A 195,473-nucleotide genomic window follows, 5' to 3' on the forward strand; every position below is an offset into this window, starting at 1 on the left:
TGAAAGCAGGATGTGCTCACGAGTCTGTGGCATTGGGCCGTCAGTGGCTGATACGACTAAGATTGCGCCGTCCATTTGAGCGGCACCAGTGATCATGTTTTTAACATAATCGGCGTGACCTGGGCAATCTACGTGAGCATAATGACGTGCGTCTGTGTCATATTCTACGTGTGAGGTGTTGATGGTGATGCCACGTGCTTTTTCTTCTGGAGCTGAGTCAATAGACGCGTAGTCTTTGGCTTCGCCACCAGAGGTGATTGCTGCTACGGTTGCGATTGCAGCGGTAAGGGTTGTTTTACCATGGTCAACGTGTCCGATGGTGCCGACGTTGACGTGTGGCTTTTTGCGTTCAAACTTGGCCTTTGCCATGGGTATTTCCTCTTTTTTTGGTGAATAATCAATAGAAGCTCTTTTATGACTTATAATAAATTAAAACCATTATAAACCTAGAGCTATCAATCGTACGAACCATTATTTAAACAATGCTTCGAACTAATTTTTGTATCCGTTATTATACGCTGACTTCGATTAAATAGTCATACATCTCTCAAACGAAATCAATTTTCTCTATTATCTTGATAATCAGAGTTCAACCAATTACAACATTACTTACAATCAATTCAATATATAGAGCTTACTGAATTAACTGGCTGGCATCATCAAACAATCTGTAAAATCAGTTAACATATGAAAAAGCAAACCAGTGCCAATAATATTAAAAGGCTTACGAAAAAAGAGTAAAACAAAATACACCAGCATCGCATAATACGTATGTAGCGGATGAAAATTAATGCTACACCTATTTGCTTGAAAGATTGGGTTTGCAACTAAATGGTCTAAATCCACCAACATGGTCGCCAACAGAATCAAATATGCTTTTTTCCACTCTTTTTTAAAAAAATATTAACGCGATCACAAGAGGAAAGCCAAAGTGCAAAAAATAATGTATGAATGTCTGCATCTTCGCCTACCAGTTTCAACTCTTTTTATATGAAAGTATCAAAACCACTGTTTTCTTAATATGCTGACAGCACTAAAAGGCAACACCTTGGTGTCACCTTCAAATCATTACTTACCACACTATACTTATATTTATAATTTTCAATATTTTATAATTTCAATGCAGAGTTGTGTAAAAATAGCAATACAAACACAAAAAGCTTAAATAATAAATGGAGCTCATATTGAGAATTGAACTCAAGACCTCTCCCTTACCAAGGGAGTGCTCTACCGCTGAGCTATATGAGCGTATTCTAGTCAACCAATAGATTGCACTAAAAAAAATATCACGATACAGCAATAACAAACTGACTGTCGTGATGTATTATTAATGATTTTCGCGATGGTGTATATATGGAGCGGGTGGCGGGAATCGAACCCGCGTCATTAGCTTGGAAGGCTAAGGTGTTACCATTATACCACACCCGCAATTGCTCTTATTCAAAAAGACTCTAATCGAGAGTCATCAAGTATATAGAGCATGCTTGGCGCTATGACAAACTTAGAAAATATGGTGGTGGGAGAAGGATTCGAACCTTCGAAGCTTTCGCGACAGATTTACAGTCTGTTGGGTTTGACCGCTCCCCAATCCCACCTTAGGTTGCTTTTAACAAAAATGACTCTTGTTTAAGACAAATTCATAAAAAGCTACTTTGAAAGAGATGGTGCCGACTGCCGGGATCGAACTGGCGACCTACTGATTACAAGTCAGTTGCTCTACCAACTGAGCTAAGTCGGCTTGTTCTCTCAAAGTGGTGGCTATTCTATCAAATATCTTGCGAGACGCAAGCTCTTTTTTGCCTTTTTCATGATTATTTTAATGAAAATTTTTAAACACTTGATTATATTGCTATTTTTTCTGAAACAAATATGGTTTATGCGCTTATGATAGGTCACATTTTTCTTTGTGCAATATTTAACAAATGCCCAAGCCATTTTTACTGCTAGGATAATGCTTTCATGCTTGCTCTCCTTATGCGGGCAGAGGCTGTGAAAACTCATCTTAGCAGTATAGTATTCATTTTATAGAGCCTTAACTGTAGCACGGCACCTAGAGGCAAATATTGACTACACGCCGCCCATGTTAAATAACCATAGCGCCAATCCGATAATAAGAATGGCGAGGAATACCCATATAAACCAACCGCCACTGGGCTTTTTCTCTGCCTGTCCTGCATTCGCTGGGTTACTGATTGCCTGATCCATCGCATTGTTGCCTTCAGTACCAAGATCACGAGACTGACCTAGATTGGCCGTTCCCGAAAATTGCGAAGTGGCGGCCTGCTTGGCACGTAAGACATCAGGGTCGGCTTCTTCTTGTAGTTCCGTTTTTGTCGTCTTATCATGTTCGGGCTCAACTACTGGCTCCTCCACCAATGGCTCACTATCAGCAGAGGGTGTCGGGGCAGTCTCGGTCGATATCACAGCTTCATGCTTCATTTCTGACGACGGCGTCTGTAATGAGGTTGGGTTTGTAGCCACTGTATTCAGGGCGGGCTCTGTATTATCTGTCGTAGGTAACAGCTCTTCGATGTCGGTTTTTTTCACGATGGTTTCCTCAATACTTGGTTCTTCAACAGTATGTTTTTCAATAGCATGTTTTTCGACCGTCGATTTAGCCATGACTGTTTCAGCGTCAACATTAGTCTCGACCACTGAATCCTCTGTCATCATTGGCGCTAATGGCTCACTCGCTGTAGCATCAACAGGCGCATTCACCTGAAAGCTAAAACTTGCAAAACCAAGCGTGTCATTCACTTGTAAAAGACTCGACTTATTGCCCTCGATACGTTGCTCATTGATAAACGTACCATTTGATGAGTCTAAATCTTTCACGTACAACTGACCATCCAATAGGCTGAGCACTGCATGATTGCGCGATACTTGCTTGCTTCCAAGTACCACATCATTATCACTGCCACGACCGACAGACAAACTTTCAGTAACGGTTAATGTGAGGTCGCCAAGCGCCTCTGTTAACGCGTTAAGCTGCCAAGTATCTGTTTCTACTGTCGTACGCACACTATCTGTCTGGTTCATCATGCTGTAACTCCTTGAGTTTCTATGAAATTTCAAATGCTTTTAGGCAGTCATTGCCAATTTTTAAGGGATTTTACGGTTATTTTAATATTTGCCATCATAGGTTATATCATAACTGTCTAAGCTATTTCGGTATAAAACGCGGTTTTATAACGCCTTCAAGCTTACTATAAGGGATGCTAAGCATGGGCATGCCATAGGCATAAGGGCCAATAGAATAATGCTGATAACGAATATTGATGCCTTTATCCGTCAATGTCACATTATCACTTAAGGTAAAAGGCCAGTTTTTCTCATAGCTGCTGACGTCATCGTCAACCGTTTTGACCCACGTTTTATAGGCATCATAAGCAAGCGCTTTAAAGCGAGGCTTTTGCCCTACTATCAGCATATCATCGAGTTTTACTTGCGTTTTAGTAGTGAGATCAAATATAAAATACTCATTGTAAGACATACCATGAGCACCGCCTGTATATGAATAAGAATCTATTTCAAACAATTCAAAATCATTAACATGACCCAAATAGTTGGGTGTTACTATCAGTTCATATGGCCATTGCCTGTCTTCTGGTTGCTCGATAAATTGTGAATGAATAAAATTATCAATAGCAGATTTGACATCTGCTTGAGTGTTTTTTTTCTTGATCGGTGCTGATTCAGTCGGTTGGCTATTAACGACGAAGTAATTGATACGCGTATTGATAATATTATTTATCCAATCATGATTGGTTTTAAGATATTTAACGTCAACCATTGGACAGTTTTCACGCTCAGTACACACTCTTTGTATGTTCTCGGGCAACTGATACTCAAGATAAGTGGTGGTACTAATGACACTGTTTGCATTTGCGGTCATACTGACGGCAAATGCAAGCAGACTGCTAGCTACTAGCTTCATTAGGCGCATATGACGTCCTCTCATTGATAAATGTGTCGCCATTAATGGCTTATTGATATCAGATTGATTGGCCGCGTCCATATATTCTCTTTTTAAAAAATAGAATGTTATTTAATATTCTACCGTAACCATTGCGACGTATTGTAGGAACACTGTTCGTGTTTTTAAGAGACTATTCTCTACTAAAAACACCGTCTCGTATGGTTGATATGGTCGATTCTAAATAAAAAAGATACATGCCAACGCAGAACTGGTATAAATTTTTCTTGCTTGCTGTGCCTTCGCAGTCTCGATGCTACGAAACTTCTCGTTTAAAGATAAGCATTCCAGTTCCGCTGACTCATTTTTATACTGAACTCACTATATATAACACTTAGGACGTAAATTATAGCCAACAAAAAAGACACGGCTGGCGTGTCTTTTTTATTAATATACCGTGCAATACTGGGTTTTAATGCTCACGTGTACTGCTAAAAGTCACTTCTGGGTAACGGTCTTGCATCAGCTGCAAGTTCACCCGCGATGGCGCAAGATACGTTAAGTGACCACCGCCATCTAGCGATAATTGGTCATGCGCTTTTTTCTTGAATTTAGCCAGCACCACTTCATCATCACAGTGAATCCAGCGTACTGTGGCAATTGAGACTGGTTCAAAGATACATTGTACTTTGTATTCTTCTTTGAGACGATGCGCCACCACTTCAAACTGTAGCACACCGACCGCACCCAAGATTAAATCGTTATTAATCTGCGGCATAAATACCTGCGTTGCACCCTCTTCACTCAATTGCTGCAAACCTTTTTGTAGTGCTTTCGATTTAAGTGGATCTTTTAAAACAACACGGCGAAACAATTCAGGGGCAAAATGCGGAATACCCGTAAAGCTCAGCGCCTCACCTTCGGTGAAACTGTCACCGATAGAGATCGTGCCATGGTTGTGTAGACCGATAATATCACCCGGATAGGCTTCTTCTAGTGCTTCGCGGTCACCAGCGAGAAAGGTCAGGGCATCCGCAATACGGACGTCTTTACCCAGACGCACATGCTTCATTTTCATGCCTTTTTCGTACTTACCTGAGCATACTCGTAAAAAAGCAATACGGTCACGGTGACGCGGATCCATATTGGCCTGAATCTTAAAGACAAAACCCGTGAAATCTGTCTCCGTTGCTGACACTTCACGCTCTTGCGTCGGATGGGCTTTTGGCGGCGGCGCATACTTAATTAATGTATCAAGTACCATATTGACACCAAAGTTACCCAATGCCGTACCGAACAAAACTGGTGTCATCTCGCCGGCCAAAAACGCCTCAACGCTGAACTCTTCTAATGCCATCTGCACCAGTTCAAGTGACTCCTCAAAAGCGTCAAACATCAGCGTGCCTAGACGCTCGCGGATGTCAGGATAATCATAACCTTCACGAGTCTCAGAGACCGTCATCTTACCGCCATTACCTTTTTGATAAAAGTAAGTCTTATTTTCGGTCAGATGATACACACCTATAAAGTCTTGTCCCATACCAATAGGCCAAGTCACAGGGATACATTTGATTTTTAATACCGCTTCGATTTCACTAAGCAACTCAAGCGGCTCACGAATCTGACGGTCAAGCTTGTTAACAAATGAGATAATGGGCGTATCGCGCATGCGGCAAACTTCCATCAACTTGATGGTGCGTTCTTCGACACCCTTTGCCCCGTCAACCATCATCAGCGCGCTATCGACGGCGGTTAAAGTACGATAAGTATCTTCACTGAAATCGGCGTGGCCGGGAGTATCGAGTAAGTTGACGACATGGTCTTGATAAGGAAACTGCATAACGGACGTGGTAATCGAGATACCACGCTCTTGTTCCATACTCATCCAATCTGAGGTGGCATGACGATCGGTCTTACGGCCTTTGACTTCACCGACTACTTGAATGGCTTGTCCCCACAACAGTAATTTTTCGGTCATGGTGGTTTTACCCGCATCAGGATGCGAGATGATAGCAAAGGTACGGCGTTTGGACACTTCTTTGGCTAACTTTTTTGGATCTACGCTCATAGTTTTTGGCTTCAACGGTTGTGTCATTTAGAAGTCAATCTAAATAAATAAGATAAATAATGGACGTATTGTAGCGGATTTAGCGTAACGGTGCAGAATTAGCGCATAAAAAAACACTCTCTAATCGTCCACTAGAGAGTGTTAGTGCGCTGTATGACGTTAATAATAGCGTTGTATTTGCTCCGTTAAGAAGTCTCCTGCCACCTCATTGACTATCGTACAATCCACCACACCTCGAAGACTGTTGGTATTTGGGTCCGTAGTACCGTTGGCAACATAACTGGCTTCATAAACGGCATTGGTAATGCTACTACCATTGGTATATTCGACGCCATTGTATTGATAAGCTGGCTGATTCATGTACTCAAAAAACGTCACTTGCGCCGCTTTTTGGCTGTTTCCAATGCCAAACCCAAGTCGAGATGTTCTATAGTCTCTATTATCAGTGAAACGATTTTCGGCCGCTGCAATCCATCTCTCAAGTGACTCATTTCCTGTTTTGTCTTTTTCGTTGAATGCTATAAATGAGCGCTCGCTTGTGACGACTGGAATATAACAGACAGAGCCTATTGGGAATTCAGCATTGGCTGGAATGTTAGGATACTTATTTAAAGCTGTGAGTATGCCTCGACTGTTGTCTATAGTGGTGCCAGCCTCATAACTGTTCGCCCGCAGTCCTGACAGGTTGAGCGTTTTATAAGTGGTTTCGTAGTTTAGTTTATTATTGCTGTTTTTTTCATAGATAGGACGTTTGACCGTGCGGCCATTGACTTCGATGTTTTTGTTTTCAAGCTGGCCTTCAAAATTATTCGCCAATACTATTTTGTCCAAGGTATTCAAACTCTGATTGCTATAATTATTGACGATATTTTTAATGGTGATTTCGTGTTCACCTTTACGATACGTCTCATCGATACGCGCAATCGCACTGTCGTTGGCTCGACTGTCAAAGCTTTTGTCAAAGCTGGTCAGCGTAATATTATTACTATTGCCAGAACCATAAGAACCATCCTCTTCGCCGCAACCCACCAGCGCAAAAGCCACCAAAGAAAATACACTTGGTATCACAATCAATCTATTCATCGAACACTGTCCTTATGGTTATTAGCATCTGTTGTCATCTATTCTGATGATTGTAGTATCAGCCACTATTAATATGAGCCTTTGTTTGGTTAGTTTACCTTAATACACTTATGGTTAATACCTAAACCTAAGGGCAAATACTCATTTATAAACATAATTCTGAACACATTACTTACACATTCATAGTATATAATTACTACTGGCCTATATAGCAAATGCGGTAGTTTGTTATGCTAAGTGCCACATTAGATGGACCGCTCAACTATAAAAACTCAAAATAACTAAAGGATATTTTATGAAAACACTATACTCTACTAAAGCCACTGTTACTGGTGGCCGTACAGGTTCAGTTAGCTTGAATGATAATGATCTTAGCATCAATATGGTATCACCTGGTTCTGGTAAAGAAGGTAATAATCCAGAACAGCTGTTTGCAATGGGCTACAGCGCTTGCTTTGATGGCGCACTTGGTGTAGTCAAACAGATGGAAAAAGCTAAATTTGACTCAACAACGTCAATAGAAGTCGATTTATTGCAAAGCGAAGGGCATGATTATAAGCTAGCTGCCAAAATTCACGTGGTTGGTGAAAATACAGAGTTGTCTGCTGATGAATTTCAACAATTGGTCGAAAAAGCGCATCAAGTTTGCCCGTATTCAAAAGCCACGCGTGGCAATATCGATGTCGAAGTGACTTCAGAAGTAAAATAATACAACACTAATAATTACTTCAGCATAAAAGAATCCAGCCAGCGCTGGGTTCTTTTTTTATGTCTGATTCAGTATAGAACATCTCTTAACTTTTAAGCAGTTCGGCACGCACGGGTTTTATCGTTATAATAAGCGTATATTTTTATCTAATAGCTGATAAGTGACTTTTATGACCGATAATATGACCGACGCCATCACAGACAACCTGAGCGACAGCAACCATAACTCTCATCAAGCAATTGACCCTCAAGCTTTACCCAACTTTGATACTATGCCCAATGTAGCCACCATGGACACCAGTCATGTGGACAAAGACCAACCCCCTTTTATCTTGGTTGATGGCTCCTATTATCTGTTTCGCACTTATCACGCTTTGCCCAAAACCATGCAAAATTCGCAGGGATTAATCACCAATGCGATTCGTGGCACCTTGAACGCATTATTAAAGCTGATGCGTCGCTATCATCCGACCCACATGGCCGTTTGCTTTGATACCAAGTCACCGACGTTTCGACATCATATGTCTGCGGACTATAAGGCAGCTCGTCCACCCATTGATATCGAGCTGGTAGAGCAGATTCCTTACATTCATCGTTTGGTGACCGCCTTAGGTATTCCGCTATTGCGTATTGAGGGAGCGGAAGCCGATGACATCATCGGCACCCTTGCGCACCGTGCGGTTGAACAAGGCCATCACGTGGTCATTTCCACAGGCGATAAAGACATGATGCAGCTGGTCAACGACTGCGTCATATTGGAAGACAGCTTTACGGGTAAAATAACAGACACCCAAGCAGTGATCGACAAATTCGGCATCAATCCAAATCAGATGATCGACTTCTTAACCTTAATGGGTGATACCTCTGACGGTATCAAAGGCGTGCCAGGTATCGGTAAAAAAACCGCAAAAGACTTGCTTGTTGAATATGGCACTATCGACAATATGATCAAGCACATTGGCTTTATCAAAGGTCGCGGGGCAAAAGGCTTGATTGAGCATGCAGACGATATTCCGTTTAATGCAAAGCTCGCCACTATCGTCACGGATTTGGAAATCGGTCAAGACTGGAATGATTTAAAAATCAATACCGACCCGTGTGCTCATATTGATGAATTGCGCGAGCTATATACTGAGCTTGAATTTAGAAATGAGCTGGCATCACTCGACCACCCGAATCATCCAGCAAATGGATCACAAAGTGTCGCTGATAGCCAAGCCGATGCTGAGTCACAAGCACAAGTGGCGAAATACTTACAGTCGACCAAAATCACAGACACCAAAGACAGTAAAAGCCATGACAAAGCATGGCACACGGTTTTAGATGAGCCAGCGTTTGACAGTTTAATCAAAGTATTGGAGGCGGCTCCGCATTTCGTCATCGATACCGAAACCACCAGCGTCCATTGGCGCGAGGCACAGATTGTCGGTTTGTCATTTGCCGTTCAAGCACACGAAGCTTACTATATACCGCTCACGCATAGCTTAGAAGGTGATGAGCTGACCGTCAAGCAACTCGACCGCGACACAGTATTGGCTCGCTTAAAACCACTTTTAGAAAACCCCAATATCGGCAAGATTGGTCAGCACCTAAAATACGATGCCCACATTCTCAAACATTATGACATTGACCTAATCGGCGCGCTCCATGAGCGTCCGAACAACTGGGCGATGGATACCATGCTTGCCAGCTATGTGATTAACGCGGCTGTCACTCGTCACGGCATGGATGATTTGGCACGGCATTACCTACAAACACAAACCATCAGCTTTGAAGATGTTGCGGGTAAAGGCGCAAAGCAAGTCACCTTTGATCAAGTTGCCATCGATATTGCCAGCGACTATGCTTGCGAAGATGCCGATATCACCTATCAATTGTTTGAGGTGTTCAGTGTCGAGCTGGCTAACGATACCAATAATGCCAAACTGCTGCATGAGCTTGAGATTCCAACGGCAGAGATACTTTGTCAAATGGAAGCGCACGGTATTCTTATCAAACGCCCATTTTTAAATGAGCTGTCAAAGCGCTTTGATGAAGAAATCATCGCCCTAGAAAAACGCGCTTATGAAGTCGCTGGCGAAGAATTTAACCTAGGCTCACCGAAGCAGCTTGGTGAGATGCTGTTTGAGAAGCTCGGCGTCGCTGGTGGCAAAAAAACCAAGTCAGGTCAATACTCAACGGGCGAAGCGGTCTTATCAAAGATTGACCATCCGCTGGTCGATATCACCCTTGAATATCGCGGCCTCTCTAAGTTAAAAAGCACTTATACTGATGCGCTCGATAATGTTGCAGATAGCGAGACCGATCGCGTTCATACCAGCTATCATCAAGCACTAACCAGCACTGGCCGACTGTCCTCCACTGACCCTAACTTGCAGAACATTCCGATTCGTACCGCCACGGGTCGCTTGATTCGCCAAGCCTTCATCGCGCCAGAAGGTCGCGTGATTTTAGCCGCGGATTACTCACAAATTGAATTGCGTTTGATGGCGCATTTTTCAGGCGATAAGAACTTAACGCATGCCTTTAATGAAGGGTTAGATATTCACGCTGCGACTGCCGCTGAAGTACTTGGTAAGGATGTTGCAGACGTAACTTCGACCGAGCGACGTAATGCTAAAGCCATTAACTTTGGACTACTGTACGGTATGAGTGCCTTTGGACTTGCCAAGCAATTGCAAATGAGCCGCAGTGAAGCGCAAGACTATATCGATATGTACTTTGAGCGTTATCCCGGCGTCAAAAACTATATGATTAATACGCGTGCTAGTGCCTATGAGCAAGGCTATGTCGAGACAATATTGGGTCGCAAGCTCTACACCCCCGATATCAATCACAGCAACCGCATGGTTAAACAAGGTGCTGAACGCGCGGCGATTAACGCACCGCTACAAGGCTCAGCCGCTGATCTGATCAAACTTGCCATGATTGCCGTCGACAAAGTATTGCCGAAAGATCAGGCAAAAATGCTCTTGCAAGTGCATGACGAATTGGTATTTGAAGTAGACGCCGATAAAGTGGATGAAATAAGCCAACTGATTACCGATGCGATGCAAGATGTTTTGACCACGACGGCTGCCCAAAAAGGCTGGCAAGTAGATTTTGCTGTGCCGTTATTGGTTGAGACTGATAGTGGCCAAAACTGGGATGAGGCGCATTGATTGCTGACCTAAATTGATATAGATGTAAATTGGGCGGATTATTTTAACTTCTCATAGAGTATAAAGATAAAACAAATCTGCCCATTTTTAAACTGTATTGCCCATATTAACAATCACTTGTGACCGGTTAGATAAATTAACTAAACACATCATAGTAAAATTGGCGTTATAATAGCCGATTATTAAACTGTGTGTGGTTGGGCTGTACGTGGTTAGATAGTATCGATCTACAGTGAGCCTTAGCGCTCACTTTTTTGTTTTGCAAAAACGAGGAGTTTCTCATTCTGATTTCAGAGGGAATCACAGAAATCCCCAGCATGCTGATTTTGTTCGCCTGTCTGCTCCGTTGCGGGCAGTATTCACTTCAAAACCCCACCAAACACGTGCGTGCCTTTTGGTTAGCAGCTGTACTGGTGTTTTTTACTGTGATACGCCGAGAATTGAACTACCTACCCGATCTTTTTGTTCCCAGTGATTTTATGTTGCTCAGCCATTCATATGACTGGTGGGAAGACGCTGTTCTGACGGTTGTTTACTTACTGATTGTTGGCTTGTTGGCTTATTCTCGACATTACCTGTGGGCAGTATTAAACAAAGTACCTGTGTCTCTATATTTGACTGTGGCTGCATTGGCCTTATTGCAGTATATGGGTGAGAACGTGATTGTTTTTCCAGAGGCGCTCGGCGTCATCGTCGAAGAGCTGGTAGAAACTGCTGTTTATGGTATTGCCTTGGTGTATTTATGGCGATTTAATCTGAGCGATTGTGAATCCTATTTGTTGCATGAACTAAATTATGAATGTAGCCACTCCACTCATTAAAACCACCATAATAATAATCATGATTTAATGAATAGCTATATTGCTATTACATTGTTTGAACATGCTGTGACACCTTATCACTATTAGTAGCAATCATAACGCGTCACACTAGCCTTGATAAATAAAATCAATAATCTTTATACATAATAATAAGGAAACCATTATGGACAATTCAAAAACCCCATTACCAGAAGAGATGGATCATATCGATAGCAACAGTCGTAGCAGTGATGACAGCATCGAGAACCAAGACAACCAGTTACTCGATTTAGACAATCCTATGTTACATACCATTGATAATAACGATGTGATTGATAATAGCGCAGGATTTGATAACTCAGAAGTCGGTACAGATGCGACTCAAGGCTTGACGCCTATGCATCGCCAAAATATTGATGAATCGCGGGTCGATGAAGTACTGGTGCAAGACAACCTCGATGACAGTAATTATCCCGATATTTTGGATATTGCAGACAGAGAAGCGGCAGAACGTAGTAACGATGATGATTTTTAACCAAGCTCTCTTACAACAAAGAAGCACGCCCGTTATATCGAGCGTGCTTTTTTATTGCGAGAGAACGCTTCTAATACGAGAGTCTGTTAAGCAACCAACTATACCCCTGACAATGGCTGATCCGTCCAAACATCTCGGTAACTGGTGTAGTAAGTAATCATACCTATTGGAAACAGTGCTAAAAGACCTAGTCCTAGTGTAAAAACTACCATCAATATCATTATTATAGGAGCAATCAACCAAAAAACTAAAAATGGTAAGATGTTTTTTAAACACACTTTAAAACTCATTTTCATTGCCTGAACAGGCTCAATGTTGTGAAGCACAATTAAGGCAGGTGCAAACCAGATAGCCATAAGTACAGGAAATAATAATATAAAAAGTAGTAAAGAACCCAATACTATACCTACGATAGCAACGTCACTTGACTCCTGACCTAACGATAAAGCCATACCGCCGAATATAATCAGCATAGGTATCATTACAACAATAATAGCCACTAAATACAATATGAACAAAATAATTAATGGTTTGAGATGCGTATAAAAGGCTGAAAAAAGATGATCAAACTTCAGCTCGCTGCCTACAACTTGAACGGCGCAGCCTTTTATTATTCCACCAACAAAAACAAAAGAAAGAAAAGGGAAAATGAAATTTATCACGGGTATGCTACTGCCAATTATAGCAATAATTAAATAAGCAACCCCTATAGCTAACCATAATAAAAATTGATCTTTAAATATTACAAATGCTTTGGTAATCCAACTTATGCCCCATCCTGCTTGGCACATTCGAGGTTCTGCCAATAACTGCGGCAATAGGCCACCATACTCGTCAGTTGGCGGTAAATTCGGTGGTCGGCTGTTAGGTTTTTGTAGAGACACAGAGGGTTGTGAATCGTTAAAGCTGGACATATTTATTCTCAAAAATAAAGTTAAGCAAAAGCAAAATTAACAATTGTCATAAAACAAAATTTTGTTTGGCATATTTTTACATATCAGTCACAAAAAATCCCAACTTTATTCTATTTTAATCAACTTCATTAAAATCATTTAGCCAAAAAAATACCGAACATGATGTTCGGTATTTTTTATGATTTACAAATACAGTCAACTACGCCCAGCCGTCTAACGTACCCGCCCAACCTTTGACTAAAGGCGCACTCAATGCTTCAAGCAAATCAATATGTGCGTCATCCAAGTTTAATGCGGGAATATAGTGATATTCTTGTCCACCCGCGTGGAGAAAGTTTTCACGGTTCTCAATGGCAAGCTCCTCTAACGTTTCCAGACAATCCGCTGAAAATGCAGGACTGATGACCTGAACTGAGCGCACGCCTGACTTGCCCCAGTCTTCAAGCACCACATCAGTGTATGGCTTGACCCACTCTTGCTTACCAAAGCGCGACTGAAAGCTGATAATCCATTCATCTGCACCAAGACCCAATGCGTGGGCAACTTGCGCCGCCGTACACTTACAACGTTTAGGATACGGATCTCCTTTATCAGCATAAGGCTGCGGAATACCATGGAAGCTAAACATCAGCTTTTCAGGTTTGCCATGCTCTGCTTGAAAACGACGTATCGAATCTGCCAACGCTTGGATATACAGCGGATGCGCAAAATAGTCTTTGACGATTGTATAGTTTGGCAAATTGCGTTGCTTTAGCGTCCACTTAGTCAGCGCATCATATACCGCACCGCCTGAAGAGGCAGAATACTGCGGAAATAAAGGCAAAACGACAAAATGATCCACACCTTCACTACGCAAGTTATCCATCACGTCAGGCAAACCAGGATTGCCATAACTCATCGCTGGATGTACAGAGACACGAAATGGCGCTGCTGTATTTGCCAAACGTGGCTCTAGCAACTCAACTTGACTCTTTAGTATCTTGCGAATCGGCGAGTCACCTTCCCAAATACTGGCATAAGCCTTTGCCACGCGTTTCGGACGGCTTGGCAAGACAAACAGGTTCAGAATAATCGCCCATAAGAATTTTGGGATTTCAATCACCCGTGGGTCTGACAAAAACTGTTTTAGGTAACGACGCACCGCAGGCGCAGTCGGCTCGTCCGGTGTACCAAGGTTGACTAGTAGGACGGCAATACGTGGTGGCAGTTCAGGTTTCATAGCAGCACTATTTTATAAGTAGGTTTATGAGTAAGTTAAAGAAAGACATAAGATCATGTCAAACAATATCAGATAAAAGATTATTAAGACATGATTGAATAAACGGCTTGTTAGTGTAGCATTTTATCCATTCATAACGCATGGTAAAAGTGCCCTTATACAATTTTATACTCAGTGGCTATTCTCTATTACCCACCATTATCTATCTATTATACAGTTCCTATAAAACCTGGCTCAAAAGATATCCCTCAAAGGTTGTACTCATAGGCGCATCGCCATACAATAGGCAAGCATAGCATGTCGGCATATTGCCATACTGCTTTTATTTTATTGATGATTGTTGTCTTGCGAGGTAGCTTTGAACGCACGCCCTGATAATACCAGTGACCAGTCCCCCGAAGACAAACCGCATTCGACTGGCTCAATAGGCTCAGTTGGGATTGTCACGCCCCAAATTTTTCATTTCGCTGAGCCTTTGACTTTAGAGTGTAATAGAACCTTGCCTTCGTTCGATCTAATAATCGAAACTTACGGTACGCTTAATAACGACAAATCAAATGCTATTCTAATTTGCCATGCCCTATCAGGCAGTCATCATGCGGCAGGTTTTCATAACACCGATGAAAAAAAAGCCGGCTGGTGGGACAATATGATTGGCCCGAATAAAGCCATCGATACCAATCAATTTTATGTGGTGTGTGTTAACAATATTGGTAGCTGTTTTGGCTCCACAGGCCCAACGACTCTCAAGCCAGAAAGTGTCAGCTCAGACGGCAATCATTCAGACAACAACCATGTATACGAGCACAGCGAACCACAAGTCTACGGCCCTGACTTTCCCTTAGTCACCATCAAAGACTGGGTAAAAACCCAAGCCATGTTATCAGACCGCCTCGGCATTGACGTGTGGCATGCTGTCGTTGGTGGCTCGATGGGCGGGATGCAAGCGTTACAGTGGTCGGTTGATTACCCAGCCAGACTGAAACGCTGCGTGGTCATTGCCAGCACGCCTAAGCTATCGGCACAAAACATTGCTTTTAATGAAGTTGCCCGTCAGTCTATTCTCTCTGATCCTGACTTCAAAGACGGACGCTACTTACAAGCAGGCACGTATCCTCGTCGCGGCCTTATCTTGGCACGGATGGTTGGCCATATTACCTATTTGACCGATGATGCAATGAAAGCCAAATTTGGTCGTGATTTAAAGTCGGGCAAGTTTATGTATGGTTACGACGTTGAGTTTCAAGTTGAGAGCTACCTGCGCTATCAAGGCGAACGCTTTAGCGAAAATTTCGATGCCAATACTTATTTGCTAATGACCAAAGCCTTAGATTATTTTGACCCGACACGTGATTATTCACCAGCGTCGGAAACAGAAGTGATCGAGCCATCTATACAAATTGAGAGCTCAATTGCCGCGTCCGTCAACGCCACCAAAGAAGCTTCTGAAAGTGAGCTAGAGGATACGATAACGTCTTTAGATGAGCATAAGCATGACCGCCAGCAAGAGCTGACAGCGCTTAAAGCTGCCTTTGCTCATACGCAATGCCAATACTTAGTCGTGTCATTCACCACTGATTGGCGTTTTGCGCCCGAACGCTCACAGGAAATTGTCGATGCACTGATGGCTACTGGGAAGCCGGTCAACTATATTAATGTCGACGCACCGCATGGTCATGACTCGTTTTTATTTGATATTCCACGTTATATGGGTGCCGTCAAAGGATTTTTGACCGCGCCATTTATTACAGACAGTCAGTCGAAAAATAGCCGACATAACAGCCATCAAAACTGTCAGAAAAAATCAGGAGCGCGCTCATGAGAATGGATCATCAATTGGCTGAGCGCTGGATTGCCCCGCAGTCGCATGTACTGGATTTGGGCTGTGGTAATGGCGAGCTACTCGCGCACTTGCAACAAAAGCGCGGTGTCACTGGTTATGGACTAGAGATTGATGAAGAAAAAATCAATGATGGCATCGCAAAAGGCTTATCTATCATAGAGCAAGATCTCAATGATGGTCTGGCACGCTTCGCTGATAATAGCTTCGATACCGTTGTCATGGCGCGAGCGTTACAAGCAGTAAAAGCACCGGATGTGCTATTGCTCGACATGTTACGGGTCGCTCGTGAGGCCATCATCACCTTTCCTAATTTTGCTCATTGGCAAAACCGCTTGCATTTAGGGCTAAAAGGTCTGATGCCCGTCTCAGAAGCACTGCCTTATGAATGGTATAACACACCCAATATTCATCTATGCACTTTTAAAGACTTTGAGCAGCTGTGTGCGCAGCATGACATACATATTATCAATCGCTTTGCGGTCAGTGACTCTGAAAAAGCTCATAGTCCACTGATGACAGCATTGATAAGACAAGCGCCCAATCTATTGGCAGATGTTGCTATTTATCGCGTCACCAAACAAAAATCTGACTCACATTAAGTATTTTTTATTCTTTATAAAAGGTTGTTTCAAATCTGATAAGGATGATTTTTAACCTTAATGCCATGTTAAGCTATCCTTACAATCAAGTAACTCTATGATTTCATTCAGGACATAGGGGTATAAGTAAGCATTAAATCGTGTAATTAGTATTTGAGTTTCGTAAGTTTGGGTGTTAAGCTAGCGAGATAGTGTCAACCGCACACCTACAGCCACCGTTCATCGGTTCAATTAGGTCGCGTTGCCACACTACTATGATGAATGATATTGCTAATGATTAGGTAAGTTGATATTGCAAGATGTCACCTAATTGTTATTGCCGCCTAAACTGATTTAGCGGTACAACTTTTTCTTTTGCTTATTAACTGCCTCATTCTGGAGCTGCTATGAAATTATTGAAAGCTGCGTTGTTTACCGCATTATTTTCTTGTGCGGGTATCGCCAACGCTGAGTTAATATCAAATGTACCACTTGATACTTCTCGTTTTGAGCTAATGCCTGTCAGTGAGCTGTCTGCCCGTGCTGCCCAAGGCAACGATCACGCTCAGTTTTATTTGGCCAAACGCCTACAAAAGGGTGAAGGTATAACCCAGAATACTCAGCAAGCCATTCAGTGGTATACCAAAGCTGCCCAACAAGGCGTTGCCCCTGCTCAGTTGAACCTTGCCATCATGTATTTGCGCGGTGAAGGTGTTCAACCGAACTTACAACAAGCCCGTGGTTGGCTAGAAAAAGCTGCCATGCGTGGTGACAATCGTGCCAGCTATACACTTGCTTTGTTGGATGAAAAACAAAAAAATCTTGTTGATGCCTATAAATGGTACGATTTGGCTGCCCGTGACGGCATGCTCGATGAAAAAGTTCGTAACAAAGCACGCGGTAAAATTGGTCAATTGGCATTGAACTTATCAAGCGCTGATATCGCTAGTGCTCGCACCAAAGCGGACACTTGGTTCCAGAGTAAGTAAGCTCAAATTGTGGCCTAACGCAGTGAATATGAAAAAAGCTCAGTAATTTACTGGGCTTTTTTATTTCTTACTCTTTTGTCAAACCAGTAGGATTTGATAAAACATTCAAACACAACCCATTCAAAACTCTACCAAAATTTGCTACACTACGCGCGCATTAGCCAATTCCACAATTGCGCCAATGTTATAAGCCTCTTAAAACACTTAACGTATTGCACTGGGTTTGCGACCTAGCCAGCAGGAGAAAAAAATGAGTACGACTCAACAAACCAATAACACCCTGACCGACAACAAGTCAGCCCCTGTTTACGACAGCGTCACCAATAATATTGTCGTAGCCGCCCTTTATAAATTCACGCGCTTTGCTGACTTTGAACAATACCGTGAGCCAATTCTAACCACCATGCTCGACAATGATGTTAAAGGCACTTTATTAATTGCCAGCGAAGGCATCAATGGTACGATTTCTGGCACACGTCAAGGCATCGATAACGTCCTTGACTATCTGCGCAGTATCGAAGCAATTGGCAGTTTTACTTTTAAAGAGTCTTATACCGACGCTCAGCCATTTTATCGTACTAAAGTAAAACTTAAAAAAGAAATTGTCACCATGGGCGTCGAGAACATCGACCCATTACAGTCAGTCGGTCGCTATGTGAAACCCAGTGAGTGGAATGCCTTGATATCAGACCCTGACGTTATTCTGATTGATACCCGAAACGACTACGAAGTAAAAATCGGTACGTTCCAAAACGCGGTTAATCCGAATACAGAAACCTTTCGTGAGTTTCCAGAATACGTGGCAAAAGAGCTGGATCCGTCTAAGCATAAAAAAGTCGCTATGTTCTGTACCGGTGGTATTCGCTGTGAAAAATCGACCGCCTATATGCGCGAACAAGGATTTGAAGAAGTCTATCATCTAGAGGGCGGCATCTTAAAATATCTGGAGGAAATTCCAGCCAGTGATTCTATGTGGCAAGGTGATTGTTTTGTTTTTGACAATCGCGTGTCGGTTAATCACAATTTAGAAAAAGGCAGTTATGAGCAGTGTTTTGCCTGCCGTATGCCCATTACTATCGCTGATATGCAAAGCCCCGCTTATATCAAAGGCGAGTCATGCCCGCATTGTATCGATAAAGCAACCGATGAGCAAAAAGCAAGATTCCGTGAGCGTGAGCATCAAATGCAATTGGCACAAAAACGTGGTGAAGCCCATATCGGTAGCGACGTCATGGATGTGATAGAAAAACGTAAGGCAGCCAAGATTGAAGCGCGTCGTCAAGCTGAGGCTGCTAATAAAGCCAACACTGAATAAGTTTACGATTGATAAAAGCAAAAAAAGATGCCCTATTCACTAGAGCATCTTTTTTTTATAAATATTCAGTGCAAATTAAAACAATGAGCGCTGATATAGTTGATCCAATTTGAAAGTGGTACAAGGCAACCGAGTGCAGATGTATATTTAATACTTCAAGCGAGGTTAACGCTGTAACTCTTTTAAAGTGGATTGACTATACTAAAACAAAATACGTACGCGGATAGTCTCTTCTACGTCTTTTAGCTGATCTAAAGCGGCTGTCGAATCGTTGTAGTCAACGTCCATAACCAAATAACCAACATCGCCTTCAGTCATTAGGCTCTGCGCTAAAATGTTGATACCCGCTTCAGCAAACAGACGGTTAATCTGTGACAATACGCCGGGCACGTTTTTATGGATATGTAGCAGACGATGCGAGTTTTCTTTAAACGGCACAGAAACTTCTGGGAAGTTTACGGCTGTCGCAGTGTCGCCTTGATCTGAGTATCTGACGAACTTATCTGCAACTTCGAGTCCGATATTGGCCTGAGCTTCTTGCGTTGAGCCACCGATATGCGGGGTCAAGATGACGTTGTCAAACTTACGCAATGGCGATTCAAACTCTTCGTCCGCAGATTTTGGCTCTTTTGGGAACACGTCGATAGCCGCGCCCAATACTCTACCAGACTCAAGCGCCGCAGCAAGATCATCAATCTCGACGCACGTACCGCGAGCAGCGTTGATGAAGTAGCTGCCTTCTTTCATTTGTGCGAATTGTTCAGCTTTCATCATGTAGCGCGTGCTTGGCACATCAGGCACATGCAACGTCACGATATCGGCCGTTGATAATAGCTCTTCTAAACTACCTACTTGTACGGCATTACCTAATGGCAATTTGGTCACTGCATCATGATAAATGACTTTCATGCCGAAACTTTCTGCCAACACAGACAATTGCGAGCCGATAGAACCATAACCGACGATACCGATGGTTTTGCCACGCACTTCATGTGAGTTGGTCGCAGACTTGCCCCAGCCGCCACGATGCACGGTTGCATTTTTTTCAGGAATACCGCGATACAGCATAATGGCTTCGGCCAATACCAGCTCAGCGACCGAACGGGTGTTCGAGAATGGTGCGTTAAAGACGGGAATACCGAGGTCGCGAGCTGCATCTAAATCTACTTGGTTGGTACCAATACAAAAGCACCCAATACCGATAAGCTTGTGCGCATGCTCAAGTACTTCGCGCGTCAACTGAGTGCGCGAACGAATACCAATAAAGTGAGCATCTTTGATTTTCTCAATCAGCTCATCTTGATCCAAGGCATGACTGATATTCTCAATGTTATGATAACCAGCGCCTTCCAATACTTTTAAAGCATTGCTATGTAGACCTTCAAGCAATAGAAAACGGATTTTGTCTTTTTGTAGTGATAACGCCATGTGAGAACTGTCCTATAATTGTCTTATTAAATTACCTAAGGGATAATCTATGATGGATGAAACGAAAACAGTCTAGATATCTTACACAAAATCCGACGTCGATGTTAGCAGATTAGATGAATTATTGATTATCAAGCCTGAAAAAATTTTATGCTATAGTGAACCATTCTGTTCAAAGTTGCTTAAACACTTTTTTACTATTTATAATCTAGGTACGACATTTATATCATTTTATAATTGCCGTATCCATTCACGCCCAGTTATAGGAATATAATGATGTGAATACCGTTATATACCCTTAATTATGTCGATATAGCGACATAATACCCCTTTTATGCCTAGCGCTTACGTTTATACTGAGACTTGACCATGACTTCTTTATCTAGCCAAAGCCCATCTAAGACCAATACAGCCGCTGTCCAAACGATTTTAAGCACACTGCTTGATTCCCATCAGTTTGACGCCAGCCAAATCAAAACTGACTCCGAGAGTTTAGAGCATTGGGGCAAAGACTGGACCAAGCATTTTACTCCAGCTGCTGCTGCCATCGTCTTTCCAAAAACTACCGAACAAGTACAGTCTATCGTGTTACTTGCCAATGAATACAACGTCGTCATAACGCCTAGTGGCGGTCGCACAGGTCTTTCTGCGGGCGCAGTCGCCGCCAATGGCGAGATTGTCGTCAGCATGGATAAAATGAACCGTATTGGTCAGTTTTATCCTGCTGATCGCATGGTCGAGATTGAAGCAGGTGTGGTGACTGAGCAATTACAACAATTCGCCGATTCAAAAGACCTCTACTACCCTGTCGATTTTGCTTCAGCAGGCTCTAGCCAAATAGGCGGCAACATCGGTACCAATGCTGGCGGCATTAAGGTCATCCGCTATGGCATGACCCGTCAATGGATCATGGGACTGACAGTAGTTACCGGTAAAGGCGATATCTTGCATCTCAATCGCGGTATGGTCAAAAACGCCACGGGTTATGATTTGCGTCAATTGTTTATCGGAAGTGAAGGCACACTTGGTCTTGTGACTCACGCGCAAATCAAGCTTGAACGTCAGCCTCAAGACTTAAACGTCATGGTGCTGGGTATGGACAGCTTTAACGATGTGATGAATGTGCTATCCGCCTTTCAAGCACAAATTGATTTGACCGCGTTTGAATTCTTTGACGATATCGCGATTGATAAGCTGATGGCACATGGACAAGTACAAGAGCCGTTTGAATCGCGCACCAAGTTTTATACGTTGCTAGAATTTGAAGCGCCATACGAGCCAATCATGGATAAGGCAATGGCGATATTTGAACAGTGTATGGAGCAAGGCTGGATCGTCGATGGCGTCATGAGCCAAAGTTTGGCGCAAGCGGCTGAACTGTGGAAGCTGCGCGAATATATCTCTGAGACCATCTCAGTATTTACGCCTTATAAGAACGATGTATCCGTACTGATTAGCTATGTGCCTGACTTTATCACTGAGATTGATCACATTGTCAGCAGCAATTATCCTGATTTTGAAGTCTGCTGGTTCGGTCATATTGGTGATGGTAACTTGCATTTAAATATTCTAAAACCAGAAAACATGGACAAAGATAACTTTTTTGCCGAATGTCAGATCGTCAATAAGTACGTATTTGATACGGTACAAAAATACGGCGGCTCAGTGTCTGCTGAGCATGGTGTTGGCATGACCAAAAAGCCGTATCTGCACTATAGCCGTAGCGAGACTGAAATCGAGTATTTGCGAGACATCAAAAAAGTCTTTGACCCAAACAACATCATGAACCGTGGCAAGATTTTTGATATGTGATGGTTTGTTTTACCGTTAAATTCATATAAAAAAGACGCGAACTTAAAAAGGGTTGGCGTCTTTTTTTATTATTGTTGTCGAGTATAAATCTTATATAGTTGATTCAATTCAAAAGAAGGACAAGGCAACCGAGCGCAGATGTATACGTAATACTTCAAGCGAGGTTAACACAATAACTCTTTTATAGTGGATTAACTATAAGAGACATCAGAGTCACGTGTTTTGATTCACCAAAAGTATAACAGCGCCAGCCCCACCACAAGCAACAGACTCAAAAAGCCCTGAACGATTAAAAAAGCTTGATGCGGTGCCGCAATATGACGAAACATATTACCCAGTGCATTATAAGTAATGCCTGCTGCCTGAATATGCGGCAGACTATCAAAGGTTTCGATAATTTGTAAAAACTGCTTGGTACGATCAGGCGACCAGCTGTGAGGAAAAAATGGCAAATAAGGCGATAGCTCTGCGGCTTGGTTTTTGCTGGCGGGTGACCATAGCCAACGCTCCAAAAACAGCGAACGCATACGCCAATCGATAAAGCTACGACTATCTATAGTCTGCAGCAATATTATCTCAACATTTTTATGTTGGCTATCGATAAAAATGCGCTCCATTAATGCAAATACGTGCGCTTTCTCACCTTCGATACATTGCAAAAAGCAACCGCTGCCATAACATAAGATACCTGTGATGCCATGCTGTTGATTAAAATTTCGCGCATGAGATTCTATGTCATCAAATATAGAGGCGCTCAAGCGTGAACCAAGCGTCAGATTGCTAACATAGACCAACTGTACCAATGCTGAGTCTTCTATTTCATCACCCATACTGACTCTATCGTTATAATTTGGGGGCATAATAAATAATCCTAAAAAGCCGCCTATAGACGACAAAATGAAACAAGCAAAACAAAACTATGCCCGAAAGAAAAAATACCGACTCACAAAAACGTAGTAAACAGTTACCACGTTAGACTGTCATTGATGAGGTAGCTTGTTATGATAGCGAACAAAACAAAAGGTACTAAGAATGAAGGGTACTAAGAAATGCTATGTAGAAATGATATCAGGCAACTATGAGAAATTACTCATACCATCAGTTTGAAAGCTGTCGTAAATATTCAACTTATTTAACTTTTGATTAATATTTTGATCAAATCAGATTCAGTTAAATTAAAATCGATAAACGAGGTAAGATAGAATATCCATCCTAACCTATTGTAAATACAACAATAAATTATCGTAACAGTAATATTTCATTATTGGAATATTTTTATCGATTCTGTTACACAAAGACTGGTTAGCTTGAGTGCTATCCTGTCTCCCTATTTGATATCCCCAAACCAGTAGAGATCTAAAACAGGAAAATTATGAGTAAAATAGATAAATTAGACGATTTGCATCTTACAATTGCTGAAATCAAGAAAAAAGATTATCCGCAATTAAAAGCACTAATGGATCGTGTCTATGTCAATTTAGGTGGTGCTTGGTCAAAAACGACCATTCATACCTTGATAGATGCTTTCCCTGAAGGTCAGATTGCTATGTTTGACCATGATCAATTGATTGGTATTGTGCTATCCATGCGCGTTGATTATGCCAAGTTTTCAAACCCGCATACCTATGAGGATTTGATTGGTCAAAAAGAAATCATCAGAGACGATCCAGAAGGCGATGCGATCTATGGTCTAGATGCCTTGATTGACCCTGAATATCGTGGTTATCGCTTAGGCCGTAGGCTTTATGATGCCCGTAAAGAGTTGTGCCGCCAACTTAACTTCCGCGCTATTCTGGCAGGTGGGCGCATTCCTAACTATCATAATCATCAAGACCTCACGCCTGGCGACTATATTGACGCGGTGGCGGCTCGTGAGATTCATGATTCCGCGCTGTCTTTCCAATTATCGAACGGCTTTATCGTCAAGCGTATTTTGACCGCTTATCTGCCAGATGATGCACAGTCTAAAGGTTTTGCCACGCTACTTGAATGGGCAAATATTTATTATGAGCCACAAGATTATAAGCCTAATACGCGCAAGTCCGAAGTGCGTATCGGTGGTATTCAATGGCAAATGCGTGAGGTTGAGTCTCCTGAAGAGCTATTACAACAAGTCGAGTTTTTTGTCGATGTCATGGCCGATTACAACTCAGACTTTGCTTGCCTGCCAGAGTTTTTTAACGCGCCATTGATGGGTCTATGTGAGTCAACGGATCAAAACGTTGCTATTCGCTTTTTGGCAGGTTATACCGAATGGTTCAAAAACGAAGTCTCTCATCTGGCGGTCAGCTATAATGTCAACGTTATCGTAGGCTCTATGCCATTGCTAGACGAAGACGACACACTATATAACGTCAGCTATCTGTGTCGCCGCGATGGTACGGTGGAAGAGCAGCGCAAAATTCATATCACGCCGCATGAGCGTAGCGCTTGGGTCATCGAAGGAGGGGACGAGGTTAAAGTATTCGATACGGATGCTGGTCGTATTGGTATCTTGGTCTGTTATGATGTTGAATTCCCTGAACTTGCCCGCTTGCTGGCGCTTGACGATATGGATATTTTGTTCGTGCCTTTTTGGACCGATACCAAAAACGGCTATTTGCGCGTGCGCCACTGTGCTCAAGCGCGAGCCATTGAAAACGAGTGCTATGTGATGATTTGCGGCTCAGTGGGTAACTTACCGCAAGTTGAGAGCTTAGACATTCAGTATGCGCAGTCGTCTATTTTCTCACCATCGGATTTTGCGTTCCCGCATGATGCGATTATGGCAGAAACGACGGCCAACACTGAGATGGTCTTCTTCTCAGATGTGAATTTAGATAAACTCACTCACGTTCGTAACGAAGGCTCGGTACATAATCTGATTGACCGCCGTGATGATTTGTTTAGCTTAAAATGGAAACGCAAAGCCAAAGTACCAGCCAGCAAATTAAGTGATGAAGAACGCCGTGAAAACTCAGGCAGCGTACTAACTGGTGATCCACTGCAAAATCGGGCACAAAAACCTTAATTGCTTATAATGAGTATCCTTTAACACAGTAATTCGGTAATACGGCTGACCACTCAGCCGTTTATTTTTATCTGTAGTTGATCCTAAATAAAAAAAGCACAACCATGACTACGTACTGCTAGGATAATATTTTTTTGCTTGCTGTGCCTCCGCAGACAGATGCTGCAAAAATTTATCCTAGCAGCACTGTATTTTTTATAGTGGATTGGCTATATCAAAAATATTTAGAGTAAAAACGCAGCCATTATGACAACTGATACTGATACTGATACTGATACTGACAAAGTCATTAAAAAGCCTAAAAAAACACCAAAACAAAAAGTGTGGTCTGTCTTTAAAACCATACTATTATATGGTCTGGTGTTTGCCGTGATTTATACCGCGATTAATTGGTGGCGACAACCCGTCATGCCAGCCAACCCGCAATTGCAATTGACAGACTATCAAGGACAAACGGTTGATTTGGCAGCATTGAGTCATGAGCAACCAACGTTGGTATATTTTTGGGGCACTTGGTGTTCAATTTGTAGCATCACCTCACCGACTATAGATAAACTGGCAGCGGCAAATAATTACCCCGTCGTCACTATCGTCATTAAATCAGGATCTGACCAAGCGCTGCAAGGTTACCTGAATGAAAACACTTATGATTTTACGACGATAAACGACCAAGAAGGCCTCATCTTTGCCGATTGGCAAGGACAAGTCACGCCATCGTATGTGATTTTAAAAGATGGCGAGATGACACAAGGTTTGACCGGTATTCAGCCACTTTGGTCATTAAAACTACGGCTATGGTTATCATCGGTTTTTTAGCGTTTGGTCAGCCCTTTTTACCCTATCCTTTTTGTCATATAATAGCTGAGTTATCATCGTATCTTTTTTATTTATTCTTATGCCTGTATTTTATGGCTGATAAACGTATTTTATGTTGCATTCGTCTCGTTAGCATTTATTATTGACGTCACTGCCTTTATAAATAGCGTATACATCGAACATCGACATTTCAGTAATAAGTTCAATATCATCTTAATTTTTGCAACCGACTTTGAACCGATATTTTAATCAAACCACTCTACCTCTAAAAAAGACACCTTCTATGACTGATAAAAGTACTGATACACCAAGCCATGACTATAAAGACACCCTAAACCTTGCCGATACGCCATTTGCGATGCGTGCAAACCTTGCCAAACGTGAGCCTGATTGGTTGGCTGCTTGGGAAGCCGATGATGTGTACGGTAAAATTCGTCAAGCGCGTGCGGGTGCGACCAAATATATTTTGCACGACGGCCCTCCATACGCCAACGGTCAGATTCACTTAGGTCATGCAGTGAATAAAGTCCTAAAAGACATTATCGTTAAGTCAAAAACGCTGTCAGGTTTTGATGCGCCCTATGTACCCGGCTGGGACTGTCATGGTCTCCCTATCGAACAAAAAGTTGAAGCCAAAGTTGGTAAAGTCGGCCAAAAAGTCTCTGCGACTGAGTTTCGTGGACTTTGCCGTGAGTATGCCAGCACACAGATTGAACTGCAAAAGGCAGACTTTAAGCGTCTAGGCGTGTTTGGCGATTGGGACAATCCTTATCTGACCATGAACTTTCACCAAGAAGCCAACATCGTACGCGCCCTTGCCAAAATTTATGACAATGGTCATGTGACTCGCGGCATGAAGCCCGTTAACTGGTGCTTGGACTGTAGCTCTGCTTTGGCGGAAGCTGAGGTCGAATACCAAGATAAAGTATCTGATGCGATTTACGTCAGCTTTGATGTGCTAGACATCGATAAAGTGGCTGCACTGGCTGAGATAAAAGACAACGTTGCCGCTGTTATCTGGACCACGACGCCTTGGACTCTACCTGCTAACCAAGCCATCTCGTTACATCCTGAGCATCACTATAGTGTGGTGGCGACCGAAAAAGGCAACTTACTGTTAGCGACTGACTTGGTTGAAACGGCACTGACTGAACTCAAATTGGATAATAAAGGCATCCTTGCGACCGTATCAGGCCGCGAGCTTGAAGGTCTGCGCGCCCAGCATCCATTGATTGCAGACCGCCAAGTGCCGCTTATCTTAGGCGATCACGTCACCACTGATAGTGGTACTGGTTTGGTACATACTGCGCCTGGTCATGGTCTCGACGATTATATCGTTGGCTTAAAATATGATCTGCCTGTTGAAAATCCAGTGAGTGGTACGGGCGTTTATCTAGAGAGCGCAGCCGTATTTGCGGGTGAGCATATTTATAAGGCCAATCCGAAAATCATCGCGGCCTTACATGAGAATGGTCATTTAATCAGCCACACAAAAATTGAGCACAGCTATCCACATTGCTGGCGTCATAAGTCGCCTATTATCTTCCGTGCCACGCCGCAGTGGTTTATCAGTATGGAGACCAAAGGATTGCGCGAGCGCGCACTCGCTGATATCCCTAAAGTCAATTGGACGCCAGCATGGGGGCAAAACCGTATCGAAGCGATGATGACAGGTCGTCCAGATTGGTGTATCTCACGCCAGCGTACATGGGGCGTGCCAATCACTTTCTTTACGCATAAAGAAACGGGTGAGCTACATCCAAACACCCTTGAGCTGATGGAAACGGCTGCGCAAAAAATTAATGAGGGCGGCGTAGAAGCTTGGTTTGATGCCAGCTGTGAAGACTTCTTAGGAAGTGAAGCGGCTGATTACGACAAAGCGACCGACACGCTAGACGTATGGTTTGACTCAGGTACGACGCACTTTGCCGTACTTGAGCAGCGTGATGAGCTAACCAATCCTGCTGATTTGTATTTGGAAGGCTCAGATCAGCATCGTGGTTGGTTCCAGACATCCTTACTCACGTCTGAAGCCATGTACGGTCGTCCACCGTTTAAACAAGTATTGACGCACGGTTTTGTGGTCGATGAAAACGGTCGTAAGATGAGTAAGTCACTTGGCAATATCATCACCCCGCAAGAAGAGATCAATAAAACGGGCGCAGATATGCTGCGTCTATGGATTGCATCTAGCGATTATCGTTATGAGATGAGCGCTGGTAAAGCATCATTTAAAGGTGCAATAGATCAATATCGCCGCATCCGTAATACCTTGCGTTTCTTACTGGCCAATACTGACGACTTTGATCCAGTAACTGACAGCGTTGATGTTAATGAGTTGGTCAGCCTTGATAAATTTATCATTGAACGTGCGCAAACCGTACAAGGTCATATCATTAGTGCTTATGATGACATGGACTTTCACCAAGTCACCCAGCATGTGACGGCGTTTTGTTCGCAGGACTTGGGCAGCTTCTATTTAGACATTATCAAAGATCGTCAGTACACCACGCAGGCGGATGGACAGCCGCGTCGCTCTGCGCAGACAGCGATCTATCATATCACTCATGCACTTATTCGCTGGATCACACCGATCTTGTCATTCACCGCGCAAGAAGCGTGGGAAGTATTGCATGGTGCTGATAGCTATGTGTTCACTGAAGAATGGTACACATTCCCAACTTTTGAGCTAAGCGCTATTAGCAACGATGACTGGCAGCGTATCATGCTGGCTAAAGACATGGTCAATAAAAACATAGAAACCGCACGCGGTGAAAAAATCATCAATGCAAACCTGTCTGCTGATGTGAGCCTATATGCTGATGGGGCAATGTATGAAAGCCTAGCCAAGCTGAGTGAAGAGCTGCGTTTTGTACTGATTACCAGTAATGCTACGCTAAAGCCGATGAGCGATGCGCCTGCTGATATTACCAAAAAAACAGACGAGCAAACTGGAATCAGTACAGAAGAGCCAGTAGATTTATTAGTGAATGTGAGTGCGGCGACGGGTACCAAATGTGTGCGCTGTTGGCACATCCGTGATGACATTGGTAGCAATAGCGCGCACCCTGAGTTATGTGCTCGCTGCGTCACCAACGTCATTGGTAAGGGTGAGGTGCGTCACTATGCCTAACTCAACGGATCCATCTGACAACAAGCAGTCGCATACCGAGGTCGATCATTCACCTACGCCTGCTCATGCGACTACAGGTAGCTCATCAATCCCTAAAGGTCGGCTGAATAAGACCCCAAAAATTATCGCCAATGGCAGTCGCGCGTTTGTGTGGTATCTGTTGTCACTGGTCGTGATTGTCATTGACCAGTGGACGAAATGGTTGGCTGAAACCAATCTGACTTTCCATGAGCCAGTGCCAGTGATTGAGCCGTTCCTTAATTGGACACTCGCCTACAACTATGGCGCGGCTTTTAGCTTTTTGGCAGATGCAGGCGGTTGGCAAAAATGGTTCTTCTCAGGTTTGGCGCTGGTGATGTCTCTGTTTTTAATCGTGTATTTGCTCAAAGCGCCGCGCCAAGCCAAATTACTCTCTACTGGTCTGGCTTTGGTGCTTGGCGGTGCCATTGGTAATTTAATCGATCGCTTATTACATGGTCATGTGATTGATTTTATCCACGTTCATAATGCCGACGTTTGGCATTACCCGATCTTTAATATCGCTGATATGGGCATCAGTATCGGTGTGGCGTTGATTGTCATTGATATGCTGTTTTTAGAAAAGAAGCGTGAAGTACCACAGTCATAACGTTAGATAATTTTATAAAAAAGAAGGCGGGTTACGTATCAGTAATCCGCCTTCTTTTGTCTATTATTTTTTATTCAATTCTAAATAAAACAGAACCATTATACTCCAACACTGAACTGGTATAATTTTTTCTGGCTTGCTGTAACGTTACTACCAGAGGCTACGAAAAATTCATTCTTTTATACTAAACTCACTATAGCGTATTGCTGTTATGCTTATATCAGCCCTGATAATAAATTGACCAACGTCTCCAACCCACCACCTGCCAATAAAAACAACAACCCTGCCATGTTAATCACGACGGTCAAATAATACGCCACCCGAAACTCAGGTTTTTGTGATTTGTGCCGCAGATACGTCTGTGCGACCATTGCCCCGACCCAGCCGCCAAGCGCGCTAAGCACGTGCAGCGTGGACTCAGGCGTACGCCAATCACCACTTTCGGCAGCCGCTTTGTCTTTGGCATACATCCCATAGGTTATAATTCCTAGCGCGGCATACCAGCCTACCACCAGCCAGCTCAGCTTATGAGTTGCCGCCAATAAAAGTAACACGCCATAAAAGCCAATACCAAGGAACAACCGCTTTTTTTGTCCATCTTCAAAGTCCGCTTGGGCGCTACGCTTGGCATTACGCTGACGAATTTGCTGATTCTTTTGTGCCATTTTTTGCTGCACAAATCCCAGCTCTTGTACCTCTTTTGCCTGCTTGCGGCCTTGGCTGTCTTGCCCAAGCGTAAAAACCACTTGCTCACCAACCTCAGGGCGACGGCGCGCTTTAAACTCGTTGATATGAAAGAAAACCGACTCGCCACTCTGCATTTCGATAAAACCAAAGCCTTTGTCATCTTGCCATTTTTGAACGTGGCCTTGTTGTTTGTTTGCCATATCTACCTACTTTTTTATCATTGGTGACTGTCATGGATAGTATATCTTGTTAACTAATTCATAAAAAAAGCCAAGAGCAAACTCTCAGCTTTTTTGGATCAGATATGAAAGCGTTTTAGACACTTATCATTAAAACAAAGGCATTAACGGCACTTCTTTTGTGCATATAGATTAGTCAAATTGGCACGGCGTTCTTTTGCAGCTTCAATAGCTTCTTCTGTATTAGAGTAAGTACCAATCAATGCCGGCCAGAACAATACTGCGGCGGCTACATTTTTGCCAGTAACTTTACGCTCAGCACGAGCATCTTTTTCAAATTGTTCAGCTTCTTCAATTTCACTAAGAATTTGTGTGCATGACAAATTGACGTCACTTACTTTTTTAGTTTGCACGACATGTGGAGTCGCACAACCTTGTGCCAATAATGCAAATACACCAATTACTAAAATCGTCTTTTTCATAGTTATCTCAAAGTTGTTAAATGAAAGTTAGTAGACAGAAGTCGTTTTATTAACGAATCGAAAACACTTATATACAATATAGAAATATAAGTCAACTTAAATTTACCTTTGACGACCACAATTAAAATTTTGCTGAGCATTTAAATATCATATATCTACGTTTTTACACTGTCCTAATGATATAGCAGTATGTTGCATACTGACTATGCTAGACTATTTATCTGCTATAAAAACAGCTGCTCATAATGATTCATTGACCATAATTTATAAAAGAAACGACAACTATGACCGACTCGCAATTTATCACTCCTAATGAAGACATACGTATCACTTACGGCAGCCTTGTAAAGCTGCATTTTGAGGTATCGCTAGAAAATGGCACAATGATTGACTCTACTTTTAGTCGCGATGCACCAGTGACATTGACGATTGGTGACGAGAGTCTGTTACCGGGCTTTGAGCAGGTACTGATGAATCTGCGCGCAGGTGACACTCGTACCGCCCACCTCGAACCAGAGCAAGCCTTTGGCGAATGGAATCCTGATAATGTCCAACACTTTAGCCGCACCCAGTTTGCGCTTATCGCTGACAATCCTGAAATAGGCATAATGGTTGAGTTTGAAGACAAAGGCAAAAACACTTTGCCTGGAACTATTAGCGCAATCGATGACGACGAAATTGAGGTAGATTTTAACCATCCGCTTGCTGGACAATCCGTACTATTTAAAGTGAAAGTTTTTAAAGTGACCCCGCCTGGCGTTACTGGTATACAGTTAATGTAAACGCCCAATCGTAATAAAAGTAATTTTAAATAAAAACAAAGTCAAAAAGGACACTCGCATGCAATATGAAATACTGCCACAACTCAATGAAAAGGTTTCTAAAATTTGCCTTGGGACGATGACATGGGGACAGCAAAATACAGAATCTCAAGCACATGAGCAAATGGACATGGCACTCAGTGAAGGCGTGAACTTTTGGGATACCGCTGAGATGTATCCGTCGCCACCAGATAAAGACAAGCAAGGCGCTACCGAACGCTTCATGGGCACATGGTTTCATAAAACCAAACAGCGTGACAAAGTTATTCTTGCCAGCAAAATTTCACCGATGGATTTTTTACGGGATGGTCAGACACGGTTTAACGCTGAACATATCAGCGGTGCGATTGATGGCAATCTAGAGCGTTTACAGACCGATTATATTGATATTTACCAGCTACATTGGCCTGAACGTCAGACTAACTTTTTCGGTCAGCGCGGTTATACTGAAACGATGGCAGCACAGTCGCTGGACGATTTAACGCCCTTTTTAGAAACTATTCAAGCGTTAAATGATGAGATAAAAAAAGGCCGTATTCGTGCCTATGGCTTGTCAAATGATACCGCTTGGGGTCTGATGCGCTACCTTTGGGAGGCGGACAAAAATGGCTTAATCGCACCTCTTACCGTCCAAAATCCTTATAGCTTACTGAACCGTCTATACGAAGTGGGCATGGCAGAGATGGCACATCGTGAAAACGTTGGCCTGCTCGCTTATTCACCGCTTGGATTTGGTGTATTATCTGGCAAATATCTCGATGGCAAACGTCCTACTGGCGCGCGTCTCACGATGTATGATCGCTTCGCCCGTTATACCAATGAGCAAGCTGTATCAGCCACCGAACAATACGCCAAAATCGCAGCTGATGCAGGTTTGGACATGGCGCAGATGGCATTGGCCTTTGTCAATACGCGTCCGTTTGTCACCAGTAACATCATTGGCGCGACGACGACTGAGCAGCTTAAATCCAATATCGATAGCATCAACGTACAACTAACTGCAGATGTATTAGAGGCGATTGAAGCAGTACATACACAGTATCCCAATCCGTCACCTTAGGTTGATATATATAGTCGATACCAAATAAAATGGATACACGATATTATGACGCGAGACTGGCACAAATTTTTCTTGCTTGCTGTGCCTACGCCGATAGAGGCTACAAAAAATTTATCCCAGTCTCGCCGACTCTTTTTTGTACCAGCATGACTCATAAAAGTTATGCTAGTAGAATACAATTGACATATGCACCATCTTTATGCTGATTGAATATAGTAAAAACAAAAAGGCGCAAATCGCTAGCATTATCATTGCGATTTGCGCCTTTTTTTATGTCTATTTACATTTTAATTTACATAAAACTTTATGCTTTTGGAGTTGTTGTTAACACTCGTGCATGCAGTTCGGCCAGACCTTCTTGCATACGGGCTTGTAATAAATTGGTCAGCGCACTTTTATTCAAACCTTTGGGATCTATCGGCTCAAGTGGTAATACATAGGCGGTGACATCTTTACTATCGAGCACTTTTTTTAGGCTCTCTTTCATCGTAAGCTTGCCGTAATATGGCAACGCTTCACTTAGCGTGCCGTCTTTATTGACATAAGCAATAACCAGCGGGCGAACAGGTACATCAGCATCTATGGCTGCTTGTAACAGTGTGCCATGAATACGCTTGATTTTTTTGCCGTCGGTCGTAGTGGCCTCTGGAAAAAATATCACCGAAAACCCTTCGGTTAAAAAGCTGGCAATTTGTGTTGCAACCGAGCCTGCATCGCCGGAGCCACGTTCAATAAAGACCGTGCCTGCGGCCTGAGCCAATTTACCAAATATCGGCCACTCCCCAATTTCCGCTTTAGATAAGAAAAAAGCAGGGCTGAGCGTACCGACCACAGGAATATCCATCCATGACACATGGTTAGATACCCATAGACCATGATGCTGCTGTACTGGCTCAATGGCGACGACTTTTACGCCGAAAGAGCCTGCCATTTTGCGACAAAAGGTTTGGATATAGCGAGGCAAGGTTTCGCGCGGCGGCTGTCTAAATGCGCCAATACGTTGGGCAGCGCGCATGCCACCAGCGATCGTCGTGGTCATGCCAGCAATTTGTCTGCCGCGACCCAATTGCCGTTTGAGTGAAAAGCCTGACTTAGATTGGCTCATCTGTGTCCCTCGTGGTTAAAAAACGTATGATTATATATCGTAAACAAGCGCTGTGAGTATAACAAAATTCATCGAGTCAGTGACGATTTGTGCACTGGATTATAAATCGCTTTTATTAATGTTCGAGTCTATTAGGGCCATTTTTTTAACGACAAAACATTTCATCATTAACGTTGTAACATAAAATCATCAATAATCATGCTAATACGCTTTAATATCAAGTGATAAGACCACATATAAATGGTTATCTGAACGTTGCGTTAGCACTGAACTTAATGAGATTAAATATTTATTTAATAGCACTCTACCTTTAAGTACTGGCCTCGTAGCGATTTATTTACTTTATTGAATAGGTGATACTCTTTGGATTATTTTGAAAGACATGAAGGTGGCGAACGCGCCATTATAGTACATTTAGACATCCGCCATATTCAAGATCCTGATGATCTTGGTGAGTTTGAACTGCTGGCCGATTCAGCAGGGGCTGATCGTTTGGCGCTGGTTACTGGCTCACGCCAAAGACCGGATGCCAAATACTTCGTTGGTAGCGGTAAAGCAGAAGAAATTGCAGAATTGGTACGCGAACATGATGCGGATATTGTCCTGTTTAACCACAGCTTATCGCCTTCGCAAGAGCGTAATATTGAAGCATTAGTGAAATGCCGTGTACTTGACCGCACGGGTTTGATTTTGGATATTTTTGCTCAGCGTGCGCGTACCTACGAAGGTAAGTTGCAAGTAGAATTGGCACAGCTGAATCATTTATCGACGCGTTTGGTACGTGGTTGGACGCATTTGGAACGTCAAAAAGGTGGTATTGGTCTACGTGGGCCTGGTGAAACCCAGCTTGAGACGGATCGTCGCTTGCTACAAGTGCGAGTCATGCAGCTCAAAAGTAGAATCGAGAAAGTCAGACAAACACGTGCGCAAGGTCGAGCTCGCCGTCAAAAATCAGATGTACCGACTATTTCACTTGTGGGTTATACCAATGCTGGTAAGTCTACCTTGTTTAATCGTTTGGTCGATGAAAACATTTATGCGGCCGACAAACTGTTTGCGACGCTAGACCCAACGTTACGCCGTTTAGACTGGCAAGGTGTGGGACGTGTGGTATTGGTCGATACGGTCGGTTTTGTCCGTCATCTACCACATGAATTGGTTGAATCTTTTCACGCAACACTTGAGGAGACACTAGAAGCCGATTTACTATTACACGTTATTGACTCATCGAGTGAAGACATGCATGAGCAAATTCAAGCGGTGAAAGATGTCTTAGCCGAAATTGACAATGACGTTCCAGTGCTCAATGTTTATAATAAGATTGATTTGACCGATGAGCCTGCACGTATCGGTTATGCCAGCGAAGGTCAACCCAATCGTGTCTATGTTTCTTCTAGAGAAAACTTAGGCATGGAAGAATTGTCATTGGCTGTGCAGCAGTTACTGACTGGTACACTGACTACCTTTAATTTGACACTACCTTATAACGCAGGACAGTTAAAAAATGCTTTGTATGAGCTCGGCGTTATTCAAGAAGAAAGCTATGACGACAATGGTCATGAATGCTTAACCATTCGGTTGCCAAGCGACCGATTAAGACAACTGCTCGGCCAAGCGGACTTAAAGCCTGTAGATGTCTTGCCATTAGCACAAGCCACGCTACTGATGCCAGTACTTGAAGAATTCGAGCAGCCTGATCACGATGAAGAGCAAACGCTGACTGAAGCAGAAGAAAAAGCGTTTGATGAATTTGATGCGTTAAATGCAGTATCAACCGATTCAGAGCCGTCAGCCGCGAAAGAATCCCACGTTTCTGATTCACAGATTTAAATAGGCAGCTACTTAAAGTAGCCTTATAAGTCATCAATAGACGGTATCAATCGATATCGTCTTTTTTTGTATGGTATATTTTATTAGTCTGTTTGCGCTCTATATAATCGCTTATGGTATGTTCCATAAATATTAATTTATAGGACATCATTAGCAGCCTATGATTGCTTATCATGTAGCTGCCCTATCTCCCTGACTTGGCCAAAACTTCTTATGAAATCTACTCATTCCACCCATTTACCTCTGTGGCTGGCGTTAATCCTAACTTTAGCCATGGTCATCTTTGTCCGTGAGTCTGCCGTTATCATCTGTCAATGGGCAGGTATCGAAAAAGCGGCCAACATCGTAGGGCTGGTCGCCATGTTTGTGATTTTGATGATATGGCGATTGCTCAAAGGTCTGCCTAACTGGCTCACTCAAGCCAGTAATACACTGTTGGTCGATAGCGGTTTTGCTTTTTTACCTGTCTCTGCTGGTGCAGGTCTATTGCTGTTCGCCTTGGGCGATGAGCTATGGGGTGTGATGGTAACGATAATTGTCAGCACACTCATACCACTTTGGGGGCTGGCCATACTTGCCCATCGCTGGCTAAATCATGATACTGGTACTGACAGCACCGTCATTCATGAGCAAAAGATGAATAGTATGAATGAGGATCGCTCATGAGTTTTGATAGTGTATTTACAGCAACCCTTGCGGCGATATTATTAACCTTAGCAGCACATGTGATTGCTCGAGTACTGGCACGCAAGCTCTCATGGTTGCCAATGGTCATTACAGCGCTAGGGTTGGTTCTGGTGTTTTTGTTCATTTTGCAATGGGATTATAATCATTATTATAGTGTTGCCAAACCTGTATTTGATCATCTACTAGGATACGTCACGGTACTATTGGCCGTACCACTGGCAGCGATGAATTTCAAAGGGTTACCTATCAAAAAACTCACTTTAATCGTCGTCATTGCCAGTATGGTGGGAGCATTATTACCGATGTCATTGGCTTATTTATTGTCATTAAGTCATGACACTATATTGGCCTTTGCTACGCGCTCAGTGACGACGCCCATTGGCCTGAGTGTCGCAGATTTGATTAAAGCGCCCTTGGCGATGGCAAACTTGATTATTATTGTTTCAGGGCTTTTGGGTGGTACGTTAGCGCGCTTTTTGTTTCGCGGTATTGATGACGACCGCGCCAAAGGCTTGGCACTTGGTTTGGCGGCTCATGCCTTTGGTACAGTAGAAGCGTGGCAAATCAGTCACACTGCAGGACGTTATGCTGCGTTTGGACTGGCCGTGAATGGCCTCGTCACTGCGGTTTGGGTACCTGTCTTTATCAGTGCGCTTAGTGGTTAGACGAGTTAACGTCGTTGCGTTAGCCTTGTCTTTTTTTCTAAACTGCTTTTATACTTAATCCTAAATAAAATGGATACACAGCATTATGATGCGTGACTGCTACAAATTTTTCTTGCTTGCTGTGCCGTTGCTGCCAGAGGCTACGAAACTTCTCATTTAAAGATAAGCATCCCAGTCCCGCTGACTTTTTTATATTGACCTAACTATATCTATTCCCCACCCCTGAAAATAATAGCCTATTGATTTATTTACAGTTATGTAAGAAATGACGTTCATATTTGGATAATATTTTGACAATCAAATGCGCTAAAAAGTTATTATATGTTATAGTAAGCAACTATTATTTTTTGTATCTATTGCAAGTGGTTTTTAGTTAGATGTGGTTTTTGCTGAGTTGTTGTCACACTAGTGGCAGTAAAATCCTGCAAGCCCGATAACCGCTTAAACGCGCAAAAAGACGCGCCTATAGGCAAAGCAATTTGCTATTACTCGATAAAAAGTGATGACCCCATGATGAATGTTGCAACCTTAGTTACTCGCTGCATATCTTCCACTTTCCTCACCGCCATCGTCCTATCTAGCTTGCCTACTATTGCCGCTCAAGCAGGCAACATGTATATCTATAAAGATAAAGGCGGGCAAGTTCTTTTGACCAACGTCAATCCAAGTGGCAATTTTGATAAATTTACTAAAAAAGTAAAAGTCACTTATTATAAAAACTCTAATACGTATGACGATAGTAGTAGCAGCAGTAATAATTACGGTAGTAGCGCTGCCAGCAATAGTGGCAGCCGTAACGCTTATGACAGCTATATTCGTGCCTCGGCTCAGCGACATGGCGTGGATCCTGCACTCATGAAGGCGATGATGCATACTGAGTCAGCATTTAATCCCAATGCACGCTCACCAGTCGGCGCACAAGGCCTTATGCAGTTGATGCCAGCAACAGCTCGTCGCTTTAAAGTAAGCAATCCTTGGAATCCTGCGGACAATATCGAAGGCTCAGCCAAATATATCGCTTGGCTGATGCGCCGCTTCAACAATAACGTTGAATATGCCATTGCAGGCTATAATGCAGGCGAAGGTAATGTCGACAAATATGGCGGCATCCCACCTTTTAAAGAAACACGCAATTATGTCCAAAAGGTGATGAGTCGCTATCATAGCTTATACAAGAATGACACAGGGCTTTCTAGTGCCAGCATGAGTGCCAACAATCAACCGGCAAGAGTTAATAATAGTGGTGGTTTACAAAATGTCAGTTACGGCACTAGCAGTAATAGCGCCAGCTATACTAACTCAGCCTATGCAGCACTACGCTAAAAAATAAGACACTCATTCAAGCAGTAAGACCCAGACACAAAAAAGCCCGCTAATTTATTAGCGGGCTTTTGCATACTTGACGGTTTCATCTTTTATATTGCACTATTATTAATGAAACCAAACGATGAACATTGAAAACTTAGTCAATACTCATCGCCGTTCCTAGTATTTTCTAAAACTTACTTATTGGCCGCTTGCGTGGCAGCAACTTCAGCAGCGAAATCTTCTTTCTTTTTCTCGATGCCTTCACCAACTTCTAAACGTTTAAAACCAAGAACTTTTACGCCTTCAGATTTTAGTACATCACCAACTTTTTTCTCGTTGTCCATGACGTATGGCTGACGTAGTAAAGTAACTTCGTCTAGGTACTTACGTAGGCCGCCTTCGATCATTTTTTCAACGATATTGTCAGGCTTGCCAGACTCACGAGCTTTCGCTTCAATGATGTCTTTTTCGCGTGCTAATACATCAGCAGCCACGTCTTCATCATCGACAGCAACAGGGTTAAACGCAGCGATATGCATAGCTAGGTTTTTGCCAGTGTCTGCGTTGCCGCCTTCATAAGAAACCACTACACCGATACGTAGACCATGACGGTATGATGCGATATTGGTGCCTTCTAGGGTTTCAACACGGCGGATTTGAATATTTTCACCGATTTTTTGTACAAGAGATACACGCGCTTCTTCAACAGTTTGACCATCGCCATAAGGCAATTCAGAAATAGCAGCCACGTCAGTTACGTTATGCTCTAATGCAATATTGGCTACTTTTTCTGCAAAAGCAGTGAAGCTGTCATCTTTTGCAACGAAGTCAGTTTGGCAGTTAACTTCTAACAAAAAGGCTTTGTTGTCGCCTTGAGCAATTATGATAGCACCGTCAGCTGCAATGTTACCCGCTTTTTTAGCGGCTTTTGCTTGACCAGACTTACGCAAGTTATCAATGGCAACTTCAACATCACCGTTTGATTCTTCTAACGCTTTTTTACATTCCATCATGCCAAGACCTGTACGGTCGCGCAATTCTTTTACCATTTTGGCAGATACTTTTACTTCTGTCATAAGAGTTACCTTAGTATTGTTATGTATGGGAGTGCTTAACGTCTATTCGCTACGTTTTTACTATTTATATGTATGATGTCACTTTTATAATAAAAGTGCTCATTATCGATCATTGTAAAAAATATTATGTGACCAATACTCACTTATTTACGAGCTATTAATCAACAATAAGGCATGACGAGTAAAACTACATCATGCCTATTATGAGCCTATACGCTGTTAATAACGTTATATGAATATCGATAGACAAACTATCAATGCATCCCTACAACGTTAAACCTTTTGGGTCAGCTACTTATTCTGCTGGAGTCGCAGCTTCTTCTGTTTGAGCTTCAGCTGGTGCTTCTTCAGTAGTAGCAGGCTCTTGCTCAGCTTTGCCGCCAGCTTGAGTCTGAGCATATTCTTTACCAGCGATAATCGCATCAGCCATAGAAGTTACATACAAAGACACAGCGCGGATAGCATCATCATTAGCTGGGATGATGTAATCAACATTGTCTGGGCTAGAGTTTGTATCAACGATACCGATAACTGGGATACCTAGGTTTTTAGCTTCTTTGATAGCAATCGCTTCGTGATCGACGTCTACAACAAAGATTGCGTCAGGTAGGCCGCCCATGTCTTTAATACCGCCCAATGAACGCTCAAGCTTTTCCATATCACGAGTACGCTCTAGCGCTTCACGCTTGGTTAGCTTAGCGAAAGTACCGTCTTCTGCTTGCTTCTCAAGCTCTTTTAGACGGTTGATTGACTGACGTAGGGTTTTCCAGTTAGTCAACATACCACCTAACCAGCGATGGTCTACGTATGGCATGCCAGCACGAGCAGCTTGCTCACGGATGATACCGCTTGCCGCGCGTTTAGTACCAACAAACAATACTTTGTTCTTCTTAGCAGCTAGACCGTTTGCGAAAGTCAACGCTTCGTTAAAGGCTTTTACTGTATGCTCTAGGTTGATGATGTGAATCTTGTTACGGGCACCAAAGATATACGGACCCATTTTTGGATTCCAAAAACGTGTTTGGTGACCAAAGTGAGCGCCTGCTTGTAGTAAGTCGCGCATTTCAATTTTGGTTGGATTCTTTGTAGCCATGTGAAAATATCCTATTGGTTGGGTTATGCCTCCACATCACAAAAACTGCCTATCTAGCGACACGCATCTGCTAACGGTTAATGTCTTTTGAAACTGCATTAACGCCTTTGCAAATTAATCAAGTCACCAAACACCCAGCAATTTTTTGCCATGATGTGTGTGTCATTGGTTGGTTAAAAAAGAAGCTATTGTCAGATTTAAGCACAATGCTCAAACCGAAACGATAAAGTGAATCATAAATATAGCTGCGCTGTATTTTACCATACAATCGATTAGAACCTCCAGCAGTTTATTAGCTTAGCGTCATTGAGACAACAGTAAAATAGGGAGAGATGAAAGACAAAAAAAGCGACACAGAGTGTGTCGCTTTTTTGATTTGTACTTTGTACTTACAGGGTCTGGCTATTGTCTAAGTGGCTTGAGATTAAGCAATACAAATCCCTATCACTGCTTTATAACCACGCCATGTAAATGGCGTGATATAGCTTTGACGATCTTTGGGCAAATAAGACACGTTTGGCGCACCTTCAACGATATGAGGAGGAGAGATAATAAACTCCGAGCCAAACTCAGTACGAGCGTTACCAGAAATAGTGTTGGCCATTTCGCCCAGCAAGTCTTTCATCATTGTGATTGAGGAGTCAGGCTCTTTCATCACCTTTATTATTTCTCGCAGCATCACACTAGGGGCACTCACATATACACAGCCTACAAGCGGACCTGATATCTTGATAACACCACTAAAATCATAACCAATAGCACTTTTGTTATGGTTCAGATAAGGGGTATCAATAGCCACTTCCGAGCTATCAATCTGTACAAAAAATGCGTTAATCGAACTGAGAAACACACCCAATTTTTCTACTTTAAACATAGTATATTAATATCCATCTGTATTACGTGGCAGCAGCATTAATCCTGCAAACAAACCACAATCTCGCCAATCTGCGAGTGCCAAGTGATGGGAATGATAAAAGAACGCTCGTCGTTTGGTAATACAATACTTTGCGGAGCGCCTTTGAAGACGAAGGGCACAGAAATATGAAACTCTGGACCAAATTCTTTACGCGCATTGCCCGAGATTGTATTGGCAACTTCACCAGCCAAATCTATATAGTTTTCATCGCTTTTATCGGTTTCACCCATGCTATCTAATATAGAAGACAGTAACTGACGTGTTGCCGAAAAATACACCACACCTTTTTGTTCACCAGATATACCAATCACACCTGTATAGTCATGGACTTTTGGCTGCTTGTTCTCTAATAAGTATGGCGTATCAGCGACGAGCTCTTCTCCCCCAAACTGATTAAAATAGTTACTAATAATGCTTAAAAAAATCTGTAGTTTTTGTTCTTTCATAGTGACATCTACTTAAGTCGTTGAATGGTATTAGTCTTGCATCAGCTCATACAAAGACTCTACAAGCTCCTCTTCTGAAAAAGGCTTACACAAAAATCCGCTGGCGCCCAACGACAACGCTTCAATACCAGTGGCTTTATCAGACAAAGCTGATACCACTAAAATACGTACATTAGGGTCAATCGCTATGATTTTTTCAATGCACTCAAGGCCATCCATTTGTGGCATGGTCAAGTCCATCGTAATCACATCAGGACGATGCACATTAAACTTTTCGATGGCTTGAACGCCACTGGTAGCCGTAGCAACCAGCATAAATTTCCCTGAATCGTACGCGCGCTGAATACGATTTCTAATAATATTTGAATCATCAACAATCATTAACTTATACATAACTTATATTACCTTTAATAAAGTGCTTGTCGTCCTTGACAACGTACCTATGGTTTCCAATTAAGCTTTCGGTAAAGTAATGACAAACCGCGTCATCTGCCCCAGCTCACTGTTTACATTAAGCGTGCCATTATACTCTTCTACTTGCGCTTTGATGATATCAAGACCAACGCCGCGGCCGCCATCTTCGTCTGCATGCTCTTTAGTAGAAAAACCTGAAGAAAACAGTTGTTCAAGTAAGTCATTCTGACTGAGCTGATTTGCTGCTTCAGTACTAAAACGACCGGATGTGCTCAGTTTAGCACGAATACTTTCGTAGTCGATGCCTTGACCATCATCTTGTACAGTCAGTATGATACTTGAACCGTTATCTTGCACTTCCAAATCAATCGTTCCTACGGCATTTTTTCCAGTAGCATAACGGACACTTGGTTTTTCGATACCATGTACTACAGCATTACGTAATAGCTGAATACTAATCTCTTTGATCGGCTTTTCCAGCTGTGCTGGTATGGCCATTTGCGTTAGCGTATCGCTTTTTAGCTGTACTTGCTTACCTTGTCTAGCAGCGATATCTTTTGCAAACGCTTGGTAGAAAGACAATCGATCATCATCTGCTTCACTATCAATGTTCATGTTATCGACTAAAGAGTTTGATGGCACACCCTCAGTCACAACAGCTTTTGACACACGGCTTTTGACAATACTTTCATCCAACCCAGCTGATGTTTGAGTGGTAGCAGGTTTGGCGCTCATTGGTGCTGAGCGGTTGATGCGTTCACCCAAGGTTGCAATGGTATTTGAGAGATTTAATAAGTCATCTAAATGTACTGCTAATTGCAAGAAATCATTGCCCGATAGCTGACCTTGATTTTGTAGCGCGTGCAGTTTGTCTTCTGCATCTGAAGCAATCTTAGTAAAGCTGTGCAGTTTTAACGCAGACGCCTCACCTTTCAAACTGTGCATTTCGCGATAAATAGCTTTTAGCTTGGCTTCAAGCTCATATTGTGAGCTACCAGGGTTTTTCAAGATATTGTTCATTTTCTCGATATGCTTCTGAGTATTGTCAATGAACTCATTGATAATCTTCGGATTTACATTCAAGATGGTTGTTAGCATCTCAATCTGCATATCATTTTGCGAACGCTCTTTTTCTAAACGCTGCTCTAGATAAACGGCATCTGACACATCGTTGACGTTGACTAGAATACGAGCAATGTCTTTATCTTCATAGACTCGTGAAAACTTAAAGTCTAAAAAGCGACTGCTAGAGTCCCCTCCTCTAGTAGCACCGTGCAACATAACTTTGTTTAGAGGATTCAAAGAGTCGACCAGTTTTTCTTTCACGCGCGGATTATATAGCTGATCAATAAACTGCTGTGTGGTTACCAGATCTTTATCAGAAATACGACCACGTAAGACATTGGTAAAGTTCTCCCCTGCCAATCTGTCCTCACCGATAATATCATTCAGTGCTCGAGAATGCTGCTGACCAATATTTAAGTCTTTATCAAGCAAGAATAGACCCGTATTTACCGTTTGCATAATTTCTTGTGTTTCGCGACGAGCGGCAAGCGCCTCTGCATCCGTCTCACGCAAACGACGTACAAAGAAGAATACGAAGATCAAAAAGTACGCAAAGATAGCGGCAACACCAAGTACCTGAATCAGGCGGATGGTATTTGCTTGGCGTTCAGCGTCAAGGAAAACCTCGTTAGTCAAATCTTCTAACGACTCGTTCATGAGCAAACTGGATGTTTTTGCCTGTTCAACGGCCTGAAACAACTCATCTGAGGAGTCAACCGTCACGTTATCAGCATCTTTTAGGTAGCTTTGAATTCTAGGCTCTAAAAGTTGCCACTGTTCATTCGCGGCTTGAACACTCTCTTGTGCACTACCACTAACCTTGGGTAGCTTATAAGTTTGACCATCCAATTCTTTAGTGACCGTACCACCCTGCTCAATGGCTACAATAGATTCACTGATGAGGGCAGTATTTTCTTCTAGACGACTCAGTACTCGCTGAATATGTGGAGAGCTGGTGTCTTCACCATAGCTGCTGTCTAGGTCGAATAAGTCTTTAATTACCGCTTGCGCGCTGTTTGCTACTTGGTTGGTTTGATCGATCAATACTGTATTTCTTTCTAACAAACTTGATGTATAGAAAGTAAATGCAAGTAGAGCACCAATCAAAGATAAGAATAGCGCAATTGAAATAATCAAGCCGCGATAGCGTTTGTTATCTACATTACTGGTGGTTGCCATCTTTTATAGCCTCTTAGTTCAATTGCTTAGTATTAGTATCAGCAGCGCTCGTATCAACAGATGTGTTTTCACCCAACCAGCGCTTTTCAATTTCTTCAAATGTGCCTTTTGCTTTGAGCTTAGTAATACCCTCATTCACTTGATTGATAAGTGTATTATTGCCTTTCGCCATTAATATGACTTGCTGCGCAGATGGATTGTCCTCGCCCTCGTAAGGAACGATAGTAACGTTATATTCTGGATGGTTTTTTGCCGTGTATTGCAAGATAGGCAAATCATGCAATATGGCGTCTACCTTGCCTTGGACGAGATCTTCATACAATAAAAAGGGGGTAGTTTTGGTGGTCAAACTATTATAACTGCCCATCAGTTCAGCTTGATCTTCTTGCTTTGAACCTTCCATTGCAGAGATATTCTTGCCTTGCAAATCTTCTAAGCTATTGATATTCAAATCATCTTTAACATACATGATGGCTGCTGGGTTAAAAAAGTAGGGGGTTGATAAGCCGTATTTTTCAGCACGATCGTCTTTGTAAGAAATACCTGCAATAGCCAAATCTCGGCTACCCGATTCCACACTATCAAACAGATTCTGCCAAGTTTCTTTATAGAACTCGACTTTGAAGCCTTGTTCTTCACCAATAGCACGAATGGAGTCAACATCAATACCCTGCATGTTGCCATAATCATCTTGGAACGAAAACGGTGGCGTCGTACCTGTTGTCGCCACTTTTAAAGTTGGCGCAGTAGCAGGCAATTTACTGACAAAGCTGTCTTTATTTTCTGTAGCTGGTGTGCTCGTTGCGTTAGCATTTTCTTGAGTGGAAGAGTTACCGCAGCCAAATAGGCCCACACTCAATACCATTGGTAACACTCGATATAACTGCATCATAATCTACCTTTAAGCTTAACGTTGTTCCAAAATCCATTGGATAATAATTTAGTGAGGTGAAGTAATATCTTCACAACATTTAATTACATAAAGTTACGTTGGATAATACTTATCTAATTTAACTATTGCAATAATTATGTTTGTTTTTTACAAAAAATTTGTATAGTCAAAACAAAAGACTAGACATAAAAAAAGGCATTGATACAGGGAGAGAGTATCAATGCCTTTTAAACATAAGGCAAAAAAGTAAAGCTTATGATTTATTCAGCATCATCAAGGTTTAAATTACGGTCTATTTGCCAGATTAAAAAAGACCCAAGGCCCATCAGGGCAAACATAGCAATACCAATTTTGAGTACTGGATTGACCGGAAATAGATTTAACAACAAGCCACCGAATATACCGACCGAAAACATGAGCGAACCTTGCAGCGCACTTGCCATACCCGCACGGCGTTTTTGAAAAGCGAGCGCAATGGCAGAGGCATTCGGCTGAGTCAGACCCAAACCTGCAATACAAAAGAAAATACAGGCAAGCACCAAGGGTAGCCAAGCATCAGTCCCCAAAAATAAACCTATAAAAAACAACACGCCTGCAGAAATAACCTGCATCATCGCACCAAAGCGTAGAATACTTAAAATACGAAAACGATTGGTAAGCCATTGGTTCAGCTGGGTCAAACCCACAAAGCCTGCAGCATTCATTCCAAACAGCCAGCCAAAGTGTGTTGCTGATACGCCATAAGTGTCCATAATCAACTCAGAGGCTGAGCTGATATAAACAAACATCGCGCCCATCAGCAAACCGCCCCCAATCGCTGGATAATTAAAAGTGGGATCTTTTAATAGCTCCCAATACTGGCTTAAAACTTCTTTGGCAGGACGCACATTACGATTTTCTTCCGTCAATGTTTCAAAAAAGAAAAACTTAGTGAGCAACAAATTAAGCGTACCAAAGGCTGCCAAAAACCAAAAAATCGAATGCCAGCTAAAAAATTGTAAAAATACCGCACCAAGCGAGGGGGCCAATATAGGCGCTAAACCCATGACCAAAATCATAATAGAAAAGGCTTTGGCCGTTTGTTTGGCAGTCAGACGATCACGAATCGCAGCTCGAGTCACCACTGCCCCCACACACGCGCCAAGTGCTTGCATAGTACGCCCGACAAATAAGACATACTCATTATTGGTGGTGGCACAAATGATGGAAGCGATAACATAGAGCGTCATACCGATATACAAAGGCTTCACTCGACCAACGCGATCACTAAATGGCCCATAAAATAGCTGACCAAATACCAAGCCCAAAAAGTACGCTGGCACAGAGTTGGCCATAAACGCAGTTGATACTCCAAAATCATCTGCCATGGATGGCAACGCTGGCAGATACATATCGATAGACAATGGCCCAACTGCCACAATAAGCCCAAGCATCATAATCCATGCAACAGGCAAATCGGCCGAGCGCACTCGTTCAGAAGCGATGGGTTTATTGGGTAGGGAAGATTTTGGAGCAGACATATTTAGACCATTTTATATAGTAGACTTCTTGCAAAAGCACCATTTTATTGACTGCTATAAACAGTGCTTTAAAGACTAGCGACGACTTATTTACAAGAAGTCTAGTGACTGTTATTTTATTATTCTTGCTTGTTTTATTTTTGGCATTTATTCAATGTTGAAAAACGCCTCTCTGATAATAGCGTATGTTGGCATGCATTTGTGCTGGCAGACAGTGTTATATCGTAATATCTGCCTGCGTTTCAAGAGATGTATAACAGTAATAAAACAAACCCCAACAACCAGACACAATCACCTAAAGTCTCAAAATATAGTCCATCAAAAAAAAGCATCTTAAATAGCTCAATCTTTTTGTAATAGTATTCACTTCTTTTAAAGTGAATCGACTATACACTTAAAATTTTTAAACAAACGTTTTTTAATAAAAAAATTGATTAATTAAACTGACGCTTGGCAAACGCTGTACTGGCTTGTTTGGCTTTTCTGAGCGCCAGTTTACGATTGCGGCCAAGCATCATTTTAATCTGCCATAACTTTTCTTTATAGAGCGTTGTCGCAGGCTGCTGATACATGGCGTTAATCACTCGCTTACTTGCCAGCACGGCATCAGGAGAACGCTCGGCAAATTCGGCAGCAAGTTGCTGTGCCTGTTCGAGTGGCGTCTCACTACAATGACTAATTAGACCCAGCTCATGGCCTTTGTTGGCATCAATAATACGAGCGCTCATTGCCAGCTCTTTTAAGATATCTTCTCGTACAACCCCAAAGGCGGATTGTGTCAAACCCATGTCCGGTACTAAGCCCCACTTGGCTTCCATAATAGACAATTTACAATCAGGGTGACTGATGCGCACGTCGCAAGCGAGTGCCAATTGTAGCCCGGCCCCAATGCAATAACCTTCTAAAACCGCAATAACAGGGACAGGTACATCACGCCACACAAGACAAACGCGTTGGAATGCGCTTTGCCAAGGCTTTATAAGCTCCCAAAGGGCAAATGCTTGATTCTTTGGATGGTTTAAATCACCCAAGTCGATGCCTGCACAAAACGTCTCTTCTGCGCCATTTAAAATGACTGCTCGTATAGTTCTGTCTTTGCTAACGCGACCAGCCACGGCAATCAGCTCATTGATGACCTGAAAACTCATGGCATTTTTTTTGTGGGGACGGTTTAAAGTAACCATTAAGATAGTATCGGTCATGCTAACTTGTAGGGTTTCATACTGGTAAGTGGCAACTGTGTTCATAACCATCCTTATTAGAAAATAAATATATAGTCGAAGCCGTAACGACTTATAAGTACGTTGACTATAGCGTTGATAGTCGCAATACTAACAGGCTTACATCTGCTCTACTTCAGCAACAACTGACTGCCACGGCACTCTACACAATGCACCCATAAAATATTTACCAACCATTTATTTATTTATTTACCAACCATTTATTTATTTATCTATCTATCTATCTATCTATCTATCTATCTATCTATCTATCTATTCTGCCTATTGAAAACAATGATTTCTTAAAAATACTGATCTTGCGAAAAAATATCGATTTTATTTTTCAATTTATATCATTTTCCAAGTCATATCATTTTCACTTAAGCGGTGATAATTGAGCTGAGGATAGAATGACAAATCTAGCGTTTGTAAATTATTTAACGCGATTAACAATGAGTCATAGTAAGGTTCAAGCATCGCAAACTGTGCCGGTGTGGTGTGCTGGACATTCAACAAGCATTTGTCTTCTAAATCTTGGCTGGCTTGACGTAATTGCGGCACACCAGTGTAACGACTGCCGCCCAATATACGATGGGCAATTTGTGCCAGCATATGACGATCGCGTGTTTCCCACGCTTGCGTCAATGCCTGTTTTTCATTATCAATGGTATCAAGCATCATAATGATGAGTTTGGCTGCCAGATCTGGTTTGTTCGCAGAGCGAGTAAGTGCGTCTTGCCAATCTAAAATATCTAGAGTATTAATATAACTAACACTTAAATGATTGCGGCTAAGATGGGTTGCGCCGCTTGCGTCTGTTGTCACCTCATCATGAGAGCTGTCCACGGAGTTTTTAGGCGGATGCAATGATGACGACGACCCTTGTTTTTGCAAGCGTATACTCTCATAGCGCGGCTGAGTATTGCGCGGCGTTTCTCGTCTATAGTCCTCACGAGGCTGGCTATCGCGCAAGTAATCATCCCGAATTTTTTTCAATGATAAAGGTCGAGTGATCTTTGGCTGGTTGGTTATATCAGAGGCACTGGTGTGATTACTCTCATGATTTTTAACCATAGGATAAGCAATGACGGTAGAGTCTGAAGGCCAAGTTGAATAGTTTTCAGCATCGCTATTTTGCAATACCGTGGCTTGTAAATCGTTCAAGTCAATCGCTTGCGGATCAACGCTATGTAGAGTGGTGTCAGGCAACGCCAACTGTGCCGTGGTCGTTGTGCGTCCAAGCCATTTTTGCAGCACTTGCAATAACTGAGGCTGGCTGATGGGCTTACCCACATAGTCATTGATACCGCTTGCGATAAGCTTGTCACGCTCGTCAGCCAAACCATGCGCGGTCAAAGCAATGATAGGTATGCGGCTGTCATCATTCTCAATGTTGCGGATTTGGCGCGCCGCTTCATGACCTGACATACGTGGCATTTGAATATCCATAAATATTAAATCAATATTGTTTTTATCCTGAGCCGCGCCTTTGTCATCCACACTCGCCTCTTCATAAAGCGTGCTATTTGCTTTTTTACTGACCTCATCACGGGTTTCAGCTTTAGAGAGTTGGGTTTTATTTGAGAGACTTTGTTTGTCGTTTTTAGTAGTTTTGATATTTTTGGTTTGTTGTTTGCTGATGATCTCTATGGCATCAAAACCACTACTCGCTGTAATCACCTGAATACCAAGCTCGCTCAGCAACGCATCAAGCACCAGTAGGTTGGGCAGATGATCATCCACTGCCAGCACAGTCACCCCTTTCCAACGGGGTTCTTGCATGCTCTTTGGAACGCTGCGACTTTGTGTATCCAGCATGGCATAGAGCTGCCTTTTGTCTAGTGGCTCATACAGTATATTGGCGTGATAACGATTCAATAGTGCTTGATCGGCGGCCACTTGATAGCCAAATACCGCAAGTTTGCCTTGATAATGGAGACGAATCTGTTTGAGTAGCGCCATCATATCGTCTTGCGTATCATCGTCAACGATGACCCAATCCCAATAGTTGCCATGCTCTTTTAGTGACTCAAGCACTCCAGGCAGTGAATTGGCTTGGGTCAGTTTAATCGGTAAATACTGTAGGCTGGCTTTGAGCACTTGGATAGACGCGGTATGATTGATCCATACCAAAACATTGAATTCGTCGGTAGCACTCGCTAGTGGCGCTAACACTGGCAGCTCAATGGTTTGACCAGTAGCGGCTTCTAACACATCAACATGCGCTGGCATACGAAACCAAAAAGTCGCGCCTTGATTGGCAATGTTTTCTTGAGCATTGTCATGAAAACCAATATCGCCGCCCATTAGCCGAGTCAATTGCTTGGAGATGACCAGACCCAATCCCGTACCACCGTATTGGCGAGTGATTGAGGGATCGCCTTGGCTAAAGCTTTGAAAAAGCATCTTTTGATCGGCCAAAGATATCCCTTTGCCGCTGTCCTGTACACTAATCATCAAGTAGTTGTCACGGTGATCGTCCAAGCTGACGCGCACTACTACATCGCCACTATCAGTAAACTTAATCGCATTACCGACGATATTGGTTAATACTTGCTTGAGGCGCAGGGCATCACCATTGATACGCATCGGTACGTCATTATAAAACAGTACTGCCATACGCAGACCTTTCTCTGCGGACACAGGTGAGAGCATATCAACCACATCATAAATGGTGTCATAAAGATCAAATTCATGGCGATCAAGTACCAGTTTACCCGCTTCAATCTTAGAAAAATCCAAAACATCATTAACGAGTGCCAATAAGTGTGCCGAGGATTTGCGTATGGTTTGCACATACAAATCTTGTTCAGGATTCAATTCACCATGACGTGCCAGCAAATTAATAAAGCCATCGATACTGTTCAGAGGAGTGCGCAGCTCATGGCTAATATTGGCCAAAAACGCCGATTTGGCCTGACTGGTGGAGATAGCTGCATCACGCGCATTACGGATAGAGATGTTTTGCATTTCCATCTCATCAAAAGCAAGGCGCAAATCATCTTCTGTTTGTTCGGCATGATCTTTTAATTCTTGAAAACTTCTGTGCAACCGGCGCAACGTTTTGACCAAGTCCTGCTGCAATAAATTCAGTTCACCATCCGACTCAACGGGAATGGGGTGATACAGATTGTCGACATGGGTGCGTTGCAGCTGCAAACGTAGCTCATAAATTGGGGCTATCCAACGTTTTGAATAAATATTCAAGCTCAGCAATAAAATCAAAATAGTGAACAAACCCGTGATCACTAGCGCCATAGCAATCCGATAACGCGCAATGTACAGTGGCTCGTTGTCCATGTCCACTAACAACCACATTCTTTGGCCTTTAAACTCTCCTAACACACTGCCATAAGCCGTACCAATAGGGGTTGGTCTTTGCGATAAGAATTTTTCTTGTAGCCCTATCAAAGGCCAAGCTTCATCCCGTCCATAGCCTACGGCGGCAAGTACTTGATTGCTCTCGTTAATAATAGCAATGCGCTGTACATGCTGCTCGGACTGCATGCGATTCAGCTTATCTTGGATACCCTTGAGCTGAGCTCCTTCTGTTTTCGATGTGTCATTTGCACTAACATCAACGTCATTACGTGCTTGCTCTAACAGCTCAGGAATCAGCTCAGCAATTGCTGGCGTATAACGAATCAGCACCGCTTCGGCCAGTACCTCTTGCTCTGAATTGCTAGCACGCATGGTTTCGTAAAAAACCAAAATACCACCGACCGCCGCCAACACACAAATGGGCAAAAACACCAATATAATGAGCTGACCATATGCACTACTGGTATCAAAACGTTTTTTGTGTGCCATGCGAGCATTACTCTCTACTGGGGTTTGTGCTAGGTATCAATAACAGTGACCAGCTGCTAGTCATCGTTAAACTCTATCTATTTTGGGTATTTTAACAGCATTTATGCGCATAGAGGTCATCATCACCGATCATTGCTAACAAATGAGATGGCTAGAACGCATTTCAATTGTCTGGCCATGTTTAGATATCTCTCATTTACCAAAATTTCTGGATGCCCTCAGCGTAGCCAAAAACAAAATGATATAATGATGCAACCTCTTACTTGTCACCAGTTTTTTGTAAAAACCGTCAGCTTATTTTGATATAGTCTGTTCACAGTACAAAAGTAAAGTGATGCAAAAAACATACTACTGATATAAAGCCGTTATCCAGAAATCAAAACTCTATTTAAAAAATACGCCTTTACTCGACAATCAATTTTGGAAACCAATAAGGATACCCTATGTCCGCTACGGCCATGTCAAACGCCAACTTTATCACTCAAGTCACGACCCTTGCTGATTGCGTCGGTCAAACGCCATTGGTCAGATTACAGCGCCTACCTGAACAAGCACACATTACCAATGATGCGACATTATTGGCCAAACTTGAAGGGAATAATCCAGCTGGCTCTGTCAAAGACCGTCCTGCTTTTAATATGATTTATCAAGCAGAACAACGCGGTGATATAAAACCTGGTGACATGTTAATCGAAGCCACCAGCGGCAATACGGGCATTGCCTTAGCCATGGTAGCAGCCATGCGTGGCTATCCAATCACATTACTGATGCCAACCAACTCAACTCAAGAGCGCAAAGATGCGATGATTGCTTACGGTGCCACGCTAATCGAAGTAGATGAAGGCATGGAAGCGGCGCGCGATTTGGCACTGCAGATGCAGGCGAATGGTAAAGGCATCGTCTTAGATCAATTTAACAACCCAGACAACAGCCAAGCACATTACCTGACCACGGGCCCTGAGCTATGGGCACAAACTGACGGTAAAATTACGCATTTTATAAGCTCCATGGGTACTACCGGTACTATCACAGGTGTCTCACGGTACTTAAAAGAACAAAATCCAGACATCAAAATCATTGGTCTTCAGCCAGATGAAGAAGCCTCTATCGCTGGTATCCGTCGCTGGCCTGCTGCCTATATGCCAGGCATCTTTGATGCAGATTTGGTCGATGAAATCATGGATATCGATCAGCACATTGCAGAAATCTATATGCGCAAATTGGCCAAAACCGAAGGTATCTTCGCGGGTGTGTCTTCAGGCGCAGCGGCATGGGCGGCGCTGCAAGTGGCTAAAGAAAACCCTAATGCCGTTATCGCTTTTATTGTTTGCGATCGTGGCGATCGTTACTTATCGACAGGTCTCTATAGTATTGAAGACAGCAGTGTTGATGATGGTACAGAAGTTAATTAACGCACAGAACGCCGTTCAGTTTAGTTGGTTCAATCAGGAATCCTTATGCCACAAGCTCTACCATCCGACCCTATCTTAGTCTTTGATATTGAGACCGTCGCTGATATTGATGCGGCTCGCCGTATTTATCCGCAATTGGCGGATCTAAATGATGCGGATGCATTAAGTGCATTGACTGCGATACGCACACAAGAGGCTGGACATGATTTTATGCGCTTGCCATTACAGCGCATCGTTTGTATTTCAGCCTTATATATTAAAGATGGCAAATTATCGTTATTTTCGTTGACAGCCGATAAGTTTGACGAAAAAGACATTATTGCCAAGTTTTTTCGAGCATTTAGTGACCTTGAAAAACTGCCACAGCTCATCAGCTGGAATGGCTCAGGTTTTGATATTCCGGTGCTCATATATCGTGCCATGCAGTATGATTTGTCCGCACCGTGGTTGTTTGAAGAAGGCGCACGTATCAAAAACATGCGCTTCGATAATTATGTCAATCGCTTCCACACGCGCCATCTTGATTTGATGGACAGATTTAGCCAATACGGTGCCAGTCGCCGCGAAGCGATGGATGTGGTTGCAAGTTTATATGGCCTACCGGGCAAAACAGATGTCGATGGCAGTATGGTTGGCGATCTCGTTAGCAATGACGACTGGCAGACACTATCGATATATTGTGAGTCTGACGTCATGAATACTTGGCTGATCTATTTGCGCTGGTTGCGTTTGACAGGAGAGCTGTCTTCCACAGATTTTGATGCTTGGCAACAGCAGAGCTATGATTATCTAGCAAAGTATACCCAAGCAGATGGCAGTGCACGCCATCAAGAATTCATTGCGGACTGGTCATCTGCACCCAAATCATAAAACACCGTATTACATATAATGGCTGTTACCCTCATTACCCTATTTTTAGTTATTTATCATTTATTATTAAGGCAGGTTTATGCAACCCACCGATTCAAAAACGTCTACAACGCTTGATACCACGCAAGATGCCGTGCAAAAAGCCAACGATACTCAAGCCATTGCTATTCCACCTAATAAAAAAAAATCCAAGCCCTCACCAAAGACGCGTCGTCGTCTGAAAGAGGCAGAGCCGATTCCTTTTACCGTTGATAGATTGTCACATGATGGTCGCGGTGTTGCCATCTATGGCAATGGTTTTGGGGTTGATGATGGCCACGCTGAAGACAAACATGGCAAAACAGTCTTTGTCAGTTTTGCGTTGCCAGGTGAAAGCGCATTGGTCAAAATAACCAATAGCCGTGCCAGTTTTGAGGAAGGCGATGCAATCAGCATCACTGCCAATACAAATCCTGAACGCGCCGTACCGCCTTGCCCACATTTTGGCGTCTGCGGCGGCTGCAACTTGCAGCACTGGGAACCTGTAGGACAAATCAATTTTAAACAATCTGTACTGGCTGAAATGCTTATGCATCAAGCCAATGTAGCGCCGGATCATTGGCTTGAGCCAGTCGTCGGCGACCGTTTAGGTTATCGCACTAAAGCTCGACTTGGCGTCCGTTATGTCGTCAAAAAAGAAACGGCATTGGTGGGTTTCCGTGAGCGCTCAAGTAATTTCTTAGCCGAGTTAAATGAATGTCATATCTTAGATCCACGCATTGGTTTTGAGATTGAAAATTTAAAAACGCTAATTAGCACATTAGAGAGCCGTGACAAGATTGCCCAGCTTGAATTGGCCATGGGTGAGCAAATACCTGAGCTGCCCGATGGCAATCAACCCGTTGCTCTTATTGTGCGCAACTTGGAACCATTGTCAGATGCTGATATAGATAAATTAAAAGTGTTTTTTGCTGCCCGCAATTGGCAACTATATTTACAGTCTAAGGGTGTTGATAGCATTCAGCGTATCGCCTTAACGAATGATGATGACATGAGCCAGCAGTTTGGACGCTTGTATTATCAATTACCAGAGTATGACCTCACTTTTGAGTTTATTCCTACCGATTTTACGCAAGTAAACCTGTCTGTGAACCGTCAAATGACCAAAATTGCCTGCGACTTGCTAGAGTTAAAAGCAGGTGAACGCGTACTGGATCTGTTTAGTGGATTGGGCAATTTTAGCTTGCCGTTAGCGCGACTCGTTGGTGAAACAGGCTCAGTTATTGGTGTTGAAGGTAGCGAAGCCATGACCGCACGCGCCGCTGATAATGCACGTCGCAACGGCATCACCAATACTGAGTTCTATAGCCAAGACTTGACGCAAGACTGCACTGACAAACCTTGGGCCAATCAAGGCTTTGATGCGCTATTAATTGACCCACCGCGTTCTGGTGCATGGGAGATTATGCAGTATTTGCCTAAATTCAATGCCGAGCGCATCGTTTATGTTTCTTGCAACCCTGCAACACTTGCTCGCGATACCAAAGCATTGTTAGAGCAAGGCTATCGTTTGACTCATGCTGGCGTGATGGATATGTTTTGCCATACGGGTCATGTCGAGTCAATCGCTCGTTTTGAGAAAATAGCCGTTTAGTACCCTTCTTCGTTAATTGAACCTTTCAAAATAGCCGTATTTTCAGCAACTTATTCTTAATCAAAACTTAAGTTAAGCAACGCTAATAAATGACGGCTATTTATTCTAATTAACAACAGACATTACATAGCCTCCCTTGATTTGTCGCTTCAAAATGCGATAATAACAAACAATCTTCTTATGTTTACTTAGTCGAAACATAGTGAATATTTGCACTCATAACTTTATATATTTTACGCGCATTTTATGGCTGCTAGAAATAGAGATTTTTAGCAGCCATACTGGCTTATATCTGACACTTGGTGAATCATAAATTCAAAGTGTAGGCATAGTAGATGAGGTTATAATCAATTCAAAATAGCTAAGAGGAGTCGGCTATGGTAAAAATTCGTGAAGGATTACCGCTAGTGGATGGACAGACCACGCAAGCCGATAGTGCAGCACTGGCGGCGCAACTGGTCGCGAGCCAACGCTCTCATCAGTCCGCCAACAGCTATGCCCAAATCCCGCTCGATATCAAATACCAGCTGTCCACTCATAAGCTACACACCACTTTTGATCGCTCAGCTTTATATGCTCTTCACAGTCATGATCCAAAGCTCAAAAATGAATATTCTGACAATCTGCTTTTAGATAAAAATCATGCGATTTCAAAAAAAGAGCTTGAAACGATTGACTCAGATCAGATGAATATTGATATTCCTACTTGGTTAGACAATGTAGCCAAGCGTATTGGGCAAGAGTCCGTACCCAATCTAAGCGCTGCTTGTGAATTTATCCGCAATCATATGAATACCAGCAAGTCTGAGCGTTCAGGCGCTTATGTGACTGGTATCGGTATGACCGACATATTGACCTATCTGTATCAAGACGAAGATGCCCTTGTCGCGGCCATGCTATATCGTAGCGCACGTAAATCAGTCATCAGTCTCGCTGATATAGAAAAAAACTTTGGGGCGGACATATCGACCTTAGTCAAAGATACTCTAGCCATGGGGCAGCTGTCTGAAATTATTGAGAGTAATAAACGCTTAGAAGATCACTTCGTCAACAATCAACGTGACCAGCTATCTAATATTTATAGCATGCTCATTTCTGTCACCAACGATGTGCGCGTGGTACTGATTAAACTCGCTGAGCGTACTTTTGCCATGCGCGAATTGACCTTTTCTAATGAAGAGCGTCAAAGCCGCGTAGCACGTGAGGTCATGACTATTTATGCTCCGTTAGCGCATCGATTGGGTATCGCGCAACTTAAGTGGGAGCTTGAGGACTTAGCCTTTCGTTATCTTGCGCCTGAACGTTACAAAGAGATCGCCAAACTGCTGTCTGAAAAACGCAGCGAACGCGAGTCCTATATTCAGCGCGTGCAAGACCAGCTGAATGAAGCGTTGGCAGAAGCCAATATTGAGGGCGAAGTTTCTGGACGCGTCAAGCATATCTACTCTATCTACCGAAAAATGAAGCTCAAAGGTTTATCTTTCGATCAGCTCTATGATATTCGTGCGCTGCGGGTACTGGTGACTAGCCCCTCAGATTGTTATCACGTGCTCGGATTGGTACACGGTTTATGGCGTTATATTCCTGAGCAATTTGATGATTATCTTACCAATCCTAAGTCCAATGGCTACCGCTCATTACATACGGCGGTGATTGCTGAGAACAAATCGCTTGAAGTACAGATTCGTACTCATGAAATGCATTTTGAGGCCGAGCTTGGCATGTGCGCACATGTCAATTACAAAGAGGGTCTGAAAAACAAAAAGGACAACTACCTTAATCAACGGATCAACTCTCTGCGTCAGCTATTATCTATCAATAATGAAACGCGTAATCAGCCACGCTCGTCTTTAGTAACAGGCGAAGACATAGATGAGATGGGCCTTGATGAAGAAGAGCAACTCGTTGATTTTGATGAGCTCGAACGTATTTATATCTTTAGCCGTGATGGAGACATTACCGAGCTGCCAAAAGGCGCGACCGTCCTTGATTTTGCCTATTATGTGCATACGCAAGTTGGTAACCGTGCGCAGGCCGCTCGAGTCAATCAGCGCTATGTACCGCTGACCTATCAGCTCAAAACTGGCGAACAAGTCGAAATCATTACCAAGGCCTCACGTGAGCCCAATCGCGACTGGCTGGTCGCTTCACTTGGTTATATTCATACCAATCGCGCCCGCTCAAAACTGCGGCAATGGTTCAACAAACAAGATCGCGATAAAAATATCGAGATTGGCCGTCAAATGCTCAGCAAAGAGCTTGAGCGTTTATCTGTGCATCCAAATAGCATCGATTTGAATGACTATATTCAGCATTTTCACGTCAATACTACCGATGACATAATCGTTGGATTGGTGACAGGCGACATTGGTCTAAATCAGCTGACTGCCCATATTTCTCGGCAGCTACATTTAGAACCTGAAACAGATCCAGAGGATTTTGTACCGAGCGCAGACACCAGAGATGCAAGCAAACTTGATGCTTACAAAATTCGTATCGATGGGCTGGATAATATCGAAATTAACTTAGCTGGCTGCTGCCATCCTGTACATGGTGAGCCGATAGCTGGCTATATTACCTTGTCACGAGGTGTCAGTGTGCACAACCGTGGTTGCCCTGAATATTCACGCCTTATCGAGCGCGATCCTGAACGCGGCATAGAAGCAGCTTGGCGGGTTCAGTCTGGTCGTTATCAACCAGTTGATATTCACGTAGAGGCCTATGACAGACGGGGGCTATTGCGGGATTTGACGCAAATTATCGACAAAGAAAACGTCAATATTCGCCAAGTGCAAACGCTTAGCAATGACGATAACATTGCCTTTTTGAAATTTCATATTGAAGTTTCAGGCTTGGCACATTTATCCAAACTGTTGGCCAAACTGGAGCAGCAACATGGTATATTGCATGCTCGGCGTGCCGTTGCTTAATATAAAAATAAATTCGTACACCTTTTTTTAATCAAAGAGTCACCCTAAAAACACCATGCCTGAATTGCCCGAAGTAGAAACAACTAAGACCAGCCTTTCACCATTATTGGGGCAACAAGTCGTTGATCTAAAAATATTTCAGCCGAAGCTACGCTGGTCGATGCCCGATGACTTAGATAAGCTAGTCAATCACACATTAAATAGCGTCGAACGTCGAGCGAAATATTTAATACTAAATTTTTTGCCAGTAGCGCCCAATAATGCTCACACTGCTGCTGGAGTTGATACATCAGCGCCGCGTCAGCTATTGATTCATCTCGGGATGTCAGGTAGCTTACAGCAGCACCGTTACGGTACTGAGAAACGCAAACATGATCATTTGATGATCGTTTTTAACGATGCAGATAATACAAAATATCAGTTACATTATCATGACCCAAGACGTTTTGGCTCAGTTTTATGGTATCAGGATTATAGTGCTAAACTATTGGATCATCTGGGTCCTGAGCCACTGTCAGATGAATTTACTGCTGACTATCTGTACCATTTAATCCAACGTACAAACCTAGCAGATAAACACATATCTAATAAAAGCATTATCGATAAAGCAGCCAATAAAACCAAATCACCTAAATCACCACAGCCTATCACCCGCCCTATCAAATCAGTCATTATGGAACAACAGGTTGTGGTTGGCGTTGGTAATATCTATGCGACAGAAAGTTTGTATCTATCAGGCATACACCCTGCTATCCCTGCTCATCAACTATCCTATGAGCAAATCGCTATTTTGGTTGGTCACATTAAAGTTATCTTACAAAAAGCAATAGAACTTGGTGGGTCGACACTACGAGACTTCACAGTGGCAAGTGGCCAAACCGGTTACTTCCAACAGACGTTGAACGTTTACGGTAGGCAAGGTGAAGCATGTACACATTGTGAGACAATGCTCGAGAATATCAAACTTAATGGCCGAGCCAGCGTTTACTGTCCACATTGCCAACCTATCACCTAAAAACCTTATCATGGGCAATTAAAATAGATTTGAAACATTAGGGCATGTCATAGTCAGCTATCTTATATTTTTGCTATGACGGCTAAACGGCGCGCATTTGTATTGCTTATTAACGCGCATCTTGCTTTAATAGTGCTAGGATTTACATAAATAGTGCATACTGTTTAGTTGTCTGTAATATTTAATTCATCTATCATCGCCGCGGTATTTCTATGTAGAAATAACAGCAGCAAGCAATCATATTAATTATGAATTTTAGGATATCGTTATGACTGTTAAAGCCAAGAACCGACGCACAGTTAAACAGAAAGTTTTTACTGTAGCCGCAAGTTTAAGTTTATTGGTCGCTAGTATGCAGCCCGCCTTGGCAGCAATAGAAATTGATGAAACAGATTTTGGACCTTCTTACGAAACCATGGTGGTTGATACTGTCGTTGGTAAGCCTTTACAACTTGTAACCGCCGTTGCAGGCACTGCCGCTTATCTGGTTAGTTTGCCTTTTTCACTTATCGGTGGTAACGCAGATCAGGCGCAGCAGAAGCTATTTGTCGAACCTTGGGATGCAATGGGACGTTGCTTGGGTTGCACTGTCGCCGAAGATAACTACTATAAATCACAAGTCGATAATAATAATATTATACGCATCGTCGTCGACCAACCATCAGAGATTTTGATCAACACTAATGATTATGTAGTCGTGACTCCATAATCATTTATTTTTAAGACAATTCAATAATATACGATTATCCAAGATAATAACTTTATTAATAGACAATAAAAAAAGGCTAACATTGCGTTAGCCTTTTTTGTTGTTTGATTCTGCTTAAGTCAAACTATCAACTTAAATCAAACTATTAAGCACCTTTCTTACCACGACCATGACGCTTACGCTCACTCTCGGTCAAATAGCGTTTACGAATACGAACCGCTTTTGGTGTTACTTCGACCAATTCATCATCTTGGATAAATTCAAGTGCCTGTTCAAGCGTAAATTTAACGGCTGGCGTCAAAGTCAACGCTTCATCTGTACCACTAGCACGAACGTTGGTTAATTGCTTAGCAGTGGTAGGATTGACGGCCATATCATCGTTACGAGAGTTTAGACCAACAATCATACCTTCATAAACTTCAAGCTGTGGCTCAGCGAATAGTTTACCGCGCTTTTGTAGGTTAAACAGTGCAAAGCCTAGGCAAGTGCCATTTGCCATAGAAACCAATACGCCGTTAGAGCGACCACCAACATCACCGATCTTTTGCGGACCATAATGTGAGAAGCTTGACGTCATGATGCCACTGCCTGAAGTCAGTGTTAAGAACTCTGAGCGGAAGCCGATCAAGCCACGAGCTGGCATGGTCGCTTCAATGCGCATACGACCTTTACCGTCAAGCTCCATATTGGTCATTTCGCCTTTGCGTAGACCAACCTGCTCCATAATAGAACCTTGATGTCCGTCTTCAATATCAAAGACAACGTTTTCATAAGGCTCTTGTAGCTTACCATCAACTTCTTTAACAATAACTTCTGGGCCTGATACACCAAGCTCAAAACCTTCACGGCGCATGTTTTCAATCAGTACAGACAAATGAAGCTCACCGCGACCTGATACTTTAAATTTATCAGGAGATTCAGTATCTTCTACACGTAATGCTACGTTATGAATCAGTTCACGCTCAAGACGCTCACGGATATTACGTGAAGTCACAAACTTACCATCACGACCAGCAAAAGGTGAATTATTTACTTGGAAGTTCATAGATACGGTTGGCTCATCTACCGTTAGTGCTGGCAGCGCCTCAACATTATTAGGATCACAAATTGTGTCTGAAATATTAAGCGCATCAATACCTGTAATACAGACGATATCACCCGCTTGTGCATCTTCTACTTCAATGCGGTCAAGACCGTGATAGCCCATAATCTTTAAGATGCGACCATTACGCGTTTTGCCATGCTTATCAATAACCGTAACTTGTGTGTTCGTTTTAATCTTACCACGTTGGATACGGCCGATACCGATAACACCAACAAAGCTATTGTAATCAAGGCTTGAGATTTGCATGCGGAATGGCGCATCTGCATCAACCTGTGGCGCTTGTACAACATCAACGATAGTTTTGAAAAGTGGTGTCATGTCATCAGCTAAATCGTCTGCTTCTAGACCTGCAACGCCATTTAATGCTGATGCATAAACAACTGGGAAATCCAACTGCTCATCAGTGGCACCTAGGTTGTCAAACAGATCAAATATTTGATCCATTACCCAATCAGGGCGTGAGCCAGGACGGTCAATTTTGTTAATAACAAGAATTGGCTTTAGACCTTGCTCAAATGCTTTTTGTGTTACAAAACGAGTTTGAGGCATTGGACCATCAACAGCATCGACAACTAAAAGTACGCAGTCAACCATTGACATTACACGCTCAACTTCACCACCGAAATCGGCGTGACCTGGAGTGTCCACAATGTTGATACGATATTCAGTGTCTTCAGTCTGATCTGTCCAGCGGATAGCTGTATTTTTAGCCAAAATAGTAATACCACGTTCTTGCTCAATATCACCTGAGTCCATTGCACGTTCAGCAATGTTTGCACGGTCGCCAAAAGTACCAGATTGATGTAATAGCTTATCAACCAAAGTCGTTTTACCGTGGTCAACGTGGGCAATAATTGCAATGTTACGCAGGTGTTTGATATCGTTCGCCATATAAAATGCTCGTTTTGTCTTAAAAAAATGCAGTAGCAGTAAGCGCCGCTGGATAAACTTCTATAATAAATCAGACAGATATTGAGTAGCTATTTTTAGAGAACCTCATAATAGTGAAGATCAAAAAAAATAAAATAATTTCAATATAATCAGATATCTATGCTGATGAATTCATCGTACAGATGGCTATGCTAATGTACACCCTGTCAACTTACAGAATGTTTGGGCGGTTAGTATAACATTATTGCTTCATAAATTTATGTAATAACTTGCTTTTCTCAATACATAAATAAAAAAAAGCCACCTAGTGGGCAGCTTTTTTTGTAACTAATTATTTAATAATCATAACCGAGTGGCTACTAATTACTGAACAACCATATCTTTGGTTTGTTCAACAGTCATTGTTTTGTCACCAGTAATGATGGCATAAACACGACGGTTCATAGCGCGACCTTCTTCAGTGTCGTTTGGCGCGATTGGATTATCGTAACCATAGCCAACAGTTGATAGACGGTTTGGAGCAATACCGAATTCGTTAGTTAGCATAGATTTAACAGCAACGGCACGAGCTTCAGACAGACGTTGGTTATAACGTGCTGATGGACCAGTCTTAGAAGCATGACCTTCTACACGCGCCATAGAGTTAGGATACTCACGCATCTTCTCTGCTACTTTAGCGATTTCTGGCTTATATTGATCTTTGATAGCTGATTTGTCGTTATCAAAGAACACACGTAATTCCATTTTTAGTTCATCAGTAATGTCTACTGGTACTGGGCAACCACGTTCATCAACAACCACGTTCATTGGAGTACCTGGACATGCATCCATGCTATCAGATACGCCATCACCGTCAGAATCAAGATCAGATTCAACAATGACTACTGGAGTGTTGTCAATAACTGGCTCTGGCTCTTGCATTGGCGGTACTGCTACCGTAGGTGCTAAATGGCCACCAAGTACAACTTCTAGACCGGCCAAAGCCATGCCTTCCCACCAGTTTTGATCAAAGTTATGAATCGCACGAGCTTCACCACGTAGGCTTAGCGCATCATTCATACGATACATAGCACCTAAACCTAGGTTACCGATAGTATCTTTAGTGCCACTAACTTTATCGCCTGAAGAATCTTTAATTTCAAGTTTAGATTGGCCAGCACCAATCAACATATAAGGTTTAAGAGCGCTGTCAGTGTAACCAGTAAGTTCTTCTGTACCAATCAAGAAGTTACCAGAAATCATTTCTTGCTCTGCGTCAAAAGAGTTAGAACCATCTTGGCGAATAGCATCAGTATTTGACACGCCATACTCTACTTGGAACTGAGTAGAAGGAGTAAGCTCGATACCTAACGCTGCACCAGTGTATAAGCCATCTTCTTTATAGTAGCTATCACCATTACCGCTATAGTCTTTTAGTAGTTCAGCCTGATCATCCTCAGCACCTTCGCTATAATGATAACCAAGTAATAATGGGCTGATAGTTACGCCAGCATTAGCTGCTAAAGGAGCAGCTGTTACGGCAAACAGAGCTAGAGCTATTTTATTCAATTTCATGGACTTCCTCCAAAGGATAATTTTAGTAATGCGTTAAGCAAAACCGATTTTCAAGACGCTCTAAAGTAAACATCTTTTACGCATTTTAAGTTACAAAGCAAAACCAATTAAGGAGTAGCTTAGCGATTATCAATTCAGTTTACAACTTTTTTCGTTAACCAGCTACACATTATTACACGATAATGTTGTAACCAAAACACAATAACCAGCTCAAGTTACTTAGAACCAACACACCTTACGCTTTTTATCTTTTGTATGTCAGTTCGCAATAGATAGTGAATCTAACAGCATCTATTGTCTAAAGTCATTTTAATACACTTAGTTATTTTTCTCTATTATTAAAACCTAGCATTCACCAATTGAAACATTTTTTGACATTAGACATATATTCTGTTTATATTACAATAGTCAACATTATTCGATATATATTATATTTAGCTAATAATGCTAAGAAATGAGATTTTTTACCGTATCAAAGTAATTATAACAGGTAATAACGCTTTATGACCCTGCTTTACAAAATATCGTCACATTACAGCAAGCTTTCTACTTACAAACCTAACCAAGGTTTTACACTGGTTGAGCTCATGGTGATGCTTACTGTGTTAACGATCATAATAACTATGGCAACTCCCACCATCCAAAAACAATTGGCGAGTATGGAGGCCAAACGCGTTAAAAGTCAGTTAGAAAATACACTTACTTTGGCTAAAGCGGAAAGCTATACCAGAAGAGAGAATGTATTGGTTTGCTTGTCTGATACTGGAGGACATTGCCACAGAGATGGTAACAATGCACTTTTGCTATTTATAGATAAAAATGACAATAACGATTTTGATGCTGAAATAGATTCTTTGCTAACTCAGATTTCCTTGAACCTTAAATACAGCCAGCTAAGCTTGAGAGTAGGAAACAAACGCCATTATACAAAGTTCTGGGGTAATAGCGGCACACCTCGAGGTCATTTTGGCCATATCAAATACTGTCCAACTGTCGCTTATAACACAGCCATGTACCTAATCTCATTTAGCCAAATGGGCATAGTGAAGCAAAAACTTAACGAAAATCACCCTACACAATGCGATGAATAATAAAAATGGTAAATGACAACATTTAACTGTCTTTGTGCATGGCATTTTTCATCATAACAACAGCTTGCTCAAGTCCTACGAATACGGCATCGGCAATAAGCGCATGTCCGATGTTCAACTCATATATGCCATCAATTTGGGCAATAGCATAAACATTGTCACGCGTCAGACCATGACCTGCATTAATTAAAAGTTTACTATTCATACGTTGGGCGGTGGCGACTGCTTGTCTGATTCGCTGCAACTCAGCATCTTGTACATTTAAATAGCCTGCCAGACCTGCTTCAGCGTAAGCACCCGTATGCAATTCTATAGCATCTGCTCCGCAATCTATGGCGGCAGAAATTTGCTTTTCTTCTGGATCAATAAATAAGGAAACTTTGATTGCTGCAGCTTGCAACTTTTCAATATAGCCTGTTAGCCAAGTTACCTGACCTGCAACATCAAGACCACCTTCTGTCGTTAGCTCCGCGCGCTTTTCGGGAACTAAGCAAACCCAAAATGGCTTAACCTCACAGGCAATCTCAAGCATCTCAGACGTGGCTGCCATCTCTAGATTCATTCTAGTGGTTAATTTCCCTGCCATCTCATAAACATCGGAGTCTTGAATATGACGTCGATCTTCACGCAAATGTAGGGTAATACCATCTGCCCCCGCCTTCTCACACAATAAGGCCGCGTCTAAAGGACTCGGATAATGAACACCGCGGGCTTGACGCAAAGTGGCTACATGATCGATATTCACGCCTAACAATGGTTTTTGCGAGATGTCTTTCGACGAAGGAGAGGAAGACGTAGTCATAAAAAATCCTTTTGGTAGCGCTGCTGCTGTTGCCATAGCAAACGACTTTGCAAGGGTTGATAGTCAAGTAAATGATCAAGCAGATAACGATGTAGCTTTGACCAATTATTCAGTGTTGTTTCGGTAATGCCTGACTCTGCCATCTGAATAATATCAGCACCCCTAAAAACCGTCTGTGCAGACTCGCTCTCTAAATGCTCAGAATCCATATTATTCAATACGATCGGCACTAAACCGACATCAGGCAAAAAACGATAAAAACGATCAGCCTCGAGCGTATCTTGGACACTGTCGTGCGTTAGCGTTAAAGTGAATCCTAACTCGTCAAATAAGTGCTGCTCAAATTGCCTCAAACACAAACGCAATTCGTTAGCACTTAGAGGCTGCTTAAGTTGACGTAGACTGTTCTGATAATGCTGCCACAATACTGGCATTGGGTCTTCAGTAGGCAGTAGCCGCCACAGTATCTCGTTTAAATACAATGCTGAGTATTGATGTTGACCAGTAATATTTTCGTAAGGCACCGACTCTATAGTAGAGGTTTCGTCTTCACAAAAGATACCTGTTTGAACAGCATTTATTTCAACAGCGTTTTGCGACGCAATACTCATTTGACTGAATGTTTTTAAATCACGTTTGCCCGTAGCAAAGAGCTGTAACGGCATAAATAGCGGCACGCCTTTTTTTCCAATACCATGTATCACACCATATTGCTGAGAAAATAAATAATACAAGGCGCGCTTTTCTTGATAAGGGCGCTGATGTAATAAATAACCAACTAACGCTTCATTACGCATTTCTTGTTATCCAAGCATCTACACGATTGTCAAAAGGCGGCTATCAAGTCGCTATTAGTACCCTAAGCTGGTTAACGCACGTTCGTCATCAGACCAACCACGTTTCACTTTGACCCACAGTGTCAGCATAATTTTTTTATCAAAAAGCTGTTCCATATCTTTACGGGCATCCATACCGACTTGCTTGATACGTTGACCTTTGTCACCAATTACAATGGCTTTTTGGCCGCTACGCTCGACATAAATAGTCGCATCAATGAAAGTACAAGCCTTGCGTGGACGGCCTGTTTTTGGATCAGTATGCGCAGGCTCATCTTTAAAGGCGTCAATCTGCACAGTTAGGTCATAAGGCACTTCATCCCCAGCACTACGCATAATTTTTTCGCGGATGATTTCGCTGGCCAAAAATCGCTCTGAGCGGTCAGTGATTTGTTCTGTATCATAGATAGGGGCAGCAATAGGCAAATGCGAGGCGATTACCTCTTGTAGACGATCCAGATTTTGATTTTTTAACGCAGAGACAGGTACGATATCAGCAAAATCAAAACTATCATTAAACGTCTCAATCAGCGGTAACACGCTGCCTTTATCTTTTAAGGTATCTGATTTATTAATCACTAATACCACATTTAAATTTGTGTCGCCAAGTTTTTGTAGAACTAATAAATCATCATCACGCCATTGATCTGAATCAACAACAAATAACACCAAATCAACGTCTACTAAGGCAGATATGGCAGCTTTATTCATACGCTCGTTAATAGCACGTACTTCATTTCGATGAATGCCCGGTGTATCAACAAACACCGCCTGCATTTCATGATTTGACAAAATACCGTGAATACGATGACGAGTCGTTTGCGGCTTACGTGACGTGATAGATAGCTTTTGACCCAACAAATGGTTCATTAAGGTCGACTTACCAACATTTGGACGTCCAACAATGGCAACATAGCCAGTTCTAAAGTCATCAGCCATAGGGGCATGATCACTAGGAGCAAAAAACTCTTCGATCGCCATATCATTTTCTAATGTGATATCTTCTGAATCATTGAACTCATGGCTAGTTATATCAGCATTGTCTTGGCTTGAATTTGTCTCTGTGTTTTTGATCATATCGTCGGCAATATCTTCATTATTTGATGGCAAATCAGTACGATTGCTCATAGGTTAATCCTGTAAAGTTTATAGCCAGCCAAACGGCGCTTAATGGTGTATAGATTATATCAGCACTAAAAAAGCAGCACGGTTATCGACTGGAGAGTATTTGAGGTTTTAAAATATAGTTGATCCTAAAAAAAAGGTACAACCATTATAACTTGCCGTCAACATAATATTTTTTTGCTTGCTGTGCCTACGTAGACAGAGTCTACTAAGATATTATGTTGCACCACTGTATTTATTTTATAGTGGATTGACTATAAGTCACGTTTAAGATAAATAGAATAAGTACTTGTCAGAACAAAGATCACTTAAAAGGGTATGCTAAATTGAAAATTGTATTTGCTATATGTACTTACTATGAATGTCATCTCAATTATGAACGCTTTTTGGCTGAAGCTGGAAGCTTGTGTAACTGATTAATCATAAGTTCGGCTGCTTTTTGTTCAGCAATACGGCGGCTCTCACCAGATTCCGTAATATCAGCACAATTATGGATATTAACATGACAACGTACGACAAAGATTTGATGCGGTGCGTTACCACGCGTTTCCATAAGCTCATAATGTGGCAAATCAAACTGCTTTGATTGTAGCCACTCTTGCAATCGACTCTTGGCATCTTTTAGGGCTTTTTGATCATTCACGCTATCAATCAAATCTCCATACCACGAGAGAACACAATGACGAGTAATGTCCATATCTTGGCTGTCTAAATAGATAGCGCCAATCAGAGATTCCACCGCATCAGCCAGTATAGAAGCACGATTGCGTCCGCCGCCCTTGCGCTCACCTACTCCTAAGATAAGATGATTAGAAAGCTCTAAATTTTGGGCAATAATAACCAGTGATTCTTGGCGCACCAACGTCGCACGCATACGGGTTAAACGCCCTTCATTTTGACTAGGATAACGATGATATAAAGCCTCACCTACAATCATTCCTAATAATGCATCGCCCAAAAACTCTAGGCGCTCATAGTTTTTTTTGCTATCAAATGAGCGGTGTGTCAATGCAAGCTTTGGTAGGCTCAAATCATTAAACACATAACCTAACTTGCGCGTTAATACGGCTAAGCGCTGAATAAATTCTGCGCTAACAACAAGCGTATCAACCGACGTGCTATTTTTTTGGGAAGTAGGAACCGCTTGGGAATGCTGCGAAGTTGGTTTCATGCGTGGCTTTTGGTTATCCCTTCTGTTTTACTGGTTTAATGGAAAATAGTCGTTGCTCGTTTGGTACAAAGAAGATAAAAATCCTCTTAAATTATTCTGCTGTTGCCATAGTAATATCCCCTTCGAAACGATTGACGATATCAACATTGGCAAAGAAATTTTTGGTGACCGCATATTCTTTACGGACAGCCAATTGGCCAGTTTTTTTATTGGTAAATACCAATAGGTCTTCGGCTTTGGTGTCATAGTCAGCATTGATAGATAACTGTTTATTGACACGTTCGACGAACTGTTTGGCTGTCTCGTTATTGCTATTGGACTCATTGAGCTGTGCGCTTACCGTCTTAGTCAACTGATAATCGCCGATCTGAGCGGGTACAATAGCAATCATTAATTTGACAGCAACGCCTAGAGCTATAATAAGCAGAACGGTGCTCGTCACACTAGCACCACGCTGTGTGGCCAATCCAGATAATTGCTGCATTATGATATCTCTCTACTGGTAGATGACTATTTTTAATAAATGCCTAGATGTTGAGGCGTGTCATCAATTAGCACATTGATGACACGCCTTAGGTCTCTGTTTATTAAATAAAATAGTAACAATATTAGCACAAAACTATTATTGGTAAATAAACCAATAGCGATTCTTACAGACTTAATCGATAGTACCATTACGTTTAAAGGTTGGTAAATTGAGTCCTGGTGGTTTATGCATCCAGATATAAACTGCCTTACCAGCTAAGTTCTCATTAGGTACAAAGCCCCAGAATCGACCATCAGCACTGCGATCGCGGTTATCACCCATGACAAAATACTGCCCGTCTGGAACCTGAATCCGCCAGCTAGTGCCTTCTGAACTGACCACTTCTGGCGATTGCTGTTGCAAAAATGGCGCGTACTGAGCACTGTTCATGCCATTTAAGTAGCGAACAAGATGCTGGTTGTCACCTTGTGTCTCTTGAAAATAGCGCGCTTCTGCTTCTTCTTGTTGACCCATCTCTGCCGCACTTTCTTCTGTCAGTACCTGATCAGGAGCAATTTGTCCTGGCAAATAAAGCTGTGAGGTCAACTCTGTATCCGCAGCGAAATCAATTGATTTGGTGTCAACCGGCACATCATTGATAGAAATAGTTCCTTGATCATAGCTAACGGTATCGCCAGGCAGACCAATGACACGTTTAATATAATAAATACTTGGGTTTTCAGGATAACGGAATACTGCAACATCACCATGTGCAGGCTCACCTGTATCCAATACCTTATTATAAGTCAGCGGCAATCGCACACCATAGGCATACTTATTAACAGCAATGAAGTCACCCGTATATAGTGTCGGCACCATAGAAGATGAAGGAATGTTAAAAGGCTCAATCAAAAACGAGCGTACTACTAGTACCACTGCCAATACAGGAAAAAAATCATAAGCCCAGCGAACCAATAAGCTCTCTTGACCACGTCCGCGCGTTTTACGTTGCTTTAGCGCCAGTTTATCCAATAGCCAAATAATACCTAAGCCTATAGTCAACGGCACTAAAATCAAATTAAAATCAAAATCCATACCAAATTGCCTATTAACGAGCAGCTTATCTCACTACTTAGACCATGAGACCAGCCACACTTGACGTATTATTATGCGCAAAAACCAAACGAGATGGGTTCAGCAATTAGCTATCAACTTGTAACACTGCTAAAAAGGCTTCTTGGGGGATTTCAACATTCCCAACCTGCTTCATGCGTTTCTTGCCTGCTTTTTGCTTAGACAGCAGTTTTTTCTTACGTGATACATCACCACCATAACACTTGGCCAAGACATCTTTACGCATGGCTTTGACCGTACTACGGCCAATAATCTGACTACCAATCGCTGCTTGGATAGCCACGTCAAACATTTGACGCGGAATCAATTCTTTCATCTTAGTCACTAACGCATTACCACGGTAACGTGATTGGGTTTCATGCACAATCATCGCTAATGCGTCCACTTTATCACCATTAATCAATACATCTACTTTGACGAGTTTATCAACTTGATAACGTTCAAAATTATAATCTAATGATGCAAATCCACGAGAGACAGATTTTAAGCGATCAAAGAAATCCATGACCACTTCACCCATTGGAATATCAAAAACAAGCTGAACTTGCTTGCCCATAAAGCGCATATCAACTTGCACACCGCGGCGCTCAATACATAGCGTCATGACATTACCTAAGTAATCTTGCGGTACCAAAATATGGCAACGAGCAATCGGCTCACGAAATTCTTCGATATTGTTTGGCTCAGGCAATCTAGAAGGATTGTCCACATGAATCACTTCACCGTCTTTCTTTTTAATCTCATAGATAACCGAGGGCGCAGTGGTGATCAGATCCAAGTCATATTCGCGCTCTAGACGCTCTTGGATAATTTCCATATGCAGCATACCTAAAAAGCCACAACGAAAACCGAAACCCAATGCATCAGAGGTATCTGGTTCAAAGAATAATGACGCATCATTGATTTGTAGTTTTTGTAGTGCTTCACGGAATTTTTCGAAGTCACTAGAGTCTACTGGAAACATACCAGCGTACACTTGCGGCGTAATCTGTTTAAAACCCGGAATACGCTCCACATCAGGTGTCTTGGAATGTGTAATAGTATCACCAACTGGTGCCCCAGCAATATCCTTGATACCAGCAATAATAAAGCCCACTTCCCCGGCTTCTAAAATACCAGTGTCTAAAGGCTTAGGGGTAAATACACCGATAGAGCTGACAGGATGCGCTTCTTTGGTCGATTTAATATAAATCTTATCGCCTTTTTTTACGGTTCCTTGGCGCACTCGTACTAAAGAAACCACACCCAAATAACTGTCAAACCACGAATCAATGATCAATGCTTGTAGCGGTGCTTCACGGTCGCCAGTTGGGGCTGGAATGAATTCGACCAAAGCTTCTAATAGCTTGTCGACACCCAGACCCGACTTGGCAGAGACGCGCGGTGCATCAACAGCATCAATACCGATGATATCTTCGATCTCTTGGATAACGCGTTCAGGCTCGACTTGTGGCAAATCGATTTTATTCAATACCGCCATGACCTCTAAACCTTGATCAACGGCGGTATAGCAGTTGGCCACGGACTGAGCTTCTACTCCTTGCGCCGCATCAACGACCAAAAGCGCACCTTCGCAAGCGGCTAGTGAGCGCGACACTTCATAAGAAAAATCGACGTGTCCCGGAGTATCAATGAAGTTAAGCTGGTAACGCTCACCATTAGGATGATCATAAAACAACGTGACCGACTGCGCTTTGATAGTGATACCACGCTCACGCTCAATATCCATGGAGTCCAGTACTTGCGCCTGCATCTCGCGATCTTGCAAGGCACCGCACATTTGAATAAAACGATCAGCAAGCGTCGACTTGCCGTGATCAATGTGGGCAATGATTGAAAAGTTACGAATATTGGCTAATGCAGTCACAAAGCGCCTACTAAATTAAGGGTGATAGAAAAATAAAACCAAAGGGTATTCTAGCAGTTTTCTACTGTAAAGTAAGGCGATTTTATTAGCAGAGATGTGATTTAGAAATGAAGTGGAGACGGCTTACTATAAATAAAGAGGGTTCAGCATGCTATCAACTCACAGAAACTGTGAATACAATCATTTATTTAACGCAAAAAAAAAGCCAATCACGAATGATTGGCTTTTTAAATACTGCAGTCTTACTATAAATGGTGGCGATGAAGAGACTTGAACTCTTGACCTCACGATTATGAGTCATGCGCTCTAACCAGCTGAGCTACATCGCCATTTAAGGCTCGGTATTATGCCGATACAGGCGTTATTCGTCAACCCCTAATTGGCATTTTTTGCAAAAAATATGAAATTTTATTCAAATTAACTGCAAGTATCACTACCACGAACGATAAAAAAGGTTTGGTAAACCGATAAGCCGGGTTCTGTCGTGGACAATCATTCCTCTAGGCGTATCATCGCTAATACGCTCAAGCAACCTACCCGCATCGAACGCGGGCCGCGCCATGCCGATGCCTATTTGGTCTTGCTACGCGTGGAGTTTACCATGCCGTGAACTGTTGCCAGCCACGCGGTGCGCTCTTACCGCACCCTTTCACCCTTACCGATGATATCGACGTCTTACGACAATCAAATAATCAAAGGCGGTCTCCTCTCTGCTGCACTGGTCGTCAAGTTACCCTGCCCAGCCGTTAGCTGGCACGCTGCCCTATGTAGCCCGGACTTTCCTCCCCTGCATGTCTGTTGCCAGTGTGCAGCGGCGATTGCCTAGTCTACCAAGCGCGCTAGTATAGCAAACCTGATGCTTGGCTGGGAATCTCTTTTTGGTTTATTTTCGACATGAGCAGAGAAATTTAAATAAAATCTTTCGGCAACGTTAAACAATGATCATTTATCATTGTGTCGGTATGAGTAGAGGTAGCATTATTTAGATAAGGTATTTGTAGCCAATGCGTGGTTGGATAGTGTTGTTTAAGGTACTGCTGAAGAAACTCAATAGTGCTATCTGCAATTTCGGTATCTGTATTATCAGTATCGTTATGGATATGATTATAAATAACACTATGTACAGGTAAACCACGTGCTTTGATAGCCTCTAAGCTCAGTAACGTATGATTGATACTACCCAAACGACCGGATGTGACCAAAACAATAGGGTAGTTTTGAGAAGCAATATAATCCAAGGTTAATAGCTGCTCAGTTATTGGCACCAGTAGCCCGCCTGCGCCTTCTAATAGCACCACGTCATAATCCACTTGTAAGGCTTTAGTAGCACGGGTAATCACGTCCGTTTGCACAACATCGTTAGCAAGGGCAGCAGATAAATGCGGTGAAGCGGGCTTCTCATAGCGATAAGGGCAAGTGGTAAAATTGAGGTCACACGGCTGTAGCGGAATCTCCATCAATTTGCGATGGGTCACGATGTCATCAGCAATGTTCATTGTGCCGGTATTTGGATTTATAGAAACACCCGTCTGTATCAGTTTTTGAGTGATGACATTCACGCCTTGCTGCATAAGTGCTTTGGCAAGCAGGCCAGTTGCATAGGTTTTGCCAATATCGGTATCGATTCCAGAAACAAATAAAACACTCATAATTGACCTTGCTTTGCTAAATACATGCGTATCACTTTTAACAGTGCTTGACACAAAGTGATAAGCTCATCATCAGTAATGATATAAGGTGGCATGATATAAACCAGTTTACCAAACGGTCTGACCCAAATGCCATTCTCAATCAGCAACGATTGAAAAATCGGCATATCAACAGCTGCATCTAACTCGACAACGGCAACCGCACCAAGACAGCGTACTTCGATGACGCCATGTAACATTGCGGCTGGTGCCAGTTGTTGCTCCATAATGGCTTGCATGTTTGCCGTACGTGTTTCAATATCATAAGACAATATCAAATCGATTGACGCACAGGCGACCGCGCAAGCCAACGGATTGCCCATGAAAGTAGGCCCATGCATGAGCGCTGGATACTCGCTATGATGAATCGTGTCAGCGACCTTGCGAGTGCATAATGTCGCTGCAAAGGTCATATAGCCGCCCGTTAGCGCTTTGCCAATCGTCATAATATCAGGGCTAATACCAGCATGTTCACAAGCGAACAGCTTACCACTACGGCCAAAACCAGTGGCAATTTCGTCCGCGATTAACAAGACATCGTGCTCATCGCACAATTGACGCAGTAACTGCAAATATTCAGGGCTATAGAAGCGCATGCCACCTGCGCCCTGAATAATTGGCTCAATGATAAATCCCGCCAGCTTGGACGCCTGTTTGGAGAAAAAATCCGTCAATGCCGTGCGCTCATCAGCCCTCAAGGCGCGTTCAAACCCAAGTGGTGGCGCAGGGACAAAATGCTGCATCGGTAACTGTTTGCCATACAAATTGTGCATGCCATTAATAGGATCACAAATACTCATCGCATGCCATGTATCGCCATAATAACCAGAATGGGTCGAGGCAAATTGCTGCTTAGTAGGACGATTGGCGGCTATTTGATATTGCAAAGCCATTTTTAGCGCCACCTCCACGGCTATACTGCCACTGTCCGCATAAAATATCGCATCGAGTCCAGCAGGGGCAATCGAAAGCAGTTTTTTGCCTAAATCGATGGCTGGCTGATGGGTCAAACCACCGAACATCACATGTGCCATCTTGCTTAATTGCGCAACGATAGCCGCATTCAGTTGTGGGTGATTATAGCCATGTACACTCGCCCACCATGACGACATACCATCGATAAGACGTGTGCCGTTTTCTGTGACAATGTAGATAGCTTCGGCATGATCAATCACGATATTGGGATACGTTGGCGGCAAGCTGGCATACGGATGCCAGAGGTGTTGCTGATCAAAGTCGCTAGTAGGGATATTTACTGTCATAGCACTCTCTTAAAATACAATGGTATTTTGCCAAACGCGCATACTATAAGTTGAATATCCGTATTCATCATATGCTTCCTATTTTTATAACATCATCATATATCAGTAGCAAAGCCTTACTGGCCCGTAATCCGTTTGTATTTAGACAGCAAGTCACTCTCGGTTTCGACATGGTTTGGGTCATGAGGAATACAGTCAACAGGACAAATCACTACGCATTGCGGCTCATCAAAATGACCCACACATTCGGTGCATAAATCAGGGTCGATAACATAGATATCATCGCCTTCTGATATAGCCTCATTCGGGCAGGCAGGCTCGCACACATCGCAGTTGATACATTCATCAGTGATTAGTAGTGCCATAAGAGGCTCCTTTGATATAGTCGATACTGAATAAAATGAATACACAACATTATAGAGCGAGACTGATACAAATTTTCTTGCTTGCTGTGCCTGCGCAGCTCGATGCTACAAAAAATTTATCCCAGCCTCGCTGACGCTTTTTTATATTAATCTGACTAGATGTTACTTGCTATATGTTACTGGTATCACGCTTAACTGGCGCCTTGCCATTACTTTAGCAAGTGTGGCCAGCGCATATTCTGGCTAGGGCGTGTCATCAGTTAGATTATGAGCATTAAAATGAGATAAATTGATGCTAAACAAGGAAAAATTCGCAGTGAATATGAACATATTGACAAGAATTTTGATACCGTTTAGCGAAAATTTAGCCATTTTAAGGCCATAAAGTGCATCAATGTGCTAATTGATGACACGCCCTAGTTGATATTCAGTTTTTCGACAAATGCTTGCGATACACAGGAAGGAACAAATTTATTAACATCGCCGCCAAGTTTGGCAATTTCACGAATCATAGTCGAGGAGATAAACGAATAATTTTGAGAAGGGGTCAAAAACACCGCTTCAAAGTTTTCATCAAGCTCACGATTCATATTGGCCAATTGAAATTCATATTCAAAATCAGACATGGCGCGCAAACCGCGTAAGACTGCAGTGGCGTTTTTTTCACGCATAAAATCGACCAGTAATCCCTCAAAGCCAATGACCGATACTTGCGGCAAATCAGCAAATACCGTCTCAACCAAGGCCACACGTTCCTCAAAATTAAACAGAGGCTTTTTGTGATGGCCTGAAGCAACAGCGATCACCACCTCATCAAACAGTTTGGTCGCGCGTGTCACCAAGTCTACGTGACCATTGGTAATGGGATCAAAAGTACCAGGGTACAAAATTTTGGTATGTAGCTTTGAAGACTTGAGGGAATTGATAGAAGTAGAGTGGCTCATGGCTTGGCTAATATGTCCGATGATAGTAGGCCATATGCTAGCAAATTTTGCTCAAACTTAATACTGATAGTCGATACTGAATAAGATGAATACACGATGTTATGTCGCAAGACTGGTAAAAAAAATTTGCTTACTGTGCCTCCGCCGCTTGATGCTACAAAAAATTTATCCCAGTTTCGCTGTTTCTCCCTTTTATATTGACCTGAATATCTCTGCTACATTTGTCCTAACAGCTCGTTTACCTTTTCGCTAGAGGCTTTGCTACAATACTTGGTTCGACTCATCCCTATTTAAGTCAAATGATAAATAATCTAAATGAAAGGGTTAGGATGAGGAATTAGTGGGACTAGTCAGATAAGAACACTGTATTTTTTATGGGTTCTTACGGAGAAATTATGTCAAAAAAATCAAAAAAACCTGATAATCAAATCTGTGCCAACAAAAAAGCGCGCCATGAATACTTTATTGAAGAGACGTTTGAGGCAGGTCTGGCGTTACAAGGCTGGGAAGTCAAAGCCATTCGTGCAGGCAAAATGACCATTACAGAAGCGTATGTCATCTTTCGTAATAACGAAGCTTTCTTGTTTGGTGCGCATATTCAGCCGCTATTGTCTAGCTCGACGCATGTCAGCCCAGACAGCATTCGTACCCGTAAGCTGCTGCTCAATCGCCGTGAGATTGAAAAATTGATGGGTGCAGTCAACCAAAAAGGCTATGCTTGTGTGCCGCTGTCCTGCTATTGGAAAAACTCACTAGTGAAGTGTCAAATTGGCTTGGCATTGGGTAAAAAGCAGCATGACAAACGTAAAACGCTCAAAGACCGTGACTGGGAACGTGATAAGCAGCGCGGCTTTAAGCAACATTTAGATTAAAAGTCGATCTATTTTAATCTAGCATCAAAAGGACGATTTAACATGTGGTTAAATCGTCCTTTTTTATTGGATGAATCGGTTTCATTCATGACTCTTTAAACGGCACTGGCTATTTTTGTCATGTGCATTCCTTTACGAGCACGGCGCAACTGACGTACACCATGAGCAATGAGACAAGCAATGCCAAGCCAAATCAATCCATAGCTATAAATCATCGCTGACTCAAACGGATTGCCCAGCACGGTCACCGCCAAAATAAATAGCAATGCTGGCTCCAGATAGCTCATCATGCCATAGACATTTACTGGTAGCATTTGACTAGCATCGACATTGGTTTTCATCGCCAAGACACTGAGCAAACCCAATCCTGCTAGCATCGCCATAAAAAACCCTGAACCCGTTACTAACATCAAACTGCTTGGTGCAAAGAAAAATAAATAAGCGACGGCAAATGGGGCGCAAACCGTCAAATCAACCAACAACCCAGTAATGGCACCAATGCCCTGCAACCGGCGTAAAATATAATATAGTGGATACGTCGCACATACCCAAAGCGTCGCCCACGACACACTTTGTGTACGCATAATCTCACTACCCACCCCAACTGCGGCAAAGGCGACAGCAAGCCACTGTAAACGGCTCAATTTTTCGCCAAAAAAGACGCAGCCAAATACCACCATCATGAGTGGAAATAAGAAATAACCCATGGCTGTTTGTACGCCCTGACCATTAACAGGCGCCCACATAAACAACCAAAACTGACTCAAAAATATTGGCGTAGGTACGAGCAACCACAGCCATTGTTTGACCGAGCGTAAAGCACGCAACTTATCAATATGCATATTAAGCCGACCACTCATGAGCAGGTAGCCGATCAACACCGCCCACATGGCTAGCATACGCCAAATAAATACTTGCGTCCCTGATAACGGGGCCAAAAAGCTGCTATAGGCATAAAGAATGCCAAATAGTACATTCGATAATACCGCCAGTACCACGCCCAATATCAATGTGCGTTGCTGTGTGCTACCCGCTGTCCAAATCACAGGCAAAGGCAAGCGCGAAATAGTAGTTGCTAAGGTATTGGCGAATGCAGTAGAAAGCATTGAGGTAGACATATCAGCACCATAAGTTTGAATAGACATTAAAACGATCAGTTGTTATTTTTTATAATCAGCGTCGTTTGTTAAGGACTATTCTAGTGAAGTGCTACGAAAAAATTTCTCTATATTCATCATTTACTGAATGAATTTATCAAATTATGACTAATATTTGAATTATTTATCGTTTTTTTAATTTATAGTGATTATATAGATATTTAATGCTAAGGGTTTTTGAGGAAAACACAGTGAACCAAAATCTAGATAACACCGACAAGGCCATCCTAAACCTACTACAAGATGATGCGACTTTGCCGCTAAAAGCGGTTGCGGAACGCGTTCACGTCTCTATCGCCACGGCGCAACGTCGTATTCAAGCGCTGATAGATAACGGCGTGATTACCAAGCAAGTCGCTATCGTTGATCCCAACAAGGTGGGCTACGGGCTGACCGCCGTGGTGATGATAGAAATGGCACGCTCTAATAACTCCATGCAGCATCGGTTTGAGCGTTTGATGAATGCACAACCGCAAGTGATGAGCTGTTATGAAGTATCGGGCGATGCAGATTTTATGCTGATGGTGAATGCCAAAAACATGAATGACTACCATCAATTCACTCGCAGCCTACTGACGTATGAAAACAATGTCCGCCATTTTAAAAGTCAGTTTGTGATGAATTTTACCAAGATCGGTACAAAAATTTTGCTCGACTAGGGCATATTGAACATGCCTTATAGTCAATACTAGATAAAATGGATACCAGACATGATGACTCGAGACTGGGATAAATTTTTTGTAGCTTCTGGCAGCAAAGGCACAGCAAGCAAGAAAAATTCATCCCAATCTTACTGACTCTTTTTTATATTTACCTGACTATAAATAGGTTAAATATGGCTGTAAATTTTAATCCTTTTCTAATGGCAATTATGAGTAGATAAGTCGTGAGCAAAAGAGGTACGATATGAACGAAAGTTTGATAATAAATACGATATGAATATTCAATCAAGGTAGTCAATCGTCATAGACAAGGAAACACTATCATGAATCAGCATAAAGACTCCGCCTTGGACAAGCCAAAAACAATGGGAAACAGCACAGTCAAAAGTACTCTACAGACACCATTAAATATGAAGACCAATGTGAAGACCATGGTTATGGGCGCAGCGCTCACAGCAATGCTAGCAAGCTCAGGCTGTGCAACCAGCTCATTATTGGAAAGCAATAGCCGAGTCAGCACGCAAACCACTAAAACCACGTTGTCTGAAGATCAAATTGTCGCCTTTGGTCGTCCTGCTCAGGCATTGCCAAAAATGCCAAACGCAACGATGGTGATTGTCGGTGAAAAAAACAGTTATGTACTGACCCAAGGCGGTACGGAGATGGTCAACTTGTTGAATAATTTGACACCAAAAAACATTCAAGTTAATAACGACATGAACTTTTATGTGCCAAATAACGATGGTTACTTCCAAGGAGAAATGAAACTGTCTTATGCCAAATTAAAAGACGAGTTTAAGCGCTCAGACTATCAGTTCTTTTTGCAAAATGATGGCCGAGATTGTACTTCAACCAGCGATGAGCGTATCAAAGCCCAGCGTTTTTGTTTTAGCGTCCCTGTGAAAGGCGCTATTTATCCGCAGGTCAGTAATTTGAGCTTAATTCAATCGAATTATCGCGCCCTTACCAAACCTTATATGGTGAGTTTTTATACGCAAACGCAGCAAGACCAAGTCAATCGTAGCGGCGCAAACAGTGCTCAGAAACTGGTATTGCTACCGTTTGCGCTGGCCTTTGATGTGATTACTTTCCCATTGCAATTGTTAGATAATTAAAAAGTAATCGCCTGATTCAATCTTATACTAGAATTTAGTCTAAAGTAAGAATGGTTTTAAATGCTTAAAAGCCATTCTTACTTATAGATTATCTTACGCTATCAATAACTTATCGCCAATCGTTTATCGCATAGTGAGTGCAATTCATGTTAAAATGAGCGCCTTTAAATTAGCCTATAGTGTCGATTATTTATCAAGGCTAACTTTTGGTACATTTTTTTAATTAACAGGTCCGCCCATGTCTGCCGATACCATTGCCCGCACCGCCTTTAAACAAGGCACCAAACCTCTTTATGATTACGACAAACATTGGGCGAGCTGCTACGAGCCTGCACCTTATCTGCCCATGAGCCGCAAAGAGATGGACGATTTGGGCTGGGATGCCTGTGATGTCATTATCATCTCAGGGGATGCCTATGTCGATCATCCAAGCTTTGGCATGGCGATCATTGGTCGTCTATTAGAGTCGCAAGGCTTTCGCGTGGGTATCATTGCCCAGCCAGATTGGAAGAGCAAAGACGCCTTTATGGAACTGGGTAAACCTGTCTATGCCTATGGCGTGACCGCGGGCAACATGGACAGCATGATCAATCGCTACACTGCTGATCGCAAGATTCGTAGTGATGATGCTTACTCTCCAGGAAACGTTGCCAATAAACGTCCTGACCGCGCGGCTATCGTCTATAGCCAGCGCTGCCGTGAAGCCTATCCTGATGTGCCTATTATCTTGGGTGGTATTGAAGGCAGTTTACGCCGTATCGCGCATTATGATTATTGGTCAGACAAAGTCCGTCGTAGTATTTTAATGGATGCTCGTGCTGATGTTTTACTCTATGGTAATGCTGAGCGTGCCATCGTCGATGTGGTACACGGCCTATCGAAGGGCTATAGCTTTGAGCAAATGAGTAATCTGCGTGGTACGGCGTACCTGTTGACCCCAACGCGTCGTCATTGGCAAGCAGATATGACCGAGGTCGCAAGTAACGATGTCGATACCGTTGGTCGTGTCGATCCTATCATCAACCCATATGTGATGACCGAAGACGTCGATCAATGCTCCATTGAACAAGAAAAACCCTCTGATTCGCCTGTTGGACAAGCCATGCCTTCACAGTCGTCGAAGTCATCAATGTCCTCGCAGTATCAGGGCTTTGTCGCTGAACCAGTCACCAATAAAGTCATCAACGCGCATCAAGTCGACGAAGAAACGCAAGTGGTGCAAATGCGCGGCTTTGATAAGCCAATGACGGCACGTAAGCACAAGCTAAAAATGCCACCACGTGAAAAGACCGTCATTCGTCTGCCAGATTACGAGCACGTCAAATCTGACCCTGTGCTTTATGCCCATGCTAGCCGTATCTTGCATCTGGAGACCAATCCGGGTAATGCGCGTGCGCTTGTGCAGCGTCATAGCAGCGGTGCGGGTAATTCACACACCTCCATCGATGTTTGGCTCAATCCGCCACCAGTGCCACTCTCGACAGAAGAGATGGATTACGTGTTTGACTTGCCGTATGCACGCTTGCCGCATCCAAGCTATGGCGATGCGCGCATCCCTGCTTATGACATGATTAAGTTTTCGGTCAATATCATGCGCGGTTGTTTCGGTGGTTGTACTTTTTGCTCAATCACTGAGCACGAAGGTCGTATTATTCAAAGCCGTTCAGAAGAATCGATTTTGCGTGAAGTCGAAGCGATTCGCGATACTGCACCCAATTTTACTGGGGTGATATCTGACCTTGGTGGCCCAACAGCAAATATGTACCGCCTCAGCTGTAAAGATGAGACGATTGAAAAGAACTGCCGCAAGCCGTCTTGTGTCTATCCTGATGTCTGCGAAAACTTGCTGACCGATCACAGTAATTTGACCAAGCTTTATCGTAAAGCTCGTGATATCAAAGGCGTGAAAAAAATCCTAATCGCGTCAGGCTTGCGTTATGATTTGGCAGTAAAAGATCCAGAATACGTCAAAGAATTGGTCAGTCATCATGTCGGCGGTTATCTAAAAATTGCTCCTGAGCATTCTGAAGAAGGTGTGCTATCGAAGATGATGAAGCCGGGCATGGGGAGCTATGATCAATTCAAGGCCATGTTCGAGCAATTCAGTCAGGAAGCTGGCAAAGAGCAATATCTGATTCCTTACTTTATCGCCGCCCATCCGGGCACCAAAGATGAAGACATGATGAATCTTGCGCTTTGGCTAAAAAATCATGGCTACCGCGCTGACCAAGTACAGGCGTTTTATCCAAGCCCAATGGCGACAGCGACCACCATGTATCACACGCACAAAGACCCACTACATAAGATCAGCCGTAGTGAAGGTGATATGGATATCGTCAAATCTGGTAAGCAGCGTAAATTGCACAAAGCATTTCTTCGCTATCATGATCCCAAAAACTGGGTCATGCTGCGTAAAGCGCTGCAAGATATGGGACGTAGTGATTTGATTGGCAAAAACCGTGGCTGCTTGATACCGCCATTTAACGCCAGCTTAGAAGGTCGCGATGCGGCGCAAGACAGCTATCAATCCGCGCGCAAAAAGAACAGTCGTCTTGGCAATGACTCGGTGAAGCGTAGCAATAACTCGGCAACCAGCGGCTCATCTACCAATCCTGCTGCTGGCAAAAACGCTGGCAGCAAGAACACCAAAAAACGCGTGAGCAAAGGCAACTTTCAGACGCAGCATACCGGTCTGCCACCGCGCAAAACTAAGTAATTAAAATATACTCGCTTAGATCCACAAAAGCGCCTATCGACTAAAAATCGATAGGCGTTTTTTTACGTGTATTAGATTATCTAACAATTCAATGAGTCAGGCTGATATATACGCCAAGGCACTATACATATCACGTTACATTACTCAGTGATTACGTAACTCAGCAAATACGTCACAAACAATTTCTAACAATATCTGCGAACCCTTTTGGTTACCATAAGCGCTATATGCTTAACGCATTATTAAATAGAAATACATTATCATTCTGAACTTTTTGGAGAAACCCATGAATACATTAACCAAAATTGCGACTGCCTTACCTGCCCTTGCCCTACTAAGCGCCTGTGCGACCACTGCGCCTACCACGCCAAATGCTTCAGAAACGCCTGTCAAAGATAGCATGCCCGATGCGGCTTATGATCGTATGGCAGCAGCGCCTTATACTTGCACTGATGACAGCACAATCATGGCAAAACAGTCTATTAATAAAAAACAAGCCATGGTGAATGCGACTTTGCCAAAAGTAAAATGGGCAGAGCAAAAGATTGTCTTAAATGGCGGTGTGCAAGGTGATGTCGCAAGCTATGTCAACGACTCAAACCCAGAAGCAACCTATGCATGGCACATGAAAGGCGATAAAGGCATCTTTGCCATCAAATGGGCAAACGGTAAAGAATACCAAGTAAACTGCCAAATCTAATTGGCCAAAAACAAAGAGTGGCAGTAGTAAGAATAAATAAAAAACAGTCATCATCAGATGGCTGTTTTTTTGTGCGTGTTCATCGACGCTTTGGTACTTTTACCTAGAGAAGCGTCACGAAACCTGTCAAAATAGCGTTTATACATCTATACATCGCAGTCCTCTACTTATTTTATAGTGGATTGACGATATAAAATGGTTTATGACCAATCACTCAGAGGATACATCGATGGCTAAGCGTCTAATAAACATGATAGTAATTGCTACTACAAGTCTGTGGGCGCTGACAGGATGCGACAACGGTGCGGAGACTAGCAACCAAACCACTGAGCCCGCAGCCACAACGGCAGCCCCCTCTGCATCGACTGCAGCCACAAACACCATCAATTGGTCATTGGTCGCCAGTGGTGAGACGCCTGCTGACCGCGCCAGTTATCAGTATCCGTTTGCACTCGACAGTCAAAACGTTCGTGATTATGCCGATTATTTCAAAGTGGATAACGCCACTGCTCAGCACAATCTCACTATCAGTATGGCGAGTAACGAAGCGCTATCAAAAGCCCTAGATCAGCTGAGTGAAACCTATGTCTCACATGAGGTAATCGATAGCGAGGACATGAAGCTTGTCATTCATACCACACCCGATGTCGCTGCCAGTAGCTATGATTATGTACTTTCCGATGACTTCGCCAAAGGTTTGGTATTACCCATTGAGATAAAACCTGATGGTAAGAAAGGTGATGTGAAGGCGCATGGAGAAATGGTGGAGTAAAGATTAGTAGCGTGTGTTTTGTTTTCATCACACACGCTACTAAGGGAACTAAGTCTGACGATATGGGTTGTTTGATAGCTCAATCTTTACATTTGTATCGCAAAGTAGCTTAGCTAAATAAGGTTGGTACTGAGTTGCAGCGGGTGCGATGTATATTTTGTCCAAATGTGCTTTTACCTTTGGCTCATACTCGACATATAGAAATCTTCCAAATTCCATCTTTACTTTTTTATCATCAAGTGAAGTCATATAAACCATACGGCACTCTTGCTCTTCTTGAAATGCTGAATGTTTTATAAGGTATTTCAGAGGTAAAAGAATTTCGTTTAATAAAACTTCTATCTTACCTGACAAGCTTGCGTTTTTTTTCTCAATCTCAATCACTTTTTCAGTAATAGTTCTATAATCACTTTGAAGATCTATAAAGACACTTCTAAAATCTTCAGTCTTTTTATCAATAAAATTTTGATATCTCTCCCATTCGTATTCAGCTTTACTTATCTGTCCGCTTTTCACTTGTACAGTTTCGTTGTTAAACTCTCTAAAAAACGTTAAACGATTACGCTGAGCTAAATGAATGTAATCAGACGTAGGATCAAGATAGACACATCTCATTACTGGCTGCTTATTTATTCTTTCTACAGCTTTTTCGCCAGTACTTCCCTGAATAGAAGTTACATTTATTTTTTGTAAACTATCTTCAAATGCTACGTAAGACAACCCTGCGGTAGAATCATGTTTTTGAAAAAATTTTTGATTAAATACCAAACTAATTCCTGAGGCTTCTTTATTATCTTGTTTACCGTATAGCCTGAACTGGTTAAGACTATCGTGGTTGAAGGTAAAGCAACTAATAAAAGCATGTAAATCTTCATCAAATTGAGAATTATATGATAATCCCTCTTTGATCCCTTTTAGATAATTCAAAAGCAGTTTGCCTTCACTAGGATCATTTACGTTATTTATAGTGTTCAGACGAAATGAGCTTGGTTGTTCTTTTCCTTTTTCTATATCTAGTAATTTATTTGTTGTATCTGTACCAGTATAGTGAGCTAGTTTACGTTCTACAGGCTTATTGTCAGTTACTCTATGGCTAAAATCCACTTTAAGTATTTCAATAATCTCAGTAGTATGAATGAATAGTAGTAATAAATATTTTCCAATATCAGTAGAGGAAGTCTTAAGCAATCTACAGATTTTTTCTAGACATCGCTTTTCATATTGATACCCATTTACGATTTTTTTAAGTGCATTCTCAGCTCTATTAATATCTTGATACTGCGTATTTTCCAACGATACTGTACAAATATTGTATTGAGCACGATTGAATGCTTCTAAAGAATCTTTAGCTTCTATCTTTTCCCATGTCTCTAAAGCTTCATAAGTACTGTCTTTGATGTTTAGACTAACGCCTAGATTAAACTGTGCAAGTGCATATATCTCAAGGGCATCTTTCTTTTCTATATTACGCCATGCTTGAATAGCATTGTCTTCTTGACCTTCTTTAACAAGTCGAGAAGCTAGATTGTATTGTGCTCTAGCATATGCCTCTGGACTACCGTTTTTCTTGACCTTACCCCACGCTTTTTTTGCTTCCTTAAACTCACCTAAGTCATTTTTTATGCTGCCAATATTATACTGTGCTCTAGAATATATCTCTGAAGAGTCTGCTTCTATTTCCGACCATATTTTTAGAGCTTCTTTAGTTTTGTCTTGTTCTTCATAAACAGCAGCAATATTATATTGTGCTTTTTTATAATGTTCTCTATTGTCCTGAGGCTCAATTAATTTACTGACTCTAACAGCTTCATCAAGCAATCCATGCTTATAGAATATTTCAGCCAGCTTTCTCTGGGCAAGTGAAAATTGCTTATCACTCTCGCTCTTACGCGTCACTTTCTGCAACTCTTCAATCTCTTTACGAGTTATTTCGTCCAAACCTTCTATATCATCAATACTCATCACCTACTCCCCAATCAACGCCAAAAACTCTTCCTCACTCACCACTTTGACGCCCAACTTCTCCGCTTTTGCCATTTTTGAGCCAGCCTTTTCGCCTGCCAGTAGCGCCGTGGTTTTGGCCGAAATACTACCCGAGACTTTTGCGCCTAGCGCTTGGATTTTGGCTTTGGCTTCATCACGTGCCATGCTGCTAAGCGCACCTGTGATGACCCACGTTTGACCATCAAGAGGTAAGTCACTAGCAGATTTTTGCTCGACCTTATCCCAATGTACGCCTGCCTCGCGTAACGCGGTGATGACTTCGATATTGTGCGGCGCGCGGAAGAATTTATAGGTAAGCTCAGCGGTGATTTCGCCCACATCGGGCGTTTTTATCAAGGTTTCAATATCGGCATTCATTAAGGCGTCAAGATCGCCAAATTGCTGAGCAAAGTTCTGTGCCGTGCCTTCACCAACACCGCGAATACCCAGCGCATAGATAAAGCGAGCTAGCGTGGTTTGCTTGCTGGCTTCAATGGCGCTGATGATATTCTGTACCGACTTTTCACCCAGTTTCTCAAAGTTAACCATTTCCTCTGCATGATTATGCAGCTTATAAATATCAGCGACCGTTTTGACCAAACCATGCTCAAAGAAGCTAATCAGCCAGCTTGCACCTAAGCCATCGATATCCATGGCGCGGCGTGAGACAAAGTGAATCAAGGCTTCTTGCTGCTGGGCAGGACAAAACAGACCGCCTGTACAACGTGCCAATGCTTCGTCTTCTGGCAGAACGACAGGCGAGTCGCAGACAGGACAAGTCGATGGCAGTGTGACTGGCTCGGAATCTATCGGACGTTGATCTGTCCAAACGCGCGTGACTTTGGGAATGACATCGCCTGCACGGTGGACGCTGACCATATCGCCTGCGCGTACATCCAAACGCTGAATCTCACCAAAGTTATGCAAAGTGACATTGCTGACAGTGACGCCGCCGACTTTCACGGGTTCTAATTTACCAACGGGCGTAATCGCGCCAGTGCGTCCGACTTGCCATTCAATTGAGTGCAAGCGTGTCATGACTGTTTCGGCAGGAAATTTATAAGCAGTCGCCCAGCGTGGCTCACGGGACAAAAACCCAAGTTGCTGCTGTAAGGCAAGGCTGTTGACCTTGATCACCATACCATCGATTTCAAACGGCAAGTCACTGCGCGTTGCAATCACCGATTCATAATAGGCTTGTGCCTCTCGGGGATTCGCGACCACTTCCACTGCGCTGACCGTAAAGCCAAGGGTTTTTAGCCACGCGAGCGCTGCGGATTGGGTCTCAATAGTCTCAGGCAAACCTTGATTGACCGAATAGCCATAGAACGCGAGTGGACGACTGGCCGCAATGCTTGGATCTAGTTGACGCAAGCTCCCAGCGGCGGCATTGCGTGGATTGGCAAAGGTTTTGCCTTCGTTCTCTTCGGCCAGTCTATTAAGACGCTCAAACCCTGCCTTAGGCATGAGCACTTCACCGCGCACTTCTAACAGCTCAATATCAGCAGCCTCAGCTATCCAAAGTGGCAGATTGCGGATGGTTTTGGCATTTTGGGTAATGTCTTCACCTGTCTGTCCATCACCGCGCGTGACGGCTTGTACAAACTTACCATGTTCATATTTCAGTGAGACTGCCAGTCCATCAAGCTTTAGCTCCATCTCATATTCAGGACTTTGCTGCGACACGCTGAGACGGTCATTGACACGGCGCATAAAATCGCGCAAATCATCATATTCAAAGACATTGCCCAGCGAGAGCATCGGAATATCATGAGTGACTTGGGTAAAGGCCGACAGCGGCATGTCACCTACTTGGTTGATCGGACTGTCGGGCTGCACCAAATCTGGATAGGCTTCCTCGATCTCAAGCAACGTGCGACGCAATTGATCGTATTCACTGTCTTCTAAGATTGGATTGTCGAGTACGTAATAGGCATAATTGTGCGTTTTGATAGTGTCGATAAGCGTGCGCATTTGCGCGACAATATCGCCATGAATATTGGTACTATCATCGGTCAAACTGGATATATTAGAGGTCGCAGGTGTTTGGGTTTCTAGTTGAGCAGATAGGTTTTTAGAATTATTTGGTGAGGTAGAGTCAGTCATAGTCGGCGTCTTTTTTGCGATTCAAGATGTCGATATGATACCAAGTTTGTAGGTTGCTCGGACAATATTTTACAGAAACTGAAAGCCATTAAAAAAGGCAAATAACGTTTATCGCTATTTGCCTTTTTAAAACTCAGAACCACTTTTAACTGTTGGTTTGTTTAGCCTTCAAGCGCTTAATCTTCAAACGCTTAACCTTCATAGTCGCGGACTTGGTTGCGCAGCTGTTGTTTGTATTCAGGCGTGATCGGTTCGTTTTCTTCATCCAAAATAATAGCATCCAAATCACTTGCCATCATATAGGCGATGCTCATCATACTATCGAAACTGCGTACCGCTTGTGGATGCGGCAAGGATAAGAACACCACCACACCATTGTAAGTATTGGTCGCCACGCTATGCGGATCAAAAGGCGCGATACCGCTGTCGGTGATGCCCATCATACTAAACCATAGTATACCAGTACCGTCTTTTTGCTCATAGCGATGGAACATATTCATGGCACCATAGCGCAGACCATATTTATCAATTAACGCCAACAAATCACGACCACGAATGACTGCTGCTGGACGGTCACGGTATTGATGCGGCAAGATGGTGATATTGATGTTGTCTTTGGCATTGATCAACGGGCCATTTTGCCCTTCATCGACAGGCTCTGACAGATGTTGATCGAGTATCGGACTGTTATTGTCAAAGCTTGGCTCTTCTGCTGTATCAATCGCTGGCATCAGACCATCGGTCGCCGACATCAGGCTCGAAAAGGCATCAGGCTCTTGCTCGATGTACATTTGTTCAGCCGCTTCTGCAAACTCCGTATCGTCAGTCTGCTGTTGCTCATCTTGCCAGCGAGCATAATCCTCATCTGCCTCGATATCATTGCTCACATCATCACGTTGGGCGGTCAGTTGCGCATCGACATTGGTATGCTGCTGGGTCAAAGGCGCTTCTTCAACGACCGCATTCAAATAACTGCGATCAGGGCCGATACTCGTCTCGCCAGCAACCGTATCATCCAAATCTGGCTGATCGATGATATTGCGCTCATGACGCGGTATGATCGGGATACCGTTTTTATCATAATTGACCGCGGCAGCCTCAGCACCTTTGCGGCGCTTGAAACTACGAATGACCATAAATAGCCCTGCGAGCACGATAAATGCGGCAATGGCAATCAATACAAACTGAATAGCGGTCATGAGAAATACATCCTAATATATGACAAAAGGGAACACACAAGAGAGGATAAATGGCAATAGTCTAGCATGGCTAATTACTATCGTCACCATATAGTCATCGTTTATCGTTCACCCGACACACTTGCGTTACGTTATCCTCTCAGCCTTGACGATATCATCCGCAATGACTGCCTCTAATTTGCATTTTGTACTAGGGCGAGTCTTCAATTCAGTCGATTATTCTCTAAATGGGCTAAAAATGAGTACATACCCTAATTGGCATTGCCATTAATTAGCAATATAGCGTTCGGCCTCATCGAGTGAGACGCTGACCAAAGTGGATATGCCTGCGCTTGGCATCGTGACGCCTTTTAGCTCATCAGCAATCTGCATCGTCAGCTTATTATGACTGATAAAAATAAACTGCAAGTCATCTGCTAATTCATGAATGAGGCTGGTAAAGCGGGCAACATTGGCATCATCAAGTGGCGCATCGACTTCATCTAACACACAAAATGGTGCGGGATGCTGCTTAAATATCGCAAAAATCAAGCTCAGTGCCGTGAGGGTTTTTTCGCCGCCTGAGAGTACAGCAAGTCGGCTATTGCGTTTGCCTTTTGGCTGTGCCATTAAGGTAAGCCCTGCCCGCCACTGTTCGGCTTTGTGTTTATCAGCGGGTATATGGGCTGGCATATCGTCCGTGTTCAAGGTCAAGCTCGCTTGCCCGCCACCGAAAACTTTGGCAAATAAATTGGCAAGCTCATTATTGACCGCATCTAGCGTTTGCATAAACAGCGTCTTAGTGGTTTCGTCAATCGACGCAATCGCTTGGGTCAAGGTATCCATACTCGCCGCAATGTCTGAGGTCTGCTGCGCTAATGGCTCTAAGCGTTCATTGACCTCTGCTAATTCTGCCACAGCCGCCAGATTGACCGCGCCAATTTTGCCCAATTGCTGCTCAAGCTTGGCATACTCGCTCTCAAGCTCAGCGATTTTATTAGGACGCACGCGGCGATCATGGGCGATAAAATCTGCCAATATATTTGAGACACTTATATTTGAAACACTGGTTTTCTGCGATGCTACCTCTGATGGCGTTTTATCCTTATCACTCAAACGATGATAAGCCGCGAGCGCGTCCTGCGTCTGACTGCTGGCATCATCCAAACGTGCGGTGCTTAGTGCCAGCTCAGTCGCATGCTGGGCGAGCGTACTTTGCTGAGTTTGTAGCGCGTTTTGCAGGGTATCTAGCGTTGCCTGCTGCTCGGTATAGTCCTGCTTTAGCGCAGTCAACGCCGTCTCGCGCTCTGCCAATAATGCCTGCTGCGCATCACGTGCGACTTGTGCTTTTTGCAATGCTGCTTGCAACGTTGGCAGCTTATTCTGCTGTTGCTTATGATCCGCTTTTAGACGTTGCTCGCTTTGTCGCGACTGGTCATGTTGCTGGGTCGCTCGTGCGAGACTGTTGACACTGTGTTCAAGCCGCATCTCACTTTGTTGAATGCGCAGCTGGAGTGTCTGCCAAGCATCGTCATCCGTTTGACGCGTGCGGGCAAGCTCACTGCGCTCGGCTTGCAACTGCTGGCTTGTCGACCGTGCCTCGGCTATTTTTGATGTCAGCGCTGCCAGCTCACTTTGAATACGCTGCTCATCATGATTCAGCGTCTGTAGCTCTTGCGCCAATTCTTGCTGCTCTTGCTCGAGTGTGGTTTGATCCGCCTGTAGACGTTGGCTGTCAGCGAACAGGCGCTCAGCGCGCTCAGCATTGGCGTGCTGGGTGGTGAGTTGCTGTTGACACTGATGTTTATCACGGGTTAGCTGCTCTGCTTGCGCGCGCGTTTCTTCGATATTGACCAGCACAGCATCATAATCACGCTGATTTTTAGTGATGAGCTGCTGTTGATCTTGTATGGTGGTTTCAAGTTCCTCAAGCAGTTCCTCTAGCGCTTGCAAACGTGTGCGCTGCTGCAAACGCTGCGTTAGGAAGTGACTGTTTTGATCGTTTTGACCCGCTTGTGCCCCAGCAAATTTGTGTAGATTTATCGTCCCTTGACGACTGATAACCCAACCATCTGCTGTCAGCAAAATGGCTGATACTGGTAAAACTTTTAAGACGTCTGCAAGTGCTGCCAGCGTTTGCTGATTATTGGCGTCAAATTGCCCAGTGTATAGATAGCATTGCTGCCAAAGCGCCAATGTAGGCTGCGTAATCAGCTCGGATAACGGCCATACTTTATCAGCAAGTTCCTCAGATAAAGAATCTGACAAAGCATCTGGTAAAACACTGACAAACGAGCTTTCTTTACTCGCATTTTGCGCAATAGGCAACCACAAGCTATGTCCAGTCTCTACTGACGGTTTGTCTTTTTTATTGATATGCTGGTTTTGCCCGTTTTGATAAGTAAGCAAATCAGTTAGGTCATGTTCAAGCACTTGCCATAGACTGGTTATTTTTTGAGCACTGCCATTAACATTTCCATCAGCATTGCCATGGTCAACGCTTGGACAGTTGCGCTTATGAGAAATCAGGACATGACTGTCTAACCACAGCGCCAACACACTATCGAGTAACTGTGCGTGGGCTTGCCCAGTGGCACTTAACTCAATTTGCTCACGCAGTGTCGTGATGGCAAGCTCGTTATAGCTGTTGGTGACATTGCTGCTGGTAACATTGTTGTCTAAGCTCGCTTCTGCATGATTGGCGTGCTGTTGCGATTTTGGCGTAGGCTTGGGATGCAATATTTGATGCAGGGTATCGTACTCGCCTGCTAGTAGTGCATGACGCTTTTCTTGCTCGCTCAACTCACGCTGCTGTACTTTCAGACGTTGCTGCAAATCGTGCGCCTGCGGCTGTAATTCAGACAAACGTTCCTCGACGCTGTCTTGTTGCCGTTCAATCTGCTGTAACTGTTTTTTTAGCGCCGTAATTTGCGCCTCTGCGGTTTGGGGTAAAACTTGTGCCATCGAATTGTCTTGTGCACCAGCGCTATGAGATGCCGATAGTGACTGCTCTAATTGCTGCCATAAATGTTGCCAATTCTGCTGGCGACGCTGCCATTTGTCATGGCTTTGCTGGTGTCGCCGTTTGGCTTGTTCATTAATGGCTTGCTGCTGCTCAAGCGTGCGCGCCTTGTCTTGTAAGCGCGATAATTGATGTTGCGCTTCATGCCATGCGCGCTGCAATGGCTGCTCATTGCGTTTATACGTGTCACGTTTACTCGTCAGATCAGCCAGCTGTGGACGCAATTTTTCTAAGTCCGTCTGTTGCTCAGCTTGTGCGGCCTTTAACTTGTCGATCTCACCAATGACTTGCTGGCGCTGCTCATCGAGACTGGCCAATTGCTGCGCGGTAGCGGCCAGCTGCGAGGTTGCATCACTCAGTTTGTGCGCTGCTTGTTGATGGCTCAGCTGCTGCTGATAATGCGCACTTTGTGCCTCGTCTTTGAGCCATTGTTCTTGGTTAATATGAGCGGCCAGCTTATCTTGCTTGGCTTTTAGAGCCTCATAGTTGGATTGCAGCGTGACGACTTCAGCTGTGCTGCGCTCATGGGCGATTTTTTGTTGCTGCTGCGTATGTTTGGCTTGATATAACTGCTGAATGGCGAGCTGTTGCTTGATATCAGCCAGCTCAAGTGCAAGCGCTTCGTAACGCTGAGCACTGGCGGCTTGTTTGGACAGCGTTTTTTGTTGGCGCACCAACTCGCTTTGCATATCATGCAGACGGGCTAGATTTTCTTGGGTTCTCTCAAGCTTTTTTTGGGTTTCTTCGCGGCGTGCCTGATAGCGTGAGACGCCAGCTGCTTCTTCGATAAATTCACGCAGTTGCATGGGGCTAGACTCGACGATACGCCCAATCATGCCTTGTTCGATGACGGCATAACTGCGCGCCCCAAGCCCCGTTCCTAAGAATACATCGACCACGTCACGGCGACGACAGCGCGTCCCATTGATAAAGTAATCCGAACGCCCCTCGAGATTAACCTGACGACGGACAGACAACTCTTGATAGAGATTGAACTCATGACGAATGCCATTTTGCTCATCTTGGGTATGCTCAAAGGTCAGCTCGACACTGGCGACACTTTTGGCCGCTTTGTCTTGCGTACCCGCAAAGATGACATCGCTCATCGCCCCGCCGCGTAATTGCTTGGCGGAGGTCTCGCCCAGCACCCAACGAATGGCGTCAATAACGTTGGATTTGCCACAGCCGTTTGGCCCGACAATGGCGGTGATACCATGACGAAAGGTAAATGTCGTTGGATTGGCAAAGGATTTAAAGCCTGCCAGCTTTAGAGATTTTAAACGCATGAAGGATCAGTAAACGTAGCAAAAACAGGCGGCTATTCTACCTGAAATTGGGGTGGGTTTTAGGGTTAAAGTGATAAGTTCATAAACGATTTTGATTGAAGACTCTGATTAAATCCTTGCAGCAGTTTTTGTTCTACTTGGCAGGTGTCATTTTCTGCTAAGTAGCGATTATTGAACTCAATCAGTGACGACCACGTGATACTTGCCACTTCTAAATGATCCACTATTTCTAACAGCTCTTTTCTTAATAAGTGCTGATATTTTTTAGCTCTTTTGTGACATAGCGCCAGCTCTCGGTCGACTAGACGTTGCTTGTTATGCTCTAGCGCATTGCCACCAATGAATAACAGTAAAAACTTTGCGCCTTTATCGATAAAGCCTTTTTCTAACAAGTGCTCGTACATCAAGCAGTACTTTAGGAGTTGATCTGGGTTTTTCCTACCACTGAATTTTAATTCGTTTGCTACCAGTACATTCAATTGATGGTTGTAGGCCAAATTGTCCATATACATCGCTTTTAGCTCTGTACTGGATTCAAATATACCGCTGTTGCCATGTGTCGACCATAACCCACTTGGCTCAAAGGTGATAAATTGCTGATAAAATAAGTCTAAATAGACGTCGCTACATAAACTCAGGAAAATATCGAACTCTTTATTTAGATAGTCTTCAGAAAAAAACTTTACTCGGCGAATGGCCTCTCTAGCATTACAAATGCCTACCATTTGCATGGAATAAGTCTCTAGCTGCTCAGATTCAGTCATTTTTAGAGTGAGCTTTTTGATGACGGATTGTTCAACCTCTTCCAGATTTTTGCCTTCTAGCTCTGGATGGATAGCCCATTCAATAATTTGGCGTACGTACTGCTTTTTACTGATACCTAAAATACGCTGCGGTTCCCATACCAAAAACTCTACCATATTAGATAGACCAGTCGTCCATGATATCTGGTCTTTTAGATGGCTAATCGAACCGAAAACACGGCGGTATTTTTCTGCTGCTTTCATCTACTAGTGTTCCTATGTTGGCGTTATAGTTTTTACTAAAATTTTAAAATTCTACAACACCCCAATCCCACTTAACAACAACTGCCCACCTGCAAATAATAACAGCACGCCAAAGGCACGCTTAAGCGTGAGTGCAGGCAACACATGGGCAAGCTTGGCGCCCACTTTTGCCGTAGCGAAGCTGACTGCTGAAATACACAAAAACCCTGTGATATGCACAAACCCTATCGTGCCCTCAGGCAGATTGACCACGTCTTGACCGAACCATGCAAATCCAGCTGCGCCAGCCAGTGCAATTGGCAAACCACAAGCCGCTGAAGTACCGACCGATTGTTTCATCGGCAGTCCTGCCCAGTTTAAAAACGGCACGGTCAAACTGCCACCGCCGATACCAAAAATAGACGACGCCATACCAATGCCCGTACCTGCGCCAAACTGTATCCCAGCTGACGGTAACGGCTTACCGAGCTGCTCTTTATTAGATAAAAACAGCATCTTAAAAGCGACCAATAATGCGCCCATGCCGATAATCGCCTGCAACGCCTTACCATCAATCATATCAGCGACACCAGCACCCACCAGACTACCGATGACCAAGCCCAGTGCCATTTTGCGCCAGACTTCCCAGCGCACACCGCCGCGTTTATTGTGGGCAGTGAGCGAGCTGATCGAAGTCACGACGATGGTCGCCAGTGACGTGCCGATGGCCAAATGGGTCACCACTTCTGGCGAAAAATCGTAAGCAGTAAAAATCCATACCAGTGCTGGTACGATAATCATGCCCCCACCGATACCAAACAAGCCAGCACTAACCCCAGCAAACGCCCCTGCAATCACGAACCATACATATAACATCATTGCTTTAACCCTTTGTGATACTCATCTTTTATCAAGTTCACTTTTATATCATAATGACTCGCACACTCGCCCAATGAATGGCGTTTGCCAAATCATCACTTGACCTTTATGCTGTTTGATATTGAAAAATCGCTCAGTATATCAAAGATTACTCATGCTACATTAACCACATCGACCAAACTTATGCCGCAATCTGCCAATTCCTCTGACTACCTAGTCAATTCCGAGCTAGTCAACACCAAATCTTACCATCTTGACCATTTACCTGAGCTCAACCATCGTCATCTTGACAGTAGCGGCTCTACCAATAGCGAGCTCATCGCAGCGCTGCAAGATGGCACTTTAAATCCTGCCAAGATGCACCTATTGACCGCCGAGACTCAAAGCTCAGGTCGGGGACAGCATGGACGTTCGTGGCAATCACCGCGTGGCAATGTCTATCTGTCGTTGTATCATCCCGTGCACATGCCGATTAGCGGACTGCTGTCGTTAATCATCGGTGTTGAGCTGGCAAAAATGCCCATCATCCAAACCCTAAACGAGCAACTACAGGCGCAAGGGCTGACACCCATCGGTGTAAAGTGGGCGAACGATTTGGGCTTTTATCAGCAAGCGCAGCGGCATAAAGAGCCATCTGCGTTGGATAACTCTGCACTGGATCAGCAAACACTGCCTTTTCATAAACTTGCGGGTATTTTGATAGAGCCAGTCATGCAAGCTGGTAAGTTGGTCGGCGTGGTGATGGGCATAGGCTTAAACGTAAAAGCCACACCAAAACTAACCGCGCAGACCTGCGAAGGCATGAGTTATCAGGCGATTAGTTTACAGGATATTTGTAAGATGCTAACGCCACAAGCAGAGGCTATCACTCTACCCAGCTTACGCGCGCTCTATGAGCAAATGAGCAAGGCCCTGATGGCAGCGATGACACGATTTGAGCATTTGGCATTAGAAGCCCCCACTGGTCATGGCTATTACTTAGAGCGTTTTTTACAGCAATTTGACGCGATGGACGCACTGGCTGGTCTGCGCTTGCGCGTCACCCAAGAGTATAATAATAAGGAGCAAGTCGTTACGGGTCATGCTTGCGGTATCGATACACATGGTTGTTTGCAATTGCGCCAAGATAACGGTAAGATTTCTGCGCTTTTTACCGGACGCATTGACGTTATTTATTAGGTTTAAATTGCTTATCTAACGAGCACTTACGTGAGTCAAGTATCCACTTGGTCTATTGATAATCGATTCACTGTATATAAAGGGAATTTTATGCTCTGGCTTGATCTTGGAAACACTCGTCTGAAATATTGGCTCACTGATGATATCGGGCAAATAGTCGCACATGATGCCAAGCAGCATTTGCAAGCGCCTGCCGAATTATTGATGGGTCTGACTGATCGCTTTGAGCGTTATGCGCCGGACTTTATTGGCATTTCATCTGTACTAGGTAATGACCTAAATATTAAGATTTCAGAGACCTTAAGCCGTCTAAATATTCCTTTTGAATTTGTTCATGTCGATGCAGCACATCCGCTCATGAAGAGTGCTTACAATGACCGACAGCTGGGCTGTGATCGCTGGCTACAAATGCTCGGCGCGGTTGATAAGAAAAAGCGACAATGTATCATCGGCTGCGGTACGGCAGTGACAATTGATTTGATCGACCATGCTGAGCATTTGGGCGGTTATATTTTTCCCAATATCTATCTGCAACGTGAGTCGTTGTTTTCTGGCACCAAGCAAATCACCATTTCTAACGGTACTTTTGATAGTATTGGCCAAGGGCTGACCACACAAGATGCGGTACATCGCGGGATATTATTGTCGATTGTCGGGGCAATCAACGAGATTAGCCATAGACATCCAAACTTTGAATTAATCATGACTGGCGGTGATGCGCCCATCATCGCCCAGCACATCAATCGTCCAGTGCGCCTGCGTGATGATTTATTGTTAAATGGATTAGCACGATATTTTGATCATACCAAACAGTTATAGTAATTTTAATAGCCTTATAAAAGAGAAATAAAAAAGCAGTACGTGTGATGCGTACTGCTTTTTTAATAAAATATAAATTTGTTTTACTATAATGTTTACTTGGTTTCGTTAAACAGCTCACGACCGATTAGCATACGGCGAATCTCGCTAGTGCCTGCGCCAATCTCATACAGCTTGGCATCGCGCCAAAAACGACCAAGCGGATACTCATTGGTATAGCCATTACCACCAAATATTTGAATACCCTCGCCCGCCATCCATGTTGCTTTTTCGGCACACCATAAGATCACGCTGGCACAATCTTTACGCACTTCTCTGCTGTGACCGGCACCGCGTGCGTCCAACATATCGAGGTTTTTACCGACGGTGTATAAAAAACTGCGACCTGCTTGCAATATGGTATACATATCAGCCACTTTGCCTTGGATTAATTGAAACTCGCCAATCGCTTGTCCAAATTGCTTACGATCATGAATATAAGGCACGACGTTGTCCATCACCGCTTGCATGATGCCGATAGGACCTGCGGCCAGTACAGCACGCTCATAATCAAGTCCACTCATGAGCACTTTGACGCCTTCATTAAGGCCGCCTAAGATATTCTCCTGTGGCACTTCGACATTGTCAAAAGTCATCTCGCCCGTGTGGCTACCGCGCATACCGAGCTTGTCGAGCTTTTGTGCCGTACCAAAGCCTGCCATGCCTTTTTCAATGATAAAAGCCGTCATGCCTTTCGCGCCCAGCTCAGGATTGGTCTTGGCATAGACCACCATCACATCAGCATCAGGGCCGTTAGTAATCCACATTTTGCTGCCGTTTAGCACATAATGACCGTCTTTTTCTTCGGCTTTTAACTTCATGCTGACGACGTCAGAGCCAGCCCCGGTTTCACTCATTGCCAGCGCCCCGATGAACTCGCCACTGACCAGCTTGGGCAGATATTTTTGTTTTTGTGCCTCAGAGCCATTGCGTTTGATTTGGTTGATACACAGATTAGAGTGTGCGCCATAGCTAAGCGCCACCGAGGCCGAAGCTCGGCTGATTTCTTCCATGGCGACCATATGAGCTACGTAACCCATGTTAGAGCCGCCGTACTCTTCGGGGACGGTGATGCCATGTAGGCCAAGCTCGCCCATCTTTTGCCAAAGATCCATGGGAAACTGATCGCTACTGTCGATTTCGCTGGCACGTGGGGCGATTTCGTTTGCTGCAAACTGCTGAACGACATCGCGTAACGCATCGATATCTTCACCAAGCTGAAAATTCAATCCAAGTAAACTCATAACCATTCCTTTTTTTAGTATTTAATTTTTCCAATAATTTTTTAAGACTCACGTTTATTGATTAAGGTACGAGCCACGTTTGAGCCATTTGGACGTCCTAAAAACGCGCTAATACGCTCACCAGCCACGACCAATTTATCCAAATCAATACCTGTACTGATTCCCATGCCATGCAGCATATAAACCACATCTTCGGTCGCGACATTGCCTGTCGCTCCTTTGGCATATGGACAGCCGCCCAGTCCAGCAACGGACGTATCAAATTCACTGACACCCATTTGTAAGGCAGCCAAGGTATTGCTTAATGCCTGACCGTAAGTATCATGAAAATGACCCGATAACATCGTAATATCAGCATACTCAAGCGCCGCTTGTAGCGCCCGCTGTACTTTGAGCGGGGTACCGACACCGATCGTATCAGCGATACCAATTTGCTCTGAGCCAATCTCAATCAAACGTTTGGTCACATAGGCCACTTGGCTGGGATCGATCTCGCCTTCATAAGGGCAGCCAACCGTACAAGAGATGACGCCGCGCACTTTGATGCCTTGTGCTTTAGCCGCCGCTGCAACAGGCGCAAAACGCTCAATGCTTTCATCGATACTACAGTTGATGTTCTTTTGACTAAAGGTCTCACTGGCTGAACCAAAGATAACGATTTCATCAGGACGATGTATGATGGCATTGTCAAAACCACGCATATTGGGCACCAATACCGAGTAACAAACCTCTGCATGACGTGTGGGCGCTAACGCTTCGAGTAGCGCGCTATTGTCACCCATTTGCGGCACCCATTTTGGCGAAACAAAACTGGTGACCTCTAATTTTTTGATACCTGCCGCGATTAAGTCATCAATCAAAGTTTGCTTGATTGCCGTCGGCACTGTCATCGATTCGTTTTGCAGGCCATCGCGCGGACTGACATCAACGATTGAGACGTGGTCTGGATACGAATGGCTCATTTTTTATCCTTTTACTGATTATCGTCACTATCAATACGCAGTAGCTCATCGCCATCAGCGACCAAATCGCCCGCTGCAAATAACAACTCTGCGACCACGCCATCAGTCGGTGCAGTAATGGTATGTTCGATTTTCATGGCTTCGATGATGGCGAGCGGCTCGCCTTTTTTGACGCTGTCACCCACATCCACCTTAAAGGCAACTACCTGACCGGGCATTGGTGATTTCAGACTACCAACCGCTGCCGTATCCTCACCCACGTGCGCCATGATATCAATCAGTGCAATCTCATCGCGTCCGCTATCGGTAAAGACATAAACGTTCTCATTGCGTACCCAACTTTGGGCGCTGATACGAGCACCATCTAACCACAAAGTATGATTGTGGGCATCACCGCTGGCATAGCTCACTTGTCCTGCATAAACCGTTTCGGTTTGGGCAGCTACATTGATGTTGCTATTATCCTGCGCATTAGCAATTTCTTTTTCAATAACAAGCGTAAAGCTATTGGGATTTTCGCTACCTTTTTTACTGTCAGAGCAGCTCGCATTGTGCCAATTGCTGATGCGAGCGCGGTATGACTGTTCATCATAAAGCAAGCTAAACGATCTTGTGTAATCACTATAGGCACGAAAGCCTGTCGCCTGACTAAACGGATCTGAATCTGCGCTTTGCGTCGCCGCTTCATTGGCAAGCTGCTGGGCAATAGCCGTCACCGCCAGTGTCGATAAGTTAAGTGAATGCTGATTAAAAAGCACCTCTCGCTCGCGCTCAATCAATGCAGTATCTAGATTGGCGTTGCTAAACGAATCCGTATTGAGAATATAACGCAAAAACGCCACGTTGTTTGGTAAACCAACGATACGCGTTTGTGCCAGTGCTCGATCAAGCTTAGCCAACGCTTGCTCACGTGTGGGTGCATGAACGATGAGCTTGGCAATCATCGAGTCGTAGAACGGACTAATCACATCGCCCTCGCGTACTCCGTCATCGATACGTATGTCTGCGATGTTAAAAGTGCTGTGCTCAGGTTTTTGATATGTAAATAACGTCCCTGTCGCTGGTAAGAAATTATTGTCAGGATTTTCAGCACAGATCCGCGCTTCAATCGCATGACCGTTAATCGCCAGTTCGTCTTGCGTTTTTGGCAATGGCTGACCTGCCGCTACCAATAACTGCCACTCAACCAAATCTACGCCCGTGATAGCCTCACTCACAGGATGCTCAACTTGCAGACGCGTATTCATCTCCATGAAATAAAAATTCATAGAATCTTCGCGCTGCTCAACGATAAACTCAACCGTACCTGCACCGACGTAATCAACCGCGCGCGCTGCTTCAATCGCCGCTGTGCCCATCGCCTCACGCATCGAGGCATCAACACCGGGCGCGGGCGCTTCTTCTAAGACCTTTTGATGGCGACGCTGTACCGAACAATCGCGCTCAAACAGATGCACATAATTGCCATGCGTATCACCAAACACTTGGATTTCGATATGGCGTGGTTTTAGGGCGTATTTTTCGACCAATACTTGATCATTACCAAAGCTGGTAATCGCTTCACGGCGACAGGAGTCTAACAAATCCATAAAATCACTGCTTTGCTCAACGATACGCATGCCTTTACCGCCGCCGCCCGCGCTCGCTTTGATTAAGACTGGATAGCCAATAGCATCTGCTTGCTGCTGTAAAAACGCCGCATCCTGATTGTCGCCATGATAGCCTGGTATCAAAGGGACACCAGCAGCTTCCATCAAACGCTTGGATTCAGACTTGCCGCCCATCGCACGAATAGCGTCAGCTGAGGGACCGATAAAGACCAAACCAGCATCCTGACACGCTTGCGCAAAGTCCGCGTTTTCACTTAAGAACCCATAACCTGGGTGTATCGCCTGTGCGCCCGTTTTTTGAGCAATAGCGATGATGGCATCACCTTTTAGATAACTGTCTTTGGGCGCTGAACCACCCAAATATATGGCTTCATCACAGACTGCCACATGTTTGGCCTCGCGGTCAGCATCAGAATAAACAGCAACGGTACGGATACCCAGACGCTTGGCAGTTGCGGCCACTCGGCAGGCAATCTCGCCACGGTTGGCAATGAGAATTTTAGAAAACATAACGATCCCTGTATCTTATAGTTGGCTCAATTTAAAAGCGTTACAAAGCAACCGAGTGTAGAGGTATCTGTGATACTTAAAACGAGGTTAACGCTGTCATTCTTTTATAATGATTTGACTATATTGTTTTTATTTGACGTCTTGTCTACGATTAATCTGTTGTTAGCCAATCAGGCTTACGCTTTTGCAAAAAGGCTTGCACACCTTCCTTCCCTTGTTCTGAAGAACGGATATCAGCGATGCTCTTGACGGTATCGGCAATCAATGCATCGGTAATAGGCGCGCCTGCTATCTCGTGTAATAAGCGTTTGCAGGTTTTGACCGCATCAGGGCTGTTCTTAACTATTTTGGCACAAAGTGCCGCCACTTCCTCATCAAGCGACTCTTCACTGACACGCTCATGGATAAAACCCATTTGTCGTGCTTTTTTGGCATCAAACACTTCTGCACTTAAAAAATAACGCTGTGATGCTCTCGCACCCATTGCCTTTATGACATAGGGGCTGATGGTTGCAGGTGCTAAGCCCAAACGCACCTCACTTAAGCAAAAATTTGCAATCTTAACGGCGATTGCCACATCACAAACGGCCACCAAACCCATGCCACCTGCATAAACGTCTCCTTGAATCGACGCCACCGTTGGTTTGGGGCATTCATAAATGGTCTTGAGCATTTGCGCCAGTTTATCGGCATCGGCGAGATTCTCTTCATAGCTATAATCTGCCATCGCGCGCATCCAATTGAGATCAGCGCCAGCACAAAACGCTTTACCAGCAGCCGCTAGCACAATGATACGTACGTCATTATCAGCACCCAGCTCAGTGAATACGGCAGTCAGCTCTGCAATCATTTCATCATTGAAAGCGTTACGGATTTCAGGGCGATTTAACGTCACCGTTGCCACATGTTGTTCGATATTTACCAACAAGCTCTTATAGTTATTCGTCTCTTTTTGCATGACTCGCTGTATTCCTTTTATATTGACTCAATCATATTGTGGTTTGATAAATGCCCTATGGCTGAGCGCTGTATTTTCTTAGCTCTATTTGTTTACCACACGCCACTATAAACATGAATTTTGACTTTTTAATGACTGACATCACTTAATAACTGATATAGCTTGATAACTGACATAGCCAATCGCGATTTCAGACAAGCATTTATATACACAGCTACATTCTAAAGACACCAAAAGTCGTCTCTTCAATCGGTGCATTGTAAGCAGCGCTTAGTCCCAAGGCCAATACGTTACGGGTGTCCGCAGGATCAATCACACCATCATCCCAAAGCCGCGCAGTCGCATAGTAAGGATGGCCTTGCTCTTCATACATCTCACGGATGGGCGCTTTAAAGGCCGCTTCGTCTTCCTCACTCCACGCCTCGCCTTTACGGTCAAAATTGTCCCGTTTCACCGTTGCCAATACTGATGCTGCCTGCTCACCGCCCATCACTGAAATACGCGCATTTGGCCACATCCATAAGAAGCGCGGGCTGTAAGCGCGGCCACACATGCCGTAGTTACCCGCGCCAAATGAGCCACCGACGATGACTGTGAATTTTGGTACTTTGGCATTGGCCACTGCCATCACCATTTTGGCACCATGACGCGCAATGCCTTCGTTTTCGTATTTGCGACCGACCATAAAGCCGGTAATGTTTTGCAAAAAGATTAAAGGGATTTTGCGTTTACAGCATAGTTCAATAAAATGCGTACCTTTTTGCGCTGACTCACTGAACAGAATGCCGTTATTGGCAATAATACCCACTGGCATACCTTCAATATGAGCGAAACCGCAAACCAACGTCGTACCAAAGCGTGCTTTGAATTCATCAAAGGCACTGTCATCGACAACACGCGCAATAATTTCCCTGATATCAAATGGCTTGCGCTTGTCCGTTGGAATCACGCCGTACAGCTCTTTGGCATCATAGCGCGGTGGACGTGGTTTTATTTGATTGGGGATGTGTTTGGCTGGACGGTTTAGGTGGCTGACGATGTTGCGTGCGATTGATAACGCGTGGGTGTCGTTTTGTGCCAAATGATCGACCACGCCCGACAGACGGGTATGTACATCGCCGCCGCCTAGATCTTCTGCTGTGACCTCTTCGCCCGTTGCTGCTTTAACCAGTGGCGGCCCACCCAAAAAGATGGTGCCTTGATCTTTAACAATAATGGATTCGTCACTCATAGCTGGCACATATGCCCCGCCAGCCGTACAACTGCCCATTACCACCGCGATCTGCGGAATGCCTGCTGCGCTTAGATTGGCTTGATTAAAGAAGATACGACCGAAATGCTCCTTATCAGGGAACACCTCATCTTGATTGGGTAAGTTTGCGCCGCCTGAGTCCACTAGATAGACACACGGTAAATGGTTTTCTTGGGCAATCTCTTGTGCGCGCAGATGTTTTTTGACTGTCATAGGGAAGTAAGTGCCGCCCTTGACCGTGGCGTCATTGCAGACAATCATGCACTCGGTGCCATTGATACGGCCAATACCAGCAATCACGCCAGCTGCCGGAATGTCTTCACCATACATATTGTGCGCTGCCATGGGTGCCACTTCTAAGAATGGTGTACCGACATCGAGCAGACGCTCAACTCGCTCGCGAGGTAGGAGTTTGCCACGTGCTAAATGCTTGGCTCGAGCACGCTCTGAGCCGCCCTGAGCGACTTTACGCAGGTGTACATACAAGTCATCGACCACCGCTTGCATAGCGGCACGGTTTTGCTGAAAGTCGCTTGCGTTTGGACTCAGTTTACTGGTTATGATAGCGCTCATGATATCCCTTTTTCTTTGATATATAGGTACATAAATGCGAGTCACTTTTTTATTTTAGTTTTGACTCATTGTGTTAGTTTTTACTTATATCATCCGTCCAAAATGAAAGAGAGATATAAAAGATGGTTATATGGGTATAAATTTTTCTCGCTTGCTTTGCCTGCGCCGACAATTCCTTCTCTATAAACCCAACTCTTCTTTCATTTGCTCGATAATTTTATACTTCTGAATCTTACCTGTAATGGTCATCGGGTACTCCGTCACAAAACGATAGTAGGTTGGCACCTTATAATGAGCGATATGCTCACGACAGAATTGACGCACTTCTTCTTCGGTCAAGCAATCAGGCTCTTTAGGAATGATCCAAGCGGCGAGCACTTCACCATAACGCTTGTCTGGCACGCCAACGATTTGTACATCTCGAATTTTGGGATGACGGTATAAATAGTTTTCAATTTCTACCGGATAGATGTTTTCTCCGCCGCGAATGACCATATCTTTACTACGCCCAACGATTTTGACATAACCATCTTCGTCCATCGTGGCTAAATCACCCGTATGCATCCAGCCATCTTGAATGGCTTCGCGCGTTTTAAAGCGACTGCCCCAATAGCCTTTCATCACTGAGTAGCCACGTGTGAGCAGCTCGCCTGTCTCGCCTAACGGTACAATCTCACCTGCCTCTGTGTCGATGATTTTTACTTCAAGTGCTGGCTGCACCAGACCTACGGTCGCTACTTGCTTTTCAAGTGGCGTATGCTCATTGGTCTGGCAAGACACCGGACTGGTCTCTGTCATGCCATAAGCAATGGTAACTTCACTCATGTGCATCTTATCAATGACGCGGCGCATGACTTCGATCGGACAACTAGAGCCTGCCATAATACCGGTACGCAAGGTCGATAAATCAAAATTATCAAATTCAGGATGGTCGAGTTCGGCGATAAACATCGTCGGTACGCCATGCAAACCCGTACATTTTTCGTCTTCGACTGCTTGCAAAACAGTCAATGGTTCAAAGCCATCATTCGGATAGACGATACAACCACCGTGCGTTAGGATGGCCAAATTACCAAGTACCATACCAAAACAGTGATACAACGGCACAGGAATACAGAGTCTGTCCGCTTCAGTGAGATTCATGGCCTCACCGATAAAGTAACCATTATTTAAGATATTGCGATGGCTTAAAGTCGCCCCTTTTGGCGTGCCCGTCGTGCCACTGGTGAACTGGACATTGATGGCATCGGTGTTTTTAAGCTGGGCTTGACGTTCCGCCACTCGTGGATCGTTGGCATCGCCCTCACGCATCCATGCCGAAAACTTTTGCATAAACCCAAATTCTTCATCGCTGTTTGGCTCATCAATCCAAATAATACGCTCAATAGTCGGAATCTCGACCAAATCCAGCTGCGTATAGTTTTTATGATAAATCTCAGGACACAGCTCTCGTATCAAACTGGCATAATCACTGCTTTTAAAGTGACGCATCAGAACCAGTGCTGAGCAGCCCAGTTTATTTAAGGCATATTGCAACTCAAATGTCCGGTAAGCCGGATTGATATTGACGAGGATTACACCGACTTTTGCAGTCGCTAATTGCATCAAGAGCCATTCGGCATTGTTGTGTGACCAAATACCGATGCGATCGCCAATCTCAAGTCCCATCTCAATCATACTGCTGGCTAACTGATTAACCTGTTGTTGCAGCTCTCGATAAGTCCAGCGAATGTTTTGATGACACACAACCAATGCTTCGCGCTCAGGATATTTGGAGACAATGGCATCAAAAAAATCACCGATGGTCGCTTCGATCAGCGGCACATCAGGGCCTTTATCATAGCTTTGGGTCAGGGGCGCATTTGCCGAGCGAGCGCCCATGTTGATACTTGGGATACTTTTTAGAATGGTGTCGAAATCGGGGGTATGAGTCATAACGAGTCCTTTCGTTTTACTTTTATGGTGCTTATTGATGGCCTATGAATACATCACTCTTCCTTGAACAGACCTAACATAGCATTCGCTACTATACCGCCATCAATGAAAGCCTGTCAATAATATCAATACAATACGTATCATTTAATTGATAGCCAAAAATAATGGTTCGGTAAAAGATAACACAAAAACATGGCAAATATTTGACACAAAAAAGCCAACCATACTATGTTTAGTATGACTGGCTTAATATTAAAACCGATTGTGAATCACCTAATTAAAATATGGTTTATGGTCAATTCAAAATATGATAGTAATACCAAAAACGCGTTCTACTAGTATAAATTTTCATCGCTTGCTGTGTGTTTTGCACGACAGAGGCTTCGAAAAATTTATCCCAGTATCACTCATTTCAATTCTAGAATGGATAGACAGCAATCAAATTTTTAGTATTTACACTTTGGGCATTGCTGGCGCTTTGATGGTCACTGTGGCACTGATGTCACCCTTGTCATCAAGCAATTCCATAATCAGCTCGTCATCGCTTTCACTGGTGACTTGCCAATTACCATCGGCTCGCGGTACGCCTGTTGCCATCACTGAGATGGCTTTGTTCTTTAAGCGAATCATCGGTGGCTTGTGATCGTAGCCGCCGTGCTCGTGACCCAAGACATCATCGGCAATGGTCGTCGCCTGAGCGCGTAACGGCGCGACATAACGACAAGCAACCCCATTGATCGACATACAGTCACCAATGGCATAAATATTGTCTGTCGTGGTACGTAACGTTGGCGCATCCACCACGATACCAGTATGGCGATTGAACTCAACACCCGCAGCAGCAGGTAATGTACCATCAACGGTCAGTCCAGTACTGGCAATGACATGATCCACTATTAAGGTCTCAGAGTGTTTAGCATCTGCATTTTCTGTGATCGATGCCACTGGCTCATAGCGAACTTGCAGCTTACCCTCATCATCGCCAGCATCATTATCCTCATTGATACGAGTGATGTCAGACACCTGATAACCACCCAAGAAGTTAATACCTTGTGATTTTACGGCTTGGGCGATACGAGCGGTTGCTTTTGGCGGTAGCATTTGCGACAGTGGCGCGTCATTCAAGTCAATCAATGTCACTTGATGACCGGCTTTGAGCAAGTCTTCGGCAATTTCAGTCCCAACCATGCCCGCTCCGACGATGGCGACATGCTGACTGCCTGTTGCTAGCTTTTCTTGAAGTTGTCCAAAACGCTCAATATGATTGACGTGCCAAACCAAATCCTCGGGTAGGCTTTTGGGGAAAATAGGATGCGCGCCCATCGCCAGTACCAACTTGCCATAACTGATAGTGGCATAATCCGTGTTGGCTGGATCTGGCCTGTTAGCAGAGATGAGTTGTAACTGTTGAGTGGTTGTATCAATATCCGTGACCTGTGTATTGGCAAGCAAGGTCACTTGCGCAGTCTTTGCCGCATCACTGCCAGTCGCTCGCACCAAATCTGATGCACGTTTGTTTTGGCTGATCGCCATTGTCAGCATTGGCTTGTGATAGCGATCACCATTATCAGATGTGACCAAGGTAATGGGAATCTCTGCATCTTTCGCACGAATGGCGTCAACGACATGCCAGCCTGCCAAGCCTGCCCCAATGATAACGACACCTTTTTTTGATAAGGTTGCCGATGTTACTGATAGGTTTTCTGCGCTCATACTGGCTCCAATAGAAATGGGAAATTATTTTAATTATCAAGAATAATGACCGCTATTGTATCAGCAAACAGATGAACACTCACATACGTATCCAAATTGAACTTCTAGGGCGTTTCCTCAATTCAATCGATAGTCAATCAATTCTCATCTAGTCGATTTCGAACTCCATACGTCGTGCCGTTGCTTGCATCGTTTGGCTATCTATCAACTTCTCAATACAATATAAACTGGCATGAATACCCGCACTTATTCCTGCTGAGGTGACGATATTACAAGTATCATCACTGGCATCGACAAAACGGATGTTAGAAATGACTTCAATGTCAGGGTATGATGCTAGATTGTCCAAATCCATCCAATGCGTGGTTGCCGACTTGCCAGCAAGCAACCCAGCCTCGGCCAAAAGCAAAGCGCCCGTACAAACTGACAGCATCAACCCTGCCACCTTTGCCTGACGGATAATCCAATCAATTACCACTGGATTGTTTATCTCAACCTTTTCGGCACCATAACCACCCGGAATAACCAAAACATCAATATTGGGGTGATTAGTAAAACTATAATCAGGTATAACTTGTAAGCCATTTCTAGCTGATATCGGCGCTTGATGTTCGGCAATAGTGATGACGTTGAAGTGCTTGTTACTGGTATCGTTCTCAGCCAATGAAAACACCTCAAAAGGCCCTGCAAAGTCTAATACTTCAACTTCGTTGAATAGTAGTATGCCAACCGTTCGCATTGATGTCATGATTGATCCTAAGTTAATTAAATATAATAAAGCTCACTTGTGCCCTAATCATTAGATTTAATACTCATTTGCCTTTTTAACCAGCTTCGCCATCTTGTCCGCTTTTGCGGTTTTAAGCTGTTTAAGCCCTGCTATTACGCCAGCTTGATTATCAGCAGTCTTATTTTGGCTCAGCTTAAACTGCGCTTGGACATCTGTAATATCTACGCGGATACCGACAATCGCTCGGCAAAGTGCTTGAATATACTTTTTTGGCGCGTCATTGAGTGTCCATGGAATAGGTTGATTCGCTTCAAAATCTGAAGTCAGTTCTGAGAGAATCTCAATCAGCGTTTCAGGCTCAGTTAGAAGTGTGACGTGACCTGTGATATGTACGCTACGGTAATTCCATGTTGGCACCTCTTTATGAGTCACAGCCTTACTTGGATACCAATTGGGACTGATATAATGTCCCGCATCTTGAAAAATTACTAGCCACGGTGCATCCGTATTATCAATATCGTTTAAAGCATTTACTTTAGTAATGTGCCCATATAAGCAGCCAAACTGGCTACCATCATCCTGCCAGTACATAGGAATGTGACACGCCTCTAAGCCAGTATTCGTGTGCGCAATGATAGTCGCTTGAGGTTGGTCTTTAATAAAAGCTTTTATGGTCTCAAAGCTTTCTTCTTTAAAGGCTTTTGGTGTAAACATTACATACTCCAAGTCACTTTTCCAATGCATTTTCTATAAAAAAGGAACTTCATACGAAGCGCCCTATTATAGATAGCGTATAACTGTCTTTAATAAGGCGCTTTATATAGTAACTAGCTGTGGAAAGAAAAATAAGTTCTAAGGCGTGTCTTCACTCTGGAAACAATGATAGAAATAATTGTAAATACTAAGGTGTTTAGTGATTCAAAATTTTCGATAAGAACAATTGTGCGCGATCGCTTTTCGCCCCTTCAAAGAACTCATCCTTACTGCAGTTTTCGACGATACTACCTTCATCCATAAAGATGATCCGATTGGCCACCTGACTGGCAAAGCCCATTTCATGAGTCACACACATCATCGTCATGCCATCACGAGTCAGCTCCACCATGACATCGAGTACCTCTTGAATCATCTCAGGATCAAGCGCCGAGGTTGGTTCATCAAACAACATCGCTACTGGATCCATCGCCAGTGCACGAGCAATGGCTACTCGCTGCTGCTGACCACCAGATAGCTCTGCTGGATATTTAGCCGCTTGTACCGTTAGGCCAACGCGATCTAAATACGCCATTGCCTTTTGCTTAGCCTCAGATTCTTTGCGTCCCAATACTTTGATCTGGGCCACGGTCAAATTATCAATAATAGTCAAATGCGGGAACAGCTCAAAATGCTGGAATACCATGCCGACACGGCTACGTAATTTGGGTAAATTGGTTTTTGGGTCACCAACAGAGATACCATTGACCATAATCTGACCTTTTTGAAAAGGCTCAAGTCCGTTGGCAGTTTTGATTAAAGTCGACTTACCACTACCCGATGGGCCACAAACAACGACCACATCGCCTTTATGGACATGGGCGGTACAGTCCTTTAGCACTTGAAAGTCACCATACCATTTGCTGACATCACTCATTTGAATGACTATCTCATCGCTCGCATGACCATTATTGGTGACCAGTCCACCAAAAGTATTTATATACGTATCAGCATTGCTCATTACTGGCTCCTAACCACATTGTTTTTGATAATTGTCATTAATAATCGGTGTGAAATAAGGTCAACACGCCCTAAAACCTCAAACGTTTTTGTAGCCGCTGAACACCAATGGAGGCGCTCAAACTGATGATAAAATAAACAGCACCAGCACCTAATATATAAGGCGTCAGCAATCCCATCAACTCCCCACGGACATAGGCGGCGCGGAAAAAATCCGTCAAACCAATGGCAAATACCAATGTCGTGTCTTGGAATAAAATAATACATTGCTGCAAAATCAGCGGCAGCATTTTGCGAAAAGCTTGTGGCAAAATGACCAAACGCATGGTTTGTCCATAAGTCATGCCCAAGGCTTTTGCGGCATTGACCTGCCCGCTACCAATCGACTGAATACCCGCCCGTACAACTTCTGAGAAGTAAGCGGCTTCAAACATCATAAAGGCAACCACACAAGAGGCAAAAGCGGCATCAAGTTGCAGATATTTACCCGCTATCCAAAAATAGATCATTGGTACGGCAAAATAAAACCACAGTAATACCAATAGTAGCGGCACAGAACGAAAGTAATTGACGTATAACTTCGCCGGTATTTCGAGCGCTTTGATACCAGATAGGCGCATTAATGCCAATACCGTTCCTAAACTGATGCCCCCAATAATCGCCAAAAATAGCACTTTTAAGGTGGTAATCATTCCGCCCATCAAGCCGGGATAGGCCGTTGCCAATTCGGTCATCATGTTCATTTCTGACCTCCTGCAATCAGCCCAGGCACTCGCAATTTACGCTCAATCAAACCCATAATCGCAATCAAGGACAGATTAAAAACCAAATAGACAATCGTCGCATAGGTATAAATCTCGATGCTGTTTTGGGTATATTCACTAATGGTTTTGGTTTGGCTAATCAGCTCCATCACTCCCACTAATGAGGCGACAGAAGCGTTTTTGAAGCAGTTGGTCAGCTCAGAGCTCAGCGGTGGCAAGATAATCCGAAACGCCTGCGGCAGCAATACTTCTTTATAGACCTGCGGAATACTAAAGCCGAGCGCATAAGCTGCATTGATCTGCCCATCGGGCAACGACTCGATACCCGTTCTTACCTGCTCGACGATACGCGCCGCCGTAAATAAGCCAAGACCGATACTCGCTGATAGCATGGCTGAGGTATTTGGTGACAAGCCCTTATACCACCATTCTTGTATGGTAGGCGTGAGCCAACCTGGCGCAATATAAAACCAAAAAAACAGCTGAACCAGCAGTGGAATATTGCGAAAAAACGTCACATAAGCCGTACCAATTGCACGTGCTGTCTTATTGGGCAAGGTGCGCATGATGCCAAAGATCGTACCCACGACCATGGCGATAACCCATGCGATACTGCCAATCAATAGCAGCCAGCCAAGACCGGTAATCATCCAATGGATATAAAGCTCGTTACCAATACCAGTCTGCTCAAAGAGCACACCCCAGTTCCAGCTATAATTCATGCTTGTCTCTCCGAGCAGCGATTGGAAAGCCTACGCATCAGACACTGTTTATGTCAGTCTGAATACGTAAGCAAACGATGTTGAAAGACAACTATTACTGTGCAGGCGCGGCTTTTGGCTGCGCACTATCGTGAGGATTGGCAATCAAGGTTTTTAAGTTGTCAGACATCTCAAAGTTTAGATTGACATTTTTTGGTGGAATTGGGTTCAAGAACCATTTGTCATAAATGCTATTGATCTCGCCTGAGCTAAAGACATTGGTTAGTGCTTCATCTACCACTGCCTTGAACTCTGGGTCATCTTTACGCATCATACAACCATAAATCTCAAATGACTGCGGCTCACCAACAATAACCCATTCATCAGGATTTTTTGCTTTGGCTTTTTCGCCCGCCAGCAGCACGTCATCCATCATAAAGGCATCAGCTCGGCCATTTTCTAACATCAAGAAGCTTTCGCCATGGTCTTTTGCTGAAATGATATTGATATCCATTTTATTTTCGTCATTGAATTGACGAATATAACGCTCTGAAGTCGTTCCCGCTGTGGTGACTAAGGTTTTGCCTTTTAGATCAGCAAAGTCTTGAATACCCGAGTCTGACTTGGTGAGTAGACGTGTACCAATTTCAAAGAAGCCATTAGAGAAAGCCACTTGCTTTTGACGCTCTTCGTTGTTGGTGGTTGAGCCACACTCAAAATCGACCGTACCGTTTTGTACCAACGGAATACGCGTTTGCGAGGTCACCAAGTTATAACGAATCTTAAGATCTGGCATATTTAGCTTTTGCTTCACAGCTTCAACCACTTTCATTTCCAAATCGTGCGCATAACCGATTGGCTGATTGGGATCGTCAGCAATATAAGAAAAGGGAATAGAGGAGTCACGGTGACCGACGACGATGGTGCCAGAGTCTTTGATTTTTTGGAGAGTGCCATTGGCGTTTGAGGCGGCTTCGGTGGTCGTGGCATCGCCTGTTGCTGCGGCATCAGTCGGCGTTTGGCTACTGTTGTTACAGCCAACTAAGCCGATCGCCATAAAAGCAGCCAAAGTCAACGGTTTGGAGAGTAAATAGCTCATGAAATACATCCTTTTATCACATTATCACAAGATTGAATGAGTGCTTTGACACACAGGTCTTATCAATCGACCTTATTGCCACGCATCCATGTGGTTGTTGCTGTTTTTTATCACAATGCAACTTAATGTTACTGTACAACAAATTTACGGGTGTGGGTAAACTTTTTTTTAATGATACTGACATTTTGATGATTCCTGATTATTTACCTAAATAACGATGAAATACTATGAGCAATACCGCCGATGATACCCCTCTTGACTGAACAGATTTAGACTGGCATTTCTACTCAATAACCCCCTTTAAAATGTTAAGCAATCTATTAGCGGCAATTGATAAATCACGAGGAATCCCCATAAAGCTAACAACTTCTTAATACTGCTAATGACCTATGACACAAGATATCCAAGTCCCCAATACGGACAGCCAAAACACTGTCAATCATAATGACAATGACGTACGCCAACGTTTTTTTATTGAAGACTCCCCCGTGCGCGGTGATGTGGTGCGCCTATCACGCAGCTATGCGAGCACGATTGCCCAAAAGCCTTATCCTGAAGCGCTTAAACGCTTATTGGGCGAAATGCTGACGGCGGCAAGTTTGCTTATCGGGACCGTAAAAATCAACGGTCATCTGTCCATTCAACTGCAATCATCGGACAGCGACAGTTTGCTCAATTGGGCGATGGCAGAGTGTGACCAAGATGGCATTATTCGTGCTCTTGCCAGCTGGAAAGGCGAAACTGACGAGCAAGTGCAGGCGTGGGACAATATGACCCATGCCAAAGAGGCATTTGCGGAGCTGGGTGCGACGGGACAAGGCGTGTTGTTTATCAATATTCAGCCTGAAGGCGGCGAGCCGTATCAAGGTATCGTTGAGCGCAGCCATGATAATCTGGCGGATTGCTTGGCACATTACCAAAAACAATCGGCACAGATTCCAACGCTGATTAATTTGGCCTCCGACGGCTTGCAGGCAGGTGGTATATTGGTACAAATGCTGCCTCGTACGGCTGAGGAAACTTATGAGGTCGAGCAAAACCAAGATGCTGGTATCGATGATGACTTATGGACGCGCTTGAGCGTTTTGACACGCACCGTCAAAGCAGAGGAGTTGACCACGCTCGATGCCAACGAAATTCTGTATCGTTTGTATCATGAAGAAAACGTGGTTGCGCCCGATCCTGTGTCGTTATCATTTGGTTGCACCTGCTCACGTGAGAAATGTGAGATGGCAATCGAGCAAATTGGCGAAGCTGAAGCTTTAGAGATCGTCGAAGAGCAAGGCGGAACGTTTGAGATGGATTGCGGATTTTGCGGTGAAATGTATAAATTTAATAAAGACGATGTGGCAGCGATATTTGCTGAGTAGTTTTTTACAAAAGATTTAGACGTATATTTCAAAACCCCTAAGTGTGATGCTTAGGGGTTTTTTTATAATTTTAAAACACGCATCACTACTTTGAAGTTGAACCATCTTCAGTCTTGATGCCATTGTTCCATGTAATCAATGGCCATTTCATTGATTGCCTGCCAATTTGAAAGATTTTTTGCGTCAAAATGGATCAGGATATTATTATTGTAAACAGGATGCAGGTACTCCATTTGGCAAAGACTGTTCTGATCTTCATTTTCCGCTATCCAACATCGAAAAGTAGTAGGCGAATCTGGATAGACATGTCCTATATAAGACAAAATTGAATCATCATTATTATCGACATAGGCTTCTAAATTGAATTTATCCTGAGTAATATCTCTATGATTCGACTCCTTTATAATCTCAACTCTCGTAGGCATATCATTGCCTATAATTCCTGAACCTATCGCTGTCCAGTTAAATCTAATGATATCGTCTTCATGTTCCAAAACGTTTGGGTCTTTGTCATTGTTGTTTAGCCCTCGACCATTTGGCCAAAAGAAATAACCGAGTCCCATATCCGTCTCGAAACTTTCGTAACTCCCTGTGTCGGGCCTAACAATATGGTTCAATGGAATAACGTATTTGTCACCATCTACATCTACTTTAATTTGAGCATTAGAGTCATGTATATTTGGCTTTGCGCAGCCAGTTAGTAAGAGAAAACTGACTAAGCATAATGATATTTTTTTCATTATAAATTTCTTAAAAAGTAGAAATAATAGAAATTCTCATACGATTTTATATAACGAAAATGAGAATATTCGTTTTTTATAACGCCAATGCCAAGCTTTTTGGATAAGAATATATCCGCAGTTTGTCCGCATAATCGCTTTGTCCATTGTCTAACAACCATTCAACCACTTGCTCACGCACCCTTCTACTGTGGATTAGGTTCACATGACTGACACCATAAAACACTGCTTTGTGACCATCTGGTACAAACAACGCATGTTCCTCATCGTCCTCGCCCAGCGCCGATGCGACTGATACCAGACCATCACCCAAGAAGCTGGTCATTTTAGACTCATAATGTGTCTCAATTAAGGCACTAGCGACAAAATAGGTTTTGATACCACTTGGCAGACCCGCAGGATGCCGAAAGTCTTGTGGTAGCACGCTACGACCCTCTAACGCACTCCAATCAGCATCACGAATACTGCCATGACGCAAATCAATAATACCCGCACTACGCATGTCACCAAGCTTAGCCAGCGAACCTGCAAACGGCAATTTGGCAATAACATCTTGTACATGATTGCCAATACGTTCTAGCACAGCACCATGATGCGGCGCACCCAACGTGATCAAATTACCCACGCGCATGATCCAGTCTAGATGCTCTTGCTCTGCATAAAACAGTGCACTACGAGAGACCAAACCGCCCATACTATGACCGACCAAGTCTATTTGGCTGATGTCAGGGTGACTATCGACCAAGTCTTGCAGCAGTTGAGAGAAGTCACGACCACTACGCGAGATACGCCGACCCGTATTATAATCAAGGTATAAAACTGTCGTATCTGGTTGACTTTGGCTGATGGCATCGCCCAGCCCTTTGTGTTCTTGCGACTGCCAACTTAAATGACTCATACACAGCCCATGACATAGAATGACAATACGCCCTGACAGTGCTTGGCATTGCAAATTGCCCTTTATATCGTATAGCACCATCGGAATAGCCAGCGCATTTTGATGGTTAACCAGATGGTCACCCATGACACCATTCAACACATTCACCAGCTTTTTTAATGTGTCGGGCAGTGGCTGAGTGGTTTTTTGATTGAGGGTGTTTTTATACAATCGCAGCACAGATGCTAAGTTTTTGCCTACCGTCAGCATCACATGACGTATCGTGCCATAGATACGCGCAGTGATACCGCGCGGCCAGTTAAGCAGATGGCGCTCATTAAAACGACCCAAAGGCCGTAAAATCACTTCGCGGTGAATGGCTTCTACAATGTCAGTGACCTCAACCACGCCCATGGTCGCCAGTTGTGCCAACCCTTCAAAGAAGTCAGTCATAGAAACAGGTGTCAGCGCTGTTTCATTACCATCATCTGCCAGCAGTTTGACCAGATCATCCACATCGATGGCTTCGAGCTGATCTATCTGCTCGTACAAATCACTGTGTAATGGCACGGTATTATCTGAGGCAAAATGCGCCGCCAGCTCATGCTGATTATTGGTGTTATGGTTAGCAATGTCATCACTGACACTATCGTTATAAAATAAGTTTGAACGGCTCATAGTATTCATCACATTGGTACATTAGATAGGCACATTACACTGGCACATTCATCAAAAAGGATAATTTTATATACTATCCTTTAAGCTCGGTAAATAAAAGAGAATGATTTGACTTAAATGTAGGTTGATTACCAAAGCGTTTGGCAGTCTATTTTTTAATATAAAGTGGTTTTTTACTGTCATAAAAACCATCAAAAAAATCCCAAGCGGTCACTTGGGATTTTTATTGGTTAACTGTTTAACTAATCGGCAATTAAGTGCTTATCAATTCTCTATGTGGCACTACTTTCAGTATCAAATGATTCTGCCAATATAACACCGCCATCTTCTTTGGTAATCATTACCGTCGCTGAGCGAGGTATACTGCCTCCAGCAACCGCACCCCAATTGTCTGGATGTTGAATATTAATAAAGAGGGTTTTAAAGTCAGGTGTCAAGACAATACCCGTCACTTCGCAGCCTTTAGGACCGACAAAGAAACGCTTGATATTGTCGTTACTGGCAGGCATACCCACTCGCGTTTGTTGTCCTGCTGAGGTAGTCACGGTTGTACCATCACTCACTTTACCGGGTAGTGCAGCCAGTAACATGCAGCTAGTGGTATCGGTATAAGCGCCGTCATCCGTCTGTATCCACAGCACACCGCGCGGATCAAAGTACAGACCATCAGGAGAGGACAAATCATTACTGTCACTTAATTGCGACAAATTTTCTACTGCCAGATCATGAGGCGCGGCAAACAGATAGACATCCCATTCAAAGCTTGTCGCTGCATGATCACCGCCTTTTTCTGCCCAGCGAATGATATGGCCATTTTCATTGCCGCTTCGCTTACCATTCACTGTATAGCTTCGTGGGTTAGAAGCAGAAAGTGGTTGGTCATCTCTGACACCGCGATTGGTATTGTTGGTCAAAGTGATATACACCTCGCCTGTCATCGGACTAACTGAGATCCATTCAGGACGATCCATCTTGGTAGCACCAACCTTATCACCAGCTGCACGGGCAAAGACCAATACTTCATCTTGTCCATTGAAAGGCAAAACGCTATTAGAAGCATCCAAGCCATTTTGGCCATGAACCATTGCTTTCCATTCGCCACTACCATCTTCATTGAAGATGGCAACATATAGCGTGCCTTCATCCAAATACTTATCGCCTGCTTTTAGACCGCCGCCAATATCACTGTTTGACCATACAGCCTTGGAGACAAACTTATAGATATATTCGCCGCGAGCATCATCGCCCATATAAAAGACCACAGGTTTGCCTTGCTCAACTGGCGCATAGGCACAGTTTTCATGGGCAAAACGTCCCAACGCTGTGCGCTTTTGTGAGATAGAGTTTTGATCAAAAGGGTCAATCTCTGTGATATAACCAAAAGTATTAAAACCATTACGGTAATCTTCAGTGGCATTTGCACCAACAGCGGTCATATCCCAGCGTGAAAACTCGTCTGCTATGATGGCATCTTTGGCATCAGGGGTATGCCATAAATATCTTGAGCCTGGGGTGTTTTCTTTCGCTCCGTAACGCACCCGACCGTAGTTTTGCCCAGCGCTTAACTGGCTGGCATCTTGCCCACGGGCAAATACCCCTAAAAAGTTTTCTTCTGTGGTCAGATATGTGCCCCAAGGTGACAATCCTGCGCCGCAGTTATTGTTGATGCCGCGAGTCTGGTGACCTGTTGGATCAAATTTGGTCTTCACCAAATCAGAGCCTGCTACAGGACCAGTCAATTGCGCGGTCGTACTGCTGGTGACACGGCGATTGTATTTTGAATTTGGTACCATCTCATAGCCTTTGCCATCTGCTCGGCGCTTCATCTCAACCACTGCCACACCGTGACAGTTGACTTCACGGCGCACATCGCTGGCAAGACGACGGCTTTGAAATAGCGGAGCGGCATCAGCGTCTTCAATGACATGATAGCCAAACGGGCTTAACTCTTCACTGTTCACATATTCATGATTCATGACCAGCAGACCGCTTTCTGAGGCTTTGGCATCATATGCGTTGCCTTTTTTGCCAAAGAACCACATACCATCATGATTGTCGCCCATGCGCCATTCAAATGACTCTGCTGATTGCTCGCGGTTGTCTTTCCAATCTTCAATACCAGAGATGAGTGGCGTGCCAAGCGGTAATATGATTTCCGCTTTGTAGCCTTCTGCTACAGTCATCGTATCGGCAGTTGAGTGCGCTACTGCCGTAAAATTCAAGGTTTCAGGACGTGTTAAATCACCTTGTGCAGGGATAGCGGCATCATTGCCATTCTCTACGATAGGGCTACTACTGTTATCATCATCGTCACTACAGCCAACCAAAGGTAGCGCCCCAAAGAACGCTGCAGCCGTCAATCCTGTGCCACCTTTCAAGATGCTACGGCGGTTTAAACGACGACTAATAATGGTCTGAAAGTCGATATTATTGGTAGGGTTTGAATCTTCAACGATTTCGTGGGCGTGCTCTAGCTTGTCATTTAATGATGTCATTATCAGTCACCTTGCTGTTGGGCTGGATTGGCATAAAAGGTTTGGTTGCGGCTCTATAACTTTAACCGCCAGTGTACGAACTATGCCTAAGTCTAATGCCAGTTTGTGACAGTACGTTGACATTCTGAAGTTATGCTAACGAAAAGTATTATGATGAGAAATAATCTGACATAAAAAAATCCCAAGCGCTCATTGAAGGCATTTGGGATTTTTGATCAGATTTGTTTGGAACCATACAGTATTGCCGAGCTAGAAACTTATCGAACCTGTACCTGCCACTCATGCTCACCCAGCTTTAATGTCAGCTTATCATCTGCTTGCAAAATACCAACGCCACTTGGTGTACCAGTCATAATGACATCACCTGCTTGCAAACTAAAAGCATGGCTAATTTCGGCCAGTAGCTCATAAACCGAAAATAGCATCAAGGCGCTATCGCCATCTTGTCGCAGCTCATCATTGATAGTGAGTTGATACTGCACTTGACTAAAATCACCAAACGCTTGTGGCTCAAGCCAATCAGCCAGCACACACGCGCCATCAAAACATTTAGCACGCTCCCACGGATAGCCTTTTTCTTTGAGCTTGCTTTGCAAGTCACGTAAGGTCAAATCAAGTCCCACCGTCACGCTACCAATTGCCAGCTTTGCTTGCTCAGCAGTAGCTGCCGAGAGATCCGCTGCCAGCTGAATACATAGCTCCGCTTCATAATGGGTATCCCCATACACCACTGGATTGGGACGGACGATATCATTACGCACACTGACCACTGACGAGGCAGGCTTCATAAATAAGATGGGTGATTTGGGAATTTCATTTCCCAATTCGCGAGCGTGCTCAGCATAATTACGGCCAACGCAGACTACCTTGCCGATGGAAGCTCTTACACTATCATCAAAATTGGCGATACTCGCATCATCATTGACGCTGGCAGCAATCGCATTGACTAAAGACACATGTGGTGATTGGCTCATACTAGGCGCTCACAGTAAATTATTGATATTTTATTAAGGTAGATGGACCGCGCTACCTCAAACTAATTTTCTAACCCTGTTTTCTTGATAAATAACTACGGAATAGTATTGGTCACTACATCAGGTGGTACATAACTGGCATGGCGATTCATTCTGTTTTCAAACAATCTAAAGCTAAATAAAATCACCCATGACAATAACAGATAAATGATACCAGCAGCAAAAAACAGCTCCATCAAGGTATAAGTACGCGCACTAATCGTACGAGCGACACCCGTGATGTCCATCAACGCAATGGTTGACGCCAGCGCACTGCCTTTTAGCATAAAGATGACTTCATTACTATACGCTGGAATAACGATACCAAAGGCACGAGGCAAAGTGATGCGCGTCAGCTTCTGCCACTTAGACATACCAATCGCGTCTGCGGCTTCCAGCTCGCCCACTGGAATGGTTTGAATCGCGCCGCGAATAATTTCTGCCAAATAAGCACTGGTATTCATGGTAAAGGCAATAATGGCACACCAATACGCTTGGCTGAGTACGGGCTCCCACAAGAACGAGTCGCGTACGGCCTCAAATTGTCCAAGACCATAATAAATCAAAAATATCTGTACCAGTAGCGGTGTGCCACGAAAAAAGAAGATATAAGAGAAGGGTAATATCTGTACCAACCAGTTTTTTGACAAACGCAATTGCGCTAAAACCAAACCAAAGAACAGCCCGATAATGCCTGAAATAACGACCAATTGAACGGTCAAAACTGCCCCATTTAGTAGTTCAGGAATATTATCAAAAATAACCTGCCAATTCCAATCCATAGTATCTCTCCTCTATCCTATGGTCGATTGACGGTGGGTTGTTTGACGGCTCAGCTTTTTGGCATAACGTGCCGCTGGATTGGCGCGCCATTCAAGCCACATCATAAAGCCGGTAATCAACATGGTCAGACCCAAATAAATAATCGCCGCTGCCATATAAAAGGTAAATGGCTGCTGCGTGGATTGTGCCGCACGCGATGACTGGTACATAATGTCTTTGAGACCAACCACCGAGACTAAAGCAGTATCTTTGAGTAAAACCAAAAATAAATTGCCCAATCCGGGTAAGGCGATTTGCCAAACCTGTGGTAAGGTGACACGATAAAACGTCTGCAAAGGACGCATACCTATCGCTTGCGACGCCTCTCGCTGTCCTATCGGAATCTCTTGAATAGACATGCGAAAGATTTCGGTTGCATAAGCACCAAACGCAATAGACAACGCCATCACGCCGCCCCAAAAGGCACTGATCTCAACATATTCGTTATAGCCGAATTTTTTGAGAATCGTCATTAGCAGCATAGAGCCGCCATAATAGATAAACAGTACCAATAACAACTCTGGAATACCACGCATTGTCGCTGTATACACAGTCGCAATCTTACGCAGCAGCCAGATATTAGACAGCTTAGCTGTGGCACCGAGCAGCCCCAAAGCCATGCCGATGACTAAGCTGGTTATGGTAAGCTTGATGGTAACGCTAGCGCCGCTCAGTAGTAGCGCGCCAAATCCTTGTAAGTCAAACACAATTATCCACTCAGTCTCTTTATATTAGCAATTTGCAAAATATGAGTTAAAAGAATCAGCATCAATGCTGAGCGCTGCTGATAATCGTATTTTATACCAAATAGACAGGGATTCTTGGCGTCATAGATAGAGGCAAAGTAGATACGATTATCACTGCGAAAATTGACACAGTAGAAATGAGCGCTGATTTTATCATAATCGCTGCGCGCTATGTTAATACTCACATGTAAAAGCTGTGCCTAAATAGACACTTATCTTCTCAAAAGTACATTAAATCAGCCAAATTGACACGAACCAAGCGGTCAATATTGGTCTTTCCGGCGATTTTTATATTCCAACCATTTTTATAAAAGAACAAAAAAGGATATCGCTATTGAAGCAATATCCCTTTCATTGAACTAACATAAGCACCAGTGTTCTCCTAGTTGAGATTTAAAGAGTCACTGGTTGAAATTTGAGAATTTTCACGTTTACTTGGTGGGTGTTTCAGGTATCTTAGCATCAGTACTGGTATCTGCCGTTGCGCTGCTCGCTGGAACCGCAAAATACTTTTGATTGATGTCATCATAAATGCCATTGGCTTTGATATTAGCTAACGACTGATTAATTTTCGCTTGCAACGCATCACCTGGACGCACGGCGATGGCAAAATTATCATTGATATCAACCTCTTCGCCTTTGAGCGCGTAATCACTGCCCGATGTCGTACCAAGCCATTCTAGTGCAGGCAGTTTGTCAGAGACCATCGCATCAACACGCTCTGAACTCAAATCCAAGAACGCATTGCTCAACGTATCATAAAGCTTCATATCAGCTTTGGGATACGCCGTCTCAAGCCACTGCGAAGAGATGGTCGAACGCTGGGCAGCAATAGAGTTCGAATTGATATCGCTGCTATTGCTGGGATCAAAATCGCTGTCTTTTTTGGCCAAAAACACCAACGTATTGCTAAAATAAGGCTCCGTAAAGCTAACCTGTTGCTCACGCTCGGGAGTCACGGACATGGCCGCTACAATCGCGTCATATTTACCCGCTTTTAAACCCGGAATGATACCGTCCCAATCTTGTGCGCTAATGTCACAAGTCACTTTCATATCGGCACAGAGTGCGTTGGCAATCTCCACATCAAAACCGCCAAGGGTGCCATCAGCATTGGTATAATTAAAGGGTGCATACGCGCCTTCAGTAGCAATACGTAACACCTCGCCCGTCGCTACCTCATCTTGAGTGGCCGCAACATTAGTCTCATTTTGACCATTACTACAACCTACCAAAGCCAAAAGCATCGACATCGCCATTACAGGTACTGAAAAACGTCGCACCTTTGCCTCATTGCTGACTGAGTTATTGGCGATTGCACGGTATTGGTCAAAAGGTTTGTTCATGATCGTCCTTGGTATTTACATGTGAAAATAAGGCTCATCGCTTTGGTTAACTTGGTTGCTTGGATTAACCTTGTTACTTTAATTAACAGCTATAGGTAAATACCCATAGCCGTTAATCCTAGCATTTATAGCGATGAGCTGACATATCAGTTAGTGGCGGCTTCCGCTTGCTCTTCTGTGGCGATGATGGCATTGGCATCGCTGTTGGCGGCATCACCTTCAACCACCATGACTTCTTTTACGTCAGTGGTTGCCACTGCTTTTTGAGCGGCAGCCGTTGAGCTGGTGCCAAAATAGCTGCCAGTGATTTGGTCATAAGTACCATTATCTTTTAGCTCAGCCAAGGCTTTGTTGAACTTGGCGACCAGTGGATCTCCTTTACGAAACGCAATACCCATCGCATCTTCGTCAGTGCTGATTTCTTGTCCTTTCACTTCATAGTCTTTACCAGCATCCGTTTTTAACCAATCGATACCAGTGACTTTGTCAGACATCATCGCTCGTACACGGCCTGACGTTAGATCCAAATAGGCATTGTCTTGGGTGTCATAGAGCTTGATATCTGCGTTGGCATGCTCATCTTGCAAGTATTGTGAGGAGACCGTTGAGCGCTGTGACGCAATGGGTTGGCCTTCTAAATCTGCCACACTGATGTCGTCGCCTTTTTTACCAATTAAAATGATACCGCTGTGAAAGTACGGATCTGTGAATTCAACCACTTCTTTGCGCTCAGGCGTGATCGACATGCCAGCGATAATCGCATCAAATTTTTGCGCGTTTAGTCCTGGAATCAGACCATCCCAATCTTGTGAAATGACTTCACACTCCGCCTGCATTTGCGCACATAAAGCATCGACCAGCTCAATTTCGTAGCCAATCAATTTGCCATCAGCGTCGGTATAGCTAAATGGTTTGTAGCTTGATTCGGTGGCTATTTTTATGCTCATCGGCGCATCGGTTGCGGTATCAGCTGTAGCACCATCTTCTGGCGTTGAGCTATTGTTACAACCAGCCAGCATAAGCATAGCGGCACTTAATGGCGCAAGCCAAAGTGTCTTGGTTTTTAGCATTTTGGTTTTGTGTGATGATGCCATAGATATTGTCATGTTTGCTATTCCCTCATGTTGCAATCAGAAGATGATGAACCAATAGAAATTTATTGACCAAAGTTCGCTTGTTCAAGACGTGCCAGCTCACCATTACTACGGATTTCGCTCAGTGCCTTATTAAAATCGTCTCTAAGTGCGTCACCCTTACGAACAGCAATGGCAATATTATCGTCATTGTCAATTTCGTCACCAACGATACCAAAGCCTTCAGGGTTGTCTGCTAACCATGATTTGGCAGAAACTTTTTCAGCCAATACCGCATCGCTACGACCAGATTTTAGATCCAAATACGCATTGTCATAATTGTCATACAACTGCACGGTATTACCGTTTTTGCCTTCGTAATTATCTTGTAGATAAGCGCCAGGCGTGGTTGAGCGTTGGCCACCTAGTGTCAAGCCTTGAATCGCCATAGGATCAAATTTGCCATTTGTATCGGTCAGCCACACCATCGTGTTAGAGAAGTAAGGCTCGGTAAAGTCAACCTTTTCTTGACGTTCAGGAGTGATCGACATACCTGCCACAACCGCATCATATTTTTGTGCCAATAGACCGGGAATAATGCCGTCCCAATCTTGAGCGACTATTTCACATTTGGCTTGCATCTGTTTACATAAGGCATTGGCAACATCGATATCGTAGCCTGCCAAACTGCCATCAGCATTGGTATAGTTAAAAGGAGGGTAAGCGCCTTCGGTCGCGATACGAATGGTCTTGCCAGACGTCTCTGCTGCCGATGCATCCGCATTGGTATCGGTGGCGTCATTAGCAGGTTGACTGCAAGCACTTAGCATCAACGCGGCGGCAATGGTCATTGATGACCACAATAGGCGAGAATTCGACATCGTACATTCCTTAAATTCTGATGGGTTTTAATGTAGGGTTCTGATATGTTGTTCTCTGACGTTCCTGCCAGACAAGTAAGATAGGTAGTAGGATATACCAGCAGCCATCATCATCGGCCACCTGTAAGCATCCTGATAATACCTGAGTAAAATATCAAAAACAAACATTTTACATACCAACTGTCATTAAACGGTAATAAAACGTCAGCTGTAATTACTGCGTGGTGGTTTTCATTTTTAGATGATTTTGGAATGGCAGGCTTAGGATGGCAAAAACGTCACCATCCTAGATTTTTGCATAATGACTATTTTTAAATAGTGATTATTTTTGAGTAGCGACTAGGAACTGCATAATGATTACTTTTAAGTAATCACCAAGGATTGAATTGAGGCTACGCTCTAGGCTTGACGATGCGACGCCATAAAGTCTTTGACACGCTCAGAGGTGGGGTTATCAAATACTTGCTCAGGCGTACCAATCTCCTCGATCACACCTTGATGTAAAAACACCACTTTGCTGGATACTTCTCGGGCAAAGCGCATCTCATGGGTGACGATCAGCATGGTACGGCCTTCTTCTGCCAGCTCACGCATGACTGCGAGTACTTCATTGACCAGCTCAGGGTCAAGAGCTGAGGTTGGCTCATCAAACAATAGTACCTGCGGCTGCATAGCAAGCGCACGGGCGATGGCCACACGTTGACGTTGACCGCCAGACAAGTTCGCTGGATAAGCATCTTTCTTATCGAGCAGACCCACTTTATCGAGCAGTTTTTCAGCATCGCTAATGGCTTGGGCTTTTTTGATTTTTAAAACTTGCGTTGGCCCTTCGATGATGTTTTGCAGAATTGTCTTATGCGGCCATAAGTTAAAGTTCTGAAAAACGAAACCCACGCGAGCACGCAGACTTTCTAATTGCTTGATATCTGCCGCTTGTAGCTCACCTGACTTAGCAGGTTTTAATATCAGCTCATCGTTACCAATAATGATACGGCCTTGATTTGGCTGTTCAAGCAGATTAATACAGCGTAGCAAGGTGGATTTGCCTGAGCCAGATGAACCCAAGATAGAGATCACATCGCCATCGTAAGCGGTGAGAGACACCCCTTTTAGCACTGCCAATGAGCCGTAGCTTTTATGGATGTCTTGTAAATCTAAGGCGATAGGCCGAGTCGGATTTTTTGCGATATCAAGCATGGTTTAACAGACTTCCAATAAATATGAGTGAAAATGTGAGTAAAAAATAGCCATATATATACTATTGGCATCAACCATAGCATGGTTGTGTTATCGCTATGGTTCATAAGACAAAGAGAAAAATGTCATATTGTCTCTTATTACGCAGTAAAAAGGCAAATCTTGTATAGACTAGGCGGGTCACCAAGTTGGCTAAGCATCTGTATGTAACTGACATAAAAAAGCCCAGACTGTCTTGACAGCGCTGAGCTTTATTTTATCACTTAAACTGACTGGGCGTGGTTTTATCTAAAAGTGGTTTTGTTTAAAAATGGTTTTATTTAAAAACAGTACTAACGATTTCATAATCACTGCTGAAATAATCACTGCTGAAATAATCACCGCTTAAATAATCACCGTTGAAATAATCACGACCTAATAGGTTGAAACATGTTCTGAGCTTTCAGTGCCATCTAACATTTCCGAGTCATCAGCAGTCGCTACCGCTACATCATCAGTGTCACTCACTGCTATACCATCAGCGCTAGCAACAGCCACATCGTCATTTGCACCAGCCACAGCAACGTCACTGTTTGCCGTTGCAGTACCAGTGGCCTCTTCTTCCACCGCTGTTTGTGCATCAACTGGCGATTCAGTTTCCGTTGGTGACTCCTCCTTGTTGCCGCAAGCACTTAGCGTTAATGCCGCTGCGACCAATCCAACCGTCAACCAGCTTTTATTGATACTGCGATTTGTCTTAGCCATTTCTATTCTCCGTAAGTACCCATTGATACTTAATTAATAATCATATTGTGAGCGATCAGTCACTTGATAACTGCTTTCGCCCACAGTCTTAGTAGCTACTATACTTATGATTGATTGCGACGACCTTAGTAGTTACAACACAGTTCTGTTAAAGGTACGTAACGACAAATCTGCTTTTTGACTGGTCTTTGGTGATGCTGGTATCCTATTACAACCAACTCAACTCAAACATAATATAGTGTGAATAGCATAAAAAAATGATTATAAATGCCTTATAAAACAGGGGCTATTCACAAAATCGTCTTTACTATCGGGTCAATCTCCTCTATGTTAAGTAGCGTAATACCCTATGGGTACTAAAATCTCTTTGTGCTAATTTTGCTAAAAATTCGCCTTATTGGCGCTTGTATTTTTATAAAACATTTATCACTATAAGGAAATAATTTATGAGTCAATCGAATACCACAGACATCGTCGCCTATATGCAATCCGTCGGCAAACAAGCACGAGCAGCCTCTCGCGCGCTTGCCGCTGCCAATACGGGCGATAAAAATTCAGCGCTCATGGCGATTCACGAAGTGTTAAAAAACGCCAAACAAGCTATTTTGGCCGCCAATAAAATTGATATGAACAATGGTAAAAATAATGATTTGGATGCCGCCTTACTTGACCGTCTAGAGCTAAACGACGCGCGTTTCGATGGAATGCTAAAAGGTCTAAAAGACGTCGCCGCCCTGCCCGATCCTATTGGTGAAGTCACGGATATGACTTATCAGCCATCAGGGATTCATTTGGGCAAAATGCGTGTGCCACTTGGCGTGGTCGGTATGATTTATGAGTCGCGTCCTAACGTAACGTTAGAGGCCGCTTCATTGGCATTAAAATCAGGCAACGCGATTATCTTGCGCGGCGGCTCTGAAGCGTTTGAATCCAATCAAGCGATTGCCAAATGTATCTTAGAAGGTCTACAAAAAGTCGGTCTATCGGAGCACAGTGTGCAAGTACTACAAACGACCGATCGCGCCGCTGTTGGCGAGCTGATTACCATGACTGACTATGTCGATGTCATCGTGCCACGCGGCGGTAAAGGCTTGATTGAGCGTATCAGCCGTGATGCCCGTGTGCCTGTGATTAAGCATTTAGATGGCAATTGTCATACCTTTATCGATAGCGATGCAGATGCCCAAATCGCGATTGACGTCAGCGTCAACGCAAAAACCCATCGCTACGGCACTTGTAATACCATGGAGACGCTATTGGTCGATGAAGCAGTCGCCAACGAGCTACTGCCAAAGATTGCTGAAGCGATCATAGCCGCTGATGATGCGATGCAATTGCGCCTTGATGATCAGTCACAAACCATTTTAAATGACAATGCGACTCTTAAAGGTCATCTGTCTGCCGCAACTGCTGAGGACTGGGATACTGAATATCTAGCGCCTATCTTAGCGGTAAAAGTCGTCTCAGGTATCGATGAGGCGATTGACCATATCAATACCCACGGCAGCCATCATACTGATGTCATCATTACTGACAACTATACTAAGTCTCAACGTTTCATCCGCGAAGTAGATTCAGCGAGCGTAATGATTAATGCCTCTAGCCGTTTTGCCGATGGTTTTGAGTATGGGCTGGGTGCTGAGATTGGTATTTCGACTGACAAAATTCATGCCCGTGGCCCTGTTGGACTAGAAGGTCTTACCTCACAAAAATGGATCGTTTATGGTCATGGTGAGACGCGCGCTTAACCAATACCAAACCCAAAAAATACGATTAGCCGCTATCCTCTCACTTCACGTATAATCTATAAAAAACGTCAGCCCAATAGCTGGCGTTTTTTTATTAGCGTCGAATATGTGGCGCAAGCACCACAAAATATAACTACCATAAAACACAACCACCATAAAACATATGGTCTCCTCACTGAGACCTTTTATAGGAAACTGAGCCTATGCAAAGTGGCAAGATTAAACGTTGGAACCAAGATAAAGGTTATGGCTTTATCGATGTGGATAATCAGAGTGAAGATGTATTTTTTCATGTGAGTAAAGTTCGCTTGTCGCAGCCCATTAGCGTTGGCCAAAAAGTCTACTTTAATAGTGAACGTAATGACAAAAATCAATTACGGGCAACCGAAGTTACTTTTAACACATTGAGTATTTTAGACACCTCAGTATCGGATCTCACACCTCACGATTCAAATACTAGCCGTCAAAATCACGCTAATAATAGACCATACCAGAGTCGTCGTGACCAGAACCATCAGCGCGGCGGCCATTATAAAAGAAGCGCCTTATCAACCTTATTCAGTCTAATAGCACTCATCGCTGTCGCGGTTTACTTTTTTGGTGATATAAACTCTGCTTTTTTTGCTGAAGATAATGCGCAAACCTCACTAACTCATTCTGCATCTGAAAACTCAAATCAAGCCGCAACTACCGGTATAACGAGTGATGCGCAAATAGATCACACTATTGCGCTTATTCAGCAAGGCGGGCCTTTCCCTTATCCGCAAAAAGATGGCACGACCTTTTATAATCGCGAAGGCAGACTGCCAGCACAGTCGCAAGGCTACTACCGCGAATATACGGTTCCTACTGTTGGAGTGTCACATCGCGGCGCACGGCGTATTGTCACAGGTGGCCATCCACCAACCGTTTACTATCTGACCGTTGACCATTACGATAGCTTTAGCAGACTACAGGTAAAATAATATGAGCCAAGCCATCCACTATGTTAATCAAGACCACGTTAATCAAAATCACATTAACCAAAACGGTACAGCAATAAGTACGAGCATTCCGGCACAGGCTGTTAACATATCTGTGAGTGAAGTACTGGATAAAGCCACGTTATTAACACACTTAGCCCATGCCTGTGATTTCCCAAGTTACTTCTCACCTAACTGGGATAGTGCGTGGGACTGTTTGACAGACAGCGCAGTCACGCATCTAATACTAAATCTAACCACAGTAGAAAAAATAAATACCGAAGATTTCAATGTTTTTAAAAGCATTATCAACGATGCTTACAGAGAGTTTGGTAAGCCACAATTGTGGGTTATTATATCTCCTACTAATGAGGCTTGACTACTCATCATCGCCTAAACCTGAATTCGAGATAAAGCCATATTTATCCCGAATTCAGGTTAATTTATTTGTAAAAAAAGGATTAACCTATGGAAATTACCTTAAATGGCTATTACACGCTGATATTAGCCACTTTAGTACTATTACTTGGGCGTATTTTGGTAAAAAAGATTAAATTCTTAGAAGACTTTAATATTCCAGAACCTGTGGCTGGGGGCTTGGTCGCAGCGGTTGTGGTCTATGTTCTCAATATCGTTTGGGGATATAGCTTTAACTTTCACCAAGGATTGCAGACCGCAACCATGCTAATGTTCTTTGCTTCTATTGGTCTCAGTGCTGATTTTAGTCGCTTAAAAGCCGGTGGAACGCCATTATTGATTTTTACCATCGTAGTGTCAGTATTTATTGTGCTACAAGATATCGTTGGCGTAGCAATGGCGAGCGTACTGGGACTTGATCCCTTACTTGGGCTGGTAACAGGCTCGATCGCGCTGACTGGTGGTCATGGTACGGCAGGTGCTTGGGGTATTACCTTAGAGCAAGAATATGGTGTGGTCGGTGCGACGACATTGGGTATCGCAGTGGCTACCTATGGTTTGGTCGCTGGTGGTATCATAGGTGGTCCAGTGGCACGCCGTTTGATTCAAAGACTTGGGCTAAAACCAACTGTTCCCAATCCCAATCCTAGTGACATCGAAAAAGTCGCTGGCGCGCAGTCACTTTATAGCACCAAGCATGACGAAGATTCAGCGCACAGCAATAAAGAGATTTTTGAAAGACCTGATAGTATGCGTTTTATCACTGCGTCTTCTACGATTGAGACGTTGGCGCTATTTGCAGCGGCGTTGGCGTTTGCTGATGTAATGACCCTTGTTGCTCAAGACACATGGTTTGAGCTACCTACCTTCGTTTGGGCTCTGGCAGGTGGCGTCATCATTCGTAACGTCTTAACCACTGTGTTCAATTTTGATATGTTTGACCGCTCGATTGATGTGTTTGGTAACGCCTCTTTGAGTCTATTTTTGGCAATGGCATTGCTATCATTGAAGCTATGGCAGCTGACTGATTTGGCAGGCCCTGTCTTGATTATCTTGCTGGTGCAGACCGTCATTATGATCATTTATGTTTACTTTATAACCTTTAAAGTGATGGGTAAAGACTACGATGCGGCGGTGTTGTCAGCGGGTCATTGTGGTTTTGGTATGGGTGCAACGCCAACGGCGATTGCCAATATGCAGGCAGTCACTGACCGTTATCTACCCTCGCCCAAGGCGTTTTTGATTGTACCGATGGTTGGTGCTTTCTTCGTTGATATCGTCAATGCCACGGTATTGCAGATATTTACCAAATTGCCGTTTATGTGATTTTAGTTTTTAAACCAGACTGTATTAACATAAGAAAGCCCCAATTATATTTATATAGTTGGGGCTTTCTTATATCTAAATAGTATAGCTTGGATCTAGCTTTACCTTCACTGAAGTAAGATTTTTGTTTGTACTTAAGACTTATAAGATATACTGGTAACAGAGCAATATTTCTAAACGAAATTTGATAAAAATCTGGAAAAAACATGGAAAGAGAAATTACATCAATTGGTAGCTTAATTGAAAACTTAAACCAAGATATTGGTGATTACGATGAAGATGTATGGTTTAGAGGTGAAGCTTGCTTTGATTGGAAATTACTACCTGGAATATTTCGTAGCAGTAAGAAAATAAGCGAAGAAATACTACTAACTAGGTTTAAACAATCAGCATCAATGCTTATAGATACAAGTCCTAAAAGCGATTTTGATTGGATGTTTTTAATGCAGCATTACGGAGTGCAGACTAGATTGCTAGATTGGTCTGAAAGTGCTTTAGCTTCTCTATATTTCGCAATATCTGAAGAAGACCACTTACTCAGTGATGGTACTCTTTGGATGCTTAAGCCCATCGAGTTAAATAAACTTGCAAATATTGAGGATGAAAATAAGTATTATATTCCATCTTTTGATGATGTTCATCTTACAAACTATGGAATACAAAGCTTAAGAAACTCTCGTATACAGATGAATCCTATTGCGACAATAGCTACTAGAAATAATGCTAGAATTCAAGCTCAACAAGGCGTTTTTACTATTCATCATTTAAAAGATAAGCCACTTGAAGATTACTGCGACATTAATCAACAAATTTTCAAATATAAGATACCTAAAGAGAGTAAGTTGAGATTAAAAAAAGAGTTAGAGCTATTAAGCTTTAATAGGTTTTCTCTTTTCCCAGAGCTTTCTAGTATTGGACTATTACTTAAGGATAAGATGCAATGAGTTATATTGAAACAAGCCCTCTGCAAAATACTACAATTTTAAGAGTTTTTTCTGAAAAAGATGAGATTGAAATATCACCAGAGTATCAAAGAAACGGAAGCGTTTGGACTCTCGAGAAGAAAAAACTTTTAATTGATTCTATTCTTAATGATTATGATATACCTAAAATATATTTTCATAAATTCACTAGAGAAGAAAAAAAAGAAACAGGAAAACAATACTCTATTATTGATGGTAGACAGCGGTTAGAAACTATTTGGTGGTTTATGGATAATGGTTTTCCATTATCTGATGACTTTGAGTATCAAGATGATGAAAGTCTAAAACTAGCTGGAATGACCTATCAAGATATCGCGCAAAAACATCCAAAAATAAAAATAAAATTTGATTCTTTCGTTCTACCTATAATAGGTGTTAGCTCTGATGATATTGACTTAATTGAAGATATGTTCTCTAGACTTAATGAAGCTGTGCCCTTGAATTCTGCTGAAAAGAGAAATGCGTTTGGGGGAGCTATGGTATCGGCCATTCGTGAAATCTCACAACATCCATTATTTATTAAAAAAGTTAAATTCAGAAATTCACGGTATCAACACATGGAAGTTTCTGCAAGATTTCTACTTGTTGAAACTTCAAGTCATGAACACAATAAATTAATTGATACTAAAAAAGTATATCTAGATAGTATGGTCAAAAACTATAAAGAAAAATATGATGAGGTTTCTTGCTTCCAAGCTAACGTAACAAGCGTCTTAGAAAATATGAACACTGTTTTCTCTGATAAGGATGACTTGCTGAGAACTCAAGGTATTATGGTTGTTTATTACTTACTGTTTAAAAAATCCATTCAATTAGGTAAAGACATTCGGAGAGTTGAACTCTATGAGTTTGATAAGTCAGTCAAAGATAATAGAAAGCTTGCAGAAATAAAATATGAAGATGCTGACTATGATTTACTTGAATATGACAGGCTTTCTCAGCATGGTACCAATGATGTTTCAAACATTAGAGAAAGGTTGAGAATACTCTCCGAATATCTCAAGCTTGATTAACAAAAAAACCGCCTAGCAAAAGCCAAGCGGTTTTTTATTTTATACAACCCTTAATAAGGGCTAACTAACACTTACTGGTTTTTTTCGTAAACTGGCAACTCTTTGCAGATTGCTTCAACTTTACCGCGTACTTCTGTCGCAACGGCTTCATCACCACGGCTGTCTAGTACGTCACAAATCCAACCAGACAAATCACCTGCTTGCGCTTCGTTGAAGCCGCGAGTAGTAATGGCTGGTGTACCGATACGGATACCAGACGTCACGAACGGGGATTTTGGATCGTTTGGCACAGCGTTTTTGTTCACAGTGATGTGTGCGTCGCCAAGCCATTTATCGGCCTCTTTACCGGTCATTTCTTGCTTAACTAAGCTGATCAGCATGAGATGGTTTTCAGTACCACCAGAGATGATTTCATAACCGCGCTCTTGGATGACTTTCGCCATGGCTTGCGCGTTTTTAACCACTTGCTGTTGATACGTTTTAAAATTATCTTCTAACGCTTCTTTAAAGCAAACCGCTTTTGCCGCGATGACATGCATCAACGGGCCACCTTGGTTGCCTGGGAATACGGCAGAGTTTAGTTTTTTGGCAAGCTTCTCATCACGAGCCAAGATCATACCTGAGCGCGGGCCACGTAGGGTTTTGTGCGTGGTAGTTGTGACAACGTCAGCGAAAGGTACTGGCGTTGGATATACACCGCCAGCCACTAGGCCAGCGACGTGTGCCATATCGACCAATAGATATGCACCTACTTCATCTGCGATGTCACGGAAACGCTGCCAATCGACTACTTGCGAATACGCTGAAAAACCAGCGATAATCATTTTTGGCTTGTGCTCACGTGCCAAGCTATCTACTTGGTCATAATCGATAAGACCAGTACCATCTACCAAGCCATACTGTACAGCATTGTAGTTCAGACCTGAGAAGTTGATGTGTGCGCCATGCGTCAAGTGACCCCCAGCGTCTAGGCTCATGCCAAGTACGGTGTCATTGGCCTCTAGTAATGCTAAAAATACGGCAGAGTTTGCTTGGCTGCCTGAATGTGGCTGAACGTTGACATACTCAGCACCGAACAGCTCTTTTGCGCGGTCAATGGCCAATTGTTCAACGACATCTACATGCTCACAACCACCATAGTAACGCTTACCAGGATAGCCTTCAGCGTATTTGTTAGTTAGGTCAGTGCCTTGCGCTTCCATTACTGCTTGTGAGCAGTAGTTTTCAGAGGCAATCAATTCGATGTGATTTTCTTGACGAACGCTTTCTGCGGCCATCGCTTCAGCAAGTACTGGATCAAAATCTTTGATAGAAATATCTTTAAACATAGTAATGTCCTAAGTAGTGACTGTCGTTGGAAATATCATTGAAAAAAAAGCTGATAGCATGCCCACAATAAAACGAATACTGCGTCAACGTCGCTCGACGTATCATTGATACCTCTGCACTCTGTTTTTATCTACGCTGTTTTATGGTATGACCATTATTGTAAATGGAGGCTATTAGCAAATATTAATAGGGATAAGCGAGAGCAATCGATCTGTCAGCAGCTTATCCCATTCGGCAATAAACTCGATACAGGCCTGCATCGAAAGCATCGCTAAAGATTAAGTGTAACATGAAAATTTGGGCAGCGAGCGCAAAAAAGCCCACCTTAAGATGAGCAAATTAAATGGCTATATAACACAGCTAAATAACGTACGATTTTATATAGAATTAAATCATAGACAGTTATCAATAATTTGAAAAACAGCCATTTTGGAAGGTCTATTTTTTGCACGACACACTAATTTATAGATACATAGACTTCATTAAAACATAACTCTAATAAAATAAAGATAATAAACTATTGAATACTGACTAATGGCTTCGATACCCAACCTTCACCTTTGTCACTCTCCACATGGTAGTAGCCATTTTGCTCAGTACCCATATATATCATGATGTCCTGCTGAGCTAGGATAGCGATAGGGCTAGAAGACTTATTGGCCTGTGAGTAGAGCTTAGTGCTTTGTAATTTGCCAAATAATATAGAACCAGAAACTGGCTTTTCTTTGTTGGATTGGTTGCTTTGGTTATTTTGATTGACTAAGTCTGCAAAACCCATATCTTCACTTAAGTTAGACACAGACTGTTTACTACCCCTAATGCTATCGGCCGTTCTACCGATTGAGCTAATGGTACTTTGTGCCTCATAAATACTATCCAAAAAACCAGCGTTTGCATTGATAGACAAACCAAACATAGCGGTACTAACCGCTAGCAAAATTGCAGATTTTGCAAACAAGGATAACAATGGGTTTTTGACGCTCATAGGAAGTTCCTGATGTTAAGAAAAGTATAGTAATGTTACTAAATTGCATTTATACCATATTCTCAAATTACCAGACAACTGTTAATTTATTAATCAATAATTAGCTGTATTTTTATATATTAAACTTTATTTATAGCGTCCGTAGTTATATCACCCTTATCGGCATCATGAGACAAAAACGCAGGCAAAAAGGTTTCGCTGATGAGCAATGAGCGGCCATACCAATCATAACGCGTTTGCCGTTGCCAGCCCTCACTTGTATGCTGAATGAAGCGTTGGTTGGGCAGTGTGCGACTGCGCTTGAATAGTACATAACCGATGGGCGTGCCTTTGAGCTGTTGCAGACGACGTGCACGACCGACCAGACTGGGTAATGGAAAGACACTTTGTGCTTTTACCCAAGGCTGCTCATCATTGCCATAGAGTTGTACCTCGCGCACCCAAGCCAGCATGGGACGACTGATCATGATGCCTTGTATACCCAGTTGCTTTTTTTGGGTTAGTGACAACAATCGATAACCTTCAAAACCGCGCTTTACGTGCAAAGGCTGCCCTGCTTTGGCCTCTAGTACAGCCGTGAGAGAGCCCTCAACATTAAGCCACGGTAGTAGCTCAGTAGGAGGTAAAACAGGGGTAAAAGAAACGTGATTTTTGGACATAGTAAACGGCTAATTACGAAGGATTAAAAATTAGTGGCATCAAAATCAGGCATGTTATCTGCGTTAAATGGCAAAGACTCAAACGCTTGCTGACGATATTGGGTCATATGCAGTCGGTCTTGAGTACAGAAATCACTAATCGCTGGTACAAAACGCGGATCATAAATACGGTGGAGAGAATGCGTTGTCGTCGGAATAAATCCTCGAATCAATTTATGCTCCCCTTGCGTGCCCGGATCAAAATACCTCAAACCTTGCTCTATGGCAAACTCAATGCCTTGATAGTAGCACAGCTCAAAATGCAAGCTGTCGTATTCACCCAGCGCGCCCCAGTAGCGACCGTATAAAGTCGTCGTATCACTAACACTGTCGTTCTCAGGAGTATCGTATAAGAACAAACTACTGGCGATAATGTCACCATTTTGATCTAGCGCTTGCGCGAGCATAAGATGCTCAGACATGTCTTGCGCCAAAGCCATAAAAAAATCGATCGTTAAATAAGGATGCTGACCGCGTACCGCATACGTCATGACATAACAGTGATAAAAAGCCTTCCAATCTTCATCCGTGATAGCATCACCGCATTTGCGTTGACAGGTGATGCCTTGCTCTGCAACCTTACGACGCTCAGCACGGATGGTTTTGCGTTTTTTGGCTTTTAACGTTGTTAAAAATGCCTCAAAATCTGCAAATGGCTGACTGTCTTTGAGCAAGTCTTTATTTTGCCATAAAAACTGACAGCCTTGTCGCTCTAGTATTGGCAGGTCAATAGGCGGCGACTCTATACCGTTATCTTGTGCTGCAATGATAAGTGCTACGTCGATATCAGTTGGCATAGCGGCGGTCGCGACGGCAGCCAGTTCAGGCGTGACAAACAGCCCATGCCAGCTTGAAGCACCCACTTGCTGGGCAATATCGTCAATGCCCGCGATGGCTGTTTTTATAATACTCTCATTTAACGTTTCACCTTTTGCCAACCACAATCGTTGACCCGTAATCGGCGTATAAGGCACGCTGGTGACTAACCTTGGATAGTAATCAACCCCGTAACGCGCGTAAGCCTCTGCCCATGCGTGATCAAATACAAACTCGCCGCGATGATGGCCTTTTATAAATACTGGCATCACCGCGACAGGTTGTAGTGCTGTGTCCGCCGCACGGTCTGCTGCGCTATCAATGCTATCTTCGTTATCAGCAACACGATGTACCAAAATAAATATCGGTAGCCATCCTGCCTCCTCACCAATCGCCCCCGTGTCTGCCAGCGCTTGCCAAAAAGCAAACGACATAAATGGCGTATCTGGCGTTTGCCAGTCAGCTTGATTCTGCCAACTGGTGTCATTCATCAAAGCGTATTCTAGATTCATATTCATAATCACTATCATTAGCCACTATCATTAATCACTACAGTCGCGATGTATGTGCCGATACCTTATCGGTTAGCAATCTAGCCTAGCAAATTTTTGCCAGTTTGCTGTCACAATTTGCAAACATATTTCTGAATTTAATAAAAAACCACTGACAGTTATTACAGATGATTTTTTATGGTTGTTTTTCATAAAAATGAAGTTGAGACGTGATATAAAAGGGGATAAAAAGACAATATGGGCAGACTAAAATAAAAAAATGTTATTAAGATGACGTATCTATAAATATGAATTTTTAAAGTTGTAAGCTTACAGAATAAGCGACAAGCGGGGAAAGTTTACTCAAGGCATGCATGATTATTTTTAGAATGAAAAGACAGTAGTTGTATGGAAAAGATGATATCGAAGCGGATGGCTGGTAGAATAAGGTTGTTATTAGCTTAATATAATTCAAATACATAGGATATGAGCGAAAACAGTATACTTAGTTCACTATACGAGATTGACATCGACGCTGCTTTATAGTTGATGGACGGCTAGTGGATTGACGGCCAAATGATATCAGCACATGGCCATAAAGTACTATTTTAAAGAAGGTTTACGAAAAAGAAGTGTTAAGCAGTTTCAAAAATTTCTAAGAGCGCAGATATGGTGGACTTGAGCACGTCGTTCAGCATTGCATAGTACCATTTAAGTATATTCAGCCTCATATCTGCGTTTTATTTTTAACTCCAGCCTAAAGGAAGACACTACTAAAATGTCAAAAATTATTTATACAAAAACTGACGAAGCCCCAGCGCTTGCAACCCTATCATTTTTGCCTATTGTTAAGGCATTTACACAAACCGCAGGCGTTTCTGTTGAAACCACCGATATCTCTGTTGCCGCGCGCGTGTTGGCTGAATTTCCTGAGTATTTAACTGAAGAACAACGCGTTCCTGACAATTTGGCTGAGCTGGGTCGTCTGACGCAAGATTCAAACACCAATATCATCAAACTGCCAAACATCAGTGCCTCAGTACAACAGCTAAAAGCGGCCATTAAAGAGCTACAAAGCAAAGGCTATGCCATACCTAACTTTCCAGATGATCCTAAAACTGATGAAGAAATAGAACTTCGTAAGCGTTATGGCAAAAGCTTAGGCAGTTCTGTAAATCCAGTATTGCGTGAGGGTAACTCAGATCGCCGCGCACCAAAAGCGGTCAAAAACTACGCTCGTAAACACCCTCACTCTATGGGTGAGTGGAAGCAATGGTCAAGCACGCACGTATCACACATGCATGGCGGCGACTTCTATGATGGCGAGCAATCTATCACTTTAGACAAAGCCCGTACCGTACGTATGGAGTTATTACTTGATGATGGCACTCAAAAGATATTAAAACCTAAAATTGCTTTGCTTGATAAAGAAGTCATCGATCTGATGGTTATGAGCAAAAAAGCATTGCTAGAGTTTTATGAGCGTGAAATGGAAGATTGCCGCGAAGCTGGCATCTTGTTTTCACTGCATGTAAAAGCCACCATGATGAAGGTGTCACATCCTATCGTGTTTGGACACGCAGTCAGAATCTACTACAAAGACGCGTTTGAGAAGCACGGTGCTTTCTTTGATGAATTGGGCATCAACGTCAACAACGGCATGGCTGACCTATACGACAAAATCTCTACCCTTCCAGCATCAAAACGCGAAGAGATTGAACAAGACTTGCATGCCTGCCAAGAGCATCGCCCACGTCTCGCCATGGTTGACTCTTCAAAAGGCATCACCAACTTTCATTCACCCAGTGACGTGATTGTCGATGCGTCTATGCCAGCGATGATTCGTTCAGGTGGTAAAATGTGGGGTGCTGATGGCAAAATGTATGACTGTAAAGCAGTCATGCCAGAGTCTACCTTTGCTCGCATTTACCAAGAAATGATTAACTTCTGCAAATGGCATGGCAACTTCGATCCAACCACGATGGGTACGGTTCCTAACGTTGGCTTGATGGCACAAAAAGCCGAAGAATACGGCTCACACGACAAGACTTTTGAATCTAGCGATGCGGGTATCGCCCGTATTGTCGACGTGGATACTGATGAAGTCTTACTTGAAAAACGTGTTGAAGAGGGTGATATCTGGCGCATGTGTCAGGTTAAAGATGAGCCTATCCAAGATTGGGTAAAACTTGCTGTACGCCGCGCACGCGAATCAGATACGCCCGTTATCTTTTGGTTAGACCCATATCGTCCACATGAGAATGAACTCATCAAGAAAGTTAAAATGTATCTAAAAGAGTATGACACCGAAGGCTTGCGCATCGAAATCATGTCTCAGGTTCGCGCCATGCGTTATACCTTAGAGCGCGTTGCTCGCGGTTTAGATACTATTTCTGCAACAGGTAACATTTTAAGAGATTATCTAACCGATTTGTTCCCAATTCTAGAGCTCGGAACGAGTGCAAAAATGTTGTCAGTCGTACCGTTGATGAAGGGCGGTGGTTTGTTTGAAACGGGTGCTGGTGGTTCTGCACCAAAGCATGTTGAACAGCTTGTAGAAGAAAACCACTTACGTTGGGATTCATTGGGTGAGTTTTTGGCCCTAGCAGTGTCTTTGGAGCATTTGGCAGAGAATGACAAAAATGCCAAAGCGAAGATACTGGCCGATACACTTGATAGAGCAACCGAAAAACTGTTGTTAAATGACAAGTCACCATCACGCAAAACAGGTGAATTAGACAACCGTGGTAGTCATTTCTATCTTGCCATGTACTGGGCGCAAGAGTTGGCCGCACAAGATCAAGACGCTGATCTAAAAGCCCAATTCGTCCCATTTGCACAAAAGCTTGAAAGCAATGAAGCAGCTATCGTCAAAGAGTTGAATGACGCTCAAGGCAAGTCTGTAGACATCAAAGGCTACTACTTAGCGGATGAGAAACTGGCTGAGCAAGTCATGCGTCCAAGCGCTTTATTCAATGAGACTCTAGCATCGTTGTAATATACTTGGATAGCAGGGCTTAAACTGCTTTTATCTAAAGGCGTTTAAGCTGGCTCAAGTTACCATAAACAAAACACCCCTCAGAATTTAGATCTGAGGGGTGTTTTTTGTGCCAATCATAATTGTTTGTACCAATCATGAAAACGAGTCAGTTAAGCATCCATATGCTTAATGATCGCTTTACCAAACTCAGACGTACTAAGCAAAATCGCATCTGGCATGAGACGCTCAAAGTCATAAGTCACTGTTTTATTGGCAATAGCACCTTGGATGCCATTAATAATAAGATCAGCCGCTTCGGTCCAACCCATATCACGTAGCATCATCTCAGCAGATAAAATTAATGACCCTGGGTTTACTTTATTCTGACCTGCATACTTTGGTGCAGTACCATGTGTCGCTTCATAGACAGCAATCGCGCCACCTTTGTTAGCACCTGGTGCAATACCAATACCGCCCACTTCTGCCGCTAACGCATCAGAGATGTAGTCACCGTTTAGGTTCAAAGTCGCGACCACCGAATAATCAGCCGGACGCATCAGAATTTGCTGCAAGAACGCATCAGCGATCACGTCTTTGATGATGATATCATTACCCGTTTTTGGGTTTTTCATCGTCATCCAAGGGCCGCCATCTAACAACTCTGCCCCGAAACGCTCTGCGGCAATCTCATAACCCCAATCTTTAAATGCCCCTTCGGTAAACTTCATGATATTACCTTTGTGTACCAAGGTTACATTTGGCAGATCATTATCGATGGCGTGCTGAATGGCTTTACGCACCAAACGCTGTGACCCTTCCTTTGATACAGGCTTGATGCCGATACCGCAGTCATCAGAAAAACGAATCTCGGTGACACCCATCTCTTCTTTTAAAAAGTTAATGATTTTTTTGGCATCATCGCTGCCGGCTTTCCACTCAATACCTGAATAGATATCTTCTGTGTTTTCGCGGAAGATAACCATGTTTGTCAATTCAGGATGGTGAACAGGGCTTGGCACACCTTCGAACCAGCGTACTGGACGCTGACAGACATACAGGTCAAGCTCTTGACGTATCGCAACGTTTAGGGAACGAAAACCGCCGCCAACTGGCGTGGTCAATGGGCCTTTGATGCTGATAACGTAGTCTTTTAAAATCTCTAGCGTCTCATTTGGCAGGTATTCACCATCATACACTTTGGCCGCTTTTTCGCCCAAATAAGCTTCCATCCAAACGATGGATTTTTTACCATGATAGGCTTTATCCACTGCCGCATCGACCACTTTTATCATGACAGGCGTGATGTCCACACCGATACCATCACCTTCAATAAATGGGATAATAGGATGATTAGGCACATTTAACGACAAATCAGCGTTTACGGTAACCTTTTCTCCGTCTCTTGGTACGATAACCTTATCATAAGACATGGATAAAACTCCTTGGTTGTATGTTAGGTATCGCAAGCGCACTTACTACTTTGTTATGCTAGCCATTCTATTATAATTGTGACGTTCTAGACACTTGTTAGCTAAGCAAACGAGGAGGAGCACCGCACTTGCGGTATGGTGGTGAAAATGCCGAGCACTATCTTAGCCAGTGTACTAGAATAAAGGGTTTAGCAAAAATATTCTGGCACATAGCCACTATTTAAGTATCATCAATATAAATACCGCTATTATAGCATGGATTTTGAACACCTCTAAGTCCATACCAGTAGCATACTATTGGTTTTGTAGTAGATTGATTACACATCACGATCATTCATTTATGATTTACGTTTAGGAAATACCATTTTATGTCGCCCTCTAGTCTCGTTTTATTTAATAAACCTTATGGGGTACAAAGTCAGTTTCGCGATGATAGCAACAATGACCACACCACCCTTTCACAGTATTTTACGGATAAATCGTTGCGAGTGGCTGGTAGACTTGATGCCACCTCAGAAGGCTTGTTGATTTTGACGAGTGATGGCAGAGTCAATAAAGCCATTACCCATCCGCCAAAAGCCAATGCTGGGCGTAAACAAGGCAAGACTTACTTAGTGCAAATCGAAGGCATCCCTACTACTGAGCAACTCAGCCAGCTTAGACGTGGTGTTATTCTCAAAGACGGTAAGACCCTGCCTGCCGATATCGAACACGTCAGTGAAGACGAGCTACCAATGCCACTCTGGCAACGTGACCCGCCTATTCGTGAGCGTAAAAGTGTGCCGGACTCGTGGCTGATGCTCACTATTTATGAAGGTAAAAACCGTCAAGTAAGACGCATGACTGCTCATGTCGGACTACCTTGTTTACGCTTAATACGCTGGTCTGTAGCAGGGTTTGAATTGGGTGGTTTGGCGGTGGGCGAGTTTGTGTGCATTCATTTAAATAGCACGCACTATCAGCAATTAGGCATTATCGATTAGCACAAATTTATTCTAGCAACATTGTATTCAATTTACATAGTGGATTGACTATATAAAGCCTACGACTTGTTAAACATAGCGTCTCGAATGGGTAAGATTTATCTGCTAAAATTCAGCACATCATTGGTTATGTAGAGTAGGTCTGACTCACTTATCATTTTATTCAATTTTTTATAGTAGGAATATGTCATGATTGCTTCTCATCGTTTTGTCTTGTTGGCTACGAGCATTTCTTCTGCACTTCTATTAAGTGCCTGTCAACCAGCAACCAAGGATGAACAATCTGCTTCTGTAGAAGAAATAACGCCGCCAGTGACGGAAATGTCCCATGCTCAACACGAAAGCATGACTGATGATGCAATAGTAGAAAGTGAAAGCGTCAACGATGAGACACAAATGACTGACATGCTTAAAGACTACACAAAATCGATGACTCAAATGCATGATGAGATGATGATCGGTATGGGTTATAACGACCCTGATACCGCTTTTGCTAAAGGCATGCTGGGACACCATCGCGGTGCAGTAGATATGGCGGAGATTCAGTTAAAGTATGGCACTGATGATGCCATGCGGCAACTCGCTCAAGACATTATCGACAATCAGCAGGTCGAAATTGATACTTTAAATAAATGGCTCGCGAGCCACCCTGATGCCGCTAAACCTAAACCCAATACCGAAGCAATGCAGCAGGCATATGCGAGGAGCATGGATGCATTGCACGGTGACATGGTAATGGGAATCGCCGACCCTGTGCCTGACGTGGCATTTGCACGTGGTATGTTACCGCATCATATTGGCGCCGTAGAGATGGCAAAAATACAGCTCAAATATGGTACTGACGAGGAAATGCGTCAATTGGCACAAGCCATCATCGACACCCAGCAGACTGAGATTGAACTGATGGAGAATTGGCTTACTGCCCTTGAGACTAATGAAAACATGCCTTCAACCTAATAACGTTCCATGACATTAAGCCAAGTCTCCCAGCTTGCTTTTACCTGTAAACGATGATCATCGCCCTCTGAAGGTACACTACTTGTTTTTAAATGTAGGCTTACTTTATGAGGGAATACCGTTTCCATACTTGCATTGAGACCGGTAATGCCTTGCTGTGCCTCAATAGTGGCTTGAGGCCGCACATGGACAGACATTAGCTCATCACGGCGAAAGAAATAACATTCAACGTCGCGCTCTGCATTACTGAGCGATACCAGTTGCTTGTTATCAGCCTTGATACCATCAATTGCAATAATGACATCATGCGCCGAGAGTCCAGCTTTGGCAGCAACGCTATCACGTTGTACCCGATTGATCTTAAGTCCAGTGGGCATTTCGACACACCGTATGCCCCAAGGAACGTGCTTATCAGCCGTCTCTGTGGTATTGGTACGAATCTTGACGCCATTTTCTGCTAACAGCGCTTCAATAGGCAACTCTTCAACGCCATTGACATAACGACGCTCAAAATCTTCCCATTCCGCCAGCGGCATGAACTGACCAATCACTACGCCCATATCAGCAACACTGATACCAATGCGTTTATTATCATTTTGTTTGGCTTGAGTATAAAACGCTTTAACCACATCAAACAAACGATAGCGACCTGCGCTCTTTTGCAGCAAGGTCAAATCCAAACACAACGCCACCAATGCGCCTTTATTATAGTAGCTGATCCCCGCGTTGCCCGTATTTTCGTCACTGCGATACAATTTAATCCACGCATCAAAGCTAGACTCGGCGACGCTTTGGTGCGCGCGCCCTGAGGTTTGATAGTAACGGTTGATTTGTTCAGCCAGCAGTTTAAGATAGCTTGCCTTGTCAATCACATTCGATGCTTGCAACATAAAATCATCGATATAAGAGGTAAAACCTTCAAATACCCATAGCAACGGCGTGTATGCTTCACGGCGCAAATCCGCGTCTAGCATGACATCTGGACGCACGGTTTTGACCCACCATGAGTGAAAATACTCATGGCTGCACAGTCCCAAAAATCGCTGATAGTCGGCACTTGGTAGCTTTGGCTCATCGAAACTTGGCAAGTCACGACGCGGCGTGATCAGACTGGTCGAATTGATGTGTTCAAGACCGCCGTAATCCTGACCACTGGCAAACGTCATAAAAGTATAATCACTAAATGGCGCGTCACCCAACCAATCTAGATAGCTCTGGCAAATCTGTGTCATATCTTGCTGTAATCTGCCCATATTGGCATTGTGCTTACCTGAGAGGTAAAATTTATGCGCTAGGGTTTGATGCGTACTATCATGAACAATAAAATCAAAGCTGTCTTGTTCTGCAATTTCAAAAGGATAATCAATCAAGTCGTGATAACTGTCTGCCTGTAGTCCGTAGCTATGCTGCCCATCAAGACGTAGATGCGTCGCCTCTAAACCACATGCCAAAAGTACAAGATTATCATCCTTGCCTGCCAAAAATGCTGCTGGCACAACCAAATTTACTTTTACTGGTGTTTTTTCTTGCCCATCGACTGCCAACGCCAAAGAGGTAAAATTCCCATACAAACGCTGCTGATCGACATAAGCGGTACGCACTGATAAATCATAACAATAGACTTCATACGCTACGTTTACTGTCTGCCCTAGCTTTGATTGCGGTAACTGCCACGTATTTTTATCTACTTTTTGGGCTCGATAAGTCTCAGACGGTTTATCACCCTCCGTTATTTGATAATGTACCGCTGTAATATTTCGAGCAAACTCACGCATCAAATAACTGCCCGGTATCCACGCTGGCAACCAAAGCTGAGGCGCATCTGTCGCTGCCGTAAAGGTGAGCGATACATCAACCAAATGCTCAAAAAAACGCTCAAAATCGAATCGATAGCTGATATCAGCCTCTATTTCGATATTTGCATTTGCATTGTTATTGGTATTAAAGCTACTGGCATTCGTTGACTGAGTATTGGAAGTTGAAGTCATGTCTTTTTTATCCTTATTTTTACCTTTATGGTAGAAGCACTGATTCAAAAACGCAACGGACAAACCGTGAATACGTCATAATCATCACCAAAACACAGAAAATAGCGTTTATTTTAGTAAAATATGACATTTCTCGGCATTAAATAGCATTTTTTATTGTTTTTACCTTGAAAGTTATATGAGCCATCGCAATTAAAGAGGCTAACTGCTAAAGTTACTTGAATAAACTGATCATAATTGACTAATGACGCGCCTATTTGGCTTGCCAATTGGATTTTTTAGGTTTATTGCAACCGTATTTAATTTTTACATAGATATATATATTTAGGATAATTTATGACTACTATCGCAAAAGACACTGCCGTCACATTCAATTACACTCTAAAAGACGACGAAGGCAACATCCTTGACCAATCACCAGAAGGTCAACCTCTTGCTTATTTGCATGGCCATAGCAACATCATTCCAGGCCTTGAGCAACAGTTAGAAGGAAAATCTGCTGGCGAAAAAGTCAATGCCGTTGTTGAACCTGCTGACGGTTATGGCGAATATCAAGAGCAAGCGGTACAACATGTACCACGTGATAACTTCCAAGGCGTTGATGATATCCAACCTGGTATGCAGTTTCAGTCAGAAGCTGGCGGCCAAGTAATGCTAGTTACCGTTACTGATGTCAATGACAAAGAAGTGACTGTAGATGCAAACCATCCATTGGCTGGTAAGCGCCTAACATTTGATGTTGAAATTCAAGAAGTACGTGCGGCAACTGAAGATGAGCTAAACCATGGCCATGTACATGGCGCTGGTGGCGTTGAGCACTAATCTCTTTTAGAGAATGGTGAAAAAGGGTTAGGCAATAAGTTATTATTGATCTTATTGACAACTCTAAAAAGGTTGGTGGCTTTGGCTGCTGGCCTTTTTTTATGCTTGAGTGCCGTTGCAGACAGAGGCTACGAAAATTTATTCCAGTCCTGCTGGTTCTTTTTAAGGAAGACGAGTGCAAGTACTACGCATTGTAGACTTAGCAAGTTTGACACAGCCAAGCATATTTTGGGGTTAGTATGATTGATAGTTCTACCCAATAATAGCTGTCCCACAGACATAACAAAGCCTTATAACGACAAGCGTTATAAGGCTTTTATTACTAACCATCCATGTTAACGTTACACGATACTTAATCCCGGAGTATCTCATAACTGACAGGCTTCCAGCCTTATCATCCCTAATTAGCAAACCATCTATCCCTGATGCGACCTTTAAGATACCAATCCCTAGTATCAATGAACCGTTTCGTTCAATCGTGCCGCACAGTTATAATCGCAGATTGAGCGAGGGTTGGTAAGAGGTCTGAACGTCAATCCATGTAAGCATATGCTTACATGGATTCTGTTGGAATTTGCACTGTTCAGTTTTTCTATATAGTGAGTTCAATATAAAAACAAGTCAGCGGGACTGGAATGCTTATCTTTAAACGAGAAGTTTCGTAGCCTCTGTTTACAAAGACGCAGCAAGCCAGAAAAATTTATACCAGTTCCGCGTTGCAATACAATGTATCTGTCTTATTTAGAGTCGACTATAGCTTTTCTTCGGGACTCAACAACACTTTGGGTTCAGCGCTCAGCATGAGATAAGCGGCTTCATTGATAAAGGCTTCATCTTCTGGTAACTCTGGGCGCTCAGCGGCTTTCATGCGACTACGCTCTTCAAATTTTGCATCCATTGCTGCTTGATACACATTCCAATTCGAATATGGGCGTTCACCAATGGCGATGAGACGTTTATTTTCAGCTTCTAATGAACGCTTTTCGATCAGCTGCATCTTAGCTCGGCGGCTATTGATATCTAGATTGATGGGTTTTTTCTCATCATCCATGTCACGGATGTCATTCAGGGCCGATAAATAAACAAACTGTGGGTTTTGCTCTTGGCGTATCTTGGACTGCTGATTAAGGGTCGCTAGTGTATCGTCAGTGAACTTGCCTTCAGGCTTGTAAGGTGACGTTCTGATAGTATCCCAAGGCAGGGCTTTTTTCTGCGCTCGCTCACCAAAGGTGGCATCATCGTAAATATTGACCAATTCAACGTCAGGTACAACCCCTTTGTTCTGTGTACTACCGCCAGTGACACGGTAGAACTTACGCTGAGTCAATGTGGCCGAACCGAGCGCCAAATTATCCAGCTGAATTTGCGCAGAGCCTTTGCCCGTTGTTGTGCTACCGACGACCAACCCACGACCATAATCTTGAATCGCGGCAGCAAAAATTTCACTGGCTGACGCAGAGGCTAAGTTGGTAATAACGGCCATTTTGCCATCATAAAGCTGCTCGCCGCCGTCATTATCACGGTAGACTTGAATATTGCCGCGATTGTCACGGATTTGCACCATTGGTCCACTCTTAATAAAGAAGCCAAGCATTTTGGCAACTTCATCTAGTGAACCACCGGGATTGTTACGCAGATCCACGACTAGCCCATCAATATTTTCTTTATTCAGTTCTTTTAATGCGTTTTCGGTATCGATGCTGACGCTACGGTACTCTTCCCCATTACGACGTGCTTGATAATTCAAATAAAAGCTTGGTATTTCAAGGACGCCAATGCGTTTTGGCGTTTTGTCGATATTAGGACGCTGTATTTCTACGACGCGATGGGTAACACCAGACTCTTCTTGCTGAATAATATCGCGTACCACTGTAACATTACGAGCGCTGGCATCTGGAGTATTGGGCTGACGTACTTTTATTGTCACTGATGTGCCACGTTTACCGCGAATCAGACTGACGATCTCACGCGTTGACCAGCCAACCACATCGATCATGTTCTCACCATCTTTGGCGATGCCAATAATCAGATCATTGGGCTTAATCTGACCAGACTTAGCCGCTGGCCCACCTTCTACCAAGGTGACAATACGAGTGTAATCAGGGTTTTTTCGGTCAGGACGAATAGAAACCCCAATGCCTTCTAATTGTAGACTGGATTGGATTTGCAATTCATTTGCTTGAACTGGCGCATAGTAATTGCTGTGCGGGTCATACGTCAGCATCGCTGTATTTAAGACAGTCTCCATGATCTCATCATTGGTGAGACGAGCAAACTGCTCTTGCTGACGTGACAGACGATTTTGTAAAATCTCACTTGGGGTACGCTGATCGTTACGAACCAAGTCCTGCCCGCGAGTAATGTCTGGATTGCTTAAAAATACTTTTTCTTTGGCCTTTTCATCTTCTTGACCCAACGTGATGCTCATTAACTGAAATTTCAGTTGCCGCGCCCAATAATCACGCTGCTCTTTTTTGGTTTTAAAATGACTGAGCTTTTCACGGTCAAGCACTATAGTGTCATTACCAGTCAAATCGATATCCGTTTTTAGCATTTTACTTGCAATGGCAAAATACTCGTTTGAGCGTTTGCGGTAGCGTTCAAACACCTCTACCCCCGCCGACAAATCGCCACGTTTGAGCCGAGCACCGAAATCATCGGCGTATTTTTTCTTAAATTCATCAACATCGGACTGCAAAAACAGCGTATGGTTGGGATCAAGGCTATCAATATACATCGATAAGATCTCACTACCCGTCTGACTGTCTAATGGCTGATTGAGATAGTGACTACGATCCAATAAAGCCGCAACTTGGCGAGTGGTGACTTTTTGTTCAGGGGTCTGGACAAAACCCTCTGTATTGGTATCTGCCACTGCTGTACCGTAGCTTTGGGTAAGAATAATACCAGCGATACCCACTGACGCTGCACTGAGTAACCACTGAGCTGGTTGTTTTTTCATCATATATACCTAGTTATTTTAAGTTAATAATATTATATGTTTGATCAACGTTAAAAATCATCGAATCACTTATTGCTCGTAAATACTATTTTTCATTCAAATCATTCTATATTTAGTATTGTCTATGTGGTCTTAGTTATCGTTCGTCTTCATTTAAGTCGTTTTGATTCAATCATGGTTTTTAATTGTCTTTACTGGCGGTCAATATATTATTAAAAATCAGTCAATAGTAGCATGGGGATAAATACAAAAATGTCTCAATCTGTATAAGCAATATTACACGCTACGCTGGCGCATACCAAACTTTCTGTCATATTTATTGTCACTGTTTTTCTTCTATTAACAGCCAATAACAGCCAAATTTTAATCGATGCCGCCATCAGATTATGCGACATTGATAATAACTGTCATAATAAAGCAATCATGATACGAGACAAAAAGATTACTTTTATGCGCTCTTGTTCATTCAATTTATAATACAACACAGCATAACACTATAAGGATTACGCTATGTACGGCGTTTTAATGATTGATATCGATAGTACCGCACTGACTGCTGAAGATGTGAGCTTGATCAAACAAGCCCAAATCGGTGGCGTGATATTGTTTGCGCGTAACGTCGCCGATGCTGCACAAGTGCGAGCATTGTGCGATGACATACGTTATCACAATCCTGATATATTGATTGGGGTTGATCAAGAGGGCGGCCGCGTTGCACGCTTGCGCGAGGGCTTTACTCCCTTACCCGCTATGGGTAGACTTGGCGACTTATTCAACCAAGATCCAAACCGAGCATTGAACTGCGCTTATGACTGTGGCTATTTGATGGCAACCGAAGTACTGGCGGTCGGTATTGATCTAAGCTTTGCGCCTGTGCTTGATAGAGACGGTGTTAGCCAAGTCATCGGCGATCGCAGCTTTCATCATGAGCCACAAGCCATTACTGCGCTAGCAACTCAGTTTATGCGCGGTATGAAAGCCGCAGGGATGGCGACTACTGGCAAACATTTCCCCGGTCATGGCGCTATTGCACCTGATTCGCATGTATCAGAAGCCATCGATACACGCAGCTTAGATGAGATCATCAATAGTGACATGCAGCCATTTGCCCAAACCCTGCCATGGCTAGATGCTCTCATGCCAGCGCATGTGATTTTTTCGCAAGTAGATAATAAGCCCGCAGGGTTTTCTAAAATCTGGCTAAAAGACATCATTCGTAAGCATCTTAAATTCGACGGCGTGCTTTTCTCTGATGACTTATCGATGGCAGGCGCAAAAATGGCAGGTGATGTCAGCGCTCGCGTAAAAGCTGCGATTGAGGCAGGTTGTGATATTGCACTGGTATGTAATGATCGCGTCGCGGCTCACGAAGCAGCGGAAGCAGCACAGGAGCTGCCTTATCCCAATCAAAATCGTATCAAGACCATGTGCGGTGATATTCCTGTATGGCAAGGCACTCTTGAGTCTACTTGCCAGCAGTTTGACTATTGGCAACAAGCAAAACAAAACATCACTCAGACTTTCTTTGATACTCAATCTTCAACTGAGACTGGCACTGAACCTACTCAGTCAATAGACCCTACCAATTATCAATAGTTATGTATCGAAAATAGTCAAAATCATGGCAATATTTACAGCCAATATTCATAAAATCTCGCACATGACTTATACTTTTGCCAAAATAAAAACCGCTTCTATATCAGAAGCGGTTTTTTACTAACTAATAAGTATCTGAAACTTAAGATGAACGATTAGTTCGCTGGGTCTAATGCAGTACCTTGCGTTGGATCATCACCATCTGGTAACAGGTCATCATTATTACCATCAAGCGGATTGAGATCTGGATCAAGTGCATTGTTATTACCTGAGGCATTATTACCGATAGTCATATCATCAGCAGCATTGACCGTGCCATCATTGACCATAAACTCAATACGGCGGTTAAGGAAACGACCTTGTTCTGTTGAGTTATCAGCGATAGGATCTGTTTCACCCATGCCTTTTGTAGACAATTTACTTGCGTCTATACCTTGCGACACTAAGTACGCTTTGACAGCTTCAGCACGTTCACGAGACAGCTCCATGTTGTAAGCATTGGATGCTTGCTGATCCGTATGACCGATAATCATCAAATTCAAATCTGGTACTTCAGCCATAATTTTAGCAGCTCGATCAAGAAAAGCTTTATTCACTTCAGGGATTTCAGCTTCGTCCAGCTCAAAATTAATCACTTGGATGCTTAAGGCACGAGCAACATCACGTGGATCTGGATTCTCTCCAAGGTTTGCGATAGCGACATCGGCTGCCGCTACACTGTCATCGATTTCACCTTGTAAATCTAGTGGACCTTCTGCTTGTACTGTCATCGCTGGTGCCGCTGCCTGTAAATCAGTCACTAACTGATCCAAAGCGGCCGCATCTGGCGCATTAACGGTAATGTTATCGCCTTTGATAATCATACTAGCGTTTGGTACGTTTTTAACGATAGGTAATATGGTTGCCAATTGCGCTGCTGCTGGCATGTCCACCGCAAAGCTATCATCTACATCTGCGCGACATTTATTGGCTTCTTCACCAAATGCACTGCTTAGGGCATTCATGAAGTTGGTCTGTAACGCCTCATTACCAACGTTTAAGCGACAGGCATACAATTCATTATTTTCACCCGTGGCGATACGGAGTGAGGCAGGCTCGACATCCGCTGCGACTGCTAATGGCTCATCACCATCTGCATTATTCGCTTGCTGTTCAGTCATAACTGGCGTCGCGACAGGTTCAGGATTTTCTTGGCAGCCTCGCAGCAGTGCCCAAGCCAAGGCCCCCAAAATAATCAAACCAATAATCGGTAGCAGCGCTTTCATGAAGCTGCCTTTCTCTTCTTCTTCACGTACTAGCGGCGCTGTGCTGACTGTGTCTGATATATGTTCCCCAGCAGAGGCAGCAGCAACCAAGCCAGCTGGTAAGACCGTACTTGCCCATACTGGAATATGATGTTGATAGCTGGCAAGATTGTCATTCAAAAACTGTGGTACTGGGGTAGTACCTGCCAAACTTTTGATTTCATGGAAAGCAAGCGGCGCTGCCATCGCAATTAGACCATGAGCCACTGTCGTGTCGGCATTATTTTTGCCTGCCAATTCACGAGCGATTTGATCTTGATGCGAGCTGTCTGTCCAAACGCGATCATAAAACCCTTGATCGTCACGGGCAATGTTTTCATTGGCAAAACGTCCGTAAGTCTCTTTATCAGCAAGGCGAGCAGCAAAAATAGCATAAAATTGCTCAAGTAGATTTTGCTTAGCCGGACTATGGTCGTCCCCTAATACGGCAGGACTGACGGTCCGTGTCAAATGCTTGATAATATCCATAATATAATTTCTCCATTCATATTTATTAATATAATTTGAGTACCAAAAAGTGCATCACAATATAAGATTCTGATATAAAAATGCCAAAATAAGATAGAGCCATGACAGCAAAAGCCGTCAAAAGCTATATTTAACCGTTATTATTATAAAATTATTAAGCGCTGATTCACAATCAGCACGTTGTTGTGCAAATGATATGTTAGGTAATGTTTCAGTGATGACACGTAACCAAAAGCGAGCTGAAGTACAAGTCACTAACATATCAACAACTTGCGATGACAGACACGCCCTACATCGATAGTTACTTACAGGCGCTAAAACAGCTATTGTCTCACTTGCGCTGGTTCTGCAACGAAGATGCTACTTGCCATCTCGTCTACTTCTGATTGTGAGATAGGACCTGAAGGTCTGGTCGGCGCACTATTTATAGATCCATTATTTGTCGGGGCATTGCTAGGGAAATTATCAGGAGCATTGCTAGCGTTATTGTTGAAACCACTGTTATTGGGCGCAGGTATGACACGATCACCCGTATTATCATCTGGCGCTTGGAACTCTGCGACCTCGCCGCCATTATAGTTATTGCCATACTCATTATTTGGGGTTATACCACCGTTCTCAAACTGCGGGTTCATGCCATTCATACTGGTCATATCACTTACCACATCGCCATTGTTAGGCAATGGTAGTGGCGCAGCGCTATCGATTGTCATGGCTGGCACCAAAGAGCGTATGTCCGTGACCAGTCGTTGCAGTAGCGAGTTATCTGGCGCTGCCAACGTGAGACGATCATTTTGCAAATGCAGACGTGCAAATGGTATCGATCTGAGCATGGTGAAAACATTAGGCAACACCTCTGCTGGCAGGTTAGCGATGGTATTAGCTACCTCTGCCTGTACGTTCAATTCACAACGACTTGCTTGCTCACCGAAGCTTGCATTCAGCGCCTGTTGCAAGGTGCCTTGCAGTGCTTCATCTCCGACAGTGGCGCTACAGCTAGACAGATTGCCACTGTTGTCTACGCCAACGATTAGCTCAACTGGCACCATTACTGTCGCTGGCGGTTCTGGTGCAGGCGCTACCACTACAGGTTCTGTTACCACAGGCTCTACAGGTGCAACGTTATTGGGTCGGATAAATATTGCCCAAGCAGCAAGCGCCATAGCGGCCAAAGCTACTATTAATAAAAATACTCGTACCAGTAGATCATTGCGTTGATTGCGGGTGCGGACTTTTTCGTGCTTCATGCTGTTATTTTCTGCCCAATGATGTGCTGATGGGTTGGCATGAATTGCATTGGTATTGGTATTTAGATGGGTATGAGGCAGAGAGGCATCGTGTAGAGAGGTATGGGGTTTTTCTAGATCAACACCTCCTACATAAGGCGCTGTGGATTCGGCTATTGTCCTTGTCTCTACAGCAGCCTCATAAATGCCGTCTAAAGACGTCTCATTTCTTGTTATGACATTAATCTCTGACGCGATGTTCGAAGCTGATTTGTCACTAAAGCTTTGGGCGGCGATAATCACGGGTGCTGCCCAGATTGGTAGATACTGACGCAGTGCGGTCTGCTCTACCTGTAAAAACGCTGGCAGAAATTGACCATTGGCCAATACTTTGAATTCATGATAAGCCAATGGCGCTGTGTTAATGAGCAACTGTGACGTGGCCCGCTCATCAATATGATGGGTGGCTGACAGCTCTTGGACAATAACCTGCTGCATACTTGGGTCTTGCCACAACTGTTCAAACAATGAGCTTTCTCTAACGCTATCAGCAACCATCATTTGATCGTCACGAATGAGTTGTGAATAAACCTGTGGCACTGCTAAACGCGCGACTAAAATTGCATAAAACTGCTCAAGTAGACTAACATAGGCCACATTATTTCTTTTGTCACCCAGTACCGCTGGCGTGACAGTTTTTTCTAATTGGTCGATAATACTCATAGCTGACTGCCTCTTTCGGCCTACCATTAATCTGTAAAAGAATGAATCTGTAAAAAAATGGACGGTTTATTGTATTTATATCTGCTGTATTTTAAGATACTTTTATGATCTGCCTATCATTATCATTATCATTAAGATACGAAGCATTACTCACATTTCTTGATACCCTGCTATATTATTCACTATAAAAGCATAAAATTGCATCGTTTTGTCATATATCAGGCTCAGCCTAAGGATTTTTTTTGTTTAACCATACGACCCTTATCATTATAATTACGGTTATTGTCAGCTTATTGGCATGGCAAAACAAGGCGTTATTCAATCGATTTATCTTTTATCCACCGGCGGTAAACAACGGCCAGTGGGATCGTTTTGTGACGCATGGTTTTATTCATGCTGATAGTATGCATCTGCTTTTTAATATGTTCACCTTATACTTTTTTGGTCGTGCTATTGAGGGCTTGTATCAGCCATTTTTATTCGGTTATGGTTTTGTGGTTTTTTATGTGTTGGCCATTATCATTGCAATGATTCCAAGCTATATTAAAAATAAAAATAATGCCAGCTACTTAAGCCTTGGGGCTTCAGGCGGTGTATCAGCTGTACTGTTTGCTTTTATTTTGCTCGCGCCGTGGGAAAAAATCTACTTATTTGCTATCATTCCTATCCCTGCGATATTATTTGCAGTCGCTTATGTTGCCTATAGTATTTATGCTGACAAACGTGGCGGCTCAAACATCAATCACATGGCTCACCTGTGGGGCGGTGGATTTGGCGTGATAGCCACGATTATTTTAGAGCCGCAAGTACTGCCACACTTCATCAATGCGCTATTGTCGCCTGGTTTTTAGAAAGTATCTCTACGATAGTTGGTTCACTTTAAAAAGGTTAACGTTCTACTGGGGTAAATTTTATGAAGCATCTGTCACGCTTGCGAACAGCCAGCGAGGAAAATTTACCCCAGTAGAACACAATTAATAGTTGTGATATTTTTATTCTGGATTGACTATATTTTTAGAACGTTACCTCACTTTTTTCGCATTTTTATCCATTGAGATTTGATCGTTTATTATGATTATAGACATTATCGGTGATATTCATGGCTACGCAGACAAACTAACCGGGCTGCTACAGCAGTTGGGCTACCTTCACAATGGCCAACACTTTGTGCCACCAGCTGGTCATCGAGCGTTATTTATTGGTGATTTGATTGATCGTGGCCCGCAGCAGGTCGCCACCTTGGAGATCGTCTTTGCCATGTTGGATGCTGATGTGGCCGATGCCATAATGGGCAATCACGAGTACAATGCGCTAGCCTTTGCCACGCTTAATCCCCATAATGCCAAGCAGTATTTGCGCTCACACAATGAAATACACGTGCGCCAACATGAGGCGTTTTTGGCCGAATTGCCATTTGGTTCAGACGGTCATAAATATTGGCTACAGCGCCTTTATGAACTGCCGTTATGGCTTGAGACTGACTGTGCGTGCTTTGTACATGCCTGCTGGGATGTTGATAGCATGGCGATACTAAAGCCATTATTGACAGAAGCTAATCGCCTAACACCGCATGGGCTGATAGTCACTTCTCAAGAAAACACTGCACCGTTTGACGCGCTAGAGCGGGTATTAAAAGGCGTGGAAACGGCGCTACCTGATGGGATTGTGATGGTCGATAAAGAAGGCACCAAGCGCACACGAGTCAGGGTCTGTTGGTGGCTTGAGAATCTGAACAAACGCACGTTCTATGAGGTTGCACGAGCGCCGTTATCCGCATTGGCACAAATTCCGAGTGATGTGCTGGCTGAAAACATCGACTTTGCTCTTAAGACCGATAAGCCTGTGTTTGTCGGACATTATTGGCTGACAGGTACGCCAGAGCCGCTTAGCCCTCAAGTCGCTTGTACCGATTATTCGGCAGCGGTAGATAGTGGTTATCTTACTTGTTATCAGCTCGATACTGAGCGACCTTTGCCATTAGCGCCCAGTGACTTTGTGCAATACCGTCACGATATGGTTGATTCTAGATAAACGAGGTACAACTGTTATAACGTGCTGCTAAATAAATAAAACCAGCGCTATTCATCGCGCTTTGTGATTAAAAATCAAACTTGACTTTACGAAGATGGCAAAATTTTTGTATGATGGTCTTTTTGAGGATATCACAGCATGAGCACTACATCGGCCACTATGTCAGCTACCATCGATACCGTTGAGCAAAACGAACCTATCACTTCTCCTGCTGGTCAACCCAAAGTCGGTATTATCATGGGCTCGCAATCCGATTGGGCAACCATGAGCGCGGCTGCACAGTTGCTAGCAGATTTTGATATTGCTTTTGCGTGTGAAGTGGTTTCAGCCCATCGTACTCCTGACCGATTGTTTGATTATGCCAAAAGTGCGAAAGATAATGGCTTACAAGTAATCATCGCTGGTGCCGGCGGTGCCGCTCATCTGCCTGGTATGTGTGCCAGCCAAACGCCGCTACCGGTCTTTGGTGTACCAGTCAAATCCTCTATGCTCAGTGGTTGGGATAGCTTACTGTCTATCGTGCAGATGCCTAAAGGCGTTGCTGTTGGGACGTTAGCGATTGGTACGGCAGGCGCTTATAATGCTGCCCTCCTTGCTATTCAAGTCCTCGCTTTGCATGATGAATCAATCGCTACTAAGCTGGATAATTTGCGCAAGGCACAAACCGAAACCATTCTTGCCAGTCCAACGCCCGGCATCATTAATGTTTAATTATCAACGATTGTAGCGAAACTCATCAATAGCAATCATTTGAGTGGGAATGTTCTTAACTTGATATTTGTTTTTAAATGGGTTTTACTTAATACAAGCGTAATATAAGGTGCCTATAGTGCACCTTTTCCTATTTTGATAGCGTCATCTTTAAATTTTGATACACCAAAAACCTTATTCATTTTCATTCAAAGAGCCTGCCATGACTACAGCGAACGCTTACCCCGTTACCCAAACCATTCGTACCATCGGTATTTTAGGCGGTGGTCAGCTTGGTATGATGCTTGCCGAAGCCGCCATGCCACTAGGCTACCAATGTGTGTTTTTAGAAGATAGCGCTGACTGCCCTGCTAGCCTATACGGTCGTGTCTTTCATAGCGATCAATTGGAAGACTTCATCGCAGCAGCAGACGTTTTCACCTTAGAGTTCGAAAACACACCGACGGTGACAGTTGAACAGCTTACTAATCTCTCAAAATCAGGTAGCAAACAAGGCATGTTTCCGCCGCTTATTGCCCTTGATATCGCTCAAGACCGCTTAAAAGAAAAGCAGATGTTCAATTCGCTTGATATCGCAACCGTACCCTTTATGGCAGTCAATTCTGAAGCTGAATTGCAGCAAGCCTGTCATGAATTGGGACTGCCTATCGTCTTAAAGACCAGCCGCGGCGGTTACGACGGCAAAGGTCAGTTTGTGATTAGACAAGATAGTGATATCAAGTCGGCATGGCAAGATCTTAAAGATGCGGTTACGGGTGAGGGCTCACTAACGCCAACGCCTGCCCCTTTGATTGCCGAAGGTTTTATTAACTTTAGCCGCGAGCTTTCTATTATCGCTGCACGCGCACAGAATGGTCAGGTTCGTTGCTATGATTTGGTCGAAAATCATCATCATCATGGTATTTTGGCCAAGACCCAAGCACCTGCGGTTGGGACCAGTCACTTATTTCAGCAAGCAACCGATGCCATCACCAAGATCATGAATCATTTGGGCTATGTAGGCGTCATGGCGCTAGAGCTATTTGTGACCAAAGATGCACGCGGTAATGACGCGTTGCTTGCTAATGAGATTGCCCCACGGGTACACAATTCTGGACATTGGAGCATTGAAGGGGCCGTCACTAGCCAATTTGAAAATCACATTCGTGCCGTCGTCAATTTGCCACTAGGCGATACCGATAACGTCCACCCAGCAATTATGCTCAACGTCTTGGGACAATACCCTGACATCAGCGCCGTGCTAAATATCGATGGCGCACATTATCATAGCTACCACAAGGCTGAACGTGACGACCGTAAAATTGCTCATATTACCTTGATGCCAAATGATGTGGCTGACTTGGAGCCTGCTTTGGCCAAACTTATCGCAGTATTGCCCAATAAAGTGGGTCTTGATAAAAAGTCGACTACTGCTGATAATCAACAAAAAGCATTAGATATTCCTACTTCTACTGAAGCTGAAAAATCCTTAGTAAACACTAAAGTTACGGAAGTTATGGAAGTTACCAAAATTATTACTGGCGACAGCCAAAAAGATAATATGACAAATGCTCAGGCAAAAGTAAATAAGGCTAAGAAATAATGCAGATTTGGGTGGATGCGGATTCAGTGCCATTAATAGCCAAAGACTTGATTATCAAAACCGCTGAACGCACACAAACCATGGCGATATTCGTCGCCAATCAGCCGATTAAACTGCGTAAATCACCGCTGCTCGTCATGACCGTGGTGCCGTCGGGGTTTGATAAGGCAGATGATTATATCGTAGAGCAGATACAACCAGGCGACCTTGCTATTACCAGCGATATCCCTTTGGCCAATGATATTTTGGACAAAGGCGGCATGGTATTGACGACACGCGGTATGGTCTACGACAAAAACAACATCAAGCAAAAGCTCAATATGCGCGACTTTATGGATACCATGCGTGGCACTGGTGTCCTAGAGCTGCAAGAAATGAGCGGACAAAAACCTTACGGCGACCGTGACAAAAAAGCGTTTGCCGATGGTTTAAACCGCTTAGTACGTTAATGTCTTTTATAATTAAAATCTGACATTGTGATGTGTTACTGCTCCCTTCCTACCTAAACCAACCCTTTGCTTCCTTGCAAACGGTATACACTCTATAACCAAAAACTATGCAATCGGCACGTATCATCACGAAGCGTGCCGCCTATTCTTGTTACGCTGTGGTCAGTTTCTAAAACAAAGACACTTTTTAGAACATCGACAACGTATATAACAATAGGAATGACTATGAAAATTTTAGTAATTGGCGCAAGTGGTCGCGTAGGTACTGAACTGGTTAAGCAATTATTAGCAGATGACCATCAGGTTATTGGAACCACACGTCAGAAAGAAACTTTATTTGACGATGATAATTATAGCCAACTCGATTTAGATCTCACTGCTGAAAAAGACGCCATTCAAAGCCAAATCGACAACGATATTGATACGGTGTATTTTGTGGCAGGTTCTGGCAGTAAGGATGTCTTAGAAGTTGACTTACATGGCGCGATTAAGACCATTCAAGCAGTACAAGATAAAGGTATCAAGCGTTATATCATGCTCAGTGCCGCATTTTCATTAGACACCAGCAAATGGAACACGCCTGGCATTGCCGACCTAAAAGACTACTATATCTGTAAGCATTATGCCGATCAATGGTTAGTCAATAACAGCACACTTGACTATACCATCGTACAGCCAGGTGCGCTAAAAGAGCGTGCAGGTACTGGTAAGATTGCCATTAATGATGGTGATTCTGGTGAAAACTCAATCGAAGACGTCGCAACCACGTTAGCTGCTGTACTGAATGCCAGTAATACCATTAAGAAAGCCTTTAATATGCACAATGGTGATATCGACATCGCCGAAGCCATCGCTACTGTGTAAATCTACTAACGATAGATGAAATTCGAAAAAATTAAGGGTTAAAAATAGAATATAAAAAGGCCACTTATCCCTCAGCCGAGTTAGAATAAGCTGAGGGATAAGTGGCCTTTTGTTGTATCGAGTTTTGAATCAGAGCAGATTAAGCCAAACCGCTAGGAAAAGGAATGACGGCTTCTAAGCTGCTAGCACCTGTGATTACCATCAGTAATCTGTCTATACCAACTGCAATACCGCTACAAGGTATTAAATCATCAGATGCAGCAATCAAATGCTCATCTACTGGCATTATTGGTAAATTGTGACACTGACGTAATTGGTTATCTTTTTCAAAGCGCTTCCTTAACGCCTGTCCATCTGCCAGCTCATCATAAGCATTGGCAATCTCAACACCCTTGATATACAACTCAAACCGCTTCGCAATTTCATTGCCCTCTTTATCAAGCGCCGTCTTTGCCAATGCCGCCGTGGCAGGCGGATATTCTATGATTAGCGTTGGCAAATCGTGACCCAAATTTGGCTCTACCGCGTGACTAAACAGCAAATCCAACCAGCTTTGGCGACGCTCTTCTTCGCTATCGTTGGCACAGCTGGCCTCGCTGTTAAAATCAAACCCAGTCACGCCCTTGTCTTCTGCCACCGCTTGTAGGGCAGCAAGACTCGCTGTCAGCGGATGTATCCCAACAAAATCCATAAAGGCATCGACATAACGATAGTGATTCATCACGATGGGATGGCCATACAACATCTCTAACAACTCACCTACCTCCGATGCCATATCGGCCAAGCTATAATTTGGTTGGTACCATTCGAGCATGGTGAATTCAATATTGTGCTTTACGCCTATTTCATTGTCTCGGAACACAGGACAAATCTGATAGATAGGCACTTGCCAGCTGGCCAATAAACGCTTCATGGCAAACTCGGGCGAAGTATGTAGATAGTAAGTACGGGGTTTATCTTGATAAGTGACTTGCGCGGCAACTGACTGCAAAAAAGTGTCAGTATTACCTGCTTGTGACAGTAATGGCGTCTGCACTTCTAACACTTGTCGCTCAGTAAAAAACTGGCGAATGCTACTGATAAATTGCGCACGCTGCTGCGCCATGGTAAGTGACATGGTAGGTGCATAATTTGGTTGATAAAAAGAAAGATTGGTTACTTGGCTCATTATTATCTACTACAATTATCAAATGATAGGTTTCTGAACTGAGTCGATACTCAATGAAATGGATACGCGACCCTATGGTACGAGACTGGTACAAATTTTCTTGCTTGCTGTGCTTTTGCAGACAGAGACTACAAAAAATTTACCCCAGTCTCGCTGACTCTTTTTTGTATTGACCTAACTATATAAACTGAGTTTCTAAATTATATTAAAACTGCCATTCACGGCGTAAATGATAATCGCGTCTTAATCCATCAAAATCAGTGCCATTTACTTGGCCATCTATTGTCTTATTTCTCAATGCCGCATCGTCTTGCATGATGTCATAAAACTTGATCAATCTATCTGGATGCGCTTTTAATTCTGACCATAAAAACATATTGAGTGGTAATAGCGCGTGCATAGATTGAGTCGGTGTGACTGTCAATTTTTCACATAGCGCATCATAGATAATTTGCGTACCACGCAGCTTACCTTCTAATGTATAGCCAGCGATATGCGGTGTGGCGATGGCAAGCTTAGACAGTAAACCTTCATCAATCTGCGGTTCATGCTCAAACACGTCGAGGACCACTTGCCGCTTCGTACGCTCAATATCTGCTTCAAGATCGCTTGCATGAATGACAGGCCCCCGTGCGCTATTAATCAGCATGGTCTGCGCTGGCATCATTGCCAACGTTTCTGCATTGATGAGATGACGCGTTGCATAGTCGTCATTAATATTCTCAGCTTCTTTTGCACTCTTAGCTTTTTTATCCGTACTCTTTTTGTCCGTGAGCGGCACATGCAAACTGACCACGTCACTTTGGCTAAGTACCTGCTCAAAGCTGGCATTATTCATATTTGACGCGGGTAACAATGGATCATATCCCAATACTTGCCAGCCCAACTCGCTTGCATACTTCGCAAGTGTGCTGCCAATATTACCAAGTCCAATAATACCAAGCGTCATGGATTGCTGCCAACACTGCGGGCGTAGGGCCAAAATAGCGGTCAATACATACTGTGCGACAGAGTGCTTACTACAGCCCGCCGCATTGGCAAAAGTAATATTATGCGTCGCCAAATAATTTTGATCGACGTGGTCTGTACCAATGGTCGCAGAACCCACAAACTGCACACTCTGATTATTAGCTAATAACGCCTCACCTACTGGTGTCACAGAGCGTATGAGTAACACATCAGGTTGCAAATCTGCGAGTAATTGCGCATTGATATCACGTCCAGCGACGCTGACAATATTCACAGACTGCGTGGAGGTTTGCCCCAGCATCGAAGGATTAAAAAATTCGTCTAAGCTGGCGATATTGCTATCGGCCACAATAGTAATATTTTTGATAGTATCCATCCTGCCCTTCATAATGTTTACAGTGCTTTTTAACGCTTTTTTTGCATCACTTTTTTATTTTGAACTGACTATCGTATCTACACGAATCAATATCTACCTGCATATAGTCAATTTAAAATAAAAGTGGTACATACGGTCATAATGTTCTACTGGTATAAATTTTCCTCGCTGGCTGTTCGCAAACGTGACAGATGCTTCGCAAAATTCACCCCAGTAGAACCGCACTCTTTTTAAAACGGATCGACTATAGTTGCTCTGGCTTATCAGTTATTGGCAGGATTTGGCTATCGAGTAACACCTCTTCCTGTGGCGCAAAGATCTCATTTTTACGCTGCGATATCCATTCGCGCCATACCGCCAGTCCGATAGCCAACACCACAGGACCGATAAACAAACCCACAAAGCCAAAAGCCGTTAAACCACCTAATACACCAATGAAAATGATAATAAAAGGAATTTTGGTCGCGCCACTAATCACAATAGGACGAATTAAGTTATCCACCCAGCTGATGACCAAAACGCCCCATAATGCCAAACCAATTCCTTCTACCGTATGACCTTGGCTTAACAACCAAATGGAGACACCGCCCCACACAAATGGCGTGCCAAATGGAATCAATGCGATGATAAAGGTAACAATGGTCAATAAGATGGGACTGGGCGCACCAGAGAAATAATAACCGATGCCCGCCAGAAGTGCCTGTGCCAGTGCCGTCAAACCAATGCCATATACGACAGCGCGTGTGGTCGTACCCACAGAGTCAATATAACCATCGATGCGATTGCCAATGATGTTGCGTAACGCTTGACGAACTTGGCGGACTAAACTGGTGCCGTCACGATAGAAGAAAAACAAGGTCATCAGTGCCATACCCAATTTGGCAAGACCACTAAACACAACGTCAAAAGCTATTTTGCCATAATATAAATGTGATTGAACCCAAAGGCGAAAGGTTTCGAGCGTCCCTTCAGGATTTTTATTGATTCTCCACAATACATCTTTGACTTGTTGACCAATGATAGGCAGCTCTTTAACAGAATTAGGCACATCCAAATAACCGACTTTAATACGATAGATCAAATTGCTGATGAGGCTCAGCGCTTCTTGCTGTAAGATAAAAACCCCAATGACCAACGGCACACCTATCATTAAGGATATGCTCATGGTCATAATAGCAGCGCTAAAACTTGGACTCAGCTTTACTTTTTCGTGAAAAAACTTATAAATAGGAAAAGTAACGTACGCTAAAATCGCCGCCCACAGTGCCGGCACAATAAAAAATTGTACGACTTGAAAGCATAATACAAATAATACAACCAATAAGGTAATGGCCAGCAAACGCTGAATAATAAATTCTTTTGTCCAGTTCTCAATCATAGCGTATAAACCAAAAGCAGACAGCAAAGGCCTATCGTGACTTTGCTGGCAAGTTTATAAATGTGTGATGAACGTCAACTTACAGACTGCGTCCATAAACTGTATTCATTAGCGAAGGTTGTAACTTGTAAATATATAGATTTTAAGTGCCTTAGGCATGTCAAATCAGTTAATAACGTAGCAGACTTACCCACTATCACTTTTATTAAAATAAGATAAAAATGAAGCAATTATTAGCCCTCATTATGCAATAAAATACGAGCATTATATAAGGCTATGTTGTAATTTTTACTTACAATTTTTTATATACAAGCTTACGAGACTATTACCCTAATGCATAGAGGGTATTGCATGCAAAAACAAGTATCTGAAGCGTTTTTTGTATTGACGCTCTAAACTGCCATCTTGAAAGGTAATTCACTGGCGCGTTCTATTTGTAGCGCCAATTGATGTTATACTAAGACCATTATTTTAAGTTTTTCAACACAGTTACGTTCGTTTGACCTCATTTGCTTTGATGGTTGTATAGACATAGAATTTTCAAAAAACAAACCAAAACCCTCTTTTATCGTCCTTCTCTAGACTATCATAAGATCTAACCTTTAGAGTGACGCCATAATTTTGGATATTATGCGTAAGCGTTGTATAGAAGTTTATGCAAAATTTAAGCGCATCATATTATGGGTTCAATATTAGAATCCGATATGAAAGCGTGTTAGTTTCGGACTTACTTTGATTTTATTTTAAATCACTACTGACCCACCAAATTTTACATACTATATCGATAGGAACAATAACAATGTCAAAAGACACTGATAATCCCAATATTAATACCTCACCTGAGACCAACAAAACCCAAAAATCACAAGAACAAGAAACGGTTACTTTTGCTTTGGCTCAATCCCATTTTTTAGTGGGTGATATCGCAGCCAATGTCGAAAAAATGCGCACCCTTGCCCTACAAGCCCGCGAGAAAGGGGCGGATGTCATTGTTTTTCCAGAGCTGGCCTTATTGGGTTATCCACCCCAAGATTTATTGCTACGTCCAAGCTTGTCAGGCCGAGTCAAAAGCGCCTTGTCTACCTTGAGTGATATCGACGATATCGTCATGATTGTCGGGTATCCGCATGTCGATCATCACGGTACTTTTAACTCTGCGGCTATCTTGCATAGTGGCCATCAAAAAGGCTTTTATCATAAGCAGGTTTTGCCAAATTATGGCGTATTTGACGAGCGTCGTTACTTCGACAAAGGTCGTAATCAAGTCTTGTTTGATTACAAAGGTATTACTATCGGCCTACTTATCTGTGAAGATTTATGGGAAAAAACCCCTATCGCTGAACTCAAAAAGCAAGGCGCTGATTTGATTGTTAGCTTAAATGCGTCACCTTTTGAAGTTGAAAAACAAGACAATCGCAAAACGATGCTTGCTAAACGCAGCCGTGAAAACAATTTGCCTATCGTCTATGTCAACGCCGTTGGTGGTCAAGATGATTTGGTGTTTGACGGTGGCTCTATGGCGGTACAAGCGGACGGCAGCGTTGCCCACGAAGCGCCGCGCTTTATGAATCAGTTGCTATTGGCTACTTTAGATGTCAAGACAGCCAAATTTGACAGTCAGTCTAAAGCGCCATTAACGCTGAGCCGTGAGTCAGAGATGTATCAGGCATTGGTCGTCGGTCTACGTGACTATGTCAATCATTCAGGATTCTCTGGCATTATCGTTGGATTGTCAGGTGGTATTGATTCTGCATTAACCCTATGTATCGCCGTCGATGCTTTGGGTGCGGACAAGGTATATGCGGTTATGATGCCGTATGAATATACCTCGCAAATCAGTTTAGAAGATGCGCAGGCTCAAGCCCGCCGTTTGAATGTTTCTTATACAGTGTGCCCTATCTTTGATGCCGTTGAAGGCATTCGTCATACGCTAGCGCCCTTATTTAATAAATCGCCTGCCGACACTACCGAAGAAAACATCCAAGCACGCGCTCGCGGTGTTGTTTTGATGGCACTGTCCAACAAGTTTGGTCATTTGGTTATCACCACTGGCAATAAATCAGAGTTGGCAGTTGGCTACTCAACATTATATGGTGATATGGCTGGCGGTTTCGATGTGCTAAAAGACGTCTATAAATCACAGGTTTATAAATTAGCAAGCTATCGCAATCGCTTAGAAGACACGCCTGTCATCCCTGAGCGCGTTATCACTCGTCCGCCGTCAGCCGAACTACGTCCAGATCAAAAAGATCAAGACAGCTTGCCTGACTATGATGTGTTAGATGGTATTTTGATGTCATATATCGATGAAGATATGGGCTATCAAGACATCATCGATAAAGGTTTTGATGCAGATATGGTCGCAAAAGTTATCCAGATGGTCGATAATAGCGAATACAAACGTTTGCAATCACCAATTGGTACTAAAATTAGCCAAAAAGCCTTTGGCCGTGAGCGCCGCTACCCATTGGTGAATAAATGGTCAATAAAAGGCTAATCGTTTTGGCGAGCCTAGCTTTACTTTTTTACAAATAATCGAACTTTTATGATTGGCTGGGAGCTTTCCCAGCTTTTTTAGTTTCTATAAACCAAGTTTTAACGCCAAGCTGTTATAAATAACGCTTTGAGTTTTATCCTAACCCACTCACTTTATCTCCTCACTATACTTTTTATCCTCACATTTTTTTCGAGACTGTCATGAGTTTGCTAACCGCTAGTGTCTTTCTTCTGTTATTACTTGCGCTAAGCGCCTTTGTTTCCGCTGCCGAAATTGCAATTGCCGCGGGTCGCAAAATTAAACTACAAATCATGGCAAAAGAAGGCGAGGTTCGGGCATTTGACGTCCTCAAAATGCAAGAGCATCCTGGTAGTTTTATCACTGTCGTCCAAGTGGTCTTAAACGCAGTTGCGATTTCGGCAGGTGCGGTGGGTGAATCAGCTATTAGTCCTTATTTGCAAATGCTGGTGAATAATGAAGCCGTATCATCCGTGATATCATTTATTCTAATCACAAGCTCATTTTCCTTGCTCGCCGACTTGATGCCCAGACGTTTGGCCATGTCAAATGCTGAGATTGTCGCGGTACGGCTTGTACGACCAATGATGCTACTGATTTTTATATTTAAGCCCGTGATTTGGGTGTTTGATGGCGCTGCAAATATTCTCTTTAAATTTTTGGGTATCTCAACCATACGCCAAGACGACATGACGCCAGAAGATATTTATGCCGTCATGGATGCGGGTGCCGAAGCGGGTGTGCTCAAAAAACAAGAACACCATTTGATAGAAAACATCTTTGATATGCAGGAACGTACCGTGACCTCGGTGATGAATCCACGCGAAAACATCGTTTACTTCGATACCAGAACCAGTAACGAAAAAGTAGTCGAGGTCATGATTGAACAGCCGCATAATAAGTTTTTGGTCTGTCATGACGATGATTTAGAGCACATTATTGGTTATGTCGAGTCACGCAGCTTTTTGGCGTTGGTTCTGAACCAACAAGAGGTTAGCTTAACCGACAAAGCCCTACTAAAACCTGCGCTTTTCGTTCCTGATACCTTGTCTTTGTTTGAAGTATTAGAGATGTTTAAGTCTACTGGCTCTGACTTTGCAGTCATTGTTAATGAGTATGGCATGGTCGTAGGCATCATCACGCTTAAAGATGTAATGAGCATCGTCATGGGTGAGCTTGTGACATTAGAGGAGCAGCCTATTGTCCAGCGTACCGATAACTCTTGGCTGATTGATGGCATGACCCCAATCGAAGATGTGGTTCGTGCTTTGGACATTGTCAATTTACCACGCAGTCAAAACTATGAAACCATTAGCGGCTTTATGATGTATATGTTACGCAAAATTCCCAAAAAAACCGATACTATCGAGTATGCCAATTATCGATTTGAAATTATCGCCACCGACAATCTTAAAATCACTCAGATGCTGGTGACCAAGTTTGAAGACATTACATAAAAACCTTTATCTATAAATATCTGTATAGCTATAGCATTGAGGTATATAGTCGATTCTAAATAAAATGACTCCGTCCTGCATCAATACTTAAAAAATATTAATGCGGGATTTTTTACGCGCTCATTTTAATGATAATGGGTTGATTCAAAAGGCAAGTGTATTATGGAAGTAGAAAATAACAAGGTGGGCTTTTTGGCCATAATTTTAACAGTCGGCTTGGGTATCGCTGGTCTTTTCATTTGGCTATTTTCTGAGCTGGCCGAAGAAGTGTTAGAAAATGAATTGAGAAAATTTGATAACCGTATCATCGGTTTTTTCGAATCTATAGAAACGCCTACCTTTGATGGTATTTACGTAGTAATCACTGAGATGGGATCTGTCTGGTTTTTGACCAGTCTGTCAGTTTTAGTGGTTTTATGGCTTTGGTTTAAGGCCAAGGACAAATGGGGTATTTTTTTCTTTATCATCGCAATGGGTGGCAATGGGGCATTGACTTGGATACTAAAACAAATCTACGAGAGGGGGCGGCCTTCCATCAATGAGGCAATCGATGCGATTGGCTTTAGTTTCCCAAGTGGTCATTCGATGGGATCACTGGTTTTTTATGGGTTTATCTTCTATTTGGTCGTGCGGAGCGCGCAAAAAAAAGCGGTAAAAATACTGGCATTCGTTGTTTTAGGTATTCTTATTCTTTTGATTGGAACGAGCCGAATTTATTTAGGCGCTCATTTCCCAAGCGATGTTATCGCCGGTTTTTTAGCAGGTACTGTCTGGCTAATTCTGTGTTTGTTGGCACTTGAATGGATACAGTGGCAAAGCCATAACCAAGTCCCGCCTGTCCATGCGTTGAGAAAGCTTCTGATATCCAATTACAAGTCGCTCAGGCAAAAACATGAGCGCTGGTAATCAATTGCTATCGTCAGCTCAAAGTAAAAAAAGTAACTAGAACCAAACTTTTTGCTGGTTTAAAGCCCATCACGAACGCCAAAAATTGCTGTGCCAACACGCACCATGGTAGAACCATTAGCTATCGCCTCAATCATATCGCCACTCATACCCATACTTAATGTATCCCAGCCATTCAGTTCTGGATGGCTATGCTGAATCTCTTCAAATAACTGCTTGGTTCGAGCAAAAGCATTGGTATCCGCCTTGGCAGGAATAATCATCAGACCTCGCAATTGTAATCGCTCATATCCTTTGATGGTATTTATCAATTCAGGTAGTTGTTCTGGTAAACATCCTGACTTACTGTCTTCATTATCGATATTCACTTGAATCAGTACGTTCAATGGTGACATCTCGGCTGGGCGCTGATCGTTCAAGCGCTTGGCAATAATGTCACGCTCAACCGTTTGCACCCAATCAAAATGCTCGGCAATATCGCGGGTCTTATTACGCTGGATACTACCAATATAATGCCAGACAATGTCTTTACTTTCAGATCGCGCTTTTAAAATACCGATTTTTTCGATGGCTTCTTGCAGATAATTTTCACCAAAGTGTTGCTGTCCTTGCTGAGCTAGGGTAGCAATCATATCGGCAGGCTTGGTTTTAGAAACTGCCAATAAGATAACGCCATCCGCCTGTCTATCAACACGTTTACACACCTGAGTCACTTGTTTGCTGACTTGCTGCCAATTATTTATAAGGTCTTGACTATCAACAGTGTTTTTAATGTCTTTCATATATAACTCTCAATACAAATTTAATTGTTTATTTTCAATCAATTATAGTAAATAATCTTTATACAAACGGCTTTTATTAAAAACAGTTAAGATTTAGCCAAAAACTTTTTTGAGAAAAACTATGTATTTAATTTTGTATGAATTAGATTGACCAATTCTACATTTAATTGATCCAGTGGATGGCTAAATACTGGGAGTCTTGTTATGATATTGTTACAGAGTTTAACACAAGCTACTCAGACCAATAGTAATGGTAAAGCCGTAGCTTATCTTCTACAGTAATTGGCCTAAAAACAAACAGCAAACGATTGGTAACGATACAATCTTATGCCCTTTTACCTTCCCCTTATTGAGTGATAGGAATATCCGATTATGGCTGAAAAAAACATCTTAAGCATCGAAGATTTGCTACGCTTTACCGTTAAACATAAAGCATCAGATTTACATATTTCAGCTGGTATGCCCGCCATGATCCGCGCCGATGGCGAAATGACGCGAATCAATATGCCTTCGATGACCCATCAAGTGGTTCATCAGCTCATTTATGACATTATGAACGATAGGCAACGTGCCGATTTCGAAGAATTTTTTGAAACGGATTTTTCTTTCGAGATTCCTAATTTAGCACGATTTCGGGTAAACGCTTTTAATCAAAACCGTGGCGCAGGCGCTGTATTTCGTACCATTCCTTCTAAAGTTTTGACAATGGAAGATTTGGGCATGGGCGAAGTATTCAAACGTGTCTCAAATTTCAAACGTGGCGTGGTATTGGTTACAGGCCCCACAGGTTCAGGTAAGTCAACCACACTGGCTGCCATGATTGATTATATCAATGAAACCCGTAAAGAGCATATTTTAACCATTGAAGATCCGATTGAATTTGTCCATGAATCCAAAAAAAGCCTCATTAACCAGCGCGAAGTTCACCGTGACACTTTAGGTTTTGAACCAGCGCTGCGTTCTGCATTACGTGAGGATCCTGATGTGATCTTGGTTGGCGAGCTACGTGATCTTGAGACCATTCGCTTGGCACTAACGGCAGCCGAGACGGGACATTTGGTATTCGGCACCCTACACACCAGCTCAGCCGCTAAAACGATTGACCGTGTGATCGATGTGTTTCCCGCCGCAGAAAAAGACATGATTCGTGCCATGCTCTCTGAGTCGCTACAAGCCGTTATCTCCCAAACACTGCTTCGTCGGCAAACAGGAGGGCGTGTCGCTGCACACGAAATTATGCTGGGCACACCCGCTATCCGAAACTTGATACGTGAAAACAAAATAGCCCAGATGTACTCTGCGATTCAAACTGGCGCAGGTGATGGCATGATTACCCTTGATCAAACGCTAAAGAACTTAGTCGCAAAAGGCACCATCAGTAAAGACGTTGCTCGTCCTTATGCCAAACAACCGGAAGCATTTTTATAGTATTACCAAACGTGTATCTCTCAGCCTTAGTTATTGATACAAGAATTATTGACATACGATACGTTTTATTTCTATTGGTCATCATTAGCGGTCTTTAAAACATGATTTCAGACACTTTTTTAATTGATTTACGTCGAGTATAGGTACGATATGGACATTGATAAATTATTGCAATTAATGATCAGTAAAAACGGCTCCGACCTTTTTATTACTGCTGATGTCGCACCTTCCATGAAAATAAATGGCAAAATTTTACCAGTGGGTAAGACGCCGTTGAGTGCTGAACAAACCATGAAACTGGTTAAAGGGGTGATGACATTCAACCAGCAAAAAGAGTTTGAAGAAACAAACGAGTGTCAATTTGCCATTACTGATGAAGCACAGCAAGCACGTTTTCGGGTCAGCGCATTTATACAGCGCGATATGGCAGGGATGATTTTACGAAAAATCGAAAATAAAATTCCAACCGTTGAAGAGCTACGTCTGCCACCAGCACTAAAAGAGCTGGCCATGAAAAAGCGAGGGATTATTTTATTGGTTGGCGCAACAGGCACAGGTAAATCTACCACCCTAGCTGCTATGATAGGCCATCGCAATCAAAACTCTCATGGTCATATCATCACCATCGAAGACCCTATCGAATTTATTCATAAACATCATGGTTGTATCATTACCCAGCGTGAAGTCGGTATCGATACTCACTCATTTGAAGCTGGTCTAAAAAATACTTTGCGCCAAGCACCCGATGTTATCTTGATCGGTGAAATTCGTAATCGCGAGGTCATGAGCTACGCCATTCAATATGCCGAAACAGGGCATTTGGTCTTTGCCACCCTACACGCCAATAACGCTAACCAAGCGATCGACCGTATTATTCATTTTTTTGAAACCAGTCGCCACAGTCAGCTATTCATGGATTTGTCTCTTAACTTACAAGCCATTATCGCTCAGCAACTTATTCCAACCCCCGATGGTAAAGGTCGCCGTGCTGCTATCGAGATTTTATTAAACTCCCAGCTGATTAGTGATTATATCCGTAAAGGTGAGGTTCATGAAATTAAAGATGTCATGACGCGCTCACGGGACAGCGGTATGCAGACCTTTGACCAAGCACTTTTTGATTTATATGAACAAGGAGAAATCACGTATAAAGAAGCCATTCTTCATGCTGACTCTCCTAACGACTTGCGTCTCAAAATCAAGCTAAGCAGCAAAAACGGCACAACTAATCTGGATGAAGGCGCCGATAGCTTATCATTGGATATCACTTAAAGTTGAACATCACTTAGGGACGGTTATCTTCTCAGCGCTGCGGTCAGTTTTTTATATTAACCTGACTACAAAAATTGCCATAAAAAAGCCCTCACTAGTGATAATGAAGGCTTTTTTTGAACACGCACATTATAAGAGAACCACATCCCTACTTAACTCAGGATGACAAATTCAAATACGATTACCTGATGCTGTCCTTACATTCTTGATCATCACAGATACCGTATAGCACCAGTGAGTGACCCGATAATTTAAAGCCGTGTTCTGCTGCGACTTTGAGTTGCTCTTCTTCGATCACCTCATTATGAAACTCTACAATCTTGCCACAAACATCACAGACTAAATGATCATGATGTCCTTCTTGAGTAATCTCAAACACCGACAGATTATTTTCGAAGTTATGACGTTCAACGATTCCTGCTTGCTCAAACTGCGTGAGCACTCGATAAACGGTCGCTAAGCCCACATCCTCGCCTTGCTCAATCAACGCCTTATAAATCTCTTCTGCACTCATGTGATGCATCTTAGCGCTCTCGAGTAGCTCTAAAATCTTGATACGAGGTAATGTAACTTTCAATCCTGCTTTACGTAAATCTTGATTGGTAAAAGAAGCCATAATATCCCTTCTGACTGTGACAGTCTTAGCAAATAAAAAACCAAAATATGAGAGAAACAATCAATAATGAGTATTTCTTATTACATAAAAAATATTTTAACAACCGTAAGCTGACTAAACCCAAGTAAATTTCTAGGCTGTTATTTTTATATATGATCAATGCAAGTCTATGAATTTAAAATACAAATCACACAATAGCTCAGGTAGTGTTTGGTAAATAATGTCGTAAGTGGTAGGAAATTGCAAGTAAATGACGTATCATTTGTCCAAGATTGTCAGCCAAACTAGCACCAAACCATTCTGGCTGCGCCTAATTCATTTCTTATGAGTCATCTTACCATGATAAAGACATTAACTTTTCGTCCGTTAAGCTTTCCCAGTGCATTACGCAAGATTGTCATTACCAGTATGCTTAGCGCTACTGTCGCTATGTCTGGCTGCTCATTACTGAGTGTTTATAAGATTGATTTGCCACAAGGTACTGCCATTACTCAAGCACAAGCGCAAAAGTTACAAGTGGGTATGAGTCAAAATCAAGTACTGTATATCCTTGGTAGCCCAGCCATCAGAGACACCCTTGCGCCTAAGCGTTGGGACTATATTTATGACTATCAAGCAGGGACAGAAGGTCGCCGCCAAGGTATCGCAGATGTCAAAAATGCCAGCCAGCATTTGATTATTTACTTTGATGATCAAGGCTTGGTCAATCGCATCGAAGGTATAGACAGCCTGCCAGCTTCTTAATTGATACGCATAAATTAAGAAGTATGAAAGATCATGATAGCTGATTAACCACGAGATTTATTCTTGCGCTGAGACATTGGATCAGCGCTTAAGCTGCGATATACCTCGATACGGTCAAAAGGCTGTAACTGATAGCTAAGCGGTTGCTTTTGGGCATAAACGCCTACGTACCAACGCTTAGCAGTTGGCGTGGCAATCTCTGCCACCTCATTGCACCATTTTTCTAACTCTGAAAATTTTGCTAACCATCCTGCTTGCGCGAGTGCCTCATACAGACTGGCGCCCTCGCCGACTTGTAGAGCTACATAGTGTTGGCGCTGTGCATCTTGGGCGTACGCTAAATATACCGTCATTAGAGCCGGCTGCTCAGACTGTAGCATAATACTTTTATGACCATTGTTACCGTCAGCAGCTATTAGCTTACCCACTGCATCCCCCAACCTATCAAGGCTAGTAACAGCGCTAGTGGCACGACCAAACGTATTGCTATTCGCCATAGGTTATAAAATGCTTCATTGCCAAAATTCAACGACTTGCGCAAATGACTTATTTTCATCTGCCAACCTGCAAAAATCGATAGCGACAACACTGCTACGCTACTAATAATGACCAAGATACCGACCAGCCACGTGGTTGGAATAGCGATGACCAACACTAGCGCTAACACAAAAGTTATTACCAGACTTACCAATAGTCCAAATTTATGTGCTAATTGTTGGGTACTATAATGTAGTAAGTAACTGACCACAAACAATACCCCCACCCAATATAAAAGCTGCCCGATCGGTGGTAATGACATTCCGCTAAGCAATAGAGCAACGCCTCCAACGAGCAACTGCAATATCCAAATCGGTAATACCAACTTAGTCGCGCGGTACTCATTTGTTGCACGGCTGCGAGCGGTGTTTTGCACATTGTGATTATCGGTGTCTACAGCTGTACCCACTTGTTTGGTCACTAAATTTTGACCGAACCAGTATAATCCTGTGCCTGCTCCAACACTGACTAGCGCTAGCGCTACTGCACGCGCCCACTCAGTTAAGCTGATATCAGTCATAGCAAAATCAATATGGGGCAAGCCATTTGCTACACCCAACAACAACCCAATCACCATCAGCCCTAATCCAATCGGCAAGGGCGCCACGCCAAGCAAGCTCAGTAAAATGGCAACAACCATCAAGCCTGCAGCGATCGCAAAGCTTGGTACAGTCGGGTCGCTATTGAGTTCAGTGAGGGCGGCCAATATACCAGTGCTGGCAGCCGATATAACCAATGCGGCAATAATGATAGAAACCAGTGCTGCCAACCAACCAAAGCTGCGCCACATTGGGCTAACATCTGCTTCGCGAGTGAGCTTTTGCATCCCTGCCAATGGCGCATCAACACTGCGATAAGCCAAGGCTATCTCAGCATAAACAACAGGCAGTGACACCACTATCATGGCTAATAGCCACAATAACCAAAAATCAATCTCACCAATTGATGCAGGTACAAACCAACGAAATAGTAACAACGGTAGCAAAGCTGCAATAAAATAAGAAGCATAACGGATCATCATAGTCTAAATCCAAGCGATCTAAAGTGAATAACGATAATTTATATCATTTCCAAAAATTTGAGTAGCCAGCACAACGGTCGTCAGTAGCACATTTATTAAACTAAACGCCTTTAACGCTGCTAATCGTATTTTTTGGGATTGGTATTATAATCATATAGAGCGATGATAAATATCTGTCAGTGAGTTTTATATTGTTTACATAATCGATTCTAAATAAAACAAATGCATTGCATTTCAGTCCCGCTGTATCGTTTTATACTGAACCCACTATATATATGGTAGACAAGTAGTTATAAAAAAACCCCGAAATCGGGGTTTTATCATTAAACAATGACAGACGTATAATCGAGCGCTCAGTAATTTTGGCTACATAATACGCATTATATACTCGTCAAACAGACTGATATGTTAGTGTACGGCGCTTATGTAATCTGACAAGATACGAATGTCACGATCTGATAGTTTCGATGCTACTGTCTGCATCATGCCCATTTCGCCTTCTTTTGCGGCGTCATTGACTCGCTTCTGTTCATCACTGTCGATATCATCATCGCGGCCAGCGGCACGGAATAGCTTTAGCTGGGTCGAAATATATTGCGCATGTTGACCACCTAAACGTGGAAACGCTGCCCAAGTATTACCAACAGCATCTGGACCATGACAACCTGCACAGCCGATGACGCCGCGTGACTTATCACCACCTAAGAATAATTTAGTTGCTTCTTGGTTGGTTGCAGGATTACCGAAACCAACACCCCAAGGCGCTTGGCTAGCATAATAACCTGCTACATCAGCCAAATCCTGCTGAGACAAGTTCGCAACTTGTGACTGCATGATGCCATTTTTACGATAGCCGGCTTTGAAATTGACCAACTGCTTGTAAAGATACTTTACGTTTTGGCCACCTAAATTAGGCTGTGCAGGGACCATACTGACACCATTCACACCATGACAAGCAGCACAAACAGTTTCTGCAATTTGCTTACCAGCATTGACGTCGTATTCAGGAACAATAATAGCAGCTTGTACGCTGAAACTTGCAACGCATAAGCTGGCAGCAGCGATTAACTTTTTCATTGATACAAATCCTACTAGCTCGGCGTAAGCATTATTTAGAGTGATTGTACTGATAAGACACCAGTATAAACTGCCTTTGTCTTAACAAAGCAGATATATATTTTAAGGTCTTGGACACAAGCAGTCTGAAAGTACTTACTAACATCAGGGTTTATTTTCGATTATTATAGCAAGACTTTGTAGTATTTGCCTACTTAATCATCGTATCTACCAGTTTTTCTAACAACACGTTAAAATACCCACTAAAAACAAAAAGCGCTAAAGGTTACAAAGCCCAGCGCCTGATTTTGCATGGTTCCGTTTATCCTTTAGCCAACTATTTACTCATGTATTCAATCAGCTCGCGATAGTCAGCATCACTACAGCCACTACACAGTCCACCAGCAGGCATTTGCGTCATGCCATTCTTGACTGATTTAATGAGGGTTGGCATGCTCTTTTGTTTGATAAGCTGCTGCCACTTAGCACTGTCACCTTTTTTGATGGCATTGAGCGCGCCACTATCGTGACAGGCGGCACATGAGTTATTATAGGTGGTGGCGATATCAGCGGCATTAGCGCCAGTCATCATGATACCGCTTAATAATACTGCCGCACTGGTCGCTATGCCCGTACGATACGTTTGGCTAAAAAGTGTGGTGATTGAAAACATACAATACCTCCTTTTGATGTGTCAGGCGTTTAATCCATCATTCTATTAAACATCGTTCTACTAAACGTAAATATGACTCTGCTGGACATATCTTATTAAACATTGTAACAATATATTTCACATAAATGTGGATAAATAACGTTTGACTTTGGTAGTTCATTTAATAGCAGAAATGAATTTAACCAATAACCTGATTCGCCTTACTGTCGTGTTATTATTTATATGATGCTAATCACCGTTATTTCAATCAGTCAGACTGTATATAGTATAGAATGGTGGATAATTTAGAATGATTACTTTCCATTCTTTTATCTACAGCTTTTGATTTAATAGGTTGCTTTAAAACCGTTATTTAAAATTTTATGACCGTATCCAATTTTTTGAAGATTAATGAGCCATTTATGAGTACCCCGTTTACCGACGTTGCCGCCGAACATGCATTGTTCAATACCAAATCTCGTCAAAAAATTCAACAAACTGAATTTATGACATCAGCGCCTACCTTTCGTCTCTGTCCGCCTGATATGGGATTAGAGGTCGCCTTTGCTGGACGCTCAAACGCGGGCAAATCCTCGGCTATCAATGCCTTAACCAACCAGCGCCAACTGGCTCGATCGTCCAAAACGCCAGGGCGCACGCAGATGATTAATTTTTTTAGTATTGGTAATACTGAGAGGCGTTTGGTAGATTTACCCGGTTATGGCTATGCGGCTGTACCGCTTGAGATGAAAAAAGAATGGCAGGTTGAGCTAGAAGAGTACTTGGTGTCACGTTCTAGCCTTGCAGGCCTAGTGCTGATGACTGACATTCGTCATCCATTGAAATTCTTTGATGAGCAAATGTTACGTTGGGCAAATGATGGTGATCTGCCAGTACATATCTTGTTGACCAAAGCAGATAAGCTTAAGTATGGCGCTTCTAAAAACGCCCTACTTAACACTCGCAAAAAACTCAAAAAACTGGGCTTAAATTGTACTATTCAGCTGTTTTCAGCCTTAAGAAAAGAAGGTCTTGATGAGTTGGCTGGCGTAATGGGCAATTGGTATGAGTATCAGCTCGATGCGGACAAAATTATTGAGTCCTCTTTTGCGTTACTAGAAGGCGCTGAGTTAGAAGACGCTATTGAAAAAGAAAGCGCTCAAAAACAAAGTAAATAAGTATCATCGTCTTAAATCAAAAAGGGTTTATCATTATTATCGATAAACCCTTTTTTTATGATCATTTAAAAGAATTTCTATCTATCCACATAATAGATCCGCCAATTCTTGCGGCGTATCCACTTGATAAGTAGGACACTGCGCCGCGAGCTCTGCACTAGAGGCCGTACCATAATTTACCGCGATACTGGTCATACCCAATTGCGTGGCCATTTGAATATCATAGATACTATCACCGATAAAAACTGCATCGGAGATTTGCTGCTGTGTGCGCGCCAAAATATCGCTAAGCATTTGCGGATCGGGTTTGGAACCTGATTCATCAGCGCAGCGCGTCATAGCAAAATAGTGGTGGCTTTTAGAGGCATCCAATACCCGATCAAGCCCTTTTCTTTTTTTGCCTGTGGCTACAGCAAGACTTTTGCCGTTATCTTGTAAGGTCTGCAACATGCTTTCTATAGGAGCAAAAAATGGCGTGCGATGACTGTTAGGAATGTAATAATCAGCATAGCTTTGCTGAATGGCCAGCTTTTGTGGCGCATCTGCCTGAGGATATAAAATATCAATGCCATTTAGTAAACTAAGCCCGATAATGTCTTTTACTGCTTTATCAGTTGTCCCAAATCCATGTGCTTCTCCAGCCACATGCATAGACTCAACGATTAAACCGATTGAATCCATCAATGTCCCATCCCAATCAAAAATAATCAGCGTCTTATCTGCTAAGTAGTGATTGGCTGCTAATTGAGTTTTTTTGGCAGTGGTAGAGAGACTGGCGACAGATTGTTCACTCATGAAATTACCTTAGCGAATAGCGATAATAATTGGTAGAGATGGATAAGAAAACGTCACGGTAGCTTATTCATAAAATAAGGTATCGTGACGTGTTGTTCATGCTTAGTAATCAGTAGACTTAAGACTAAAACTTATACATTGAAGTCTTATTCAGGCAACTTGGTTTGCTCTGGTAGCCAGTCTGCCATATCCTCTGGTAGCGGTGCCGTAATCGTTTCATAACCTGGGATATCTAAGCGCCACGCATGTAGACACAAACGATGAACGCCTGATTTATCATGCACATTATACTTATCGTCACCTAAGATAGCATGGCCAATATGTGCCAAATGCACGCGGATTTGATGGGTACGTCCTGTCAGCGGCTTGGCTTCAATCAGACTCACTGGCTGACCTGCGAGTATAAAACGCGCATGAACCACGATATCCGTTTGGCTTTCTTTTGCTTGGGGATCGTGTGCATCTACTTTGACGCGGCGTTCACCACTGGCAAGCGTATAGCGCAGTAATGATGCATCAATCCGTTGCTCATTAAGCGCAGGCTGCCCTTTCGCCAGACATAGATAATGCTTTTGAATGGTTTTGTCCACGAGATGCTGCTGCAACGTTTTCAGCGCTGAGCGTTTTTTTGAAATCATCAGCAGCCCTGAAGTGTCTTTATCGATGCGATGTACCAGCTCTAGGTATTTTTTACCCGTCACTTCACGCATGGCTTCGATGACGCCAAAGTCCAAGCCACTACCCCCATGAACCGCTATACCCGATGGCTTGTTAAGCACTAACATGCCCTCATCTTCATAAACCACACGTGCCAATAAGCTCTTGGCAAATTCTGTGCTGATGATGGGTTTTTCGCGCGTCGCAAGCTGTACTGGTGCAATACGTACCACGTCTTCACGCTGCACTCTGTCATGCGCTTTACAGCGTTTATTGTTGACGCGCACTTCATCAGAGCGAATCATTTTATAGATATGCGGTTTTGGTAAACCTTTTAAGCGATTGAGCAAAAAGTTATCCAAGCGCTGGTCGTGCTGATGGCGAGTCACTTCAAGGTAGTTCACCTTGCCAAAGTCACTGATTTCGTCGTCAGCGCTTTGTGGGCGAGTTTTACTATTAAAAATAGCAGGGGCTTCATGGGTCGGTGCGTCGTCAGTCATTTTTGGGTTCGTCATTTTTAGTTAGGTATTTACACAAAGATTTGCTATAGTTTACCATGTTGAGCGACAATTAAGCAGAGGCTGCAGCAATAATCCTTATTGTTTCAGATAGCACATTACTATTTTTATTACTGATTAATAAAGAAGTATGAGCTGTATACCTTGCTGATACTGTCTGTTTCATCTGATTTTAGGACAGATTATCTATTTAAAGATATCACTTATAGATATTGATAGATATGATCCCATAAATTGTAGATCGTAAAATGAAAGTAATGTACTGATTTTACTCAGTACCATAAAACAATCAGTGACATAAGAAATAGTGACACTAAATACCTTTGTGTTCATAACATCCGCGTTGATAATTTTGGCAAAGCGCCTGTTTATTGACCGATAATGACACAACATTGACTCACCACTGCATGACAACGACTTTACTGGATAATTATTCATTATTTAATGACTGGTTATCTGATGGTCTTTTAGTGAGCGCCGTTGAGCAAGTATGGGTTATTTAACGTTAGGATCAAAAAGTATATCGATAGCTGCCTAAGTATTGGTGGTCAAACAGATAACAATAAGTAAGATGTAAATAGATACCACGCCAATGATTTAGTCATTTATTCTGTTTGCCAAGTACGCCCCGCTGATAACCAAAGCTGCGATACCTAACCTTAAAATACTCAAATATGATTGACGTTATATCCGAAAGAACGATAAATAAAAGTGACCAATTGCTTTACCTAAATACATAACTGCTGAGTACGACTATTTTATAGAACAGTACACATTACAGCGATATTATTGCTAGACTTTGATAGATTAATGGCAACAGCACGATACTGCTTTAGTATCAGTAATTTTAGACCCGTAACTGACCATCTGCCCGCTCTTACAAAGTGTGCCGCTTAGCTACCAATAGAACTTACTGATAACGAAAAGCAAATAGCACGCTTAAGCATTAATATTTAAGCCAAACCTATCAATAATAGGATATAACTATATAGCCTTACACCCTGTATAACTTATATTTATATGAGCATTGCTAATGCACCTTAGGTGAAAAACAAGCCATTGAAAAAGCCCGTGTGCTTTATAAAATCCATGATTTATGTTCTACCGTTGACTAACGTCTACAAACGCTAATTTATATATTAGCGATATTTGCCATCACGCCCGAAAGACCCCCAAATCGTTGTTATGCGTACTCATAGGATATAAATATGAAACGCATTTTGATCAACGCTACTCAAAACGAAGAAATTCGTGTCGCCTTATGCAAAGGCAACCATCTGTACGATTTCGATTTGGAAAACCGTACTCGCGAGCAAAAAAAATCCAACATCTATAAAGGTCATGTGACCCGCGTCGAGCCATCACTTGAAGCCGTTTTTGTTGAATATGGCTCACAGCGCCAAGGTTTTTTACCCATTCGTGAAATTTCTGCCGAATACTTGAGCGGCAATCCACGTGATGAAAACATCAAAAAACTGATCAAAGAAGGCGACGAATTAATCGTCCAAGTCGAAAAAGAAGAACGCGGTAATAAAGGCGCGGCTCTATCGACTTATGTGTCACTCGCAGGACGCTATCTGGTATTGATGCCAAACAACCCTCGTGGCGGTGGTATCTCACGTCAAATCTCAGGCAAACTGCGCGAGGACATGAAGCGTATGCTGGGCAATCTTGATTTGCCAAAAGGTATGAGCGTTATTATTCGTACCGCTGGTATTGGCAAAACTCAAGAAGATTTGCAGCACGATTTGAACCACCTGCTCAATATCTGGCAAGCCATTCAAGAACAAAACCAAAAATATCCATCACCGCGCTTGGTTCACCAAGAAGCGGGCGTCGTCACACGTGCTGTCCGCGACTATCTGCGTGATGACATTGCTGAGATTTGGATCGACAACGAAAACGCTTATATTGAAGCGGCAGGTTTTATCGATGCAGTAATGCCAAAACAAGCAGAAAAACTACGCAAATATACCGATTATGAGCCGATGTTTTCACGCTTTAATATCGAAAAACAAATCGAAACCGCGTATCAGCGTGAAGTTCGTCTGCCCTCAGGTGGCTCTATCGTTATTGACCAAACTGAAGCTCTAGTCTCTATCGATATCAACTCAGCCAAATCCACCAAAGGCTCAGACGTCGCCGAGACCGCCTACCATACCAATTTAGAAGCCGCCGATGAAATCGCACGCCAGCTACGTCTGCGTGATATGGGTGGTTTGATTGTCATTGATTTCATCGATATGAATGACAATAAGCATCAAAAAGAAGTCGAAAAACGACTGATTGATGCCACCAAATATGATCGTGCCCGTGTCCAGTTTGGTGATATCTCCAAGTTTGGTTTGATGGAAATGAGCCGTCAGCGCCTACGTCCATCATTAGAAGAGTCAACGGGTTATATCTGCCCACGCTGCCATGGTAATGGCATGATTCGTGACTTGCGCTCATTGTCACTATCGATCATGCGTCAGATCGAACAAATCGCGCTAAAAGAACGTCAAGGTGAAGTACAAGCAGAAGTACCAACTGACATCGCCGCCTTCTTATTGAATGAAAAGCGTGACAGCTTAGTTTATCTTGAACAAGACAGTGGCACGCGCATTACTATTTTGCCACATGCGCATTTAGAATCACCAAACTTCAAATTACATTTTAACCGCGACGGCTTTGTCCCATCAAGCTATGAGCGTATTACAGATACTCAGCAGCAAGAACATAGCGATCTTGGCTACAATGTTGATTGGCAAACCGCTGAAAAAGAGCGCCCAGAACAGCAACCGACTCGCCAGCCACGCCAAGAATTGGACAGTAAAGCTGCCAATAAACCAAGCAGCACCGTGGATAGCAACAGTCACAACAACGACCAGCGCACTCATAAAAATACCAACGATAACGATGTTACATCGACGCGTGCACCGCAAACCAATCACAGTCAAAGTGTTGCAGCACCTGTCACACCAGTAGCGACACAAACTGCTAGCGTTGAGACAAAGCCCCAACCGCAAGCAGTGGCTTGGCTGTCTAATCTATTTGCTAAAGCACCGCAAGCGCAAACGACGCCTAGCGTCAGTAGTAGTGATGCGGCAGAAGCCATTGAAACCCTAGTCAATAATGGCGCGCAGAGTTTAGGTTCGTTTGGACAAGTCGATAGCAATGCTTTAAGCAGTACCGCAAACAGCGCGCAAACGGCTTCGCAAACCAACAATCAAAAAAATGATGATCAACCAGCAGATAACAATGCCAATCGTCAGCAGGCGCGTCGTAGTACCGATAGTGATACTGATGACAGCAATAATGAAGATAGAAGAAGACGTAAACCACGCAAGTCTAGATCCTCTAAGCCTCGTCAGAGAAAAGAGCCGACGGATGAGAGCAGCAACGAGATAAGTGGCAATGCAGATAACAACACTGCAAATGTTACCGCCAACAATGTTGATGACAAAGCGGCTGATACACAAGATAAACGCCAGCAAGATAACAAACGTACTAATGATCGCAATCGCAACAATCGTCAAGACAGCAGTCGCAATTCGAACGAACGTAATGACTCTGAGGATAAAAACAGCAACACCAACGACGAGCAAACTCGCGCGAAACGCAAATCACACAGTCAACGTGGCTCACGTGGAAAACTGGAGCGCGGCGAGACATTAACAGCTGATAATAATGCTCAACAACAAGGTCAGCAGGCGAATACTGCAACTAATGGCAACAAAAATCAGTCTGGTACGCGTCGTAATCAAAACCCTAATGAAGTTTTGCTACAGGTCAATGAAGCACCTGTTGAGCTTAAATCATCAGAAGTCGTGCATTTGTCGTTAGACAACAGCAAGTCTACACAAACAAAACATCAGCCCGCTAAGAAACAAAACGCTGCAAATGACGCATCGAAAGACGACTTAGCTAATGAAGATGCAACGAAAGAGCCTACTACTCAACAGAGCGCCAATCAAAAGAGCCATGATGTACAAAACTCTGACGACAAAACTACCAATGAGAAAGTGACGGACAAAAGCGCTTTAGAGAACCATGGTGTTAAAGATGTCAAAGCTGATGAGTTTAAGGTTAGCGTCACTGAAGATAAGGGACAACATACTGCACCAAAAGCCGATAGTGATGAAGAGAACCAATCGTCTGTAATGGCCATAGATGAGCCGTCAACATCGAAGGATGCTACCGATAAGCACACTATCGACAATGACGCTGCAAACAGTCAAGCCAATAGTGCAGAACCTGTTGCGGTTAAAGTTGAAAGTACCCAAGCCGAGTCAAATAGCCAAGCGACGAATCGAGAAGCGAATAGTGCTGATGATGTCAATGAGAGTGAGAATACCAAAGACACTCAGAGCGATGACACCACGATAGAGACGAGCAAAACAAGTGACTCAGCGCTTCAGCTGACGCATGAGGCATTGTTTGCTAGCCACTATGTGACTGCTGAAAAGTTTGGTCAAGCCAGCAACGATCCACGTGTGGTACGCGATCAGCAAGTGCAAGCAGCTCAACAACCACAAGCCAATGAGCAAACTGTGAGCGTGCAAACTATTCGCGGTACAGTAGGTGAATTCATTCGCGCTACCCTGCCAGAGGCGCAAACTCGCTTAGCAGAAGAGGGAGTTATTCACTGTTTTATCGATACGATTGCCTTGTATACCAAGCAAGCGCAACATGCTGATAAAAATACCGACGTTGACAATACTATGAATAATAGTAATAACAAGCTTGCTAATCAAAGCTTTGATTTTAGTAACTATGGTTATCAGCCATTGGCAGTGGATTACTTAGCACGCTTTGAAACGATGACCCAAGCGGTTAGTCAGTTTGCAGCCGCGCAAGGTAAGACGAAAGTTGAACCACGTACTATTGGCAAACGTGCGAGCAACGATCCGCGTGGTCAGCATCCTGATTATCAGGAGCCAGCGATCTTAAGCGTTCCGGCTGAAAAGGTAACGGAAACAGAATCCGATGATAGCAATGAATCGGCAAGTGAAGCTAAGCAAACTGTTAGCAAAGTTAATGCCCATGACATCGAGGCGAATGCACTGGCCAGTCAAGCGCAGACAGAGCATGTCAGCGCTGATAGCGAACAGCTACTAGAAGCAGATCAAGCGCTAGCAAAAGCAACTGATGAGTCGGCAGATGATGTAAATATCGGTATTGAGGATTTGGATACCGAAAACAAAGTCATTGAAAATACTGGCTCGCAGGAGGTTAACGAGCAAGAAAGTGCGCAAGCGACTGAGTCTGAAGTAGCGCAACCTACTAAAGAAGAGACTCAAGCTGCCAAATCAAAAACCACGATAGCCAGTTATAAAAACATGATCGAAAATGTGGCTGAGCAATTGCTTCCACAAAAAAGCATGTTTAATTTAACCACACCGAAAGTGCCAAAAGCACGCAGCCGTAAGCCTAAAATGGATCAGAAAAAGCTGACTCAAGCTGAAAAGCCAGAGTCTGATGATACTGATAGTGAAAGCTAGTCCATAAGCCAAAAAGCAAAAGCCCCAAAGTTGTCATCAACTTTGGGGCTTTTTTTGGATTTGGTATAAGACGTATCAACTATAGGCGGTGAAAATTAATACCGATACAACACGTACTGCTGGTGCAAACTTTTCTTGCTTGCTGTGCCTACGCAGACAGAGGCGGCAAAAAATCTACAATAGCAGTACTATAGCAACTTTAAAGTATTTCAACTATGGAATAAACAAAAGCCATCGGTCAGTTAGTGTGCAGAAGACGCTTTATCATCTTTACCGCGAATTTTACCAATGACAGTCAAAATAGCTACGACCGCAGCTCCAATGATAAAGCCAACAACACCATTCAGAATCGCGGTAGTCACGCTCTCAAAAATACCAGTTAGATGGGCAATGTCTTCTACTCCATGATGTAAAAAGCCAATGCCGTGTACCAAGATACCACCACCGACTAAGAACATCGCTAATGTACCAGCGATCGACAAAAACTTCATCAATTTTGGCGCAGCAGCAAACATAAATTTGCCAAGCTTTTGTTTGAACGCTCCTTCTTGTTCCATCAGATGCAGACCTGCATCATCTATCTTGACGATACCAGCCACCAAGCCATAAATACCAATGGTAATACTAATGGCCAAAATCGACAGTACCAAGCTTTGTTCTAGCAATGTGGCACTAGCAGCTGAACCCAGTGCAATTACAATAATCTCAGCTGATAGAATAAAGTCGGTACGTATCGCACCTTTTATTTTTTCCTTTTCAACTGCCACCAAATCTACCGTTTCATCAGCATTGGCTTTACGGCGGGCATTTTGTTCTTCATCATGCGGTAAGGCATGCGGCCAAAATCGGTGAATGACTTTTTCAGCGCCTTCGTAAACCAAATATAGACCACCACACATCAACAAAAAAGTGACCAGAGGGGGATAAATGGCACTAATCAATAGCGCCGCTGGTACTAAAATAAGTTTATTAATGAATGAACCTTTGGCCACTGCCCAAATTACTGGAAGCTCACGATTGGCTTTGACACCAGAGACTTGCTCAGCGTTCAAAGCCAAATCATCGCCCAATACGCCAGCGGTTTTTTTGGCAGCAACCTTGGTCATGACGGAAACGTCATCCAATATCACACTGATATCATCAAGTAGGGTTAATAAACTGGCACCTGCCATATATGCTCCTTAACGCAAATTTATGTCAATAAATAACTGCAAAATGACTTATACAAAGAATTTTATATAAATTTTCAAAATAGTATTGTTAGCAGTAGCCTACAAGGGCAAGCGTCGATATTACATAGTACAAATGTATCTTTTTTTGGATTTCCCCTTATGCATACCATTATTATTAATAACGCTCTCACGCTAACAAAACTTATCCCAGCCCGGCTGACGTTTTTTATATTGACCTGACTATAGACGCATCACCTTTGGCAGTTATTTACTAGAAATATGCTAATATAGTCGACATGACTGATGAGCGTTAATTATTGCTAAGTGATAAAAAGCGCTGCAAAATTAACCCTTTAAAACCTCATTTTTACGCATTACGATATAAAAACTTATCTTCCTCTTTCTCAAAACGCATTCATGTTTAGGCACAGTGCCTACAGGACAATCCATATGCCATCCCCCATTGTAAAAAAAACCTTTGCTCGAAACCGTTTATCTCGTTTTATGATGGGCGCATTGCTCGTTGTAATGGCGGCTGGCTGTTCAAACAATTCAGCAGATGCGATCAGTAATAACAGTGTGGTCAATAACACGAAGTCTAATGTCAGCAGCACTAAATTGTCGACCGATAGCGACGCTGCCGTAGTGAAAGCCTTACAGGCGAATTTGAGCGCCTCTGGTATCGAAGAAAATATCGTTTCAGCGGTGCCCACCGATATGGATGGCATTTACTGGGTAACGGTTGAAGGGTTGCCTTCTTTTTTTACTGACAAGTCTGGCAAGCACATAATTCAAGGACAAATCATCGCCGTTGGCGCCGCCGAGCCTGTTGATATCAGTGCCGCATTGGTTGCCAGTACTGCCCAAGAAGCGCTAAAAGCCGTCGACAAAAAAGACATGATTATCTATCCAGCAACAGGCGCAACTAAGTCTGTGATTTATGCCTTTACGGATGCAGACTGTGGCTATTGCCGTAAATTGCATGAAGATATGGCTGATATCAATGCACGCGGTATCGAGGTACGTTATTTGGCCTGGCCACGCAGCCAAGAATCAGTGCCAAAAATGGAAGCTGTTTGGTGTAGTCAAGATCGTAATGCCGCCATGAATCAGGCAAAAATAGGCGACAATGTACAAGCACCTAACTGTGCCAATCCTGTACAAGAGCACATGGCTTTAGGCGCAAGACTTGGTGTGCGTGGTACACCAGCGATCTTTACGGAAACAGGTCAACAAGTGGGCGGCTACCTGCCTGCAGCAGAGCTGGCTCAAGCAGTCGGCGCTGAATAATAAGTTGTGATATGACTCAGCAGTTTTTGATGTTTATCAACTTGTCGACACTGTATAGACGTCACGCTTGCTTGTCGGTATGATACGATAAAGCGCTATGAAAAATCAGCAGCACACTTTTATTTAAGCATTTTTTATTCAACGATATATTCAACCTTTTGAGGATACTGTGAGCAACTCCATCAAACTAGCGATACTTGGTCTGGGCACCGTCGGAACGGGCGTGATCAATCTAATCAATGACAACTTAGATGAGCTAAAACGCCGTAGCGGCCGCGACATTATTATTACCGAAGTCGGTACGCGCCGTCAGCGTGATGATATTGATGCCACTATCATTCAAAACAGTGATTTGATGGCAACGGCTGCAAGCGATAATGTCGACATCGTTATCGAAGTCATTGGCGGTACTACATTGGCAAAAGATGTCATCATGCACGCTATCAAACACGGCAAACATGTAGTAACTGCAAATAAAGCACTACTGGCAGAGCACGGTAATGAGATTTTTGCATTTGCTGAAGCACATAATGTTCATGTCGCTTATGAAGCTGCAGTCGCAGGTGGCATTCCCATTATTAAAGTGATGCGTGAAGCGCTCGCTGCCAATAAAATTGATTGGCTTGCAGGTATCATTAACGGTACTGGTAATTTTATCATGACCGAAATGCGTGATAAGGGTCGTCCGTTTGCAGACGTGTTGCAAGAGGCGCAAGAGCTGGGTTATGCCGAAGCAGATCCGACTTTTGATGTTGAAGGCATTGACGCCGCGCACAAATTGGCATTACTTGCTTCTATCGCGTTTGGCATTCCACTACAGTTTGACAAAGTTTACTGTGAAGGTATTACGGGTATTACCTTGCAAGACGTGAATTACGCTGAAGAGTTGGGTTACCGTATCAAGCACTTAGGTTTTGCTGTACGCCGTGATGGTCAAGGCAATGCTGATGCTGCTGGTATTGAGCTGCGAGTACACCCAACACTGATTCCGCAAGAGGCGTTACTAGCCAATGTCAATGGCGTAAAAAACGCAGTACTGGTCAATTCGCATCCACTTGGGCAGACGCTCTACTGCGGTGATGGCGCTGGTGCTGGCGCGACGGCTTCTGCGGTGATGGCTGATGTTATGGATTTGGTGCGTGTATTAGGTAGCAAAGACCGTGACGATCAAAACAATACTGGTCACCATGTGCCACATTTGGCCTTTATACCTGAACAATTATCAGACACCCCCATATTACGTGCCGAGCAAATGACGACTGGCTACTACTTGCGTGTGCATGCGTACGACAGTCCTGGCGTATTGGCTGATATTACGCGTATCCTAAGCGATGCTGGTATCAATATTGATGCTATTTTACAAAAACCTGCCCATAAAGTGGGTCAAGTACCAGTGATTATCTTGACGCTGCCTGTGGTTGAGAGTCAGATGAATCTGGCCATCGAAAAAATCGAAAAATTAGACACCATTACTGATAAAGTAGTACGTATTCGCTTAGATGAGCTAGAATAAGGCATATCCTTAACATCCAGTGATAAGCAATCGTGTCACTGGTTGATAAAGTTGGTAAAAATGATTAGCTCAAATAGTTAGCTTATGAACCTTGGTTAGCCAATCGGCAGCTGCTTTTACGCTAAGTGACACTCCTTCATTTAAAAAACGTAATAAAGGAATAATAACGATGACAAATGATGCAATTGTAATTTTAAATGGTGCTCGGACTCCTATGGGCGGCTTTCAAGGCGCATTGAAGGACATGAGTGCTACAGAGCTTGGTGGTGCTGCCATTAAAGCCGCTGTCGAGCGTGCAGGTGTTAGTGTTGATAATATTGATGAAGTCATCATGGGCTGTATCTTGACTGCTGGTTTGGGTCAAGGTCCTGCGCGTCAAGCGATGCGCAAGGCAGGTCTGTCTGATGCAACGGGTGCCGTGACTATTAATAAGCTTTGTGGTTCAGGTCTAAAAGCGGTGATGCAAGCACATGACGGCATCAAAGCAGGCAGCTTCAATGTGGCTGTTGCTGGTGGTATGGAATCTATGACCAATGCGCCTTACATCATGCCAGGGTCGCGCGGTGGTTACCGCATGGGACATCAAGAAGTCAAAGACCACATGTTTTTAGATGGTCTAGAAGATGCCGAAACGGGTAAGCTGATGGGTAAATTTGCCCAAGAAATGGCCGATGAAAAAGGTTACACACGCGAGCAGATGGATGTATTTGCCATCGAATCACTAAATCGTGCGTTGACAGCTATCAAAGAAAACCACTTCAAAGACGAGATCGTGCCAGTTACATTTACCACCCGTAAAGGCGAGCAAACGATTGATACCGACGAACAACCTGCCCTTGCCAATGCTGAGCGTATTCCTACTCTGCGTCCAGCATTTGCGAAAGACGGTACTATTACCGCCGCAAACGCCAGCTCGATCTCTGATGGAGCTGCTGCGGTTGTGGTTATGAAAGAATCACAAGCAAAAGCTGAAGGTCTTGATTATCAAGCTCGTATCATTGCGACTGCCTCAAACTCACGTCATCCAAGCGAATTTACCATTGCCCCGATTGGTGCGATTGAAAAAGTCTTGGCTAGCGCAGGCTGGTCAGTGGCTGATGTTGATCTATGGGAGATCAATGAAGCATTTGCGATGGTCACTATGGCCGCGATGAATGAGCTAAGCATCGAACACGCGAAAGTCAACATTGAAGGCGGTGCTTGTGCACTTGGTCATCCAGTAGGCTGTTCAGGAGCACGTATTCTCATCACGCTTATTAACTCACTCAAGCGTACTGGTGGCAAAAAAGGCGTTGCCACATTATGTATCGGTGGCGGTGAAGCTGTTGCAGTAGCCATTGAATTGCCTTGAATATGAAGACATTTATAGCTTAATGTTCTAAAGATATAACGTTTTTTTCACCTTTAACCAACTTCTTTATTCTTTATTTAATAAACCGTAGTGCTCATGGCACTGCGGTTTTTTCTATTTACCCCTTCAAAATAATGCAAAACATGTCGCTATGTTAAATTGCGTTAATTTATACCCATCGCTATGTTATCGCACTTACAGCCTATTACACGCAATTACTGCAAGTCCACACTTTGCTACCTTGCTCATATATCTCATCCGAAATCATGATGTTACGATAGTTCCAAGTTGAGGTAGCGGCAAAGCAATAAACCTATGGCTTGCTACTGACATTGTGTTAGATAAAGCTTTTTAACTAAATTTATCTGATGAAAGAATTTAATCATAAAAAATTTAATATTCGAACAATAACTATTAATTACTAATTCATAAAAAAGGAAGACAATAATGAGTCAACTTATTCGTTTAAAAGATATTCAAGCCACACATCGTGACCTAATTGGTGACGACTATTATGATCCAACTCACAAAACCGCTTATGGCGTCAATGAAGAAAAAATTGGTAAGATTGAGGGTGCGCTGGTAGAAGATACCACTGGTCGCATTCGCTACCTAATCGTTGATGCGGGCGGCTGGTTCAGCTCAAAAGAAGTATTGGTACCAGCAGGTCTAGCACGTATTGTTGGTGATGACGTGTTCTTTGATAGCTTGACCAAGTCGCAAGTTGAAGCAATGGAAGTTTACGATCATGATTATCAGTATAGCTACAAAGATCAATATGAAAAAGATCGTCAAGCATTCACTGCTGATACTGTCCCGACAGCAGAACGCATGGACATTGAAGATCATGCCTACGACGCACCAAATTCACTAGAGTTATTAGAGGAACGCTTAACGGTCAATAAAGATCGCATCGTAGCTGGCCTAGTAAAAGTTGGTAAGCATGTGGTTACTGAAGAGCGCAATGTTGATGTCGAGTTAGAAGAAGAGCATGCTAACATTCAACGTACCAATGTGGATCGCCCAACAGATCGCCGTATCGGTGATGTCGGAGTCAACGAAACAGTTGAAGTTGAACTAGAAGCTGAACGCGCTCGTGTTGGCAAAGAGACTTATGTCTCTGAAGAAGTTAATGTTGGTAAGACTACTGAGCGTCACACTGAAACGATCGTTGAGACTATTCAACGCGAAGAGCTAGATATTGACCGTGATGGTAACGTGGTTGACCGCGAAGGCAATATCGTAGATCGTGATGGTATCACGGCTGAAGACGTACGCCGCGCTCGTGGTATGTAATTGGCTAATATGTCATATGTTTTGTAGGAAATATCTACGAAACATAAAAAAATGTGACAATAATAAGCAGCTGGATGTATAGTTCAGTGATTAAGACCAGAGCATGTCTCTGGTCTTTTTTGTGCTTTTCTATATGATACTTATTCACTATACAATCGATACCAAATAAAATTGATACACGATATTATAATGTGAGAATGACACAATTTTTTTGCTTGCTGTGCCATTGCTGCCAAAGGCTACAAAAAATTTATTCCAGTCTCGCTGACTCTTTTTATATTGACCTGACTATAAAATAACTGCTGTTTATAAGCAAAAAATTCACTTTTACAAATACCTTTAATTTATAAATAACTATAAGGAAATAATCATGACGACTGATAATACCAATACCCTAGCCAACAATGATTTAAGCGCTCATCAAGACAGTCTCGAAGCAAACCACCAGTCATCCATTCAGCAAAAAAACGACTCAAATATAGAAGGGCAAGCTGGTTATCTAGAGCTACTAGAAGAACGCCCTGTGGTCAACAAAGAGCGTTTAGACGTGGGAAAGGTCACCGTCACTAAGCACACACGGACGAAAACCATTGAAGTGCCCATTGAGCTGATAGAAGAATACATTACCGTTCGCACTGAGTTTCATGATGCGGAAAGTCAGGACTTACTCTCTGGCAACTATGACGAAAAAGACGTGTTACGCTATGTTGAGCCATCGTTAGGCAGCAAAGCGATTGTCACCATTAACGATAAACAAGTTGAGATCGGCGATGCGCCTATTGAGATAGTGCTATCGCGCCAAGTGGCAACAGTTACGAAAGACACTTATGCTGTCCAAGAAATTGACATTACTAAAACCACGCACACGCATACTGACAGTATCCAAGTGGTTTTGAAGCATGAAGAGCTGGATGTTACAGAAGAAGGGTTTTTAGAGCACGAAACTGGTGCTAATTATAATAAATAGCATTTTAGTTTTTGATAACCATAAAAAAAAGNAC

Annotated in this window: 153 protein-coding genes, 5 tRNA genes and 1 other RNA gene; 65 read left to right on the plus strand and 94 right to left on the minus strand. The window is 43.3% G+C overall.

Going from position 1 to position 195,473, the window contains the following annotated elements:
- The 10 genes from M917_RS07715 to M917_RS07765 all read right to left on the minus strand — a co-directional run.
- On the minus strand, positions 1–369 hold a 369-nt coding region (locus M917_RS07715), incomplete at its 3' end, for a GTP-binding protein (protein WP_040642290.1).
- Positions 370–642: 273 nt separating this feature from the next.
- Positions 643–852, minus strand: a complete 210-nt coding sequence (locus M917_RS14415; protein ID WP_021814246.1) for a DUF6122 family protein — start codon at positions 850–852, stop codon at positions 643–645.
- A 321-nt stretch (positions 853–1,173) separates the two neighbouring features.
- Positions 1,174–1,248 (minus strand) — tRNA-Thr (locus M917_RS07725).
- A 106-nt stretch (positions 1,249–1,354) separates the two neighbouring features.
- Positions 1,355–1,428: transfer RNA gene (locus M917_RS07730), tRNA-Gly, on the minus strand.
- 83 nt (positions 1,429–1,511) lie between these two features.
- Positions 1,512–1,595, minus strand: a tRNA-Tyr gene (locus M917_RS07735).
- A 67-nt stretch (positions 1,596–1,662) separates the two neighbouring features.
- Positions 1,663–1,738: transfer RNA gene (locus tag M917_RS07740), tRNA-Thr, on the minus strand.
- A 329-nt stretch (positions 1,739–2,067) separates the two neighbouring features.
- A complete protein-coding gene (locus M917_RS07750; protein WP_021814247.1) occupies positions 2,068–3,042 on the minus strand; it encodes an FHA domain-containing protein in 975 nt (324 codons plus the stop codon).
- 121 nt (positions 3,043–3,163) lie between these two features.
- Positions 3,164–4,018, minus strand: coding sequence for a DUF3298 and DUF4163 domain-containing protein (locus M917_RS07755; protein ID WP_021814248.1), 855 nt, complete (start codon positions 4,016–4,018; stop codon positions 3,164–3,166).
- A gap of 370 nt (positions 4,019–4,388) precedes the next feature.
- Positions 4,389–5,984: a peptide chain release factor 3 gene (locus M917_RS07760; protein ID WP_040642369.1), complete on the minus strand. Its 1,596-nt coding sequence runs from the start codon at positions 5,982–5,984 to the stop codon at positions 4,389–4,391.
- Positions 5,985–6,143: 159 nt separating this feature from the next.
- Entirely contained in the window at positions 6,144–7,067 is a 924-nt protein-coding gene (locus M917_RS07765) for a hypothetical protein (RefSeq protein ID WP_021814250.1), read from the minus strand.
- Between the two features lie 295 nt (positions 7,068–7,362).
- On the opposite strand from M917_RS07765, the gene M917_RS07770 reads away from it, so the two are divergent.
- The 4 genes from M917_RS07770 (at position 7,363) to M917_RS07785 (ending at position 12,271) form a co-directional block, all read left to right on the plus strand.
- Positions 7,363–7,776 (plus strand): organic hydroperoxide resistance protein, encoded by a 414-nt coding sequence (locus tag M917_RS07770; protein ID WP_021814251.1) that lies wholly within the window; start codon positions 7,363–7,365, stop codon positions 7,774–7,776.
- 181 nt (positions 7,777–7,957) lie between these two features.
- Positions 7,958–10,936: a DNA polymerase I gene (gene polA / locus M917_RS07775; protein WP_200861750.1), complete on the plus strand. Its 2,979-nt coding sequence runs from the start codon at positions 7,958–7,960 to the stop codon at positions 10,934–10,936.
- 317 nt (positions 10,937–11,253) lie between these two features.
- Positions 11,254–11,757, plus strand: coding sequence for a hypothetical protein (locus M917_RS07780; protein WP_227500828.1), 504 nt, complete (start codon positions 11,254–11,256; stop codon positions 11,755–11,757).
- A gap of 163 nt (positions 11,758–11,920) precedes the next feature.
- Complete coding sequence (locus tag M917_RS07785) at positions 11,921–12,271, plus strand: hypothetical protein (protein WP_021814254.1); 351 nt, start codon at positions 11,921–11,923, stop codon at positions 12,269–12,271.
- A gap of 98 nt (positions 12,272–12,369) precedes the next feature.
- On the opposite strand, the gene M917_RS07790 is transcribed toward M917_RS07785, so the two are convergent.
- Together M917_RS07790 and hemH are read right to left on the minus strand one after the other, a co-directional pair.
- Positions 12,370–13,185: a BPSS1780 family membrane protein gene (locus M917_RS07790; protein WP_021814255.1), complete on the minus strand. Its 816-nt coding sequence runs from the start codon at positions 13,183–13,185 to the stop codon at positions 12,370–12,372.
- 199 nt (positions 13,186–13,384) lie between these two features.
- A complete protein-coding gene (gene hemH, locus M917_RS07795; RefSeq protein ID WP_021814256.1) occupies positions 13,385–14,404 on the minus strand; it encodes a ferrochelatase in 1,020 nt (339 codons plus the stop codon).
- A 424-nt stretch (positions 14,405–14,828) separates the two neighbouring features.
- Here hemH and metX point away from each other — a divergent pair, with 424 nt between their 5' ends.
- From metX to trhO, 4 genes are all read left to right on the plus strand, one after another.
- Positions 14,829–16,226 (plus strand): homoserine O-acetyltransferase MetX, encoded by a 1,398-nt coding sequence (metX, locus tag M917_RS07800; RefSeq protein WP_040642374.1) that lies wholly within the window; start codon positions 14,829–14,831, stop codon positions 16,224–16,226.
- A complete protein-coding gene (gene metW / locus M917_RS07805) occupies positions 16,223–16,846 on the plus strand; it encodes a methionine biosynthesis protein MetW (protein ID WP_021814258.1) in 624 nt (207 codons plus the stop codon). Before metX ends, metW begins: the two co-directional genes overlap by 4 nt.
- A 386-nt stretch (positions 16,847–17,232) precedes the next feature.
- Positions 17,233–17,814: a tetratricopeptide repeat protein gene (locus M917_RS07810; protein WP_021814259.1), complete on the plus strand. Its 582-nt coding sequence runs from the start codon at positions 17,233–17,235 to the stop codon at positions 17,812–17,814.
- Positions 17,815–18,064: 250 nt separating this feature from the next.
- Positions 18,065–19,129, plus strand: a complete 1,065-nt coding sequence (gene trhO / locus M917_RS07815) for an oxygen-dependent tRNA uridine(34) hydroxylase TrhO (protein WP_021814260.1) — start codon at positions 18,065–18,067, stop codon at positions 19,127–19,129.
- 201 nt (positions 19,130–19,330) lie between these two features.
- Here the strand turns inward: trhO and serA are convergent, their stop codons facing one another.
- A complete protein-coding gene (gene serA, locus M917_RS07820) occupies positions 19,331–20,557 on the minus strand; it encodes a phosphoglycerate dehydrogenase (RefSeq protein WP_021814261.1) in 1,227 nt (408 codons plus the stop codon).
- A gap of 369 nt (positions 20,558–20,926) precedes the next feature.
- On the opposite strand from serA, the gene M917_RS07825 reads away from it, so the two are divergent.
- Positions 20,927–22,369, plus strand: coding sequence for an FAD-binding oxidoreductase (locus M917_RS07825; protein ID WP_021814262.1), 1,443 nt, complete (start codon positions 20,927–20,929; stop codon positions 22,367–22,369).
- 227 nt (positions 22,370–22,596) lie between these two features.
- Here M917_RS07825 and M917_RS07830 read toward each other — a convergent pair whose 3' ends face one another.
- A complete protein-coding gene (locus M917_RS07830) occupies positions 22,597–23,229 on the minus strand; it encodes a BLUF domain-containing protein (RefSeq protein WP_021814263.1) in 633 nt (210 codons plus the stop codon).
- Between the two features lie 512 nt (positions 23,230–23,741).
- Here M917_RS07830 and M917_RS07835 point away from each other — a divergent pair.
- The 4 genes from M917_RS07835 (at position 23,742) to lspA (ending at position 29,956) form a co-directional block, all read left to right on the plus strand.
- On the plus strand, positions 23,742–25,379 hold the full coding sequence (locus tag M917_RS07835) for a carbon-nitrogen hydrolase family protein (protein WP_021814264.1): 1,638 nt from the start codon (positions 23,742–23,744) through the stop codon (positions 25,377–25,379).
- A gap of 246 nt (positions 25,380–25,625) precedes the next feature.
- On the plus strand, positions 25,626–26,195 hold the full coding sequence (locus tag M917_RS07840; protein ID WP_021814265.1) for a protein disulfide oxidoreductase: 570 nt from the start codon (positions 25,626–25,628) through the stop codon (positions 26,193–26,195).
- A 283-nt stretch (positions 26,196–26,478) separates the two neighbouring features.
- A complete protein-coding gene (gene ileS / locus M917_RS07845; protein ID WP_021814266.1) occupies positions 26,479–29,328 on the plus strand; it encodes an isoleucine--tRNA ligase in 2,850 nt (949 codons plus the stop codon).
- Positions 29,321–29,956, plus strand: coding sequence for a signal peptidase II (gene lspA, locus M917_RS07850; protein WP_021814267.1), 636 nt, complete (start codon positions 29,321–29,323; stop codon positions 29,954–29,956). Before ileS ends, lspA begins: the two co-directional genes overlap by 8 nt.
- Positions 29,957–30,171: 215 nt before the next feature.
- Here the strand turns inward: lspA and M917_RS07855 are convergent, their stop codons facing one another.
- Both M917_RS07855 and M917_RS07860 read right to left on the minus strand, forming a co-directional pair.
- Positions 30,172–30,843: a DUF1294 domain-containing protein gene (locus tag M917_RS07855; RefSeq protein ID WP_021814268.1), complete on the minus strand. Its 672-nt coding sequence runs from the start codon at positions 30,841–30,843 to the stop codon at positions 30,172–30,174.
- 143 nt (positions 30,844–30,986) lie between these two features.
- The gene (locus M917_RS07860; RefSeq protein WP_021814269.1) at positions 30,987–31,304 is read right to left on the minus strand and encodes a hypothetical protein; all 318 of its coding nucleotides are present in this window, start codon (positions 31,302–31,304) and stop codon (positions 30,987–30,989) included.
- A 284-nt stretch (positions 31,305–31,588) separates the two neighbouring features.
- Between M917_RS07860 and M917_RS07865 the strand changes: the two genes are divergently transcribed.
- Complete coding sequence (locus M917_RS07865) at positions 31,589–32,086, plus strand: FKBP-type peptidyl-prolyl cis-trans isomerase (protein WP_021814270.1); 498 nt, start codon at positions 31,589–31,591, stop codon at positions 32,084–32,086.
- A gap of 58 nt (positions 32,087–32,144) precedes the next feature.
- Complete coding sequence (locus M917_RS07870; protein WP_021814271.1) at positions 32,145–33,185, plus strand: aldo/keto reductase; 1,041 nt, start codon at positions 32,145–32,147, stop codon at positions 33,183–33,185.
- A 304-nt stretch (positions 33,186–33,489) separates the two neighbouring features.
- Here M917_RS07870 and M917_RS07875 read toward each other — a convergent pair whose 3' ends face one another.
- The gene (locus M917_RS07875; protein WP_021814273.1) at positions 33,490–34,290 is read right to left on the minus strand and encodes a lysophospholipid acyltransferase family protein; all 801 of its coding nucleotides are present in this window, start codon (positions 34,288–34,290) and stop codon (positions 33,490–33,492) included.
- Positions 34,291–34,653: 363 nt separating this feature from the next.
- Between M917_RS07875 and hflX the strand changes: the two genes are divergently transcribed.
- The 4 genes from hflX (at position 34,654) to M917_RS07895 (ending at position 38,795) form a co-directional block, all read left to right on the plus strand.
- Positions 34,654–36,120, plus strand: coding sequence for a ribosome rescue GTPase HflX (hflX, locus tag M917_RS07880; protein WP_021814274.1), 1,467 nt, complete (start codon positions 34,654–34,656; stop codon positions 36,118–36,120).
- A gap of 213 nt (positions 36,121–36,333) precedes the next feature.
- Positions 36,334–36,786 (plus strand): CidA/LrgA family protein, encoded by a 453-nt coding sequence (locus tag M917_RS07885; RefSeq protein WP_021814275.1) that lies wholly within the window; start codon positions 36,334–36,336, stop codon positions 36,784–36,786.
- Complete coding sequence (locus M917_RS07890) at positions 36,783–37,472, plus strand: LrgB family protein (RefSeq protein WP_021814276.1); 690 nt, start codon at positions 36,783–36,785, stop codon at positions 37,470–37,472. Before M917_RS07885 ends, M917_RS07890 begins: the two co-directional genes overlap by 4 nt.
- A gap of 510 nt (positions 37,473–37,982) precedes the next feature.
- A complete protein-coding gene (locus tag M917_RS07895) occupies positions 37,983–38,795 on the plus strand; it encodes a lytic transglycosylase domain-containing protein (protein ID WP_040642352.1) in 813 nt (270 codons plus the stop codon).
- A 179-nt stretch (positions 38,796–38,974) separates the two neighbouring features.
- Here the strand turns inward: M917_RS07895 and tsf are convergent, their stop codons facing one another.
- The 10 genes from tsf to M917_RS07945 all read right to left on the minus strand — a co-directional run bounded on the left by tsf (position 38,975) and on the right by M917_RS07945 (position 52,411).
- Positions 38,975–39,856, minus strand: a complete 882-nt coding sequence (gene tsf / locus M917_RS07900) for a translation elongation factor Ts (RefSeq protein WP_021814278.1) — start codon at positions 39,854–39,856, stop codon at positions 38,975–38,977.
- A 295-nt stretch (positions 39,857–40,151) separates the two neighbouring features.
- Positions 40,152–40,949: a 30S ribosomal protein S2 gene (rpsB, locus tag M917_RS07905; protein WP_021814279.1), complete on the minus strand. Its 798-nt coding sequence runs from the start codon at positions 40,947–40,949 to the stop codon at positions 40,152–40,154.
- A gap of 424 nt (positions 40,950–41,373) precedes the next feature.
- The gene (locus tag M917_RS07910) at positions 41,374–41,823 is read right to left on the minus strand and encodes a chemotaxis protein CheX (RefSeq protein WP_021814281.1); all 450 of its coding nucleotides are present in this window, start codon (positions 41,821–41,823) and stop codon (positions 41,374–41,376) included.
- A gap of 38 nt (positions 41,824–41,861) precedes the next feature.
- On the minus strand, positions 41,862–42,311 hold the full coding sequence (locus M917_RS07915) for a chemotaxis protein CheX (RefSeq protein ID WP_021814282.1): 450 nt from the start codon (positions 42,309–42,311) through the stop codon (positions 41,862–41,864).
- A gap of 30 nt (positions 42,312–42,341) precedes the next feature.
- Entirely contained in the window at positions 42,342–42,704 is a 363-nt protein-coding gene (locus M917_RS07920) for a response regulator (protein ID WP_021814283.1), read from the minus strand.
- Between the two features lie 60 nt (positions 42,705–42,764).
- Positions 42,765–44,969, minus strand: coding sequence for an ATP-binding protein (locus M917_RS07925; RefSeq protein WP_021814284.1), 2,205 nt, complete (start codon positions 44,967–44,969; stop codon positions 42,765–42,767).
- 13 nt (positions 44,970–44,982) lie between these two features.
- Positions 44,983–45,861, minus strand: a complete 879-nt coding sequence (locus tag M917_RS07930) for a transporter substrate-binding domain-containing protein (protein ID WP_021814285.1) — start codon at positions 45,859–45,861, stop codon at positions 44,983–44,985.
- A gap of 260 nt (positions 45,862–46,121) precedes the next feature.
- Entirely contained in the window at positions 46,122–47,381 is a 1,260-nt protein-coding gene (locus M917_RS07935) for a multidrug effflux MFS transporter (protein ID WP_021814286.1), read from the minus strand.
- Positions 47,382–47,815: 434 nt separating this feature from the next.
- The gene (locus M917_RS07940; protein ID WP_021814287.1) at positions 47,816–48,628 is read right to left on the minus strand and encodes a crotonase/enoyl-CoA hydratase family protein; all 813 of its coding nucleotides are present in this window, start codon (positions 48,626–48,628) and stop codon (positions 47,816–47,818) included.
- Between the two features lie 321 nt (positions 48,629–48,949).
- Positions 48,950–52,411 carry an ATP-binding protein gene (locus M917_RS07945; protein WP_021814288.1) on the minus strand — a complete coding sequence of 1,154 codons (3,462 nt, stop codon included), beginning with the start codon at positions 52,409–52,411 and terminating at the stop codon, positions 48,950–48,952.
- Positions 52,412–52,854: 443 nt separating this feature from the next.
- Here M917_RS07945 and cysM point away from each other — a divergent pair, with 443 nt between their 5' ends.
- The 6 genes from cysM to M917_RS07975 all read left to right on the plus strand — a co-directional run bounded on the left by cysM (position 52,855) and on the right by M917_RS07975 (position 60,980).
- Complete coding sequence (gene cysM / locus M917_RS07950) at positions 52,855–53,823, plus strand: cysteine synthase CysM (RefSeq protein ID WP_021814289.1); 969 nt, start codon at positions 52,855–52,857, stop codon at positions 53,821–53,823.
- A gap of 45 nt (positions 53,824–53,868) precedes the next feature.
- Positions 53,869–54,693 carry a 3'-5' exonuclease gene (locus M917_RS07955; protein WP_021814290.1) on the plus strand — a complete coding sequence of 275 codons (825 nt, stop codon included), beginning with the start codon at positions 53,869–53,871 and terminating at the stop codon, positions 54,691–54,693.
- A gap of 79 nt (positions 54,694–54,772) precedes the next feature.
- Positions 54,773–56,326, plus strand: coding sequence for a 23S rRNA (uracil(1939)-C(5))-methyltransferase RlmD (gene rlmD / locus M917_RS07960; protein ID WP_021814291.1), 1,554 nt, complete (start codon positions 54,773–54,775; stop codon positions 56,324–56,326).
- A gap of 377 nt (positions 56,327–56,703) precedes the next feature.
- Positions 56,704–59,256: a RelA/SpoT family protein gene (locus M917_RS07965; RefSeq protein WP_021814292.1), complete on the plus strand. Its 2,553-nt coding sequence runs from the start codon at positions 56,704–56,706 to the stop codon at positions 59,254–59,256.
- A 55-nt stretch (positions 59,257–59,311) separates the two neighbouring features.
- On the plus strand, positions 59,312–60,271 hold the full coding sequence (gene mutM / locus M917_RS07970) for a bifunctional DNA-formamidopyrimidine glycosylase/DNA-(apurinic or apyrimidinic site) lyase (RefSeq protein WP_021814293.1): 960 nt from the start codon (positions 59,312–59,314) through the stop codon (positions 60,269–60,271).
- Between the two features lie 268 nt (positions 60,272–60,539).
- The gene (locus M917_RS07975) at positions 60,540–60,980 is read left to right on the plus strand and encodes a hypothetical protein (RefSeq protein WP_021814294.1); all 441 of its coding nucleotides are present in this window, start codon (positions 60,540–60,542) and stop codon (positions 60,978–60,980) included.
- A 145-nt stretch (positions 60,981–61,125) separates the two neighbouring features.
- Here M917_RS07975 and typA read toward each other — a convergent pair whose 3' ends face one another.
- Together typA and M917_RS07985 are read right to left on the minus strand one after the other, a co-directional pair.
- Positions 61,126–62,976 carry a translational GTPase TypA gene (gene typA / locus M917_RS07980; protein WP_021814295.1) on the minus strand — a complete coding sequence of 617 codons (1,851 nt, stop codon included), beginning with the start codon at positions 62,974–62,976 and terminating at the stop codon, positions 61,126–61,128.
- A gap of 363 nt (positions 62,977–63,339) precedes the next feature.
- Positions 63,340–64,530 carry an OmpA family protein gene (locus tag M917_RS07985; RefSeq protein ID WP_021814296.1) on the minus strand — a complete coding sequence of 397 codons (1,191 nt, stop codon included), beginning with the start codon at positions 64,528–64,530 and terminating at the stop codon, positions 63,340–63,342.
- Positions 64,531–65,033: 503 nt separating this feature from the next.
- On the opposite strand from M917_RS07985, the gene M917_RS07990 reads away from it, so the two are divergent.
- The gene (locus M917_RS07990; RefSeq protein ID WP_051354252.1) at positions 65,034–65,621 is read left to right on the plus strand and encodes a GspH/FimT family pseudopilin; all 588 of its coding nucleotides are present in this window, start codon (positions 65,034–65,036) and stop codon (positions 65,619–65,621) included.
- 22 nt (positions 65,622–65,643) lie between these two features.
- Here M917_RS07990 and M917_RS07995 read toward each other — a convergent pair whose 3' ends face one another.
- The 13 genes from M917_RS07995 to coaD form a co-directional block, all read right to left on the minus strand.
- Complete coding sequence (locus tag M917_RS07995) at positions 65,644–66,423, minus strand: pyridoxine 5'-phosphate synthase (RefSeq protein ID WP_021814298.1); 780 nt, start codon at positions 66,421–66,423, stop codon at positions 65,644–65,646.
- Complete coding sequence (gene recO, locus M917_RS08000) at positions 66,420–67,220, minus strand: DNA repair protein RecO (protein ID WP_021814299.1); 801 nt, start codon at positions 67,218–67,220, stop codon at positions 66,420–66,422. The genes M917_RS07995 and recO overlap by 4 nt, the downstream gene beginning before the upstream one ends.
- 54 nt (positions 67,221–67,274) lie before the next feature.
- Positions 67,275–68,240 (minus strand): GTPase Era, encoded by a 966-nt coding sequence (era, locus tag M917_RS08005; RefSeq protein WP_051354256.1) that lies wholly within the window; start codon positions 68,238–68,240, stop codon positions 67,275–67,277.
- Between the two features lie 517 nt (positions 68,241–68,757).
- Positions 68,758–69,555, minus strand: a complete 798-nt coding sequence (rnc, locus tag M917_RS08010) for a ribonuclease III (protein ID WP_021814301.1) — start codon at positions 69,553–69,555, stop codon at positions 68,758–68,760.
- 91 nt (positions 69,556–69,646) lie between these two features.
- Positions 69,647–70,039: a DUF4845 domain-containing protein gene (locus M917_RS08015; RefSeq protein WP_021814302.1), complete on the minus strand. Its 393-nt coding sequence runs from the start codon at positions 70,037–70,039 to the stop codon at positions 69,647–69,649.
- A 174-nt stretch (positions 70,040–70,213) separates the two neighbouring features.
- A complete protein-coding gene (gene lepB, locus M917_RS08020; protein ID WP_021814303.1) occupies positions 70,214–71,116 on the minus strand; it encodes a signal peptidase I in 903 nt (300 codons plus the stop codon).
- A gap of 106 nt (positions 71,117–71,222) precedes the next feature.
- Positions 71,223–73,022 (minus strand): translation elongation factor 4, encoded by a 1,800-nt coding sequence (gene lepA, locus M917_RS08025; RefSeq protein ID WP_021814304.1) that lies wholly within the window; start codon positions 73,020–73,022, stop codon positions 71,223–71,225.
- Positions 73,023–73,274: 252 nt separating this feature from the next.
- Positions 73,275–73,351 (minus strand) — tRNA-Met (locus tag M917_RS08030).
- 123 nt (positions 73,352–73,474) lie between these two features.
- Positions 73,475–73,856: RNase P RNA component class A (rnpB, locus tag M917_RS13715), an RNA gene on the minus strand.
- Between the two features lie 74 nt (positions 73,857–73,930).
- Positions 73,931–74,671: a dethiobiotin synthase gene (gene bioD / locus M917_RS08035; RefSeq protein ID WP_021814306.1), complete on the minus strand. Its 741-nt coding sequence runs from the start codon at positions 74,669–74,671 to the stop codon at positions 73,931–73,933.
- Positions 74,668–75,972 carry an adenosylmethionine--8-amino-7-oxononanoate transaminase gene (bioA, locus tag M917_RS08040; RefSeq protein ID WP_021814307.1) on the minus strand — a complete coding sequence of 435 codons (1,305 nt, stop codon included), beginning with the start codon at positions 75,970–75,972 and terminating at the stop codon, positions 74,668–74,670. Before bioA ends, bioD begins: the two co-directional genes overlap by 4 nt.
- A gap of 116 nt (positions 75,973–76,088) precedes the next feature.
- Positions 76,089–76,337, minus strand: coding sequence for a YfhL family 4Fe-4S dicluster ferredoxin (locus tag M917_RS08045; RefSeq protein WP_021814308.1), 249 nt, complete (start codon positions 76,335–76,337; stop codon positions 76,089–76,091).
- Positions 76,338–76,753: 416 nt separating this feature from the next.
- Entirely contained in the window at positions 76,754–77,281 is a 528-nt protein-coding gene (coaD, locus tag M917_RS08050) for a pantetheine-phosphate adenylyltransferase (RefSeq protein ID WP_021814309.1), read from the minus strand.
- Positions 77,282–77,676: 395 nt separating this feature from the next.
- Between coaD and smpB the strand changes: the two genes are divergently transcribed.
- Positions 77,677–78,153, plus strand: coding sequence for an SsrA-binding protein SmpB (gene smpB, locus M917_RS08055; protein ID WP_021814310.1), 477 nt, complete (start codon positions 77,677–77,679; stop codon positions 78,151–78,153).
- A gap of 95 nt (positions 78,154–78,248) precedes the next feature.
- Here smpB and rarD read toward each other — a convergent pair whose 3' ends face one another.
- Entirely contained in the window at positions 78,249–79,271 is a 1,023-nt protein-coding gene (gene rarD / locus M917_RS08060) for an EamA family transporter RarD (RefSeq protein WP_040642391.1), read from the minus strand.
- A gap of 230 nt (positions 79,272–79,501) precedes the next feature.
- Between rarD and M917_RS08065 the strand changes: the two genes are divergently transcribed.
- From M917_RS08065 to M917_RS08085, 5 genes are all read left to right on the plus strand, one after another.
- A complete protein-coding gene (locus M917_RS08065; RefSeq protein WP_021814312.1) occupies positions 79,502–79,969 on the plus strand; it encodes an Lrp/AsnC family transcriptional regulator in 468 nt (155 codons plus the stop codon).
- Between the two features lie 326 nt (positions 79,970–80,295).
- Positions 80,296–81,087: a YidX family protein gene (locus tag M917_RS08070; RefSeq protein ID WP_021814313.1), complete on the plus strand. Its 792-nt coding sequence runs from the start codon at positions 80,296–80,298 to the stop codon at positions 81,085–81,087.
- Between the two features lie 238 nt (positions 81,088–81,325).
- Positions 81,326–83,803 carry a YgiQ family radical SAM protein gene (locus tag M917_RS08075; protein ID WP_021814314.1) on the plus strand — a complete coding sequence of 826 codons (2,478 nt, stop codon included), beginning with the start codon at positions 81,326–81,328 and terminating at the stop codon, positions 83,801–83,803.
- A 286-nt stretch (positions 83,804–84,089) separates the two neighbouring features.
- A complete protein-coding gene (locus M917_RS08080; RefSeq protein ID WP_021814315.1) occupies positions 84,090–84,503 on the plus strand; it encodes a hypothetical protein in 414 nt (137 codons plus the stop codon).
- A 229-nt stretch (positions 84,504–84,732) separates the two neighbouring features.
- Positions 84,733–85,275, plus strand: a complete 543-nt coding sequence (locus tag M917_RS08085; RefSeq protein WP_021814316.1) for a hypothetical protein — start codon at positions 84,733–84,735, stop codon at positions 85,273–85,275.
- A 48-nt stretch (positions 85,276–85,323) separates the two neighbouring features.
- Here M917_RS08085 and M917_RS08090 read toward each other — a convergent pair whose 3' ends face one another.
- The 6 genes from M917_RS08090 to M917_RS08115 form a co-directional block, all read right to left on the minus strand.
- A complete protein-coding gene (locus tag M917_RS08090) occupies positions 85,324–87,237 on the minus strand; it encodes a tetratricopeptide repeat protein (RefSeq protein WP_040642355.1) in 1,914 nt (637 codons plus the stop codon).
- Positions 87,238–87,240: 3 nt separating this feature from the next.
- Positions 87,241–89,364, minus strand: coding sequence for an NAD-dependent DNA ligase LigA (gene ligA, locus M917_RS08095; RefSeq protein WP_021814318.1), 2,124 nt, complete (start codon positions 89,362–89,364; stop codon positions 87,241–87,243).
- A 191-nt stretch (positions 89,365–89,555) separates the two neighbouring features.
- Entirely contained in the window at positions 89,556–90,563 is a 1,008-nt protein-coding gene (locus M917_RS08100; protein ID WP_021814319.1) for a cell division protein ZipA, read from the minus strand.
- Positions 90,564–90,830: 267 nt separating this feature from the next.
- Complete coding sequence (locus M917_RS08105) at positions 90,831–94,850, minus strand: AAA family ATPase (RefSeq protein ID WP_021814320.1); 4,020 nt, start codon at positions 94,848–94,850, stop codon at positions 90,831–90,833.
- A 65-nt stretch (positions 94,851–94,915) separates the two neighbouring features.
- The gene (locus M917_RS08110) at positions 94,916–95,857 is read right to left on the minus strand and encodes a hypothetical protein (RefSeq protein WP_021814321.1); all 942 of its coding nucleotides are present in this window, start codon (positions 95,855–95,857) and stop codon (positions 94,916–94,918) included.
- A 51-nt stretch (positions 95,858–95,908) separates the two neighbouring features.
- The gene (locus M917_RS08115; RefSeq protein WP_021814322.1) at positions 95,909–96,712 is read right to left on the minus strand and encodes a sulfite exporter TauE/SafE family protein; all 804 of its coding nucleotides are present in this window, start codon (positions 96,710–96,712) and stop codon (positions 95,909–95,911) included.
- An 87-nt stretch (positions 96,713–96,799) separates the two neighbouring features.
- On the opposite strand from M917_RS08115, the gene M917_RS08120 reads away from it, so the two are divergent.
- Together M917_RS08120 and M917_RS08125 are read left to right on the plus strand one after the other, a co-directional pair.
- The gene (locus tag M917_RS08120) at positions 96,800–97,894 is read left to right on the plus strand and encodes a biotin--[acetyl-CoA-carboxylase] ligase (RefSeq protein WP_021814323.1); all 1,095 of its coding nucleotides are present in this window, start codon (positions 96,800–96,802) and stop codon (positions 97,892–97,894) included.
- 90 nt (positions 97,895–97,984) lie between these two features.
- Positions 97,985–98,713: a pantothenate kinase gene (locus tag M917_RS08125; protein WP_021814324.1), complete on the plus strand. Its 729-nt coding sequence runs from the start codon at positions 97,985–97,987 to the stop codon at positions 98,711–98,713.
- Positions 98,714–98,808: 95 nt separating this feature from the next.
- Here M917_RS08125 and M917_RS08130 read toward each other — a convergent pair whose 3' ends face one another.
- From M917_RS08130 to M917_RS08190, 13 genes are all read right to left on the minus strand, one after another.
- Positions 98,809–99,996, minus strand: coding sequence for an isovaleryl-CoA dehydrogenase (locus M917_RS08130; RefSeq protein WP_021814325.1), 1,188 nt, complete (start codon positions 99,994–99,996; stop codon positions 98,809–98,811).
- Between the two features lie 41 nt (positions 99,997–100,037).
- Positions 100,038–100,958 (minus strand): hydroxymethylglutaryl-CoA lyase, encoded by a 921-nt coding sequence (locus M917_RS08135; protein ID WP_021814326.1) that lies wholly within the window; start codon positions 100,956–100,958, stop codon positions 100,038–100,040.
- 11 nt (positions 100,959–100,969) lie between these two features.
- The gene (locus M917_RS08140) at positions 100,970–103,078 is read right to left on the minus strand and encodes an acetyl/propionyl/methylcrotonyl-CoA carboxylase subunit alpha (RefSeq protein WP_021814327.1); all 2,109 of its coding nucleotides are present in this window, start codon (positions 103,076–103,078) and stop codon (positions 100,970–100,972) included.
- 151 nt (positions 103,079–103,229) lie between these two features.
- Positions 103,230–104,036, minus strand: coding sequence for an enoyl-CoA hydratase/isomerase family protein (locus M917_RS08145; RefSeq protein ID WP_021814328.1), 807 nt, complete (start codon positions 104,034–104,036; stop codon positions 103,230–103,232).
- 214 nt (positions 104,037–104,250) lie between these two features.
- On the minus strand, positions 104,251–105,861 hold the full coding sequence (locus M917_RS08150; RefSeq protein WP_021814329.1) for a carboxyl transferase domain-containing protein: 1,611 nt from the start codon (positions 105,859–105,861) through the stop codon (positions 104,251–104,253).
- 180 nt (positions 105,862–106,041) lie between these two features.
- Positions 106,042–107,796 (minus strand): AMP-binding protein, encoded by a 1,755-nt coding sequence (locus tag M917_RS08155; protein ID WP_021814330.1) that lies wholly within the window; start codon positions 107,794–107,796, stop codon positions 106,042–106,044.
- A gap of 453 nt (positions 107,797–108,249) precedes the next feature.
- Entirely contained in the window at positions 108,250–109,509 is a 1,260-nt protein-coding gene (locus M917_RS08160) for an FAD-dependent oxidoreductase (protein WP_021814331.1), read from the minus strand.
- Between the two features lie 148 nt (positions 109,510–109,657).
- Positions 109,658–110,257, minus strand: a complete 600-nt coding sequence (locus M917_RS08165) for a DJ-1/PfpI family protein (protein ID WP_021814332.1) — start codon at positions 110,255–110,257, stop codon at positions 109,658–109,660.
- Positions 110,258–110,314: 57 nt separating this feature from the next.
- Positions 110,315–110,953 carry an FMN-binding negative transcriptional regulator gene (locus tag M917_RS08170; RefSeq protein WP_021814333.1) on the minus strand — a complete coding sequence of 213 codons (639 nt, stop codon included), beginning with the start codon at positions 110,951–110,953 and terminating at the stop codon, positions 110,315–110,317.
- A gap of 196 nt (positions 110,954–111,149) precedes the next feature.
- Complete coding sequence (locus M917_RS08175; RefSeq protein WP_040642394.1) at positions 111,150–111,869, minus strand: amino acid ABC transporter ATP-binding protein; 720 nt, start codon at positions 111,867–111,869, stop codon at positions 111,150–111,152.
- Between the two features lie 154 nt (positions 111,870–112,023).
- Complete coding sequence (locus M917_RS08180; RefSeq protein ID WP_021814335.1) at positions 112,024–112,695, minus strand: ABC transporter permease subunit; 672 nt, start codon at positions 112,693–112,695, stop codon at positions 112,024–112,026.
- Positions 112,692–113,438 (minus strand): amino acid ABC transporter permease, encoded by a 747-nt coding sequence (locus M917_RS08185; protein WP_021814336.1) that lies wholly within the window; start codon positions 113,436–113,438, stop codon positions 112,692–112,694. The genes M917_RS08180 and M917_RS08185 overlap by 4 nt, the downstream gene beginning before the upstream one ends.
- A gap of 94 nt (positions 113,439–113,532) precedes the next feature.
- A complete protein-coding gene (locus M917_RS08190; protein WP_021814337.1) occupies positions 113,533–114,516 on the minus strand; it encodes a glutamate/aspartate ABC transporter substrate-binding protein in 984 nt (327 codons plus the stop codon).
- 389 nt (positions 114,517–114,905) lie between these two features.
- On the opposite strand from M917_RS08190, the gene hslO reads away from it, so the two are divergent.
- Positions 114,906–115,886: an Hsp33 family molecular chaperone HslO gene (hslO, locus tag M917_RS08195; RefSeq protein ID WP_021814338.1), complete on the plus strand. Its 981-nt coding sequence runs from the start codon at positions 114,906–114,908 to the stop codon at positions 115,884–115,886.
- A gap of 107 nt (positions 115,887–115,993) precedes the next feature.
- Here hslO and M917_RS08200 read toward each other — a convergent pair whose 3' ends face one another.
- The 11 genes from M917_RS08200 to M917_RS08255 form a co-directional block, all read right to left on the minus strand.
- Complete coding sequence (locus tag M917_RS08200) at positions 115,994–116,626, minus strand: hypothetical protein (RefSeq protein WP_021814339.1); 633 nt, start codon at positions 116,624–116,626, stop codon at positions 115,994–115,996.
- A gap of 76 nt (positions 116,627–116,702) precedes the next feature.
- On the minus strand, positions 116,703–118,181 hold the full coding sequence (locus M917_RS08205) for an alpha/beta fold hydrolase (protein ID WP_021814340.1): 1,479 nt from the start codon (positions 118,179–118,181) through the stop codon (positions 116,703–116,705).
- Between the two features lie 272 nt (positions 118,182–118,453).
- A complete protein-coding gene (locus tag M917_RS08210; protein WP_021814341.1) occupies positions 118,454–120,676 on the minus strand; it encodes a PhoX family protein in 2,223 nt (740 codons plus the stop codon).
- A gap of 257 nt (positions 120,677–120,933) precedes the next feature.
- Entirely contained in the window at positions 120,934–121,650 is a 717-nt protein-coding gene (locus tag M917_RS08215; RefSeq protein ID WP_021814342.1) for a fumarylacetoacetate hydrolase family protein, read from the minus strand.
- A 95-nt stretch (positions 121,651–121,745) separates the two neighbouring features.
- Positions 121,746–122,471 carry an ABC transporter permease gene (locus M917_RS08220; RefSeq protein ID WP_021814343.1) on the minus strand — a complete coding sequence of 242 codons (726 nt, stop codon included), beginning with the start codon at positions 122,469–122,471 and terminating at the stop codon, positions 121,746–121,748.
- Positions 122,472–122,483: 12 nt separating this feature from the next.
- The gene (locus M917_RS08225) at positions 122,484–123,218 is read right to left on the minus strand and encodes an ABC transporter permease (RefSeq protein ID WP_021814344.1); all 735 of its coding nucleotides are present in this window, start codon (positions 123,216–123,218) and stop codon (positions 122,484–122,486) included.
- Between the two features lie 470 nt (positions 123,219–123,688).
- Positions 123,689–124,516 (minus strand): transporter substrate-binding domain-containing protein, encoded by an 828-nt coding sequence (locus tag M917_RS08235; protein WP_200861752.1) that lies wholly within the window; start codon positions 124,514–124,516, stop codon positions 123,689–123,691.
- Between the two features lie 233 nt (positions 124,517–124,749).
- On the minus strand, positions 124,750–125,709 hold the full coding sequence (locus tag M917_RS08240; protein ID WP_021814346.1) for a transporter substrate-binding domain-containing protein: 960 nt from the start codon (positions 125,707–125,709) through the stop codon (positions 124,750–124,752).
- Positions 125,710–125,759: 50 nt separating this feature from the next.
- Positions 125,760–126,557 carry a transporter substrate-binding domain-containing protein gene (locus M917_RS08245; RefSeq protein ID WP_021814347.1) on the minus strand — a complete coding sequence of 266 codons (798 nt, stop codon included), beginning with the start codon at positions 126,555–126,557 and terminating at the stop codon, positions 125,760–125,762.
- A gap of 399 nt (positions 126,558–126,956) precedes the next feature.
- Positions 126,957–127,754, minus strand: a complete 798-nt coding sequence (locus M917_RS08250) for an ABC transporter ATP-binding protein (RefSeq protein WP_021814348.1) — start codon at positions 127,752–127,754, stop codon at positions 126,957–126,959.
- A 414-nt stretch (positions 127,755–128,168) separates the two neighbouring features.
- A complete protein-coding gene (locus M917_RS08255; protein ID WP_021814349.1) occupies positions 128,169–128,498 on the minus strand; it encodes a hypothetical protein in 330 nt (109 codons plus the stop codon).
- A gap of 446 nt (positions 128,499–128,944) precedes the next feature.
- On the opposite strand from M917_RS08255, the gene M917_RS08260 reads away from it, so the two are divergent.
- The 6 genes from M917_RS08260 (at position 128,945) to M917_RS08290 (ending at position 134,947) form a co-directional block, all read left to right on the plus strand.
- Positions 128,945–130,246, plus strand: a complete 1,302-nt coding sequence (locus M917_RS08260; protein WP_021814350.1) for a glutamate-5-semialdehyde dehydrogenase — start codon at positions 128,945–128,947, stop codon at positions 130,244–130,246.
- Between the two features lie 203 nt (positions 130,247–130,449).
- Positions 130,450–131,211 carry a ribonuclease domain-containing protein gene (locus tag M917_RS14515; RefSeq protein WP_021814351.1) on the plus strand — a complete coding sequence of 254 codons (762 nt, stop codon included), beginning with the start codon at positions 130,450–130,452 and terminating at the stop codon, positions 131,209–131,211.
- A 1-nt stretch (position 131,212) separates the two neighbouring features.
- On the plus strand, positions 131,213–131,587 hold the full coding sequence (locus tag M917_RS08270) for a barstar family protein (protein ID WP_040642360.1): 375 nt from the start codon (positions 131,213–131,215) through the stop codon (positions 131,585–131,587).
- Between the two features lie 89 nt (positions 131,588–131,676).
- Positions 131,677–132,951, plus strand: coding sequence for a sodium/glutamate symporter (gene gltS, locus M917_RS08275; RefSeq protein WP_021814353.1), 1,275 nt, complete (start codon positions 131,677–131,679; stop codon positions 132,949–132,951).
- Between the two features lie 206 nt (positions 132,952–133,157).
- The gene (locus M917_RS08285) at positions 133,158–133,895 is read left to right on the plus strand and encodes an FRG domain-containing protein (protein ID WP_021814354.1); all 738 of its coding nucleotides are present in this window, start codon (positions 133,158–133,160) and stop codon (positions 133,893–133,895) included.
- On the plus strand, positions 133,892–134,947 hold the full coding sequence (locus tag M917_RS08290) for a DUF262 domain-containing protein (RefSeq protein ID WP_021814355.1): 1,056 nt from the start codon (positions 133,892–133,894) through the stop codon (positions 134,945–134,947). The genes M917_RS08285 and M917_RS08290 overlap by 4 nt, the downstream gene beginning before the upstream one ends.
- Before the next feature lie 71 nt (positions 134,948–135,018).
- Here the strand turns inward: M917_RS08290 and glyA are convergent, their stop codons facing one another.
- The 4 genes from glyA to M917_RS08310 all read right to left on the minus strand — a co-directional run bounded on the left by glyA (position 135,019) and on the right by M917_RS08310 (position 139,287).
- Entirely contained in the window at positions 135,019–136,275 is a 1,257-nt protein-coding gene (gene glyA / locus M917_RS08295; protein WP_021814356.1) for a serine hydroxymethyltransferase, read from the minus strand.
- Between the two features lie 518 nt (positions 136,276–136,793).
- The gene (locus M917_RS08300; protein WP_021814357.1) at positions 136,794–137,261 is read right to left on the minus strand and encodes an SH3 domain-containing protein; all 468 of its coding nucleotides are present in this window, start codon (positions 137,259–137,261) and stop codon (positions 136,794–136,796) included.
- 119 nt (positions 137,262–137,380) lie between these two features.
- Positions 137,381–137,920 carry a chorismate--pyruvate lyase family protein gene (locus tag M917_RS08305; protein WP_021814358.1) on the minus strand — a complete coding sequence of 180 codons (540 nt, stop codon included), beginning with the start codon at positions 137,918–137,920 and terminating at the stop codon, positions 137,381–137,383.
- Positions 137,921–137,943: 23 nt separating this feature from the next.
- Positions 137,944–139,287, minus strand: a complete 1,344-nt coding sequence (locus M917_RS08310; protein WP_040642400.1) for a GNAT family N-acetyltransferase — start codon at positions 139,285–139,287, stop codon at positions 137,944–137,946.
- A 757-nt stretch (positions 139,288–140,044) separates the two neighbouring features.
- Here M917_RS08310 and M917_RS08315 point away from each other — a divergent pair.
- Complete coding sequence (locus M917_RS08315) at positions 140,045–142,264, plus strand: NADP-dependent isocitrate dehydrogenase (protein ID WP_021814360.1); 2,220 nt, start codon at positions 140,045–140,047, stop codon at positions 142,262–142,264.
- A 152-nt stretch (positions 142,265–142,416) separates the two neighbouring features.
- Here the strand turns inward: M917_RS08315 and icd are convergent, their stop codons facing one another.
- A complete protein-coding gene (gene icd, locus M917_RS08320) occupies positions 142,417–143,676 on the minus strand; it encodes an NADP-dependent isocitrate dehydrogenase (protein WP_021814361.1) in 1,260 nt (419 codons plus the stop codon).
- Positions 143,677–144,044: 368 nt separating this feature from the next.
- Here icd and M917_RS08325 point away from each other — a divergent pair, with 368 nt between their 5' ends.
- Complete coding sequence (locus M917_RS08325) at positions 144,045–144,659, plus strand: pseudouridine synthase (protein ID WP_021814362.1); 615 nt, start codon at positions 144,045–144,047, stop codon at positions 144,657–144,659.
- A gap of 189 nt (positions 144,660–144,848) precedes the next feature.
- Positions 144,849–145,616 (plus strand): CopM family metallochaperone, encoded by a 768-nt coding sequence (gene copM, locus M917_RS08330; protein WP_021814363.1) that lies wholly within the window; start codon positions 144,849–144,851, stop codon positions 145,614–145,616.
- Here copM and M917_RS08335 read toward each other — a convergent pair.
- Positions 145,613–147,604: a M61 family metallopeptidase gene (locus tag M917_RS08335; protein WP_021814364.1), complete on the minus strand. Its 1,992-nt coding sequence runs from the start codon at positions 147,602–147,604 to the stop codon at positions 145,613–145,615. The genes copM and M917_RS08335 overlap by 4 nt on opposite strands.
- A gap of 336 nt (positions 147,605–147,940) precedes the next feature.
- Here M917_RS08335 and M917_RS08340 point away from each other — a divergent pair, with 336 nt between their 5' ends.
- Complete coding sequence (locus M917_RS08340; protein ID WP_021814365.1) at positions 147,941–148,426, plus strand: FKBP-type peptidyl-prolyl cis-trans isomerase; 486 nt, start codon at positions 147,941–147,943, stop codon at positions 148,424–148,426.
- A gap of 751 nt (positions 148,427–149,177) precedes the next feature.
- On the opposite strand, the gene M917_RS08345 is transcribed toward M917_RS08340, so the two are convergent.
- Positions 149,178–151,388, minus strand: coding sequence for a carboxy terminal-processing peptidase (locus M917_RS08345; RefSeq protein ID WP_021814366.1), 2,211 nt, complete (start codon positions 151,386–151,388; stop codon positions 149,178–149,180).
- Between the two features lie 510 nt (positions 151,389–151,898).
- Between M917_RS08345 and nagZ the strand changes: the two genes are divergently transcribed.
- Positions 151,899–152,984 carry a beta-N-acetylhexosaminidase gene (gene nagZ / locus M917_RS08350; RefSeq protein WP_021814368.1) on the plus strand — a complete coding sequence of 362 codons (1,086 nt, stop codon included), beginning with the start codon at positions 151,899–151,901 and terminating at the stop codon, positions 152,982–152,984.
- 155 nt (positions 152,985–153,139) lie between these two features.
- On the opposite strand, the gene M917_RS08355 is transcribed toward nagZ, so the two are convergent.
- Both M917_RS08355 and M917_RS08360 read right to left on the minus strand, forming a co-directional pair.
- Positions 153,140–154,756 (minus strand): OmpA family protein, encoded by a 1,617-nt coding sequence (locus tag M917_RS08355; protein WP_021814369.1) that lies wholly within the window; start codon positions 154,754–154,756, stop codon positions 153,140–153,142.
- 323 nt (positions 154,757–155,079) lie between these two features.
- Positions 155,080–156,705 (minus strand): hypothetical protein, encoded by a 1,626-nt coding sequence (locus tag M917_RS08360; RefSeq protein WP_021814370.1) that lies wholly within the window; start codon positions 156,703–156,705, stop codon positions 155,080–155,082.
- Between the two features lie 242 nt (positions 156,706–156,947).
- Here M917_RS08360 and M917_RS08365 point away from each other — a divergent pair, with 242 nt between their 5' ends.
- The 6 genes from M917_RS08365 to M917_RS08390 all read left to right on the plus strand — a co-directional run bounded on the left by M917_RS08365 (position 156,948) and on the right by M917_RS08390 (position 162,342).
- Positions 156,948–157,556 carry a rhomboid family intramembrane serine protease gene (locus M917_RS08365; RefSeq protein WP_021814371.1) on the plus strand — a complete coding sequence of 203 codons (609 nt, stop codon included), beginning with the start codon at positions 156,948–156,950 and terminating at the stop codon, positions 157,554–157,556.
- Between the two features lie 220 nt (positions 157,557–157,776).
- Entirely contained in the window at positions 157,777–158,736 is a 960-nt protein-coding gene (locus M917_RS08370) for a metallophosphoesterase (protein ID WP_021814372.1), read from the plus strand.
- Positions 158,737–158,874: 138 nt separating this feature from the next.
- Positions 158,875–159,447: a 5-(carboxyamino)imidazole ribonucleotide mutase gene (gene purE, locus M917_RS08375; protein WP_021814373.1), complete on the plus strand. Its 573-nt coding sequence runs from the start codon at positions 158,875–158,877 to the stop codon at positions 159,445–159,447.
- A 202-nt stretch (positions 159,448–159,649) separates the two neighbouring features.
- On the plus strand, positions 159,650–161,029 hold the full coding sequence (locus M917_RS08380; protein ID WP_021814374.1) for a 5-(carboxyamino)imidazole ribonucleotide synthase: 1,380 nt from the start codon (positions 159,650–159,652) through the stop codon (positions 161,027–161,029).
- Positions 161,029–161,478 carry a YaiI/YqxD family protein gene (locus tag M917_RS08385; RefSeq protein ID WP_021814375.1) on the plus strand — a complete coding sequence of 150 codons (450 nt, stop codon included), beginning with the start codon at positions 161,029–161,031 and terminating at the stop codon, positions 161,476–161,478. The genes M917_RS08380 and M917_RS08385 overlap by 1 nt, the downstream gene beginning before the upstream one ends.
- Positions 161,479–161,703: 225 nt before the next feature.
- Complete coding sequence (locus M917_RS08390; RefSeq protein WP_021814376.1) at positions 161,704–162,342, plus strand: NAD(P)H-binding protein; 639 nt, start codon at positions 161,704–161,706, stop codon at positions 162,340–162,342.
- Positions 162,343–162,481: 139 nt separating this feature from the next.
- Here M917_RS08390 and epmA read toward each other — a convergent pair whose 3' ends face one another.
- From epmA to M917_RS08405, 3 genes are all read right to left on the minus strand, one after another.
- Complete coding sequence (gene epmA / locus M917_RS08395) at positions 162,482–163,510, minus strand: EF-P lysine aminoacylase EpmA (RefSeq protein ID WP_021814377.1); 1,029 nt, start codon at positions 163,508–163,510, stop codon at positions 162,482–162,484.
- A 205-nt stretch (positions 163,511–163,715) separates the two neighbouring features.
- Positions 163,716–164,846: a 4-phosphoerythronate dehydrogenase gene (locus M917_RS08400; RefSeq protein ID WP_040642406.1), complete on the minus strand. Its 1,131-nt coding sequence runs from the start codon at positions 164,844–164,846 to the stop codon at positions 163,716–163,718.
- A 253-nt stretch (positions 164,847–165,099) separates the two neighbouring features.
- On the minus strand, positions 165,100–166,233 hold the full coding sequence (locus tag M917_RS08405) for an AI-2E family transporter (RefSeq protein WP_021814379.1): 1,134 nt from the start codon (positions 166,231–166,233) through the stop codon (positions 165,100–165,102).
- Between the two features lie 799 nt (positions 166,234–167,032).
- Here M917_RS08405 and M917_RS08410 point away from each other — a divergent pair.
- The 3 genes from M917_RS08410 to M917_RS08420 all read left to right on the plus strand — a co-directional run bounded on the left by M917_RS08410 (position 167,033) and on the right by M917_RS08420 (position 171,111).
- Positions 167,033–168,730: an NAD+ synthase gene (locus tag M917_RS08410; RefSeq protein ID WP_021814380.1), complete on the plus strand. Its 1,698-nt coding sequence runs from the start codon at positions 167,033–167,035 to the stop codon at positions 168,728–168,730.
- Positions 168,731–168,930: 200 nt separating this feature from the next.
- The gene (locus M917_RS08415) at positions 168,931–170,205 is read left to right on the plus strand and encodes a hemolysin family protein (protein ID WP_021814381.1); all 1,275 of its coding nucleotides are present in this window, start codon (positions 168,931–168,933) and stop codon (positions 170,203–170,205) included.
- A 162-nt stretch (positions 170,206–170,367) separates the two neighbouring features.
- The gene (locus M917_RS08420; protein WP_021814382.1) at positions 170,368–171,111 is read left to right on the plus strand and encodes a phosphatase PAP2 family protein; all 744 of its coding nucleotides are present in this window, start codon (positions 170,368–170,370) and stop codon (positions 171,109–171,111) included.
- A gap of 59 nt (positions 171,112–171,170) precedes the next feature.
- On the opposite strand, the gene M917_RS08425 is transcribed toward M917_RS08420, so the two are convergent.
- A complete protein-coding gene (locus tag M917_RS08425) occupies positions 171,171–171,893 on the minus strand; it encodes a YggS family pyridoxal phosphate-dependent enzyme (RefSeq protein ID WP_021814383.1) in 723 nt (240 codons plus the stop codon).
- 372 nt (positions 171,894–172,265) lie between these two features.
- On the opposite strand from M917_RS08425, the gene M917_RS08430 reads away from it, so the two are divergent.
- On the plus strand, positions 172,266–173,321 hold the full coding sequence (locus M917_RS08430; RefSeq protein WP_021814384.1) for a type IV pilus twitching motility protein PilT: 1,056 nt from the start codon (positions 172,266–172,268) through the stop codon (positions 173,319–173,321).
- Between the two features lie 150 nt (positions 173,322–173,471).
- Complete coding sequence (locus M917_RS08435) at positions 173,472–174,593, plus strand: PilT/PilU family type 4a pilus ATPase (RefSeq protein WP_021814385.1); 1,122 nt, start codon at positions 173,472–173,474, stop codon at positions 174,591–174,593.
- Between the two features lie 181 nt (positions 174,594–174,774).
- On the opposite strand, the gene fur is transcribed toward M917_RS08435, so the two are convergent.
- Positions 174,775–175,209, minus strand: coding sequence for a ferric iron uptake transcriptional regulator (gene fur / locus M917_RS08440; RefSeq protein WP_021814386.1), 435 nt, complete (start codon positions 175,207–175,209; stop codon positions 174,775–174,777).
- Positions 175,210–175,533: 324 nt separating this feature from the next.
- Between fur and M917_RS08445 the strand changes: the two genes are divergently transcribed.
- Positions 175,534–175,953, plus strand: coding sequence for an outer membrane protein assembly factor BamE (locus tag M917_RS08445; RefSeq protein WP_051354254.1), 420 nt, complete (start codon positions 175,534–175,536; stop codon positions 175,951–175,953).
- Between the two features lie 44 nt (positions 175,954–175,997).
- Here M917_RS08445 and M917_RS08450 read toward each other — a convergent pair whose 3' ends face one another.
- The 4 genes from M917_RS08450 to M917_RS08465 all read right to left on the minus strand — a co-directional run bounded on the left by M917_RS08450 (position 175,998) and on the right by M917_RS08465 (position 179,240).
- Positions 175,998–176,381, minus strand: a complete 384-nt coding sequence (locus M917_RS08450; RefSeq protein ID WP_021814388.1) for an RnfH family protein — start codon at positions 176,379–176,381, stop codon at positions 175,998–176,000.
- Positions 176,369–177,511 carry a hypothetical protein gene (locus tag M917_RS08455; protein WP_040642364.1) on the minus strand — a complete coding sequence of 381 codons (1,143 nt, stop codon included), beginning with the start codon at positions 177,509–177,511 and terminating at the stop codon, positions 176,369–176,371. Before M917_RS08455 ends, M917_RS08450 begins: the two co-directional genes overlap by 13 nt.
- Before the next feature lie 408 nt (positions 177,512–177,919).
- A complete protein-coding gene (locus M917_RS08460; protein ID WP_021814390.1) occupies positions 177,920–178,588 on the minus strand; it encodes a c-type cytochrome in 669 nt (222 codons plus the stop codon).
- Positions 178,589–178,904: 316 nt separating this feature from the next.
- Positions 178,905–179,240: a c-type cytochrome gene (locus tag M917_RS08465; protein ID WP_021814391.1), complete on the minus strand. Its 336-nt coding sequence runs from the start codon at positions 179,238–179,240 to the stop codon at positions 178,905–178,907.
- A 401-nt stretch (positions 179,241–179,641) separates the two neighbouring features.
- On the opposite strand from M917_RS08465, the gene yihA reads away from it, so the two are divergent.
- Positions 179,642–180,397: a ribosome biogenesis GTP-binding protein YihA/YsxC gene (gene yihA / locus M917_RS08470; protein ID WP_021814392.1), complete on the plus strand. Its 756-nt coding sequence runs from the start codon at positions 179,642–179,644 to the stop codon at positions 180,395–180,397.
- Positions 180,398–180,478: 81 nt separating this feature from the next.
- Here the strand turns inward: yihA and M917_RS08475 are convergent, their stop codons facing one another.
- A complete protein-coding gene (locus M917_RS08475) occupies positions 180,479–181,192 on the minus strand; it encodes an HAD family hydrolase (RefSeq protein ID WP_021814393.1) in 714 nt (237 codons plus the stop codon).
- A gap of 146 nt (positions 181,193–181,338) precedes the next feature.
- Entirely contained in the window at positions 181,339–182,349 is a 1,011-nt protein-coding gene (locus M917_RS08480; protein WP_021814394.1) for an RluA family pseudouridine synthase, read from the minus strand.
- A 1,226-nt stretch (positions 182,350–183,575) separates the two neighbouring features.
- Between M917_RS08480 and M917_RS08485 the strand changes: the two genes are divergently transcribed.
- Positions 183,576–187,850 (plus strand): Rne/Rng family ribonuclease, encoded by a 4,275-nt coding sequence (locus tag M917_RS08485; RefSeq protein WP_021814396.1) that lies wholly within the window; start codon positions 183,576–183,578, stop codon positions 187,848–187,850.
- 242 nt (positions 187,851–188,092) lie between these two features.
- Here M917_RS08485 and M917_RS08490 read toward each other — a convergent pair whose 3' ends face one another.
- Complete coding sequence (locus M917_RS08490) at positions 188,093–189,022, minus strand: DUF808 domain-containing protein (RefSeq protein ID WP_021814397.1); 930 nt, start codon at positions 189,020–189,022, stop codon at positions 188,093–188,095.
- Positions 189,023–189,472: 450 nt separating this feature from the next.
- Between M917_RS08490 and M917_RS08495 the strand changes: the two genes are divergently transcribed.
- From M917_RS08495 to M917_RS08515, 5 genes are all read left to right on the plus strand, one after another.
- Entirely contained in the window at positions 189,473–190,312 is an 840-nt protein-coding gene (locus M917_RS08495; RefSeq protein WP_021814398.1) for a DsbC family protein, read from the plus strand.
- A gap of 169 nt (positions 190,313–190,481) precedes the next feature.
- Positions 190,482–191,825 carry a homoserine dehydrogenase gene (locus tag M917_RS08500; protein ID WP_021814399.1) on the plus strand — a complete coding sequence of 448 codons (1,344 nt, stop codon included), beginning with the start codon at positions 190,482–190,484 and terminating at the stop codon, positions 191,823–191,825.
- Between the two features lie 169 nt (positions 191,826–191,994).
- Positions 191,995–193,176, plus strand: coding sequence for a thiolase family protein (locus tag M917_RS08505; RefSeq protein ID WP_021814400.1), 1,182 nt, complete (start codon positions 191,995–191,997; stop codon positions 193,174–193,176).
- 447 nt (positions 193,177–193,623) lie between these two features.
- Complete coding sequence (locus M917_RS08510) at positions 193,624–194,472, plus strand: DUF2382 domain-containing protein (RefSeq protein WP_021814401.1); 849 nt, start codon at positions 193,624–193,626, stop codon at positions 194,470–194,472.
- A 370-nt stretch (positions 194,473–194,842) separates the two neighbouring features.
- A complete protein-coding gene (locus M917_RS08515; protein WP_021814402.1) occupies positions 194,843–195,439 on the plus strand; it encodes a YsnF/AvaK domain-containing protein in 597 nt (198 codons plus the stop codon).
- Positions 195,440–195,473 lie beyond the last annotated feature (34 nt).

The organism is Psychrobacter aquaticus CMS 56 (genome assembly GCF_000471625.1).
GTDB lineage: Bacteria > Pseudomonadota > Gammaproteobacteria > Pseudomonadales > Moraxellaceae > Psychrobacter > Psychrobacter aquaticus.

Bases quoted from the DNA above. Each gene is read 5' to 3' on its own strand.
- M917_RS07840 (WP_021814265.1), top strand. From the start codon at position 25,626: ATGACAACTGATACTGATACTGATACTGATACTGACAAAGTCATTAAA.
- M917_RS08455 (WP_040642364.1), bottom strand. From the start codon at position 177,511: ATGATGATCCGTTATGCTTCTTATTTTATTGCAGCTTTGCTACCGTTG.
- M917_RS08360 (WP_021814370.1), bottom strand. From the start codon at position 156,705: ATGAGTATTATCGACCAATTAGAAAAAACTGTCACGCCAGCGGTACTG.
- rlmD (WP_021814291.1), top strand. From the start codon at position 54,773: ATGCAACCCACCGATTCAAAAACGTCTACAACGCTTGATACCACGCAA.
- M917_RS08090 (WP_040642355.1), bottom strand. From the start codon at position 87,237: ATGAGTATTGATGATATAGAAGGTTTGGACGAAATAACTCGTAAAGAG.
- M917_RS08490 (WP_021814397.1), bottom strand. From the start codon at position 189,022: ATGGCAGGTGCCAGTTTATTAACCCTACTTGATGATATCAGTGTGATA.
- M917_RS08250 (WP_021814348.1), bottom strand. From the start codon at position 127,754: ATGCTTGATATCGCAAAAAATCCGACTCGGCCTATCGCCTTAGATTTA.
- M917_RS08160 (WP_021814331.1), bottom strand. From the start codon at position 109,509: ATGAGCGCAGAAAACCTATCAGTAACATCGGCAACCTTATCAAAAAAA.
- M917_RS08085 (WP_021814316.1), top strand. From the start codon at position 84,733: ATGGCTAAGCGTCTAATAAACATGATAGTAATTGCTACTACAAGTCTG.
- M917_RS08445 (WP_051354254.1), top strand. From the start codon at position 175,534: ATGAGTCATCTTACCATGATAAAGACATTAACTTTTCGTCCGTTAAGC.
- M917_RS08045 (WP_021814308.1), bottom strand. From the start codon at position 76,337: ATGGCACTACTAATCACTGATGAATGTATCAACTGCGATGTGTGCGAG.
- M917_RS08075 (WP_021814314.1), top strand. From the start codon at position 81,326: ATGTCTGCCGATACCATTGCCCGCACCGCCTTTAAACAAGGCACCAAA.
- M917_RS08175 (WP_040642394.1), bottom strand. From the start codon at position 111,869: ATGAGTGATGTCAGCAAATGGTATGGTGACTTTCAAGTGCTAAAGGAC.
- copM (WP_021814363.1), top strand. From the start codon at position 144,849: ATGATTGCTTCTCATCGTTTTGTCTTGTTGGCTACGAGCATTTCTTCT.
- M917_RS08150 (WP_021814329.1), bottom strand. From the start codon at position 105,861: ATGAGCGCTATCATAACCAGTAAACTGAGTCCAAACGCAAGCGACTTT.
- M917_RS07925 (WP_021814284.1), bottom strand. From the start codon at position 44,969: ATGGCAACCACCAGTAATGTAGATAACAAACGCTATCGCGGCTTGATT.
- M917_RS08515 (WP_021814402.1), top strand. From the start codon at position 194,843: ATGACGACTGATAATACCAATACCCTAGCCAACAATGATTTAAGCGCT.
- M917_RS07765 (WP_021814250.1), bottom strand. From the start codon at position 7,067: ATGAATAGATTGATTGTGATACCAAGTGTATTTTCTTTGGTGGCTTTT.
- metW (WP_021814258.1), top strand. From the start codon at position 16,223: ATGAGAATGGATCATCAATTGGCTGAGCGCTGGATTGCCCCGCAGTCG.
- M917_RS07830 (WP_021814263.1), bottom strand. From the start codon at position 23,229: ATGCCCCCAAATTATAACGATAGAGTCAGTATGGGTGATGAAATAGAA.
- M917_RS08410 (WP_021814380.1), top strand. From the start codon at position 167,033: ATGTCAAAAGACACTGATAATCCCAATATTAATACCTCACCTGAGACC.
- M917_RS07890 (WP_021814276.1), top strand. From the start codon at position 36,783: ATGAGTTTTGATAGTGTATTTACAGCAACCCTTGCGGCGATATTATTA.
- yihA (WP_021814392.1), top strand. From the start codon at position 179,642: ATGAGTACCCCGTTTACCGACGTTGCCGCCGAACATGCATTGTTCAAT.
- M917_RS08080 (WP_021814315.1), top strand. From the start codon at position 84,090: ATGAATACATTAACCAAAATTGCGACTGCCTTACCTGCCCTTGCCCTA.
- M917_RS08505 (WP_021814400.1), top strand. From the start codon at position 191,995: ATGACAAATGATGCAATTGTAATTTTAAATGGTGCTCGGACTCCTATG.
- M917_RS08415 (WP_021814381.1), top strand. From the start codon at position 168,931: ATGAGTTTGCTAACCGCTAGTGTCTTTCTTCTGTTATTACTTGCGCTA.
- M917_RS07755 (WP_021814248.1), bottom strand. From the start codon at position 4,018: ATGGACGCGGCCAATCAATCTGATATCAATAAGCCATTAATGGCGACA.
- M917_RS07920 (WP_021814283.1), bottom strand. From the start codon at position 42,704: ATGTATAAGTTAATGATTGTTGATGATTCAAATATTATTAGAAATCGT.
- bioA (WP_021814307.1), bottom strand. From the start codon at position 75,972: ATGACAGTAAATATCCCTACTAGCGACTTTGATCAGCAACACCTCTGG.
- M917_RS08475 (WP_021814393.1), bottom strand. From the start codon at position 181,192: ATGAGTGAACAATCTGTCGCCAGTCTCTCTACCACTGCCAAAAAAACT.
- M917_RS07910 (WP_021814281.1), bottom strand. From the start codon at position 41,823: ATGTTTAAAGTAGAAAAATTGGGTGTGTTTCTCAGTTCGATTAACGCA.
- M917_RS08315 (WP_021814360.1), top strand. From the start codon at position 140,045: ATGTCAAAAATTATTTATACAAAAACTGACGAAGCCCCAGCGCTTGCA.
- M917_RS08235 (WP_200861752.1), bottom strand. From the start codon at position 124,516: ATGGCGATGTCGATGCTTTTGGCTTTGGTAGGTTGTAGTAATGGTCAA.
- epmA (WP_021814377.1), bottom strand. From the start codon at position 163,510: ATGAGCCAAGTAACCAATCTTTCTTTTTATCAACCAAATTATGCACCT.
- M917_RS08300 (WP_021814357.1), bottom strand. From the start codon at position 137,261: ATGAGCGTCAAAAACCCATTGTTATCCTTGTTTGCAAAATCTGCAATT.
- lspA (WP_021814267.1), top strand. From the start codon at position 29,321: ATGCCTAACTCAACGGATCCATCTGACAACAAGCAGTCGCATACCGAG.
- M917_RS07760 (WP_040642369.1), bottom strand. From the start codon at position 5,984: ATGAGCGTAGATCCAAAAAAGTTAGCCAAAGAAGTGTCCAAACGCCGT.
- hslO (WP_021814338.1), top strand. From the start codon at position 114,906: ATGACACAAGATATCCAAGTCCCCAATACGGACAGCCAAAACACTGTC.
- smpB (WP_021814310.1), top strand. From the start codon at position 77,677: ATGTCAAAAAAATCAAAAAAACCTGATAATCAAATCTGTGCCAACAAA.
- M917_RS07975 (WP_021814294.1), top strand. From the start codon at position 60,540: ATGACTGTTAAAGCCAAGAACCGACGCACAGTTAAACAGAAAGTTTTT.
- M917_RS07860 (WP_021814269.1), bottom strand. From the start codon at position 31,304: ATGAAAAAGACGATTTTAGTAATTGGTGTATTTGCATTATTGGCACAA.
- M917_RS08105 (WP_021814320.1), bottom strand. From the start codon at position 94,850: ATGCGTTTAAAATCTCTAAAGCTGGCAGGCTTTAAATCCTTTGCCAAT.
- recO (WP_021814299.1), bottom strand. From the start codon at position 67,220: ATGCGTAATGAAGCGTTAGTTGGTTATTTATTACATCAGCGCCCTTAT.
- M917_RS07965 (WP_021814292.1), top strand. From the start codon at position 56,704: ATGGTAAAAATTCGTGAAGGATTACCGCTAGTGGATGGACAGACCACG.
- rarD (WP_040642391.1), bottom strand. From the start codon at position 79,271: ATGTCTACCTCAATGCTTTCTACTGCATTCGCCAATACCTTAGCAACT.
- M917_RS08465 (WP_021814391.1), bottom strand. From the start codon at position 179,240: ATGTTTTCAATCACCACACTTTTTAGCCAAACGTATCGTACGGGCATA.
- M917_RS08270 (WP_040642360.1), top strand. From the start codon at position 131,213: ATGAGCCAAGCCATCCACTATGTTAATCAAGACCACGTTAATCAAAAT.
- M917_RS07785 (WP_021814254.1), top strand. From the start codon at position 11,921: ATGGACAATTCAAAAACCCCATTACCAGAAGAGATGGATCATATCGAT.
- M917_RS08420 (WP_021814382.1), top strand. From the start codon at position 170,368: ATGGAAGTAGAAAATAACAAGGTGGGCTTTTTGGCCATAATTTTAACA.
- gltS (WP_021814353.1), top strand. From the start codon at position 131,677: ATGGAAATTACCTTAAATGGCTATTACACGCTGATATTAGCCACTTTA.
- M917_RS07870 (WP_021814271.1), top strand. From the start codon at position 32,145: ATGCAATATGAAATACTGCCACAACTCAATGAAAAGGTTTCTAAAATT.
- M917_RS08380 (WP_021814374.1), top strand. From the start codon at position 159,650: ATGACTACAGCGAACGCTTACCCCGTTACCCAAACCATTCGTACCATC.
- M917_RS08340 (WP_021814365.1), top strand. From the start codon at position 147,941: ATGACTACTATCGCAAAAGACACTGCCGTCACATTCAATTACACTCTA.
- M917_RS07825 (WP_021814262.1), top strand. From the start codon at position 20,927: ATGACTTCTTTATCTAGCCAAAGCCCATCTAAGACCAATACAGCCGCT.
- M917_RS08435 (WP_021814385.1), top strand. From the start codon at position 173,472: ATGGACATTGATAAATTATTGCAATTAATGATCAGTAAAAACGGCTCC.
- polA (WP_200861750.1), top strand. From the start codon at position 7,958: ATGACCGACGCCATCACAGACAACCTGAGCGACAGCAACCATAACTCT.
- M917_RS08385 (WP_021814375.1), top strand. From the start codon at position 161,029: ATGCAGATTTGGGTGGATGCGGATTCAGTGCCATTAATAGCCAAAGAC.
- M917_RS08100 (WP_021814319.1), bottom strand. From the start codon at position 90,563: ATGACCGCTATTCAGTTTGTATTGATTGCCATTGCCGCATTTATCGTG.
- mutM (WP_021814293.1), top strand. From the start codon at position 59,312: ATGCCTGAATTGCCCGAAGTAGAAACAACTAAGACCAGCCTTTCACCA.
- M917_RS07810 (WP_021814259.1), top strand. From the start codon at position 17,233: ATGAAATTATTGAAAGCTGCGTTGTTTACCGCATTATTTTCTTGTGCG.
- M917_RS08180 (WP_021814335.1), bottom strand. From the start codon at position 112,695: ATGAACATGATGACCGAATTGGCAACGGCCTATCCCGGCTTGATGGGC.
- M917_RS07995 (WP_021814298.1), bottom strand. From the start codon at position 66,423: ATGACTACGTCTTCCTCTCCTTCGTCGAAAGACATCTCGCAAAAACCA.
- M917_RS08430 (WP_021814384.1), top strand. From the start codon at position 172,266: ATGGCTGAAAAAAACATCTTAAGCATCGAAGATTTGCTACGCTTTACC.
- glyA (WP_021814356.1), bottom strand. From the start codon at position 136,275: ATGTTTAAAGATATTTCTATCAAAGATTTTGATCCAGTACTTGCTGAA.
- M917_RS08485 (WP_021814396.1), top strand. From the start codon at position 183,576: ATGAAACGCATTTTGATCAACGCTACTCAAAACGAAGAAATTCGTGTC.
- M917_RS07885 (WP_021814275.1), top strand. From the start codon at position 36,334: ATGAAATCTACTCATTCCACCCATTTACCTCTGTGGCTGGCGTTAATC.
- M917_RS07875 (WP_021814273.1), bottom strand. From the start codon at position 34,290: ATGAGCCAATCTAAGTCAGGCTTTTCACTCAAACGGCAATTGGGTCGC.
- M917_RS08200 (WP_021814339.1), bottom strand. From the start codon at position 116,626: ATGAAAAAAATATCATTATGCTTAGTCAGTTTTCTCTTACTAACTGGC.
- M917_RS08145 (WP_021814328.1), bottom strand. From the start codon at position 104,036: ATGCAAAAAGAGACGAATAACTATAAGAGCTTGTTGGTAAATATCGAA.
- M917_RS07990 (WP_051354252.1), top strand. From the start codon at position 65,034: ATGACCCTGCTTTACAAAATATCGTCACATTACAGCAAGCTTTCTACT.
- M917_RS08110 (WP_021814321.1), bottom strand. From the start codon at position 95,857: ATGAAAGCAGCAGAAAAATACCGCCGTGTTTTCGGTTCGATTAGCCAT.
- M917_RS08260 (WP_021814350.1), top strand. From the start codon at position 128,945: ATGAGTCAATCGAATACCACAGACATCGTCGCCTATATGCAATCCGTC.
- M917_RS08125 (WP_021814324.1), top strand. From the start codon at position 97,985: ATGCTCTGGCTTGATCTTGGAAACACTCGTCTGAAATATTGGCTCACT.
- typA (WP_021814295.1), bottom strand. From the start codon at position 62,976: ATGGCGAACGATATCAAACACCTGCGTAACATTGCAATTATTGCCCAC.
- rnc (WP_021814301.1), bottom strand. From the start codon at position 69,555: ATGAAACCAACTTCGCAGCATTCCCAAGCGGTTCCTACTTCCCAAAAA.
- M917_RS08480 (WP_021814394.1), bottom strand. From the start codon at position 182,349: ATGACTGACGACGCACCGACCCATGAAGCCCCTGCTATTTTTAATAGT.
- lepB (WP_021814303.1), bottom strand. From the start codon at position 71,116: ATGGATTTTGATTTTAATTTGATTTTAGTGCCGTTGACTATAGGCTTA.
- M917_RS08310 (WP_040642400.1), bottom strand. From the start codon at position 139,287: ATGAATCTAGAATACGCTTTGATGAATGACACCAGTTGGCAGAATCAA.
- M917_RS07895 (WP_040642352.1), top strand. From the start codon at position 37,983: ATGATGAATGTTGCAACCTTAGTTACTCGCTGCATATCTTCCACTTTC.
- M917_RS08285 (WP_021814354.1), top strand. From the start codon at position 133,158: ATGGAAAGAGAAATTACATCAATTGGTAGCTTAATTGAAAACTTAAAC.
- hemH (WP_021814256.1), bottom strand. From the start codon at position 14,404: ATGAAACCTGAACTGCCACCACGTATTGCCGTCCTACTAGTCAACCTT.
- M917_RS08190 (WP_021814337.1), bottom strand. From the start codon at position 114,516: ATGAGCTATTTACTCTCCAAACCGTTGACTTTGGCTGCTTTTATGGCG.
- M917_RS08495 (WP_021814398.1), top strand. From the start codon at position 189,473: ATGCCATCCCCCATTGTAAAAAAAACCTTTGCTCGAAACCGTTTATCT.
- serA (WP_021814261.1), bottom strand. From the start codon at position 20,557: ATGGCGTTATCACTACAAAAAGACAAAATCCGTTTTCTATTGCTTGAA.
- M917_RS07780 (WP_227500828.1), top strand. From the start codon at position 11,254: ATGCTGATTTTGTTCGCCTGTCTGCTCCGTTGCGGGCAGTATTCACTT.
- M917_RS08370 (WP_021814372.1), top strand. From the start codon at position 157,777: ATGATTATAGACATTATCGGTGATATTCATGGCTACGCAGACAAACTA.
- M917_RS07750 (WP_021814247.1), bottom strand. From the start codon at position 3,042: ATGATGAACCAGACAGATAGTGTGCGTACGACAGTAGAAACAGATACT.
- M917_RS08210 (WP_021814341.1), bottom strand. From the start codon at position 120,676: ATGACATCATTAAATGACAAGCTAGAGCACGCCCACGAAATCGTTGAA.
- M917_RS08255 (WP_021814349.1), bottom strand. From the start codon at position 128,498: ATGGCTAAGACAAATCGCAGTATCAATAAAAGCTGGTTGACGGTTGGA.
- M917_RS08355 (WP_021814369.1), bottom strand. From the start codon at position 154,756: ATGGATATTATCAAGCATTTGACACGGACCGTCAGTCCTGCCGTATTA.
- icd (WP_021814361.1), bottom strand. From the start codon at position 143,676: ATGTCTTATGATAAGGTTATCGTACCAAGAGACGGAGAAAAGGTTACC.
- M917_RS08345 (WP_021814366.1), bottom strand. From the start codon at position 151,388: ATGAAAAAACAACCAGCTCAGTGGTTACTCAGTGCAGCGTCAGTGGGT.
- ileS (WP_021814266.1), top strand. From the start codon at position 26,479: ATGACTGATAAAAGTACTGATACACCAAGCCATGACTATAAAGACACC.
- era (WP_051354256.1), bottom strand. From the start codon at position 68,240: ATGGCGATCGAAGAGTTTTTTGCTCCTAGTGATCATGCCCCTATGGCT.
- M917_RS08070 (WP_021814313.1), top strand. From the start codon at position 80,296: ATGAATCAGCATAAAGACTCCGCCTTGGACAAGCCAAAAACAATGGGA.
- purE (WP_021814373.1), top strand. From the start codon at position 158,875: ATGAGCACTACATCGGCCACTATGTCAGCTACCATCGATACCGTTGAG.
- M917_RS07985 (WP_021814296.1), bottom strand. From the start codon at position 64,530: ATGAAATTGAATAAAATAGCTCTAGCTCTGTTTGCCGTAACAGCTGCT.
- M917_RS08115 (WP_021814322.1), bottom strand. From the start codon at position 96,712: ATGTTATATGTATGGTTCGTGATTGCAGGGGCGTTTGCTGGGGTTAGT.
- M917_RS07945 (WP_021814288.1), bottom strand. From the start codon at position 52,411: ATGGCACACAAAAAACGTTTTGATACCAGTAGTGCATATGGTCAGCTC.
- cysM (WP_021814289.1), top strand. From the start codon at position 52,855: ATGTCCGCTACGGCCATGTCAAACGCCAACTTTATCACTCAAGTCACG.
- ligA (WP_021814318.1), bottom strand. From the start codon at position 89,364: ATGACTGACTCTACCTCACCAAATAATTCTAAAAACCTATCTGCTCAA.
- M917_RS07930 (WP_021814285.1), bottom strand. From the start codon at position 45,861: ATGATGCAGTTATATCGAGTGTTACCAATGGTATTGAGTGTGGGCCTA.
- M917_RS08405 (WP_021814379.1), bottom strand. From the start codon at position 166,233: ATGATTGAGAACTGGACAAAAGAATTTATTATTCAGCGTTTGCTGGCC.
- tsf (WP_021814278.1), bottom strand. From the start codon at position 39,856: ATGACAGAAGTAAAAGTATCTGCCAAAATGGTAAAAGAATTGCGCGAC.
- M917_RS08240 (WP_021814346.1), bottom strand. From the start codon at position 125,709: ATGACAATATCTATGGCATCATCACACAAAACCAAAATGCTAAAAACC.
- M917_RS08170 (WP_021814333.1), bottom strand. From the start codon at position 110,953: ATGTTTACACCAAAAGCCTTTAAAGAAGAAAGCTTTGAGACCATAAAA.
- M917_RS08245 (WP_021814347.1), bottom strand. From the start codon at position 126,557: ATGTCGAATTCTCGCCTATTGTGGTCATCAATGACCATTGCCGCCGCG.
- M917_RS08290 (WP_021814355.1), top strand. From the start codon at position 133,892: ATGAGTTATATTGAAACAAGCCCTCTGCAAAATACTACAATTTTAAGA.
- M917_RS08305 (WP_021814358.1), bottom strand. From the start codon at position 137,920: ATGTCCAAAAATCACGTTTCTTTTACCCCTGTTTTACCTCCTACTGAG.
- M917_RS08460 (WP_021814390.1), bottom strand. From the start codon at position 178,588: ATGAAAAAGTTAATCGCTGCTGCCAGCTTATGCGTTGCAAGTTTCAGC.
- M917_RS08335 (WP_021814364.1), bottom strand. From the start codon at position 147,604: ATGACTTCAACTTCCAATACTCAGTCAACGAATGCCAGTAGCTTTAAT.
- M917_RS07865 (WP_021814270.1), top strand. From the start codon at position 31,589: ATGACCGACTCGCAATTTATCACTCCTAATGAAGACATACGTATCACT.
- M917_RS07915 (WP_021814282.1), bottom strand. From the start codon at position 42,311: ATGAAAGAACAAAAACTACAGATTTTTTTAAGCATTATTAGTAACTAT.
- M917_RS07790 (WP_021814255.1), bottom strand. From the start codon at position 13,185: ATGTCCAGCTTTAACGATTCACAACCCTCTGTGTCTCTACAAAAACCT.
- M917_RS08215 (WP_021814342.1), bottom strand. From the start codon at position 121,650: ATGAGCCAATCACCACATGTGTCTTTAGTCAATGCGATTGCTGCCAGC.
- M917_RS08425 (WP_021814383.1), bottom strand. From the start codon at position 171,893: ATGAAAGACATTAAAAACACTGTTGATAGTCAAGACCTTATAAATAAT.
- M917_RS07940 (WP_021814287.1), bottom strand. From the start codon at position 48,628: ATGAACACAGTTGCCACTTACCAGTATGAAACCCTACAAGTTAGCATG.
- nagZ (WP_021814368.1), top strand. From the start codon at position 151,899: ATGTACGGCGTTTTAATGATTGATATCGATAGTACCGCACTGACTGCT.
- fur (WP_021814386.1), bottom strand. From the start codon at position 175,209: ATGGCTTCTTTTACCAATCAAGATTTACGTAAAGCAGGATTGAAAGTT.
- bioD (WP_021814306.1), bottom strand. From the start codon at position 74,671: ATGAGTGTTTTATTTGTTTCTGGAATCGATACCGATATTGGCAAAACC.
- M917_RS08135 (WP_021814326.1), bottom strand. From the start codon at position 100,958: ATGAGCCATTCGTATCCAGACCACGTCTCAATCGTTGATGTCAGTCCG.
- M917_RS08510 (WP_021814401.1), top strand. From the start codon at position 193,624: ATGAGTCAACTTATTCGTTTAAAAGATATTCAAGCCACACATCGTGAC.
- M917_RS14515 (WP_021814351.1), top strand. From the start codon at position 130,450: ATGCAAAGTGGCAAGATTAAACGTTGGAACCAAGATAAAGGTTATGGC.
- M917_RS08325 (WP_021814362.1), top strand. From the start codon at position 144,045: ATGTCGCCCTCTAGTCTCGTTTTATTTAATAAACCTTATGGGGTACAA.
- rpsB (WP_021814279.1), bottom strand. From the start codon at position 40,949: ATGGCTACAAAGAATCCAACCAAAATTGAAATGCGCGACTTACTACAA.
- M917_RS07835 (WP_021814264.1), top strand. From the start codon at position 23,742: ATGAGTAAAATAGATAAATTAGACGATTTGCATCTTACAATTGCTGAA.
- M917_RS14415 (WP_021814246.1), bottom strand. From the start codon at position 852: ATGTTGGTGGATTTAGACCATTTAGTTGCAAACCCAATCTTTCAAGCA.
- M917_RS08130 (WP_021814325.1), bottom strand. From the start codon at position 99,996: ATGAGTTTACTTGGATTGAATTTTCAGCTTGGTGAAGATATCGATGCG.
- M917_RS07855 (WP_021814268.1), bottom strand. From the start codon at position 30,843: ATGGCAAACAAACAACAAGGCCACGTTCAAAAATGGCAAGATGACAAA.
- coaD (WP_021814309.1), bottom strand. From the start codon at position 77,281: ATGAGCCACTCTACTTCTATCAATTCCCTCAAGTCTTCAAAGCTACAT.
- M917_RS08165 (WP_021814332.1), bottom strand. From the start codon at position 110,257: ATGACATCAATGCGAACGGTTGGCATACTACTATTCAACGAAGTTGAA.
- M917_RS07935 (WP_021814286.1), bottom strand. From the start codon at position 47,381: ATGTCTGCTCCAAAATCTTCCCTACCCAATAAACCCATCGCTTCTGAA.
- M917_RS08220 (WP_021814343.1), bottom strand. From the start codon at position 122,471: ATGGATTGGAATTGGCAGGTTATTTTTGATAATATTCCTGAACTACTA.
- M917_RS08155 (WP_021814330.1), bottom strand. From the start codon at position 107,796: ATGACTCATACCCCCGATTTCGACACCATTCTAAAAAGTATCCCAAGT.
- M917_RS08390 (WP_021814376.1), top strand. From the start codon at position 161,704: ATGAAAATTTTAGTAATTGGCGCAAGTGGTCGCGTAGGTACTGAACTG.
- M917_RS08140 (WP_021814327.1), bottom strand. From the start codon at position 103,078: ATGTTTTCTAAAATTCTCATTGCCAACCGTGGCGAGATTGCCTGCCGA.
- M917_RS07770 (WP_021814251.1), top strand. From the start codon at position 7,363: ATGAAAACACTATACTCTACTAAAGCCACTGTTACTGGTGGCCGTACA.
- M917_RS08205 (WP_021814340.1), bottom strand. From the start codon at position 118,181: ATGAGCCGTTCAAACTTATTTTATAACGATAGTGTCAGTGATGACATT.
- trhO (WP_021814260.1), top strand. From the start codon at position 18,065: ATGAGTACGACTCAACAAACCAATAACACCCTGACCGACAACAAGTCA.
- M917_RS08015 (WP_021814302.1), bottom strand. From the start codon at position 70,039: ATGCAGCAATTATCTGGATTGGCCACACAGCGTGGTGCTAGTGTGACG.
- M917_RS08185 (WP_021814336.1), bottom strand. From the start codon at position 113,438: ATGAATTATAGCTGGAACTGGGGTGTGCTCTTTGAGCAGACTGGTATT.
- M917_RS07955 (WP_021814290.1), top strand. From the start codon at position 53,869: ATGCCACAAGCTCTACCATCCGACCCTATCTTAGTCTTTGATATTGAG.